Source organism: Bacteroides sp. GM023, assembly GCF_014750685.1.
Taxonomy (GTDB): Bacteria; Bacteroidota; Bacteroidia; order Bacteroidales; family Bacteroidaceae; genus Bacteroides.
In genome coordinates this window covers 1-167722 of record NZ_JAAXGE010000008.1, presented here as the reverse complement: position 1 = coordinate 167722, position 167722 = coordinate 1, and the positions used below count along the sequence as shown (strand labels likewise).

Sequence of the window (167722 nt, the reverse complement as noted above, 5' to 3'; positions counted from 1 at the left end):
TCATCCGTAAAGGATGGTTCTTGCTCTGTTCAGGATGCCGTACAAAATTTATTGACTCTTTTCTAATACCTAAGTTTCATTTGTATTGCTACTTCTGAAACAAGTATTGACGGTTCTATTTTTTAACTTGTACTACTTGTATTGTTTATCAATATTTCAAAGAACTTGTTGCTTTCGTTTTAAAAGCGGGTGCAAAGGTAAGAGGTTTAATTTTAACTACCAAACTTTTTCGGAAGTTTTTTTTATTTTCTTTTTCAACTCGTTTCTCAGGCTCTCTTTGCGAAAGGGAAAGAATAATCAATTAAGAAAAGATAAACCGTTTTCTTTGCGAATCGGACTGCAAAGATAAGAACTTTAAGTTATATCTTCCAAACTTTATCGGAAGTTTTTTTGTTCTTATTATTAAGCGGTCCTGCGCTTTATCACTAAGTCATTTTATCAAGGCTTTCTTCTCTTGGAAAGCGGGTGCAAAAGTACTCCCTTTTGGGATACACTCCAAATATATTCTACTCTTTTTTCTAATTATTTTTGAATACTTATGCTAACTCGTTGAGCGATAAGGGTGTTGTAGAACATATTTTTTAATATGGGGTGAAGTGTGTGCGGGAACGGGTAAGGGAGTACACATTATTATATCACATGTGCGCGTAGTGCGCGCAAAGGGAATGAAACTGTGGAAGAAAGAAAACTGCTTTTTAAAATAGCTTTTTAATAAAGTACGGAAGTAAAAAGAAGGGGAAACGAGGAAAAAAGGCGGAAAGAAGAAAAGGAATAGTAGAAATAGATGCAGAAAAGAAGGAGAAATTAAAAAGCAAGGGGATGCTGTATCAAGCTCAGCCAGAAAAGAAGTTTCATAAATGACGATAAAAAAAGCAAGAGGATGCTGCATCAAGTTCAACTAGAAAAGGAATTCCATAAATTTCGATTAAAAAGCAAGAGGATACTGTATCAAGTTCAACTAGAAAAGAAGTTTCATTAATGTCGATAAAAAAGCAAGAGGATGCTCGTATGGGGAAATGAGCACCCTCTCTAGGAGACAATTCTAAAAACGGCTTTCACAAGCAATTAGTAGAGTTGAGAACTCTCCATGCAGAAAAGCTGGTAGGATCATGAGAACTATTTCATTACCCGGTCATACGACAATACGACAAGATAATCAATCCGGCGTACACAGATGATTTTATCCGATTAACGCAGTTCTACTCAGATTTAATTCAAACTATTGGATTTATTGAATTTATTCAGTGCTATCTCAAATCGATTCAATTTTTCATCTTTCCGCAGATTGACGTAAATTAACCAGTTCAGCCCATTTATTTAGGCTCAAGTCAATGCCACCTTTGGAAAGACAGTCCAAAGAATCACGAAAATGATGGATTATGCGTTCAGGATTACTGCACATTACATAGGATAACTCGGCAAGAGCGTAACAAAGACGGGACATTTGAATGTAGTCTATTTGGGTATAGGATTCATTCATTGAAGATTCAACCAGGTTGTCCAGTATTTCATAAAGCTGGCTTTGCTCGCAACTAGTCAGTTCACTTATTGGCTTATGCATGACAGGATGCTGCATCAAGCGGATGATGTTTTCTTTAAAATCAATATCCATCGCTTTTAGTTTTGTTTGCCGCATCAGTTCCCGATGGTGCGAGGGTTATATATAAAAAAAGAGCGTGGGAAACTATCTACTCATGTCTATATAAGGTATCCACTACGACCCCCAGTGAACATAAGCGATAGTCCCACGCCCAATTGAGTATATAACAAAGTATATATACAAATGTGCGCGAGACCTGTCACTTACTGTCATTCACTGGTAAAAATTAGTGGATTCTTATATAGAATGCAATAAATAACCGTTCTCAATAAAATTATTAAAAACCTACTTTCTTCGCTAGAAAGTAAACTACGACAAAAGTAGCAATAAATATTTATTGAGCAAACAATATTAACAGAGAAATAAACACTACAAACCTATTTATTATGTCGCCCGAAGATAGGTAAGCATTTCAATATAGTTTTTGTACGCTAGAGACTCAAGATTTATACACGCACACCTTTATTAGATGTACCAAATATACTCAGCATAAGTACTTGATTTACTTTAGTAATGTATTAAAGTTGATTCGGCAGAGTACTGTTATGAATCGAATAATAGCCCATATATAGTTTTGATGTTGATTTTACTTCTCTGATTACCTAATTATATTATTTCGATTGCCTATTATTAATTCGTTTAACTATAGTTATGCGCAAAGATAACTATAGTCATCCGCAAGGGAGACTATAGTCATACGAAATAAAAATAGGCAATGAAATAGGTCTTGATAGCTAATCTGCGGAATAAAATAGCCTAAAAAGGTTTGGCTCATTTCTTACCGTTATGAATTAAACAATGATACCCCTTATTCTTATTGATTTTTATAGGCATTCTTTTATAACTGACTCACTATTTAGACTTATCTCATTCGTTACTTTTATTTCGTTCCACTATAGTGTACTTTGCGTTCCACTATAGTTGGACGCAAGGTACACTATAGTTACCTTTGCGTTACACTATAGTGGAACGCAAAAAAAGAAGTAATGAAGCTAATCTGATTAGGCAGAAAAAGAAATAAAAATAGTATTTGACTCCTTTCCGTGCGGTTTTGAACTAAACAGGTCGTAAAATTTAGGTACGGAATTACGCGGATTACACGGTAGCTTTGCGCACTCACTACGCTAAAACCGTGAAATTCGTGTAATCCGTGCCTAAAAAGAATCATAAGCATTTGATTAATTTCTGTACCAAACTCGTCGATAGAAAATTCCGGCCAAGCAAGGTTCTGTTCAAGAATGGCAGCCTAGCAATCTGCAAATACCTTATCCCGGTCGGTGATACACAATACACATGGCAGGACGCACGATACCCCGTTCACTGGAATATTTCTCACGCAATTTGTCACGCTGTTCTATCAGGCGGGATAGATATTGTCGATCATCTTCTTATATATTCATCCAATTCGTAAACAGGAATGACCTCAATCCAACCATCTTCCACCCGTATCTTGTCCTTCTGATCAAGAGTTACTATATATCCTTTGTCCATTCGGAAGAACTTCATTGCTTCCTGCACTCCCTTAACTTCTCTTTTCTGGTTTTCAGCATTTAACGTCATACAGACTTGAATAAGAATAATTGGCATATTCTTATCACATACAATAAAGTCACACTCACTGTTATTCTCATTGAAATAATAAAGTTGCTTATAGTACCGGCGTAATTCCCAATAGACTACATTTTCTAACAGTCTTCCCGTATTATTGGAAAAAGTAACTGTTATCTCTTTGGATAATGCAGTATCAATAAAATAGACTTTCTGTGGATTCGCATTCTGTACTTTTAAAGACCATGAGAATTTCGGTATACGATTGATCAGATAAGCCTCTTCAAAATAACTCATATACTCTAAAACAGTCTTAGGACTTTTAATAGAGATGATTCCTGCCAATTTATTCGCGGAAATCAAATTTCCATAATTGGATGCCAAATACAGCAATAATGATTTCAAGGAGGCAACATCTCGCACACCATATCGCACTGCAATATCCCTATATAGGATATCATCAAACAGTGCGGATAATATATCTCCATTCCCTGTCTTTACATATTCAGGAAATCCACCGTCATTCAAGTAGGCAAGAAAAGAGGTTTCGCCAGGAGATAATGATTTAAAGCGGAGATACTCTATATAAGAAAAAGGGAAAAGTTCTTTTGAAATGTGACGGCCAGTCAATTTAGTTCCCAGTTCTTTACTGAGAAGCGAAGCGTTAGAACCGGTTATACACACATTAAAATGTTCGTCTAGTTTCTGTCGGACGTACAATTCCCATCCGTTAACAACTTGAATCTCATCAAAATACAAATTACGTTTTCCGCTTTCTTGAATCAAGGTATCTAGTAATTCAAAGTCCGAAAGTTCGAACTGAAACAACTTTGTCGTATCAAAGTTCAAATAAAACGCGTCTTCTATGTGTTTACCTATGTGTTGTCTCATTATCGTACTCTTTCCACAACGACGTATACCGGAAATGACTAACGCATGAGTTGAATTGTTACCCGGTAATGACGACAATAGTTCACGTGGCAATGAATTGTCATCTTTAAAAGTCGAGAATTGTTGTTCACTGACTATTCTAATATCTGATAACTTAACCATACCTTTATATCTTATGATTCATATTATCGACAAAAATAGACTTTTTATTTGTAATCAACAATAGTTTGTATTACTAATAAACACTTTTGTTGATTACAAATAAAAGCAATAGCGCCCTACGAATAGAATTTTCGTAAGAATTCATTCATTTCCGTACTGGAATGAATGAACTCCGAGAACATCATATATAAAATAAGCCCCTTCTACACGCTAATCTCTATAAACAGAGAAGAGAAAACGTGTGGAAGGGGCAGATGTTATATGATTCGATGCGCCCTATTGACGAAACAAGAAGAATTGCGGACGAGTATATAGCTGTATATCTTTTACTTTACCGGATAAGAACGAGCCTTCACGCACTTTCACCCGTAAAGCAGAAACTTTATATATCTCCTTCATATCAATGATAATCTGATGAGGATGGGCAGAAGCCGCAGCCCAGTCTGTATGCCAAAATGAGGAAACATCGCCATCGTATAAGTTCTCTCCTACCCCCAGATTTTTATCAGACAGTTCACTACTTACATAGACAACTTCCCATTTAGTCTTATCAATCGACTGTCCCTTATCATCCAATAACTCGACTTCTGAAATACAAGCCTGATTGTCGTCGGTATAAGAAGAAAGCGTTTCGATGCAAAAATGGCGTAAAGTTGTGGCAACGGGAAATTCAAATTGCTGCCAGTCATTGGATTCCTGTACGGTAGCTTTCAGCGCAATATCTCCCCTTTCAAGAATCGGAGTTCCCTGGACGATACGGCGTTGTCCCTGTTGGTAGTTCTTATCCACTCCCAAGCTGTCGAGTATGGGTTGGTCCAAACCTTGCAAGGTACGGTTTCCGGTATCTTCCATTTCGAAAACAACGATTTCATTCTCCCCTTCTTTCAGCCAGGGCGCAGGCACGTATAAAGTCTGCTGCGGACCGATGTTCCAAAAACGTCCGAGTGATTTTCCATTTACCCAAACAGCGCCTTTTCCCCATTGGCTCATATCGACAAAAGAATCACCTTTCTTTTGAAGGTTGAATACTCCCTTATGGAAAGCCGGAACTCCATGTACCGGTTCGCCGAAATTCAGTTCGGACACCTTTTCTTTATAGAGAGGTAGCGGAGTGATAGACCATCCCGTCAGTTTCTCATCGCCCCATAGCACTTGGTTAGTAATCCCTTTGCGATTGAACTGTATATCAGGGCCATAGTTGACGCGGCCTGTGTTTTCTACCAATATCTCCAAGATGGCAGGCGCCTGGGAGATATCCAATAGTACGTTATTCTGATTGTAACGACGGTCCAGGCTAGCCACCTGTTTACCATTCACAAGAATCACAGCATAGTCGCGCAAGTCCTGTATGATTAGCTTTTGCTTTCCTGCCTTGTTGATAGTAGTCTGATAATGTATATATCCGAAATCGACGCCCAGGTCTTCCATTGAAAGCACATTTTCTGATTGGGTGGTCTGGTGGAAAGCAGATTTCAGGGGAGCACTTTCTTTCAGTTCAATCGTGGCAAATGTCGTTGTAGGATTATCGGCAGGCACTTCCGGCAATACAGTTCCTTCAGGCAGATGTTTCTGAATAATTTCCCTGAAAGCATGATATTTGGGATAGCTGTTTCCCCATTCACCCAAAGGCGCATCATAGTCGTAGCTCGTGGGTTGCGGGCGGTATCCACCGGCTGTATTGGCTCCATTCATATACCAAAAGTTGGTTCCGCCATGAAACATATACATGCTGATGGATACGCCGCGCCCCAACATCCAGTCCAGTTGTTCCGCCGGACGCTTATAATCGACCGTCGAATGATGCTGTCCCCACACATCAAACCAAGCCGGATAGAATTCTGCCACGAAATACGGGCCACCCGGATGATATTTGTCTATGATCTTAAAAATATCTTCGCTGAATACACCGTTCAATGTCGGCAATGCTCCGTCGATATGTCCGGCCTCAACCTGTCCGCCACCATCGCAAGTAAACAGCGGGACATTGAACCCTGCATCTTTTATCATATCCCGAAGAGCAGCCAGGTATTCTTTATCCGCCGCATAAGAGCCGTACTCGTTTTCTACCTGCACCATCAATATGTTACCGCCATTGTTGATAGTCAGCGGAGCCAGTTGTTTGCCAAGCGCCTTGATGTACCGTTCGCAATATTCGAGGAAGCGGGCATCCTTGCTACGATAAACCATATCCTTTTCCTTCAGGAGCCAGGAAGGATAACCGCCGAAGTCCCACTCCGCACAGGCATAAGGCCCCGGACGAAGTATCACATACAAATCTTCTTCCTGCGCAAGACGGACAAATTCGGCTACATCCGCCTGTCCGCTAAAATCGAACTCACCGGGTTGGCTCTCATGGAAATTCCAAAAGACATAAACCGATATGGTGTTCAGTCCCATCGCACGGGCTCTTTTCAGGCGGTCTCGCCAATATTCGTGAGGGATACGGGCATAGTGCATTTCGCCACAGATTAATTGTACGTCTTTCCCGTCGATGTTGAAAGTTCCACCGTCCAACTTGATACGTTCTTTGGGAGAGCACGCCAGGAATAGGAGTGGTATTAGCATACCGAGTAATGCCTGACAAAGTTTTCGTTTATTCATGGATATTCAATTGTTATATTCTTATTTTATCTTTTCATACCTATTGCACAAGTGCATGACGGAATTTATTTATTTTGTTCCATCCGCCACGCGTAAAGTCGGGAACGGCAACCGAAGCCGAACCATTTTCGATGGAGAGACGGGTCAACTCCGCCATGCAGCACCATTCTGCCAAATCATATACATCCATGTCCAGCGGCAAGCCGTTGCGCAGGCAATACACCAACCGATAGTCCATGATGTAATCCATACCGCCATGGCCGCCCACTTTCCTGGCAGTCTCTTCCAGTTCCCGGTGAATGGGGTGTTTGTATTTGTTCATCATTGCCTGCTTCGCTTCTTCGGGCATGGAGCCGTGTGCGTTCAGATTCTCATGGTTGGGGACGATATTGGTGTCTACTTGTTCGGGACGCAGACAATATTCTTCGACCGGATATTTGCTGGCATATCCGTCTGTGCCGACTAATTGGTACATACGGCTATAGGGACGTGGTGTCATGACATTGTGCTGGATAAGCATCGTCTTACCATTTTCGGTGCGGATGACAGTAGTCGTCTGATCGCCATTCTGGAAATCTTTCACTTCCTCGCCCGTTGTTTTTCTGATATATGCAGGCCCATTGACTGCTTTTGTGTCCATAGCCACCAGTGTCTTCATCCTGTCTCCCCGGTGAATATTGAGCAACTGGCAAGCCGGGCCGATGCCATGTGTCGCATATACGTCTCCCCGATTATTACGATTGTAATCCATGCGCCAGTTGTTCCAATAGGAAGTCCAGTATTCTTCAAGGTTATGGATATAGGCTCCTTCTACGTGCAGAATCTCACCGAACACTCCCTGTTGCGCCATGTTCAGCGTAGTCAGTTCGAAGAAGTCGTACACACAGTTTTCCAGTTGCATACAGTGCTTGCGGGTTCTTTCGGACGTATTGATAAGACTCCAAATCTCATCCAGCGTCATGGCAGCCGGCACTTCAATAGCCACGTGCTTGCCGTGTTCCATGGCATATACTCCCATTTCGGCATGATGCTTCCAGTCCGTAGCTACATATACAAGGTCTATATCGTCTCTTTCGCACAACTGCTTCCATGAGTTTTCATCTCCATAATAAGCCGTAGCTTCGGGCAAACCGGCTTCTTTGAGAATATCCTGCGCCTTTTCCACACATTCCTGGCGAATGTCGCACAAAGCCTTGATTTGTGTGCCCGGAATATGAGTGAAACGGGCAACTGCTCCCGGGCCACGCATCCCCAGTCCGATAAATCCGACACGCACGGTGTCTATCTTGGGAGCTGTCAACTGAATGACATCTTCCTGCCCCGAAGGGCGCTCCATAGTAGCCACGACAAGGGGCTGTATGGTTCCTTTCTTCTGCTCGCAGCCGGAAAAACCGACAAGCAGAAGAAGGGAAATCACAATATTGAAATATATCCTGTTCATAACGTTCTTTCTTCTTACATAAAACAATATTACCGGGTAATCTTATTTACAATTTCCGTCAAAGACATACGTGGCGCATCGTCTGCCATATGCAGGTTCTTTTCCACCCATTCGCGCTCCCAATGGAAATAATCGGGCGCTTGCGCTGTCTCTCCGCGAAGCAAGGCGCGCTGATAGTCAAAGTAAACCATCCAACGGTCTTTGTAGTAGGTATTCATCATGCCTGCCCATTCTTTATAGGCATAATCATGCAGATTATCTTCCGTCGGTATGTGCTCGCCCCAATAAGTGATAAGCATCATCAGGTTGTGGAAATTGTTCTTTTTCTCTGCGGCGGTATTGCCAGCATCTTTCGCTTGCTGCTGCCAGGTGCTCAGGCGGAAGAACGGATCTTGCGCCAGCAGTTCGTTTTCGGTATCTATCATTTCGAGGAACCGGGATACTTGCTTTTCATACTTTTGCGTATCTTTCTCCTGGTAAGCAGTCATTATAGCTTTGAATACCGAATCGGCATCATTCGCTACCACTTGCCGCAGGAAGTGTATCAAGTCGATGCGATAGGTACGGACATCACTGAATTGAGGCATTGCCTTGGCAAACTGGAGCGCTGCTTTTCGATAAAGCTCCGTGTCGTATTTCTTAACCAGCCGTCCCCAGGAAGAAACGGATTTGAGTTCCAACGCCGGACGCGCGCATAAGATGTTTTCGGGCGGGCCTTCCTGATAACCGACTTCACTGCTATAAATGGATTTCAACATCATTTTCCAGGCAGTCCGTATATCATCGGTGATACTTCCATAGCGGGCTGTAATATAAGATTCTATCCATTGGTCTACATCTACGTGGTCTTTGTGCCACACTAGTTCGAGCAACAGTTCATAGGTGATCGGGTTATTATTAATGCCTTCGGGCAAAATGCCTACTCCCTTCATATACGACGCGTATTCTCCATTCGAGGCACGGTGAATCTCATCGGCAAAACGTTGCAACTTTCCGTTAATGCCCGGCCGTTCGCCAAAGTTAGTGACGGTAGCCCAAATGAAAGGAGTTCCCTCGTAGCCTTTGCGAGTCTCCCAGTTGTTGGTGTTTTCGCCGAATAATTCCTGTACCAGTACGTAGCGTTTATCCAGTTTTTCAAGCAGTCCCGGCTTCGGGTTGTCCTGCCAGCCTTGCAACACCCAGATAGATTCCGGGAAGTATTTCTGCATTGTTTTCTGTATAGCCCGGCCTGCGTCGCCCAACTCTACACCGTCCGTTGCTCCGCCTTCATGAAAAGGGTCGCCGGAGAAGAAACGGATATCCGAACCATACAAACGGCGGGTTTCTTCATAAAATATTCCGGCTACACGGTCGAATTCGGGATCCATCGGGTCGAGAATATCCGGTCTTGTGAAAGCTCCCCAAGTGCCTTGGGGAATGATATGCGCCTTACTTTTGTTTTTCAGGTTGCTCGGCACCATTCCGTAGAATCCGGGCATCAACGGTTCGATGCCCAGTGACTTCATGCGTTTCAGCATTTTCTGTACGAGTTTCTTCCGGCTGTCTATCTGCGATTGGGGCATAGGTCCGCCCCATCCTTCGATATTTCCCATCAGCCACCAGGCATTATAGGCAGGGCCGGTGATAAAGTCGGCAATCTCCTTTTCAGAGTAGTTCATCCGGCGGAGCGTGTTCTGCCAGACTGCTTCCGAGCCGTTGGCTACCAGCATCAGGTTAACGCCGTTGAGCGCCATCCAGTCAAGCTCCCATTGCCAGTCGTCCCAGTCGTAGAAACTCATGGTATAATTAAAGGTACAGTAATTCAGCGCATAGCGATATATAGATAAGGTTTTGACTGTTACGGGTTGGTCAATGACCGGAAGCTCTTTTACGGGGGCGAGCTGGTCACCAAGATGCGACATACTGCGATGGCAGTAATACTTCAAGTACCAGTTGACACCGACTGCCGCCGCATTTGCGTCGGTAGCCTGAACCAGTAGCTTTTTATTTACTGTTTGCAGCGTGAAGCAATCGCCGTCCGAAGAAGGCATTGCTTTGAACTGAATATGTTTACCCAGCCACGGAGCACGACGGGATACGAGTTCCCGTACGCCGTCGAACGGAGCGGCATAGGTATGGGCTGCTGTACACAGCAACACAAAAAGAATAGTCAGAGAGCGTTTCAATATTTTCATGGTTTGTATATTTGAACGGGTGAAAAGGGCAGATACTTTATTGATCGGCGCCTATATTAATAGAATGAATCTCGCAACGCTTGTCACCGTCGATGTCGAACATTCCGGTGACATAGCCTTGATATACAAGGCCGGTGGCGATGGCCGGCGAGGCGGATTTCAAGTGTAAGTCCGGTTGTTGCGTACGGGTGCTTTTCAGTAGCGGGTCTACATTGAATACCGATGTTTGGTCGCCGCTTGCGGTCTGCCAGGCGGAAAAGTCGGTATATTCTTTGCCGTCCCACATCCATTTATGGTTCTTCCTGTTCGGTGAGAAATAGATATTGCCGCCGATAAAGTTATTCTTTCCCGAGGTGGTGTATTTGCGGATAAAGATGTCTCTGTCCGACAGGGCGTAAATGATATTGTTGGCTATCACATTCTCCTCGCACAATTCGGACAGGCGGATTTCACCTTCACTGCTGTTGTCGCGGTCGTTCACTTTGAGATAGTTGTTCGTGCCGTCCAGTTGTCCGCCTTTCAGGTTGTTGTTGAACAGGGTGTTGTTCACCACATAGCAGCTTTTGGTGCTCAGGCCGTCGAAACCGAGATAAGCTCCCATATAGATGCCGGTGCGGAAGTTGTTGTACACGAAATTGTTGCGTACGATGCAGTCCTTGGTTTGCAGTTTGTAGCTTTCGCTGCACAGCCCGATTCCCCGGTCACATTCAAAGACTTCATTCTGTTCTACAATCGTATTGCCGTTGCCGCACAGGTAGATGCCAATCGCTCCGCCATTGGATACGGACTGGCTCCAATAGTCCTGTGACTTTTCGTGCGTGCAGCGATATACTTTATTGCGCCGCACTATTCCGTTGCGCGCATAGTTGACCGAAATATCGCCATGAGGGTTCAGATTATCTCCGCCCGCGATAATGATACCGATGTTTTCCACATCATGCACTTCATTATCCTGAATCGTGAAATCGACCACGTTGCCTGCCAGTGTGAAGGCTTCGCTAGTGCCGCTATGAATCTCGAATATCTCGCATTTTTCTATCAGCAGATTACGAATCGGGGTGTTGTCGTTATTGCCTAGCACCAGGATGGCATGCGCGCTGCGCCAGTCACCTTTGGCATCGACCAGCGGACAATCATTCTTTATGTCGTACACTTTGCATCCGCGGAAGGTGATATTGGCGGAAGTACCGCTTATATAGATACCTTCCGGGTCGGTGTTGTTCTCCGAATCATGGGCATGGCAGATATGCAGGTTTTCAAATTGCATATAGTCGATGCTGTTAAGCTGTACCAGTGCATTCCCCCACCCTTTGATATACAGGTCGGAACCGTCTATCTTGGCTGTCTCGCCGGGATAACTTTTCAATGTTATCATCTTGCCGGGCTTTCCCGAACGTGTGGGGACGACAAATTCGCCGTATGAGCCTTCACGCAGGAAAACGGTATCGCCGGGGTTGACACGTTGCAGTGCATTGGCTATCGTCTTGAGTGGTTTTCTTTTACTTCCATCATTCGCGTCGTTACCGGTCGGGGCTACATACCAATGGGCAGGGGTAGCTCCGCACGCCAACAAGCTAAATAGAAGAAAGCTGATGAGCGAGCAAAAACTTTTTCTCATTTCTATTTTGCTTTTAATTGAAAATCATTGAGTTTAATTGAAAAATCTTTGAGTTTATCTATTTCATTGCGTGGTTACTGATCGGCACCTATGCTAATCGTCGTCCCGCTATAACGCACGTCACCGTCAATATCATAGTTGCCAACGAAATAGGCAGCAATGAAATGCCCTTTCCCCTTTGCGGGCGAACCCGGCTGCAAGTGCAGGTTGGGATTGGGGAGACTGGGGCTTTGCAACAAGGGGGCGACATTATAGACTGAGTTTTCATCGCCGCTGGCTTTCTGCCATGCTGTGAAACTCGTGTATTCTACACCGTCCCAGAACCATTTGTGATTGGTGGTAGTCGGAGAATAATAGAGGTTGTACCCTATTTTATTCTTGCTGCCGGACTTGGTGTACTTACGGACGAAAATATCCCTGTCGGTCACTGCGTAAATGAGGTTGTTCATAATTGTATTGTTGGTACAATTTTCTGCCAGGCGGATTTCACCCTCACTGTCCTTTTCGTCATTGATGTTCGCTGAATTATTGTGTCCGTTCAGTGCGCCGCCAACCAGGTTATTGTGGTAGAGGGTGTTGTTTACTACATAGCATCCGGACGTACCGCCTATGGTATAGCCGATATAATCACCCAGATAAATACCTGTACGATAGTTGTTGTAAACAAAGTTATTGCGCACGATACAGTCTTTGGTTGCCAGTACATCGCTCTCGCTTATCAGGCCGATGGCACGGTCGCACTCCCATACGATGTTCTGCTCGATGACGGTGCTTGCACCGCCGCAGACATATATTCCGATGGCTCCATAGGCAGCAGGATTATTATAGACGCCTTCCCAAAAGTCTTTTGAAACCTGGTGGGAACATCTGTACACCTTGTTGCGTCTCACTACTCCGTTGCGGGCATAATTCACGGATATATCGCCGCCTGCGTTCAGGTTATCTCCACCCGCCACGATGATGCCGATATTCTCCACATCATGCACTTCGCAATCCTGTATGGTGAAGCCATCCACATTTCCGGCGATGGTCAGCGTCTCACTCGTTCCGGTGTGTATATCGTAGATTTCACATTTTTCGATGGTCAGGTTACGTATCGGAGTTCCGTTATCGTCGCCTATCACCAGGAATGCGTGTGCGCTACGCCAGTCACCGTTGTTGTGTCCTGCAAGACAGGTGCTTTTGATATTATAGATTTTGCAGTTACGGAAAGTGATGTCTCTTGACACTCCGTTGATATATACACCTTCGGGGTCGGTGTTGACATCCGAATTTGTTGCGTTGCAGATATGCAGGTTTTCAAAGGTCATGTATTGGATGCTTTTCAGTTGCACCAGGGCGCTGAACCATCCTTTGATAGTCAGTCCGGTTCCGTCAATCTTGGCCGTTTCGCCCGGATAGCTTTTTACTGTTACCAGTTTGCCTTTTTTCCCCGAACGTGTCGGAGTGACAAACTCGTGGTACGCGCCTTCCCGAAGGAAAATCGTATCGCCGGGATTGACACGCAGCAATGCTTTTGAGACACTTTTCAGAGGACTTTCAACAGTACCGCTGTTTGCGTCATTGCCTGTGGTAGCCACATACCAACTCACCGGTTCACTGCCGGAAGGATCGTCGGGATTATTCGGATCGTCCCCGCCATTGCCCCCTTGTTCGTTTCCCGGTTCGCCCGTGAGCTCCTTATCGTCACTTCCACATGCACTAAGACCAATGAACAAGGCCAAAGCCATTAGAATCATTTTCTTTCTCATCTGTATTTCTTTTTAAATACCCTATTAAAAACTGAAAAATGGAAGAGGCGGCTCAATTATGCAGAAGCATTCCTCACCGCCTCCATCCCCCTTAATTACTCGTAAACTATTTTTCTTATTACATTATTCTTCTTGTCATAGACATAAATCACGCCGTTCTTATCGACAGCTAGATCCTGCGGGCCTGCGAAAACGGCTGACGAGCCATTGGCGTCTACATATCCTTCCTGAGTACCTCCCGCGACTAAGCGTACGGTTCTGTTTGTCATATCGAGCAAACGAATACTTTGGTCGAGATTCTCACCGCCATTCCATGAACCATTACCGGCCACGTAAATATCTCCATTCGAATCAATGGCCAAATCACATGGATATGTAAAGAGGGCGTCTTCAAAGGATCCGTTCAAATATCCTGCCGTGCCCTTGCCTGTCAGAGTCTCCGCTTCCCAAGTACCCGCCTTGAATTTGACTATGCCATTCAATATCTGATCGGCTCCGTACAAATTGCCTTCCTTGTCCAAAGCAAGTCCTCTGAAATTACCGGTAGAAATTTGGATAGAACCGTCTTTGGTCCATTTATATATACCGCTATTGGATGAGACAAAAATATCTCCGTTGTTCTTATCCACAGTCAGCATCCACGGTTCAAAGCTAGTCTCACCAAGTGTGGTAACTACGCCGTCAGGAGTTATCTTCCTGATTTTCCATCCGAACACATCGGTCATGATGATATTGCCTTCCGCATCACAATCCATGCCATAAAGTCCGTTGAAGCGGGCTTGTGCTCCTGTTCCGTCTATGTCACCTCTGTTTCCGGCGAGTCCGGCCAAAGTGGTAACAGTTCCGTCGGGAGTAATCTTGCGGACACAGTAGTTGACACAGTCGCCTACATACACGTTGCCGTCGTTATCGACACAAATGGAACCTTTCCGCCAGTCTTCGGCAGGATCTCCCTTGGCACCGTCAAAGAAAAACAGTGCTTCGCTTCCAATGCCATCCTGGTATCCCGGTTCGCCATTGTTGCTACCGGCAAAGGTGGTAACTACCGCTGAGAACGAATAGGTGAATGCTTCAATGGTGCGGACGGGCTCGCGGTTGGCAACAGTAACTGTCAGCACGCCGTCGCCCAACTTGGGCGGAACAATAGCCATGATATTGTTCATGTTGCAACTCAGCACTTTTAAGGGGATGTTTCCTAAAGTCACCGAGATATCTTCCGGATTCTCCGAGAAGTTCTTTCCGGTAATAAGGATTTCCGTTCCGGCGCTACCGCTGGTCGGATAGAAACGGTTCACTACCACCGGACTGCCGGCATCGTGCCCGTCGTCGTCCTTACAACTGCTAAGCAGACTTGTACTGCATACCAGCAAAGCCAAAGTAATATATTGAATAATGTTCAGTTTCATAAGACTTATCATTTTTCTACGGTTGTTATTTTCTTTACACAATTATTCCGGCGGTCTAACACATACACCGTGCCGTCCTTGCCGACGCATACAGAAGAGGGAGCACCAAAGGCAGCAGGCAGGCTCTCGATGGTGGAATTGATTCCTGCATAGGAGAGTACTTCGAAGTTACCGTCCGTATTGCCGGATGTTCCCGAACCGGCGAAGGTGGAAACCATTCCTGTTTTCTGGTCTATGTAACGAATACTCTGGTCGGCACTGACTGTCGAAGCATCTGACGTGCCATTGCCTGCCACCAAGATGTTTCCGTCCGGCGTAACAGCGATTCCCCACGGGCTGGTAAATGTAGCTTCATTGTACGCGCCGTCGGAGTATCCGCTCCGCCCGCTGCCGGCTATCACAATCGGGTCATCCCAACGATCCTTGACATATTTAATAATTTGATGGGTTCCGATATTCGTTACATAAAGGTCTCCCGTCATTTTATCTACATCCATTCCGCCCGGGCTGCCATTGCCGGTGACAATCACAGTACCATGATTACTCGGATAACCACCGTAATCATTCAAATCCTTCAGAAGAATATTACCATTTGAAGTCATACTGTAAAGGCGGTTACTTGCCTCGTCAATCGCCAGACTGACAGCTACCTGCCATCCCATGTAAAGAGCTTTGCCATCCGGTTCAAAACATATGGTTGCCGAAGTCCAGTCATCGCTGACATACATATTTCCTTTACTGTCAACCTTTACATCAGTGGGACGCATTACTGCGTTATATGAACCAGCGCCGCCATTTTCCAATCGCCAGTTAAGTCCCCAGTCTACATCATTTTCCGTTCCTGTACCAGCCACTTCGCTGACGGTTCCGTCGGGCGTGATTTTACGAATACGCAAATTGCCTATATCCGTCAGATATACGTTGCCATCGTCATCTACTGCGATACCACCCCGGCGGTATTCCCAATCCGCACATATAATATTAAATTCGGAACTTCCCGGCAGCGTGGTAACCGTACGCTCGAACAAGAGGTCTTTATATTCAAACTCGCCCGTAGAAAGCGTTCTTCCGTTGAAGCTGATGATAATAGGATAAGAACCGAAATCCGCTTCAGGAATAGTCACCTGGAAATAACCTTCTTCTGCCGTACATTCTGCTGTAATGCCATTATACGTTGCAGTCGGGTTCTTGATTTCCGCCGGCAAGTTCTCCACATAGATGCGTACTTTCGTCCCTACTTTTCCGTAAGCAGGAGAAAAGCCTGTGATGGCTGTTTTTTGGAAAGCAAAGTTTACTTCCGATTGGGTGGTCTTTCCTTTTGTCTTGATGACAATAGGAGCTGTCCCTATCGCTTCATTATCAGGAACTTCGACCAATAACTGTTCTTCATTGGAGCGCAGGATGGAGAGTTCCACTTCATTGATGGTCACGCTGATAGAAGCTGCATCCAGGGGAAACTGCTCTCCGTTTATCAGTAATTGCGTGCCGCCTTTTCCTGTATTCGGAGCAAAATCATAAATAGAAAGCTCTCCGGTACGGAGCGACAACGACTTTTCATCATCGTCCGTACAACCTCCGGTGAAAATGGCTGCTGTCAGGATAACAGCCATAGATATATAGTATGAAAATGTTTTCATTTTGCTATCTTATTAGTTTTATATTATCGGGTAAAATTTACCATCCCGGATTCTGTACCAGGCCACGTCCGCGGTCAATCTCTGTCTGATAGATAGGATACAGGTACATCTTATTATCCCAAAATCTGGTCTGCAAGATTTTACGTTCATAGAAACCTTCAAAAGCAAAGCCTTGTCCCTGGTCGTCGGCAAGCACATTCATGCGATAGATCTTGCGGTTTTCTTCTTTTTCGTAAAGCAGGCGGCGGGCAAGAGTCCAAAAACGGTCGCCTTCGAAAGCCAGTTCGATTTGACGTTCACGAAGAATCCATTCACGCATTTTGTCCTTGTCTCCCAAATCCTGCGGGTAGGTAGCCATAATCTTCGGAATACCTGCACGGTCACGGATTTCATTAAAGTAGCTGATAATCTTGGAATCTTCAGGGTTGTATTCATTCATCGCTTCCATATAGTTCAAGAGTATCTCGGCGTAACGAATATGTATAAACGGACGATACACCCCCTGGTCGTTACGGATACTGGAAGAGGTACTTACTTTCTTCGCTACATTGTAGCCGGTAAAGTCGGTCATTTGCGTTCCTGCGCCCGATGCACCCGAATAGTAATATTCCGCTCTTCCGAATCCGTCCTTATTCTTGTCGGATGAGAAGTAGTTGCGGTCGTCTACGGTAATGGCAGAAAGTACGGGACGTCCATTGTAATGTACGGAAGCATAGAAACGGGGTTCACGGTTGACGTACATATTCGATTCTCCCTTGCGGTATCCACGATTTATTTCATTACGGACTTTTCCGTATTCTGCGGGGTCGTCTTCTTTCGCGAATCCTGCTTCGGTATAGTTTCCATCATCATTGATGTCCAGTCCGTCACGGGTCAAGAATGCGTCTACGATATTTTGTGTCGCATTCTGCATACTATATCCACCGTTTTTCGGGTTGCAACGTTTGTCATATCCCCACTGCCAGTCTCCTGATTTATGCGTAGCGAATATGACTTCGGCATGATTGCCGGACATAAACAAATCGCGGAAAGACAAATAAGGGTCAAAGGTTCTGTCACCGCTTTCCGTATTGCGGTAGAGGTGGTAAATTCCCAAATCAATCACATCTTCGGCAGCCTCAGCGGCAATCCGCCACTTTTCGTTATCTTTGGTCTGCGGTGCCAGCAGTTCGCCGTCCTTATTCTTGAAATCCTTTAGACGGGGATTTCCATTCCAAAGTTCGCTGGCTGCCAGTAAACGTACTTGTGAGATAACGGCCAAGGCGGCGCCTTTCGTAGGACGTCCCAAATATGCCGTGGAAGTCCATACTTCCGGGAGTTCGCCCAGCGTGGATTCCATTAGTCCACAAACATATTCTACACATTCTTCAAACGGACGACGCACGTATTTATTAAAGTCTTCGTCCTGTTCGACGGGCTTATCAAAAATCACAAACGGGCCGTACAGGCGCAAGATGTTCCAATAGAACCATCCGCGCAGGAAGCGTGATTCTGCCTTGTACTGTATCTTCAGGTCTGTGCTCAACACACCTTCGGGAACACGGTCTATATTCTCTTCAAAAATAAGTGCTTTCTGGATGCCCCGATAAGCGGCATTCCATTTATTATCTCCCAGTGTATTGGAAGGGCCCCAATTGCCTTCCACCATTTTGCGGACATTCGTATTGGAAAAGACGCAAGAACTTTCATCGGCAAAGCCAAATACGACCGGATCATCCGTAGATAGCCAGATATATCCGTAGATATTATATAAGTAAGATTCTGCATCTGTACGGGTTTCCCAGATCATATCCGATGTTTTCAGATTCTCAGGCTTCTGATCCAGATAGTCACAGGAAGTGACCATTCCCATCGCGCCAATAGATAATAATCCGGCAGCCAATATACGGTTAAATATTTTTTTCATTGTTTTCATTGCTTGATTAGATTAAAATGAAACTCTCATTCCCAAGGTCACCATGCGTGATAGCGGATATTTCGCACCGTTAGAGCCAAGTTCGGGATCCCACAGTTTGAATTTGGAGAAGGTCAACAGGTTTTGTCCGGACAGGTAGAAATAGAGGTATTCTATTCCCTTGTCCATCAGTTTCTTGTTCTCAAGAGTATATCCCAATGATGCTTGTTTCAGACGCAGGTAGTTACCGTTTTTCAGCCAGTGTGTACTGTTTACATAGTTATTGTCACTGGTACTGGCATTGGCGGTCATACGCGGATACCATGCATCTGCACGCGGATTGTCTTCCGTCCAGCGATCCAGTGCTTTGGTAATAACATTACTCGGATTCAGTCCCATGCCGGTGAAAGGTACGATACCTACTCCGCCTGCTCCCCAATCGCCATTACCTGTATCCATAGAGCCACCATTAGCCATAATGGATACATCGGATACACCCTGGAAGAACAGCGACAGGTCAAAGTTATGATAGTTGATGTTGAAACCCATACCGTAGGACCAGGAAGGGAACCAGGACTTGCCCAGATAACATTGGTCGTTGGCATCAATCACATTGTCGTTGTTGAGGTCTTTGTACTTGATGTCACCGGGAGCCAGTTCACGCAATTGCTTCGGACTGTTTGCTATCTCTTCCCAACTTTGGAAATAACCGTCAGCTATATAACCGTAGTATTCGCCATAACGGGTTCCTTCACTTTTCTGATAAGCATATTGCATATCCGGTTCGTCACGGAATACGATTTTGTTTTTACTGTAAGTCACGTTACCATACAAGCGCAGTCCCACTTTGTTAGCGATACGGGTCTGGTATTCGAGGTTGGCATCCAGTCCCTTATTATCCATCTCACCCATGTTAGCGTAGATGGCGGCATCAAATCCTGCCATGCTCGGCAAGGAAGAACGCTGAATCAGGATGTCTTTACGTCTTTCCCAATAATAATCCAGTGTCAGGTTCAGTTTGCCCCAAAGCATCATTTCCAAACCGATATTTGTTTTATACGATTTTTCCCAAGTCAGTTTGTCTGAACCTAGAAGAGTCTCCCTGATACCATATACGAGATTACCATTCGGACCGAAGCCGTAGCTGTTTCCACTTCCGAACTGGGTAAAATAGGCAAAACGGTCGCCTGTTCCGCCAATGTTATCATTACCTACGATACCATAGGAAGCACGCAGCTTTAATAAATCGACCGTTTGAACGAGGTTTTGGAAAAAGGGTTCGTGTGAGATCACCCATCCTACGGAAGCAGCAGGGAAAAAGCCGAAACGGTGACCGGGAGCAAAATTCTCCGAACCGGTATAGGAACCGTTTATCTCTGCCAAGTAGCGGTCTTTATAACCATATCCCAAACGGGCTGCAACGGCTTGATTACGGTAAGGGATAGATGCAATGGCACTTCCGGCGGTAGCAATCATACGGTTACGCATATTATAGAGTACCATTCCGTTGATGTTGTGTGAACCGAATGTGCGGTCATAGGCTATGTTTGCTTCGGTATAGATTACTCTTTCTCCGGTATCACTGTGCTCGTAATAGAGTTCGTCGGAACCTTCTTTGATCGGTTTCCCGAAGATAAGTTCTCCATTGCCGTCACGTTGGTTGGCATACCATAAGTCTACTCCTCCCGTACGTTTGTTATTAAATTCACTATAACTGTCGAATGAGAAACGTACATAGGCCGAAAGACCTTTGGTTATGAAATCTAATTTCTGATTGACTGTAAACACTGATTGCAAGGCAGGGCGGAAGGTATCGGTATAACCGGTGTTCTGCACTTCATTCATCGGATTGGAGCCTGCATTGGCGGGTGGACCGGCCCAACGTCCGTCCGGATAGCGGACAGGGAAAGCAACCGGTGAGGTGGAAAATGCTTCGTACCAAAGTTTACTGGAACTAATGCCCGGATAACGTGAATCGACCATGATGGCAGATAGGTTCATCTGCAATAAGGTGGTTTTCGTTATATTCACGTCTACATTGCTACGGAAGTCGTAACGTTTATAATTCAGATTCGGATTATAGCCGTTTTCATCCTTTACGTTGTATTGTCCGCCTTGATTATAGAAAGAGGCTGACAGGTAATAACGAACCAGGTCGCTACCGCCACTGATATTCAGATTGACATTGGATACGGAAGATGCTTTCTTATAGATCTGATTGATCCAGTCTACATTCGGGTATAAGTAGGGGTCCAATCCGCTTTCGGTCTTCAAGATCTGCTCGCGGGAATAAACTTCGTTCAATCCTGAGTTTCGACGGCTTTCATTATAAAGCATCATATAGTCCACGCCGCTCAACATCTCAGGTACTTTAGTGAAGTTTGTAAAGCCTGTCTCTGCCTTGATAGAGATTTTCGGCTTGCCTACTGTTCCGCGCTTTGTAGTAATAATCATTACGCCGTTAGCACCTTTCGCACCATATACGGCAGTAGCGGAAGCGTCTTTCAGTAGAGAGATGCTGACGATGTCTTCCGGGTCAATATTGTTATAGGCACCTCCGTAAGTGGAGTTTACGTCGTCACGCTGTACACCGTCTACAATAACCAGCGGGGAAGTGTTTCCCGTGAAAGTACCGATACCACGGATAGTAAAAGTCGAGTTATCGTATCCCGGCTCACCGCTGGATTGCACGGAGATGATACCCGCCACCTTACCTTGCAGGGCGTTGCTCAGATTTGCGACCGGAGTTTTCAGGCTTCCTATATTCACCGAAGCTACCGATCCTGTCATCGTCACTTTCTTTTGAGCACCATAGGCAACTACCACAACTTCTTCCAGGCTGGAAGTCGCTTCCTCCAAAGAGACATTAATAGTGGTCTGATTACCTACTTTTACCGTCCGGGCTTCGTATCCCATAAAGCGGTATTCCAGTGTTGTCTGACCATCGGGCACTGTTATCATATAAAATCCGTCGATGTCAGTAATCACTCCGGTAGTGGCGTTTAATAATTTCACACTTGCTCCCGGAATTGACTCACCGGTGGTGGTAGTGACATTACCTTTTACGGTGCGCGACTTCTTCGTACCGGCACCGGCAGCAGATTCCTCTTTCGCAGGAAAGAGTAAAATTTGCTTGCCCTGAATTTTCCAGGAAATTCCTTTGCCTTTAAAAGCCTGTTCCAGCACGACATCTATTGATTGTTTCTTTGCTGAAACGGTAATGCGCTGATTTGTATTTAGTTGATTATCTTTGTAAAGGAATGAATACCCGCTTTGGGTTTGAACGGCTTCCACAAACTGTTTCAGCGTAACGCTTTTCATGTTTAAAGTCAACAATTCTGACTGTTGCGACCATGACTGGGCAGGTACAAAGAAGAGTAGAAATAATATTTGCCAGGTACATAGTCTTAGCTTCCCCCAAAAGGATGAGGGCAAAATAAAACCTCTCACTCCCTTTGGGATTGAAATATTTTTCATAAATTTGCAATTTAAAATTAATAAAAGGTAGAGTTAATTTTAATCTGAAGAGGATTGGAAAACGGGAATTTTCCGATCCTTTTTTTTCTTTTTCAAGTGGTGTTCATCATTTTTCTTTTTAGGGTTAGCAATTTTTTTCAGTTTATCATACTATATCAGGCTGCCTATCTCTTTTATTTCGGAGTCACTAAGTAAGTGCCGTCCGGTTGTTTCTGAAAACGAATGGGAGTAATCAAATCAATCGTCTCAAAAATATTCTCCAAAGACTGGTCAATGTCAAAACGTCCTGAGAATATTTCCTCTTTCAATCCCTCGCCTTCAATACGAATCTCCGTGTGGTAACGCTTGCTCAACATAAACATCACATTGTCCATTTTTTGGGATTCGATATTCATATATTTATCTTTCCAGGTAGTGTAGAGCTGAAGATCGACGTGACGTACTTCAATACCGGACTGCTGGATGACGCGTCCCATCTCGCCCGGCCTTAAAATCACTCCGTCTTCTGTCTTGTTACGCTCATTCAGTTTCACGGAACCGGATTCCAGTACAACTTCCGCCGTACTTTCCGTTTTGGATACCCTGACGTCAAAGCGGGTGCCAAGTACCATTACTTCTACAATGTCCGTAACTACCTGAAAGGTTCTTCCATTATCTTTTTTCACATCAAAGAAAGCTTCTCCTTCCAAATATACTTCGCGGTTGCGTCCCGAAAGTTCATCGGGATATTTCAAGCTCGAACCGCCTCCCAACCAAACTTTGGAATCATCAGGAAGTGTAAACAACAAGGCTTCTTTTCCCTGGTTCATCACAATCAGCATATCCGGTTTTCCCCAAAGCTGATAACTTAAGACTCCACCCAGCACAAACAAAACGGCAATACTGGCGGCAACGGCACAACGGCGGATAATTAGTTTCAGTCGAGGTTTCCTGTCTGTCTTCATACCTGTTTCTATCTTACTCCAGGTACGATTCATTGCTTCTTCTGTCTGATGGGTATCCATGTTCACCTGCGAATCTTCCACCAACCGGGAAGCACGTTGCAAAGAGGAGTCCTCTTTCAACATCTGTTCCAGTGACTCTTCTTCCTCTTTACTCAAAGAATGATCTGTTCTTTTAGCAAGCAAGTCCCATATTTTACTGTCTTCTTTCATTGTTCTACAAAATATTATTAAGCGCTTCTATAGATAAAGACAGAAATAAAATTAAAAATACGTAGTTGAATTCAAATAAAAAGTTACTTTTGCAGATAAATATTGTTAATAGACGCTTCTACATTTCTATTATTTTATTGTAAACACCTTATAATCAAATTCTTGAATATGTCACACAGAGAAGATGACATTAGTTGTCTATTACGTCAAATCAGTGAAGGTAATGCTTCTTGCTTTGAAAAAATGTATAAGCGGTACTTCAAGAAGTGCTATTCCATTGCGTTATATTTCGTCCAATCCGCTTCGGTTGCAGAGGATGTGTTGTCTGAGGTATTTCTTACTTTGTGGGATAAACGTCAGAATCTAAAGGATGTGAAGGATTGGGATTCTTATTTATTTATCACAGTCAAGAACCATGCTCTCTCATTTTTGGAGAAACACCGTCAGGACAATCTAAGCTCCATCAACCAAATCGTAATAGAAATACCCGGAAATGATCTCACACCGGAAGAGAAACTGCTGAAAAAAGATATGGAGGAGAATATGCAGCAGGCCATCCAGCAACTACCCGAAAAAACAAGAATCGTTTATTGCATGGCAAAAGAGGAGCTTATGAGTTATAAACAAATCAGCGAAGCACTGGACATATCCGAAAGAACTGTCAATACACATATGACCAATGCTATTCGCAAATTAACAGCAAGCCTGCGAAAGTATTTTAAGTAAGTTAAATCCCCCGGGATAATATTTGTTCTATTTCAGCCAAATCATCCGGTGTGAAGTCCAGGTGTTCCAATGCTTTTAAATTATCTGCCAATTGATTCACGGAACTTGCCCCCACAATGACCGATGTCATTCTTTCGTCTTTCAATACCCATGCCAATGCCATTTCTGCCAAAGTTTGCCCACGACGACGGGCGATCTCATTTAACTGCCTGGCCGCTTCTATCTTCCCGGGCGTTACTTGCGAACGTTGAAGAAAACCGGAAGAACGCGCTGCCCGTGAGCCTTCAGGGATACCGTTCAGGTATTTATCCGTCAGCAAGCCTTGTGCCAAAGGGGAAAAAGCGATGAAACCGGAGCCGGATTCAGCAGCCAGAGGAAGGGTTTCGGCCTCAACTGCACGATCGAACATACTGTAACGGTATTGGCTGATGAGACAGGGTACACCTGCTTTTGCCATCATTTCGTAGGCTATGCGAGCTTGTTCGGGGGGATATTTGGATATGCCGATGTAGAGGGCTTTGCCTTGTTTCACGATATCAATCAATGTTTGGATGGTTTCTTCTACCGGGGTTACTCCGTCATAACGATGGCTATAAAAAATATCGAAGTATTCCAAACCTGTGCGGCGGAGACTTTGGTTGATACTTGCCATCAGATTCTTACGGGAGCTACCATCACCATAAGGACCTGCCCACATTTCATGTCCGGCTTTGGAAGAGATAATCATTTCATCCCGGTAGCCCTGGAAGTTCTCTTTCAGGATTCGTCCGAAGTTAGTTTCCGCACTTCCGGGAACAGGGCCGTAGTTGTTTGCCAAATCAAAGTGGGTGATGCCGTGGTCGAAAGCATACTTTATCATATCAGTTGCCACGGTAAAGTTGTCCACACTACCGAAGTTGTGCCACAAACCCAAAGAAATAAGAGGTAATTGCAAGCCACTTTTGCCGCAATATTTATAGGGCATATGTTCGTAGCGGTCGGCAGCAGGCTGATAAGTGAATGAATTATCCATACGATTAATGATTTCTTTTTTTCTTTTGCAAAGAAAGAAAAAATATACCAGATAGTATCCCTACTAATCAATAAAATGGCTCGTTTATCCTACATTTACCAATCCATTCATATAGAGGAGTTTTTTGTTTCATGCCTTGAAACAGTTTGTTCCTCGGTGTGAAACACTTTGTTTCCCGTAGTGAAACACTTCGTTTCTCGGTGTGAAACTTTTTGTTTCAAATGGGTCTGAAACTTTTTGTTCCAAGCAGCCGGAAACAAAAGTCCCCGGCAATGAAACAAATGATTAGCCTGTATGAAAGAAAGTCTAGAACTGGAAGTAAATAAACGGCTGAATCTCCGAACTTTTCATCTGGATAACTACATAAATCAAAACGACCATCATCAGCGCTTTCCCCACAAACGGCATACGAATAACACCCCGGCATACTGCATTTTCCCAACTATCAGGCGCAAAATGAAGCAGGAAGCCAAGCAACATCAATGCAAAGACTTTCCAATAACCTTCCAACAATTGCGGGAATAGCTGAGGACGGAAAGTGGTGAATATCTGCTTCAGCATATCCATCGAGTTCTGGAAATCGGCATTGCGGAAGAATATCCAACAGAAACATACGAAATGGAAAGTGATGATAACACCGAACACACGACGCCAGCCATGGCTTTGTTCACCTTTCTTACGCCCGGTGATTGTCATCCACATCTTATGCAATGCCAAAGCTACGCCGTGGAATGTTCCCCAAAGGACGAAATTCCAGGATGCTCCGTGCCATAGTCCGCCTAAGAACATGGTGATTATCAGATTCAAGTATTGGCGTATCTTTCCTTTCCGGTTTCCACCCAGGGAGATGTATAGATAATCTTTCAGCCAACTGGACAGAGAGATGTGCCAACGACGCCAGAATTCGGTGATGGAAGCGGATTTATAAGGGGAATTAAAGTTCAAGTTGAAATGGAATCCCAGCAAGAGGGCGATACCGATAGCCATGTCACTATATCCTGAAAAGTCGCAATAAATCTGCAAAGCATATCCATAAAGCCCCATCAGGTTTTCGACTCCCGAATAGAGGGTAGGATTATCGAAGATGCGTTCTACAAAGTTGATGCTGATGTAATCGGAGATAATGGCTTTCTTGAAAAGACCGGAGACTATCAGGAAAATACCTCGTCCGAACATTTCCTGTGAGACAAAGAGTGGTTTTCGTATTTGGGGAATAAAGTCGCGGGCACGGACGATAGGCCCTGCCACCAACTGCGGGAAGAAAGAGACGTAGAAAGCGTAGTCCAGCAGGTTGGTCAGCGGTTTTATATCTTTCCGGTAGACGTCGATGGTATAGCTCAATGACTGGAAAGTGAAGAAGGAGATGCCGACAGGCAGGAAAATATCGAGTGCCGTAAACTCCCCTCCCATCAGGGACGCAATGACTCCGCCCAGGAAATTGGTGTATTTGAAATAGGCAAGCAGTCCCAAGTTGATGCCCAAACTCAAAGCGACTAATCCTTTCCGCTTCCAATAACCCTCTGTACGATCCATTAGCTGTGCAAGGAAGAAGTCGGCAACGGTGACTATGGCAAGCAGAAAGAAATATGTGCCGCTGCTCTTATAATAAAAGTAATAGGAAAAGAGGGTGACAAACAGGATGCGGGCCGTGTATTTACGTTGCAACAACACGTACACCACCATAAATGCAGCAAACAGCCAAAGAAAGATACCACTGCTGAATATCATCGGCGCTTGCGGGTCGTAGGTAAATACCTCTTTTAGTCTACTGAAATCTATATCAATGGGAAACATAGTCGTTATATGCTTTAATAATAGCTTGGTATAATAAATTTCCTTGCAGGATGTATCCTTCGGGCAAGTAATGTACGTGATCGGGACGCATTAACCGGGCTTCTGTCCAGTTGGTGCAGGCACGGTGTTTGCCACCAACTACGTCATACATATCCCACACAAGCAGACGGTTATTTTTTGCATAGCGACGAATCGTTTCTGCGGCTGTCGCCGTGCGGGGATTGATGGCGTAGGTACGTTTCCGTCTTCTTTGACGAAAGCTTTCATAAGAGCCCGGAGGGGTGGTCAGAAGGATAGGTACATTGGGAAGACTGTCGCGCAGGAGCTTGACAAGTTCGTCCATCTGATTGTAATGTACATTGATATTATAACGCCGGTTATGACTTTCGTTCGTTCCGAAGGAAAGAATCAATAATTCGGGTTTCAAGGCTGCGATTTCGGCGATGCGTTCCGGATGGGTAAAGGTGAGACAGGTGGCTCCGTTCACTCCTTTGTCTATGTAAGAAACAGCACCAAAAGTCTCGGTCAGGCGGGTTCCGGTAGTCTGCGGATAGATATGGCCGCGAACATGACTGTCGCCGATATGAACGATGCGGACTGTGTCTTCGGACAATCCGGCACGTACTTGACGGAGATGTTCGAGGACGGGAGCCAGCAGGGCGATGCTGTCGATAACCTCATTCCGGCCGGTTTCGCGGAAGGCGGTCGGGAAGGATATTTGCGCGGAGATTGTATCGTTTGCCCAGGTCATTTCCCGTAAGGGCTTGATTTTCTTTAAAGTCTTGTTTAATGGCGGGCAGGCGGGTATGCGGTCTTGCGCTGTTATCCCGGAAAGAAAACAGGGAGCCACAGTCAGGATACCTGCCAACATCAGTATTAAGACAGACAGCAGGTTATTCTTTTTCATAAGCTCTCCTCCTGTCGTGTTGTTCTTTACCGTATATCATGGTTTCGTATAGCAGTCCTGCCAAGTGCTTGCCACCCCGGAAGTTGATATGTGTATAATCGTAGTTTGCCATAGACGGTTTGGCATGGACAAGTTTTGCCATACTGCCCTCGCCGCCCATTGCTTCGAACATATTCCAAAAAGCGATACCGCTTTCGGCGGCAATGTTCTGCTGATAGCGAATCAGGTTCTTGACACCGGGCATGGTACGGAGGTCGCCATTCTCGTTCTTGTAGTCACGGTCGCCGACACTCAACAGCAGGATACCTGCTTGCGGGAAGCATGTTTTCAAATGGTCGATGGCGGTCAGCAGTCCTTTTTGGTAGTTGTCGTAGTTGCGTCCGCGTTCGGTAGCGACGTTCAGTCCGTATTCAAGAATAATCAGGTCGTAGGGGCGCTGGCGGTTAAATTCCTTCAACATTTGTTGCGGGATGCCACGCAGGGAAAGACCGGAGCTGCCACGCAAGGAGAAGTTATCGAGGATGATTCCTTTCTTCCCGTCCATTGCCAAGCCATAAAAGAGGGTGGAGTCAGCACGGTCTACCGTCCAGCGGATAGAGCCGATACGTCCGTCTACCTGTACTTGCTGCAGGCTGCAGGAAGGTGCCAGTGCATAACTTCTGCTGTCTCCCTTGTTCACACGGGCTGTGAGATGGACGGAATCTCTATTATAGAAGAAGATAGAAGCGCGCTGACAGGTATCGAGCAATGAGGCGTATTTGTTCTGTCCGCGCAGTTCCACATACGCTCCGCTTCGGGGGACGAAATAATGACCGGAGATGCCTTGTTTCTTCTTGTCGAAATAGACACTGTCCGTCACTGCATGACTCGCCCATCCGCCGAACATATGCCGCACCGTAGGACGGTAACCGCTTGTCATGGAAGTGATGGTGACGAAGCCTACTCCACAACCGCCGAAACGTTTCTGAAGCATTTCGCGCAAGTCGGCGGTAAAGATGTCCGCTTCGATGAAGGAGTCGCCGAATACGGCAATACGGACTAATTTATCATCGGAAGATTCGGAGATTCCAGAAGTCCCGGAAGAGATGCGGTCGAGGGCTTCATAAAAAGGACTCATGCCGCGATGGGTGGAGTCGCTGTAATCTTCGATACAGGTCATACCCGCCCGACAGGTATCTACAAAAGCCGGTTTCACCACAGGCGGCAGAGGAATACTGTCCGAATCGGCCACGGCTGTATCTGTACTCGGATAGCGAATATCGCTCAAAAGGTCTACACGCCTCATCGTATGTCCGTCTATGGTAATGACCGGAAGCCAATGAAGCCCCAGCAAGGCTACAAATACAATCAGTACAAACCACAACGTATATTTCAAATAATTCTTTATAATCTCCATAATGTTCCAAAATCCCAAACGACCGCAAAGATAGACAAAAGCCATAAAAAGAAAGGAGAATCTACATTATTTATGAGATTCTCCTTTTTGTTTTATTTATCTACCGAACCGAATATCAAATGGTCCGTTCAATGTTCCACACAAATGCACGCAAGCCTAATTGCTCGGTCTGCAGGTCCATCTTATGCAGGGTATCCAGCAGCGGGTCGACTTTACTGTCGTCTACAACGGTCAGGATGGACGAACACATACTTGGCCAGGCATGACTTCCGAAATGGGGGTCGCCTGTCTTCGAGCCACGTCCCTGTACTCTCTCGAGATATGTGAAACCACGGCAACCCAAACGGTCGAGCAACGCAATGATTCGTTCGTAATAAGCCTGGTCGAATGTTATCAATACTGATTTCATATTTCTTATTTGTTATTTCTTAATACTATCCTAGTTATTTTCCTGGAAATAAAGGTCCAGTTCACGTTGGCGACGAAGTTTACGACGCTGGTTCTTGATACCTGTTCCTGCAAATACACAATATAAGGTAGGAATCAGAATCAAAGTCAGAACGGTTGATACTGTCAGACCGCCGATTACGGCAATCGCCATCGGGCTCCACATCTCGGAACCTTGTCCGCCGGCTATTGCCATCGGAATCATACCGAGAACGGTGGTAGCGGTAGTCATCAATACCGGACGGAGACGGCTCTTACCGGCTGTCACTACGGCGTGTAACACCGACTGACCGCGCTCCCGACAGAGGATGATGTAGTCGATGAGCACAATACCATTCTTCACCACAATACCAATCAACATGATAGCTCCCAACAAACTCATGACACTCAATGTGCTGTCCGTGAAGAACAATGCCATCAAGACACCGCTAAACGCAAACGGCAGTGAGAACATGATGATGAACGGATAAGTCAGGGACTCGAACTGCGCAGCCATCACGATGAATACGAGAACTACAATCAAAATGGCAAGTGTACCCAAGTCGCGGAACGAATCCTGCTGGTCTTCATACGAACCGGAAATCTGAATCGTTACATCGCCCGGCAAATGCATCTTGTCGATAACCTTGTTACCGGCGGCAACAACATCACCCAACGGAGCACCGGAAATTACGGCGGACACCGTCACAATACGTTCGCGGTCTTTACGCTCGATGGTAGGCGGAGCAAAACGTTCTACTACCTTTCCGACGTCTTTCACACGGACGGACTCACCTTTGCTATTGTAAATAAGAATATTCTCTATGCTTTCAAGGCTTGTACGATGTTCGGGCGCATAACGCACTTTGATATCATACTCGTCTCCATCTTCACGATATTTGGAAGCAACGGCACCATTGATACGGTTACGGAGATAGTTACCGGCAGTTGCCAGGTTCAGTCCGTGCATTGCCAGTTTCTCACGGTCGAAGTCTACCTGATATTCCGGCTGGTAGTCGCTACGGCTGATATTTACTTCGGTTACACCTTTCACATTCAGCAACTCGCGTTTCAAACGGGCTGACACGCTATCGGTCACCGCCATATCGTATCCGTACACTTCGAAGTCGGCACTAGCCTGGGCAGACATACCTGTGTTACTACCACCAAGGATTACTTGTGCCTTACTGAATTCGGGATAAGCTTTCAGGTCAGTACGCATCTCGTCGCAGACTTTTTCCAGCGTGATGTTACGGTCGCCCGGGTCCACCAAACTGATGTTGAACGAGATAATATGCGAACCGTTGTCCTGCATGGAAGCCCATGTATTATCCGAGTCGGCTTGTCCCACTGTATAGTTACATACTTTCATGATGTCCTTATACTTGGTCATCCACTGGTTGGTCAACTTCTGCGAAAGTTCCTGTGCTATCTCTTTTCTCGTACCGATAGGCAACTCCAGTTGCACTGCGATACGGGCGTTATCCTGTGCCGGGAAGAACTCCGTACCGATACCTTTCGCACACAGTAAGCTGACAACGAAGAAAATGATACATCCCACAACGATTATCGAACGGTGACGCACTGCCCAGTTCAGCATCTTCGCATACCAGGTGTCCAGTCCGTCCAATGTTTTTTCAATCGGGGTAAAGAGTAGTTTAAATGCTTTCGACTGTTTCTTCTGCAAACGTAGCAACTGCGAACAGAGCATCGGTGTCAGTGACAAAGCCGCTACGGTGGAGATGAACATGATGGCACACATCATCCAACCCAACTGTTTGAAAAGTACACCGGACATACCGCTTACCATCGTCAACGGGAAGAATACGGCAATCATGGTCAGCGTAGAAGCGACAACGGAAATTGCTACCTCATTCGTTCCATGCACGGCCGCCTGTTTCGGGTCGGAACCGCGTTCAATATGCGTCGTAACGTTCTCAAGTACTACAATCGCGTCATCCACCACCATACCGATAGCGATAGAAAGGGATGAAAGCGAGATAATATTAATCGTATTTCCACTTACCGCCAGGTAAATGAACGAAGCAATCAACGAAAGCGGAATGGTGATACAGATAATCAACGTCGCACGCCAGCGTCCCAGGAAGAGGAACACGACCAATACTACGAATAGCAAGGCATAGGCTACGGTTTCCGTCAAACTGTCGATGGTGTTCAAAATGTTATCGGACGTATCGACGATAACACCAATCTTCACATCACTCGGCAGGTTCTTCTGAAGTCTCGGCAGTGCGTCGGCTACTTTCTTAGAGATTTCTACCGAATTGGCTCCCGACTGTTTCTGAACGATAATCATAGCACCTTGCACACCATTGTTGTAGGTTTCCTGTGCACGTTCTTCTACCGTATCCACAATTCGGGCTACGTCACGCAAAAAGACATTCGCCCCATTGTGCGTACCCACCACGACATCTGCCAACTGGCCGGAATCATCAAATTCTCCTTCGACACGCAATGAGTATGTTTCACTACCGATATCGAAGTTACCACCCGGAATGTTCTTGTTCTCGGCTCCGATGATGGAGCTGATTGTTTCGATGGTCAGGTTATAGGCTTCCAATTTATTGGGGTCGCAATATACCTGAATCTCACGTTGCGGAGCACCACTGATGGACACTGTTCCGACTCCCGGAATACGTGCCAGCGGGTTAACCACACGGTCGTCCAATATCTTGTAAAGCGCGGACTGGCTCTCATTCGCCTGTACGGAAAGCAACACGATAGGAATCATGTCCGTACTGAACTTAAAGATAATCGGGTTCTCGACATCATCGGGAAGCTGTGAGCTTACCATGTCGAGCTTATCGCGCACATCATTTGTGAGGACGTCAATATCATTACCAAACTCGAACTCCAATGTAATCAATGACATATTTTCGGAAGAACGAGAGGTTATATGTTTCAGGTTGCTCACCGCGTTCAGTGTATTTTCGAGCGGGCGAGTCACATTATTTTCTATATCCGAAGCACTTGCGCCGGGATAAGCGGTCATTACCATGATCGTGTTTGTATCAATGTCCGGATACAAGTCGATGGGCAATTTGGACAAGGAGAAAAGACCAAAGATCACCACTGCCAGGAAGCAGAGCGAGGTCATAATCGGTTTCTTAACCGCACCTTCGTATAAACTCATTTCTTTAGGGATTAATTTGTTAGTGAACAGTGATTAATGAGCAAACGTTAATCACTAATCGTTAACCGTTTATTTATTTCTCAACTTCTACTTCTACGCCGTTCACCAAACGTGCCTGGCCGGCAACTACAACTTGAGAATTATCGGGCACACCGGATTTCAACTCGTACTCCGTACCCATACGTCTACCTAACTCTACTTTATTATAAGTTACTTTACCATCTTTATAAACGAACACATAACGGTCGCCGGAACCTGCCTGCTTAACGATGGCCAAATCAGGAACAACCACGTTGTCGGCTGTACCGAAGTTCAGCGTAGCACGGGCGAACATTCCAGGACGTACACGCTGATCCCTGTTGTCCAGTTTGATTTCAACCGGGAACGTACGGGTAGTGGCGTCTATCGTAGGATAAATCAAGCTGATTGTTCCTGTAAATTTCTCATCACCATATACATCGAGTTTCACATCGACGGGTGCGCCTTTCTTCACTTTGGTAAAGTAGGTTTCGGAAACATTGATAAGGAGTTTCACCGGGGTGATTTGTTCTACTACCAGTACAGGGTCACCGCCACTGTACATATCACCATTATCATAGTTGCGTGCAGTAACTACGCCATTGATAGGGCTTAGCAAAGAGGTGTTTTCCACCAGATTCTTGTAAGCTGTCTCCTTCACGTCGAGTTGCATCTTCGAAGCATCCCACTCCGACTTGGACGCACCGCCTACTTTATAGAGTTCGTCGATACGTTTGAATTCTATCTCCTGATTATCTAGTTGCAGCTTTGTCTGTTTCAGGTTGGCCGCATCCATTTCTACTAATTTCTGTCCTTTGGATACGCGGTCGCCCACTTCTACAAAGATACGGTCGATACGCACGGGAGATGAAGGAGCGATGTTGTTTTTCGCTTCCGCTTCTACCGTTGCCGTGTAATCCTGTATCTGATCTACGGGACGTGCCTTTACGTCTGCCAGTTTCACGATGGGTTTTTCTTCCACCTGCTCCGTAGCAGCTTTATCTTTTCCACCTGTACATGAGCCCATAAATACAGTTAACAATAGGGCTGCCAATTGGATACTTGTTTTCATATTCCTTAGTTGTAATTTTTTAGTTGTCTATCTTTATTCTTTTCCCAATACTTGGTCGAGGTCTGCCTTAGCCACCAGATAATCATATATGGCCTGATTGTAAGTGAGTTGTGCCTGAGTCAGTGACACCTGTGAACTGTTGAGTTCGAGCACCGTGCCTTTACCTACGTCATAGCGTTTCTCGGCAATGGTCACCGCTTTCTTTGCCAGTATCACGTTTTCCTTATTGCTGACTACCTGCTCTGTGCTGGCACTCATATTGTTACGATAACTCACGACCTGCATATTCAACTGTCTTTCCGTGTCGATTCGGTTCCAGTCCAGCTGGCGCTGCTGAATACGGGCGGATTTCACTTTCGTAAAGTTGCTTGCCTTATACAAAGGGATGCTAAGGTTGAACATCAGGCTTGAACTGTTGCTCCATGTATAATCGAAGAAGTTGATATTCGGATTATACAAAGATTGATAGTTGTAGGAGAAGCTCATCGACAGGGTCGGCATGAAATTCGTTTTCAAGGACTTTACGTTCTTTTCCAGCAACTTCATATTCAGTTCGAACTGCTTCATGGTGGTATTGTTGTTCAGATTAACCTCTTCTTCTTTCAACTGATTGGCAAACATAGCCATCTCGTAATTAGTCAGATTATCATTAATCTTAATCTCCACATCGGCTGTAATGCCCATCAACACTTTGAGCTGCAACTTAGCGAGAGTCACTGCATTGGCTGCCGAAATCAGATTCGGTTTGATGCTGAGCATCTGCACTTCCGCGCTGATTTTATCATATTCACTCACAGTTCCCTGCTGATATTTGGCGTTGACAACATTGAAGTTGTCTTCTGCCAGTTTGTAGCTTCCCTGAAGCACTTCGTAGCTATCTTGCGCAAGCATCAACTGATAGTAGGCTTTGCTTACCTGATTCACCAAATCCAGTTTGGAAGCACGCGACTTCTCCACTGCTAGTTCAATGTCCGTCTTTGTCATCGACATGGCGCGATATACGCCCGGCACGAACAAAGGCAGATTTATGCTCAATCCGGCATTGGCGGTATTCGAGCCATCTGCTCCCATCTTGAAGGATTCATTATTCAATTTCATCTCCGCCGCTTTAATCGTGTGGTCCACAGACCCGGCGATACTGGCTTCCGGCAACAGACTTTGCCACGCTTCTTTGCCGGCAACTTTCTTCAAAGCGATTTCTTCTGCCGCTACTTTCATTGTCGGATTCTCATCCAAGGCAATTTCTAAGGCTTTTTCTAAGGTTAAGGTTAGCGTATTCCCCGCTGTCTGCGTTTCTTGCGCTTTTGCAAAACCAAATGCACAGAGCGCCACAGCCATCAGAAGAATCTTCTTACCTGTCAGTCTTTTCATTTTGTTCATAAAACTGGTTTCTAATTTAAATCTTTAATTGTTTGTCAACAGAACCTCATTCTTCCTTATTCTACAATGCGGTTCTTACGGTATTCTTGTATGAAGTCTTCCAGTACCTTTGCCCCTTTCTCTGTGGAGATGCCGCGGATATAGGTAAACATGATAGACTCGTACACTTCTATAAATGGATATTCACTGCAAATGTCCGTATTCAGCAACACGTCAAACTGCTCGCGTACCAACAAATTGACGATGGAAAAATTCACGTCCGAACGAAAGATACCCTGATCGACTCCAACCTTGAAGAAGGACATGGTTTTCTTCGAATCGCTGTCCTGACGGGCTCTCATCATCTCATACACCTTCGGATATTTCTTGATGTCTTCAAAAAAGCGTTTGTTAGTCTTATGGAACATCTCGATGCTTTTCTGAAATACCGCAAGTATCACTTCGAGCACGTTGTGCGACTCCTCAAATATCTGCTGCAAATACTTGTCTCTGTCTGCCTGTGCCTTCAGTATGCATTCCTTCAGCAATGATTCTTTGTCCGAAAAGACTTCATAGAGTGTACGCTTGGATATGCCCAGTGCTGCCGCAATGTCGTCCATTGTAATACTCTTGATGCCTTTCGAGGTGAAAGCTTCTGTTGCCGTCACTACGATCCGTTCTCTTAACTCTGCTCTTTGGGAAGCGTCTTTTCCATGCTCTGTCATCGTTCGTTCTTCTTAATTGTTTTAATGCAGTTTTCGTTTTTTCTTCATTTACAGAGGAAAAACGGAACAAAGATAAGTAGAAAACTCAATTAACAAATCTAGTTTCCTCGTATTTATAATCCATTTGAGAATTATTATCATTCTACAGACTGATATGAAAACAAGTGTTAAGAGGAAATATGGAACAAATGCACGGCAAAGATAAGAAGTAAAGGAATAAGAAGTAAAGTTTTATCGCTATCAGAAGGGTTCTGACCGATAAAGGCCGGATAAATGTCGATGAAAATCGACGCTTACCCGGCCATAACAGTCACCCTTATTAACGAAAAGCGAAAAAGGGATGGGTTTATGGTTAATATTCAATTTGATTCCTTTTCAGGAAGGCGACTGTTTTATGTATCTCCTTGTACATCACAATGTCATCTTTCACAAAAGGCACTTCTTTCCTGTATGCATGAAGGAAACGTTCCAGCACGGGAGACGTTTTCAACGGGCGACGGAAATCGATGCCTTGAGCGGCGTTCATCAATTCGATGGCAAGGATATGTTCGAGGTTGTCCATTACTTTATATAGTTTGGTAGCAGCATTGGCACCCATACTCACATGGTCTTCCTGTCCGTTGGAAGAGACGATGGAGTCGCTTGATGCGGCATAGCAGTACATTTTATTTTGGCTGACCATTGAAGCGGCGGCGTATTGAGGAATCATAAAGCCGGAGTTCAAGCCGGGATTGGCTACCAGGAATTCGGGGAGTCCACGGAGTCCCATAATCAGTTGGGAGACACGGCGTTCGGAGATATTTCCCAATTCGGCGAGGGCGATGGCAAGGAAGTCATAAGAGATGGCAAGCGGTTGGCCATGGAAGTTTCCGCCGGAGATAATCCGGTCTTCATCGGGAAAGATGGTGGGATTATCGGTGACGGAGTTAATTTCCGTCAGCAGGACGGAAGCGACGTAGCGGATGGCATCTTTCGTGGCACCATGCACTTGCGGGATGCACCGGAAAGAATAGGGGTCTTGCACATGTTCTTTGTGACGTTCGATCAATTCGCTGCCGGCGAGTAGCCTGCGAAAGGCTTCGCCTGTCTCAATCTGTCCCCGGTGAGGGCGGATTTGCTGGATGCAGTCCATAAACGGATCAATACGACCATCGAAGGCTTCGAGGGAAAGGGCGGCAATCAGGTCTGCTTTCTTCGAAAGGCGGAAGGCTTTGAGCATGGCGAATACCCCGTTGGCACTCATAAACTGGGTGCCGTTCAGCAGGGCGAGCCCTTCTTTGCTCATTAGTTTGACGGGTTCCCAGCCAAATTCATCGAGGACGCTGATGGCTTCGCATTTTTTGCCTTTATAGTAGACATCGCCGACACCGATCAGGGGAAGAAAGAGATTGGCAAGCGGGGCGAGATCACCGGATGCTCCGAGAGAACCGCGGTCGTAGACGATGGGCATGACGTCGTTATTGAAAAAATCGAGGATGCGCTGCACGGTGATGAGTTGCACTCCGCTATGTCCGAGGGAGAGGGCGTGGGCTTTCAGGAACATCATTAGTTTGATAATGACAGGACGGATTTCTTCGCCTACGCTGCAAGCATGGCTCTTTATCAGGTTTTCCTGGAGTGTGCCCAGTTCATCGGAAGAGATGTTTTTGGTACATAAGGAGCCGAAGCCTGTTGTAATGCCATACAGGGGTTCTTCGGAAGAAGCTATCTTACGGTCGAGGTAGTCGCGGCATTTCTGAATGCGCAGCTTTGCTTCGGGGGCCAGTTCCAGTTTCAAGTTCTCGTTAATAATCCGTTCGATGACTCCGAAAGTCAGTTCGCCGGAACCAACATGATATACATTCTTACTCATACGCGCAAATCTTGGTTAACGGCATCCAGTATTTCTTTTTCTCTCCGACAGGCGGCTTGCTCTATCTTATCGGCTTCGGTTTGCAGCTGCAGGACAAATTCCCGGTCTTTGAGCGAGCCGAGGTTGATGCGGACATTCAGCAAAGCTCCAAGGACGGCGGAACGGGCGGACATCATGGCGACACAGGCATCTGTGATGGCGTTGCGGTTGCCGAGGTGGGCTACGTCTGCGATGATTGTCATCATGTCCAGTGCTTTCCGGGCTACTTCCAGGGGAATGAGGGCGGCCTTTTTGGTTGCTTCCTGGATGGCTGCGCTGCGGGCGGCTTTTTCTTCATCGGTCGCTTTGGGGAGTTTGAAGCAGGCAAATACTTCGTTGTAGGCTTCGGAGTCTTTGTCGATGAGTGCGATAAACTCGTCCAGCAGGCGGAGGGTGATGGTTTGGGCGTGCTGCATCAGTTCTTCGCTGACTTCGTAGCCTTTTTTGCCTACGGTGAGCCGGGCTACCATTGTGGAAAGGGCGGAAGCTAATGCTCCGTTCAGCGCGGCAATACTGCCACCACCGGGCACAGGGTCACTGCAAGCCACTTTATCTAAGAAATCTTTTACGGTTAAATCTGCTAACATGGTATTCTGTTTTTTTAGTTGGTTATTAATTGGCGGGGTATAGCATGCCGCCTTTTATGGTCATTATTACGCTATTCATTCCTATATAGTAAGGTAGAATGTGATAGTTTGCGGAGTTCAGGACGACAAAATCGCCTTGCTTGCCGACTTCGATGCTGCCGATACGGTCGGCACGCTGAAGGGCGGCGGCTCCGTTCAAGGTCAGGGCGGTGATGGTTTCTTCTACGCTTAGTTTCATGTAGATGCATGCCAGGGCGATGGTCAAAGGGATGGAGCCGGAGAAGCAGCTTCCCGGATTGAGGTCGGTGGCAAGGGCTACGGCACAGCCGGCGTCAATCATTTCACGTCCACGTGCATAGGGTTCTTTCAGGGCAAAGGCGGTCAGAGGTAGCAGGGTGGCTACTACGCCGGTATCGGCCATTGCACGGATTCCGGCATCGGAAGCGTGCAGCAGATGGTCGGCGGATAAGGCACCCAGTTCGGCTGCCAGTTCAGCGCCGCCGAGGGAGACTATTTCGTCAGCATGGAGTTTCAGCAGGAAGCCTTGGTCTTTGGCGGCTTGGAGCAGACGTCGGGATTGCTCGATGGAGAAAACGCCTTGTTCGCAAAAGACATCGCAACATTCGGCGAGTTCGTTCTCGCGGACTACCGGAAGCATTTCACGAATCAGGAAGTCGATGTAGTCGTCGCTTCTTTCTTGGTACTCTTCGCTTTTTCCTTTGTATTCTTCGGGAAGGGCATGGGCACCGAGGAAGGTGGAAACGATGTCGACACGTTTATGCTCGTCATTGTTCAGGCTACGCATTATTTTTAGTTGCAGCAGTTCGGTTTCGCGATCCAGGCCGTAGCCGCTTTTTCCTTCTACTGTAGTCACTCCCATCGTACTCATCTTCTTCAGGAAGGTTTCGGCTGTCGAACGGAGTTTCAGGAAGTTCATTTTCCGCGTCGCTTTCACGGTACTGGCAATGCCGCCACCACGTTCCATGATGGACATGTAGCTTTCGCCTTTCAGACGCCAGGAAAATTCTTCGGAACGTTCGCCGCCGAATACGAAATGGGTATGGGAATCGACAAAGCCGGGCAGCAGGCAGTGTCCTCGGGCGTTGTAATGCCAGTAGTGCTGATAGTAGCCGTCGCGGTCTTCACCACGGTTCTCGCCGACGTAGGTGATGATGCCTTTGGTTACTTCCACTGTCCCGTTTTCTATGATTTGCAGTTGCGACATTTCTTCCCCTTTACGGGCGGAAAAACCGATAGGGGTGACGATGCGGGCGTTGAATATAATCAGGTTTTCACTCATATAGTTGTTGTTAATTATTCCATGATACGTGCTTCCAGGACTTGTTGCATGGAGAAGTTTTCCAGTCCGAGGTAGTAGGATGCTGTGTCAATCAGGGCTTCCATCGGTACAAGACCTATTATCTCGCTGCCAACAATCGTGACGCCATAACGCCGGGCTTCGATACGTGTTAATTCGAAGGCACGGTAAAGGGCGGTACGAGTGTAGTCGGTCATATTGATGGATACTTGCGTTATGTTCCTTTCTTTTAGCTCTACTCCCATCGCCTTGACATAACGGAGTCCGCCGTTGATGTGACGGATATTTTTGGCTATCTTGGTAGCTATTTCGAGATTGTCCGTACTTAGGTTGATATTATATGCGACAAGCGGCATGCGGGCTCCGATGGCTACGGTTCCAGCAGTGGGGTGGCGTTCGGCGGGGCCAAAGTCCGGTTGCCATTCGGGAAGTTTTATCTTTTCGGCCATTCCTTCAAATTCGCCTTTGCGAACGGAAGCGAGATTTTCGCGGTGTGGCGCAGTGGCGGACTTTTCGTATAGAAAGACCGGAAGGTTATATAGCTCGGCTACGCGAGCGGCAACTTCTTTTGAGAGTTCGACGGCTTCTTCCATCGTAGTGTTTTTAATGGGGATGAAGGGGACAACATCCACCGCTCCCATGCGGGGGTGTTGCCCTCTATGGTGGTTCATGTCTATCAGGCGGACAGCTATTCCAATGGCTTCGACCACTGCGTCACGCAGGGCTTCCGGTTCACCGACGAGGGTGACGACCAGGCGGTTATGGTCTTCATCGTTGCTGTAATCGAGTAGTTTCACACCTGCCTTGCCACGGAAAGGAGCTACTATCTTATCTATTCTCTCTAAATCGCGTCCTTCACTGAAATTGGGGACACATTCGATGATTTTATTCCAACTCATAATAAATATTTATGTTATAGGTTACATTTACAGGATAACTATTAGGTTTTATTCAATTCAGTACTCTAATGAACTAAAATACTTATATAACTATAATTCAATCTATTAGAGTTTCCTTCAATTTCCATGTAAGGAAACGCTAGTTTCCAGCCTTAGATACTGTCGTTTCCATATGGAGACACGCGCGTTTCCTAGTATGGAAACTGTCGTTTCCTAGTATGGAAACGAACTTGGTGCATTTCATCCCGCAATATGAGGGAATATTTTCCCATATTTTGCGGGACTACTTCACCGTAATATCTGGAACTATTTTCTTTATTAATTCTTCGTCAGCCAGATAGGGCAGTGTTATCTGATAGTCTCCGGTATGGGATTCGTTGAATGCTTTGCTAGTTTCTATTGCATGCGGATTACGTGCCCAGGAGCGGCGGGCTACACCGCCCATTACATCCCAAAGCATAGCGGAACGAAGTATTTCGTCCACCCGTTCGCTACCATCACATACCATACCGAAACCACCGTTTATCGCTTTACCAATACCGACTCCGCCACCATTATGCAAAGCTACAAGGCTCATTCCACAGGCGCAGTTTCCGGCAAAGCACTGCACGGCCATATCTGCCATCACATTGCTTCCGTCTTTTATATTCGATGTTTCCCGGAAGGGGGAATCCGTGCCGCTCACGTCATGGTGATCGCGTCCCAACATAATAGGCCCTACTTCGCCACGGCGAACCATTTCATTGAAGCGGAGTGCTATGTTCATTCTTCCCACAGCATCCTGATAAAGGATGCGTGCCTGTGTTCCTACTACCAATTGGTTCTTTTCCGCATCACGTATCCAATTATAATTATCCAAATCCTGACCGCGTCGACTGACGTCGATACATTCCATAGCTGCATGGTCTGTTTTTATCAGGTCTTCATGTTTTCCACTCAGGCAAACCCATCGGAATGGACCATAACCGTAGTCAAAGAGTTGAGGTCCCATAATGTCTTCTACATAACTCGGCCAGATAAATCCATCTTTCTCGTCTACACCATTGCGAGAGATTTCTTTTACTCCGGCGTCATAAATCGCTTTCATAAAGGAGTTTCCATAGTCAAAGAAATAGGTGCCTCGGGCTACCAGCTTTTTGATTACTTCGAAATGCCGGTGTAAGGAGATATCTACCAAACGGCGGAATTGCTCGGGAGATTCGTGAAGAAGTTGTGTGCGCTCTTCAAAAGTCAGTCCGGCAGGGCAATAGCCGCCTTCGTAAACGGCATGACAAGAAGTCTGGTCGGATAATAGTTCAATGGGGATATTCCTTTGTTCCGCATATTCAAGCAGGTCGACTACGTTTCCATGATAGGCTATTGAACAGGGTTCGCGACGCTGCATCGCTTCGTTTGCCATCCGGAATGCTTCTGCCATATCTTGAGTGACGTGTCCTACCCAGCCTTGGCGATAACGTGTTTCAATACGGGAGCTGTCTACTTCGGCTATTATGGAAGCGGCTCCGGCTATCTCGGCAGCTTTAGGCTGCGCTCCGCTCATTCCGCCCAAACCGGAAGATACAAACAGATGCCCCCGCAAATCTTGATCTTGCGGAATACCGAGTTTCAAGCGCCCGGCATTGAGCAGGGTATTAAATGTGCCATGAACGATTCCTTGCGGGCCGATGTACATCCAACCGCCGGCTGTCATCTGACCGTAATTCGCCACTCCCATTTGGGCGGCAATGTGCCAGTCGTGCTGATTATCGAATTGACCGATCATCATGGAGTTGGTTATAATGACGCGAGGAGCGTCGGGACGGGAACGGAAAAGCCCTAAGGGATGACCGGATTCTATGACCAGGGTCTGTTCTTGGGTTAGTTCTTCGAGATATTGTTTAATCAGGCGATATTGCATCCAGTTTTGGCAGACTTGTCCGGTTTCACCGTACGTGACAAGTTCATAGGGATACAAAGCTATATCAAAGCAGAGGTTATTGTCAATCATCACCTGAAAGGCTTTGCCTTCCAGGCATCGACCGCGATACTCATCTATCGGTTTCGCTTTCAAATCGCCTTCAGGACGAAAGCGGTATCCGTAAATCCGTCCGCGAGTACGCAGTTCTTCCATAAATTCGGGAGCTAACTGCTCGTGCCATTCAGAGGGGATATAACGCAAAGCGTTTTTTAGTGCTGTAACTGTTTGAGCCGGGGTAAGTGTGTAACCACGGTCGGGAGCTCTCCGGATACCTTTTACAAAACCCGGATAAGACAGTAGTGTGTTGCCAAGAGTCATCTTCATACTAAAGCAGAATTAAGGATTACAAACTGTAAGTAAACAGTCGTATAACTCTTCGCAAGATAGAGAAAAAGAAGATAAAAGACAAGAAAAACTTCACTTTTCTTGTCAGAAAGTTATTATTTCTGTTTATCCCGCAATTCCAGCAAATATTTAAAAGTATGCTTCGCCTCCGGGCTGTCATCTTTCAAATAGGCTTGTTTCAATTCGGGATATTTCTTTAATAATTCAAGCATCTTGTCTTTGTCCATGAATTCAATCTTTCCTGTCTCGGCATTCAATTCATAACAGACACGTTTTGTGACTAAACTCGAAGCTGCAAGGGCGTCACCAATATTTCCACCCAGCTTCACATCATCGTCTTCTACAAAATTTCCACCGACAACGGAACCTAAAGGCACGGCACAGAAATAGATTTTTTTATCTAACTGGACAGCCGGAGCATACCAGGCTCCGAAACGCAGCTTTTTATATCGCAACTTACGGCAATTCAAATATAAATCTCCTTTTTCGTCACGCACAGCAAAACAACGCTTTTTCAACCTCCTTCCCATAGACTCGTCATCACCTGCCGTTATCCGGTAATCGGCACCGCCGGTCAGCACAATCTGATTCCGGGAACGCTTTTCCACCCGCAGTACGGCAACGGTATCGCCATCTTGAGCAAGCAACTCTTTCAAGTTGGAATAAATTATGTTTTGCGCAATTAACGGAAGGCTAATCACGCTCATCAGCAACAATAAGATACATCCTTTCTTCATAAGCCATCCTCCTTTCCTTGCTAAACGCATTTTAGAGTGGAAAGTTATAAATTTTAGCGGATAAATGCAAGGGGGAGTACAGAAATATCGAAAAAAAAGGAACTGGAAACCAATATTTGCTTCCCTGGTGCACTTTCTCCATGTGCATTATCAAGCGATATATTCGGATAATTATTGTCGAATCCATATTTTAATCTCCTACCGTTAATAAACAGTAAATCTGCTCCCGACTAAAACAAGCTGCTATCACGACCGTTGTGAATTATATTACCTTTGCGAAAAAGTATTGAATTTGTCATGGAAAAACTGGAACAGATTATCGCTACATATCAACAGATTATTCAAAAAGCAGAGTTGGAGCTGCAAAGTGCCCGGAAACGTATTTATTACATTAGTCTATTACGATTGGTTTTATTCGTCGGTGCCATAGCCGGCGCGATCACCTTTTGGTCTGACGGATGGCTGTATATTTCTGTATTTGCCATCTTGCCTTTTATCTTATTTGTATGGCTGGTAAAACGTCACAACTTTTGGTTTCACCGGAAAGATTTTCTGAAAAAGAAAATAGTAATCAACGAACAGGAGTTGAGGGCTATCCAATATGATTTCTCTGGTTTTGAAGACGGTGAAGAATATATTGATCCGGGACATCTCTATACTTTCGACCTGGATGTGTTCGGAGACCATTCTCTTTTCCAGTATATTAACCGTACATCAACGCCTGTCGGCAAACAGCATCTTGCAGATTGGTTCAATAGTCATCTGGAGAATAAGGAAGCCATTGAGCAGCACCAGGAAGCTATCCGCGAATTATCAACAGAACTGGAATACCGGCAACAAATCCGTTTGCTTGGATTACTTTATAAAGGAAAGCCCGCTGATACTACCGAAATTAAAACATGGGCCGGTAGCCCAAGTTATTACCGAAAACATACGTTATTACGTATTATCCCGGTAACGGTAAGTATTATCAATCTCGTATGTATAAGTCTTGCCTTTTTAGGTATTTTGCCTGCCAGTGCCGCCGGCGGGGTATTTATTAGTTTTATCATATTCAGTTCTATCTTCTCCAAAGGAATCACAAAACTCCAAACTACTTATGGTGAAAAGCTGCAAATTCTCTCCACATATGCCGATCAGATTCTTCTTACGGAGAAAAAAGAGATGCACAGTCCTATATTGCAGCAATTAAAAGCGGAACTTACCAGTCAGAATCAAACAGCTTCGCAGGCTGTCCGCCAGCTTTCCAAATTAATGAATGCACTGGATCAACGGAGTAATTTGCTAATGAGTACTATTCTCAACGGACTTATATTTTGGGAACTACGTCAGGTTATGCGAATTGAGCAATGGAAGGATACGCATGCCAATGACCTTCCCCGCTGGATAGAAACGATTGGGGAAATAGATGCTTACTGCTCGCTGGCAACATTCGCATACAATCATCCTGAATATATTTATCCGAAGATTTGCTCCCAGTCTTTTCATTTACAAGCTAAAGGGCTCGGTCATCCTTTAATGGATCGCAACAAATGTGTGCGTAATGGAATAGACATCGACAAGCGTCCTTTCTTTATTATTATCACCGGAGCGAATATGGCAGGTAAAAGTACTTATCTACGTACCGTAGGCGTGAATTATCTCTTAGCGTGCATTGGTGCTCCTGTCTGGGCGGAGCAAATGGAGATATCCCCGGCTCGTCTTGTCACCAGCCTTCGTACCAGTGATTCATTGACCGACAACGAATCCTATTTCTTTGCCGAGCTGAAACGACTAAAGTTAATCATAGATAAGTCGGAAGCCGGAGAAGAACTCTTCATCATCCTTGACGAAATTCTGAAGGGTACAAACTCTATGGATAAACAGAAAGGTTCTTTTGCGCTCATCAAGCAGTTTATGAATATGAATGCCAACGGCATCATCGCAACTCATGACCTTCTATTGGGAACTTTAATAGATTCTTTCCCGCAGAATATCCGGAACTATTGTTTTGAAGCAGATATAACAAATAATGAACTTACTTTCTCTTATCAAATGAGAGATGGAGTTGCGCAAAATATGAATGCCTGCTTCTTAATGAAAAAAATGGGGATAGCCGTTATCGACGACTAATCCCCATCCTTATGTATGAAAATTAAAGTTCAGTTTTAGTTCACATTATCCCTGCTTGCTTTTTGAAAGAAAAGCTACCACGGCAGAAGCTCCGTCATTTGTAAAATACTGCACGGAGGTTATCGGCTGATAATTGTAAGGTACAAACTGGAACAACTGTACGGCTGCAAATTTCTTGTCTTCAGAAAGTATCACGTCCATACGTATATTGCCGCTTGACTCACTCTTAATAGCCGAGTTGGTAGAGAATGAACCCGAATTAACTATATTCATCAAAGAGTCCATATACTTCAAATCAAAGAAGATGCTCTGTTCTTTAGCTACGCTTCCGGTAGGTAAATAAACGACTTCCTTAGATTTCCAGAAAAAACGGAAAATTCCCATCAGGAATAACCCGGTTCCAAGAACCATTAAAGCCATGCTGACAGTAGACGATTTGTCTTCCAGCTGAAAAGTAGAAGCAAATGCTAAAATCCCTACCAATAACATTACAGAAGAGATGATAACTCCGGAAACACTGGTACGTTTAGCGATATCGGGATGTGAAGATGCAAATATAGTAGCATCAATAACTTGAGTAGTTGCCATAATATTTAAAATTTAATTTATTAGTAAAAATATAAAGATAGGAAGGATCACCAGTATACGGATTATACCAGTAATCATAAAAGAAATAATACCAATAAATTAACTGCTAAATAATAATATGCCTTAGAGTAAACACATAGTATTCACTCGCCGGTTGACAATAATAAGAGGTTGTTGTGTTATAAATCCGCCCTAAATGTTGGGAAAGAGAATTTTCACGCTCAGCACCGCATTGCTGCAAATTTCTCAATGTAGTGAAGTATTCTCCAAGCTGTACACGTTGGATACGTGTCATGGATATTTGATGACTTTGCAAATTTGTCAGTTCGGCCACAGGCGAACAAGGAAACTCGGGAGCACTGATCTGTCCATGTTGTTTCATTGAATAGGTAACAGCATTCTCTGTCTGTTCCACTGTTTTTTCAGTGAAAACATTGCCTGCAATCCCGTGAAGGGCAACTGTCAGCAACAGAAACAATATTACCTTTACAAATTTTGCCATATTCTCCTGCAAATATAACAGATTCTACTTATGAAAAGTTCATTCAGGGTATCTTTTAATTTATCTTAGGATAAGTAAACAGGCTCCTAACAAAAAAGGCTACCCCTTTCGGAGTAGCCTTTTTTATATCTATAAGAATAATTGTTGAATTATTCTGCTGATTCTGCTTTTGGTTCTTCAGCCTTCGGAGCTTCAGTTGCAGGAGCTTCAACAGCAGCAGGAGCAGCTTCGGCACTCTTCTTAGAACGACGAGTACGAGTCGCTTTCTTAGCAACCTTTTCTTTAGCCATGTTTTCATTGTAGTCAACCAACTCAATGAAGCACATTTCAGCGTTGTCACCCAAACGGTTACCAGTCTTGATGATACGAGTGTAACCACCCGGACGATCAGCAATCTTAACAGAGATTTCTTTGAACAGTTCTGTTACTGCAATCTTATCTTGCAAGTTGCTAAATACAACACGACGAGAGTTCGTTGTGTCTTCTTTAGACTTAGTAATCAAAGGCTCAACAAACTTCTTCAAAGCTTTTGCCTTTGCCACAGTCGTAGTGATTCTTTTGTGCTTGATCAAAGAGCAAGCCATGTTAGATAACATAGCACTTCTATGAGAAGCAGTACGACCTAAATGATTGAATTTTTTATTATGTCTCATTTTTTATTCTTTATCCAATTTATATTTAGAAATGTCGGTTCCAAACGACAGATTCAGACTTTCCAGCAAATCATCAAGCTCGGTAAGCGATTTCTTTCCGAAGTTTCTGAATTTCAGCAGGTCAGTTTTGTTGAACTGTACCAAGTCGCCAAGAGTTTCTACGTCAGCAGCCTTCAAACAGTTGAGGGCACGAACTGACAAGTCCATATCAACGAGCTTAGTCTTCAACAGCTGACGCATGTGCAATACTTCTTCATCAAACTCTTCATTGCCGTCAGTATCGTTACTTTCAAGCGTGATCTTCTCGTCAGAGAACAACATGAAGTGATAAATCAGAATTTTTGCAGCTTCTTTCAGCGCTTCCTTCGGATGTATAGAACCGTCGGTACTAATTTCAAGTACTAGCTTTTCGTAGTCAGTCTTCTGTTCTACACGGAAGTTTTCTACAGCATACTTGACATTACGTATCGGTGTATAAATAGAGTCGATTGGAATTACATTAACATCCGTGCAATACTCGCGATTTTCATCGGCAGGTACATAACCACGTCCTTTGTTAATTGTAATATCAATCTGCATAGTTGACTTAGAATCTAAATGACAAATAACTAATTCCGGATTTAACACTTCAAATCCAGTCAAATACTTACCTATGTCACCTGCTTTAAATTCACTGGAATTCTCGACAGTGATGCTCACTTTTTCGCTCTCGAACTCTTCAACTACTTGCTTGAATCTTACTTGTTTCAGATTCAAGATAATGTTGGTAACATCCTCTTTTACTCCAGGTACACTAGAAAATTCATGCTCCACACCGTCGATTCTGATGGTAGTGATAGCAAAACCCTCTAATGAAGAAAGAAGGATACGGCGTAATGCATTACCTACGGTAATACCAAAACCCGGTTCCAACGGACGAAATTCGAATTTACCGAATCTGGAGTCCGCCTCCAACATCAATACTTTATCAGGTTTTTGAAATGCTAATATCGCCATGAAATTAATTATTATTTAGAATACAATTCAACGATCAAATGTTCTTTAATGTTCTCAGGAATGTCTGCTCTTTCAGGTATGTGCAACATTTTACCAACCTTTGAAGCTTCGTCCCATTCCAACCATGCATACTTGCTGTGATTGAAACCAGCGAGAGAGTTGGCAACAACTTCCAAAGATTTAGATCTTTCACGAACACCAATCAATTGACCTGGTTTTACTGCATATGAAGGAATGTTTACCACTTCACCATCTACAGTAATGTGCTTGTGACCAACCAACTGACGAGCAGCAGCACGTGTAGGAGCAATACCCAAACGGAATACTACGTTGTCAAGACGGCCTTCCAGCAATTGAAGGAGTACCTCACCGGTAATACCTTTAGCAGTAGCTGCTTTTTCAAACAAATTGCGGAATTGTTTCTCTAAAACTCCATAGGTGTATTTAGCTTTCTGCTTTTCACGAAGTTGCACACCATATTCAGAAGTTTTTCTTTTTCTAGAATTACCGTGTTGTCCGGGAGGGTAGTTCTTCTTTGATAAAACTTTATCAGCTCCAAAGATTCCTTCTCCGAATTTACGGGCGATTCTTGATTTTGGTCCAGTATATCTAGCCATTTCTTTTTAAATATTTAATTGTTTATTCATGAACTCAATTTGTTGCAGCCGCGATTACAGAGAGAAATTAATGTAATCCAAAAACAAAATCAAGATCATTGTAAGTTAAAGGTAAATTAAACTCTACGTCTTTTTGGAGGACGACAACCATTATGTGGAAGCGGAGTTACGTCAATGATTTCAGTAACTTCGATACCAGCACCGTGGATAGTTCTAATAGCAGACTCACGTCCGTTACCTGGACCCTTCACATATGCTTTTACCTTTCTAAGGCCAAGATCGAATGCAATCTTTGCACAATCCTGGGCAGCCATCTGTGCTGCATAAGGAGTATTCTTTTTAGAACCTCTAAATCCCATTTTACCAGCAGATGACCAAGAGATAATCTGCCCTTCACTGTTTGCAAGAGAAACAATAATATTGTTGAAAGATGAATGAACATGCAACTGTCCATTAGCGTCTACTTTCACATTTCTCTTTTTAGCTGCAACTGTTTTTTTTGCCATATCAACAATTATTATTTAGTAGCTTTTTTCTTATTAGCAACGGTTTTCTTTCTACCCTTACGAGTACGTGCATTGTTCTTAGTGCTCTGACCTCTTACAGGCAGACCAATACGATGACGTACACCACGGTAGCAACCAATATCCATTAATCGCTTAATGTTCAATTGGATTTCAGAACGAAGATCACCTTCTACTTTGTACTCTGCACCGATAATCTCACGAATCTTAGCAGCTTGATCATCTGTCCAGTCTTTAACCTTCAGATCTTTATCTACACCAGCTTTATCTAAAATTTTTGCTGAACTACTGCGACCTATTCCATATACATAGGTCAACGCAATTTCACCTCTTTTGTTCTGAGGTAAATCTACACCAACTATTCTTATAGCCATATACTAAATTATTTTTTTTGCAAAAATAACAAATTATCCTTGACGTTGTTTATACTTAGGATTTTTCTTGTTAATAACATACAAACGGCCATTACGTCTAACGATCTTACATTCTGGCGTGCGTTTCTTTAAGGATGCTCTTACTTTCATATCTTATTTTATTTATATCTAAACACAATTCTTCCTTTCGATAAGTCGTAAGGAGACATTTCGACTCTCACTTTATCACCAGGCAGGATCTTGATGTAATGCATCCTCATCTTACCTGAAATATGTGCGGTAATCTCATGTCCGTTTTCTAATTCAACACGAAACATTGCATTCGACAATGCTTCAACTATAACTCCATCTTGTTCTATTGCAGATTGCTTTGCCATATTATATTGCTTTATCTCCTAAAACTTCTTCTATGAATTTGAATGATGACAAAATATCAGCTTCACCAGCTCCTACAGCTACCGTATGTTCAAAGTGTGCAGCACACTTACGGTCTCTGGTCCTCACCGTCCATCCGTCACGTTCCATAATCACTTGCCGGTCACCCAGTGTTATCATCGGCTCTATCGCTATGCAAAGGCCTTTTTTCATCAAAGGTCCGTATCCTCTCTTACCGTAATTGGGAACTTGAGGATCTTCATGCATTTCATGGCCAATGCCATGACCTACAAACTCACGCACTACACCATAAGAATGAGATTCACAATATTGCTGGATAGCATATCCGACATCTCCGATTCTTTTGCCTTGCACTGCATTCTGAATGCCAATATATAACGCATCTTTAGTAACCTTCAACAAATTACGAACTTCTTCGTCTACCTCTCCTACACAAAAAGTATAAGCAGAATCACCACAGAAACCATTCATATAAGTTCCGCAATCCACAGATACGATATCACCTTCTTTCAGGATAATATCGTTCGGGATTCCATGCACCACCTGATCATTTACAGAAGTACAGAGGGATGCGGGAAACGGTTCGCCGTATTGATTCGGAAATCCTTTGAAAGTTGGAGTTGCTCCGTGATCTCTAATGAACTCTTCAGCAACTTTATCCAACTCACGTGTAGTTACACCGGGCTTCACCAGTTTAGCAACTTCTGCCAAAGTCTTTCCGACCAGCAGGTTGCTCTGACGGAGCAATTCTATTTCATCTTCTGTTTTAAGAAATATCATTTCTAATCTAAAGAATTAATATGCCGCTACACCAGCGCGTCCTTTAATACGACCTGACTTCAACAGACCATCATAATGTCTCATCAACAAATGACTTTCAACCTGTTGCAGTGTATCAAGAACCACACCTACAAGAATTAACAAAGACGTACCACCGAAGAATTGAGCGAAACCAGCTTGTACTCCGAATATACCGGCAAATGCAGGCATAATGGCAACCAAAGCCAAGAAGAAAGAACCCGGTAAAGTAATACGAGACATAATATCATCAATATACTCTGCTGTTTTCTTTCCCGGTTTAATGCCAGGAATAAAACCATTGTTTCTCTTCATATCCTCAGCCATCTGAGTCGGATTAATTGTAATTGCAGTATAGAAATACGTAAATAATATAATCATTACCGCAAAGACAAAATTATACCAGAAACTTGTATGATCTGTAAACGCATGCAAGAAACCGCCTGCATTATTTACATTGGAAAAACCGATAAATGTAATAGGTATAAACATGATTGCCTGAGCAAAGATGATAGGCATTACACCAGCAGCATTCACTTTCAAAGGAATATACTGTCTTGCACCACCATATTGCTTGTTACCTACAATTCTCTTAGCATACTGTACAGGAATCTTTCTTGTACCCTGCACCAAAAGAATAGCAGCACCAATCACTAACAATAAGAATACGATTTCAATTATAAACATAATCAGACCACCACTCTTATTTGCTACTCTTGATACAACTTCTTGCAACAGAGCATCAGGGAAACGAGCGATAATACCGATTAAGATGATAAATGAAATACCATTACCAATACCTTTATCAGTAATTCTTTCACCAAGCCACAAAATAAACATACTACCTGCTGCCAAAATAATGGTAGAGGTAACCATAAACAGAGTCCAATCTAATGAAGCATTTAAGGAAGGGCCAGCCTGCATTTTAAGATTGAGCAAATAAGAAGGGGCCTGAACTAACAATATAGCAATCGTCAGATAACGAGTATATTGATTCATTTTTCTTCTGCCGCTCTCACCTTCGCGTTGCAGCTTCTGGAAATACGGCACAGCGATTCCCAACAACTGGATTACGATAGATGCAGAGATATAAGGCATGATTCCTAATGCAAAAATAGAGGCATTAGAAAATGCTCCTCCAGAGAACATATTTAACAAGGCTAAAAGGCCTTCACTTGTTTGTTCGTGCAATTTTGCCAGCATAGCCGGATTGATACCCGGTAATACGACGTATGATCCGAAACGGTAAATTGCCACAAACAATATGGTGATGAGGATCCGCTGTCTCAGATCCTCAATCTTCCATATATTCTTTAATGTTTCAATAGCTTTTCTCATTGAATCAGAGTTTTACTACAGTTCCACCAGCAGCTTCGATAGCAGCAGTTGCAGTCTTAGAGAATGCATGAGCTTCTACTTCCAGCTTGTTAGTCAGAGTTCCGTTACCCAATACTTTTACCAACTGATTTGAAGAAATAAATCCTGCTTCGATAAAGTCGTTAACACCAACTTTAGCCAAGCTCTTAGCTTCAGCAAGTTTCTGGATAGTATCCAAGTTGATTGCTTTATATTCTACACGATTGATATTCTTAAAACCAAATTTAGGAACTCGACGTTGAAGAGGCATCTGACCACCTTCAAAACCGATTTTCTTAGAGTATCCAGATCTTGATTTAGCTCCCTTATGACCTCTTGTAGAAGTACCGCCTAAGCCAGAACCAGTTCCACGTCCAATTCTTTTTCTTGTCTTAGTAGATCCCTCTGCAGGTTTTAAATTACTTAAGTTCATATTGTAATTTCGTTTTATTATTCAATAAATGATTACTTAACAATGGTAACCAAGTGTTTTACCTTATCTACCATTCCAAGAATTGAAGGAGTGCTTTCGTGTTCAACCACGCGGTTCAGTTTACGAAGTCCCAGTGCATCAAGAGTTCTTTTCTGATCAGCCGGAGCACCAATTCTACTTTTAACTTGTTTAATCTTTATAGTTGACATATCTCCTCCTTATCCTCTAAATACTTTTTCAACACTAATACCTCTGTTCTGAGCAACCATTCTTGCATCACGCATTTCGCTTAAAGCTTCGATTGTAGCTTTAACAAGGTTATGCGGATTTGAAGAACCCTTTGATTTTGCCAAAACGTCAGTTACACCAACACTTTCCAATACAGCACGCATAGCACCACCGGCTACAACACCAGTTCCGTGAGATGCAGGTTTGATGAATACTTCAGCACCACCAAATCTAGCTGATTGTTCATGAGGAACAGTACCTTTCAAAATAGGTACTTTCACCAGGTTCTTTTTAGCTGACTCAACACCTTTAGCGATAGCAGCTGTTACTTCACCTGCTTTACCAAGTCCCCAACCAATGATACCTTCTTCGTTACCTACAACAACGATTGCAGAGAAACTAAAAGTTCTACCACCTTTGGTAACTTTAGTAACACGATTAATAGCAACCAATCTATCTTTCAGTTCTATATCGTTAGTAATCTTAACTCTATTATTAACTCCTGCCATAATGATTAAAATTTAAGTCCACCGTTACGAGCAGCATCAGCTACTTCTTTTACTCTCCCATGATACAAGTAACCATTACGGTCGAAAACAACAGTAGTTATACCTGCTTCCTGAGCCTTTTTAGCAATCATCTCACCAACTTTAGCAGCTTGTTCTTTTTTAGCAACCTTCTCAGTTACACCTAAAGAAGAAGCAGCAGCCAGTGTCTTACCAGAAAGATCATCGATAATCTGGACATAAATTTGCTTGTTACTTCTAAATACACTCATACGCGGACGTTCAGTAGTACCTGAAATCTTATTGCGTACACTATATTTGATCTTAACTCGTCTTTCTATTTTTGTTGTCATAATAATCTAATTTTATATGATTTACTTAGCGCCGGCTGATTTACCAGACTTTCTACGAATTACTTCGCCAACAAACTTAATACCTTTACCCTTATATGGTTCAGGCTTACGGAAAGAACGTATTTTAGAGCAAACTTGACCAAGCAACTGTTTGTCACACGATTCCAATATGATAAGAGGATTCTTATTTCTTTCAGACTTAGTTTCAACCTTTACCTCAGCAGGCAATTGAATGAAAATATTGTGTGTATAACCTAACGCCAGTTCAATGATGTTACCTTGGTTAGAAGCACGATAACCTACACCGACAAGTTCCAACTCTTTCTTATATCCTTCAGATACGCCCACAACCATGTTATGAACCAATGAACGATACAAACCGTGGAAAGCATGTTTCTGCTTCGGGTTATCAAGCATTTCTTTATCGTTTTCTGTTAAAGTCACGTGTCCATCTTCAATGGCAACATTGATAGCAGGATTCACATATTGGCTCATTTCGCCTTTGGGTCCCTTTACGGTAACCACATCATCCTTCAGAGTGACTGTCACTCCAGCAGGAATACTAATGGGTAATTTTCCTATTCTTGACATTCTAATTCCTCCTAATTAATATACATAACACAAGACTTCACCACCGATCTTCAGTTCTGCAGCCTCTTTGTTAGTCATTACACCTTTGGAAGTAGATATTATAGCAATACCCAGCCCATTAATAACACGCGGCATATCTTTATAACCAGTATACTTACGCATACCCGGAGAAGATATTCTTTCTAATTTTTTGATTGCGTTAACTTTGTTAACAGAATCATACTTCAAGGCAACCTTAATAGTTCCTTGAGGACCATCTTCTACAAACTTATAGTTAAGAATGTAGCCTTTTTCAAAAAGAATCTTAGTGATTTCTTTTTTCAAGTTCGAAGCGGGAACTTCAACAACTCTGTGCTTAGCACCAATCGCGTTCCGCAACCTCGTCAAATAATCTGCTATTGGATCAGTCATATAAAATAAATTAAATTAATCAGGACTTCCCTGACAATATTTAAACAATAATTACCAGCTTGCTTTCTTTACGCCTGGGATCAGTCCGTTAGATGCCATTTCACGGAATTGAATTCTTGAAACTCCGAATTGGCGAATATAACCTTTAGGACGACCAGTCAGTTTGCAACGGTTGTGCATACGAATCGGATTAGAATTCTTCGGCAACTCTTGCAACTTCTGTGCAGCTTCGAAAGCGTCAGCAGGATCACCTGTTCTAACGATTTGCTTCAAAGCAGCTCTTTTTTCGGCGAATTTGGCTACTAATTTAGCACGTTTTACTTCACGTGCTTTCATTGATTCCTTTGCCATATCTATTAGTCTTTTTTAGCGTTTTTAAAAGGTAAACCGAATTCCTTCAGCAATGCATAACCTTCTTCATCTGTTTCCGCAGAGGTTACAAAGGTAATATTCATTCCGAGAATTCTTGTAATACTATCGATATTTATTTCAGGGAAAATGATTTGTTCCTGAATACCAAGGGTATAGTTACCTTTACCATCAAACTTACTTTCGATACCTTTGAAGTCACGGATACGAGGAAGAGCTACACGAACCAATTTTTCAAGGAATTCGTACATTCTTTCACGACGTAAAGTTACCATAACGCCAATCGGCATTTTTTTACGCAACTTAAAGTTTGCGATATCTTTACGGGAAATGGTAGCTACAGCTTTCTGACCTGTAATAGCTGTCATTTCATTGATTGCAACTTCAATAATCTTCTTATCGGCAACAGCCATACCTAAACCCTGATTGATAACAATCTTCTTAAGTACGGGTATCTGCATTGTAGAAGAATACTGGAACTGTGATTTCAATGCAGGTGCTATACGCTCTGCATATTCTTTCTTAAGACTAGCAGTATTACTCATTACTTAATCTCCTCTCCTGATTTTTTAGAATAACGCACTACAGTTCTTTTACCTTCCAAAGAACTTACTTTTCTCCCAATACGCGTTGCTTTACCAGTTTTTGGATCAACCGGGTTCAAGTTTGAAATGTGGATAGAAGCTTCCTGCTTCACAATACCACCTTGCGGATTCTTTGCATTCGGTTTTGTGCTTTTAGATACCATATTGATACCTTCTACAAATGCACGTCCTTCTTTAACAAGAACCTTCAATACACGACCAGTTTTGCCCTTATCTTCACCAGCATTTACGTAAACTGTATCGCCTTTTTTAATATGTAATTTACTCATTACTTAAATCTTTTACAAAATTAAAGTACCTCAGGCGCAAGTGACACAACTTTCATGTTAGTAGCACGAAGTTCTCTTGCTACAGGACCGAAAATACGACTTCCTCTAATTTCACCTGCATTATTCAACAACACGCAAGCATTATCATCAAAACGTATATAAGAACCATCAGGACGACGGATTTCTTTCTTTGTACGTACAATCAAAGCCTTTGATACTGCACCTTTTTTAACATCACTAGAAGGGATAACACTCTTCACTGAAACAACAATGACATCCCCCACTGAAGCGTAACGACGACGTGTACCACCCAAAACGCGGATACACATAGCCTCTTTAGCTCCACTGTTATCACATACTGTAAGTCTGGATTCTACTTGTATCATAATTACTTAGCTCTTTCAATTATTTCTACTAATCTCCATCTTTTAGTCTTGCTCAAAGGACGAGTTTCCATGATGCTTACAGTATCACCGATATTGCATTCATTCTTTTCATCGTGAGCATGGTACTTCTTCGTTTTGCTAACGAACTTACCATATATAGGGTGTTTTTCCTTAAATTTGGCTGCAATTGTGATAGTCTTATCCATCTTATTGCTCACAACAACCCCTGTTCTTTCTTTTCTTAAATTTCTTGCTTCCATCAAGCTGATCATTTATTGTTAAGTTCTCTTTGGCGTAACTCAGTTTTCATACGCGCAATAGTCCTGCGTAATTGTTTGATTTGAGCAGGATTTTCCAAAGGAGAAATAGAATGATTGATAACCATTTGGTCATAATTAGCTGTTTCTGCCTCTACTCTTTCTACTAAATCACTAGTAGTCATTTCTTTAATTTCTGCAATTTTCATAACACTTACGCATTTTGATTTTGAATATCATAATCACGTCTTACGACAAACTTCGTTGTAATAGGAAGCTTTTGAGCAGCTAAGCGCAATGCTTCTTTCGCGATTTCGTAAGATACTCCTTCAGCTTCAATAATGATTCTACCTGGAGTCACAGGAGCCACAAATCCTTCCGGAGCACCTTTACCTTTACCCATACGCACATCGGCAGGTTTTCTAGTGATCGGTTTGTCCGGGAATATACGGATCCAGATCTGTCCTTGACGTTGCATATATCTTGTTACTGCAATACGAGCAGCTTCGATCTGACGGCCTGTAATCCACTTAGTCTCCAAAGCCTTTATGCCAAAAGAACCAAAGGCCAGCTGATTGCCTCTCTGAGCAATACCTTTCTGACGGCCTTTTTGTTGTCTTCTGAATTTTGTCTTTTTCGGTTGTAACATAGTTTCCTAAAATTCAAATTCGTTTAGCGATTATTTTTCTTTCTTTTGAAGTTCTTTCCGCCGTTGTTTCCACCATTGTTTCCACGACCACTTTCTTTGCTTTGTGTAAAGTTCGGAGCTAATTCTCTCTTACCAAATACTTCACCTCTACAAATCCAAACTTTGATACCCAACAGACCTACCTTAGTCAATGCTTCTGCATGACAGTAGTCGATATCAGCTCTGAAAGTGTGCAACGGAGTTCTTCCTTCTTTATACATTTCAGAACGAGCCATTTCAGCTCCATTCAAACGTCCTGAAATCTGAATTTTGATACCTTCAGCACCCATACGCATTGTGTTTGCGATAGCCATCTTGATGGCACGGCGATAGGCAATTTTACCTTCTACCTGGCGAGCGATGTTGTTAGCAACAATCACAGCATCCAGTTCAGGTCTTTTCACTTCAAAGATATTGATTTGAATATCTTTGTCGGTAACCTTCTTCAACTCCTCTTTTAACTTATCAACTTCTTGGCCACCTTTACCGATAATAATACCCGGGCGAGCAGTACAAACAGTAATAGTAACGAGCTTCAGCGTACGTTCAATTACGATTCTTGATACACTTGCCTTTGCAAGTCTTGCATTAAGATATTTACGGATTTTGCTATCTTCCAGCAAAGAATCACCGTAATCATTTCCACCATACCAGTTAGAATCCCATCCTCTGATAATTCCTAAACGGTTGCTTATTGGATTAACTTTTTGTCCCATCTACCTTAATTTTGATCTTCGTTATTACTTTTAGCACCAACGAACAATGTTACGTGATTTGAACGTTTGCGAATTCTATAACCTCTACCCTGTGGTGCCGGTCTCATTCTTTTGAGTGTAGCGCCACCATCAACAAAAATCTGTGTTACGAACAACTCGCCGCTTTCTGCTTTACGTTCGTTTTTCTGTTCCCAGTTAGCAATTGCAGAGCGAAGCAATTTTTCCACTCTTGCAGCAGCTTCTTTTGAAGAAAATTTCAAAACACCAAGTGCTCTGTTCACTTCCATACCACGGATCATGTCTGCAACCAGACGCATCTTACGCGGAGAAGTAGGAACATTTTGCAATTTTGCAAAATACATGGTCTTAAGGGCTTCTTTTCTCTTTTCAGCCGATATTTTTTTTCTTGCTCCCATTATTATTTATTACTTTATTATTTCAAATAAATCCTGTTATCTTTTCTTGTTACCAGCGTGTCCTCTGAATGTACGAGTTGGAGCAAATTCGCCCAACTTGTGTCCTACCATATTCTCGGTAACATAAACAGGAATAAATTTATTTCCATTGTGAACTGCAACTGTATGGCCTACAAAATCAGGCGAAATCATTGAAGCTCTGGCCCAAGTCTTTACTACGACTTTCTTGCCAGATTCATTCATGGCAAAAATTCTCTTTTCAAGCTTTACGTTAATATATGGACCTTTTTTTAATGAACGACTCATAGTTTACTCAATTAATCAGATTACTTTTTTCTTCTCTCAATAATGTACTTAGATGATTGTTTCTTAGGAGCTCTAGTCTTAAGTCCCTTAGCGTACAATCCCTTACGTGATCTTGGATGACCTCCTGAAGCACGTCCTTCACCACCACCCATCGGGTGATCAACCGGGTTCATAACAACACCACGGTTACGAGGACGACGTCCTTGCCAACGAGAACGTCCAGCTTTACCAGAACTTTCCAATCCATGATCAGAGTTACCTACACTACCGATAGTAGCTTTACATGTGCTAAGAATCTGTCTTACTTCACCTGAAGGCAATTTGATTACACAATACTTACCCTCACGAGAAGTCAACTGTGCAAAGTTACCAGCCGAACGAACCAGAGCAGCACCCTGTCCCGGACGTAATTCGATATTGTGAATCACAGTACCCACCGGAATGTTTTGAAGAGGAAGAGCATTACCAATCTCTGGCGCTGCTGTTTCACCTGACATCAGAGTCGTGCCAACTTGCAATCCATTGGGAGCAATAATATATCTTTTTTCTCCATCAGCATAGAATAACAAAGCGATACGAGCCGAACGATTCGGATCGTATTCAATTGTCTTAACTACTGCCGGAACACCGTCCTTATTTCTCTTGAAATCAACAATTCTAATCACCTTTCTATGACCGCCACCCATGTAGCGCATAGTCATCTTACCTTCGCTGTTACGACCGCCAGATGATTTCTTACCATATACAAGAGACTTTTCTGGTACTGATGCAGTAATTTCCTCGAAAGTACCAATAATTTTATGTCTTTGCCCCGGTGTTGTGGGCTTAAATTTACGTACTGCCATTTTTATTAAATATTGCTATAAAAATCAATAGTATCTCCTTCTTTCAATGTCACGATTGCTTTTTTGAATGCATTCGTGCGACCATTGATGATACCTGCTTTGGTATAACGGCTCTTATTTTTGCCAGCATACTTTACAGTATTCACATCAACTACAGTAACATTATAAAGAGCTTCAACTTCCTTCTTAATTTCCAGTTTGTTAGCATCAGGACGCACAACAAAGCCGAAACGATTCAGCTTATCAGTGATTGCAGTCATTTTTTCTGTTACCAACGGTTTAATAATAATTCCCATTATTTAAGCCTCCTTTTTAAATTAAGATATTATCAATAGCCTTCAGAGAGTTTTCTGTAAGCACAACAACTCCAGCATTCAATACTCTGTAAGTATTTAATCCTGAAATAGTCTGCACATTAGCACCCTCGATGTTACGAGCTGACAAATATACGTTTTTATTTGCTTCCGGTAAAATTACAAGTAGCTTTTTATCGGAAACTTTAAGATTTTTTGTCATTGCAACGAAATCCTTTGTCTTCGGAGCTTCGAAATTGAAATCTTCTACAACAACGATTGCATTGTTTTGAGCTTTATAAGACAAAGCGGACTTACGAGCCAATGTCTTAACTTTTTTATTCAACTTGAAGAAGTAGTCTCTTGGTTTCGGGCCGAAAACACGTGCACCACCAACGAGAACCGGTGAGTTCATATCACCACGACGTGCTCCACCGCCACCTTTCTGACGACCGATCTTACGAGTAGAACCACTGATTTCACTTCTTTCTTTTGACTTATGAGTACCCTGACGCTGGTTGGCCATAAATTGCTTTACATCCAAATAGATAGCGTGGTCGTTGGGCTCAATTCCGAAGATAGATTCGTTTAACGTAACCTTTCTCCCAGTGTCTTCACCTTTAATGTTATATACGTTAACTTCCATTATTTCTCAATTAATACGATTGAACCTTTGCAACCCGGGATAGAACCTTTGATCAAAAGAAGGTTATGATCCGCGATTACTTTTAATACCTGCAAGTTTTGTACAGTGACTCTGTCACCACCAAGTTGTCCACCCATGCGCATTCCTTTGAATACTTTTGCAGGGTAAGAACAAGCTCCAATAGAACCCGGTTTACGAGCGCGGTTGTGCTGACCGTGAGTAGCCTGACCTACACCACCAAAACCATGTCTTTTTACTACACCCTGGAAACCTTTACCTTTAGAAGTACCAACAACGTCAACAAAGTTAGCATCGTTGAATAACTCTACAGTAATGGTATCACCCAGATTCAATTCTGTTTCAAATTCTTTGAACTCAGCCAAGTGTCTCTTTGGTGCTACTCCAGCTCTTTTGAAGTGACCCATCAACGGTTTAGTTGTATGTTTTTCCTTTTTGTCCTGGAAACCCAACTGAACAGCTGCATAGCCATCTTTCTCTACAGTTTTAACCTGAGTAACAACACAAGGACCTGCTTCGATAACAGTGCATGGTACATTCTTACCATCGGCACTGAAAACGGATGTCATTCCGATTTTTTTTCCTAATAATCCTGGCATTTCACTAATTTTTAATTATCAAACTTTAATTTCTACTTCCACACCACTCGGTAACTCCAACTTCATCAGAGCGTCCACTGTCTTAGCTGTTGAGCTATAGATGTCGATCAATCTCTTATAAGAAGAGAGTTCAAACTGTTCACGAGACTTCTTGTTAACGAAAGTCGAGCGGTTCACTGTAAAGATACGCTTGTGCGTAGGAAGAGGAATTGGACCACTAACAATAGCACCCGTAGCCTTTACGGTTCTTACAATCTTCTCAGCTGATTTGTCAACCAAGTTGTGGTCGTAAGATTTCAATTTAATTCTAATTTTCTGACTCATTATATTTTTAAATTAAGATAGTTATAAATAAGATAAAGCGGCAGGCTAAGAGTCATTCGCTAGCCTGCTGCCTTAGATATTTTTAGAGTAAATCAGTACGTCCCTTTACTTCATCCAATACTGCCTTGGCAATAGAAGCTGAAACTTGAGCGTGATGAGAATATGTCATAGATGACGTTGCACGACCAGAAGAGATAGTACGTAATGCGGTCACATAACCAAACATTTCAGCCAACGGAACCATTGCTTTCACAATACGAGCACCTGAACGGCTTGATTCCATACCTTCAACCTGACCACGACGCTTATTCAAGTCACCGATAACATCACCCATATTTTCTTCCGGAGTTACAACTTCCAGTTTCATTATCGGTTCCATCAATACAGGACCTGCCTTTGCACAAGCATTCTTATAAGCCATCTGCGCACAAATTTCGAAAGACAACTGGTCAGAGTCAACCGGGTGGAATGAACCATCGATCAATGTCACTTTCAGTGAATCCAGCGGATATCCGGCCAATACACCATTCTTAATAGCAGTTGCAAAACCTTTCTGAACAGCAGGGATAAATTCTTTAGGAATATTACCACCCTTCACTTCATCTACAAATTGCAGTCCACCTTCTTTAAAGTCCTCATCAACCGGACCTACATTTACGATGATATCAGCAAACTTACCACGACCACCTGACTGCTTCTTGTATACTTCACGCAAGTTAACAGTCTTAGTGATAGCTTCCTTGTAGTTTACCTGAGGTTTACCTTGGTTACATTCTACCTTAAACTCACGTCTCAAACGGTCGATAATGATATCAAGGTGAAGTTCACCCATACCAGAGATCACTGTCTGACCAGTCTGTTCGTCGGATTTTACAGTAAATGTCGGGTCTTCCTCAGCAAGCTTAGCCAAACCGATAGAAAGTTTATCCATATCTTTCTGAGTCTTCGGCTCAACTGCAATACCAATTACAGTTTCAGGGAAGTCAATAGATTCCAAAATGATAGGAGCTGTTTCGTCACACAAAGTATCACCAGTGTGAATATCTTTAAAACCAACGCCAGCACCGATATCACCTGCACCGATCACTTCTACAGGATTCTGCTTATTTGAGTGCATCTGGAACAAACGTGAAACACGTTCTTTCTTTCCTGAACGAGAGTTATAGATATAAGAACCTGCTTCAATCTTACCTGAATAGACACGGAAGAAAGTCAAACGACCAACATAAGGGTCAGTTGCAATCTTAAATGCCAACGCAGCAGTCTTATCCTCTTCGCTCGGCTTACGATCTTCTTCAGCACCTGTATCCGGATTAGTACCAATTACATTTTCCGTATCCAATGGTGAAGGCAACAATGCACAAACATAGTCAAGCAATGTCTGAACACCTTTATTCTTAAATGAAGAACCGCACAACATCGGTACAATAGCCATCTGGACAGTAGCGCTACGAAGAGCTCTAAAGATTTCTTCTTCAGTAATAGTTGAAGGATCTTCGAAATATTTCTCCATCAAAGCATCATCAAATTCAGATACTTTTTCCAGCAATTTATCTCTCCATTCGTCAGCTTCCTCTTTAAGATCTGCAGGAATTTCTTCTACGCTATAGTCAGCACCCATCGTTTCATCATGCCACAAAATAGCCTTCATCTTGATAAGATCAACTACACCTTTGAAGTTTTCTTCAGCGCCGATAGGAATTACTACCGGACATGGATTAGCACCCAATACAGACTTCATCTGGCTTACTACATCAAAGAAGTTAGCACCAGAACGGTCCATCTTGTTCACATATGCAATACGGGGAACATTGTATTTATCAGCTTGACGCCATACAGTTTCCGACTGAGGTTCAACACCACCTACTGCACAGTAAGCAGCAACAGCACCATCAAGAACACGCAATGAGCGTTCTACCTCAGCAGTAAAGTCAACGTGTCCCGGAGTATCAATCAAGTTTATTTTATAAGTATCACCAGCATACTTCCATTTAGTCGTTGTTGCAGCAGAAGTAATGGTAATACCACGTTCTTGCTCCTGCGCCATCCAGTCCATAGTAGCAGCACCATCATGAACTTCACCGATTTTGTGAGTCAATCCAGTATAGAACAGGATACGTTCAGAAGTTGTTGTTTTTCCGGCATCAATATGAGCCATGATACCGATATTACGAGTCAAATGTAAATCTTGCTTAGCCATCTTTTAGTTCCTTTTACTTTAAGTTTTTAATTGATTGTATCTTATAGTATCAGAATCTAAAATGAGCAAATGCACGGTTAGCTTCAGCCATTCTATGCATATCTTCTTTACGTTTGTATGCGCCGCCTTGTTCATTGAAGGCATCCATGATTTCAGCAGCCAACTTGTCAGCCATTGATTTGCCACCTCTTTTACGAGCATACAAGATCAAATTCTTCATTGATACAGACTCTTTACGATCAGGACGGATTTCTGTAGGAACCTGGAAAGTAGCACCACCTACACGGCGAGACTTAACTTCCACTTGCGGGGTCACATTATCCAAAGCCTTTTTCCAGATTTCAAGAGCAGATTTTTCTTCGTTAGGAAGTTTTGCTTTCACTGTTTCCAGAGCGGCATAAAAGATTTCATAAGATGTATTCTTCTTACCATCATACATCAAGTGGTTTACAAACTTAGAAACCTTTTGGTCATTAAAAACGGGATCCGGAAGGATAACGCGTTTTTTTGGTTTTGCTTTTCTCATTTGTTTGAAAAATAATGTTTTTGTTCTTGGTTGTCTACTTCTTGACTTCTTCAACTCTCCCACCGGAGAATTTACTCAACCTTTAGCATTTCCAACAAACTAAAACGTAAGTTATTACTTTAATTTTAATTAGGTCTTAATCCTTATTTTTTCTTACCCTTAACAGGTGCGGCAGCTTGTCCTGGTTTCGGACGCTTAGCTCCGTATTTAGAACGTCTTTGAGTACGGCCAGCAACACCTGCTGTATCAAGTGTACCGCGAACGATGTGGTAACGTACACCCGGAAGGTCTTTTACACGACCACCACGTACCAAAACGATTGAGTGTTCCTGCAAGTTGTGTCCTTCTCCCGGGATGTAAGAGTTAACCTCTTTCTGGTTAGTCAAACGTACACGAGCTACTTTACGCATTGCAGAGTTCGGCTTCTTCGGAGTAGTAGTATATACTCTCACGCAAACGCCACGTCTTTGAGGACATGAATCCAAGGCTGGAGATTTACTTTTCTCCACCAGCACTTCGCGTCCTTTTCTTACTAATTGCTGAATTGTAGGCATTTTAATTGTTTTTTGATTTATATTATTGTTATATTAATTTCGTAACTATACATTTTGGGCTGCAAAAATACGAATAATATTTGAATATTCAATGCACCACAACCTTTTTTTATTTTTTAATATTTTTATATCAGTCTCACGCTTCGCCTTTTACACTTGTCAGAGGAGCAATAGGAGATTCATCGGAAATACGTATCGGCCCAAATACACGTTCATATTTAGCAATATTGTCTTCCAATGCCCTTAGCAGTCGTTTTGCGTGTTCAGGAGCTACGATGACACGCGATTGCACACCAGCTTTCGGCACCCCCGGCATCACGCGTATAAAATCAAGGATAAATTCTGAACTTGAATGGGTTATGATAGCAAGATTGGCATATGTGCCTTGTGCTACCTCTTCTTTTAACTCAATCTGTAATTGCCCGTTGTTATTTTGTTCTTCCATTATATTATATGATTAATAGTTATCCTGCAAAATAACACAATTTTCCTGAGACAAAGGCCATACACTCAAATAAAAAGGAACAAAAAAAGGAGCAATTACCTCATTCGGCAATCGCTCCTTCTCATATAGTCAATTGAATTGTATTATTCTACTTCATTGTAGTCGAGTACCGTTTTCTTATTTGCCAAGATACGGTCATACTCTTCTTTCGAACCAACGATCAATTTTTCATATTCACGCTGTCCTGTACCTGCCGGAATCAAGTGACCACAGATCACATTTTCCTTCATACCTTCAAGTTTATCAATCTTACCGTTAATAGCAGCTTCATTCAATACCTTCGTTGTTTCCTGGAAGGAAGCAGCCGACATAAAGCTTGAAGTCTGTAAAGCGGCACGTGTAATACCCTGAAGAATCTGAGTAGATGTAGCAGCCACAGCATCACGAACCTCAACAGGTTTCAAGTCACGGCGTTTCAGCATACTATTCTCATCGCGCAGCTTACGGGCAGTTACAATCTGACCAGCCTGCATACTTTGAGAATCACCAGCGTCAACTACTACTTTCTTACCCCAGATACGGTCATTTTCTTCCATGAAGTCCAGCTTGTCTACAACTTGCTGTTCCAGGAAGCGAGTATCACCCGGTTCGTCAATCTGTACTTTACGCATCATTTGGCGAACGATAATCTCGAAGTGCTTATCATTGATCTTCACACCCTGCAGGCGGTATACATCCTGAACTTCATTCACGATATATTCCTGTACAGCTGTAGGACCTTTAATAGCCAAGATATCCGCAGGAGTAGTAGCACCGTCAGACAATGGAGTACCAGCACGTACATAGTCATTTTCCTGTACTAGAATCTGTTTGGATAATGCAACCAGATATTTCTTAACCTCACCAGTCTTGGAAGTTACGATGATCTCACGATTACCACGTTTGATCTTACCCATTGCAACCTCACCATCAATTTCAGAAACAACAGCAGGGTTAGATGGATTACGAGCTTCAAACAATTCGGTAACACGAGGAAGACCACCCGTGATATCACCCGCTTTACCTACGGCACGCGGAATCTTCACGATTACTTCACCGGCTTTCACTTTCTGACCATTTTCGATAATCACGTGACCACCCACCGGTAAGTTGTAAGTACGTATCAAATCACCATCTTCCGTCAGGATATGAGCCGTAGGAACCTTCGTCTTATCCTTAGATTCAATAATGATAATTTCACGAAGACCTGTAGCTTCATCCGATTCAACCTTATAAGTAACGTTTTCAATTACGCCCTCAAATTCGATCTTACCGGTTGCTTCTGTGATAATAACAGCGTTGAACGGGTCCCATTTAGCAATTAATTTGCCTTTTTCTACCAGATCCCCATCGCCTACATATAACGTTGAACCATAAGGTACGTTATGAGTAGAAAGAACGATACCGGTATTTACATCTACGAAACGAACTTCAGCCAAACGACCTACTACCACTTTCGCAGACTCACCCATTTCATCAACGATATCCACAGTACGCAATTCCTCAAATTCAAGACGTGCATTATTCTTAGCAACGATACTTGCATTTGCTGCGATATTGGCAGCAGTACCACCGGCGTGGAACGTACGCAATGTTAACTGTGTACCCGGCTCACCGATAGACTGAGCAGCGATTACTCCGACAGCTTCACCCTTCTGAACCATACGGCTCGTAGCCAGGTTACGTCCGTAACATTTTGCACAAACACCCTTTTTAGCTTCACAAGTCAATACCGAACGGATTTCAACACTCTCAATCGGAGAATTTTGAATTTTCTTACCGATTTCTTCTGTGATTTCTTCTCCACCGGCAACTATCAATTCGCCAGTAGTAGGATGAATAATATCATGTACGGAGACACGTCCCAAGATACGTTCATACAAAGTAGCAATAACTTCATCGTTATTCTTAAGGTCTGTACAAACCAGTCCACGGAGTGTACCGCAGTCTTCTTCTGTAATAATCACATCATGTGACACATCCACCAGACGACGAGTCAAATAACCGGCATCTGCAGTCTTCAAAGCGGTATCCGCCAAACCTTTACGAGCACCGTGGGTAGAGATAAAGTACTCCAACACCGAAAGTCCTTCTTTAAAGTTCGACAAGATCGGGTTCTCGATGATCTGACCACCTTCAGCACCTGCTTTCTGGGGTTTCGCCATCAAACCACGCATACCTGACAACTGACGAATCTGTTCTTTAGAACCACGGGCACCTGAATCAAGCATCATGTAAACAGAGTTAAATCCTTGATCATCCGAAGAAATAGTCTTCATCAAGATGTTAGACAACTCAGAGTTAACATGTGTCCAGATATCAATTACCTGATTGTAACGTTCGTTGTTGGTGATGAAACCCATGTTATAGTTGTTAACGACTTGTTCAACTTCGTCGTAACCCTTCTGTACCAAAGTTTCTTTTTCCTTCGGAATGATAATATCACCCAAGTTGAATGACAAACCACCCTTGAACGCCATCTGATAACCCAAATTCTTGATTCCATCCAGGAAGTCCGCAGCCTTAGCCACACCACATACCTTAATTACATCACTAATAATATCACGAAGAGATTTCTTAGAGATAATAGTATTGATATAGCCTGCTTCAGGGGGAACGATTTCATTCACAATCACACGTCCTACTGAGGTTTCGCGCATTACGTCTACAATGTTACCATTTTCGTCAACGTCTTTCACGATTACTTTCACCGGAGCGTGAATATCCACTCTACCTTCGTTATAAGCAATCAATGCTTCTTCCGGACCGTAGAATGTCAGACCTTCACCCTTTGCACCGGCACGTAACTTGGTAATATAGTATAGACCAAGAACCATATCCTGTGCAGGCACAGTAATAGGCGCACCATTTGCCGGATTCAAGATATTATGTGATTGAAGCATCAACATCTGCGCTTCAAGAATTGCTTCATTGCTCAAAGGCAAGTGAACAGCCATCTGGTCACCGTCAAAGTCGGCGTTGAATGCCGTACATGCTAGCGGATGCAGCTGGATAGCTTTACCTTCAATCATTTTTGGCTGGAAAGCCTGGATACCCAAACGGTGCAATGTCGGAGCACGGTTCAACAGTACCGGATGTCCTTTCATTACATGTTCCAAGATGTCCCAAATCACCGGTTCCTTGCGGTCAACGATCTTTTTCGCAGACTTTACAGTCTTAACGATACCACGTTCGATGAGTTTGCGAATAATAAACGGTTTGTACAGTTCGGCAGCCATCAATTTAGGAATACCGCACTCACCCATTCTCAATTCAGGACCAACGACGATTACCGAACGAGCAGAGTAGTCAACACGTTTACCCAGCAAGTTCTGACGGAAACGTCCTTGCTTACCTTTCAAACTGTCGGACAGTGATTTCAACGGACGATTGGCATCTGTCTTTACAGCGCTTGATTTACGTGAGTTATCAAACAAAGAATCGACAGATTCCTGAAGCATACGTTTTTCATTACGCAATATTACTTCCGGAGCCTTGATTTCGATCAGTCGTTTCAAGCGGTTGTTACGTATAATCACACGACGATAAAGGTCGTTCAAGTCAGATGTAGCAAAACGGCCACCATCCAACGGAACCAACGGACGAAGTTCGGGCGGGATAACCGGTACGATACGTACAATCATCCATTCCGGTTTGTTGCGTCCGCGTGATGCACGGAACGATTCTACTACCTGAAGACGTTTCAACGCTTCATTCTTACGTTGCTGTGAAGCATCGTTACCTGCACGGTGACGTAATTCGTAAGACTGAGCATCCAAATCCAAACGAGCCAACAAATCATAGATAGCTTCAGCACCCATCTTAGCGATGAATTTGTTCGGATCATTATCTTCAAGATATTGATTGTCCTTTGGAAGTGTATCCAGAATATCCAGATATTCTTCTTCAGAAAGCAAATCATATTCAGCTACGCCATCTTCAGCTTTTACACCCGGCTGAATAACAACATAACGTTCGTAGTATATAATCGAATCCAGTTTCTTTGTCGGCAATCCGAGCAAATAACCGATTTTATTAGGGAGCGAACGGAAATACCAGATGTGAGCTACCGGCACAACCAGCTGGATATGTCCCATACGTTCACGACGCACCTTCTTCTCAGTAACTTCCACACCACAACGGTCGCAGACGATACCTTTATAACGGATACGTTTGTATTTACCGCAATGGCACTCATAGTCCTTGATAGGACCAAAAATGCGCTCGCAGAACAAACCGTCACGTTCGGGTTTGTACGTACGGTAATTAATGGTTTCAGGCTTCAAAACTTCACCACTCGAATTCTCTAGGATTTCTTCCGGGGAAGCCAGACCAATTGAGATCTTCGAGAAATTACTTTTCGACTTATTTTCTTTTCTAAAAGCCATACTCTATATAATTGAGATTTGATAATTGAATCATTGCAAATTGAAAAGACACGGATGTCAACAGGCCTTCATCGGCTTGTTGACATCACGTATTCTTCATTATATTATTCTAGGTTGATACTCAAACCTAAACCTCTCAACTCATGTAACAATACGTTCAAGGATTCCGGTATACCAGGTTGCGGCATCGGTTCGCCCTTCACTATTGCTTCATAAGCCTTCGAACGTCCTACCACGTCATCAGACTTGATAGTCAGGATTTCTTGCAGGATATGAGCAGCACCAAATCCTTCGAGTGCCCAAACCTCCATTTCTCCGAAACGCTGACCACCGAATTGTGCCTTACCACCAAGAGGTTGCTGAGTAATCAATGAGTACGGACCGATAGAACGAGCATGCATCTTATCTTCAACCATGTGGCCTAACTTCAACATATAAGTTACACCCACAGTTGCCGGCTGGTCAAACTGCTCACCTGTACCACCATCACAAAGATAAGTTTTACAGTAGCGCGGCAATCCTGCCTTGTCTGTCCATACATTCAGGTCCTCCATTGTAGCACCATCAAAGATAGGAGTTGCAAACTTCACACCCAATGTCTTTCCGGCACGTCCAAGTACAGCTTCAAAAATCTGACCGATGTTCATACGAGAAGGCACACCCAACGGATTCAATACAATATCAACCGGAGTACCATCTGACAAGAACGGCATATCTTCCTGACGTACGACACGTGACACGATACCCTTGTTACCGTGACGACCCGCCATCTTATCACCAACACCAATCTTACGTTTCTTGGCAATATATACTTTAGCCATCTGAATGATACCTGCAGGAAGTTCATCACCAATAGTAATAGCAAACTTCTTACGCTTCAACTCAGCATCCAATTCTTTATATTTCTTGATGAAATTCATCACCAAGTCACGAATCATGCCATTGATATGGTCGTCATTCGTCCAGTTACTTAACTGAATAGAAGTAAAGTCAAGTGAATCAAAGTCAGACGCACTGAATTTAGCACCCTTAGCAATCACTTCCGCACCCAGATAATCTTTCACACCCTGAGAAGTCTTACCTTCTGTCAAAGTCATCAGTTTCTTAACCAGGATACGTTTCAAGTCTGCTACCTTTGATTCGAATTCATCATCGATCTTAGGCAACAATGCCTTATCTGCAAGCTTAGAGCTACGATTCTTGATAACACGTGAGAACAACTTCTTGTCGATAACAACACCTTTCAAAGAAGGAGAAGCTTTCAGTGAAGCATCTTTCACATCACCGGCCTTATCACCAAAGATTGCACGAAGCAGTTTTTCTTCAGGAGAAGGATCAGACTCACCTTTCGGAGTAATCTTACCGATCATGATATCGCCCGGTTCAATACGAGCACCAATTCTTACGATACCGTTTTCGTCCAAGTCCTTAGTAGCTTCTTCACTCACATTCGGGATATCAGAAGTCAACTCTTCCATACCACGTTTTGTTTCACGAACTTCCAAAGAATATTCTTCTACGTGAATTGAAGTCAGCAAGTCCTCGCGTACTACACGTTCGTTCAAAACGATAGCATCCTCATAGTTGTAACCCTTCCAAGGCATATAAGCAACCAACAGGTTTTTACCCAATGCCAGTTCACCCTTTTCAGTAGAATAACCTTCGGTCAATATATCACCTTTCTTCACACGTTGTCCTCTCTCACAAGTCGGACGTAAGTCAATCGTCATGTTCTGATTGGTCTTACGGAATTTAGGCAATCTATATTCCTTTAAAGCAGATTCGAAGCTTACAAATTCTTCATCCTCTGTACGGTCATACAAAATACGAATCGTAGTAGCATCAACGTAGTCAACCACGCCATCCCCTTCCGCAGTAACCTGCGTACGAGAATCTCTCACCAACTGACGTTCGATACCTGTACCAACAATCGGCGCCTCGCTTCTCAACAATGGAACTGCCTGACGCATCATGTTTGATCCCATCAATGCACGGTTAGCATCATCATGTTCCAGGAACGGAATCAATGAAGCCGCGATTGATGCAATCTGCTGGGGAGAAACGTCCATCAAGTCCACTTCCAGCGGTTCAACAACCGGGAAATCAGCATCCTGACGAGACTTAACCTTATTACGCACGAATGTACCGTCATCATTCAACGGAGCATTACCCTGTGCAATAACCTTTTCTTCCTCTTCTTCGGCAGTCAGATAAATCAGACCATTATCAGAAAGATCCACTTTTCCGTTATCGACCTTACGATACGGAGTTTCAATGAATCCGAGTTCATTAATTTTAGCGAATACACACAATGATGAAATCAAACCGATGTTCGGACCTTCAGGAGTCTCGATCGGGCAAAGACGACCATAGTGTGTGTAGTGAACGTCACGAACCTCAAATCCGGCGCGTTCACGAGAAAGACCACCAGGACCCAGTGCAGACATACGACGCTTGTGCGTGATTTCAGCCAGCGGGTTTGTCTGGTCCATGAATTGAGACAAGGCATTCGTTCCGAAGAAAGAGTTGATTACAGAAGAAATAGTCTTCGCGTTAATCAAATCAATCGGAGTGAACACTTCATTGTCGCGAACGTTCATACGTTCACGAATCGTACGGGACATACGAGCCAGACCAACAGCAAACTGGTTAGAAAGCTGTTCGCCCACTGTACGCACACGACGATTGCTCAAGTGGTCAATATCATCCACATCTGCCTTAGAGTTAATCAACTCAATCAGATATTTGATGATTTCAATGATATCTTCCTTCGTGAGGACACGCACGTCCATATCAGTCGTCAAGTTCAACTTCTTGTTGATTCTGTAACGACCTACATCACCAAGGTCATATCTTTTTTCTGAGAAGAACAAGTTGTTGATAACTTCACGTGCACTTGCGTCATCAGCCGGATCGGCATTACGCAACTGACGGTAGATATACAACACAGCTTCCTTTTCCGAGTTACTCGGGTCCTTCTGCAGCGTATTATATATAATAGAGAAATCGGACTGGTTCGGTTCATCCTTATGCAAAAGAATATTCTGAACTCCCGATTCCAAGATTTCATCCACGTGCACTTCTTCCAATACGGTTTCACGGTCGATAATAACCTCGTTACGTTCGATAGAAACCACTTCACCGGTATCTTCATCAACGAAATCTTCAATCCATGTTTTCAAGACACGTGCAGCCAGTTTGCGGCCCAGCACTTTCTTCAGATTCGTCTTGTTAACCTTCACATCTTCTGCAAGGTTGAAAATTTCAAGAATATCTTTGTCATTCTCGAAACCAATCGCACGCAACAGAGTAGTTACCGGCAATTTCTTCTTACGGTCAATGTATGCGTACATCACATTATTGATGTCGGTAGCAAACTCAATCCACGAACCTTTAAACGGAATAATACGAGCCGAATAAAGTTTCGTACCATTGGCATGTACACTTTGGCCGAAGAACACACCCGGAGAACGGTGAAGCTGTGACACAACTACGCGTTCGGCACCGTTAATGACGAAAGTAGCCTTATCAGTCATGTATGGAATCGGTCCGAGGAATACGTCCTGAATCACCGTATCAAAATCCTCATGATCGGGATCGGTACAGTAAAGCTTAAGTTTCGCTTTTAAAGGAACACTATAAGTGAGCCCACGCTCTATACAATCATCGATGGTATAACGCGGCGGATCAATATAATAGTCCAGAAACTCAAGAACAAAATTGTTTCTAGTATCGGCAATAGGGAAGTTTTCAGCAAATACTTTATACAATCCCTCATTCTTACGCTTTTCAGGTGGGGTATCTAATTGTAGAAAGTCTTGGAATGACTTCAATTGTACTTCCAGGAAATCCGGATATTCGAGCGGATTCTTAGTCGAAGCAAAATTAACTCTTTGATTTACAGTATTTGAAGACATCTATTAATGAATTTGGAGAACTTAATTTGAAATATATACACAAAAAGGTTAAGAATCCTCTTGCGAAGGATTCCTAACCGAATTACCTGATTACCAGGCCAATGTTATTTAAGTTCAACTTCAGCTCCAGCTTCTTCCAATGTTTTCTTCAATGATTCTGCTTCGTCTTTAGCCAAACCTTCTTTAACTGTGCTAGGAGCACCGTCTACCAAGTCTTTAGCTTCTTTCAAACCTAGGCCACAAGCTTCCTTAACGGCTTTAACAACCTGAAGTTTAGCTGCACCAGCGCTTTTCAACACTACGTCGAAAGAAGTTTGTTCTTCTACAGCAGCAGCACCAGCTGCAGGACCAGCAGCAACAGCAACAGCTGCAGCAGCAGGTTCAATACCGTATTCATCTTTAAGGATAGTTGCAAGTTCATTAACTTCTTTTACTGTCAAGTTAACCAATTGTTCTGCAAAAGCTTTCAAATCTGCCATTTTTTGTATGATTTTAATTATTTAAATACTTTGTTGTTTTTGAAAATTATTCGGGTCTCTCACCAAGTGTTTTGAGTACGCCGTGAATGGTGTTACCACCTGATTGAAGAGCAGAAATAACATTCTTGGCCGGAGATTGCAACAGGGCAATAACATCAGCGATAACTTCATTCTTACTCTTGATTGCAACGAGAGCATCCAATTGATCTGCACCAACGTAGAAGCTTTCTTCTGCATATGCAGCTTTCAGTCCGGGAATACCGTCTTTCGCTTTATCTTTGATCAGTTTAGCAGGAACGTTTGCAATGTTGCTAAACATAACGGCTGTAGTACCTTTCAAAGAATTGTAAAGAGGTGAAAAGTCTTCTTCCAGGCTTTCCAGTGCCTTGTGAAGCAGTGTGTTTTTAACCAACATCAATTTGATGTCAGATTTAAAACATTCTCTTCTCAGTGCGCTGGTAGCAGCAGCGTTCATAGCTGTAACATCTACCAAATAGAAGTGACCATATTCCTTTACTGTAGCAGCAATTTGCTCTATAATCGTACTTTTATCTTCCTTTCTCATTATTTCTCTGTTTTATTAGATTTCATCCACTGATTTCGGGTCGATTTTAATACCCGCACTCATTGTACTAGAAAGATAAATACTCTTAATATACGTACCCTTTGCTGCGGTCGGTTTCAGTTTGTTCAGAGTAGAGATAAACTCTTTCGCATTGTCGCGAATCTGATCAGGACTGAATGACACCTTACCGATAGAAGTATGAACGATACCGCTCTTATCAACTTTAAAGTCGATTTTACCTTGTTTTACTTCTTTTACAGCTTTAGCAACATCCATAGTTACAGTACCACTCTTCGGGTTCGGCATCAATCCACGAGGACCGAGTACACGACCGAGTGCACCAATTTTACCCATGATAGATGGCATAGTGATGATAACATCAATATCAGTCCATCCACCTTTGATCTTTTCAATATATTCGTCAAGACCAACATAGTCAGCGCCAGCTTCTTTTGCAGCAGCTTCAGCATCCGGTGTACAAAGTACCAATACACGTACTTCCTTACCAGTACCATGAGGAAGTGAAACAACACCTCTCACCATCTGGTTAGCTTTACGTGGATCAACACCTAAACGTACATCAATATCCAGTGAAGCATCAAACTTGGAAAAAGTGATTTCTTTTACCAGAGATGCAGCTTCTTTCAGCGAGTATGCTTTCCCTGCTTCAATCTTCTCTGCAGCTAACTTTTGATTTTTTGTCAGTTTACCCATTACAATTGAAGTTTATTAGTTATTAACCGGGAACTCCCCTTTTACAGCGATACCCATACTTCTAGCTGTACCTGCAACCATTCTCATGGCAGCTTCCACAGTAAAACAGTTCAAGTCAACCATTTTGTCCTGAGCAATCGTACGAACTTGTTCCCAAGTAAGCTCGGCAACTTTCTTACGGTTAGGCTCAGCAGAACCACTCTTTACCTTAGCCACTTCAAGTAATTGAATAGCAACGGGAGGAGTCTTGATTACAAAATCGAAAGACTTATCTGCGTAGTAAGTAATGATAACAGGTAAAATCTTACCTGCCTTGTCTTGGGTTCTGGCATTGAATTGCTTGCAAAATTCCATGATATTGATACCCTTAGAACCTAGAGCAGGTCCAACTGGGGGTGATGGATTTGCAGCGCCTCCTTTAATCTGTAATTTGATTAGTCCAGCAACTTCTTTAGCCATTTTTTTATTGATTTATATATAAACATTAAACGAAGAACAACAACAGCGTAACAATTCCGCGTTATTCTTTTTCCACTTGCATAAAGCCTAATTCAAGCGGCGTTTTGCGCCCGAATATCTTCACCATGACCTTTAGTTTCTTTTTTTCACTATTCACTTCTTCAATGATACCACTGAATCCGCTAAAAGGACCAAAAGTAACCTTAACAGTTTCACCAACCACGTACGGAATATTGAGTTCTTCACCCGTTTCCTGCAGTTCGTCAACTGTACCAAGTATACGATTCACTTCTGACTGTCTGAGGGGCACCGGTTTTTCGGAGCCGCCAAGAAAGCCTATCACATTCGGAGTGTTGCGCAAGTGATGAGAAACCTCACCAACCAAAGCAGCCTCCACCAAAACGTAACCAGGAAGATAACTTCTTTCCTTCACAATTTTTTTACCATTGCGAACCTGGTACACCTTTTCAGTAGGAATCAATACCTGAGATACATATTCACTAAGGTCGCTGTTTTTAAGATCAGCTTCAAGATATTCCTTTACCTTAGCTTCTTTACCACTAATAGCACGCAGAACGTACCATTTTTTTTCAATCTCAGCCATTTTTAATTCCTAATTTTTTAATGTGGATAAACAATTTTTTCCATGAAGTTCTGGAAACAGACATCCATACCCCATACTACCAATGCAATAAGCAGGGAAGCATATAAAACAACTACTGCACTGTTAGCAAGTTCAGAATACGTAGGCCACGATACTTTATGAACAAGTTCGTCGTAAGATTCTTTAATATAAGCTATTACCTTTTTCATTTGAATAATATTAGCACGGGAGGAGAGGCTCGAACTCCCGACACCCGGTTTTGGAGACCGGTGCTCTACCAACTGAGCTACTCCCGTGTGTACATAATCAGTTCCCGGTTTTAATCGGGAACTGATTAAATATTGTGTATTAGCCAAGAATTTCTGTAATCTGACCAGCACCTACCGTACGTCCACCTTCGCGGATAGCGAAACGAAGACCCGGGTTCAATGCTACTGGGTAGATCAACTCAACTGTGATAGTTACGTTATCACCTGGCATTACCATTTCTGTTCCTTCCGGCAAAGTGATTTCACCAGTACAGTCCATAGTACGCAAATAGAACTGAGGACGATATTTGTTGTGGAACGGAGTATGACGACCACCTTCTTCTTTCTTTAAGATATAAACCTCAGCCTTGAATTTAGAATACGGTTTAATCTGACCTGGTTTACAAAGAACCATACCGCGTTTGATTTCGTTCTTGTCGATACCACGAAGCAACAAACCTACGTTATCACCAGCTTCACCTTGATCCAACAGTTTACGGAACATTTCAACACCAGTTACAACTGATTTCTTATCTTCACCTAAACCAAGGATTTCGATTTCATCACCTACGTGAATGATACCTGTTTCGATACGACCTGTAGCTACAGTACCACGACCTGTGATAGAGAATACGTCTTCAACCGGCATCAAGAAAGGTTTATCAACATCACGCGGAGGAAGTGGAATCCAAGTATCAACAGCATCCATCAATTCCATAACTTTGTCTTCCCACTTTTCAACGCCGTTCAATGCGCCAAGAGCAGAACCCTGGATAATAGGAGTATTGTCACCATCGAAATCATAGAATGAAAGAAGTTCTCTCATTTCCATTTCAACGAGTTCCAACATCTCGGCATCATCAACCATATCGCACTTGTTCAAGAATACAACCAAACGAGGAACGTTTACCTGACGAGCCAACAAGATATGTTCGCGAGTCTGAGGCATCGGACCATCAGTTGCAGCACAAACGATGATAGCACCATCCATCTGAGCAGCACCAGTTACCATGTTCTTAACGTAGTCGGCGTGTCCCGGACAGTCAACGTGTGCGTAGTGACGATTAGCTGTAGAATACTCAACGTGTGAAGTATTAATAGTAATACCTCTTTCTTTTTCTTCAGGAGCGTTATCGATAGAGTCGAAAGAACGCAATTCAGAAAGACCTTTTTTTGCCAACACAGTAGTGATAGCAGCTGTCAACGTTGTCTTACCGTGGTCTACGTGACCGATTGTACCAATGTTTACGTGCGGTTTGTCACGATTAAATTTCTCTTTAGCCATAGCTTTACTTGTTATTTATTTGATTAATAATCAGCATTTACATCTTTATGAGCTGTTACCGGGATTTGAACCCGGGACCTCTTCCTTACCAAGGAAGTGCTCTACCACTGAGCTATAACAGCAAGAAAAAAGAGCGGAAGACGGGGCTCAAACCCGCGACCCTCAGCTTGGAAGGCTAATGCTCTATCAACTGAGCTACTTCCGCATTCTTGCCAAAGTTGTCACTCTGATTTTGTGGGCAAAGATGGATTCGAACCACCGAAGTCGAAAGACAGCAGATTTACAGTCTGCCCCATTTGGCCACTCTGGTATTTGCCCTTGTTTTCATTAAATAAAAGAACCAAAACAAACAATATGATAAGAACCGTTGTTTTATCTTTATCCTTCATCTTTTGAGCCTCTTGTCGGATTCGAACCAACGACCCCGAGATTACAAATCACGTGCTCTGGCCAACTGAGCTAAAGAGGCATTCTAGCTAAAAAAATGCAACCGTCACGATCTAACGCGAGCGAAACGGCTGCAAATTTAGTTATTTATTTCTTTTCCGCAAAATATTTGCGCTTTTTTTATTTGATACGTTGTTTTTCCTTGTATTTAACCAGTTGTTTGCCGAGCGCTTCCACATCCAAATCAATCGCTTCCTCAAATGTGTCGCACACTTTGCTTGCATAAAACTCTCCATTTGGAATAAGAATCTTAATACCCGCTTCTTTATTATCAGCGACTTCCGGCTTAATTACCTTTAATGACACCTCTACTTTCTTTATATCTTCGTAATATTTTTCCAACTTAGACACTTTCTTCTGAATAAATGCCTGCAATTGCTCTGACGCATCAAAGTGAATTGATTGAATTCTAATATCCATACTTACCTCCTTGTTTTTAAGCTCTTGGATGAGCTTGTTTATACACTTTTTTAAGTTCTTCAAATGTAGCGTGCGTATAGATCTCGGTAGTTGTTATACTCTCGTGACCCAAAAGTTCTTTTACCGCGCCCAACTCCGCTTCATTATTCAGCATCGTGGTAGCAAAAGTATGCCTTAACACGTGAGGGCTCTTTTTTTTCAGCGTCGCCACCTTTGACAGGTTCCGTTTCACTAAATTATAGACTAGATTCTTATAAAGCCGTTCGCCATTCTCTCTAATAAAGAAAGCCTCCGACCTCACCGGAATCATCTCGTTTCTTATGTCAATATACCCAAGCAACAAATCCCGCAGCTCATCGCCAAATGGAATCAACCGTTGCTTATTTCTTTTCCCGGTCACTTTCAGAAGAGAAGCCGAAAAATCCACATCCTTATCATCCAAACCTATTAATTCAGAAAGTCTCATGCCTGTAGCATAAAACACTTCGATAATCAATCGATCCCGACAACCTTTAAATCCTTCGCCAAAGTCCGTATCATCCAACAACCGGTTCATTTCGTTTTCTTTCAAAAACACAGGCAACGGCTTTTTGTTCTTAGGCCCCTTTATTTTACATAAAGGATCTACCGCCGTCTCTCCTTGTCTTAAAAGATACTTATAAAACGTTCGGAGCGAACTTAGCTTACGATTTACAGAAGTTGAAGTATATCCCTTATCCATCAATGAAACTATCCATTCACGAATAAGTTCAGCCTCTACCTTCAGCGGATCAAATTTCCCATACTCTTCCTGAGCAAACTCCTGCAGTTGCTTTATATCTTCACCGTATGCAAGAACGGTTTTTTCCGAATAATTCCGCTCATACTGGAGATAATCAAGAAAAGATTCTATCAACATAATATCGCTACATCTAAAATCGTGCAACGAATGTATGAAAAGAATTCAATAATTCAAAGGAAATTACGAATTATTAATCTTCTATTTGCTGAAGTTTTTGTACGTAAACTGCACGTTCTCTCTTAAGTCTGTTAGTTACAGACGGTTTGTCAAACTGCTGTCTGCGTCTCAATTCTTTCACGATGCCAGTTTTCTCAAATTTTCTTTTAAACTTCTTCAGCGATTTCTCAATGTTTTCGCCTTCTTTTACAGGTACTACAATCATTTTGTTACTATTAATATGTTATGATTAAAAATTTCCGCAGTCAAATTGCGCCGCAAAATTACACATACTTTCTTTATTCACAAAACTTTCGGCAAATATTTCTCAAAAACTATTCATAAACAAGCCATTAAACGCAGAAAGTTAGTACCTTTGGATTACTTATGTACCTATAATAATATAATAAAGTATGAAACAGAGTATAAAAGAGCGATTGCATGCGCTGCGCATGACATTCCATCCCAACCACATCAAGGCATTAATCATTCCTAGTACTGACCCACATCTGAGCGAATATGTAGCCCCGCATTGGATGTCGCGAGAATGGATTTCGGGTTTTACAGGTTCTGCAGGAACTGTTGTCGTATTAATGGATAAAGCCGGACTATGGACAGATTCCCGCTACTTCCTGCAAGCTGAAAAAGAACTGGAAGGCAGTGGCATTACAATCTATAAGGAGATGTTGCCGGAAACCCCAAGCATCACTGAATTTCTCTGCCAGAACTTAAAACCTGCCGAATCCGTGAGTATCGATGGGAAAATGTTTTCCGTGCAACAGGTGGAACAGATGAAAGAAGAACTTACAGCTCATCAGTTGCAAGTCGACATTTTCGGCGATCCGATGCAAAGTATTTGGAAAGATCGCCCTTCTATACCTGATTCTCCGGCTTTCATTTACAATATTAAATATGCAGGAAAAAGCTGTGAAGAAAAAATAGCCGCCATTCGTACTGAATTAAAGAAAAAGGGAGTTTATGCTTTATTTTTATCGTCTTTGGACGAAATTGCATGGACTCTCAATTTAAGAGGAAGCGACGTACATTGCAATCCGGTAGTAATCAGCTATTTACTAATCACACAGGATGACGTGACTTTTTTTATCTCTCCGGAGAAAGTCACTCCAAAGGTGGAAGCGTATTTAAAGGAACAACAGGTAAGTCTGCATGATTATGATAAAGTAGAGAGTTTCCTAAGTAACTTTACCGGTAAGAATATCCTTATCGACCCTAAAAAAACAAATTTCGCAATTTATTCCGCCATCAATCCGAATTGCTTGATTGTTCGTGGAGAATCTCCTGTAGCATTATTGAAAGCAATTCGTAACGGACAAGAAATAGCCGGCATTCATGCGGCTATGCAGCGGGATGGCGTGGCACTTGTCAAGTTCCTCAAATGGTTGGAGGAAGCAGTTCCTTCCGGCAAAGAAACAGAATTAAGCGTAGACAAAAAGCTACATGAATTCAGATCCGCCCAATCTCTTTATATGGGGGAAAGTTTCGACACAATTGCAGGATACAAGGAGCATGGAGCAATCGTACATTATTCGGCCACACCGGAAAGTGATGTAACACTCCAACCCAAAGGATTTCTACTTTTAGATTCAGGAGCCCAATACTTGGACGGAACAACCGACATCACACGAACAATTGCATTAGGTGAACTCACTGAAGAAGAGAAAACAGACTATACCTTAATATTAAAAGGACACATTGCATTGGCAATGGCCAAGTTTCCTGCCGGAACCCGTGGCGCACAACTTGATGTGCTGGCACGTCTCCCGATTTGGAAATATGGTATGAATTTCCTTCATGGTACGGGACATGGGGTCGGTCACTTCCTGAGTGTGCATGAAGGTCCACAAAGTATCCGTATGAATGAGAATCCGGTAGTACTACAACCGGGTATGGTCACTTCCAATGAACCTGGCGTATATAAAGCCGGTAGTCATGGGATACGCACGGAGAATCTGACGTTAGTTTGCAAAGATAAGGAGGGTATGTTTGGCGAATACTTTAAATTTGAGACTATCACATTATGCCCGATCTGTAAAAAAGGAATCATCAAAGATCTGTTGACGGCAGAGGAAGCAGAGTGGTTAAATAACTATCACCAGACTGTTTACGAAAAGTTATCGCCGTCTCTTAACGAAGAAGAAAAAGTTTGGCTACAGGAAGCTACTGCTCCTATATAAAAACAATATGCCTGACACCCGGGTGTCAGTACATACAACACCCGGGTGTCAAGCAGCCTAAGACCCGGGTGTCAGCATGTACGACACCCGGGTGTCATACAATATAGAATAGTATTCAATTAAAAACATTACTAGAACAGATATATCTTATGGCTTTAATCAAATCAGTACGGGGATTCACTCCCGAAATCGGCGAAAACTGTTTTCTCGCAGATAACGCAACTATCATAGGAGATGTAAAAATAGGAAATGACTGTAGCATTTGGTTTAGCACCGTTTTGCGAGGTGATGTCAATTCCATACGAATCGGCAATGGAGTCAATATCCAAGACGGAAGCGTGCTACATACATTATATCAGAAATCAATTATTGAAATTGGGGATCATGTTTCTGTAGGACACAATGTGACCATTCATGGAGCGACTATTAAAGATTATGCGCTGGTCGGAATGGGGTCAACCATACTGGACCATGCTGTAATTGGTGAAGGTGCTATCGTTGCTGCCGGCTCTTTGGTCTTGAGTAATACAGTGATTGAACCTGGAAGTATTTGGGGTGGAGTACCCGCCAAATTTATTAAGAAAGTAGACCCGGAACAGGCTAAAGAACTGAATCAGAAAATCGCTCACAATTATCTGATGTATTCACAATGGTATAAAGAATAGAAAACACATTATAGATAATTTATATAATAAAAAGGAGAAGGTATGAATTACTTTTTTGAAGCGTTGACAAGCGAAAGTAAGAATCCTGAATTACCCGAAGAATTTAATTATTTCGGAAAACTTATTGGTAGCTGGACATTCGATTATACAGACTACAACACATCTCGAACGGTTAAAGGAGAATGGCATTTTTCATGGGTTCTTGAAGGCATGGCAGTACAAGACGTTATTATTTTACCTTCTCGTGATACAAGAGATAAGAATACTCATCCTGACGATGAATATGGAACAACGCTTCGTGTCTACAATCCCAATACACACGCTTGGGATATCGCCTATTGTTACACAGGAAAAATTATGCGTCTTGAAGCGAGAAAACAAGATGATATGATCATTCTTACAAATATTGACGATGAAAAGAAGAAATGGGTCTTTATCAAAATTGAGGATAATAATTTTCATTGGCAGAATGTTACTGTAAAAGATGACGGTGAATGGCATATAAATGTGGATTTATATGCTGTACGCACCAAATAAGCATTTTGTGCAGCGCGTCTTATCCGTAAAAGACGTACTTACCATTTTATGATTTTCCATATTGATACCCCAATTGCTATCTAACAATAAAAACAAGACTATCAAAAGTTATAAAAAGACTGGCGGGATGCTCCTTTAAAAAGAAGTATTCCGCTTATCTTTTTTATAAAGATAAAAATTCTGATTCATTTTATAGATTGTAGCTATTCAAATCTTAAATTTATTATATATTTAAATTGTTGTCTATATTTTATTTACGAACATTTCGTATATTTGCGAAATATTCGTAGAATGATAAATTAAAATAAAGATAGTCCACATTATAAATAACACTGTAATAAAATTACTACTATGAACAAGTTAATCATTGTACTCTATCTGTCTTTGCTATGCAGTATTGCACAAGCACAACTCCCCATTCCTGAATTTCAAAAAGGGAAAGCTACGCTAAGCGGCACAATAGAAAACTACAACCCAAACAGCAATCTGAATTTCAGGATCAATATCCCCAATATTCTGATGAGGACACCCGAAACCCTTTTTCCTACCATTGAGCCAAACGGAAGTTTTGAAATAAACATCCCTCTGTACAATAGTACGCAAATACGAATGACAATAGGGCATGAAGATTTAGTTATGTTATTAAGCCCTGATAAAAAAACTGATGTAGCTATCAATCTAAGTAATCCAATAGGAAAACGATTCATATTCAGTGGACAATATGCCACTATCAATAATGAATGGTGCCAGCCGGAGCTAATAAAAAGAATACCACCTGTTTATTTAAATGGTGCCCTATTAGACTCCATCGCAGATATTAATGCCAACGAATTTAAGAAACGATGTATTGACCAGTACAAACAATATGTGGCTCATAATAATGCCCAAGTACAATTTAGTGAAGATGCACGTACACTTGCTAATCTAACCTGTGCATTCGACTGTCTGCATAATCTGGAAACAACCCATTATTGCCTACAAACCGCCTACCAAAAGAAAACAAATATTACAGTAGAACAAGCTTTCGCCGCTTTCAGCAATATCAATTTACCCGATAACTTCTACGATTATCTAAAAGATTTTCCCGTAAATCATCCATTAGCACTCTATTGTTATAATTACTGTCAAGTGCTTACTCAACCTTATGAATCACATACCAGCCATCTTGGCCTCGAAAAATATCTGTCAACAAATGCACCGCTTACAAAAGAAGAACAAACTGTTATTCATCAATATGAGAGAGCTTTCAAAACCGGAGTTCCTTTCCAGCAAGGAAGTGATATTATAGAGATCGTCGTAAAATACGCAAAAGAGAGTGACGACTATCGCTGGAAAACATTTTCTCAATTCAAGAAATACTTAAATCATATCATGCAGGATAGCACCTGTTTGTTTATTGACTTCGCACGAACAATGTATATACGTCTCAAATATCATGATCTAAATCCGGTCGCATCCCGAATAGAAGCCATGACATCAGAAATTACAAATCCAATCTTTTTAGGTATCATCCAAGATATGAACCAACAGAGACAACCTCGCACTAAAAAGAAAGAAAAAAGAGTTTCCATCTGCGAAGTACCACAAGTATCAGAAAAAGATTTATTTGCTACCCTTATTGCTCGTCACAAAGGAAAGGTACAATTCATTGATTTTTGGGCTACTTGGTGTAGCGGCTGTAGAAAAACCATTCAAGAGTACGAACCATTAAAAAAGGAAATAAGTGCAGATAAAGTGGCTTTTGTTTACCTGACTCCACCTAGTTCAATAGAAAATACTTGGAAAATACTCATAGAAGATATTGCCGGAGAACATTATTGGCTAAATAAAAAACAGTGGAATTATCTATGGGAACATTTTCAAATGACAGGCTTACCAATGTATCTGATTATAGATAAACAAGGAAATATTGTAAAACGCTTCACACATATAACAACCAAAGAGCTAAAGGAACTATTAGAAGTGGAAATCAACAAAATATAGTTCAACAAGTTTTTGATATTTTATTCCGAAGTTTACAGAATAACTCAGGCACGAATGAATCGTACCTGAGTTTTATCACTTATCTCTTAAAACTGAAAGAATCTTATTAATAAGTATCTCCAAACCTTACCATTCCCGAAGCTTCGCCGCCTACAGGTCCATTAGCAGAGAAATTCCAAGAATACGGTGCTTGCCCACCGTTAGTTATCCACCAATACCTATTAACATTTCCATGAGTAGTGCTTGAACTATACATAGTAAATGTATTACCATACGAAGAAGTTCCCGTGTAACAAGTAAACGATGCCTGCCAATAGCCACTGCAATAATCTACTGAAAAAGAACTCGTAATTTTATCCGATCCTTCAAAAGAAGAATTAGAAATACCCCAGTTACCAGCATAGAATGACAATGAGGGATATCCTCGAGTAGAAACAAGATTGCTACGCGTCCCTTTTTCATCTATAAAAGACACATTGTCACTACTACCAATAGTATACGACTTAAATTCATTCTCTGTCGAAAGCAACAAGGTCGTAATCTCCCCTTTACGAATACTTTCCTTTATCTTATTATTCAATTCATCAATATTCTTAAGAATCGTAATAAGATTATCCACAGAAATATTATCTGCCTGAATTATGCTATCACCAATTGAAACTGCATAAGAATAATTAACTGTATCAATCTTCATGAACCTATTCACAATGTTCAGGTCTTCTGCAAGAGTGTGAGGTATGACAGATTTTTGTACTTCTACATCATCATATCTGTCCGTGCAACTAAAAGTTGTAATTGCTAAAATGCAACACAATAATAACGCTATTCTTTTCATGTTAATAAAGAATTAATTAAATGTTATGTTAATAATGCCAGCTCATGAGAACAATACAAAAATAGACATTAATAAAATAATCTTGATGAACCTAAATTAATATCTAAATAGAACTCTCTAAATAATTCCAAAGATTCAACATTATGATATTCTTCATTTTCCACTTCCAATATAAAAGCCACTTCAGTCCTTTTATAATTGTCGCTTTCTAATCCGACATAAAGCTTGAGGGGTGATACCTAAATAAGAAGCTATATATTTCGCAGGTACATTCAGAAATATATCTTTTTCCTTTTTTAGAATTAATTTACATCGTTCTTCAGGGCTTATTCTTAAAAGATTAACTTCAAATCCAAGTTTTTTCACTGTTGAATGATCAATACATTCTTTCAATTTAATCCTACTACCTGCTATTTCTGTGAAAACATCATTAGATATAACATAAATAATACAATCAGAAATTGCCTGCAGCTGTTCATCCGACTCACCGTAATAATGTAGAAGTTCGCCTGTGAAAGTAAAACGCAAAGTTTGTTCTTCTTCGGACTTATCCTGATAAAAATAGTGTCTGATTGAACCATCTCCCACTATGCAGACATTCTTACGAATCAATCCATCGGGAATACAAGAGTATTTCTTAAATCTTAGAATCTCCATAAACCGCAATAACTTTCCTCTTTCATTCTGCGAAAAACAAATCAAGTTATTTGATAAATATAGACTACATTCATTCTCTAAACAAATTCTATCGCTCTTCATATCATCGTAAGTTTTATTTTAAGTGAGTGTAAATATAATCCAAAGAACAAACATCCGTTTTTTATTTCTCCTAAATTTCAATAAATCAAGTATGCGTCCATTAATTAATGAATCCCAATTCATTCAATTCGACAGTTACTTATATAAACCCGCAGATATTCAACAAAACCAATACACATATCAATCAATATTTTCCAGCAATAAAAAAACGGCTGAAAGTGCTCCCTATTTAATGAAGGGGTTACACTTTCAGCCGTTTTTATTATCGGCTAGTTATTCTAAAATTTAGCTAATTGCCAAAAATATAGTTATCAGAAATTTATCATATGCATTATCTTCTCCGTCGCTCCGGCATTGCTAGTCACGTAATAACCGGCATTCGTTCCGGTTTCACGCAAGAACACCTCATCCGTTAGGAAACGGTCTAATAAAGTTTTCAGTTCATCGTAGTCCTTAATAGAGTAAGCGCCTTTTGCTTCAAGCAGTTGTACAGCTTCCATAAACTTCTGATATTTCGGTCCGAAGATTACGGGAATACCATATACGGCAGCTTCCAATGTATTGTGGATGCCCACGCCAAAACCACCGCCGACATAAGCAATTTCTCCATACCGGTAAATGGAAGAGAGTAATCCGAAACAGTCTATAATCAGACAGTCCGCTTTCAGTACATTCTTTTCGTCAGCACGGGTATAGCGTACATACGGACGTTTCAGTTTGCTGATTATTTCTACCAGGTGATTCTCGTCTATCACGTGCGGAGCGATAATCAGTTTCATTTCCGGATGGTTGTTGAAATATTCGAGGAATAAATCTTCGTCAGGTCCCCATGAGCTTCCGGCAACAAAAGTAAAGGCATTGTCACCTTTGAACTTTTCAACCAATGGAAGGTCTTTGGCTTCTTCACGGATTTGCAACACACGGTCAAAGCGGGTATCCCCTACTACTGTCACACGGCTGATACCGATCTTCGACAAATAACGTTTTGAAGCCTCATTCTGCACAAACATATGGTCGAAGTCTTTCAGTACACTGCGGTAAGTTCCACCGTACCACTTAAAGAATATTTGTTCGCGACGGAAGATAGACGATACACTATATACCGGAATGCGACGCTTGTGAAGTTCATCCAAATAGTTTTTCCAAAACTCGTATTTGATAAAGAATGCCATGCAAGGATTTGCAATATCAAGGAACTTTTTCACATTCCTCGGCTTATCAAACGGAAGATAGCAGACAATATCCGCCCCCCGGTAATGCTTACGCACTTCGTAACCGGAAGGAGAGAAGAATGTCAGTAATATCTTATAGTTAGGATACTTTGCCCGAATCATCTCAATCAAAGGACGCCCCTGCTCAAACTCACCCAGTGAAGCAGCATGGAACCAGATATATTGTTCCCCTTTCTCCACTTGTTGGCGCAGAAGCTCGTATACCACCCAATGTCCCTTCATCATCTTTCGGGGCTTGCGGCTAAACGGAGCAGCTAAATGGACGATAAAGTCATAAATGACTATTGCCAGGTCGTAAAGCATAGTACTGTGTCGATTACTTCAAAACCTCTACTGCCCGCTTCATACGAGCCACTGTCTCCTCTTTACCCAATACCCAGGAAATATCGAACATATGCGGGCCTTTTCCTTCGCCAACCAAAGTCAGACGGAAAGCATTCATGATATTGCCTGTATGATAGCCTTTTTCAGCAATCCAGTCCATTACGACTTTTTCCTGTCCTTCGATGCTAAAGTCCTCAATGCCGGCAATCACTTCCGCCAGTTCAGTCATGCACTTGGCAGAATCTTCTTTCCAACGTTTCTTTGCTGTTTTTTCATCATATTCGGCAGGAGCCACAAAGAAGAAGCTACATACATCCCACAGTTCTTTAACGAAACTTACGCGGTCTTTCATCATACCAACCACAGTAACCACCTTCTCAAAAGGAACATCCACACCGTGCTCTTTCAGCACCGGTAAGAACAATTCTGCAATTTCTTCGTTAGGTTTCTGCTGGATATATTGATGGTTGAACCATATCCCCTTTTTATAGTCGAACTTGGCTCCCGACTTGCTGCAACGGTGCAGGTCGAACAACTTAATCAGTTCGTCCATTGACATCACTTCCTGGTCATTACCCGGATTCCATCCCAGCAAAGCAAGGAAATTGATAACTGCTTCGGGCAGATAACCGGATTCACGATAACCTGAAGAAACATCTCCTGATTTCGGATCCTGCCATTCCAACGGGAATACAGGGAATCCCAGACGATCACCGTCACGCTTGCTCAATTTTCCGTTACCTTCCGGTTTCAACAACAAAGGCAGGTGAGCAAATTCCGGCATTGTGTCTTCCCAACCGAAAGCACGATACAACAGTACATGCAGCGGAGCGGAAGGCAACCATTCTTCACCACGGATCACATGAGAGACTTCCATCAAATGGTCGTCTACAATATTTGCCAGGTGGTAAGTAGGCAGTTCATCTGCCGATTTATAAAGAACCTTATCATCAAGGATAGATGAGTTGATTATCACTTCACCACGAATCAGGTCGTTCACACGTACATCCTCATTCGGTTCGATTTTGAAACGGACTACATATTGTTTGCCTTCAGCAATCAGTGCGTCCACTTCTTCTTTCGGCATAGTCAGTGAATTGCGCATCATTCCACGGGTAGATGCGTCATATTGGAAGTTAGCAATTTCAGCACGTTTAGCGTCCAGTTCCTCCGGAGTATCAAAGGCAATGTAGGCTTTTCCATTTTCCAGCAAAATCTGCACGTATTTCTTGTAAATTTCGCGGCGTTCGGACTGACGGTACGGACCATGTTCGCCACCGAAGCTCACGCCTTCATCAAAGTGGATACCCAGCCACTTGAAAGATTCGAGTATATACTCTTCCGCTCCCGGAACGAACCGGTTAGAGTCAGTATCTTCAATACGAAATATCAGGTCTCCGCCGTGTTGACGCGCAAATAGATAATTATACAAAGCTGTACGCACACCACCGATGTGCAATGCTCCGGTAGGACTCGGAGCAAAACGAACTCTTATTTTTCTTTCTGCCATAATTTGGGTTAGTATAGGTAAATCGTGGCAAAATTAAACCTTTTTTTCCACACTATTGTTTTTTTTTGTACTTTTCGCAAAAATTTCAGTGGATATGGAACATTTGAAGAAGAAAAAGAGTTTTTCATGGAGAGATTTGTTATATAAATCACTGCTGTTTGTGGGCACTGTGGCACTGATTGTCTATTTCTTGCCACGTGACGGCAAGTTCAACTATCAGTTTGACATAAACAAACCCTGGAAGTACGGGCAACTGATAGCTACTTTCGACTTTCCTATTTATAAGGACGATGCCGTAGTGAAAAGAGAACAAGATAGTCTGATGGCTCTTTTCCAGCCTTATTACGAGCTCGACAAGAAAATCGAGAAGGACGCAATAGCCAAACTGAAAGAGAACTACCACACGAATCTGAAAGGAATACTTCCTTCCATAGATTACTTGCGCTACATCGAACGCACCTTAAAAGAGATCTATCAGGCGGGAATTGTATCTACGGAGAGCATACAGCAGTTGCACAAAGACAGCACTACGTCTATCATGGTCATTGATGACAAACTGGCCAATGCGCACCCTATCGACGGTATTTATACTGTAAAGAAAGCATATGAGTATCTGCTCTCGTCGGATTCCACCCACTTCAACCGGGAAATCCTCAGACAATGTTCGCTGAACGAATATATCACTCCCAACCTCACCTTTGACGAACCAAGAACCCAAACAGCCAAAGAAGAGATGCTGAACAACTATTCCTGGGCAAACGGATTGGTAGTCAGCGGACAAAAGATTATCGACCGGGGAGAAATCATTAGTCCCGCAACTTACAACATATTGGAATCACTGCGTAAAGAATCTATCAAGCGCAATGAGTCCATGGGACAAAGCCGTTTGATTCTTTTCGGACAGATTCTGTTTGTCGGCATGTTGATGCTTTGCTTCATGCTCTATCTTGATCTGTTCAGGAAAGATTATTATCAGCGAAAAGGAAGTCTATCGTTACTTTTCACATTGATTGTATTTTATAGTATCATCACTGCTTTTATGGTGACACATAATGTATCCAGTGTGTATATCATACCCTATGCGATGCTACCGATTATTATCCGTGTATTCCATGATTCGAGAACGGCTTTTCTGACACATGTCATCACGATATTAATTTGCTCCATATCGCTGCGCTTTCCTCACGAGTTTATTCTGACTCAGTTGGCAGCCGGAATGATCGCGATATTCAGTTTACGGGAGCTTTCGCAGAGATCACAGCTTTTCCGTACGGCATTATTAGTGATACTGACTTATGCCGCTGTTTATTTTGCTTTCGAACTGATGACGGAAAATGGGCTTTCGACTGACTTCTCGAAATTGAACATACGGATGTACACCTATTTCTTTATTAACGGAATCTTGTTGCTATTTGCTTATCCGTTATTATTCTTACTCGAAAAGACATTCGGATTTACCTCTAATGTTACTTTGGTGGAACTTTCGAATATTAATAATGACCTGTTGAGACAAATGTCCGAGACAGTGCCCGGTACATTCCAACACTCCATGCAGGTGGCCAACCTGGCGGCAGAAGCAGCTATCCGCATTGGGGCAAAAAGCCAATTGGTTCGTACGGGAGCTTTATACCATGATATAGGGAAGATGGAAAATCCGGCATTCTTTACAGAGAATCAGTCGGGTGGGGTCAATCCTCACAAGAACCTGGGTTATGAACAAAGTGCGCAGGTTGTTATCAGCCATGTCACAGACGGGTTAAAGTTAGCCGATAAACATAATCTGCCTAAAGCTGTCAAAGACTTTATCAGTACCCATCACGGACGGGGAAAAACAAAGTATTTCTATATTTCATGGAAGAATGAGCATCCGGACGAAGAGCCGAATGAAGAATTGTTCACTTATCCCGGACCGAATCCGTTCACTAAAGAGCAAGCTATCCTCATGATGGCAGATGCTGTGGAAGCTGCGTCACGCAGTCTGCCGGAATATACGGAAGAAAGTATCAGTAACCTGGTCGACAAGATCATTGACTCCCAGGTTACTGAAGGTTATTTTAAAGAATGTCCTATCACTTTCAAGGACATCGCAACCGTAAAAGCTGTATTCAAAGAAAAATTAAAGATTGCTTATCATACTCGGATCAGTTATCCGGAGTTAAAGAAGTAAGCAAGCCGGCACAGGCGTCTTCAAGCACATCGATCACATATTCAAATCCTTCGGCCCCTCCGTAGTAGGGGTCGGGGACGTGATCCGCAGGAATGCGGGTGCAATATTCCGTCATGCGATGAATCTTCTTCCACTCTTCGGGAGAAGGGGCTTTATCCTTCAAATCATCTATATTCCGGTCGTCCATACCGATGATTAAATCGAAATTATAAAAGTCTTCCGTACGGACAGGACGCGAACGGTGCACCAGTTGATAACCGCGCCGTGCTGCATGGGCGCGCATCCGGCTATCCGGCAATTCACCTTGATGATAAGACAGGATTCCGGCAGAGTCTATCACAAACTCTTTTTCCAGTCCCGCTTCTTTTAGCAAATGAAGCATGACGCCCTCTGCCGTAGAACTACGGCAGATATTTCCCAGGCAAACGAATAATATTTTCTTCATAATTAACTTTTAAGGGGCGTAGCGCCCCGGCAAGGTTTCCTTGCGGCATATTAGTACTAATTGAACAGTTAGTTCATGATAGTATCAGAACGAATTTAAGATCTGATTGGCCCGGTTCACGGTGACCGCTGCCGGAATTTCCGGCATATTTCCCAAATTGAACGGAGCAAGCATCTTTTCTATTTTCTTCAATCCGGCCTTATCACCTTTTTTCTCAAATTCACGGCGAAGGATATTTATCTTCTCATGCGCCTGTATTCCTTCGATCAAACGTTCGAAACGGATACAACTGCGTGCTCCGGGATATACGAGGTATGTATCACCGGCTGCCCATGTGCGGAAACGTGAATCAAGCAACGGTTCCAGCGGCCAACTGTTATATGCCCAACGCAGATAACCATCCAAATGTTTCTTGGCTGAATAAAAACTCATCCAGGCTGCTTCGGCAGGATCAGAAAAAGTGAATGTATTGGGATGAGCTTCCGTACAACAAGTATAATAATTGGTACGTTTGTTTTCGGCAGCACGGCGGATACGTACATCTTCCGGGAAGTTCTGTCCGATGACAATACAATAGTCATACAAGTCCGGTTCTATTTCCGCATGATAATTTCCTGCCAGCGAAACCTTGAATTCAGGATCAGCCTTACGAATCACTTTCAATGTTTTCTGCATTACATCCATCGGACGCTCGTCCATTGCGATAGCGCAAATATCGAACCAGCCTTTTTCTTTCAAGTGTTTTGAGAAAGACGAAAGCATTGACACCCACATATCCTCATAAGCCTGTTCACCCGGTGCAGTTTTCACTGATTTCAGAGAGTTCGTTGCCTGGTCGTAGTATTGGAAAGACAATTCCCAGGGAACCATCGAATAACAATTGATCTGCTTGTCAATACCTACGCTCATCATAAACTCTACCCAACGATCGAAGATGGTATAGTCAAACGTCCACGTACCATCCGCACGTTTTATCCAGGTAACCATCGTATCAAAATAATCTTCCGTCTGTCCATTCCAGGGTTTATGCATCAAAGTAGCCGTAATAATCTTCTGTCCGGCATCTGCCAGCATCTTCATCAAAGGACGCATCGCATCAAGATGTTCCTGGCTCCACAAAGGAACCTGATAATAACGGGCTACTGCATAGGGACTTTGCCACAAATCCAAATGATACGCCCATTCCGATGGTTGAGGAAGTTCGCGGGAAGATACGTTAATTTCAAGATTCAGGCGCTGCAACAGGCGTGAACCGTCATTAACCAATAGTTCACCCTTATAAGTTCCGGGAGCAGCAGATTGCGGAATCCAGCATTGCACCCAAATTGGTTGAACCGTGCGGGCGGGTAAAGCCATCGTTTTCAGATTTACATCAATCGGGTCGGCTACCAGCAATGAGTCGAAATCCACAGATTTACGATAACCGCATGCCCCTCTCCCATCCTTGTTCAATTCGTCTGTCATCACATAACGGACAAAGCCGGCGGTCAGTGCATCTTTTGAAAGAGTGTTTCCTTTCTTATCCTTAAAATCGGTGAAGCTGAAATTCAGGTCTTTCAATTCTGTTCCTGTCCACACAACAGCCTGCGCGTTCACACGCTCACCACGCCAGCCCTTCAAAGAAGTATTCTTCTGATTTTTCAATGCAGGAAGCTGATGTTTTGCATAACGGGCATCGGTCGTACCCCAAGAGATTTGTGGCGCAGTAACTGCCGCCCATTCCTTTTCGGATGGTGCCGTAGGATCGGGCAATTCCTGATAGGTTTCCAACGGGAATTTCGGTTGTCCGGTCGGGGTTCCACACTGAGTAACTCCTTGCTGTGCAAGCAGAGGACTCATACTAAATAGACTAGCTAAAGAAATAATAGTAAGTCGTTTCATGGTTAGTTAGTTAATTAAATTAATAAAGGTTATTTATAAGGGGGAATAATTTCTTTTATTACATCGGGTCTACATCATAATAGATTATCAAGGATTTATAATGTTCATCTTCAATCATCTCACGCTGAATACGCAGTAATAGCTCCCGTGCACGTCCCATCGGGGCATTCTGTTCTATCTTCACCACTATCTTTTTAATAAACAGTGTTTGAATACGGGCAACGGGCGGTTTATCAGGACCTAGTACGCGATTGCCGAATACTGCCCGGAGCTTGTTTGCCATCACTGCCGCCATTTGGTCGAGCAGGGCCTCATTGTGATTTTTGAGATAGACATATACCAACCGGTAATAAGGCGGGTAATGAAACATTTGGCGTTCTGCCAATTGCCCGCCTACCATGTCTTCATAATCATTGGCGATGACCTGGTGGATGATAGGATGGTCAATACTTTTAGTTTGCAGTACCACTCGTCCGCGTTTGTTTTTACGCCCGGCACGTCCCGACACTTGCGCCATCAGTTGGAAGGCACGTTCGTAAGAACGGAAATCGGGATAGTTCAACATGGTATCGGCATTCAGTATTCCGACGATGCTGACATGGTCGAAGTCCAGTCCTTTAGATACCATTTGTGTTCCGATCAAGATATCGGTCTTTCCCTGTTCGAAGTCGGCAATAATCTTTTCGTAGGCGGTACGGGTGCGGGTAGTATCCAAGTCCATTCGTGCTACGGCAGCTTCCGGGAAAAGAACTTTAATATCATCTTCGATTTTTTCCGTACCAAAGCCACGATTCACCAATTCGGTTCCCGCACAAGCAGGACAAGCCTTTGGAAGTTGATAGGTATAGCCGCAATAGTGACAGGTCAGTTGATTGATTCCTTTATGATAGGTAAGACTTACATCACAGTTCTTGCACTTCGGCACCCAGCCACAGGTACGGCACTCTATCATCGGAGCAAAACCGCGGCGATTCTGAAAAAGAATCACCTGTTCGTTTTGTTCCAGGGCTTCTTTCATATATTGTATCAGGAGCGGTGAGAATTGCCCGACCATTCGCTTCTTGCGATGTAGTTCTTTTATATCGACCGGAATAATCTCCGGTAGTTGAATTTCTTTATATCGTTCTTTCAGTTGCACAAAGCCGTATTTACCATCCATCGCATTCTGCCATGTTTCGATGGAAGGCGTAGCTGTTCCTAACAACGTTTTGGCACCATACATGGCAGCCAGAACGATAGCTGAGCTACGTGCATGATAACGGGGAGCAGGGTCTTGTTGCTTATAAGTATTTTCGTGCTCTTCATCCACTATTACCAATCCCAAATTTTGGAAAGGCAGGAATACTGACGAACGGACGCCCAGAATAATATCATAGCCATTCTCTCCGAGTTGCTTCCGCCATATTTCAACCCGTTCGGCATCGGGGAATTTAGAATGGTAAATGCCCAAACGCGAACCGAATACACGTTGCAATCGCTCTGTAATTTGAGTAGTCAATGCAATCTCCGGCAACAAATATAATACCTGCTTTCCCTGACGAATGGCTTCTTCTATCAGATGAATATATACTTCTGTCTTACCGCTGGATGTCACCCCGTGGAGCAGACAGACATTTTTCTCCCGAAAGGATTCTACAATCTCATCGTGTGCCCGTTGCTGAAATTCATTCAGGGCATTCAATTCAACAACCTCTTTCTCCTGCTTATTCAATCGACCGATTTCATGGTAGTAGATTTCGAATATCTTCTTATCTACCAAACCATTCAATACTGCCGGAGCGACATTAGCACGTTGCAGTAATTCTTTCTTGGAGATTTCTTTCGGGGTGCCATCCCCCAAAATACCCGAACACTCTACATATTTCATGAGAAGTGCCAGTTGCTTCGGAGCACGGGACAGTATATCAAACAAAATATGAAGTTGCTTCTCGTCAGCCGTTCCTGCTAGTCGTACCCGCGCTTCTGTCTTGGGTTTGTAGGTACGTCTCAATTCTTCTTTTACGAAAATCGCTTCTTTATCGAGTAGGGATTTAATGGCGGTGAGGATATTCTTGACGCCGCTCTCTTTCTCCAGCTTTGTAACACATTGCTGTGAATCTATGGCAAGCAAGTCAAGTATGCGCTGTTCTCTTTCCGGCAATGGAGCATCCGCTTCAAAGTCAGGATTATATTCTACGATCGTTTCACTCTCAAGTTTCAGCCCGGAAGGCAATGCTGCTTTATACACATCACCTTGCGCACAGAGGTAATAATCGGCTATCCATTCCCAAAACTTGAATTGATTCGGCAATAAAATAGGAGAAGCATCGAGTAATGCAGATATTTCCTTCACTTCATATTCCGTCGGAGCACAATAATGAACGTTGCGGACGATAGCTGTATAAAACTTCTTTCGCCCGAAAGGAACTACCACGCGGCAACCTATCTTCACTTCTTCCGCATACTCGTCCGGCAAGGAGTAAGTAAAGCTCTTTGGGAGCGGAAGTGGTAATATGACATCTACATATCTTTTCATTGCAGGCACAAAGATATAAAAAAAGAGGCTTCCGACAGTCGAAAGCCTCTAGTTCTACTATGTTAAAATAAATATTTTGTCAAAAGATATAAGCAACGGATACTTGCCAGGTCTTCGTTTTATAGGAGCCTATTTCGCTACCATCTTCCTTCCATTTCGCAGTATCACCCAATGGGATATTGTAGTTAGCACCAACCTGCAAATGATTCAGCAACTTCACACCTGCACCAACATTAATTCCTACTTCTGCTTTCTTCTTATCTATTTTCGTGTCACCAATCGTCTTATCACTGGCAAAATCAAAATAGAAATCAGGGCCGGCAGCAATATAAAGTCCTAATAGACTTCCTAAGCCAATGTTATATTTCAAATTTACAGGAATATCAAGACCATTTTGCTTTATCTTTTCACCTCCTATTTCTACCCCTCTTTGGGCAAAAAGCAAAGAAGCATCCACTCCCAATCCTACGATTGGAATATTAAACTCAGCCATCGGACCGATAAAGAAACCGGTAAAATTATCCTTCTTAAAGTTATCTCCAACATTGGACAAACTTGCTTTTGACAAGTTTACACCACCTTTCACACCAAAGTGTATCTGCGCTTGCGCAGGCATTGCCATACCAATACATACAGCAATCAATAAAGCACCAAAAATCTTTTTCATAAATTTACGTGTTTATAATTCGGGACAAAGATATATATTTAGACTAAATAAACACAATTTATCGGTTTTTTGTTCAGAGAGCAGTACTTATCCACCGCACTTATGTACGAATTCTTTATTTTATATATTTTTGAGCAGTCAAAATCATAAAACACTAAATACCAACTACATAGCAGACCGTTTTTTCCTTTTAAACCAAGAGGTCGTTCCTTTTAAAGAAACGGAGTGTTCCTCGGTGAGAAACGACTTGTTTCTCACCGAGGAACGTATCTTATCTTATAAGAGAGTTAAAACAAGGCTATAAATGACCGCATTTTTTATTTAATCATCATGAAAACAAATCATTTAATGCTTCGCTCATACTAGGGTGAGTAAAGATGAAATCGCGAAGGAAAGTATAGTCCTGTCCGGTTTTCATAGCGATAGCCACAGTATTTATCACCTCGCTCGAATCAGGAGCAAACAATGTACACCCCAATATCTTCCCGGTATTCTTGTCGATAATAGCTTTCAGCAGACCATCCGTTTCTCCTAAAGTCTTTGCTCTTGGTATAGCCATAACAGGCAGTTTCTTTATGACAACATCCAAGTTCTGTTTGTGCGCCTCATCTTCATTGATTCCAATACGCGCCAATGGCGGATCTATAAAAACGGAATAACTCACCGGATTACGGTCAGCCGTCTTTCGTTCCTTATTCCCGAACAAATCTTCACGGATAATCCGGTAGTCATCCAACGAAATATAAGTAAACTGCAAACCGCCTTTCACATCACCTACCGCACGAATATTCGGATGAGTGGTGTTCAGATATTCATCTACGATGATAGCTCCGCGAGCATCCACCTCGACTCCTGCGGCTTCCAAATTCAAATCTTTCGTATTCGGCCTGCGTCCTGTTGCTAAAAGTACAGCATCGGCTTCCAGTTCAATAACTTCATTTGTTTGGGAATCACCATAAACAACAATCGCCTTTCCTGCATCGTGTTTCACAGATTGCACCTTTGCGTTCATCCGAAAAGCAATTCCTTTTTTCTCCAATGTCTCTTTTACGCTTGCCGCAATATCACGGTCTTCACGGGCAATCAGCTCAGGATAACTTTCGAGCACCGTCACCTGCGAACCGAAAGAAGCATACATGGACGCAAACTCCAAACCAATATACCCACCACCGACAATGACAAGATGCCGCGGAAGAGTGGTCAACTCCATAATAGAAGTACTCGTATAAACAAAAGGATTACCCTCAACTCCATCAATAGAAGGAATAATCGTTTCGGCTCCTGTATTGATAATAATCTGATTGGATGTCAACAGGATTTCTTCTGTAGCCGTACGGACAGCGACTGTATCAGCGGAAACAAAAGAACCTACACCCGTATAAACAGTCACATTGGGATTATCCGCCAAGTTATGATAATTCTTATTTCGTAATGCACCCGTCACTGTTTCTTTCACAGCAATGGCATCACGGTAAAATTTGCTCTTTTCCTCAAAAGTGGATTTCGTCATGCCCGAAGCTATTTTTGCCTGATGCACCAGCGTCTTTGTCGGGATACATCCAATATTAATACAGGTACCACCATACATCCTGTCAGAGCGTTCAATAATAGCCACTTTCTTTCCACGCTTTGCAAACTCTGCCGCAAGGGTCTTTCCGCCTTTGCCAAAACCAATGATTATCACATCAAATGCATTCATATTCCTATCTTTTTAAAAGTTTAAAATCAGCTTATTCAGTTTGTTTTATTTTATACTGCAAAGGTCGCTTCTTTCGGGGCAACGAACAATAACTATTTTGCCGGATAAGTTAGCAATTATTCCCACACGAAACAAAAGATATAATAATTAAAATCGCCGGAGCAGATATTTATCCACTCCGGCGATTTCGTTATTGATCCTATTCCCACTTACTACATATGCATCAATTATTCGGATGAATATCCAACTTCACCGGCTTTATCATATTCTCCGGTTTCAGAATGGTATCCAAATCTTCTTTGGAAAGAATATTATGTTCTAACACAAGTTCATAAACTCCCTTTCCTGTCTCCAATGCTTCTTTGGCAATCTTCGTAGAATTCTTATATCCGATTACCGGATTCAAAGCTGTCACTACTCCGATGCTGTCATGTACATCCCGACGGCACTTTTCTTCATTTGCCGTGATACCGTCCACACATAAAGTGCGCAAAGTATCAAAACCATTCATAAACAAGTCGGCAGATTCGAAACAACACTGTGCCATCACCGGCTCCATGGCATTCAGTTCCATTTGAGCAGCTTCACCACTCATCGTCACGCAGAGGTCATTTCCTATTACCTTATAAGCTATCTGATTCATCACTTCGGGAATCACCGGATTAACTTTTCCGGGCATAATCGAAGAACCTGGTTGCATGCCCGGCAAATTAATCTCTCCCAACCCGCAGCGAGGACCGGAAGCCAACAGCCGCAAATCATTACATATCTTGTTCATCTTGACAGCCACACGTCTCATGGCAGCTGAATACCCCACCATGCAGGAAGTATCCGAAGTAGCTCCTACCAAGTCGTCCGCCAGTTTTATATCCAGTCCGGTGATTTTGCGCAAAGCGGCAATACACTTCTCGGCATATCCCGGTTCGGCGGTGATACCGGTTCCAATAGCAGTTGCTCCCATATTGACCGTCAGAAAATCCTGTGCGGCAAAATCGAGATTCTTCACCTCATGTTCCAAAATACTGGCAAATCCATTGAACGTTTGTCCGAGAGTCATCGGTACGGCATCTTCCAACTGGGTGCGTCCCATCTTAATCACATGTGCAAACTCTTTTCCTTTCTTACGGAAAGACGCTATCAGTTCCTCAAAGTGTTTCACCAGTTTCAGGTGGGTGTAATATAAGCCAATGTGAATAGCGGTAGGATACGTGTCATTAGTAGACTGCGAACGGTTCACATGGTCGTTGGGAGAACAATACTGGTATTCGCCACGCTGATGTCCCATCAATTCCAACGCACGGTTGGCTATCACTTCGTTGGCATTCATATTCGTCGTGGTTCCGGCTCCGCCTTGAATCATGTCGACCGGGAATTGTTCGTGATGTTTCCCTTCGAGGATTTCCTTACAAGCCTTCAGAATAGCCTCTGCCTGCTCTTCAGTCAATAAATCCAGTTCACGATTGGCAACGGTAGCCCCCATTTTCGTGATAGCCAATGCTTGAATAAATAAAGGATACTCATTCAAATGAAACTTGCTGATGCGAAAGTTTTCAATACCACGGAGTGTTTGTACTCCATACAATGCGCTGTCCGGCACTTCACGACTTCCTATCAAGTCGCTCTCTGTACGAGTTTTTTTCGATAAATTCTGTTCCATATCGGTTGTTTTATAACAATAACATTTTAGTTAGTACTTATATAACCAACCAGGAAGCTTATTGTTTTTATAAATATGCAAAAACTATTCAATAAGTTTTTTGTTGTTAATAGAAGAAAAAGAAAATACAAAGACCAGAAACATCTATCTTTGTGTTTGAACTTAAAAAAAGTAACAACCTATGATATTACAATTAGCATTTGTTCTGACTGCCATTATTATTGGCGCACGCCTGGGAGGCATCGGTCTTGGCGTTATGGGAGGAGTTGGATTGGCGATACTCACGTTCGTTTTTGGTTTACAGCCCACCGCCCCACCTATCGACGTCATGCTGATGATTGCTGCCGTTATCTCGGCAGCCGCTTGTATGCAAGCCGCCGGAGGGCTCGACTACATGGTAAAGCTGGCAGAACACTTGCTACGCAAAAATCCGTCACATGTCACACTGTTAAGTCCGTTAGTGACTTACCTGTTTACTTTCGTGGCCGGAACGGGACACGTGGCCTATTCTGTATTACCCGTTATTGCAGAAGTAGCCACCGAAACAAAAATACGCCCGGAACGCCCGCTCGGCATTGCGGTCATCGCTTCCCAGCAAGCCATCACGGCCAGCCCAATCTCCGCGGCTACTGTCGCCTTACTCGGGTTGCTGGCAGGATTTGATATTACCCTCTTCGATATTCTTAAAATTACGATTCCTGCTACTATCGTCGGTGTATTGGTAGGCGCCTTATTCTCCATGAAAGTCGGCAAAGACCTCGTAGACGACCCTGAATATCAGAAACGATTGAAAGAAGGGCTTTTCAATAATAAGAAAATAGAAATCAAGGATGTCAAGAACAAACGTTCGGCCATGCTTTCCGTCATTATCTTTATATTGGCGACTGTCTTTATCGTACTCTTCGGCTCTTTCGAGGGGATGCGCCCGTCCTTCCTTATCGACGGCGAAATCGTTACATTGGGCATGTCGTCCATCATCGAGATTGTCATGTTATCAGCCGCGGCCATAATCTTGTTAGTCACCAAGACAGACGGAATCAAAGCAACGCAAGGTTCTGTATTCCCTGCCGGGATGCAAGCGGTTATCGCCATCTTCGGTATTGCCTGGATGGGTGATACTTTCCTTCAGGGAAATATGGCGCAACTTACTTTCTCCATTGAGGGTATCGTACGCCAAATGCCGTGGCTTTTCGGAATCGCGTTATTCGTGATGTCTATCCTGCTATATAGCCAGGCAGCCACCGTGCGGGCACTCGTACCACTGGGTATTGCGCTGGGCATCTCCCCTTATATGCTGATTGCCCTGTTCCCTGCCGTAAACGGATATTTCTTTATTCCGAACTACCCAACCGTGGTAGCCGCCATCAATTTTGACCGCACAGGGACAACAAAAATTGGCAGATATGTGTTGAATCATTCGTTCATGATGCCCGGACTGGTATCGACAGCCGTCGCAATCGGGTTGGGACTGCTTTTTATACAAATATTCTAATATATATTATTAACCTAAACTTCATTCAGTTATGAAACAATTCAAGAGATTTGGTCTGGTAGTATCAGCACTACTACTTACCGTAACAATGGCATTTGCCGCAAAACCGAATATTCATATTCTTGCCACCGGAGGAACCATTGCCGGTACGGGAAGCTCTGCCACCGGAACCAGTTACACAGCAGGACAAGTAGCCATCGGCGCATTGCTCGATGCTGTTCCCGAAATTAAGGACATCGCCAACGTGACAGGCGAACAGATTGTAAGAATCGGCTCGCAGGACATGAACGATGAAGTCTGGCTGACACTCGCCAAGAAAATCAATGAACTATTGAAACGCCCGGATATTGACGGTATCGTCATCACTCACGGAACGGATACAATGGAAGAAACCGCTTACTTCCTGAACCTGACCGTCAAGAGCGACAAACCGGTAGTATTGGTAGGCGCCATGCGTCCTTCCACCGCACTAAGTGCCGACGGCCCGTTGAACCTCTATAATGGTGTAGTTACCGCTGCCGCCAAAGAATCCAAAGACAAAGGCGTACTGGTTGCGATGAACGGACTTATCCTCGGAGCAGAAAGCACGGTGAAGATGAACACCGTAAGCGTACAGACTTTCCAGGCTCCCAACTCCGGCGCACTGGGTTATGTACTGAACGGAAAGGTATTCTACAACCAGGTAACGCTCAAAAAACATACTACTCAATCCGTATTCGATGTTACTCACCTCACTTCACTGCCTAAAGTCGGTATCGTATACAGCTACTCCAACATTGAAGCAGACATGATGAATCCCCTGCTCAACAACGGATACAAAGGAATCATCCACGCCGGAGTAGGCAACGGAAATATCCACAAGAACATCTTCCCGTCATTGATAGATGCCCGCAGAAAGGGAATCCTCGTTGTCCGTTCTTCCCGTGTACCTACCGGACCGACTACCCTTGACGCAGAAGTAGATGACGCCAAGTACCAGTTCGTAGCTTCACAGGAATTGAATCCGCAAAAGTCACGCGTTTTGCTAATGCTCGCATTGACTAAAACCACAGACTGGAGACAAATTCAGCAATACTTTAACGAATACTAAAAACCTGACCGACTTATGAAAAAATTAATCCTTATGCTGCTCTTGGCGGGCAGTATACAGGGAGTATATGCACAAAAAACAGAGAAGAAAGATAAATTCTCACCCAACACTCCCTTATTTGAAGAACTGACAGACGTAAAAAAGAAAACGGATAAGTTCAATCTTTACCTGAATATGCAAGGCAGTTTCGACGCGCATTTCCGGGATGGATTCCAGGAAGGTGACTTCAATATGCACCAACTTCGTATCGAGGCGAAAGGAAATATCAACAACTGGTTGTCTTACCGCTATCGCCAACGCCTCAACCGTTCGAACGATGCAAACGGCATGATTGACAATCTCCCGACTTCCATCGACTACGCAGGTATCGGCATCAAGTTGAACGACCAGTTCAATCTTTTCGCCGGAAAGCAATGTGCTGCTTATGGTGGTTTCGAGTTCGACCTCAACCCGATTGATGTCTACCAATATTGCGACATGATTGATTACATGAGTAACTTTATGACAGGATTGAATGTAGGCTATAATGTCACTCCCGACCAGCAGCTCAACCTGCAAGTCCTGAACAGCCGCAACGGTTCTTTCGACAGCACCTACGGAATCACGGAAGATGCCGAAGGAAATATCCCCGACCTGAAATCCGGTAAAATGCCATTGGTTTATACACTGAACTGGAACGGTAATTTCAACAATGTATTCAAAACCCGTTGGTCGGCTTCCGTCATGAACGAAGCCAAGAGTCACAATATGTATTATTACGCTTTAGGAAACGAACTGAACCTGGGTAAATGGAATGCTTTTGTGGATTTCATGTATTCGAAAGAGGACATTGACCGCAAAGGTATCATTACCAGTATTGTCGGTCGTCCGGGCGGACACAACGCTTTTGATACCGGTTATCTTTCTGTGGTAGCTAAATGCAATTATCGTTTTCTACCGAAATGGAATGCGTTCGTAAAAGGTATGTATGAGACGGCTTCAGTGACCAAAGCTTCCGAAGGAGTTGAAAAAGGAAACTACCGTACTTCCTGGGGTTATCTCGCAGGTGTCGAATTTTATCCGATGGAGACCAACCTGCACTTCTTTGTCACCTACGTAGGACGTTCGTATGACTTCACTTCCCGTGCCAAAGTGCTGGGACAGGAGAACTACAATACCAACCGTGTTTCTGTAGGTTTCATCTGGCAAATGCCTGTATTCTAAGATATAATAGAACATTAAAAATACCCGATAGCCTTTGTACAGCTATCGGGTATTTTTATATGTTCAGTTCTCAGTTTACGTCAATACTCTTCCTCGTTAAAGAAAAAATCTTCCTTACTTGGGTAATCCGGCCAAATATCTTCGATACTTTCATAGATTTCGCCTTCATCTTCCATCTCCTGGAGATTTTCAATAACTTCAAGAGGAGCACCCGAACGCATGGCATAATCAATCAATTCGTCCTTGGTTGCCGGCCAGGGAGCATCTTCAAGTTTTGATGCTAGTTCCAATGTCCAATACATAATTTTAAGTATTTAAAGTGAATACTAAATTTGTCTTGCTTTCTATTTTTTCGGCAAAAGTATAATAAAATCTATCATTTCCAACTATTATCCCAAAATATTTCGTTGTTTTGTTCATCAAAATTAATTTTTCGAGATAAAACAAACAAATAATCTGATAATCTGTTGACAAAAGCCAGAACTTTAGGTGAAATTGTACAAGTTTCAGATAAAGTCAGAATACGTCTTTCGGCCCTCCGGCAAATCGTTCGGCAGATATGGCAGACAGATGCCCCCCGACTTCCTCCGGGAATAATAAATGCGCAAAGTTCAGGCAGTTGTTCGTCCAATTTGTCAATCTCCTGCTCGATATTTTCCACGTCTTCCGAAGTAATAATGCTGGCTGGTTTCAGTTGCGTTTTTTCCTGGTCGGTGGCGAGATGCGAACCGATGGAGAATAACTTATGCTGAATACCCAGGATAAAATCACGGTCTGACTCATCCTGCAGATAGGTATGCAGCCATCCCAGGTGTGAGTTTAATTCGTCCACCGTGCCGTAGGCTTCCAGGCGGATATGAGTTTTCGGTACACGGCTACCGCCCACCAGGCTGGTAGTCCCCTTATCACCGGTTTTTGTATATACAAGGCTCTTTTTCATAATCTTCTTTTTTTAATCATCTATATAAGGTAAACATACAAAGGTTATCAGAAGTTGACAATATAATGCTGTTTTATTTTTGTTTTATCAAAAAAGAGCAAACCGAGGTCGTATAAGTCAAAAGTAATCCCTACCCGATTGTCTTCCTGTAGTCGTTTCCACAGCGCTTTCATCTCTTTCGAGTAGCAGATTCCCTGTATCACAAATACACTTTTCAAGGTAGTACGCTGCGCACAAATCCTGAAAACGTCTTCCAGTAATTCCGGATTCCGGTAATCATTCAGATATAGAAAATCTACGGGCGTATCCACATCGAGGAAGAGTTCAGAAAGATCGGAAGCGAAGAGATAAGAAGCGGAAGGTTTGGCGGATTGCAGATAGAGGGAAGTCATCGAAAGACGTCCCACCTCAACGATAGCGGCAGGCTGCATTCTGTTCACCAACCTGAACAAGAAACGATTTACTTTCTGCGTACCTTTACTCCATCCACGTTCTCTCACCATTTTCTTCTGCTCTTTCTTCAAGGAATGATAAGCGTAGTAAGGCATCTTTTCATAAATCACATCTGTTATCAGACTGAAAGCAAAAGGAGAATGTACACCATACCCGCAACGATAGCGGAAGCGGGAAAGCCAGATAAAAGGTCTTTTTATGCCAAGTAAAAGATTCATAAAGCAGTCATTCGTTTTTTATTCTTCCTGCAAAGATATGTTTTTTTGTCACATAGAACCAATTCGAAAGAAAAATGTTATTAGGGGAAATCATAACCTAACCAAACAACCTGCATTATGAAGAAATTAATATTTCTAACGACGTTGACAGCAGCTATCTTCGCGGGCTGCTCGAGTGACAATCAGATGTTGCCCATAGAATGTGGGAACGGGAATAGTGGCGGAGAAAATAACGACGGACTTGTCAGTCCGATAGTACGTGCCACGGTGAATACGACGGACAATCCTCAAAGTCCCATGACCGGAATCCTGGAAGTGTATCCCTGTCAGCCGGGCACTGCCATTTATTACGGCAACTATGTCGAAGATGTGCTCACCCCATTTCCGGGTATGTACACTCTGAAATATGGAAATACATTCGGCGACCCGAACCGGGCTATCTCACTTCCGGTAGGAACGTACAACATGATTTATTGGGGAACGCCCAAATATGAGGAGCCGATATACAGCAATCCGGCAGTAAAGGATCCGCAACTGACTGTTGGCGGAGATTTGTCACAGCAATATTTCACACTTCGGCAGAATCTTCCGGATACTACTTATTATCCGGTATTCGACCTGGTATATGCAGTGAAACCTGCCAACATCGGTACGGAAGAACTGAATGCTGCCATGAAGCGCCAGGTTGCAGGTCTGAAAGTGATTGTAAAGGATAAGAACAACGGCATATTAAGCTCCAGTATAGAAAGCATGAAAGTCTATATCGGCGGAATTGCAGAAAAGCTGAATATGTACACAGCCGCACCTGTGAACCAGACAAAGACCGTAACTTTCCCGTTGGTACTTTCTACGGATGGTACGCAAATGAGCAATGCCACAGTCATGTTATTCCCTTCTTCAACAAGTCCTCTATTCCAACTGGTCATCACATTGAAGAACGGAACAGTAAAAACATTCAAACAAGCGCTGAGCTCACCGCTAAAAATTAATACCCGGCTCACCCTGACACTGACTTTAGGCGATATCTTCTCGGAGGAAGAGACTGGAAATTTTACGATAGACAATTGGCAGGAAGAAACGGAAACCATCGATATACCAAGTTTGAACTAATGGAAGAAACAATATTAATGGAATAGAATATGCTAATAGCTGAATTCTTCTATTATAAATTCGGTTGCCAATAGGAAAAAAGGGTCGGTTCAACACGTGAACCGGCCCTTATTACTTACTATTTCAAGCAATTACTGAAGTCTGAATACTACAGGTACAGTATATTTCACTCGAACTTTCTTGCCATTCTGCACTCCGGGTTTCCATTTCGGCATAGAACTTACCACACGGATAGCTTCTTTATCCAAATAGGCATCTACCCCTCGTGCCACTGTCGGATTCGTAATCGTTCCGTCCTTGTCAACAACAAACTGAACAATAACTCTTCCCTTTGAACCCATTTCTTGAGAAATAGTCGGATACTTGATATTTGTACCCAAATACTTCATCAAGGCAGCCGTACCTCCGGGAAATTCAGGCATGAACTCAGCAGTCACATGAATGACATCCTCCTCAACCTTTTCTATTTCCACAACAGGCGGTACCCAAACGATTTCGTAAGGTTGTCCCTGATCTTCCGAGACGGTTGTAACTGCATCCGTTACCTCTTGTTCGTTAGTTACTATTTCGATCACTTCTGATGCTTTAACTTCCGGAGGTGGAGGCGGTTCCAGTTTCTCTTCAGGATACGTAATCGGAACGAGTACCTCTTCAAAGATGGGGTCGTTAGCTAACGAATTTGCCGCTAATCTCACATCATGCTGTGTCCATTCGAACGAAACAAACATGAAAGCAAGCGCAACAACTGCACCCATCAGCAACCAAGAACCACGTTGATTCTCAATCGCAGCCTTTTTTGACTTTTTGGCTTCCATAAAAAATGTGTTTAAGTAATTAATAATAGAAAATATATAGTATATATACTACTTTTCATTTTTCTTCTTAAAGCATTACTTAAAGTGCTCTCTAGCTGCAATAAATATAGTATTTTTATGGATAGGTCGTTACTCTGTCTCTTGTTTATTTTATTCTTTTGCCTTCTTTTGGATAAAATTTATGAATATAATTCAATACTACGGAAAAGTATTAATATAATGGAATTAGCTTGCGCTTTTTTTTAATCTCATAAATGGATTTCGTATCATTGTAATATAATCCCCAGTGCTATACGATAAATATAAAGATATAAATAATGATTGAAGAGCTCTATAATTATTATCTCGGACAGGAGGAGCCACAAAAAAGCTACTTACTTACTCTACGTGATATTATTCTTAAACAGGATACGGACATTTCAGAAACAGTAAAATATGGAATGCCCTGCTTTTGCTATAAGAAGAGGGCATTTTGTTACCTTTGGATTGACAACAAAACAAATGAACCATATATCCTTTTTGTTGAAGGCAATTTTCTTGATATACCTGAATTAGAGACAGGTAACCGTTCACGAATGAAGATTTTGAGAATTAATCCAATAGAAGATTTACCATTAACGCTTATAGTATCTTCATTAAATGAAGCATTAAACCTATATCGAAATGGAACAATCATAATCAAGCATTCTTAATCAGTTCTTTTTTATAATGAAATTGTTAGCATATAAAAAGAAACCGGGCATTAGGGACTTTCATCTTCCACCTATTCAGACTGTTGACAAATAAGGTATTTCAGTAGTTGGTGAAAGACTGAAAGATAAAGTGCAAAAGATAAGAATAATTTTCTTCATAGCATCTAAGAATAGATTATGTAGAAACTTACATAAAATTCAACTGAATCAGAAACAGTAAACAATAAATTTCGTGATATGCACAACAAATATTACATTTGCGAAAAACACTCTAGCACATGAAAACATGGGTACAAAGAAAAATTGGCAAAGCCCAACTAATCCCATATATAGAAATTATCATAGGGATAATTTTATTAAGCATTGAAGTATATGACTATTTCACTTTATACTCCATGACTGAAGTCGATGCAATGTATGGTGGTATTGTTGATTTCTACAAATACAAAGAAAATACATATTGTCCAGCATTCTTATGGACGAGCCTTACACTAACAGGAATTAGCTGTATCATAAATAGTCAAAGTGCCAATAGGGGAAAAGAATCTCTTCTCTAGTGTATACCAAAGAAGAGATTCTTCACTTCCTTTGTTCAGGTTATTCCAACGCACGTCCTGCCGTCATAGGCCAGAATGGGTTTTGATATAAGGTCGAAGTACTTATATCCGAAGGATTACCGGCTGTCAGCGAAAAGTCTTGTACTCCGAAGGGTTCCAGATAGAATGCTTTTTTCCAGGTATATCCGTCGAATAGCTGGTTATTGATTTTCGTACGCCCCATTGGACGGACATACTTACTGACGGAGGCTGCCGAAATATTGGCATTGCTTGTACCGTCTGCAATCAGAGTCGAATTTCCGTTGGCATCTACATATTTCTTATAGGCTTCGTCCCAAAGATTCATCCCTTCCAGCATATAATGTCCGCTGATGGCAGGGTCCCATGAACGCCACCTCTTCAAATCATCCCAGCGCATCCCTTCGGAGATAAATTCGCAACGGCGTTCGCGACGGATATTATACAATGTAGCATCTACCTTCTTATCGCCCGAGTAGACTGCCAAGTCGCCGTGTACGGTGCCATTCACCACATTGGCTTCCTGTTCGAGATCCGTGTTGGCGATGGTCAGATTGAAATCTTCGCTCACACCCGCCCGGTTACGGATGGCCTTCCAATACTTGATAGCATCGTTGTCCAGCGAATTGTTTTTCTCGTAACAAGCCTCTATATAATTGAGGTAAGCCTCGGCTGCACGGAATACGATGGCGCCTGTCGTACAGATAATTGTATTACTCTTATACTGCCCGTAGTCGTAGCTATAATATTTGCGCGGACGGTAACCTGTGAAGTCCTGAAGCTCCACACTACTGGTTATCAATGGAATAGTATCGAGTGTAACTACACTGTTATTTTTCTCTACCTGTGGGTCGGCTGGGTCGCTACGGGTCACGTCGTCTTCGCCGAAGACAAATAGTTGCAAGCGTTCGTCCCGGTTCGTTTTTTCCGTCGATACACTGATGTCTCCCTGGTATCCCGAATTTGCCGCGTAATAAGGTAGTCCGTTCTTCATAAGGAAAGAAATGATAAAGCTACGTGCCAATCCGAGTTGATCGCCGCCTGCCGACAGGATATAACCGGCATCGTGCGTATAACCCAATCCCAGATTGTACTGTTTCCACAGCAGGACTTCGGAATGGCTACTCAAGTCTTCGGTGCAGAACATATCGAAATAAGGATTCCAACCGCCAGTCTGTCCCAACTGTGGATTCACCTGATGAGAGTTATCGGTCAATGCGCAATGTTCGGCAACGGCTTTAGCGGCACTCATGGCTTCGGTCAGGAAAAAGTTGATTTCACCCGGAATGTCAAACGTCTTTCCTTGGTTGTATGGCATCTCCTTTCCTGGCCAGGCATCATCACCCGGTACACGTCCCGTTCCCTTGTGGTACTTCTCGAACGTAGCTTCAAACAGGGCAACCCGTGATTTGAATAATTGGGCAGTCTGTTTGTTGATGCGTTGGTTATTCTCGAAACCTTGCTCTTGGAGGCGCGAGATAGCTTTGTCGAGGTCTTGGAGAATGAAACGTGCCACTTCGTTGCGTGGTGCGCGTTTGCTGTGTTCACGCAATACTGTTTCATCGTCCGACAGAACCATGTCTATGATAGGGAAATCGCCGAAACGGACAAGTGCCTGATAGTACGCCAGCGCCCGGAAGAAATAGGCTTCACCAATATAATGGCCCAGTATCGCCGGGTCGCCCTGGATGGTTCCGGCTTCCTCTTTCGGCAGAATTTGTTCCAACAACCAGTTCCATACACGGGCACGTGACGTATATGTCTCGAAGCTCTTGCCCGCCACAACTTGTTTTTCACCTGCGAAGTATTGCAAATTACCCGATTGTGAGAATAAATTATCGGTGTTATCATCGTTGAGTGTCATGCCGCTACGCCAGTTCTTGTCATGAAACAGCGATTGGCCACGTGAGTTCTGCAAGTACGAGTAATAGTTGATGACATATGCACCGACTTGGTCGGCGGTGGTGAAGTAGGCGTCGGGAGTTACGTTGGTAATCGGCTCGCGGTCCAGAAAATCGTTGCACGATGTCAGCCCGCTCAACCCGATTAGCGAGCATATATAATAGATATGTTTGAGTTTTAATTTCATATTCATTGTCGTTTTTAGAAGTTAACATTTACTCCGATGGAAATCGTTCTTTGCAACGGATAGAGTTTGCCCGGTCCCCAGTCGCCGCCCAGTGTTTCGGGATCGAAGATGGAGCTGATACCCGTCCAGGTCAGCAGGTTGTCGCCGGAAACATAGAAACGTACCGATTCCATAGCTGCTTTGCGGGTCCAGTTTTTGTTCAGGGTATAGCCGAGTTGGACATTCTTCACACGCAGATAGGCGGCATTTTGCAGGTATCCGCTCTGTGTCTGCTGGTTCTTGGTGATGCCTCCGAAATAAGGTTTCGGGTAGTAAGCATTTGGATTGTCGGGTGTCCAGTAGTCCAGGTGTTCAGTGAAGCATGCCGACTGCCATTCGTCTCCACTGGCTCCCCAGAAGTAAGGACCGCTCAGCCAATAGTCACGCTTCATTACACCTTGCAGAAAGACTGAGAAATCCAGCCCTTTCCACGAACCGTCTACCGTAAAACCGAAGTTGTAACGTGCATAACTATTACCGATAACCTTCAGATCACCGTGGTCACCCAATGTCTGCGAACCGGAATTTACTTCGCCGTTACCGTCCAAATCGGCATACATAATGTCGCCTGCGCCCCAATTAGAGCCCCAGTTTGGTTTGTTATTAGCAAGGTGTGCATCCATTTCCTGCTGCGTCTGTGCGATGCCTACTGTGGTATATCCCCAGATAGTTCCGTCCAGTTTGTTGGCATACCAAGTGTTGATATCTCCGCTTTCGTTCGGGTATTTCAATACCTTTCTTTGCCCGTCTGCCAGTGTGAAGCGGACACCGTAGTTGAAGTCTTTGAAACGGTCCCTCCATGCGATTTCCATTTCCCAGCCGTAAGATTTCATGTCTGCATTGTTCACCTTCGGAGCCGAAGCACCCAGCACGCCGGGCAATGTCGGGGCTGGGCCCACCATATCGTACGTGTAGCGTTGGTAGTAATCGAATGAACCGGTCAGACGGTTATCGAATAGACCGAAGTCGAAACCGACATTCCATGACTCTACAGTTTCCCAAGTCAGAATACTGCTGACAATACCCGGAAGTCCGGCTGTGTTTTGGCGAACACCGTTAAGCAGCCAACCTGAATTGGTGACCCCCGTAGGCATATTCTGAAAGAACGGATACCAGGCATCGGTTTCGTTATTGCCCAGTTGTCCCCATGAACCTCTTACTTTGAATGTGCCTACCACCTTTGACAGTGGGCGGAAGAAGTTTTCGCGCGAAATGTTCCATCCCGCCGAGAATGAGGGGAACAATCCCCAACGTTTGTCACCGATGAAGCGTGACGAACCGTCGTAGCGAAGGTTGGCTTCAAGCAGATAACGCTCTTTGTAATTGTAATTTAGACGACCGAAGAAACCGGCAATGGCGAGCTCGGATGCACTGTTGGATGCATTCTTGTTATCCTGCGTTGTGTTAAGTTGGGGGACCTCTGAGGATATCAAGTCAGTTCCGAAGCCCGTCATGCCGCCTTTCCTGTAAAGTTCGGCATTGAAACCGCCCATTACTTTAAAGTAGTGTTCTCCTATTGTCTTGGAGTAATCACTGAAAATATTGGTTGAGAAATAATCCTCGTCGCCGCGATAATCCTGCACTTCCGAGTATCCTGGAGCACCACCGTTCCAGGATAATGAATACGGCTTGTTCTCTGCATCGTAGCCATAGATAGGCAATACTGCCCAATGTGATTTTTCGTTGTATTGGCGCAGGCTGCCTTCGGCGGTGATGTGCCAGTCCTTTATCGGTTCGAATACAAATTGCAACTGGTTGGTCATCCAGTTCTTCTGGTTGGTCTGCACTCCGCCTTCTTCCATTTGAATAATTTCCATATCGGCTGCCCAATGACCATTCGGGTCTATGGCCGGACAGGTAGGCCAGCGGCGGGCGATGTTATGAAAGAACAGTCCGGTCATATACGTAGGACGGTGATAATCTTCGCGGGTCCACTTGTTATTATAGTTCATGGTTACCCAGTCGGCTATCTTGACCGAAATTTTACTGTTTAGTGTGTAGCGGTAGAACTTGTCTTCGCCATGGCGCAACAATCCCTTCTGGTCCAGAAAACTACCGCTCAACAGATAAGTGATTTTGTCATTTCCTCCGTTGATGCTCAGGTTGTGTTCCTGCGACGGAACCCAGCTATCGTAAAACTCATCAAACCAATTGGTATTAGCAAATGAACCTCCGTAGTTTTCCCAACGTCCGTCGCTTTTGGCAATAGTACCATAATATTCGGGTTGACTGGGATCGTTGTAGACACCGTTCATATAATTCTTGATCCGGGTCATCTTTTCTTCGTTGAAGATGTTTGTTCCATAAGCATTATATTGTGCCTGGTTGAAATAGGTGGCGAAATCCAATGAATTGGTCATGTTCGGCTTCTGGATAGCTTCCGAGAAACGCACGTTACCCGAGTAATTGACATTTGTCTTGCCCGACCGACCGTTCTTGGTAGTAATCAGGATGACTCCGAATGCCGCACGTGCCCCGTAGATGGAGGAGGAAGCGGCATCTTTCAGTACGGATATCGTAGCAATATCATTGGGATTTACCGTATTCATATTCCCTTCTATTCCGTCGATTAGTACCAACGGATTACCGCTCGAACCGCTGCCGATAGTACCTGCGCCACGGATATTGATATTCATCGAAGCATCCAGCGCACCACCACTGTTGCCTACCGACATATTCAAACCCGGAATCTGACCTTGCAGGGCTTGTGCTACATTTTGTACGGGTCGCGATTCCAGAACTTTCGAGTCTACCATACTGACCGCTCCGGTTACATTGACTTTCTTCTGTGTACCGTAACCTATTACAACGACTTCATCCAACGTCTGTAAGTCGTCTTTCAATGTAATGTTCAGTGGGGTACCATTCCATTTCACTTCTTGGGTCTGATATCCTACGAAAGAAATAATAATAGTCCTTCCATGAGGAACATTGTTCAATGAGAATCTCCCATCCATATCTGTAATGGTACCGCTGGTGATTCCTTTTACTACGACTGATGCTCCGATGACGGTTTCACCTGTTGCATCTTTTACTACTCCGGTGCATGTAGTACCCTGCTGTACTACGGAAACCTTTAGAGTACTTTCACTTGTCTCCGAATGGACACTTCCTGCTGACACTGTCAGTAGGAACAACAACATGCTAACTGACTTTAAATGTTTTATCATAGCATTCACTTTGAAGTTTTTCCCTAGAACTTAGAGTTACTTTTAATAAGTTCTTTTAGTACTTATTTCTGGCATAAATACTGGATTTAAAACCTTAAGTTCAAGAATTTACTTCATTACAGTGCTATTTTCTGTACTAATTCTCTACCTGTTTTTTTAAGTCTATTATCTGATAGTTTCTACTAAATTGAAAATAATATTTAGGGAAATAAGTTATATACTTACCTTAAATGTTAAACGCAAAAGCGAATTATGGTGCTTTTATGGGGAAATAATAAGTTCGAAATTGATATTTTTTTTCATAAACATATGGCATTTATTAAAATATACTATATATTTGCATTGTTAATTCTAGTTTATAAATCATCCTAGTACTAAAAGTACTTAGTAATTGTTCGCTTTTTTATCATCTCATATCCTCTTATATACCGCTTAGATAACGAATGACACGTGAACTGCATTTTCTAAAAGAGAAGAGCGGGTAGAAATAATGTAGGTTTTCTTTAAAACCTGTTTAGAAATTAAAGTTTCGTCCTGCTATAATTGGACGACACCCCACCCAAGTGGCATATGCACTCAACTATAACAGGACGAAAACAGAAATGTAGACTAAATAAAAAAAATCAAAGACTGATTATTTAGCTTTCTTTTTCCTATCTGCGTTATCCTTCTTACGCATATCCTGATACCTTTTATACTGTTCGTCCGTCAGGATACTTTTTATCTTGGCATCCATTTCGGTTCTTTTCTTTTGCATTTCTTCGCGCGTAGGTCTTTCACCCGATTTATTTTTCGCAGGTCGCATTTCTTGCATTGCTGCCTTGAAATCCTTAGCCTGTTGTTCGTTCAATCCAAGATCAGTAACCATCTGCTCCATACGTTTCTCTCTATCAGCCTTTCCATTCTGACGATTCTGCGCCATACACACTGTTGAGCCAATCAATAGCGCAACTGCCAAACTCAAAATTTGCTTTCTCATAATGCTTAATCTCATATTAAGTGAATAATGTATGTTAGACCACGCAAATGACTGAAAGTTAATTCAATCCGAAAGAAAAATTTCCTTTTTCACATTATTTATTAGACAGGCAAAAAAGTAGTGAATAGAAAAAATACAATTCACTGTCTGTAGAAAACTGTAGTTTCTATATATTTGTGCTGCTATATCTCTTATGGATAAACTTTGAAGCATTAGTGAATCATGCCAATATTAGACTATGATATGCTTGGCTTAGAGATTCGGCGGTCGGCAACCGCCAAATTCACTATACCAAATTGGCGGATATCATTTGCCGAATTAGCAAAAAACACTCAACACAAAACAACCGGATATCCATAGAAAGTGTTACATTTGTAAGTTAACTCACAACTCTTCAAACTCAAGACTTATGAAACGAATCATTTTTCTATTCATATTAGTACTATCACTCCCCAACATGGCATTCTGCCAAAGCTGCAAAGATGAGTTTTTTATACTTGAAGAATACCAATATGATGAGGAAGGAAAGCCAATCATCATCCCGGCAGACAGCATAGAATATTATCGGATTACAAATAAAGATTATTCTGCATGGGGATTTAAAAACAAAAAAGGAGAAATAGTAATACCGCCCGGCAAATACAGCTTCTTAAACAACATAAATAAATACGGGATGATATACGCAGAAAAAGAAGGAAAAGAAGGTTATATAGATATTACTGAAAAAATCCTTATCCCCTTTATTTATGATGAAGTTGGGGCTCCTTCTGATAATGTAGAACTAATATCCGTCATTAAAAATGGCAAGCAGGGATTCGTCAACCACAAAGGAGAAGTCGTCATTGCCTTGGAATACGATGGGAGTCCACACAGCACTGCGTATTTTTACCCGGAAGTTGCCATCTTAACTAAAAATGGCAAATATGGAGTAATTGATTCTAAAAACAATGTTATAATCCCATTCGAATATGACAATATCAAATATTCGAATGAAATGGATTATTTCATAGTAACCCAAGGGAGAAACTGGGCTACTTTTTCTTTTGATGGCAAACAGCTATCAAAGTTCGACAATTCTATTATTATACGAAACAGCCATCGACTTCCTTCTTATATGACTAATCTTCCGTTGTTAATCACAACGCAAAAGAACGAAGAAAATATCGATAATCTTTTTATGGACATCAACTATCTAAATGGAACCAAACGAATTAGAGATTCTATCGAAATATCAATTGGGGGAGAATATTCATACATTGACAAAGCCAAACAGATAATTGTTCCTTACGGAATATATGATTACGCGGAACCATTCGGCTTGGGACGAAATGCTATTGTTGCAAAAAAATGGAAATATGGCATTATCAATGAATATGGAAAAACAGTATTACCATTAAATTATGATTATATAGAGCGGGTTTCCCAATACTCCCCCTTTAATGATATATTTCTAGCTACTCAAGGACAAACAGTGACAGTTTTTGATAAAAACGTCCGGAAGCTCCCGGTGAAAGATATCACATCATACTTATATGAAAATAATACATTATATATTTCGGATATTCATGGCAAAAAGGGACTTCTTGACCATTTCGGGACACAAAACATCCCCTTCAAATATGATACGCTTTACGCCACACACAACCTCACCACTACAGGTTTTATTGCTAAAAAAGAAGGAATGTACGGGTTTATCTCAGAAAAAGATGAAATCATTCAGCCCTTTATCTATAAAAACATATACGTGTTGAAAGATGGGCTTGTGTTTGTAAACACTAATTACAAAGCCGGAATGTTTGATAAAAACTGGAATATCAAATTAGCTTTTGAATATGATAGTATCTGCGATACGTATTATAATAACTTTGAGCCGGAAGAGAATAAATACATTGTTATCAAAAATGGGAAAGTAGGTACAGTGGATATTCATAATAAAACTGTAATACCAATCATTTATGACGCACTTTCAGGTTGGGTAGAATATGGTCCGGAGGCACACTTTGCACTAAAGGATGGCAAATATGGTCTGATATCCCACACCAACCAAATTATCATACCTTTCGAATATGACTATATAGGTTTACCGGCAGATGGCGTCATAGTGGTTCGCAAAAATGGGAAATATGGAGCTTTATCATGGGAAAACAAGGAAATTCTATCTTGTAAATATGATTTCATTATTAATGATATGCCCATAGAAGATATCGGAGACAAACGAGAACCCAAATTGATTGTATTATTGAATAATACATGGAATTACTATGATGGTCAAGGGGAGATTATCCGCAAAGCTGTCCCCAAAGAAATAATTATGGAAAATTATGGATACATACTGGAATGGGGTACACCATCTAATGAGAACCCAGACTTTAGCATGAAGCATGCGAAGAGTAATTCAAAAAATTAATCAACCCATGATTAGTACTAGAACGAAACTATTGGGACTTGGAGTTGGTATTCTATGTTGCATAATTTATATCTTACTTTTAATCCGGCTGTTCCCCTTATTTTTACTACTTCCAAGATACACACTAGTAAAAAAGGGCCTTCAGCTTTCAGCCACCTTTAAAAAAGCCCCTTTCAATCGACACTTTTGGCTAAAAGCATATCTGAATGTAAAAAGGGAATCATGCTCAGCCCACACTCTGCACTCTTTAGCCCACGTGTCAGATTTGTTTTCAACTACTGACTCTCATAAGTATAACATAAACTTTTGATTCATAAGTTCCACCAGTTCCACCTTACATCTGAAACATCGATGAATAAGGAGATAGCGGGTGAAAGCGTAGGGAAAAACAAGGTAAAGTTTTCCATTATCGCTTTCACCTCTTAAATTTATTTATACTGATTGCTGGACATATAGAGCCACCATGCTGAATATATAGATTCAATACGGTGAGTATATAGATGCAATCCGTTGAATATATAGATATACCAGTTCAAGTATTAATAAATGAGAACCAAGGTGTTAACATCTGACAACTAGGCTATTAATATCTGACAGTTCATCTATTAATACTTGACAGTGAGTTTGCTATTAGCATATTTCGATTAGCTATAAGCATATCCGGATTAGCTATAATGATATTGGATTTAGCTCAAGGGATATTTTGAAAAAGCAAGGTGAAACCGATAGTGTCCGGTTTCACTTGAATTCACCCCTTGCTTTCACCCGCTATTACCTTATTCATCGGCATTTCGAGAATCAAATGAAATCGATGAACAGCAAGTTCTTATATAGGTATGTTTTATCTCCCTCCTATCCACCTGCCCTGCTTCCATTTCATGCCCGAAGGCATCAGGTTGGTTACAGTTCTATTTTGTTGTTCTTTTTTTTCGACGACCACATTCCATCCTCTTTGAAGGTTCAGGTTGTAGACTGTCCGATTTCCCCACCAGTCTTCGCCTGTTCCGGTGACGGTTGCGGAGCGGTCGCAATAGATGTATGTCTGTTCATAGCATACATTTTCTGAATCTGAAATCATATAAAGAAAGTCTGAAAAACGGTTCTGAGCGGAGATATTGCAAGCTATCTCCACAAAGGCGATGGTCTTTGCCTCCGGATTACTTATTTCAAATCCTTTTGGGAAATCCAATGCTATGTCGCCCAAAAGCTCTTGTGGCGGATTTTTCGGCAGGACCAACGTTGTTCCTTTCGCATCGAAAGGAACTTTCAACATCACGCGAGTATCTTTACCGTCTGCATCGAAAGTAGAGCCTTGATTGTTGAATCCGTGGAACCGGGCTACGAAAGCCACCTCTGTTATCGCCGAAGAAACAGCTTCGATATCCGATATCTTTATTTCATCAATCAAGCCCACTGTTTTAAATTCAGGTTCAGGCTGGTCGGATGATTTGTCGCAGGCGGCAAGCATAAACAATGCTGAGATAATAGCTAAATACTTCTTCATGGTTTGTCATATTTGACACAAATGTACATAATATGATAGATATCACAGATAAATTCCTCTACTAATTAATCAAGATTCCACAATCACCACTTCTCGAATTGCTGATTACTTAGTAAAAGCAGAAGAACGATAGCTCGTCATATAAAAGAATTGCCAAAAAAACGGTATCATCCGCCGTATCGGTCCTGATTTCGGCAGTCACTGGGAAATTGTAAAAAAGGAGAGAGCTATAACTACTTAGAACATAAAGCTAAACCCTCTCTTTTGTGAAGCATTGAACCGTTCAATCTCCAAAGAGAGGGATTTTTTTAACTGTCCTGCCATAAAATCCAAAAATGGCTGATTGGTTTCTTCCTCTTGCGATTGACGCAAAGAAAGAATATATGCATCTCTATCTTCCTTGAATATCTTAGCTGGAAAGAGATTGCAGCAAAACTGGATGTAATTCATAAGTAAGCGGGCGGTCCTGCCGTTACCATCCACCCACGGATGGATAGTAGCCAAATTAAGGTGGGCATTAAAACTTAATTCGTATTGTTCCCGAAATGTTTCCACTGCCTTTTGCCGTTCTTGCAAGATGCTACAAAGTTCTTCTATTTTGGCAGGTACTTTTTGATAGTTCATATAAGAGCGTCCACCTATACCAGCCATAACACCACATAAACGGTATTCTCCTTTGGAAGAATCAAAAGAACCACTCATTACACTATGCACACTACCTGTGGTACGCATCAGTGTTGAATTTAATTTTTGCAGGAAAGCAGGAGTAATCGCTGTATTGTGCTTACTTTCCTCTTCGGTCAGTTCATACGCTTTCTTCAAATCCTCATTCATTAGATGATGGACTAATGGTTTTCCTTTGGCTGTTACCCCTTCATCAAAAAGAAGCTGCGTATCAAGCTCCGTAAGCGTTGAGCCTTCAATGGCTGTGGAATGGGTGATAAGAGAATACAGGTAGTACTTATCATAGTCCACCGCTTCATTGATACCAAGTTTCTGAAACTTTTGATATAACTGCTCTATTTCTTGCCAAACACCTTGTTCCATTGCTTTTTATTAAAAAAAACTTTATTTCTTTTCAAAGGTAGTGTATTTACTATGTTCAGCCAAAGAAAATAATGACTTACTACTATATTTTTTGCACGTGTGGGAAAAATTCGGGGAAAATTCAGACAAAAAGAAAAGCTAAGTATTTGATTATTCAATACTTAGCTTTTACCTTTGTACCCAGGCCCGTGTTTGAAATATGAAACCACATGAAAGACGATGTATTTAATATAAAACATTATCTACTGAATACTAGACGCTTATACATTTTACATATTACAAAAAACAACAACAAATTACACTAGATTAAAAACATCACGCCAAAAACACGCCAAAAACTTTGAAATCACGCCAAAAACATCTATCTTTATAGTGCATTTAAAAATTACGTGATTATGGCACAATTAGAATTAAGTCTTTCGTCCAAAATTCAAAAGGACACCCAAAGAAGCGAGGTTCTTATAAGACTGTTTCAAGGCAGCAAACTAAATTTGCGTGGAAAGTCTGGAGTATTTGTTACGCCTAACCATTTTGAATATTATCAAGATGAGGCTAAAACAAGAAAAGAGGGTTATCCGGTTTACCGCAAAAGTGGTGAGGTAGTCGTAAAGAATCGTATTGAATCAGAGGATAAAAGATACCACACCGAAGCAAAGAACCGCATAGAAGATTTAAAGCGGTATATCATGGAAGCCTACGAGGTAGCAGACAAAGACACTGTTACAGGCGATTGGCTTACTACTGTCATTGATAGGTTTAACCATCCTGATAAGTATCAATCGAAAGAAGTACTCAAACCTACATTCTTTGCCCTATTCGATGAATTTCTAACAGTAAAGAAGCTATCAGAAGTTAGAAAAAGGAACTTTCGTGTAATATACAGAGCCTTACAACGCTTTGAAATGTACCGAGGTGAGATTATAGACATTGATACCCTTACCAATACGACATTAAGGGAGTTTGAACAATTCCTCAAAGATGAGTACACCTTTTTCATTAAAGAGGATAACAAGTATATTCCGGCAAAGAAGTATATTCATATTTATAAAGCCTACCCGGAAACGAGGACACCACAACCAAGAGGACAAAACACAATCAATGATATTTTTGTAAAGCTAAGGACATTCTACCTTTGGGCTATTGATACAGACAAGACCGTAAATAACCCGTTCAAGAATTTCAAGATAGAGGAATGTGTTTACGGTAGCCCTTATTACATAACACTGGACGAAAGAAACACCCTTTACAACCTTGATTTATCAGATCATCCTCAATTAGCCATACAGAGAGATATTTTCGTATTTCAGTCCGTTATAGGTTGCCGTGTCGGTGACTTATACAGTTTTACTATCGAGAATATTATAGATGGAGAATTGTGTTACGTTGCACGAAAAACCAAAGATGGAAACCCGGTAACAGTGAAAGTACCACTTAGCAAAACAGCTATTGAAATATTAGAAAGATACAAAGATAGTAACCGCAAGCCTTTACTACCTTATATCAGTGAGCAAAAGTACAATATAGCTATTAAACGTATGCTTACTCTGGCAGGGATCACCCGTAATGTTATTTGCCGCAATCCGACAACTGGAGAAACAGAAACAAGACCCATCAATGAAATAGCCTCATCCCACATGGCACGCAGAACCTTTGTGGGAAACCTATACTCAAAAGTAAAAGACCCGAATTTAGTAGGAAAGTTATCCGGGCATAAAGAGGGAAGCAAGGCTTTTAGTCGCTACCGTGACATTGATAAGAACATGAGAGAAGAACTTATTAATTTAATAGACTAAGAAGTTACACATGGGAAACAAAAAAATCTATTATGAGGTATTCGGACGTGAGATACAGCGTGTAACCGAAGACAAAGCAAGAGTTATGTCATACGAACCCCGAGTGTCATGGGCAGTAAATACCAAAGATAATAATATTATTTTCTTGGAGATTTTAGATGATAAAATAAAAGAAGGTTATACTCATTGTGATATGTGGTTAAGAGGTTTATTATCTTCTTATGTAAAAAGATGCAGCCATGAAAACGGGGATAGCCCTTATCTACTTGAATATTATATTGATTGGATTAATAACACAGTGCTAATACTAAATGGCAAATACCCAGCTATCGAGAGTTGGTGCAATGAGTATAAAGAATGGATTATTGACTATTTTCAAAAGGAATCTATACTTATCCCATGCCAATCCCAACAAGAAACCTATAACAATGAAGATAAACAGGTTGAAATAATTATTAATGAAGAAGCCTTAAAGAAGTACTTTATATCCATTTTTAAAGGTGCAGGGAATAACAATACCAACTATTTTGACTATCTCATAGAGGATATTAAAAAAGTACGAAATCCGAAAGATGCGGCACGAATGGCACTTTTAATTTACGAAAGCGATAAAATGATTAAAACACAGAAGCCTAACACTTTTAAAGAGTGGCATAGCTTATTTTGCATAATGACCGGATGCGCCTATAATTCGAATTACAAGCCAAGTAATTTAGATACCGATAAGATGAAAAGCAAATTAAGTTACTTGTAATCCATTGAATCCCCTAACTATCCCCTAGAGCTATCCCCTATTATTTATGTAAGCCGCTCATTTATAGCGGCTTTTCTTATATCTCAAAATACCCTTTTTCTTGTAGTCTTAATCTTTTGTGAACTTTGCAATATCTCAATGATACGGGAGTAATGGAGTAACCCCGTGAGAGATGCGGATATTATCAATCCTCCATATTGATAGGCCGCTAACATCAATAAGCAAAAATATGAGTATTGTAGAAATGATTAAGGAGCATCCGAACATTCAATTATCAGTAGGAGCTACAGAACTACGAGAGTTTGCCCGTGACATTATTAGCGAGTTCATAGCAGAGTATCAGCCACCAAAGGAAGAAGATGCACTATTTACCACTGAACAAGCAGCCGCCAAGATTCAGACTACAAAAGTAACACTTTGGAGATGGGCAAAACAGGGTTATTTATCCCCCGTCCGTGTTGGTGGTAAAGTATTCTATAAAGAATCTGATATAAAAAAACTAATGGAGGGCTGACTATGGAAGAAAAGAAAAAGGCAGCCTCCACGACTGCCAATCTCATCAACAACAGGAGCAAAGATAACAAATCATCTCGAATAATTCAACAGGTACGATCTATTTTCTTATCTGGCCGGAAAGTAACGGCAAGAGAAATCAACGCTGAAACAAATTCGAATGATGCCAGACGTGTAATCTCCACCCTCCGTAATGATGAAGGCTGGGACATTAAAGACGTTCGCCTGGACGATAGAAGAAAACTATACTGGTTAGAGCCGGACACACGGCAAATGTCTATTGACTGGGAAGGAGGTATCAATGAGTAGAAAATCATTTGTACTTTATACAGAATGGGAAGATGCGTTCGACGGACAGCCCAACGACATTGCGGGCGAACTCATTAAAGCAATATTCGACTATGTTAGAACAGAAGAAATGCCACAAACAGACAATACTGTAGTCAATGCGATGTTCTCTGTTTTTAAACCGGCTATTGACCGCAATATAGGCAAATATGATGCAGCTATCAAACAACGCAAAGAAGCCGCTATCAAAAGCGCAGAAAGCAGAAAACATCAAACGAACGACCGTAAACGAACGTCAACGACCGTAAGCGACCGTAAACGGACGTCAACTGTAAGTGTAAGTGATAGTGTTAGTGTAAATGATACTCTCTCTCTTAAGGGAGAGAGTGTGAGAGAGGAAGCAAATAAAGTTTTCGATTCTCAATCAATCAAACAACAACTACTATCGGATGAAATCTGGAAAGAATCTGTTTGTATGCAGTCTACTTTAGGTGTGTCGTTTATTTCTATGCTTCCCGACCAAATAGACAAATTCATAGCCTATATCGTTTCAGTCGGAGAAGAACGGAGTATATCTAACTTGTCGGATGCAAAGAGAAGGTTTACTTATTGGTGGCAGAATCACGGAAGAAAGGAGGTACAGAATGAAAACAAACAAGAGTACATTATCCCCGATTAAAGGAATGCCTAATGCACCCGAAGCGGAACAGGCTGTTATCGGCTCACTTCTTAGCTTTGGTAGTGACAAGGTATTTGATGCCATATCTTCCGACTTGAACAAAGATATGTTTTATGATAATCGGTACGCTGTATTGTATGATGCTATCCAATCGCTTTATGCAATCAATAAACCATGCGACATAGTATCAGTATCAAATGAGATTCGTTCAATGGGTAAGATCGATGAAGTGCCACTCCATTTCATTGCAGAAACTTCCGGTTATGGCTATGATTCGTTCCATGTTGTAGAACACGCCCTGATGGTAAAGCAGAAATACCTTCAACGAAAAGCCATTGAATTATCCCATATACTCCAACAACAAGCCTATGACGATACGGAAGATATCGGCGATGTCCTTTTCAATGCCGGGAAAGCACTGGAGCAAATGCAGCAGGATTTAATCGGGCAAAGTGAAGCCCAGTCATTCAAAGACATTGCAAAATCCGCATTAAAAAACATAGAGAGGAAGATGGGATTGTATAGTAGCGGGAAGCAGACAGGAATAACAACCGGGCTACAAGACCTTAACGATATAACTTCCGGTTGGCATGGCGGTGAGTTGATAGTATTGGCAGCACGTCCGGCTATGGGTAAAACGGCCGTATCTCTGCATTTCGCTAAATCGGCAGCAAAACAAGGGACTCCGGTAGTCATTTTCTCTTTAGAAATGGATTCTGTCAGTCTGTTTGAGCGTTTCATAGCTTCAGAATCCAATGTGCACCCTAACAAATTAAAGTCCGGTAACATAAATCAAGATGAGCTACAGCAGATAGACCAGGCAGCAGGGGGAACTTTATACAATCTACCGATAACTATAAACGATAACGCAGCTATAGGAATGAGTTATATCCGTGCAACATGCCGTTTATACCATCGGCAAAACAAATGTGGAATGGTGATAATAGACTATCTACAGTTGATAACCGAAAGCTCAAATGGAACAAGAAACAGAGAACAGGAGATAGCCCGAATGTCCCGGGATGCAAAGATTATTGCTAAAGAATTGAATGTACCTGTTATCCTTCTGTCGCAACTCAACCGGGAAGTAGACAAGAGACCAGACAAGAAACCGATTCTTGCCGATCTTCGGGAGTCGGGAGCCATTGAGCAGGATGCAGACATGGTTATCTTCGTTCATCGTCCAGAGTATTACGGAATTAGTATCAAGGATTCATCCGGGCATGAGATTTACAACTATGGTGAATTGATTATAGCCAAGCATCGAAACGGTTCTGTCGGAACTATCAAATTCAAACACAACGGTTCCCTGACAAAGATATTCGACTACGATACGAAAGGCTATACAGAAAACACTCCCTTCTAGCTATGGAAATAGAAACAATCTACGGGCAAGTGATAGCGAAAGCGAATAACTATCAAGCCGTACCGGGCAAAGACGGCCAGAAACGAATCATCAAAAACGACCGGATCAGGGAGTATGAGAAATCCTTCTGCCTACAATGCAAGAAGTATCGAGGAAGGCGCATTTCCGGTCGTTTCAAGCTATTTATCCGTGTTTGGCATGGAAATATTCGCTTCGATCTGGATAATTCCTTAAAAACGATCCTTGATTGCTTGCAAATGGTTGAGGCAATTACAAACGACAGCCTATGTTTTGAGATTCATGCGGAGAAACGGATAGACCGACGGAATCCAAGAGTAGAATTTGATCTGGAAGAGATAAACGAGCAAAAAAATATATTTAGCCCAAATAAAGCGATTTAAGCCATTTCCTTTTACGGGATGATAAGATATTCATCTTTGCGGAGAAAGTTGCTAATACAAAAACATTATTTGAATATGGAAAAATTAAAGAGTATAAAGCGTCCGCTATTAAAAGATAAGTTTAGAAAATACGGTGATTCTTTCGAATTGGTATCCAAAAACGAGAGTAACCGAATGTACTGTTACCGAAGAACCACCCCGGAAGGGATCGTATATATTGAGGTGTTCCGGTCGAATCTGGAGAAGGACGACAACGGGAATGTTTATGAATCCTATCCCAGTTCGTCACAGTTCGGTGATACCGCATGGTGTATCAGAGACAGCAAAGGAGCAATGAAGAAAGTATTGAAGTATATGCAAAAGATATTTTCTAATTAAATAAGTTATTAACAATCAAAATTTTAAGTTATGAAACAGAAAGAATTTTATGGAAAAGGAGAAAAGCATGTTTATGTAAGAAAAGGCGATAACGGTGAAATCCTTGTAACCAAAACAAAGCACGGTGACCTTATAACGGAAGAGAACACCGTACACTTTGATGTGGAAGAAGCCCGCAAACTTGGGATTCAGTTGCTAAAGTTGGGGACTGAGCCGCTTGAAGGTGAATATGAACTGAAAACCGATATGGAAACGATTTCAGTTCGCCAAAGGATTAACCCGGACAACACGCCATGTAATACAGCCTGTATTGTGATTAACGAAAACGAAGGTGTTAGGGAATTTTGGGAGAATAACGGACTGGAGCCGAATTTCGACATAGAAGGAGAATCCCTTGAAAAGCTGATTGCATTACTGGCAAAGATTGTATAACCGAATGTCGGGCAGATCTACTGCGAATGGTCTGCCCGCATATAAAAAAAGAATTATGACAGAAAAAGATTTATTAAACAACAAAGAAGCCATGAAATTAGCTTTGGCTTTTGACAAGATGGCCAAAGAATATAAAACAACTATTCAAAAAGTAGTAGCAGAAGGTAAACGGGTTACAGAATTAATTCAAAATAACCGGATGGAGGCTATATCAACGTTATCTATGATTGAGAAACTGATAAATGAACATGAACCGGATTCCGAAAAGCGTAAAAAGATGCTTTTGTTCCTGGACAATCTGAATATCAAAGGAGACAGCGAAACTTTCCCGGCTCTTCTTATGGCACTGTTTTTTGCAAGTAACGGAGTATTAACCGAAGATTCCAAATAATTATGAATAACGAAAAGGAACAGATACTGAAGATCACGGTAAAATATGACGATGCAATAAGAAACATCGCCAAATACCGTACATCCATAGAGAATTTGAAGAAAGAAGAGGCTGAATACAAAAAAGCCTTGAAGGACAAGAAAATATCACAGGAGGAGTACAATGCCAAGATTGTAGAAACGGAAAAGAAGATGCTGGAAGCCAGGGACGTGGTTCAAACACTTACAAAAGAGGTACGAAACCAAATCAAGATTGAGAAGCAACAAACAGGAAGCCTAAAACAACTTCGTGCTCAGTTGTCAAATCTTACCGCCGAATATGATAGTCTTTCGGAAGCTGAAAGAAAGGCAGGCAGAGGGCAGGAGCTTAAGAATAAAATCAACGGCATTACCGATTCACTCAAAGAGGCGGAAGGAGAAACCCAACGTTTCTACCGTAATGTAGGAAACTATGAGGAATCCATCAAAAATGCTTTGGGGATGAATAACTCTTTTGCTAATTCTCTATTACGCATGGCAGACAATGCCAAAAGTGGTTCCGGCTTCTTCTCCAATCTAAAAACGGAAGCTTCCGCTTTCGGAAATACCCTAACTTCTCTTTTAAAGAACAAAGTATTCTTAGGCATTGCAGGGATAGCAGGTGCGGGCATTGCCTTTAAATGGTGGTATGACTACAACAAAGGTTTGGTAGAGGCTACAAAACTGACAAAACAATTCACCGACAAGTCAGGGGACGATTTGAAGGCTTACAGAAGTGAAGTGCAGGCTTTGGCGGATTATTACGGAAAGGACTTTAAAGAAGTGCTTGTCTCAGCCAATACCATATCAAAACAATTCGGTATTACTTCCGAAAAGGCGTTGCAGGTAGTCAAGGATGGATTTATTGCCGGAGCGGATGCAAACGGGGAGTTCTTGGATAGTTTAAAAGAATACCCGGCATATTTCAAAGAAGCCGGAATATCTGCTGACCAGTTTGTAGCCATCATTGCAGAAACCAACAAACAGGGCATATTCTCCGACAAAGGTATAGATACAATTAAAGAAGCAAACATACGGCTTCGGGAAATGACGGATTCGACAGCCTCAGCACTAAAAGGCATTGGCATAGATTCAAAGAAGGTACAGGAAGAGCTACAGAGCGGAGCCACCAGTACTTTTGAAGTCATGCAGCTTGTTTCTGAAAAACTGAATGAACTTCCAGAAAGCTCCGCAGTTGTCGGCACTGCCATTGCAGATATATTTGGCGGGCCGGGAGAAGATGCCGGCCTGAAGTATATCCGAACATTAAAGGATATTTCCACCAATCTGGACGAAGTGAAGGGCAAAGCCGGAGAGCTGGGAAGGATTGAAGAAGATTTGGTAAACTCACAAACGGAGTTGACGAAAGAGATTGCCTTGTTGTTTGATGCTACCGGAGGATCATTCGAGAAGATGACTTCCAAAATAAAACTGTTTGTTAATGATGTACTTTCGGAACTGGTAAAAGGGGTTAGAGAGTTGTTCGATACTGTAGAGGATATATCCAACAGAGAGGAAACAGCAGCGAGACAGCTTGGACAGTCTGTAGGGGTTGAGAAGGTGAAAGCCGCTTACGGTGACATAGAGAAAGCCCGGAAAGAATACATCAAGCAGGGAATGTCTGACAATGAAGCTTTGGAAAAAGCAAAACAGGAGCAGCTAAAAATTCTCAACCTAACATTGACACAGGAAGAAGAATATTATCAAGAAACCATAGGCTTAAATAAAAAGTATAATAAAGAATTGAATGATGCTTCACTATGGAAACAAGGAATGGGGTTAGACCGTACCAATAATCAAATCAACCAGGATATAAAGAAGTCCTGGACTGAACGCATGAACCAGTTGGCGGTCGTTGAGTCCTTGAAGAAACAAATAGAGGGTATTGCAAGTTATATCCCTGCTACAGACAAAAGTACCTCCTCTACTAACGGAGGAAAGAAATCAGGTTCGGAAATTAACGCCAAGAAAAAGGAAATTGAAGAAATACGGAAGATGGAAGATGAGTTGCTAAAACTTGTAAAGGATAGCCGGAAAAAACAAAGCGAGGTAATAGAACTTCAATATGACAGACAGATAAAAGACCTACAAGCCCGCCTTGCCACAGAAAAGGATTTGACGCCCAAAACACAAGAAGCCATAAACAAGCAAATATATGCTTTGGAAGAACAAAAAAAGATGGCATTGCAAAAGTTGTCGGATGAAGAACTGCAAAAGGAAATTGCCAATAGGCAGAAGCTCATAGAGCTACAACTTGAATCAGTTAAAAAAGGTTCTGACAAAGAACTGGAGCTAAAACTGGAACAGTTGAAAATTAAACGTCAGGCGGATTTGTCAGACACCGAACTGACGGAAGAAATGAAACTGGCAATAATAGACAAGTACAAGAAGAAAGAAGCCGAACTTGTTGATGCCGCCAACAAACAAATATGGGATAAACAAAAGAAAGCCCTGGAAGACAGAGCCAAAGCGGAGTTGGATTTATTGGAATCCCAAAACAACATTAAACTGCAAAAATTGGCAAATGAAGGAGCCTCCGAATCACAATTGAAACAGGCGCAATATGCCTATGAGATTCAGGAATTACAAACTTCTTTGGCACAAGAGAATGAAGTTCTCGACAATATGAGACAACAGAAGGACGAAACCGACGAAGAGTATGACCGAAGAAAAGTTGAACAAAAACAAAAAATTAAAGAGATTGAAGTACAGATAGAAACTTCCAAAGTTGACAGCATGAAGTTACTATACAATGATTTAACAAGTGCCATTGATGCTTTGGGAGAGGTGAACGAAGGATTTGCCAAGTTGTCGAAAGTTCTTGCCTTGGGAGAAATTGCGGTAAATACAGGCAAGGCTCTTGCAGCGGGAATCGCACAGGCGCAATCGGTTCCATTCCCTGGTAACATTGCGGCTATAGCGACAACTGTCACTACAATTATGGCAAATATTGCAACAGCCATTAAAACCGTAAAATCCGCTAAGTTTGCATCCGGTGGTTTAGTTACCGGACCAGGTACCGGAACAAGTGATAGCATACCGGCACAATTAAGCAATGGTGAATCAGTAATGACAGCGAGAGCCACGGAACTATTTTCCCCAATACTTTCCTCATTTAATCAAATGGGGGGCGGTGTACCAATTAACATCACTGCATCAAGCAATCAAACTATGGGAGAAGATATGCTTGCTAGAGCGGTGGCAAAGGGGGTACAGATGATGCCTAATCCTGTGGTATCTGTGGCCGAAATAAATACGGTTGGCAAACGTGTTGAAGTTCTTGAAAATTTAGGCAGCTTATAATATATTAATCAAAAACTATTGAAGATATGGCAAAATTTAATGAAGAGACAATCCAAAAGTGCGTTGACTGGATATGTGAAAATGGACTTATAGATTATGGCGGTACAAAGCTTATTGACTTTTGTAATATAATGGGAATCGGAAAGAGTACCTATTACCGGTGGTTAGAAAATGAGACTTTCGGAACCGCTATAAAAAAGGCGAAAGAAGATTTCAAAAACGGGTTAGAACGCAATGTCGTTTCTTCCCTTGCAAGGTCTGCTATCGGGTATGAATACGAACAGGTTTCTTCCGAATATTATATGGAGGGTGATGCAAAAAAGCTGAAGAAGGAAGTAAGAAAAAATGTCCGTGTTGAACCTAATGTGGGAGCCGGGATATTTATTCTCACAAACCTTGCTCCTGAAAGGTGGAAGAACAAACAGAATACCGAGCATTCAGGAGAAGTTTCTACAGGATTGACCGTTGTTGTCAAGGATCAGGAAGAAGCAGATTTAATCAAACAATTAAAAGAACATTAGTTATGTCTGCACCTAAAGGAAACCAATTTTGGAAGTTGAGAAACAAGCATGGGAGAAGTAAAGCGCTTACTTCTCCTGAACAGTTGTGGGAAGTAGCCTGTGAGTATTTTGCCTATTGTGACAGGACTCCATGGAAAGCAATCAAGAATAAAACGAAAGGAGAAATAAAGGAGAAGGAAGAAAGCCCTACACAACGTCCTTACTCTCTGACCGGGTTAATGGCTTATTTAGATGTTAGTAAGTCCTTTTGGAACGATTTTAAAAAAGCTAGCCATGAAGACTTTTCGGAGGTCATTACACGCATAGAGAATGTTATCAAGACACAGCAATTAGAAGGTGCTATTGTTGGTGCGTTTAACCCAAATATAGTTTCCCGGATTATAGGTCTTTCTAATAAACAAAAAATGGCTCATACTACCAGTGGCAAAGAGTTTAAAGGCTTTGATTTCTTACCTTATACCCCAAAAGCAGATGAAAGTATATGAGGTTTTAGCATCAAGCCGTTTCCTGCTTGCTACAATGAATAGAAACGGAGTGAGCGCTGATGATATAATGTATCTTGATATGTTCTATGAGTATAGAAGTATGCTTGCAGAAGGACGAAAGGAAATCGAAATTCGGGACTTTCTTTCAAATAAGTATAAGATATCAGTCTCAGCAATAAAAAGAGTCATGAAACGTCTAAATGATGAATATAGATTATAGTTTTCAGTGACTAAGTATAAACAAAAGCCCCGAACCAATCAAGGAACGGGGCTTATTATTTCTCTCATTTCCGCTTTAGCTAATGGAGAGAGCTTTCATATAATTACATCTAAAGGCAGCTGATTCAAGTTCAAACACATCATATCGGACACTGGAATGTAACTTTCCATCAGCATCTTTATATTTCTTCATTATGCCAGCTTTTACCCATTTAGTAACATTTCCTTTGCCATATTGGATATATGCCTGATTTTGGGATATAAATTGAGATTCTTTGAATAAACAAATTCGTTTTTTTACATCCCAAATATTCTGCAAATTCAATCAGTTTAAATAGTAATTCTTCGGATATGGCTATTATCATATATATTATTTTGAGACAATCAGTAACCTTATACTAACAATGTGGTAGTGTCTTATTTAATCTCGCTTTCCGAATAATTCTAAAGCTAAATCACTATCTATAACGATAGTTCTTCCTCTTTGCTTTATTGCTTCATCCAATATCCCTGAAGATTTTATTTTTGAAGCATGCCTTTTTGTACATCGCAATAAATCAGCCAATCCTTGTAATCCGTAAACCAGTTTTTTTTGCCCTACTGATTTCTGTTCTGGCAGATAACTCTGAATCAGAGCTTTCAATTCTCCTACTGTCAATTTAAACAGAGGTGTATCATCTGAAATTCTTTCTGTTCCAATCATAGTGTTATGTATTAAAATCCCCATTTAGCAATATGCCAAACAGGGATATATTTATTTTTTAAGTTTGTTCGATTACTCAGGTTCATAGCCTTCATAGTAGTAAGACTGCGTAATACCTTTAAATATCACCTCTCTATCATCTACTTGGTTGGTTAATCCTTGATATAACAAAGTCCGCAGTTCCAGGTCATTAATTGGACTTCTTTCCATTGCTTGTAGGTATAGAAACTTATCCACGTTCTGCCAATCAACCACCATACTAAGACGTTTCTTTAAAATCATATCAAGCCAAATACGCATAGTACGGCCGTTCCCTTCCATAAATGGATGAGCTATATTCATCTCCACATATTTAGCTATGATTTCTTCAAATGTCGTTTCCGGCATCTTTTCTATTACCGGAAGCATAACATCAAGATACATACAGTTAGCAAAACGAAAGTTACCCTTTGCTATATTCATAGTACGCACCTTTCCGGCAAAGTTATACAGTCCATCAAACAAATAGTGATGTATGTCACGTAGTCCTTTTACTGTCCCTACCTCGATGCGGTCTATATCTCCAGTCTCAAACAAAGTGTAAGCTTTTACAAGGCTCAACTTATCTATTTCATTTGTATTCATATTCAATATACCTTGATATTATAAAACAATTTCTCCGCTTTCTATTCTATCCAGTAACCGAGACAAATCCGGCACACTATTGATGTTGAAATTGATATCGCCTTATAAGTTGTGTCAATATCAATTATTTCTCCCATGGAATATCCGAATAAGAAAAATATTTCTTATTATCATTGATACTTTTTGTTGCAATAAAATGAATTTCATCAGGCTTTTGATAAATGTTTTTATCTGTTTTTTTCAGTTCATCACGTAATTCTGTATTAGTCATTCCTATCGCAATAAAAACGCCAAAATTGAAAGCTAAGCTACTTACCATTCTTTGAAGTTTCTTGATATCACTTTCTAATTTATCTTTATCTATATTCCCCTTTTGTTTTACCTCAATAGCCATTATTTGATTTTCGGGATCAGTGTCGCTTAGACCTTTATGAAGAATAAAATCAGGATAAACATGGTCTTTATCTATATCAGAAGCTGGATATTCACCTCCATTAATAGGGCATGATAAAGTTTTAGAGGGCTCTCCACTTAGCATTAACGCCCCTTTCTCTCTTTGTAACAATCTGAATTGATGATAAAGTTCATAGCAAAAAGGACGCTCGAGTAATGAATTATCAGACCGACGATAATAATCTATCGTAGTATTCCTAATAGATTCAATAAGTAAATTTAAAAGTTCTTCTTTTGTCATACTCATTCTACTTTAATATTAATTCATATATCTATCTCCAAATGTTCTTGTCGTTGGGCAAAGTATTTTTTTTGGATGAGATGTACCGGTGTATCTATATTGTCCGCTACCACTTGACCCTGAACCTCATTTATATTATCAATAAGAACCCTGCCATCATCCATAATCAGATAATGAAAGTTATTATTCGTAAATGAGTGAATATGATCATAGTTATTGATATTAAATTGTGGTATAGCTTCTAACTTCACTGAATGAAGTGATTCAAACGTAGGACTAACTTTATTGTTCCCTCTATCAATTACTTCGCAACAATAATCACCTATTTTCTCAAGTTTTACCAAATCATTCAGATATTGGATTATGCTAACTCCCTCTATCAGCTCGTCTCTTAACACCATAGCCTAAATAATATTATTCAATTTTGATATTAACACTCTTGCCACAATGCGGGCAGGATATAGAAATACTATCCTTCTTTGGTTGTTCAAATAGTTCCGTCACAGCAACGCCTAAAGCATCCGCTATTTTGTTTAATGTTTCGACTGTAGGATTACCATTAACCATATTAGACAGGTTCACTCTATTTATTCCCATCTTATCGGCAAGCTCTGTTATAGTCATACCTTTTTCTTTTATAACTTCCTTTATTCTTAAATCCATATCGTAATGTTTTAGTTTACGGTACAAATATAAGAATTATTATTAAACGTAATGCTATTACGGTACATTTTTAAGTTAAAGTAATGTTAAACATTTCTTTCTATTTGGCTCAATGTACCGTTACATATTACATTTGCATCATAAACGAAATATAAAACATTACGGATATGAAAAGATACGATTTAAGCAAGATAATGAAGAGAGCACATCAGTTGTATAACAATGCACGTGCAAAGTACCCGACATTTGCCGATGCACTTCGTAAATCTTGGAGTATGGCAAAATTTGAGGTTAGAGTAGCCGAAGAACGCCGGGCAATCGAAGAGGAGACAAAAGCACGTGAAGCAAAGGTACGTGAAGAGAACGAGCAAGCCGCTATTAGTTCGGTTCTTCTTCGTGCACAAATCGAAGCCGACCGTATCAGAAGAGAAGCAGAAGCTAAAGCGGAACACATGAAAAGCGAGATAGCAGCACGCAAAGAGGGTATCTCTTACAATGAGTATCAAAACCGCATTAGTCATACAATGGGCTACGGGTGTGGTTCTTACTGTGGTGATTAATTATTAACCGGATGGGGCGTAAAATACTACCCCATCATAAAACATACACAATGACAGAAACAAAGGTTTATAAACTCCACGAGAGCAAGCAGGTATTCGCTTTCACCACTATACTAGGGATGGAAGGGATAAAGTATAATGTATTCGAATACGAAGAGTACACAGCAATAGAAGTGATTGGCACACCATTAGAGATAATAAGAGCCTCAACGATATACCAACAGGTTACGACCCTTAAACTATAACGAGATGGAGATATTGATAGTACTTGGATGCCTATACACAGGTTATAGGATATTCAGGAATAAGGGAGAACACTTCTTTGATATTTAATCAATTATGAACGCTACACTAATTATTTGTATCATCCTTCTTGCTTTCTGCGTATGGGATGAAATGTTTAACGATAACAACGGGAATCAATCAATATAAAACATAACTTTAATAACAATGGAAACAATTAATTTACAAGATTTTATCACAGAAAAAAATGTAGAATTACAAGAGTTCATCAAAGAACAAATGAGAATACACCAACTAAGTAATTTATCAATAGATGAAAGAGAGTTAATGATAGATACTCCTGTAATAAGTACAAAGCAAATAATTGATACTTATTATTCCACGATTCAGCATGTAATAACTCAGCTAATTGAGTTAGAAGGCAAGAACGAGGCATCGAATAAACGCCAGGCTATTATCATGAAGAAGATAACAAAGAAAGAAAAGGAATGCAAGAGGATAGAGAAGAAATCTCGAAAACAAGAAAGAAGATGTCAACGACTTACACAAGAGTATAATAGAAAATATAAAGTTACATTGTGACAATATTTAAGCAAAGAGACTTCGGTTCCGACAAATGAAAGTTGATGCTATCAACAAAGCCACCCCGGTAACAATACGGTTGCCGGGATTACATTTCTTGCAAATTATTGAAGAATATTCAAAGATTAGCATTATAGTTGCCTTTAGCAAGTCGGTTTAAATGCCACCATTTCCGGCAAAATACCCTAAGGATAAATAAAGAATCACGGTAAGATTACGGTAAGGTAATATAGAAATAATGGTAAGGTTTTGGTGAGGGTAAAATGGGGTTTTGATAATCCCTTTGTCTATCCGGAGCCTCAACGTTTGAGATATTTTTATATCTTTGTGGTAGAAATGCCAATCGGTATTTTTAAATGCAAATGAAAGGTTGTTTATCAAGTGTGGTAAGCAGCCTTTCTCATTGATATAAATACCCCAAAAAGCATTAGGCGAATATTATCACGCCAAAAACACGCCAAAAAGAGTAAAAGAAAAACGCTAACAGCTTTATTTATAAGCTATTAGCGTTCTTAAAAGTACCCAGACCCGGGGTCGAACCGGGATGGAAGTGAATCCACTGGTGTTTGAGACCAGCGCGTCTACCGATTCCGCCATCTGGGCGCATGCTTGATTTCTCAATTGCGGTGCAAAGATACGACATTATTTTGAATCTACAATAGTTTGGCAAAAAAAAGGAGAAAAAAATAATAAAACATGCCTTAAACGCTTCTCTATTCAGAGAATAAAGCGTACATTAGCAGAAACTTTAAAATAGAGTCACTGTCATGACAAACAAGGATAATTATTGCGTGATTATGGGTGGCGGCATTGGCAGCCGCTTTTGGCCGTTTAGCCGCAAAACATTGCCCAAACAATTTTTAGATTTCTTCGGAACCGGTCGCTCACTCTTACAGCAGACTTTTGACCGCTTCCAAAAGGTGGTTCCAACAGAAAATATTCTTATCGTTACCAATGCAATGTATGCGGACTTAGTGAAGGAGCAGTTGCCGGAAGTGAGCGAAGATCAGATTTTATTGGAACCTGCAAGAAGAAATACCGCTCCATGTATAGCGTGGGCATCCTATCATATCAGGGCACTGAATCCAAACGCCAATATCGTAGTCGCTCCCTCGGATCACCTGATTTTAAAAGAAGATGAATTTCTTGCCGCTATTGAAAAAGGACTGGATTTTGTTTCGCGCTCGGAGAAACTACTGACATTAGGGATCAAACCCAATCGCCCCGAAACCGGATACGGATATATACAAATCGACGAACCTGCCGGAGATAACTTCTACAAAGTAAAAACATTCACTGAAAAACCGGAACTGGAATTAGCCAAAGTTTTTGTGGAAAGCGGGGAATTTTATTGGAATTCCGGACTGTTTATGTGGAATGTAAATTCTATTATCAAGGCAAGCGAGGAGTTATTGCCCGAACTGGCTTCCAAGCTGGCACCCGGAAAGGATATTTATGCCACTGATGCGGAAAAGGCATTCATTGAGGAAAATTTTCCTGCATGTCCCAATGTATCTATTGATATAGGTATCATGGAGAAAGCGGATAATGTATATGTATCTCTAGGGGATTTCGGCTGGTCTGACCTTGGAACCTGGGGGTCGCTTTATGATTTATCGGAAAGAGACATGGAAGGTAACGTTACGCTGAAATGCCATTCACTAATCTATAATAGTAAAGATAATATGGTGGTGCTTCCAAAAGGAAAGCTGGCCGTAATTGACGGATTGGAAGGATACCTGATAGCGGAATCGGACAACGTCCTGCTGATTTGCCGCAAAGATGAAGAACATGCCATCCGTAAATATGTGAATGATGCCCAAATGCAACTGGGCGATGATTTTATTTAGTAGATTCAATCGAAAGCCGGAACGAAGAACCGACCGGATAAGATAATCATATACCAATAGTAAACGGTGAACTCACTGCTAGTAATCATGCAGTTTGTTCACCGTTCACTGTTTTTATAATCGAATAAAACTTTGTGTGTCGTGAATCAATCGGGCGTTCTTAGATAATCTCTATTCCCTGTTCCTTGCAAAGTTGCAGTCCCAGGTCTTTCAATCTGAATTTCTGAATCTTTCCACTGCCCGTCATCGGGAATTCATTTACAAAGAAAACGTATTTGGGGATTTTATAACGGGAAATCTTATTTCTACAGAAGTCGCGCACATCTTCCGCCTGCATCGTCACTCCTTCATGCAGGATGATAAATGCTCCGACAGCCTCACCGTATTTCTTTGAAGGAACACCCGCCACCTGGACATCTTTCACTCCATCAAGTTTATAAAGGAATTCTTCGATTTCACGCGGATAGATATTCTCGCCACCACGAATAATCATGTCTTTGATACGTCCGGTGATCCGGTAATTTCCATCTTCGTCCTTGATACCCAGGTCGCCGGAATGGAGGAAGTTGTTGGCGTCGAGAACTTCGGCCGTAGCTTCGGGATTCTTATAATAGCCTTTCATGGTGTTATAACCACGGTTGCACATTTCGCCTTGTACACCCACCGGACATTCCTCACCCGTTTCCGGGTCAAGCACTTTCACTTCTGTGAATTCGAAATCACGTCCTACTGTGTTGCAACGTACATCAAACGGGTCGTCAATACGGGAAGCAGTCATACCGGGGGCGGTTTCTGTCAGTCCGTAGACGCTGGTCACCTTCATATACATTTTCTCTTCCACCTGTTTCATCAGTTCGACAGGGCATAATGAGCCTGCCATAATACCGGTACGAAGACAAGACATATCAAAAAGGTCGAACATCGGATGATGCAACTCGGCAATAAACATGGTCGGCACTCCATAAAGAGCCGTACAACGTTCCTTATGGATAGAAGCCAATACAACCAAGGGATCGAAACGCTCTACCATTACTTGTGTGCAACCATGAGTCAGACAGTTCATAGTAGCCAGCACGACTCCGAAGCAATGGAATAACGGCACGCAACAGCAAAGTTTGTCGTCTGCCGTGAATTTCATATGTTCACCGGTCAGGAAACCGTTGTTGGCAATATTATAATGTGTCAGCATCACTCCTTTCGGGAAGCCGGTAGTTCCTGATGTATATTGCATATTTACTACATCATGGCAGTCCACCTTACTTTTGAGTTCGCTCAAGCAATCATCTTCGACATTATCTCCCAACAGCAGAATTTCAGCCGTATTATACATCCCGCGATGTTTTTCCTGCCCTACATACACCACATTCTTCATATATGGGAAACGCTCGCTCTTCAAATGTCCGCGTTCGCAGGTTTTCAATTCGGGGAGCATGGTGTAGGTCATCTGTACAAAGTCGCTGTCCTTTTCACCATTTACGATGCAAAGGGTATGCATATCCGAGTTCTGACAAAGATATTCAAGCTCGGACTGCTTATAATTCGTATTTACAGTAACATATACCGCACCAATCTTTGCACAGGCATATAGTAATGTCAGCCAGTCGGGGACATTCGCAGCCCAAATGCCGACGTGCGTACCTCGTTCCACCCCAATGGCGATAAGTCCTTTTGCCATATCATCCACACGGCGGTTGAACTGGCTCCAGGTAAAACGGAGATTGCGGTCGGAATATACGATATATTCTTTATCAGGAGTCTCTTCAGCCCAGTGTTCGAGCCACTGTCCCAAAGTACGGTCAAATAATTGCATGTAGTTAGTGATTAATTGGTTAGTGATTAATGAATAACCGCCGACTCGTTAAATCGGCGTATAAACTACCGCGAGAATTTTGGCAGCTTGTCCCTCATAAGCATGTACGTGATGGGGAACAATGGAGTCATAATAGATACTGTCGCCTTCTTCGAGCAGATAAGTATTCTTGCCATAACTGATTTCCATGATACCTTCCATGACCATGATAAATTCTTCGCCTTCATGTGAAGAAAGCACGAAGTCAGTATCTTCCGTCGGCATCACGTCGATGATAAACGGTTCCATGTGACGGTCTGCTTTCGACTTGGACAGGGAATGGTACTCCATATGTTTGCGGGAATGAATCGCATTATTGGAGAAGCTGATCGCATCTTTGGCTTCTTTCTTACGACATACCACCGGGCCTACTTCATCCTGATCGTCAAGGAAAGTACCCAAGCGAACTCCCAACACGCGGGCAATCTTAATAAGCGGTGCAAGAGAAGGAATATCGATGTTATTTTCGATACGCTCTATCTGTTCGATGGCCAAACCGGAACGTTGTGCCAACTCTTCTATGGTAATTGATTTATCTTCTCGAAGGGCTTTAATCTTTTCGCCGACAATTTTACTCGTATCCATATTGTAAGTATTTTAGTTATCAAAGGTGATAAATTATAATAATTAGGTTGCAAAAATAACAAAATCTTTAGATGAGCACAATTATAATCAAAGAAAATATAACTATTCGACAGAAAAAGAAGAAACAAAAAAGCCGTTCCCCTTTACAGGAAACGGCTTTTAAACTTTTCGCAGCAAGTAGATTACTTACGCAAACCGAGTTCTTTAATGATGGCACGATATCTTGTGATATCTTTTGCTTTCAGGTAGTCGAGCAAACGACGACGTTTAGCAACCAACATTGTTAAAGCTCTCTCTGTACTATAATCTTTTCTGTTGAGCTTCATATGCTCAGTCAGGTGAGAAACACGGTAGGAAAACAAAGCTATCTGCGCTTCAGTTGAGCCAGTATCAGTGTTAGACTTTCCGTACTTTCCGAAGATTTCTTGCTTTTTAGCAGCGTCTAAATACATAATTCTTAGAATTTTAATATAGTAAATTATTCTTTTGAGCGTGCAAAGATAGGGATTATCTTTATATCCCACAACGATTTACAAGAAAAAATTGCTATCATTGCGCATATTTCTAATCCTTATTTCGTACCTTTGCGCCCAAATAATAGGTATTATATGCAAAATATTAGAAACATTGCAATCATTGCCCATGTCGACCATGGGAAAACAACGCTGGTTGACAAGATGCTATTGGCGGGAAATCTGTTCCGCAACAACCAAAACAGTGGTGAACTTATCCTGGATAACAACGATTTGGAACGCGAACGTGGTATAACGATTCTTTCCAAAAACGTTTCCATCAACTACAACGGCACCAAAATTAATATAATTGATACTCCGGGACACAGCGACTTCGGTGGCGAAGTTGAGCGTGTGTTGAATATGGCTGATGGCTGTATTCTGTTGGTAGATGCTTTCGAAGGCCCGATGCCACAGACCCGTTTCGTTCTGCAGAAGGCACTGGAAATCGGTCTGAAACCCATTGTGGTGGTTAATAAGGTAGATAAGCCCAACTGCCGCCCGGACGAAGTATACGAAATGGTTTTCGACCTGATGTTCAGTCTTAATGCAACAGAAGATCAGTTGGACTTCCCCGTTATCTACGGTTCTGCCAAAAATAACTGGATGAGTACTGACTGGCAACATCCGACCGACTCTATCACTCCGCTACTGGATTGTATTATCGAAAATATCCCTGCTCCGCAACAATTGGAAGGTACTCCGCAGATGTTGATAACTTCTTTGGACTATTCTTCTTATACGGGTCGTATTGCCGTGGGTCGCGTGCATCGCGGTACAATAAAAGAAGGTATGAACGTTACGCTCGTGAAACGTAATGGTGATATATTCAAGAGCAAGATCAAGGAACTTCATGTATTCGAAGGGTTGGGACGTGCTAAAACAACGGAAGTATCTTCCGGTGATATTTGTGCGTTAGTAGGTATCGACGGATTCGAGATCGGTGATACTGTCTGCGACTTCGAAAATCCGGAAGCATTGCCGCCAATCGCTATCGACGAACCGACTATGAGTATGCTGTTTGCTATCAACGACTCTCCTTTCTTTGGTAAAGACGGTAAGTTCGTGACTTCACGTCACATTCACGACCGTTTGATGAAGGAACTCGACAAGAACCTGGCTCTCCGCGTAAGAAAGAGTGAAGAAGATGGCAAATGGATTGTTTCCGGCCGTGGTGTACTTCATCTTTCCGTATTGATTGAGACAATGCGTCGTGAAGGATACGAATTGCAGGTAGGCCAGCCACAGGTTATCTTCAAAGAAATAGACGGTGTGAAATGTGAGCCGATTGAAGAATTGACTATCAACGTGCCGGAAGAATATTCCAGCAAGATTATTGATATGGTTACCCGCCGCAAAGGTGAAATGGTGAAGATGGAAAATACCGGTGAACGTATTAATCTCGAATTTAATATGCCCTCACGTGGTATCATCGGATTACGTACAAATGTACTAACTGCTTCTGCCGGTGAAGCTATCATGGCACACCGCTTCAAAGAATACCAGCCGCATAAGGGAGAAATTGAACGCCGCACCAACGGTTCTATGATTGCTATGGAAAGCGGAACTGCTTTTGCATATGCTATCGACAAACTTCAAGATCGTGGTAAGTTCTTTATTTTCCCACAAGACGAGGTTTATGCAGGACAGGTAGTAGGTGAGCATTCTCATGATAATGACCTGGTAATCAACGTTACAAAGTCGAAGAAACTAACCAATATGCGCGCTTCCGGTTCGGATGATAAAGTTCGCCTGATTCCGCCTATCCAGTTCTCACTTGAAGAAGCACTGGAGTATATCAAGGAAGACGAATATGTGGAAGTCACTCCGAAAGCAATGCGTATGCGTAAAGTGATTTTGGATGAAATCGAACGTAAACGTGCGAACAAGAGCTAATTAACTCAGATACTATAATAAAGGGGACGTTTCCAACGTTTCTCTTTTTAATAAAATTACCCTTGCTACAACTATCTGTAGCAAGGGTATTTTATTTATGAGAACTTGGTCACACTCTCTTTCTTATTTCAAGGAAAAACCGTTATTACTTTCGATCTGCAATCTCAAAAGGAACACGCAGCGATACTCCTTTTTTCATCAGATTCATTAGATTGGGATAAAGGCGTTTCTTAAATGACTCCCAATCACGATGCTCCATTTGTGTCCATCCGGCTTCTGCCAATGCCAGTCCACGGGGATAAGTCATATAGGTCGCCCGGTTTATGTCCCGGATAGCTTCTCCCCACAGGGTTCCCATAACACCCTGAATATGCGCTTGTTCCTGTGCGGGCACTCCATATCCCGGATCGAACTGGTAAGATTTCTGCAAAGTAGTGACAGGCATTCCCCAGTTATTAAATTCCGGCAGATCGCCTTTGAATTGGGGATAATCGAGGTAGGCATACTCTCCCGGTGCCATAATCAATGGATTACCATGTTTCCGGGTAAGCTCCAAGCAAGTAGGAGTCAGACCACCCCGCCAACTGACTAACGTTACATTCTTCGGGTAGGGAAACAAATAATCATTGGCCGGCGGATAGATATTATCCAATTCGCACCAAAGTATAGGAGTCTTACCATTATCCTGCACAAATGAGAGCATACGGTCAAAGAAAGGGATCATTAGTTGAGAAGCTTTTTGATAGCCTAGTTTTTTCATCATGGCCTGGCAGCGTTCGCATTTAGTCCAGTTCTTTTCTATGACAGCTTCGTCCCCGCCCAAATGAATATAACGAGATGGAAACAAAGCTGCAATTTCTTTTATAATATCCCGGTAAACGGTATATACCTTTTCATTGTTTGCACACAACATCAAGTCGACTGTTTTACCTACATTCTTAGGCAAGGTATCTGTGTGCGTACAGCCTAATTCAGGATAAGCAGCCAATATGGCTACGGTGTGTCCGGGAATATCCAGTTCGGGGATAATTTCGATATGACGCTGTGCCGCATATTGAATTAAGTCGGCAAGCTGTTCCTGAGTATAGTAGTCTTTCCCCACCAGTTTCGGGTGCTTTTGGATTTCTACCCGCCAGCCCTGATCGTCCGTCAGGTGTAATTGGAGAACGTTATACTTATACCGGGCCATTTGGTCGATATAGAATTTAACATCATCTACCGGAAGAAAATGACGGGCAGGGTCGAGCATCAGTGCACGGTGCGCAAATCTCGGCGCATCATCTATATAAACAGAAGAGAGTTTCTTTTGGGAAGTAGCACAAACATCCCCCAACAGAAGTTGGTCGAGAGTCATTACTCCATAGTAAACAGCCGCGGCAGTCGCCCCTTTAACAGTTATGCCTTTAGTGTTTATTTCAAGGACATAATGTTCTTTTCCTGTCATAGCAGGATCAATCAGTAAACGAATATCTGCACGGTCTGATTCCGAAACAGGGATTTCTACCTGCATCCTGTCCCGCAGAACATTTTGGAGGCTACGTGCTGTAAACTCCAACTCCGGACGATTCCAATAAACCGCCGTCTTACCGGGACGGATAACAAAAGGCTTTTCCTTACTTAAAGTGACCTGATTGGGCATAGGCAACAACGCAGAAGTTGCATCCTGGGCAGGCAGATGCACAGTCAGCAAAAGCAGGCAAATACAAATAAAGGTTCTCATAATAACATCTATTTAATTAAAGAATCTATTTATTTAATATAAGACGAGCCCGACTACACCTGCCAGGCAAATCAACAGAATGGGATGAAGATTCCACTTCCACGTCACCAAGAAAGCGACCGCAAAAATGCCTATACTTTTATAGTCGATAAAATTCTCCCTGTTCATCATAAGCAATGCCGCCGAAGCAATCAGCGCAACCGACATGGGAAGCAAACCGGACATGGCAGCCTTGATATATTTATTGTCCTTACATTTTGCAAAGAAGTAGGAAATAAGCAGTACCAGGATAAAGGACGGCAAACAAACCGCCACAGTAGCCACCACTGCTCCCCAAACACTTTGCGTCACCGCATAACCAACATAGGTAGCACTATTTATACCAATCGGCCCCGGAGTCATCTGCGAAATGGCCACTACATCCGTAAACTGTTGGGGAGTCAGCCAATGATGCAGGTCTACTATCTCATGCTGGATAAGGGAAAGCATCGCATATCCACCACCAAAACCAAACGTACCTATTTTAAGATACACCCAAAGTAACTGCCAATAGATCATACCTGTTTACTTACAATTTTTTCTTTCAACCATAACGTATATACTAATCCTCCAACAATTCCTGCCAATACGATATAAACAGGCGACAAACCAAACTGCCAAATCAGAACGGTAGCTATGGCAGGAGCAATCAACTGAAAATATTTCAGTTTCAGAGCCCTCGCTGCCGAAATACAGGGAAACAGAATTAATGCCACCACCGCAGGACGTATTCCATTAAAGATACGAATCATTATTTCATTGTCCTGGAACCGGGCAAAGAACATGGCTATCAACATCATAATAACGAAGGAAGGAAGAATAGTAGCCAATGCACACACCAGGCTTCCGCCTACCTTATATAGCTTATAGCCCACAAAAATAGAAATATTCACCGCAAACACACCCGGAAGTGACTGCGTCAGAGCAAACATCTCCATAAATTCCTCTTTACTCATCCATTGTTTTGCCACAATCTCTCGCTCAATCAACGGAATCATGGCATAACCGCCACCAATCGTAAACATTCCTATTTTCGCAAATGTCGCAAACAGTTTTAAATACTCCAATATCATTCTTTCTTCGTTTTCCTTCTATTCTAAGTTTAGTTTTTTACCAGTCCTTTAGCCGCGTCATATTTTATCTGATAGTTTCGTCCTTTCACTGTCTTGAAAGACAAAGTCTTATCCGCATACTTTATCACACAAATTCCGCCTGCACCGGAATGAACTGTCGCTTCTTTCAATTGATTGTTCTCCCATACCATATCTACTACAAAGTTACCTTTTGCACAGATACCATCGACAGAACCGTCCTTCCATGCATCCGGCAGAGCAGGTAATAACTGAATAAATCCCATATGGCTTTGGAGCAACATCTCGGTGACTCCCGCTGTTCCACCAAAGTTTCCATCAATTTGGAAAGGCGGATGCGTATCCCAAAGATTATCCATCGTTCCGTTCTTCAGTAAATTGCCGAACAATGTATAAGCGTGATTACCATCCTGCAAACGTGCCCATTGATTCAACTTCCAGCCCATACTCCAACCGGTAGCTCCGTCGCCACGATGTACCAGTACCACTTTGGCTGCTTTCGCCAGTTCAGGGGTAGTGACCGGAGAAACCGTATGTCCCGGATGCAACCCGAACAAATGATTCACATGACGATGTTCATCTTTCGGATCGTCAATATCTACCGACCATTCCATCAACTGCCCATAACGTCCTATTTTATAAGGAGCAAGATTAGCAAGTACATGTTCCCATTGCTTGCGTTCTTTTTTGTCTATGCCCAATATCTTGCTGGCTTCAATGGCATCCAGCAGAATCTCACGTACCACAGCATGCACAAATGTCGCTCCCTGGTCGATAGGACCATGTTCCGGCGAAGTGGAAGGTGCTGCCGTATATGTACCGTCCGGTTTATGCCACAAATAATCGACGGCAAAATCCGCACTGCTCTTTATCAAGTCATACCCTGTTTCTTGCAGGAATTTCAAGTCTCTTGTATAGTCATAATATTCCCAAATGTGAGTAGCCAGCCAAGGGCCTGCCATCGGATTGAAGTTCCATGACATGTCCTGACTTTCCAACGGAGTGGTAAACCCAAATATATTACCGGAGATAGAAGCCGTCCACCCTCTTGCACCAAAATAAGATTGCGCAGTCTTTTCACCCGGTTTCACCAAAGTGCGGATAAAATCGACCAAAGGAAATACGCACTCATTCAGATTAGTAGAACAGGCAGGCCAGTAGTTCATCTGAACATTGATATTATTATGATAATCTACACGCCATGGGCCATCAACGTTGTTATGCCAGATTCCTTGGAGATTGGCAGGCATATTCCCCGGCCGTGAACTGGAAATCAACAGGTAGCGCCCGAACTGATAATACAATTCTTCCAGATAATAATCCGGTTGCCCTTTCCGGTAATTCTTCAAACGCTGGGGAGTAGACAGATTAACTGACTTTGCTGCAGGATTCAGATTCAACTTCACCCGGTTGAATAAAGCGGCATAATCCTCATAATGTTGGTTGAATAAAACAGCGTATCCACGGGAAACAGCATTGTCAACCCATTGCTTTGTCGTCTCTTCCGGGTTGACGCCGATATACGCTTTCGGATCTTTAAAGTCCGGATCAAAGTTAGGTTTATAGTCCGTATCCGCTGTAATGTAGAATACGACTTCATCCGCTCCCTTCACCGTTAGTTTCCCATCCGCATTTGTCAATGTTCCACCTTTGGTGTCAGCTTGAATACGTACCACATACTTCATTCCATTATTATCCAAAGATGCGGAATAGACTAGCCCGTTACTGCCATCAGCAGCCATATTTCCTGTAGATACAGGATTCGGTGCATAACTAAAAATCAGATTTTGTTTCCCCGGCCGGTCTGCACTGAAACGTACCACCATCACGTTTGCCGGGTATGAAATAAAATAATTACGCTGATAAGCGACTTTATCTTTCTTGAATTGCACGACTGCCATGGCAGAATCCAAAGACAGGACGCGTTTATAATCACTCATTCCGATGATATTCAGTCTTGTCTCTACGTAGAATTCCCCCATCGTTGTAAAGCTGCCGAAACGGAAAGGATTTTCCCCGTCAGCTTCATAAGAAACTTCACTATTAAAGTTCTGTCGCGTCAACATTTCAGCTTTCTTTTGATCGCCTTCCGTAAATGCTTTCCGTATTTCATCTAAAACATGAGCTGATTGCTTATTGACATTCCAATAATAATCCGCTCCCTTTGATGTATTCGGTCCACCACGCCAAAGCGTCTTTTCATTAAAGGTAATACGTTCCGCTTCCACCGAACCCATTATATTGGCACCCAAGCTACCATTACCGATTGGCAATGATTGAGATTCCCAGGCAGCATCAGGATTACGGGAACCACTTCCCGACGTTATCGGTTTATCTTTACCTTTCCACAACTCCGGTTTTCCTCCATACCAAACAGCATGTCCCTGCAATGTATTAGGAGTATCAAACCAAACGGAAAGTCCTTTTGTGTAATCAGTAATATTGGCGTGCGTCACAGGCAAAACACATAAAATTCCGATGAGAAATAATAAAAGTTTATTCATGATTATAGTATTATTATTTTAAGATTAAGACCTCATTTCATCTGCTTACAAAAGTAGTAAAAAATGGACATAATCAGCCTAAAGCATCTCTAGTATGCTGAAAAGCAAATCTTAAATCTTCAAAAAAACCTGATGCTTATACATCATTCTCAATATTAGAAACACAATTAGGTAGTTGGCAAAACTAAGCCATACTCCATAATAGTCTCCCATATATTGCTCCAGACCATAACTGACAGAAGCGGCGACGCAACGGAAGTTAACCACTTCTCCCAAAATATAGGCTGTGATGGAATTCATACCGTAAATCTTCAGCCAGTTCAGCCCATTGGTATGTCCTTTATAGTCAATCCAATAATAAAATAATCCCATTAATAAGAAGCAGAGTCCGCCTGAAAACAAAGTCATGCTACACGTCCACACTCTTTTGATTATAGGCATTTGCAGGCTCCAAAGCAAAGAGATTCCTATCAGCACAGCACCTGCCAATAATAATTTCTGCACCACCCGCTTTCTATCTTCTTTGCCTTCCTTCATTATTTTTCCGGCGAAAGTACCCAGCATCACGGTAACTCCAAAAGTAAGACTACTCAATATCCATGTATAATTATAAGATGGTGAGAAATGCCAAATTCCATCTTCTCCCCAATAGACGCCGTCACGAAAACGTCCGAGAACGATACGGTCTACCTTTTCTGCAAAGTTTCCTTCCGGCGTAAAATCTCCTAGGAAAGTCATGGGAATCCAATACGCCAAAAGAAGTAATAAAGTCACGATAATCTGCCACTTAAAAGAACAATGCAACTGAATGACCGCCGCAATCACATACCCGGCCGCAATAGCTTGCAATGTATTGGAATATAAATAAATATGCCGGGGATCGAGCCCTAATAAATTACCCTGCACAATCATCCCGAAAATAAAAAGCAAAATAAATCGCTTTAAGATTTTACGATAAATCGGCCCTTTGTTCGGGTCATCTTTAAACTTTGAAAACGAGAACGGCATAGATGCACCTGTCATAAACAAGAAAAGGGGCATAATAATATCCCAAAAACGAAAGCCAACCCATATTTCGTGGTCAAACTGATACAAAACAGTGTTAAGCCAGGGCAAATTCAGGCGGTGGGCCAAAGCAGAAAATACCGGTTGAAAAAAGACTAAAAGAAAAAGGTCGAAGCCTCGTAAAATATCAAGTGAGGCCAAACGTCCGGAAGGTGTGGGGGAAAGGGGGGTGTTCATAAAATAGTATCTGATTATAATTAATTGCGGTTTGAAAGCGGGATAAAGATACGACAAATTAGGAGTATATCAAATCCGGGAATAACTTTTCATCACTCAATACCCTTTTCCTATTCCTAAAAAGTCCTTGGGACAAGCGGTAAAGATAAACGGAAGTATCATTTACAATAAGTATGCACATTATTGGTAAAAACACAAAAAGGCGGTTCGAAATTCGAACCGCCTTCTGCAATATATCTAATATGTAAATTAGAGTTTCGGACCAGCAGCAACCAAAGCTTTACCAGCTTCGTTACCTGTAAACTTAGCGAAGTTCTTGATGAAACGTCCAGCCAAGTCTTTTGCTTTTTCTTCCCATTGGCAAGCACATTCGTAAGTGTCGCGTGGGTCAAGGATTTTCGGATCAACACCCGGAAGTTCTGTAGGAACAACGAAGTCGAAGTAAGGCATAACCTTAGTCGGAGCTTTGTCGATAGAACCATCAAGGATAGCGTCAATGATACCACGAGTATCTTTGATAGAGATACGTTTGCCAGTACCATTCCAACCTGTGTTAACCAAGTATGCTTTAGCACCAGTTTTTTCCATCTTCTTCACCAGTTCTTCACCGTATTTAGTCGGGTGCAGTGACAAGAAAGCAGCACCGAAACAAGCAGAGAAAGTCGGAGTCGGTTCAGTGATACCACGTTCTGTACCAGCCAATTTAGCTGTAAATCCAGACAAGAAGTAATACTTAGTCTGTTCAGCGTTCAGGATAGATACCGGAGGCAATACACCGAATGCGTCAGCTGACAAGAAGATAACTTGTTTAGCATGAGGACCTTTAGACACCGGTTTAACGATGTTTTCGATGTGATAGATAGGATAAGAAACACGAGTGTTTTCAGTTACTGACTTGTCAGCGAAGTTGATTTCGCCTTCAGCGTTAACTGTACAGTTTTCCAACAGAGCGTCGCGTTTGATAGCATTCCAGATGTCCGGTTCGCTTTCTTTATCCAAGTTGATAACTTTAGCGTAGCAACCACCTTCGAAGTTGAATACACCTTCGTCATCCCATCCGTGTTCGTCATCACCGATCAACAGACGTTTCGGGTCAGTAGACAAAGTAGTCTTACCTGTACCAGACAGACCGAAGAAAATAGCAGAGCTCTTACCTTCTTTATCTGTGTTAGCAGAGCAGTGCATAGAAGCCATACCGTTCAAAGGCAACAAGTAGTTCATGTAAGAGAACATACCTTTCTTCATTTCACCACCGTACCAAGTATTCAGGATAACCTGGATTTTTTCAGTCAAGTTGAATACAACTGCAGTTTCTGAGTTCAAGCCCAGTTCTTTGTAGTTTTCAACTTTAGCCTTAGAAGCGTTCATGATAACGAAATCAGGTTCACCGAAGTTAGCCAGTTCTTCAGCAGTCGGACGGATGAACATGTTTGTTACGAAGTGAGCTTGCCATGCTACTTCCATGATGAAGCGCAGTTTCAAGCGAGAGTTTTCGTTAGCACCACAGAAAGCGTCAACAACGAACAGTCTCTTGTTAGAAAGTTCTTTAGTTGCCAATTCCTTTACAGCTTTCCAGCATTTTGCGTCAACTGGTTTGTTGTCGTTTTTGTATTCTTCAGAAGTCCACCATACTGTATTTTCGCTGGTTTCGTCTTTTACAAAGAATTTATCTTTAGGAGAACGTCCTGTATAAACGCCAGTCATAACGTTTACAGCGCCCATGTTAGTTACCTGGCCTTTTTCAAAACCTTCCAAACCCGGTTTTGTTTCTTCAGCGAACAAAACGTCATAAGACGGATTGTGCAGAATCTCGGTCACGCCTGTGATACCGTACTTGCTTAAATCTAAATTTGCCATTTTCTTTTGAATTAATTTAAATTGGTATTTTGTTTTATTATCTCTTTTCACCTTAACATGGGGAGCTTTGGAGAGCTCCTTGTAAATCCGGGTACAAAAGTAATACTTTCTTTGGAATGAAAGAACGGATTAGAGAAATTTTTCCCTAATTGAATCTCTTTTATAAATTCCTAACAATATCTGCAAACTGAATATTGCAATTTGAAAGATTATCGCTTACTTTGCAAGTCAGTACGATATCAGGACTATGAAAATGAGATTAAATTATGATTAAACTATAATATGAAAGTAATTGATTTTAGCAAAACAAATTCGATTCTAAACCAGTACATATCCGAAATCAGAAATGTAGAAGTTCAGAATGACCGCCTGCGTTTCCGCCGTAATATAGAGCGTATCGGAGAAATCATGGCCTACGAAATGAGCAAGGAGTTTACGTACTCTGTAAAGAACATCCAGACACCACTGGGATTCGCCCCGGTCAGCACACCGGACAACCAACTAGTTATCAGCACCATTCTGCGTGCGGGACTTCCTTTCCATCAGGGCTTTCTGAGCTACTTCGACGGAGCGGAAAACGCATTCGTTTCTGCCTATCGCAAATACAAGGATACACTGAAATTCGATATACATATAGAATATATCGCTTCGCCGCGTATTGACGACAAAACGCTGATTATCACCGACCCTATGCTGGCAACGGGTGGCAGCATGGAACTTAGTTACCAGGCAATGCTGACCAAAGGTCATCCCGCCGAGATTCACGTAGCTTCCATTATAGCCAGCCAACAGGCCATCGACCATATAAAAAATATATTTCCTGAAGACAAGACCACCATTTGGTGTGCGGCTATCGACCCCGAAATCAATGAACATTCTTACATTGTTCCGGGACTGGGCGACGCCGGCGACCTTGCCTACGGAGAAAAGGAATAAAACTTTAAAGATTCTTCCGATACTGTTGTGGCGACATCCCCATTTGCTTCTTAAAGAATGTACCGAAATAAGAAGCATTGGGGAAGCCAAATTCATTGGAAATCTCCTGGATATCTTTTTGAGTGTTCTTGAGCAAAGAGATGCTTTTGCGGATGATTGCCTTGAAAACAAGTTCCTGCACCGTATACCCACAGATACTTTTAGAGACAGCAGACAGATACTTGGGCGACAAGCAAAGTTTATCGGCATAAAATTCCACTCCCCGCTCCTGCATATAGTACTTTTCTATCAACTGAATCAGGCGGATAAAAATCTCATTCTTCCGCCCGACGGCTTCTTCTCCCGCACTTATTAGTTTTCGATTATAAATAGAACAGATACGATAGGTCAATGCCAGCAGAAGCAGTTTCTTTTCATAGAGACTAAACGTGTTCTCTTCCATCTGCAAGACATTATCCAGCAGGGACATATATTTAATAAACTCGCTTTCTTCGCCGGTAGGCCACACACAGCTTAGTTCCGGTGTGAGTTGTGAATACATATACATGGAAGCCACGGAATTTCCGATAATATCCCGAATCGGTTCTATCTGATATACAAGAATATACACTTCCAGGTCTTCCGACTCCTGAAGAATCCGGAAAGCCGCATCTTCGGGAATGAACAGCGTATCGCCCGCCTTTGCATGAAAATCCGCCTGATTGAGAGAGAACTGAAAACTTCCCTGCCGACAGACCACCAAGCCCAGCCCTTTCAGACGCAGAGGGCTTTTCATTGAAACCGGAAAGGTAGTAAGCACTCCCCGCGAACTACAAATATTCTTTTCGCTCAACAACTCCTGATTGAGTCGCGACAAACGTTCTTGTTGAGTATCCATAAAACAAACATACTAATTAAGACTGTGCTAAGTTAGTAATTTTCGTTTAGGATAAGGCATAATGAGCACAAATATCATACAAATCAGGCCGGCATAGATAGTCCACCCCGCCATTTCTTTCACAGCCGAAAGCGTGGCCTGCACCTGGATGCGTCCTTTCATCGACATGGCAGCCATGTGTTGCGCTTCCGTTTCACTCTTTCCCTGATATTGCATTCCACGCACGGTATTCGTGTACGAAGCGGCGGCTTCGGGGTGCATCATATCTACTTCCTGCGCGTAGCGAGTAATATAATGCTGCTGCCGTTCCTGCAATACATTCGTATAGATAGCTCCTCCGATTCCCGGCCCCAGCACCATACGTACAGTAAGCATAATGCAAATCCAGGTCGAAAGGTACTTGAAAGGCATACGCTGATTGGCATAAACCGCGGTCAACGCATAAAGAATCATCATACCGGTGGAACGGATAATCACCGGATATTTCATACGTTCATACAATCCGGCAGTCTGCACTTCGAAATACATGAAAACAGCGGACAGCGAAAGAAAGAAAAAGGCGATGGCGAACAGGTATTTGAAGTGTACTCCTTTCGTTCCCAAGGCAATGGCAATCACGGCACCGATGAAATATCCCGCCATGCACCAGTTGCCCAGCGTCGCATTTTGATAATTATCGAGATGCATGCCTATTCCCGTAAAAACGCTTACAAACAAGGCACTGGAATTAAGAATCATAAGCAGCAGATAAAGAATAATACCGATGCGAATCGTACGCAAGCGGAATATCTCCAGTATAAAATAAGGAGAACGCCGGGTAGCGTCCATATACAGGAAAATTCCTGCGGAGATTACACCGATAGCCGTTGCCCAACAGATGGATTCGTCATCGTACCAGTCCAGCACCTTACCGTAAACAAGTACATAAGTAATGCACACGAAAGTGACGCAGAAGGTTGTGACGTTGCCGAACTTACGGAAGTTGATGGGAAAGCGCCCCAAAAACTTGCGATAGGGCATTGTGATAAATATCACGAGAATAGAAACCAACAACATCCCCATCATATAATAATATACGTACTGCCATTCATATTCATAGGCCAACCAGGCCGTCAGTGACGTGCCCAGTTGACCCAGAATCATAAAAAACAGATAAATTATCGGCTGACTGCCGCTTTTTTCAACATCCAGTTTATCCCATCCCGTGCCGTCTTTCGGTTCCATTCCCGGTGTAATATTGCGGGTGGCTTCCATGCCGAAGGCATATTTTATCAGTGTGAACAGATTGACCATCATCAATACCATCCGTAGAAATCCCATAAGCAGACTGCAAAGCGCTAACAGAAAAACACTGTCTGTCTCAGCACAGACATAACTGAATATATACATCAACGAGAATCCTACTATGCACATCATTTTCTCCCGGCGGATACAAACCAACTCATAAAAGAAAGGAGCAAAGGACGCCATACCGATGGAAGTCACAAAATTGGCAAACTGGATATGCTCGGAGATAATTCCCAGCCCGCTCATCATCTCTCCGCTATTGACCGAATAGACTCCGCCTACCGAAAGAATCGGTATGAAAAGCAACAGGAGAATGATAATCCCAATCGGTTTGGGAACCCAGTTGTAGAAAGGATAATTTCTTGGATATGAGGGCATTTTTTTAGTGATTAACGATTAGTGATTAACGGTTAATGCGGGAGCAGGTGGCAGCTCTATGATTAGAGCTTGGCTTTGACTACTACCATCATACCTGCCGCAAGGCGTTCGTTATCTTCTTTCGATAAATCGGTGAAGTCGATACGGACAGGGATGCGTTGCTGTATTTTCACAAAGTTTCCTGCGGAGTTGTCGGTCGGCACCAGGGAATATTTGGAGCCGGTGGCGCCGGAGATGGCGGTTATCTTTCCGGTGAATTCTTTATGGCTGATAGCATCTACTGTGATGACTACTTCTTGTCCGACACTTAGGTTTTCAATCTGCGTTTCTTTGTAGTTGGCTATTACCCATTTTTGAGTATCGGGCAGGATATAGGTGATAGTTTGTCCGGCAGTGATGAATTGCCCTTCTTCCAAAGCCCGCCGTCCCAGTTTGCCGTCGCAAGGGGCTACAACAACGGTGTAAGAAAGATTCAGGCGCGCCATTTCGAGTGCGGCGGTTGCCCGTTGAATGGCGGCTTCCGTATTCTCACGTCTGTGAGAGACTTCGTTTACACCCGAAAGGGCGGCTTTCTGTTGGCGTTTCAGCGCTTCCAGTTTTTTGCGGGTTGCTTCATATTCTGTCTCAATCTGTTCCAGTTGAATGGGGGTGGCGGCGTTTCTCTTCACCAGGTTTTGATAGCGGGTACGGTCTTTCTCCAGTTTCGCCAGGCGGATTTCCACTTCGGAGATAGATGCTTCGTAGACGGAAGCGGTCGTTTGGGTGGTCTGCAAAGTAGCACCAATAACGGTAGCGCCTGCCTGGGCATCTTTCAATGCGGCTTCGGCTTCCATCACCCGGATTTTATATTCGCGGTCGTCCAGTACCAGCAGTGTGTCGCCTTTATGCACATTCTGATGTTCTGTGAAATAAATCTTCCTTATATATCCCGACGCACGCAGGTTGACGGGAGATACATATTGCTCTATCTGTGCATCGTTACTGGTTTCCGTCTGTTTGTAGTTGAGAAAAAGGCAGACCACCTGAAACACTCCCCAAGCAATAATGGCTATTCCCAGCAGACTGACTACAATCTGCCAGCGACGTAGTTTTCTCATCTTTTTCGCTTTCTCCATATGGGTGCTGGAGACGTTGTTGGTTTCTGTTGTTTCCATATTCTTATTCGATTAATTTCTTATTATTTCAGTAATGATTCTATCTGTCCGGTGAGTTTCAACAGTAATAGATTAGCCACGCGGTAGTTATAATGTGCACTGATATAGTTGTTCTGTGCCTCGCTCATTCGCATTTCATCCTGCAAGACTTCCGTCATGGAAGCGATGCCTTCCCGATAGCGGTCGGTGGTGACTGCGTACACATCTTCCGCCAGCAGATAATTATCTTTCTGCTTCTTGAAATTACGCTGATTGTTCATCAGGTCATTGGTCGCATTCAGATATTGGGTTTGCAGATTTTTCCGGGTATCTTCCTGCCGTAGTTTTGTCATTTGAATATCGACCAGTGCTTTTTGTTTTTTAAACCGTTTATCCAATCCGTCGAAGATGGGAACCCGGAGTGTCAGCCCTACTCCGTAGGAACGATACCAATAATTGGACGGGCCGGAGTGGAACCAATGGTATGCTTTATCCGTATAGGCGGAATATCGCCAGCTTCCGGTCAGGCTAAGCGAAGGGATATATCCGTTGGTCACCATTTTCTTCTGACGTTCGGCGAGTTGCACTTGTGATTGCAACAGTTGGAGTTCGTACAGATTTTCCGACATTCCCGTCAATGCTGCCGTAGTGATATTGTTCGTATTCACCGGTACCAATGCAATCTCTTTTTCGGCAGGATAGTCAATAACATACTTCAGCATGTTCAGTTGTTGTGTCATCATTGCCTGCGCATTGTCATATTGCACTTTCAGATTTTCCAGATTAATATTTACACGTTTCAAGTCAACTTCCATTGCCATTCCGTTGTCATAGAAGGCTTCGCTTATATTCTTCAGTTCTTCCAGGCGAGTGATATTGTTTTTTATCAAAGCAATCTGTTCGGCTGTGACCTGTCCTAAATAGTACATCTTGCTGATTTGCATGATAAGGTCTTCACGTGCTTTCTCATAGGAAAGGCGGTTCATTTCGTCCACTATCCTGGCTACGGAGATAGCGGTATAAACTGTTTGGTTATAAAGCGGCATTTGCAAGTCCAGTCCCGCATTAGCGGCATATTGCAGGGTTTGTGTCACATTGTAGGGTACACCATAGGATGAACCGTCGGTGACGGATACAGGAGGGTCGAAGTTATCATTGAAACCGGCAAAGCCGTTGATTTGCGGCAGCAGTTTTGCCCGGTTTTCAGACACGCCGTACTTACTTTTCTGTATTTCTTTCCGCTTCCCTTCCAATGACAGATTATTTTCTATGCCCAAACGAAGGCAATTCTCCAGCGTCAAAATCTCCTGCGCGCTTCCACCAATAACGTACGAGCAGAAAAAGGCAAAAATGAACAGTAGTCTTTTCATATCAGTCGTTCTATAATTGGGTACAAATTTAGTGGGTTACGACGTTAGGAAAATATCCATAAATCAACTGTTTATATTCACATTTTCCTTTTTCTACTGATGGAGTACCCGGAAGCCGGTAGTTCCAAGTTTGTTTCAACTGGTGAAACTTTTAGTTTCAAGGCATGAAACACTTTGTTTCCCGGTGCGAAACAGTTTGTTTCTCGGTGTGGAACACTTTGTTCCAAGGCGTGAAACTTTTATTGAGCCATGGGCTGGTCTTTATTAAGCTGTGGGCTGACTGTTATTGCCCCGTAACCTGACGGACACTCGTCCCACACCTTAGCGACAGCAAGCCATTGATAGATAAAACCCCGTTCTTAGTCGATTTTATTTTTATCTGTGCTGCTATCCGCTTAACTTTGGAATATTCAATTAATAAAAAGATAAGAGAGATGAGAAAAGATAAGAAATTAATAGGGCTGGCAATTTGCCTGATGTGCTGCACCGGCATGGTACATGCACAGGAAGCCCCTGCTGCACAAGAAAGGCAGCAACAAGAGAAGCGCCTGCCACGAGAAGTCCCGAATCCGGAAAAGATAGCGACTCAACTCACTAACCAAATGAAAGAGTCGCTCCAACTGACGGATAAACAATATAAGAAAATCTATAAGCTGAACTTAAAAGAGCAGAAGGAGCATTTTAAGTCCATGCAGAATACCGGCGAACAACGCCCACCGATGGGTGGCCCCGGCATGCAAGGCGGACGTCCGCCAATGGGTGGCGGCGGCGAACCGCCAATGATGGGTGAAGGTGGTTTCCCCGGAAGAAGGGGTCCGATGATGAACCGAGAAAGCAACTCTGCCGATTCACAGAAGAAAGCGGCGGAAGCCAAGGAAAAGAAAATAAAAAAGATTCTGACTACGGAACAGTATGAGAAATGGCAAGCGGAACAGACTGCCGCTCGTAAGAAGGCTTCTCAAAGAAGAACTCCTAAAGATGGTCATTCAAGTGTCGGTCCGGTTTTTGACGGGAAAGAACTTTAGATATAAATATTCAGTATGTTTCAATAATAACACAACAGCGTTTGTTTTTCATAATTTTTTAGTGAATGCAAAACGGCTCTCTTCGTGATGAAGGGAGCCGTCCTTATTTAATGAATCTACCTTATATATATTGTAACCGATGTTGAAATCTACCAGATACTTTGTCTTATAAAGGTATATGTCTACTTATTCCGCACGTCGGACTTTTCAGTCAGCTTGCGTCGTCTCGTCAATACGAGAATCACGACTCCGATTAGTAACAGAGCCAATGCTGCATAGGCAATGCTTTCGGTAACATGAATGCTTTGCGGGTCAAACCACATTTCGATGGTATGTTCTCCGGCAGGCACGTTCATTGCACGCAAGATGTAGTCGGCGCGGGCTATGTCTACCGGTTGTCCGTCAATAGCCGCCTGCCATCCCGGATAGTATATTTCAGAGAATACCACAACTCCGTCTTTAGCTGAAGAGGTCTTATAAACCAAGCGGTTCGGTTCGTAGCTGGTCAGGCGGATGGTAGACAAAGAATCTTTGTATCCTTCTGCCACTCCTTTCAGTTGTTCCTTGAATTTGGCATCTACTATGGCAGTCTCTGTCGGAAGAATATCATGCAAGGCATCAATTTCTTCGTTTGCATTGTTCACGTATTGCACTTTATCCACAAACCAGGCATTGCCGTAAGCATACGGATTCTGAACAGGAACCGGTTGTCCTTGTTCTCCGGCAGGGAAGATAAAGTATTTCGTGTTCAGCATATTCAGCACACGGAATTTGGAAGCATCCACGCTGTCCATCTCACCGCCGGCAGTAGCCACAGCCTGATAAGTTTCCTGCATTTCAGGAACGATATGATGGTCAATCATTTCCTGATAACGGCGCAGTTTGGCGGCATGGTAACCACCGACACTCTTATGCCAGTATGCCGTATTATTCTCATTAAACGTATTATTGGGGAAGCCTATAAAGTTCAGCACACGGTAATCCAAAGTAGTATCCTGAAGGATGATTTCATCCGCCTTTGTTTTAACAAACGCTTCCGCTTGTTTGGATTTCGGGACAAATTGCTCGTCATTCAAATAGCGTTTGTTGACCGTCCACATATCTATCAGACATAAAAGTGATATACCCACCAAAGTAAAAGTGGCTTTCAACTTCTTCTGTTGATACAGGAATAAGAGGAAACATCCCACAATGATAATGAAGAAGCTGCGCCATGCATCCGAAGAGATAATTGCTTCGCGCATTTCCGTCAGATTAGTAACAACCGGAGCAAGATGTTCTGCCGGAAGTCCCTGTTTCAAAGCGCCCATCTCTTGTGCCGTAATGAAACTGGAGAAAAAAGCACCCGGAGCAACAGCCAAAATCAGCGCAACACCAGCCGTAAGGAATAATGCAACAATGATACCTGTGCTGTTCTCTTTCAGTCTCAGGATTTCCGGCTTACTGAATATTTCCTTCAAAGCAAAAATCGCCAACAGAGGAATTGTAAATTCGGCAATCACCAAAATAGAAGATACGGCACGAAACTTATTATACATCGGGACATAATCTATGAAGAAATCCGTCAGTCCCATGAAATTCTTTCCCCAGGAAAGCAAAATCGAGAAAATGGTAGCTCCCAGCAATGCCCATTTGAGCGGCCCTTTCACGACAAAGCAGCCCAAGATAAACAGGAACATGACAAATGCGCCTACATATACCGGCCCGGCAGTCCACGGCTGGTCACCGAAATACTGCGGGAATTGCGAATAGATACTGCCATACATCGGGTTAGCTTTTGCCATAGCAGCTTCACTCTGTGATAAAGTAGCTGATGATGCCCCACCTTTTACATTCGGAACTAATAAGGTCAATGTTTCGCCAATTCCATAGCTCCAGTTCGTTATGTAATCACGGTCCAGCCCGCTACTTGTCTGATTGGCGGCAGGCCCTTCCTGTTTCAATTCGCTTTTGCCGCGCATAGTCTCTTTGCTATACTCATAAGTGTGGTACAGGTTGGAGATATTTATGCACACTCCCACTACGGCAGCCAATACCAGAATCGCGCTAGCCTTGAAGAAGTGAGGCAGTTCTTTCTTCTTATAAGCATCTTCAAAGTAAGCCCCTACGATAAACAGGATGACAAACATGAAGTAATAGCTCATCTGAATGTGGTTGGACTGTATCTGAAGGGCGATAAACAAAGCCGTGATAATTCCTCCCAACAGGTATTTCTTTCGATAGGCCAGGACGACACCCGCAATCGTAGGCGGTATATAAGCCAGTGTCACAAATTTCCAGATATGTCCCGCAGGTATCAGGATAAAGAAATAGGAAGAAAAAGCCCATATGACTCCGCCTAACGTCGCCAGCCAGACCGCTATTCCGAATGCCCGCAAGAGGATATAGAATCCCAGCATCATGATAAAGGTCAGTACTACATAATCCGGCAGGTAGAGACGATACACTTTTTCCACCCAGTTCAGTGATTTCGTCGAATCGTAACTCGGAGACATCTGATAGGTAGGCATACCGCCGAAAATTGCATTTGTCCAGCGTGTACGTTCTCCGGTACGGTCGCGATACTCTTTCGATTCCTGTCCGGCACCGACTCCGGCTACGGAATCATGCTGAAACAAAATACGACCTTCAATATCAGCCGGGAAGAAATAAGCAAAGGAAAGAATAATAAAGGCCAGAATGGCGATTAAATCGGGAAGGAGTTTCTTCATATAATTAAGAATTGAGAATTGAGAATTAAGAACTGGAAATTGAGAACCACCACGCTTCATACCGCGCAGCTAATTCTCAATTTTCAATTTTCAATTCTCAATTTAATTAATATCTATAATGGTCGGCCTTATAAGGTCCGTCTACAGATACACCTATATATGCAGCCTGTTCAGGAGTCAGCTTGGTCAGTTTCACGCCAATCTTTTCGAGATGCAGGCGGGCAACTTCTTCGTCCAGGTGCTTCGGCAAGCGATATACATCTATTTCATATTTCTTGTTGAACAACTCAATCTGAGCCAATGTCTGATTGGTAAATGAGTTACTCATAACAAATGACGGATGTCCCGTCGCGCAGCCAAGATTTACAAGGCGGCCGTCAGCAAGCAGGATGATACTGTGTCCATCCGGGAAATAATAGCGGTCTACCTGTGGCTTGATATTCACACATTTGATACCCGGATAATGTTTCAAGGCGTCTACCTGGATTTCGTTATCGAAGTGACCGATGTTGCAAACGATGACCTGGTCTTTCATTCTCTCCATATGGTCGATACGGATAATGTCGATATTACCGGTGGTAGTCACGAAAATATTGCCTTCAGCACAAGCATCTTCCATTGTTACCACTTCAAAGCCTTCCATAGCAGCCTGCAATGCACAGATAGGGTCTACTTCCGTCACCAACACACGTGCTCCGTAAGAGCGCATAGAGTGAGAACAACCTTTACCCACATCACCATAACCACATACTACTACGACTTTTCCGGCAATCATCACGTCCGTTGCACGCTTGATACCGTCGGCCAATGATTCACGGCAGCCATACAGGTTGTCAAACTTGGATTTCGTTACCGAGTCGTTTACATTGAATGCCGGGAACAGCAGTTTGCCTTCTTCCTGCATCTGATACAAACGGTGTACGCCTGTCGTTGTCTCTTCAGACACACCGCGCATTTCTTCAGCGACACGATGCCAACGGGTATTATCTTCTGCCAATACTTTCTTCAGGATGGCATTCAGTTCGATTTCGTCTTCGGCATGCACTTCCTTATCCAATACTGCCGCGTTATTCTCTGCGTTATAACCTACGTGAATCATCATCGTAGCGTCACCGCCATCGTCCACAATCACATTCGGTCCTTTACCATCAGCAAAGCTCAATGCCTGCAAAGTACACCACCAGTAATCGGCAAGTGTTTCACCTTTCCATGCGAACACAGGCACACCTGAAGCGGCAATGGCAGCAGCAGCATGATCCTGCGTTGAATATATATTACAAGAGCACCAACGTACTTCAGCTCCTAAAGCTACCAATGTTTCAATCAACACGGCTGTCTGAATAGTCATGTGCAACGAGCCCATAATGCGGGCGCCTTTTAACGGTTTGGATTCTCCATACTTTTCGCGAAGAGCCATCAGGCCGGGCATTTCTTTTTCTGCCAAATCGATTTCCTTGCGTCCAAAATCTGCAAGCGTAATATCTGCCACCTTATAGGGCAGAGTAGAGAATAATTCTGTAGACATATTGTAAATCATTTAATATATAATGTACAAAGATAGAACATTCTGATTAGTAGGGCAAAAGCTATCCGTTTTTTTTATATTATAATAACTTGGAAGGTCACCCGTCTATCGAAATAATGTTTTATATTTGCAACAGATAAAACAGTTTATACAACATTCAGTAATTAGCAGTAAGCCCTCTATGCGAAACTACGACAACAAAACAAAAGAAGAGTTATTAGAAATAATCGAACAATTAGAGAAGAAGGTAGAATATCTTTCTTCTCAATCTGCATGCACTGATTCGGAACGTTTTCGTGAGAGATACGGCATGCGCATACTGGATGCCCTCCCCGATATGCTCACTGTTTTCGACCATGACGCCAATATTATCGAACTTGCCTCTTCAGCCGCAACTAACCATGTGGAAGGTACTGATTCCGAAAGTATTATTTCTTCAAATGTAAAGGACATTTTGCCCAAAGAAGCGTACGAGAATGTACGCAGAAACATGGATAAAGTAATCCGTACCGGTAAAAGTTCGACCGCGAGACATGATTTGGAACAGGATGGAATTCTGCATCATTACGAAAATCGTATCTTCCCTTTGGATGATGAATATCTACTGTGTATGTGCCGTGACATATCCAAGCAATGGGATGCGGAGCAAACAAATGCCAGGCAGAAAAAGGAACTGGACGCCGCCAGAATAAAAGCCGAAGAGTCCGACCGACTCAAATCTGCCTTCCTAGCCAATATGAGCCATGAAATCCGCACTCCGCTCAATGCCATAGTCGGATTTTCCAAATTGCTCGCATCTGCGGAATCCGCAGAAGAGAAGAACCAATATACCGAAATTATCGACAAAAACTCGGAGATACTGCTGAACCTGTTTAATGATATTCTTGATTTATCATCGCTCGAAGCCGGTTCACTAAAGTTTAATATCCGCCCCATCAAGCTAATAGATATCTGCCGGCAATTGGTACAGCAATTCCATTATAAAACTCAAAGTAGTGTCAAACTCATCCTGGATGATGTAGATACGGATATGTATGCTTCCGGCGACTGGAATCGCGTCATACAGGTTATAAGCAATCTGCTTAGCAACGCTGCCAAGTTTACTCCCAAGGGAGAAATTCACTTCGGCTATCGCGAAAAGGAAGATTTTGTGGAATTCTATGTCAAGGACAGCGGCATCGGTATTGCGCCAGCAAGAGCAGCTACCATCTTCCGCCGTTTCGGTAAAGTGAATGATTTCATACAGGGAACCGGACTGGGACTGACACTCTGCAGAATGTTGATAGAAAAAATGGGCGGACGTATCTGGTTACGCTCTCAAGAAGGTAAAGGAAGCAGATTCTACTTTACTCTCCCTTTGGTTCGCGTCTAAAAAAGGTACTTTGATAAATAAAAAACGGTGGATAGCTCTTACAATATAGCTATCCACCGTTTTTCTTATCTATTCAATCTCATTTCTTTGCAACCGGCGCACTCAGCATTTCTTTATACTTCACCGGATCATTCAGGACTTTCACAGCTTCCTTCAGCCCGTCATCATCTTTCAACTGCTGGATGATATTACCGCGCTGATAGTAGTAACGCTTGATAATTTCGGAAGCAATCATTTTCTTTATATCGTCAGAGAAATAATCCAGGTCACGATCCAAATCATGGTTCAGCTTCTTTTCGAGTGCTTTGAATTCTTCCGAAGCATCCGTCATATAGCCTTCAAACTCCGCAGCTTCCTTCAACGTTTTCAGAATCTTCTCGCTTTGCTGGTCATATTTGAAATCAGCTTTCTTCACCAATGCTTTAAAGGCATTATAATCAGCATCCGTCACTTCAAACTTTTCAGGAGCAACGATGGTAGGATGATCCAGGCAATATTGAGTTGCATAATCAAAAATCAGATTATCACGTACCAGATAGAACAGAATGTTCGGCAACTTCTCCTGCTTAATAACAATATCTGGCATTACACCACCGCCATCACGGACTTCGCGTCCGGCTGCCGTATGAAATACCTGAGTCAAGCTATCGGGAATAGTACCTACACTTCCGTCTTCATTGCGATGCTTGTAGTCGATGGCCTGCACACAACGTCCGCTAGGTATGTAATATTTGGAAGTAGTCACCTTCATCGTTCCGCCGTAAGGCAGGGAACGGGGAACCTGCACCAGTCCTTTTCCGAAAGTACGGCTGCCAATGACTACCGCACGGTCAAGGTCTTGCAAAGAACCCGACAGGATTTCGGAAGCGGAAGCAGTCCCGCTATTTACCAACACTGCAACCGGAATATCCAAATCCAGCGGTTCACGCAATGTCTTATATGTATTGCTAGCTTGCTTAATTTTTCCCTTAGTCGTCACAATCACTTTTCCACGTGGCAAGAAGTAGTTAGCTATTTCCACCGCTTCATCCAGCAGACCACCGCCATTTCCACGAAGGTCGATTACCAGCGAAGTGGCTCCCTGTTTCTTCAAATCCAAAAATGCTTTCTTGAAATCTTTGGAAGGATTACCGGAAAAAGTACTCAAATTGATGTATCCTACCTGATTATCGAGTACGGCAGCATAAGGAATGGGAGGATTCTGAATAGATTCACGCACAATCGTGAATTCCATCGGAGTGCGTCCGCCTTTAGCGTTCGGACGTTCCACTTTCAGCTTGAAACTAGTACCCGCCTGTCCGCGCAACATTTGGCTGACTTCCGCATTGTTCTTGCCTGTAAGATCTGTCCCGTCGATCTCCATCAGAATATCTCCGGCTTTCAATCCGGCTTTCGCTGCCGGTGTGCCTTCGAACGGTTCGGAAATCATCGAGCGTTTCAGCTTAGTACTATAAGTAATATAGGATCCTATACCACCGAATGAGCCCTTAATCATCTGTTCCAGTTCGCTCTGGTCTTCTTCCGGGAAATATTCCGTATAAGGGTCCAGTGTGAAAAGCATATTGTCGATTCCTTCCCTGATTGTCTTATTCGGGTCGATCGTATCTACGTAGAACATATCCAGTTCCTTCACAATCGCGTTAAATATATCCAGGTTCTTTGCAATCTGGAAATTGCGGTCGTCGCCACTCTTGAAACTAAAGAAAGCTACGGTAGCCATAACAGCCACTATAACGATAGCTACCCGCCCATTCAGCAATTTTTTCATACTTCTTTCGATATAAATGAGTTGTAAAAGTAACTCAATCCTTGGTTATTCCGCTAGAATCCTGTTAATATTTAACTTAATTTCATCCCAGCGTTCTTCTGGTATTGTTGTTCCGATTACCTGGATAACATTTCCCGAGAGAATAGAACCTATTTTAGCACACTTCTCCAACGAATATCCACAAGTCAAACCGTATAAGAAACCGGCAGCAAAATAGTCACCCGCCCCGGTTGTGTCTATCACTTTCCCTACCGGAATAGCAGAAACTTTGATTTCTTCCGTTCCTTTACGAATATAAGAACCGCTTGCTCCTACTTTCACGATGGCAATGCTACACTTCTTGGCAATAATTCCCAAAGCTTCTTCCGGCTCTTTGCCTGTAAATGCTTTCGCTTCTTCTTCATTCGCAAAAACAATATCCACATATTTATTTATTAATAAGGAGAAGAATTCCAAGTCATTGGCTACAATATTATAACTTGCCATGTCAAGACAAATCTGCAAACCTGCTTCTTTTGCCAATTCGATAGCATGAAGAATCATTTCGTGGTCCTGAACCAAATATCCTTCAATAAACAAGTATGCATACCCTTTAAACATATCGAGTGTCAGCTCTTCCGCTTTCAAGGAAGCGGCTGCTCCCAGGTAAGTACCGAAAGTACGTTCCCCATCCGGTGAAATAAAAGTGGATGCGACGCCGGAAGGAAGTTGCTCCGAGGTCAATAATGAGTCCTCAATCTTGTTTTTCTGAAGATTTTTGCGAAAATATTCTCCATAATGATCATTTCCTACTTTTCCTATAAAACCTGTTCCGGCACCCAAACAAGCCAGTCCGAGGATAGTATTTCCAGCCGATCCACCCGTTGCCAAATGGGTTTTCATTTGCGAAAATTGTGTGTTAATCTGCTGTAACTTAGCGTCATCAATGAGTTGCATGCTTCCTTTGGGTAATCCCATTTCATCCAGGAGCGTATCATCCTTTAGGGTTGCAAGTACGTCTACCAGGGCGTTGCCCAATCCTATTATTTTGTCCATTTCAAATATTTTTTTTGCAAAGATATTGCATATTTCAAAAAAACCTACTACTTTTGCATCGCAATTGAGAAAAACATTCTTCCTTAGCTCAGTCGGTTAGAGCATCTGACTGTTAATCAGAGGGTCCTTGGTTCAAGTCCAAGAGGAAGAGCAAAGTTAAAAATCTTGATTGCACATTCTTCCTTAGCTCAGTCGGTTAGAGCATCTGACTGTTAATCAGAGGGTCCTTGGTTCAAGTCCAAGAGGAAGAGCAAAAAGAAGAGGGTGTCCGAAAAGGGTACCCTCCCTTTTTTATGTAAAAGTCCGAACTTTCCCAAGCTCGGACTTTTTAATTTGCTCTAAAATGTTTATCTTAGAGCATGTTAATCGATAGTGCAAATATACAATTTAAGGAGTATTCTCAAGGCATGGATTCTTTATTTCCTTCCCGTCTTGATGAAAATATTTCTTCGGATGCTCCGGTCCGGCTTGTCAACCAGATTGTTGATGAGCTTGACATCAGTCCGTTGTTATCGACTTATAAGGGTGGTGGTTGTCCTGCTTATTATCCCCGCATGCTTTTGAAAGTGTTGTTTTTC

The 167722-nt window shown here is 42.4% G+C and carries 150 protein-coding genes, 8 tRNA genes and 1 pseudogene; 37 read left to right on the top strand and 122 right to left on the bottom strand.

Features of this window, described 5'->3' with window-relative positions; genetic code table 11:
• Positions 1-1270 precede the first annotated feature (1270 nt).
• The 12 genes from HC965_RS18245 to HC965_RS18190 form a co-directional block, all read right to left on the bottom strand.
• Positions 1271-1612, bottom strand: a complete 342-nt coding sequence (locus HC965_RS18245; RefSeq protein ID WP_191032791.1) for a hypothetical protein — start codon at positions 1610-1612, stop codon at positions 1271-1273.
• A 1368-nt stretch (positions 1613-2980) separates the two neighbouring features.
• Entirely contained in the window at positions 2981-4201 is a 1221-nt protein-coding gene (locus tag HC965_RS18240) for an ATP-binding protein (RefSeq protein WP_191032790.1), read from the bottom strand.
• 276 nt (positions 4202-4477) lie between these two features.
• A complete protein-coding gene (locus HC965_RS18235; RefSeq protein ID WP_191032789.1) occupies positions 4478-6802 on the bottom strand; it encodes a beta-galactosidase in 2325 nt (774 codons plus the stop codon).
• 40 nt (positions 6803-6842) lie between these two features.
• The gene (locus HC965_RS18230) at positions 6843-8243 is read right to left on the bottom strand and encodes a Gfo/Idh/MocA family protein (RefSeq protein ID WP_191032788.1); all 1401 of its coding nucleotides are present in this window, start codon (positions 8241-8243) and stop codon (positions 6843-6845) included.
• A 29-nt stretch (positions 8244-8272) separates the two neighbouring features.
• A complete protein-coding gene (locus HC965_RS18225) occupies positions 8273-10417 on the bottom strand; it encodes an alpha-N-acetylglucosaminidase (protein ID WP_191032787.1) in 2145 nt (714 codons plus the stop codon).
• A 37-nt stretch (positions 10418-10454) separates the two neighbouring features.
• Complete coding sequence (locus HC965_RS18220; protein ID WP_191032786.1) at positions 10455-12035, bottom strand: right-handed parallel beta-helix repeat-containing protein; 1581 nt, start codon at positions 12033-12035, stop codon at positions 10455-10457.
• 74 nt (positions 12036-12109) lie between these two features.
• The gene (locus HC965_RS18215; RefSeq protein ID WP_191032785.1) at positions 12110-13786 is read right to left on the bottom strand and encodes a right-handed parallel beta-helix repeat-containing protein; all 1677 of its coding nucleotides are present in this window, start codon (positions 13784-13786) and stop codon (positions 12110-12112) included.
• 95 nt (positions 13787-13881) lie between these two features.
• A complete protein-coding gene (locus HC965_RS18210) occupies positions 13882-15192 on the bottom strand; it encodes an IPT/TIG domain-containing protein (RefSeq protein ID WP_223854936.1) in 1311 nt (436 codons plus the stop codon).
• Between the two features lie 8 nt (positions 15193-15200).
• The gene (locus HC965_RS18205) at positions 15201-16829 is read right to left on the bottom strand and encodes an IPT/TIG domain-containing protein (protein WP_191032783.1); all 1629 of its coding nucleotides are present in this window, start codon (positions 16827-16829) and stop codon (positions 15201-15203) included.
• A gap of 37 nt (positions 16830-16866) precedes the next feature.
• Positions 16867-18735: a RagB/SusD family nutrient uptake outer membrane protein gene (locus HC965_RS18200; protein ID WP_191032782.1), complete on the bottom strand. Its 1869-nt coding sequence runs from the start codon at positions 18733-18735 to the stop codon at positions 16867-16869.
• 21 nt (positions 18736-18756) lie between these two features.
• The gene (locus HC965_RS18195; protein ID WP_191032781.1) at positions 18757-22200 is read right to left on the bottom strand and encodes a TonB-dependent receptor; all 3444 of its coding nucleotides are present in this window, start codon (positions 22198-22200) and stop codon (positions 18757-18759) included.
• Between the two features lie 173 nt (positions 22201-22373).
• Complete coding sequence (locus HC965_RS18190; protein WP_191032780.1) at positions 22374-23354, bottom strand: FecR family protein; 981 nt, start codon at positions 23352-23354, stop codon at positions 22374-22376.
• Between the two features lie 168 nt (positions 23355-23522).
• Between HC965_RS18190 and HC965_RS18185 the strand changes: the two genes are divergently transcribed.
• Positions 23523-24080, top strand: a complete 558-nt coding sequence (locus HC965_RS18185) for an RNA polymerase sigma-70 factor (protein WP_191032779.1) — start codon at positions 23523-23525, stop codon at positions 24078-24080.
• Position 24081: 1 nt separating this feature from the next.
• Here the strand turns inward: HC965_RS18185 and HC965_RS18180 are convergent, their stop codons facing one another.
• The 15 genes from HC965_RS18180 to HC965_RS18110 form a co-directional block, all read right to left on the bottom strand.
• The gene (locus HC965_RS18180) at positions 24082-25092 is read right to left on the bottom strand and encodes an aldo/keto reductase (protein WP_191032778.1); all 1011 of its coding nucleotides are present in this window, start codon (positions 25090-25092) and stop codon (positions 24082-24084) included.
• 306 nt (positions 25093-25398) lie between these two features.
• Positions 25399-26886 (bottom strand): MBOAT family protein, encoded by a 1488-nt coding sequence (locus HC965_RS18175; RefSeq protein WP_191032777.1) that lies wholly within the window; start codon positions 26884-26886, stop codon positions 25399-25401.
• The gene (locus tag HC965_RS18170) at positions 26873-27793 is read right to left on the bottom strand and encodes an SGNH/GDSL hydrolase family protein (protein WP_191032776.1); all 921 of its coding nucleotides are present in this window, start codon (positions 27791-27793) and stop codon (positions 26873-26875) included. The genes HC965_RS18175 and HC965_RS18170 overlap by 14 nt, the downstream gene beginning before the upstream one ends.
• The gene (locus HC965_RS18165) at positions 27780-29189 is read right to left on the bottom strand and encodes an SGNH/GDSL hydrolase family protein (protein WP_191032775.1); all 1410 of its coding nucleotides are present in this window, start codon (positions 29187-29189) and stop codon (positions 27780-27782) included. The genes HC965_RS18170 and HC965_RS18165 overlap by 14 nt, the downstream gene beginning before the upstream one ends.
• Positions 29190-29304: 115 nt before the next feature.
• Complete coding sequence (locus tag HC965_RS18160; RefSeq protein WP_167959778.1) at positions 29305-29598, bottom strand: PG0541 family transporter-associated protein; 294 nt, start codon at positions 29596-29598, stop codon at positions 29305-29307.
• A 30-nt stretch (positions 29599-29628) separates the two neighbouring features.
• Positions 29629-32769: an efflux RND transporter permease subunit gene (locus HC965_RS18155; protein ID WP_191032774.1), complete on the bottom strand. Its 3141-nt coding sequence runs from the start codon at positions 32767-32769 to the stop codon at positions 29629-29631.
• Between the two features lie 73 nt (positions 32770-32842).
• On the bottom strand, positions 32843-33859 hold the full coding sequence (locus HC965_RS18150; RefSeq protein WP_191032773.1) for an efflux RND transporter periplasmic adaptor subunit: 1017 nt from the start codon (positions 33857-33859) through the stop codon (positions 32843-32845).
• 33 nt (positions 33860-33892) lie between these two features.
• Positions 33893-35239: a TolC family protein gene (locus HC965_RS18145; protein WP_191032772.1), complete on the bottom strand. Its 1347-nt coding sequence runs from the start codon at positions 35237-35239 to the stop codon at positions 33893-33895.
• Positions 35240-35295: 56 nt separating this feature from the next.
• Complete coding sequence (locus tag HC965_RS18140) at positions 35296-35943, bottom strand: TetR/AcrR family transcriptional regulator (RefSeq protein ID WP_191032771.1); 648 nt, start codon at positions 35941-35943, stop codon at positions 35296-35298.
• A 352-nt stretch (positions 35944-36295) separates the two neighbouring features.
• A complete protein-coding gene (gene hutH, locus HC965_RS18135) occupies positions 36296-37795 on the bottom strand; it encodes a histidine ammonia-lyase (protein WP_191032770.1) in 1500 nt (499 codons plus the stop codon).
• Positions 37792-38421: a cyclodeaminase/cyclohydrolase family protein gene (locus HC965_RS18130; protein WP_191032769.1), complete on the bottom strand. Its 630-nt coding sequence runs from the start codon at positions 38419-38421 to the stop codon at positions 37792-37794. The genes hutH and HC965_RS18130 overlap by 4 nt, the downstream gene beginning before the upstream one ends.
• A gap of 25 nt (positions 38422-38446) precedes the next feature.
• Positions 38447-39721, bottom strand: coding sequence for an imidazolonepropionase (hutI, locus tag HC965_RS18125; RefSeq protein WP_191032768.1), 1275 nt, complete (start codon positions 39719-39721; stop codon positions 38447-38449).
• Between the two features lie 14 nt (positions 39722-39735).
• Complete coding sequence (gene ftcD / locus HC965_RS18120; protein WP_191032767.1) at positions 39736-40638, bottom strand: glutamate formimidoyltransferase; 903 nt, start codon at positions 40636-40638, stop codon at positions 39736-39738.
• A gap of 283 nt (positions 40639-40921) precedes the next feature.
• Positions 40922-42919 carry a urocanate hydratase gene (locus HC965_RS18115; protein ID WP_191032766.1) on the bottom strand — a complete coding sequence of 666 codons (1998 nt, stop codon included), beginning with the start codon at positions 42917-42919 and terminating at the stop codon, positions 40922-40924.
• Between the two features lie 116 nt (positions 42920-43035).
• Positions 43036-43677: a DUF6563 family protein gene (locus HC965_RS18110; protein WP_191032765.1), complete on the bottom strand. Its 642-nt coding sequence runs from the start codon at positions 43675-43677 to the stop codon at positions 43036-43038.
• A gap of 297 nt (positions 43678-43974) precedes the next feature.
• Here HC965_RS18110 and HC965_RS18105 point away from each other — a divergent pair, with 297 nt between their 5' ends.
• On the top strand, positions 43975-45789 hold the full coding sequence (locus HC965_RS18105; RefSeq protein ID WP_191032764.1) for a MutS family DNA mismatch repair protein: 1815 nt from the start codon (positions 43975-43977) through the stop codon (positions 45787-45789).
• Between the two features lie 45 nt (positions 45790-45834).
• Here HC965_RS18105 and HC965_RS18100 read toward each other — a convergent pair whose 3' ends face one another.
• From HC965_RS18100 to rpsU, 53 genes are all read right to left on the bottom strand, one after another.
• On the bottom strand, positions 45835-46377 hold the full coding sequence (locus tag HC965_RS18100; RefSeq protein WP_191032763.1) for a hypothetical protein: 543 nt from the start codon (positions 46375-46377) through the stop codon (positions 45835-45837).
• A 106-nt stretch (positions 46378-46483) separates the two neighbouring features.
• Positions 46484-46879, bottom strand: coding sequence for a hypothetical protein (locus HC965_RS18095; protein WP_191032762.1), 396 nt, complete (start codon positions 46877-46879; stop codon positions 46484-46486).
• A 149-nt stretch (positions 46880-47028) separates the two neighbouring features.
• A complete protein-coding gene (gene rplQ / locus HC965_RS18090) occupies positions 47029-47532 on the bottom strand; it encodes a 50S ribosomal protein L17 (protein WP_099145751.1) in 504 nt (167 codons plus the stop codon).
• Between the two features lie 3 nt (positions 47533-47535).
• Positions 47536-48528, bottom strand: a complete 993-nt coding sequence (locus HC965_RS18085; protein ID WP_004296325.1) for a DNA-directed RNA polymerase subunit alpha — start codon at positions 48526-48528, stop codon at positions 47536-47538.
• 11 nt (positions 48529-48539) lie between these two features.
• Positions 48540-49145 carry a 30S ribosomal protein S4 gene (rpsD, locus tag HC965_RS18080; protein ID WP_167959808.1) on the bottom strand — a complete coding sequence of 202 codons (606 nt, stop codon included), beginning with the start codon at positions 49143-49145 and terminating at the stop codon, positions 48540-48542.
• Positions 49146-49261: 116 nt separating this feature from the next.
• Entirely contained in the window at positions 49262-49651 is a 390-nt protein-coding gene (rpsK, locus tag HC965_RS18075) for a 30S ribosomal protein S11 (protein WP_004296327.1), read from the bottom strand.
• An 11-nt stretch (positions 49652-49662) separates the two neighbouring features.
• Positions 49663-50043: a 30S ribosomal protein S13 gene (gene rpsM / locus HC965_RS18070; protein ID WP_004296328.1), complete on the bottom strand. Its 381-nt coding sequence runs from the start codon at positions 50041-50043 to the stop codon at positions 49663-49665.
• A gap of 33 nt (positions 50044-50076) precedes the next feature.
• Positions 50077-50193 (bottom strand): type B 50S ribosomal protein L36, encoded by a 117-nt coding sequence (gene ykgO, locus HC965_RS18065; protein WP_002558051.1) that lies wholly within the window; start codon positions 50191-50193, stop codon positions 50077-50079.
• An 8-nt stretch (positions 50194-50201) separates the two neighbouring features.
• The gene (gene infA, locus HC965_RS18060) at positions 50202-50420 is read right to left on the bottom strand and encodes a translation initiation factor IF-1 (protein WP_002558052.1); all 219 of its coding nucleotides are present in this window, start codon (positions 50418-50420) and stop codon (positions 50202-50204) included.
• 1 nt (position 50421) lies between these two features.
• Complete coding sequence (gene map / locus HC965_RS18055) at positions 50422-51219, bottom strand: type I methionyl aminopeptidase (RefSeq protein ID WP_191032761.1); 798 nt, start codon at positions 51217-51219, stop codon at positions 50422-50424.
• A gap of 15 nt (positions 51220-51234) precedes the next feature.
• A complete protein-coding gene (secY, locus tag HC965_RS18050) occupies positions 51235-52575 on the bottom strand; it encodes a preprotein translocase subunit SecY (protein WP_167959812.1) in 1341 nt (446 codons plus the stop codon).
• A 4-nt stretch (positions 52576-52579) separates the two neighbouring features.
• Positions 52580-53026, bottom strand: coding sequence for a 50S ribosomal protein L15 (rplO, locus tag HC965_RS18045; RefSeq protein ID WP_044655423.1), 447 nt, complete (start codon positions 53024-53026; stop codon positions 52580-52582).
• Positions 53027-53058: 32 nt separating this feature from the next.
• Positions 53059-53235, bottom strand: a complete 177-nt coding sequence (gene rpmD, locus HC965_RS18040; protein WP_002558056.1) for a 50S ribosomal protein L30 — start codon at positions 53233-53235, stop codon at positions 53059-53061.
• 9 nt (positions 53236-53244) lie between these two features.
• Positions 53245-53763 carry a 30S ribosomal protein S5 gene (gene rpsE / locus HC965_RS18035; protein ID WP_004296333.1) on the bottom strand — a complete coding sequence of 173 codons (519 nt, stop codon included), beginning with the start codon at positions 53761-53763 and terminating at the stop codon, positions 53245-53247.
• Between the two features lie 5 nt (positions 53764-53768).
• The gene (rplR, locus tag HC965_RS18030; protein ID WP_044655424.1) at positions 53769-54113 is read right to left on the bottom strand and encodes a 50S ribosomal protein L18; all 345 of its coding nucleotides are present in this window, start codon (positions 54111-54113) and stop codon (positions 53769-53771) included.
• Between the two features lie 21 nt (positions 54114-54134).
• The gene (gene rplF, locus HC965_RS18025) at positions 54135-54704 is read right to left on the bottom strand and encodes a 50S ribosomal protein L6 (RefSeq protein ID WP_175631413.1); all 570 of its coding nucleotides are present in this window, start codon (positions 54702-54704) and stop codon (positions 54135-54137) included.
• Positions 54705-54719: 15 nt separating this feature from the next.
• Positions 54720-55115: a 30S ribosomal protein S8 gene (gene rpsH, locus HC965_RS18020; protein WP_004296336.1), complete on the bottom strand. Its 396-nt coding sequence runs from the start codon at positions 55113-55115 to the stop codon at positions 54720-54722.
• Between the two features lie 51 nt (positions 55116-55166).
• A complete protein-coding gene (rpsN, locus tag HC965_RS18015; protein WP_191032760.1) occupies positions 55167-55466 on the bottom strand; it encodes a 30S ribosomal protein S14 in 300 nt (99 codons plus the stop codon).
• Positions 55467-55471: 5 nt separating this feature from the next.
• Positions 55472-56029, bottom strand: coding sequence for a 50S ribosomal protein L5 (rplE, locus tag HC965_RS18010; protein WP_004310886.1), 558 nt, complete (start codon positions 56027-56029; stop codon positions 55472-55474).
• A complete protein-coding gene (rplX, locus tag HC965_RS18005; RefSeq protein WP_007747948.1) occupies positions 56029-56358 on the bottom strand; it encodes a 50S ribosomal protein L24 in 330 nt (109 codons plus the stop codon). The genes rplE and rplX overlap by 1 nt, the downstream gene beginning before the upstream one ends.
• A gap of 20 nt (positions 56359-56378) precedes the next feature.
• Positions 56379-56744: a 50S ribosomal protein L14 gene (rplN, locus tag HC965_RS18000; protein WP_024988104.1), complete on the bottom strand. Its 366-nt coding sequence runs from the start codon at positions 56742-56744 to the stop codon at positions 56379-56381.
• 2 nt (positions 56745-56746) lie between these two features.
• A complete protein-coding gene (gene rpsQ / locus HC965_RS17995) occupies positions 56747-57016 on the bottom strand; it encodes a 30S ribosomal protein S17 (RefSeq protein WP_097677816.1) in 270 nt (89 codons plus the stop codon).
• On the bottom strand, positions 57013-57210 hold the full coding sequence (gene rpmC / locus HC965_RS17990; RefSeq protein WP_005675431.1) for a 50S ribosomal protein L29: 198 nt from the start codon (positions 57208-57210) through the stop codon (positions 57013-57015). The genes rpsQ and rpmC overlap by 4 nt, the downstream gene beginning before the upstream one ends.
• A 5-nt stretch (positions 57211-57215) precedes the next feature.
• Positions 57216-57650 (bottom strand): 50S ribosomal protein L16, encoded by a 435-nt coding sequence (gene rplP, locus HC965_RS17985; RefSeq protein WP_007212073.1) that lies wholly within the window; start codon positions 57648-57650, stop codon positions 57216-57218.
• Between the two features lie 23 nt (positions 57651-57673).
• Positions 57674-58405: a 30S ribosomal protein S3 gene (gene rpsC, locus HC965_RS17980; protein ID WP_005675430.1), complete on the bottom strand. Its 732-nt coding sequence runs from the start codon at positions 58403-58405 to the stop codon at positions 57674-57676.
• 5 nt (positions 58406-58410) lie between these two features.
• Positions 58411-58821, bottom strand: coding sequence for a 50S ribosomal protein L22 (gene rplV / locus HC965_RS17975; protein WP_004296344.1), 411 nt, complete (start codon positions 58819-58821; stop codon positions 58411-58413).
• A 36-nt stretch (positions 58822-58857) separates the two neighbouring features.
• The gene (gene rpsS, locus HC965_RS17970) at positions 58858-59127 is read right to left on the bottom strand and encodes a 30S ribosomal protein S19 (protein ID WP_008762037.1); all 270 of its coding nucleotides are present in this window, start codon (positions 59125-59127) and stop codon (positions 58858-58860) included.
• Between the two features lie 20 nt (positions 59128-59147).
• Entirely contained in the window at positions 59148-59972 is an 825-nt protein-coding gene (gene rplB, locus HC965_RS17965; RefSeq protein ID WP_073347352.1) for a 50S ribosomal protein L2, read from the bottom strand.
• Between the two features lie 5 nt (positions 59973-59977).
• The gene (rplW, locus tag HC965_RS17960) at positions 59978-60268 is read right to left on the bottom strand and encodes a 50S ribosomal protein L23 (protein WP_007747932.1); all 291 of its coding nucleotides are present in this window, start codon (positions 60266-60268) and stop codon (positions 59978-59980) included.
• 16 nt (positions 60269-60284) lie between these two features.
• Positions 60285-60911 carry a 50S ribosomal protein L4 gene (gene rplD, locus HC965_RS17955; protein ID WP_073347351.1) on the bottom strand — a complete coding sequence of 209 codons (627 nt, stop codon included), beginning with the start codon at positions 60909-60911 and terminating at the stop codon, positions 60285-60287.
• Positions 60911-61528 carry a 50S ribosomal protein L3 gene (rplC, locus tag HC965_RS17950; RefSeq protein WP_191032759.1) on the bottom strand — a complete coding sequence of 206 codons (618 nt, stop codon included), beginning with the start codon at positions 61526-61528 and terminating at the stop codon, positions 60911-60913. The genes rplD and rplC overlap by 1 nt, the downstream gene beginning before the upstream one ends.
• Before the next feature lie 18 nt (positions 61529-61546).
• Positions 61547-61852, bottom strand: coding sequence for a 30S ribosomal protein S10 (gene rpsJ / locus HC965_RS17945; RefSeq protein ID WP_002558075.1), 306 nt, complete (start codon positions 61850-61852; stop codon positions 61547-61549).
• 82 nt (positions 61853-61934) lie between these two features.
• The gene (gene fusA, locus HC965_RS17940) at positions 61935-64052 is read right to left on the bottom strand and encodes an elongation factor G (protein ID WP_191032758.1); all 2118 of its coding nucleotides are present in this window, start codon (positions 64050-64052) and stop codon (positions 61935-61937) included.
• Between the two features lie 49 nt (positions 64053-64101).
• Entirely contained in the window at positions 64102-64578 is a 477-nt protein-coding gene (gene rpsG / locus HC965_RS17935) for a 30S ribosomal protein S7 (RefSeq protein WP_175631408.1), read from the bottom strand.
• A 143-nt stretch (positions 64579-64721) separates the two neighbouring features.
• The gene (gene rpsL, locus HC965_RS17930; protein ID WP_042366837.1) at positions 64722-65132 is read right to left on the bottom strand and encodes a 30S ribosomal protein S12; all 411 of its coding nucleotides are present in this window, start codon (positions 65130-65132) and stop codon (positions 64722-64724) included.
• A 136-nt stretch (positions 65133-65268) separates the two neighbouring features.
• Positions 65269-65577 (bottom strand): DUF3467 domain-containing protein, encoded by a 309-nt coding sequence (locus HC965_RS17925; RefSeq protein ID WP_167959831.1) that lies wholly within the window; start codon positions 65575-65577, stop codon positions 65269-65271.
• A gap of 143 nt (positions 65578-65720) precedes the next feature.
• On the bottom strand, positions 65721-70004 hold the full coding sequence (gene rpoC / locus HC965_RS17920) for a DNA-directed RNA polymerase subunit beta' (RefSeq protein WP_191032757.1): 4284 nt from the start codon (positions 70002-70004) through the stop codon (positions 65721-65723).
• 104 nt (positions 70005-70108) lie between these two features.
• Entirely contained in the window at positions 70109-73921 is a 3813-nt protein-coding gene (rpoB, locus tag HC965_RS17915) for a DNA-directed RNA polymerase subunit beta (RefSeq protein ID WP_191032756.1), read from the bottom strand.
• Positions 73922-74025: 104 nt separating this feature from the next.
• On the bottom strand, positions 74026-74400 hold the full coding sequence (gene rplL / locus HC965_RS17910) for a 50S ribosomal protein L7/L12 (RefSeq protein WP_044655862.1): 375 nt from the start codon (positions 74398-74400) through the stop codon (positions 74026-74028).
• Positions 74401-74446: 46 nt separating this feature from the next.
• A complete protein-coding gene (gene rplJ / locus HC965_RS17905) occupies positions 74447-74965 on the bottom strand; it encodes a 50S ribosomal protein L10 (protein ID WP_044655863.1) in 519 nt (172 codons plus the stop codon).
• Between the two features lie 15 nt (positions 74966-74980).
• Positions 74981-75679 (bottom strand): 50S ribosomal protein L1, encoded by a 699-nt coding sequence (gene rplA / locus HC965_RS17900; protein WP_004296360.1) that lies wholly within the window; start codon positions 75677-75679, stop codon positions 74981-74983.
• 15 nt (positions 75680-75694) lie between these two features.
• Positions 75695-76138 carry a 50S ribosomal protein L11 gene (rplK, locus tag HC965_RS17895; protein WP_004296361.1) on the bottom strand — a complete coding sequence of 148 codons (444 nt, stop codon included), beginning with the start codon at positions 76136-76138 and terminating at the stop codon, positions 75695-75697.
• Positions 76139-76199: 61 nt separating this feature from the next.
• Positions 76200-76742: a transcription termination/antitermination protein NusG gene (gene nusG, locus HC965_RS17890; RefSeq protein ID WP_044655864.1), complete on the bottom strand. Its 543-nt coding sequence runs from the start codon at positions 76740-76742 to the stop codon at positions 76200-76202.
• Positions 76743-76759: 17 nt separating this feature from the next.
• Positions 76760-76951 (bottom strand): preprotein translocase subunit SecE, encoded by a 192-nt coding sequence (secE, locus tag HC965_RS17885; RefSeq protein WP_004296363.1) that lies wholly within the window; start codon positions 76949-76951, stop codon positions 76760-76762.
• Between the two features lie 14 nt (positions 76952-76965).
• Positions 76966-77038 (bottom strand) — tRNA-Trp (locus HC965_RS17880).
• Positions 77039-77090: 52 nt separating this feature from the next.
• The gene (gene tuf, locus HC965_RS17875; RefSeq protein WP_191032755.1) at positions 77091-78275 is read right to left on the bottom strand and encodes an elongation factor Tu; all 1185 of its coding nucleotides are present in this window, start codon (positions 78273-78275) and stop codon (positions 77091-77093) included.
• A gap of 50 nt (positions 78276-78325) precedes the next feature.
• Positions 78326-78397 (bottom strand) — tRNA-Thr (locus HC965_RS17870).
• Between the two features lie 10 nt (positions 78398-78407).
• Positions 78408-78480: transfer RNA gene (locus HC965_RS17865), tRNA-Gly, on the bottom strand.
• A gap of 30 nt (positions 78481-78510) precedes the next feature.
• Positions 78511-78593: transfer RNA gene (locus HC965_RS17860), tRNA-Tyr, on the bottom strand.
• Positions 78594-78670: 77 nt separating this feature from the next.
• A tRNA-Thr gene (locus HC965_RS17855) sits at positions 78671-78744 on the bottom strand.
• 98 nt (positions 78745-78842) lie between these two features.
• On the bottom strand, positions 78843-79142 hold the full coding sequence (gene hpf, locus HC965_RS17850) for a ribosome hibernation-promoting factor, HPF/YfiA family (protein WP_191032754.1): 300 nt from the start codon (positions 79140-79142) through the stop codon (positions 78843-78845).
• A 16-nt stretch (positions 79143-79158) separates the two neighbouring features.
• Positions 79159-80040 carry a tyrosine recombinase XerC gene (gene xerC, locus HC965_RS17845; protein ID WP_191032753.1) on the bottom strand — a complete coding sequence of 294 codons (882 nt, stop codon included), beginning with the start codon at positions 80038-80040 and terminating at the stop codon, positions 79159-79161.
• A 73-nt stretch (positions 80041-80113) separates the two neighbouring features.
• The gene (gene rpsU / locus HC965_RS17840) at positions 80114-80305 is read right to left on the bottom strand and encodes a 30S ribosomal protein S21 (RefSeq protein ID WP_022137136.1); all 192 of its coding nucleotides are present in this window, start codon (positions 80303-80305) and stop codon (positions 80114-80116) included.
• Between the two features lie 187 nt (positions 80306-80492).
• Between rpsU and HC965_RS17835 the strand changes: the two genes are divergently transcribed.
• The 4 genes from HC965_RS17835 (at position 80493) to HC965_RS17820 (ending at position 85459) form a co-directional block, all read left to right on the top strand.
• On the top strand, positions 80493-82274 hold the full coding sequence (locus HC965_RS17835) for an aminopeptidase P family protein (protein ID WP_191032752.1): 1782 nt from the start codon (positions 80493-80495) through the stop codon (positions 82272-82274).
• A 149-nt stretch (positions 82275-82423) separates the two neighbouring features.
• Positions 82424-82939 (top strand): gamma carbonic anhydrase family protein, encoded by a 516-nt coding sequence (locus HC965_RS17830; RefSeq protein WP_191032751.1) that lies wholly within the window; start codon positions 82424-82426, stop codon positions 82937-82939.
• Between the two features lie 42 nt (positions 82940-82981).
• Positions 82982-83476, top strand: coding sequence for a hypothetical protein (locus HC965_RS17825; RefSeq protein WP_191032750.1), 495 nt, complete (start codon positions 82982-82984; stop codon positions 83474-83476).
• 351 nt (positions 83477-83827) lie between these two features.
• Positions 83828-85459, top strand: a complete 1632-nt coding sequence (locus tag HC965_RS17820) for a TlpA family protein disulfide reductase (RefSeq protein ID WP_191032749.1) — start codon at positions 83828-83830, stop codon at positions 85457-85459.
• Between the two features lie 106 nt (positions 85460-85565).
• Here the strand turns inward: HC965_RS17820 and HC965_RS17815 are convergent, their stop codons facing one another.
• The 4 genes from HC965_RS17815 to gltX form a co-directional block, all read right to left on the bottom strand.
• A complete protein-coding gene (locus HC965_RS17815) occupies positions 85566-86294 on the bottom strand; it encodes a hypothetical protein (protein ID WP_191032748.1) in 729 nt (242 codons plus the stop codon).
• 192 nt (positions 86295-86486) lie between these two features.
• Positions 86487-87053 carry a Crp/Fnr family transcriptional regulator gene (locus HC965_RS17810; RefSeq protein WP_191032747.1) on the bottom strand — a complete coding sequence of 189 codons (567 nt, stop codon included), beginning with the start codon at positions 87051-87053 and terminating at the stop codon, positions 86487-86489.
• A gap of 311 nt (positions 87054-87364) precedes the next feature.
• Complete coding sequence (locus HC965_RS17805) at positions 87365-88588, bottom strand: 3-deoxy-D-manno-octulosonic acid transferase (RefSeq protein ID WP_191032746.1); 1224 nt, start codon at positions 88586-88588, stop codon at positions 87365-87367.
• 13 nt (positions 88589-88601) lie between these two features.
• Positions 88602-90119, bottom strand: a complete 1518-nt coding sequence (gltX, locus tag HC965_RS17800; protein WP_191032745.1) for a glutamate--tRNA ligase — start codon at positions 90117-90119, stop codon at positions 88602-88604.
• A 94-nt stretch (positions 90120-90213) separates the two neighbouring features.
• Here gltX and HC965_RS17795 point away from each other — a divergent pair, with 94 nt between their 5' ends.
• Positions 90214-92286: an HD family phosphohydrolase gene (locus HC965_RS17795; RefSeq protein ID WP_191032744.1), complete on the top strand. Its 2073-nt coding sequence runs from the start codon at positions 90214-90216 to the stop codon at positions 92284-92286.
• Here the strand turns inward: HC965_RS17795 and HC965_RS17790 are convergent.
• From HC965_RS17790 to HC965_RS17765, 6 genes are all read right to left on the bottom strand, one after another.
• The gene (locus HC965_RS17790; RefSeq protein WP_191032743.1) at positions 92261-92731 is read right to left on the bottom strand and encodes a low molecular weight protein-tyrosine-phosphatase; all 471 of its coding nucleotides are present in this window, start codon (positions 92729-92731) and stop codon (positions 92261-92263) included. The two genes, HC965_RS17795 and HC965_RS17790, sit on opposite strands and share 26 nt — an antisense overlap.
• An 84-nt stretch (positions 92732-92815) precedes the next feature.
• Complete coding sequence (locus HC965_RS17785; RefSeq protein WP_191032742.1) at positions 92816-94612, bottom strand: DUF4091 domain-containing protein; 1797 nt, start codon at positions 94610-94612, stop codon at positions 92816-92818.
• Positions 94613-94670: 58 nt separating this feature from the next.
• Positions 94671-97127, bottom strand: a complete 2457-nt coding sequence (gene priA, locus HC965_RS17780; RefSeq protein WP_191032741.1) for a primosomal protein N' — start codon at positions 97125-97127, stop codon at positions 94671-94673.
• 79 nt (positions 97128-97206) lie between these two features.
• Positions 97207-97794 (bottom strand): porin family protein, encoded by a 588-nt coding sequence (locus HC965_RS17775; protein ID WP_191032740.1) that lies wholly within the window; start codon positions 97792-97794, stop codon positions 97207-97209.
• Between the two features lie 328 nt (positions 97795-98122).
• On the bottom strand, positions 98123-99493 hold the full coding sequence (locus HC965_RS17770; RefSeq protein ID WP_191032739.1) for an FAD-dependent oxidoreductase: 1371 nt from the start codon (positions 99491-99493) through the stop codon (positions 98123-98125).
• A gap of 223 nt (positions 99494-99716) precedes the next feature.
• Complete coding sequence (locus tag HC965_RS17765) at positions 99717-101150, bottom strand: aspartate ammonia-lyase (RefSeq protein ID WP_191032738.1); 1434 nt, start codon at positions 101148-101150, stop codon at positions 99717-99719.
• Between the two features lie 181 nt (positions 101151-101331).
• Here HC965_RS17765 and HC965_RS17760 point away from each other — a divergent pair, with 181 nt between their 5' ends.
• From HC965_RS17760 to HC965_RS17750, 3 genes are read left to right on the top strand one after another with little or no spacing between them, the layout of a single operon-like run.
• Positions 101332-102642: an anaerobic C4-dicarboxylate transporter family protein gene (locus tag HC965_RS17760; protein ID WP_191032737.1), complete on the top strand. Its 1311-nt coding sequence runs from the start codon at positions 101332-101334 to the stop codon at positions 102640-102642.
• Between the two features lie 31 nt (positions 102643-102673).
• Positions 102674-103732, top strand: a complete 1059-nt coding sequence (gene ansB / locus HC965_RS17755) for an L-asparaginase 2 (RefSeq protein WP_191032736.1) — start codon at positions 102674-102676, stop codon at positions 103730-103732.
• A gap of 15 nt (positions 103733-103747) precedes the next feature.
• A complete protein-coding gene (locus tag HC965_RS17750; RefSeq protein WP_191032735.1) occupies positions 103748-104935 on the top strand; it encodes a porin in 1188 nt (395 codons plus the stop codon).
• An 80-nt stretch (positions 104936-105015) separates the two neighbouring features.
• On the opposite strand, the gene HC965_RS17745 is transcribed toward HC965_RS17750, so the two are convergent.
• From HC965_RS17745 to HC965_RS17735, 3 genes are all read right to left on the bottom strand, one after another.
• The gene (locus HC965_RS17745; RefSeq protein ID WP_002558131.1) at positions 105016-105237 is read right to left on the bottom strand and encodes a DUF2795 domain-containing protein; all 222 of its coding nucleotides are present in this window, start codon (positions 105235-105237) and stop codon (positions 105016-105018) included.
• 74 nt (positions 105238-105311) lie between these two features.
• On the bottom strand, positions 105312-105875 hold the full coding sequence (locus HC965_RS17740) for a cob(I)yrinic acid a,c-diamide adenosyltransferase (RefSeq protein WP_191032734.1): 564 nt from the start codon (positions 105873-105875) through the stop codon (positions 105312-105314).
• A 47-nt stretch (positions 105876-105922) separates the two neighbouring features.
• Positions 105923-106546, bottom strand: coding sequence for a hypothetical protein (locus HC965_RS17735; RefSeq protein WP_191032733.1), 624 nt, complete (start codon positions 106544-106546; stop codon positions 105923-105925).
• Between the two features lie 117 nt (positions 106547-106663).
• Between HC965_RS17735 and HC965_RS17730 the strand changes: the two genes are divergently transcribed.
• Positions 106664-107656: a FimB/Mfa2 family fimbrial subunit gene (locus HC965_RS17730; protein ID WP_191032732.1), complete on the top strand. Its 993-nt coding sequence runs from the start codon at positions 106664-106666 to the stop codon at positions 107654-107656.
• Positions 107657-107787: 131 nt separating this feature from the next.
• Here HC965_RS17730 and HC965_RS17725 read toward each other — a convergent pair whose 3' ends face one another.
• Complete coding sequence (locus HC965_RS17725; RefSeq protein ID WP_191032731.1) at positions 107788-108471, bottom strand: energy transducer TonB; 684 nt, start codon at positions 108469-108471, stop codon at positions 107788-107790.
• 317 nt (positions 108472-108788) lie between these two features.
• Here HC965_RS17725 and HC965_RS17720 point away from each other — a divergent pair, with 317 nt between their 5' ends.
• Complete coding sequence (locus HC965_RS17720; protein WP_223854935.1) at positions 108789-109163, top strand: DUF1801 domain-containing protein; 375 nt, start codon at positions 108789-108791, stop codon at positions 109161-109163.
• A gap of 278 nt (positions 109164-109441) precedes the next feature.
• Entirely contained in the window at positions 109442-109720 is a 279-nt protein-coding gene (locus tag HC965_RS17715) for a hypothetical protein (RefSeq protein WP_191032730.1), read from the top strand.
• A 40-nt stretch (positions 109721-109760) separates the two neighbouring features.
• On the opposite strand, the gene HC965_RS17710 is transcribed toward HC965_RS17715, so the two are convergent.
• The 3 genes from HC965_RS17710 to HC965_RS17700 all read right to left on the bottom strand — a co-directional run bounded on the left by HC965_RS17710 (position 109761) and on the right by HC965_RS17700 (position 116015).
• Entirely contained in the window at positions 109761-111827 is a 2067-nt protein-coding gene (locus HC965_RS17710; protein WP_191032729.1) for a RagB/SusD family nutrient uptake outer membrane protein, read from the bottom strand.
• Between the two features lie 14 nt (positions 111828-111841).
• The gene (locus HC965_RS17705) at positions 111842-115036 is read right to left on the bottom strand and encodes a TonB-dependent receptor (RefSeq protein WP_191032728.1); all 3195 of its coding nucleotides are present in this window, start codon (positions 115034-115036) and stop codon (positions 111842-111844) included.
• 634 nt (positions 115037-115670) lie between these two features.
• Entirely contained in the window at positions 115671-116015 is a 345-nt protein-coding gene (locus tag HC965_RS17700; protein ID WP_191032727.1) for a hypothetical protein, read from the bottom strand.
• A gap of 409 nt (positions 116016-116424) precedes the next feature.
• On the opposite strand from HC965_RS17700, the gene HC965_RS17695 reads away from it, so the two are divergent.
• Entirely contained in the window at positions 116425-118422 is a 1998-nt protein-coding gene (locus tag HC965_RS17695; protein WP_191032726.1) for a WG repeat-containing protein, read from the top strand.
• An 841-nt stretch (positions 118423-119263) separates the two neighbouring features.
• Here HC965_RS17695 and HC965_RS17690 read toward each other — a convergent pair.
• On the bottom strand, positions 119264-119926 hold the full coding sequence (locus HC965_RS17690) for a membrane lipoprotein lipid attachment site-containing protein (RefSeq protein WP_191032725.1): 663 nt from the start codon (positions 119924-119926) through the stop codon (positions 119264-119266).
• Positions 119927-120163: 237 nt separating this feature from the next.
• Entirely contained in the window at positions 120164-120973 is an 810-nt protein-coding gene (locus tag HC965_RS17685) for a Fic family protein (protein WP_191032724.1), read from the bottom strand.
• 395 nt (positions 120974-121368) lie between these two features.
• On the opposite strand from HC965_RS17685, the gene HC965_RS17680 reads away from it, so the two are divergent.
• From HC965_RS17680 to HC965_RS17620, 13 genes are all read left to right on the top strand, one after another.
• Positions 121369-122766 (top strand): site-specific integrase, encoded by a 1398-nt coding sequence (locus HC965_RS17680; protein ID WP_191032723.1) that lies wholly within the window; start codon positions 121369-121371, stop codon positions 122764-122766.
• Between the two features lie 10 nt (positions 122767-122776).
• Positions 122777-123520, top strand: a complete 744-nt coding sequence (locus tag HC965_RS17675; RefSeq protein ID WP_191032722.1) for a hypothetical protein — start codon at positions 122777-122779, stop codon at positions 123518-123520.
• A 229-nt stretch (positions 123521-123749) separates the two neighbouring features.
• Positions 123750-124034, top strand: coding sequence for a helix-turn-helix domain-containing protein (locus HC965_RS17670; RefSeq protein ID WP_191032721.1), 285 nt, complete (start codon positions 123750-123752; stop codon positions 124032-124034).
• A gap of 2 nt (positions 124035-124036) precedes the next feature.
• Positions 124037-124342 carry an AbrB family transcriptional regulator gene (locus tag HC965_RS17665; protein WP_191032720.1) on the top strand — a complete coding sequence of 102 codons (306 nt, stop codon included), beginning with the start codon at positions 124037-124039 and terminating at the stop codon, positions 124340-124342.
• Positions 124335-125000, top strand: coding sequence for a DUF6291 domain-containing protein (locus HC965_RS17660; protein WP_191032719.1), 666 nt, complete (start codon positions 124335-124337; stop codon positions 124998-125000). The genes HC965_RS17665 and HC965_RS17660 overlap by 8 nt, the downstream gene beginning before the upstream one ends.
• The gene (dnaB, locus tag HC965_RS17655) at positions 124966-126366 is read left to right on the top strand and encodes a replicative DNA helicase (protein WP_191032718.1); all 1401 of its coding nucleotides are present in this window, start codon (positions 124966-124968) and stop codon (positions 126364-126366) included. The genes HC965_RS17660 and dnaB overlap by 35 nt, the downstream gene beginning before the upstream one ends.
• Positions 126367-126368: 2 nt before the next feature.
• Positions 126369-126767 carry a RusA family crossover junction endodeoxyribonuclease gene (locus tag HC965_RS17650; protein ID WP_191032717.1) on the top strand — a complete coding sequence of 133 codons (399 nt, stop codon included), beginning with the start codon at positions 126369-126371 and terminating at the stop codon, positions 126765-126767.
• A 75-nt stretch (positions 126768-126842) separates the two neighbouring features.
• The gene (locus HC965_RS17645; RefSeq protein WP_191032716.1) at positions 126843-127145 is read left to right on the top strand and encodes a hypothetical protein; all 303 of its coding nucleotides are present in this window, start codon (positions 126843-126845) and stop codon (positions 127143-127145) included.
• Between the two features lie 30 nt (positions 127146-127175).
• Positions 127176-127577: a hypothetical protein gene (locus HC965_RS17640; protein ID WP_191032715.1), complete on the top strand. Its 402-nt coding sequence runs from the start codon at positions 127176-127178 to the stop codon at positions 127575-127577.
• Positions 127578-127632: 55 nt separating this feature from the next.
• Positions 127633-127968 (top strand): hypothetical protein, encoded by a 336-nt coding sequence (locus HC965_RS17635; RefSeq protein WP_191032714.1) that lies wholly within the window; start codon positions 127633-127635, stop codon positions 127966-127968.
• 2 nt (positions 127969-127970) lie between these two features.
• Positions 127971-131288, top strand: coding sequence for a phage tail tape measure protein (locus tag HC965_RS17630; RefSeq protein WP_191032713.1), 3318 nt, complete (start codon positions 127971-127973; stop codon positions 131286-131288).
• A 26-nt stretch (positions 131289-131314) separates the two neighbouring features.
• On the top strand, positions 131315-131809 hold the full coding sequence (locus tag HC965_RS17625) for a hypothetical protein (protein WP_191032712.1): 495 nt from the start codon (positions 131315-131317) through the stop codon (positions 131807-131809).
• Between the two features lie 2 nt (positions 131810-131811).
• Positions 131812-132294 carry a DNA-packaging protein gene (locus tag HC965_RS17620; RefSeq protein ID WP_191032711.1) on the top strand — a complete coding sequence of 161 codons (483 nt, stop codon included), beginning with the start codon at positions 131812-131814 and terminating at the stop codon, positions 132292-132294.
• Positions 132295-132934: 640 nt separating this feature from the next.
• Here the strand turns inward: HC965_RS17620 and HC965_RS17615 are convergent.
• From HC965_RS17615 to HC965_RS17595, 5 genes are all read right to left on the bottom strand, one after another.
• Positions 132935-133216 (bottom strand): DUF3853 family protein, encoded by a 282-nt coding sequence (locus HC965_RS17615; RefSeq protein ID WP_191032710.1) that lies wholly within the window; start codon positions 133214-133216, stop codon positions 132935-132937.
• A 72-nt stretch (positions 133217-133288) separates the two neighbouring features.
• Positions 133289-133840 carry a protein adenylyltransferase Fic gene (gene fic, locus HC965_RS17610; RefSeq protein WP_191032709.1) on the bottom strand — a complete coding sequence of 184 codons (552 nt, stop codon included), beginning with the start codon at positions 133838-133840 and terminating at the stop codon, positions 133289-133291.
• 124 nt (positions 133841-133964) lie between these two features.
• A complete protein-coding gene (locus tag HC965_RS17605; protein WP_191032708.1) occupies positions 133965-134534 on the bottom strand; it encodes a hypothetical protein in 570 nt (189 codons plus the stop codon).
• Positions 134535-134557: 23 nt separating this feature from the next.
• Entirely contained in the window at positions 134558-134935 is a 378-nt protein-coding gene (locus HC965_RS17600) for a hypothetical protein (RefSeq protein WP_191032707.1), read from the bottom strand.
• Between the two features lie 13 nt (positions 134936-134948).
• Positions 134949-135197 (bottom strand): helix-turn-helix domain-containing protein, encoded by a 249-nt coding sequence (locus tag HC965_RS17595; RefSeq protein WP_191032706.1) that lies wholly within the window; start codon positions 135195-135197, stop codon positions 134949-134951.
• Between the two features lie 167 nt (positions 135198-135364).
• Between HC965_RS17595 and HC965_RS17590 the strand changes: the two genes are divergently transcribed.
• Together HC965_RS17590 and HC965_RS17585 are read left to right on the top strand one after the other, a co-directional pair.
• Positions 135365-135757 (top strand): hypothetical protein, encoded by a 393-nt coding sequence (locus HC965_RS17590; RefSeq protein WP_191032705.1) that lies wholly within the window; start codon positions 135365-135367, stop codon positions 135755-135757.
• Between the two features lie 450 nt (positions 135758-136207).
• Positions 136208-136582, top strand: a complete 375-nt coding sequence (locus tag HC965_RS17585) for a hypothetical protein (protein WP_191032704.1) — start codon at positions 136208-136210, stop codon at positions 136580-136582.
• 519 nt (positions 136583-137101) lie between these two features.
• Here HC965_RS17585 and HC965_RS17580 read toward each other — a convergent pair.
• A tRNA-Leu gene (locus HC965_RS17580) sits at positions 137102-137185 on the bottom strand.
• A 164-nt stretch (positions 137186-137349) separates the two neighbouring features.
• Here HC965_RS17580 and HC965_RS17575 point away from each other — a divergent pair.
• Entirely contained in the window at positions 137350-138432 is a 1083-nt protein-coding gene (locus tag HC965_RS17575; protein WP_191032703.1) for a mannose-1-phosphate guanylyltransferase, read from the top strand.
• Between the two features lie 160 nt (positions 138433-138592).
• On the opposite strand, the gene HC965_RS17570 is transcribed toward HC965_RS17575, so the two are convergent.
• The 3 genes from HC965_RS17570 to rpsO all read right to left on the bottom strand — a co-directional run bounded on the left by HC965_RS17570 (position 138593) and on the right by rpsO (position 141318).
• A complete protein-coding gene (locus HC965_RS17570; RefSeq protein ID WP_191032702.1) occupies positions 138593-140242 on the bottom strand; it encodes an AMP-binding protein in 1650 nt (549 codons plus the stop codon).
• A gap of 48 nt (positions 140243-140290) precedes the next feature.
• Positions 140291-140866 (bottom strand): helix-turn-helix domain-containing protein, encoded by a 576-nt coding sequence (locus HC965_RS17565; protein WP_044653488.1) that lies wholly within the window; start codon positions 140864-140866, stop codon positions 140291-140293.
• A gap of 182 nt (positions 140867-141048) precedes the next feature.
• Positions 141049-141318 carry a 30S ribosomal protein S15 gene (gene rpsO, locus HC965_RS17560; RefSeq protein ID WP_191032701.1) on the bottom strand — a complete coding sequence of 90 codons (270 nt, stop codon included), beginning with the start codon at positions 141316-141318 and terminating at the stop codon, positions 141049-141051.
• 156 nt (positions 141319-141474) lie between these two features.
• Here rpsO and typA point away from each other — a divergent pair, with 156 nt between their 5' ends.
• Positions 141475-143274 carry a translational GTPase TypA gene (gene typA, locus HC965_RS17555; RefSeq protein ID WP_191032700.1) on the top strand — a complete coding sequence of 600 codons (1800 nt, stop codon included), beginning with the start codon at positions 141475-141477 and terminating at the stop codon, positions 143272-143274.
• Between the two features lie 145 nt (positions 143275-143419).
• Here typA and HC965_RS17550 read toward each other — a convergent pair whose 3' ends face one another.
• The 6 genes from HC965_RS17550 to pckA form a co-directional block, all read right to left on the bottom strand.
• Positions 143420-144994 (bottom strand): beta-N-acetylhexosaminidase, encoded by a 1575-nt coding sequence (locus HC965_RS17550; RefSeq protein ID WP_191032699.1) that lies wholly within the window; start codon positions 144992-144994, stop codon positions 143420-143422.
• A 33-nt stretch (positions 144995-145027) separates the two neighbouring features.
• Positions 145028-145552 (bottom strand): chromate transporter, encoded by a 525-nt coding sequence (locus HC965_RS17545; protein WP_191032698.1) that lies wholly within the window; start codon positions 145550-145552, stop codon positions 145028-145030.
• Complete coding sequence (locus tag HC965_RS17540; RefSeq protein ID WP_191032697.1) at positions 145549-146106, bottom strand: chromate transporter; 558 nt, start codon at positions 146104-146106, stop codon at positions 145549-145551. The genes HC965_RS17545 and HC965_RS17540 overlap by 4 nt, the downstream gene beginning before the upstream one ends.
• Before the next feature lie 29 nt (positions 146107-146135).
• A complete protein-coding gene (locus HC965_RS17535) occupies positions 146136-148628 on the bottom strand; it encodes a glycoside hydrolase N-terminal domain-containing protein (RefSeq protein ID WP_191032696.1) in 2493 nt (830 codons plus the stop codon).
• Positions 148629-148739: 111 nt separating this feature from the next.
• Positions 148740-149870, bottom strand: a complete 1131-nt coding sequence (locus HC965_RS17530; RefSeq protein ID WP_191032695.1) for an acyltransferase family protein — start codon at positions 149868-149870, stop codon at positions 148740-148742.
• Positions 149871-150119: 249 nt separating this feature from the next.
• The gene (gene pckA / locus HC965_RS17525) at positions 150120-151727 is read right to left on the bottom strand and encodes a phosphoenolpyruvate carboxykinase (ATP) (protein ID WP_191032694.1); all 1608 of its coding nucleotides are present in this window, start codon (positions 151725-151727) and stop codon (positions 150120-150122) included.
• Positions 151728-152009: 282 nt separating this feature from the next.
• On the opposite strand from pckA, the gene upp reads away from it, so the two are divergent.
• A complete protein-coding gene (gene upp / locus HC965_RS17520) occupies positions 152010-152663 on the top strand; it encodes a uracil phosphoribosyltransferase (RefSeq protein WP_191032693.1) in 654 nt (217 codons plus the stop codon).
• Between the two features lie 4 nt (positions 152664-152667).
• Here upp and HC965_RS17515 read toward each other — a convergent pair whose 3' ends face one another.
• From HC965_RS17515 to HC965_RS17500, 4 genes are all read right to left on the bottom strand, one after another.
• Complete coding sequence (locus tag HC965_RS17515) at positions 152668-153540, bottom strand: AraC family transcriptional regulator (RefSeq protein ID WP_191032692.1); 873 nt, start codon at positions 153538-153540, stop codon at positions 152668-152670.
• Between the two features lie 27 nt (positions 153541-153567).
• Positions 153568-155205 carry an MFS transporter gene (locus HC965_RS17510; RefSeq protein ID WP_191032691.1) on the bottom strand — a complete coding sequence of 546 codons (1638 nt, stop codon included), beginning with the start codon at positions 155203-155205 and terminating at the stop codon, positions 153568-153570.
• A 62-nt stretch (positions 155206-155267) separates the two neighbouring features.
• Positions 155268-156359 (bottom strand): HlyD family secretion protein, encoded by a 1092-nt coding sequence (locus tag HC965_RS17505; protein ID WP_191032690.1) that lies wholly within the window; start codon positions 156357-156359, stop codon positions 155268-155270.
• Between the two features lie 23 nt (positions 156360-156382).
• Positions 156383-157708, bottom strand: a complete 1326-nt coding sequence (locus tag HC965_RS17500) for a TolC family protein (RefSeq protein WP_191032689.1) — start codon at positions 157706-157708, stop codon at positions 156383-156385.
• A gap of 434 nt (positions 157709-158142) precedes the next feature.
• Here HC965_RS17500 and HC965_RS17495 point away from each other — a divergent pair, with 434 nt between their 5' ends.
• Positions 158143-158733, top strand: coding sequence for a hypothetical protein (locus HC965_RS17495; RefSeq protein WP_191032688.1), 591 nt, complete (start codon positions 158143-158145; stop codon positions 158731-158733).
• 182 nt (positions 158734-158915) lie between these two features.
• Here HC965_RS17495 and HC965_RS17490 read toward each other — a convergent pair whose 3' ends face one another.
• Positions 158916-161444, bottom strand: a complete 2529-nt coding sequence (locus HC965_RS17490) for a YfhO family protein (protein WP_191032687.1) — start codon at positions 161442-161444, stop codon at positions 158916-158918.
• 106 nt (positions 161445-161550) lie between these two features.
• A complete protein-coding gene (gene ahcY / locus HC965_RS17485; RefSeq protein ID WP_191032686.1) occupies positions 161551-162969 on the bottom strand; it encodes an adenosylhomocysteinase in 1419 nt (472 codons plus the stop codon).
• 181 nt (positions 162970-163150) lie between these two features.
• Between ahcY and HC965_RS17480 the strand changes: the two genes are divergently transcribed.
• Positions 163151-164341 carry an ATP-binding protein gene (locus HC965_RS17480; RefSeq protein WP_191032685.1) on the top strand — a complete coding sequence of 397 codons (1191 nt, stop codon included), beginning with the start codon at positions 163151-163153 and terminating at the stop codon, positions 164339-164341.
• Between the two features lie 79 nt (positions 164342-164420).
• On the opposite strand, the gene HC965_RS17475 is transcribed toward HC965_RS17480, so the two are convergent.
• Together HC965_RS17475 and HC965_RS17470 are read right to left on the bottom strand one after the other, a co-directional pair.
• Positions 164421-166109, bottom strand: a complete 1689-nt coding sequence (locus HC965_RS17475) for a S41 family peptidase (protein ID WP_191032684.1) — start codon at positions 166107-166109, stop codon at positions 164421-164423.
• A 45-nt stretch (positions 166110-166154) separates the two neighbouring features.
• On the bottom strand, positions 166155-167144 hold the full coding sequence (locus HC965_RS17470) for an adenosine kinase (protein ID WP_191032683.1): 990 nt from the start codon (positions 167142-167144) through the stop codon (positions 166155-166157).
• A 77-nt stretch (positions 167145-167221) separates the two neighbouring features.
• Between HC965_RS17470 and HC965_RS17465 the strand changes: the two genes are divergently transcribed.
• The 3 genes and pseudogenes from HC965_RS17465 to HC965_RS17455 all read left to right on the top strand — a co-directional run.
• A tRNA-Asn gene (locus HC965_RS17465) sits at positions 167222-167295 on the top strand.
• Positions 167296-167321: 26 nt separating this feature from the next.
• A tRNA-Asn gene (locus HC965_RS17460) sits at positions 167322-167395 on the top strand.
• Between the two features lie 108 nt (positions 167396-167503).
• Positions 167504-167722: pseudogene (locus tag HC965_RS17455) on the top strand (IS5/IS1182 family transposase); the annotation flags it as partial.

What these genes read in the sequence shown, in the direction of transcription:
- HC965_RS17785 (WP_191032742.1), bottom strand. Translation starts at nt 94,612, where the DNA reads ATGAAACGACTTACTATTATTTCTTTAGCTAGTCTATTTAGTATGAGT.
- HC965_RS17565 (WP_044653488.1), bottom strand. Translation starts at nt 140,866, where the DNA reads ATGGATACGAGTAAAATTGTCGGCGAAAAGATTAAAGCCCTTCGAGAA.
- HC965_RS17645 (WP_191032716.1), top strand. Translation starts at nt 126,843, where the DNA reads ATGGAAAAATTAAAGAGTATAAAGCGTCCGCTATTAAAAGATAAGTTT.
- HC965_RS17570 (WP_191032702.1), bottom strand. Translation starts at nt 140,242, where the DNA reads ATGCAATTATTTGACCGTACTTTGGGACAGTGGCTCGAACACTGGGCT.
- HC965_RS17530 (WP_191032695.1), bottom strand. Translation starts at nt 149,870, where the DNA reads ATGAACACCCCCCTTTCCCCCACACCTTCCGGACGTTTGGCCTCACTT.
- HC965_RS17615 (WP_191032710.1), bottom strand. Translation starts at nt 133,216, where the DNA reads ATGATTGGAACAGAAAGAATTTCAGATGATACACCTCTGTTTAAATTG.
- rpsN (WP_191032760.1), bottom strand. Translation starts at nt 55,466, where the DNA reads ATGGCAAAGGAATCAATGAAAGCACGTGAAGTAAAACGTGCTAAATTA.
- HC965_RS17720 (WP_223854935.1), top strand. Translation starts at nt 108,789, where the DNA reads ATGATTGAAGAGCTCTATAATTATTATCTCGGACAGGAGGAGCCACAA.
- HC965_RS17685 (WP_191032724.1), bottom strand. Translation starts at nt 120,973, where the DNA reads ATGGAACAAGGTGTTTGGCAAGAAATAGAGCAGTTATATCAAAAGTTT.
- dnaB (WP_191032718.1), top strand. Translation starts at nt 124,966, where the DNA reads ATGAAAACAAACAAGAGTACATTATCCCCGATTAAAGGAATGCCTAAT.
- HC965_RS17715 (WP_191032730.1), top strand. Translation starts at nt 109,442, where the DNA reads ATGAAAACATGGGTACAAAGAAAAATTGGCAAAGCCCAACTAATCCCA.
- HC965_RS18170 (WP_191032776.1), bottom strand. Translation starts at nt 27,793, where the DNA reads ATGAAAAAGAATAACCTGCTGTCTGTCTTAATACTGATGTTGGCAGGT.
- HC965_RS17665 (WP_191032720.1), top strand. Translation starts at nt 124,037, where the DNA reads ATGGAAGAAAAGAAAAAGGCAGCCTCCACGACTGCCAATCTCATCAAC.
- rplR (WP_044655424.1), bottom strand. Translation starts at nt 54,113, where the DNA reads ATGACAACAAAAATAGAAAGACGAGTTAAGATCAAATATAGTGTACGC.
- HC965_RS17595 (WP_191032706.1), bottom strand. Translation starts at nt 135,197, where the DNA reads ATGGATTTAAGAATAAAGGAAGTTATAAAAGAAAAAGGTATGACTATA.
- HC965_RS17770 (WP_191032739.1), bottom strand. Translation starts at nt 99,493, where the DNA reads ATGAATGCATTTGATGTGATAATCATTGGTTTTGGCAAAGGCGGAAAG.
- typA (WP_191032700.1), top strand. Translation starts at nt 141,475, where the DNA reads ATGCAAAATATTAGAAACATTGCAATCATTGCCCATGTCGACCATGGG.
- HC965_RS17825 (WP_191032750.1), top strand. Translation starts at nt 82,982, where the DNA reads ATGAATTACTTTTTTGAAGCGTTGACAAGCGAAAGTAAGAATCCTGAA.
- map (WP_191032761.1), bottom strand. Translation starts at nt 51,219, where the DNA reads ATGATATTTCTTAAAACAGAAGATGAAATAGAATTGCTCCGTCAGAGC.
- hutH (WP_191032770.1), bottom strand. Translation starts at nt 37,795, where the DNA reads ATGAGTAAGAATGTATATCATGTTGGTTCCGGCGAACTGACTTTCGGA.
- HC965_RS18175 (WP_191032777.1), bottom strand. Translation starts at nt 26,886, where the DNA reads ATGTTTCCCATTGATATAGATTTCAGTAGACTAAAAGAGGTATTTACC.
- HC965_RS18085 (WP_004296325.1), bottom strand. Translation starts at nt 48,528, where the DNA reads ATGGCGATATTAGCATTTCAAAAACCTGATAAAGTATTGATGTTGGAG.
- HC965_RS17775 (WP_191032740.1), bottom strand. Translation starts at nt 97,794, where the DNA reads ATGAAAAAGATTTTTGGTGCTTTATTGATTGCTGTATGTATTGGTATG.
- HC965_RS17700 (WP_191032727.1), bottom strand. Translation starts at nt 116,015, where the DNA reads ATGAGAAAGCAAATTTTGAGTTTGGCAGTTGCGCTATTGATTGGCTCA.
- rplA (WP_004296360.1), bottom strand. Translation starts at nt 75,679, where the DNA reads ATGGGTAAACTGACAAAAAATCAAAAGTTAGCTGCAGAGAAGATTGAA.
- HC965_RS18190 (WP_191032780.1), bottom strand. Translation starts at nt 23,354, where the DNA reads ATGAAAGAAGACAGTAAAATATGGGACTTGCTTGCTAAAAGAACAGAT.
- HC965_RS18110 (WP_191032765.1), bottom strand. Translation starts at nt 43,677, where the DNA reads ATGAAGAAAGGATGTATCTTATTGTTGCTGATGAGCGTGATTAGCCTT.
- rpsL (WP_042366837.1), bottom strand. Translation starts at nt 65,132, where the DNA reads ATGCCTACAATTCAGCAATTAGTAAGAAAAGGACGCGAAGTGCTGGTG.
- HC965_RS17670 (WP_191032721.1), top strand. Translation starts at nt 123,750, where the DNA reads ATGAGTATTGTAGAAATGATTAAGGAGCATCCGAACATTCAATTATCA.
- HC965_RS18215 (WP_191032785.1), bottom strand. Translation starts at nt 13,786, where the DNA reads ATGAGAAAGAAAATGATTCTAATGGCTTTGGCCTTGTTCATTGGTCTT.
- rpsH (WP_004296336.1), bottom strand. Translation starts at nt 55,115, where the DNA reads ATGACTGATCCAATAGCAGATTATTTGACGAGGTTGCGGAACGCGATT.
- hutI (WP_191032768.1), bottom strand. Translation starts at nt 39,721, where the DNA reads ATGAGTGAAAACCTGATTATATTCAACGCCCGCATCGTCACCCCTATC.
- HC965_RS17725 (WP_191032731.1), bottom strand. Translation starts at nt 108,471, where the DNA reads ATGGAAGCCAAAAAGTCAAAAAAGGCTGCGATTGAGAATCAACGTGGT.
- HC965_RS18130 (WP_191032769.1), bottom strand. Translation starts at nt 38,421, where the DNA reads ATGTTAGCAGATTTAACCGTAAAAGATTTCTTAGATAAAGTGGCTTGC.
- HC965_RS17495 (WP_191032688.1), top strand. Translation starts at nt 158,143, where the DNA reads ATGAGAAAAGATAAGAAATTAATAGGGCTGGCAATTTGCCTGATGTGC.
- rplK (WP_004296361.1), bottom strand. Translation starts at nt 76,138, where the DNA reads ATGGCTAAAGAAGTTGCTGGACTAATCAAATTACAGATTAAAGGAGGC.
- rpmC (WP_005675431.1), bottom strand. Translation starts at nt 57,210, where the DNA reads ATGAAAATTGCAGAAATTAAAGAAATGACTACTAGTGATTTAGTAGAA.
- HC965_RS17765 (WP_191032738.1), bottom strand. Translation starts at nt 101,150, where the DNA reads ATGGAACAGAATTTATCGAAAAAAACTCGTACAGAGAGCGACTTGATA.
- HC965_RS17585 (WP_191032704.1), top strand. Translation starts at nt 136,208, where the DNA reads ATGGAAACAATTAATTTACAAGATTTTATCACAGAAAAAAATGTAGAA.
- HC965_RS17480 (WP_191032685.1), top strand. Translation starts at nt 163,151, where the DNA reads ATGCGAAACTACGACAACAAAACAAAAGAAGAGTTATTAGAAATAATC.
- rpsQ (WP_097677816.1), bottom strand. Translation starts at nt 57,016, where the DNA reads ATGATCAGCTTGATGGAAGCAAGAAATTTAAGAAAAGAAAGAACAGGG.
- upp (WP_191032693.1), top strand. Translation starts at nt 152,010, where the DNA reads ATGAAAGTAATTGATTTTAGCAAAACAAATTCGATTCTAAACCAGTAC.
- HC965_RS17750 (WP_191032735.1), top strand. Translation starts at nt 103,748, where the DNA reads ATGAAAAAATTAATCCTTATGCTGCTCTTGGCGGGCAGTATACAGGGA.
- rplB (WP_073347352.1), bottom strand. Translation starts at nt 59,972, where the DNA reads ATGGCAGTACGTAAATTTAAGCCCACAACACCGGGGCAAAGACATAAA.
- HC965_RS17735 (WP_191032733.1), bottom strand. Translation starts at nt 106,546, where the DNA reads ATGAATCTTTTACTTGGCATAAAAAGACCTTTTATCTGGCTTTCCCGC.
- HC965_RS18100 (WP_191032763.1), bottom strand. Translation starts at nt 46,377, where the DNA reads ATGGCAACTACTCAAGTTATTGATGCTACTATATTTGCATCTTCACAT.
- pckA (WP_191032694.1), bottom strand. Translation starts at nt 151,727, where the DNA reads ATGGCAAATTTAGATTTAAGCAAGTACGGTATCACAGGCGTGACCGAG.
- HC965_RS17835 (WP_191032752.1), top strand. Translation starts at nt 80,493, where the DNA reads ATGAAACAGAGTATAAAAGAGCGATTGCATGCGCTGCGCATGACATTC.
- HC965_RS17675 (WP_191032722.1), top strand. Translation starts at nt 122,777, where the DNA reads ATGGGAAACAAAAAAATCTATTATGAGGTATTCGGACGTGAGATACAG.
- rpoB (WP_191032756.1), bottom strand. Translation starts at nt 73,921, where the DNA reads ATGTCTTCAAATACTGTAAATCAAAGAGTTAATTTTGCTTCGACTAAG.
- HC965_RS17730 (WP_191032732.1), top strand. Translation starts at nt 106,664, where the DNA reads ATGAAGAAATTAATATTTCTAACGACGTTGACAGCAGCTATCTTCGCG.
- HC965_RS17490 (WP_191032687.1), bottom strand. Translation starts at nt 161,444, where the DNA reads ATGAAGAAACTCCTTCCCGATTTAATCGCCATTCTGGCCTTTATTATT.
- HC965_RS17820 (WP_191032749.1), top strand. Translation starts at nt 83,828, where the DNA reads ATGAACAAGTTAATCATTGTACTCTATCTGTCTTTGCTATGCAGTATT.
- HC965_RS17600 (WP_191032707.1), bottom strand. Translation starts at nt 134,935, where the DNA reads ATGGTGTTAAGAGACGAGCTGATAGAGGGAGTTAGCATAATCCAATAT.
- nusG (WP_044655864.1), bottom strand. Translation starts at nt 76,742, where the DNA reads ATGGCTGAGATTGAAAAAAAATGGTACGTTCTGCGTGCTATTAGTGGT.
- rplP (WP_007212073.1), bottom strand. Translation starts at nt 57,650, where the DNA reads ATGTTACAACCGAAAAAGACAAAATTCAGAAGACAACAAAAAGGCCGT.
- rplQ (WP_099145751.1), bottom strand. Translation starts at nt 47,532, where the DNA reads ATGAGACATAATAAAAAATTCAATCATTTAGGTCGTACTGCTTCTCAT.
- HC965_RS17690 (WP_191032725.1), bottom strand. Translation starts at nt 119,926, where the DNA reads ATGAAGAAGTATTTAGCTATTATCTCAGCATTGTTTATGCTTGCCGCC.
- HC965_RS18245 (WP_191032791.1), bottom strand. Translation starts at nt 1,612, where the DNA reads ATGGATATTGATTTTAAAGAAAACATCATCCGCTTGATGCAGCATCCT.
- HC965_RS17745 (WP_002558131.1), bottom strand. Translation starts at nt 105,237, where the DNA reads ATGTATTGGACATTGGAACTAGCATCAAAACTTGAAGATGCTCCCTGG.
- HC965_RS18205 (WP_191032783.1), bottom strand. Translation starts at nt 16,829, where the DNA reads ATGAAAACATTTTCATACTATATATCTATGGCTGTTATCCTGACAGCA.
- HC965_RS17505 (WP_191032690.1), bottom strand. Translation starts at nt 156,359, where the DNA reads ATGGAAACAACAGAAACCAACAACGTCTCCAGCACCCATATGGAGAAA.
- HC965_RS18200 (WP_191032782.1), bottom strand. Translation starts at nt 18,735, where the DNA reads ATGAAAAAAATATTTAACCGTATATTGGCTGCCGGATTATTATCTATT.
- priA (WP_191032741.1), bottom strand. Translation starts at nt 97,127, where the DNA reads ATGAAAAGATATGTAGATGTCATATTACCACTTCCGCTCCCAAAGAGC.
- ahcY (WP_191032686.1), bottom strand. Translation starts at nt 162,969, where the DNA reads ATGTCTACAGAATTATTCTCTACTCTGCCCTATAAGGTGGCAGATATT.
- rpsM (WP_004296328.1), bottom strand. Translation starts at nt 50,043, where the DNA reads ATGGCTATAAGAATAGTTGGTGTAGATTTACCTCAGAACAAAAGAGGT.
- rplF (WP_175631413.1), bottom strand. Translation starts at nt 54,704, where the DNA reads ATGTCAAGAATAGGAAAATTACCCATTAGTATTCCTGCTGGAGTGACA.
- ftcD (WP_191032767.1), bottom strand. Translation starts at nt 40,638, where the DNA reads ATGAGTTGGAATAAAATCATCGAATGTGTCCCCAATTTCAGTGAAGGA.
- rpsS (WP_008762037.1), bottom strand. Translation starts at nt 59,127, where the DNA reads ATGAGTCGTTCATTAAAAAAAGGTCCATATATTAACGTAAAGCTTGAA.
- HC965_RS18240 (WP_191032790.1), bottom strand. Translation starts at nt 4,201, where the DNA reads ATGGTTAAGTTATCAGATATTAGAATAGTCAGTGAACAACAATTCTCG.
- HC965_RS17625 (WP_191032712.1), top strand. Translation starts at nt 131,315, where the DNA reads ATGGCAAAATTTAATGAAGAGACAATCCAAAAGTGCGTTGACTGGATA.
- rplX (WP_007747948.1), bottom strand. Translation starts at nt 56,358, where the DNA reads ATGAGTAAATTACATATTAAAAAAGGCGATACAGTTTACGTAAATGCT.
- ykgO (WP_002558051.1), bottom strand. Translation starts at nt 50,193, where the DNA reads ATGAAAGTAAGAGCATCCTTAAAGAAACGCACGCCAGAATGTAAGATC.
- rplN (WP_024988104.1), bottom strand. Translation starts at nt 56,744, where the DNA reads ATGATACAAGTAGAATCCAGACTTACAGTATGTGATAACAGTGGAGCT.
- HC965_RS17540 (WP_191032697.1), bottom strand. Translation starts at nt 146,106, where the DNA reads ATGATATTGGAGTATTTAAAACTGTTTGCGACATTTGCGAAAATAGGA.
- rplD (WP_073347351.1), bottom strand. Translation starts at nt 60,911, where the DNA reads ATGGAAGTTAACGTATATAACATTAAAGGTGAAGACACTGGGAGAAAG.
- HC965_RS17515 (WP_191032692.1), bottom strand. Translation starts at nt 153,540, where the DNA reads ATGGATACTCAACAAGAACGTTTGTCGCGACTCAATCAGGAGTTGTTG.
- HC965_RS17470 (WP_191032683.1), bottom strand. Translation starts at nt 167,144, where the DNA reads ATGGACAAAATAATAGGATTGGGCAACGCCCTGGTAGACGTACTTGCA.
- rplW (WP_007747932.1), bottom strand. Translation starts at nt 60,268, where the DNA reads ATGGGAATTATTATTAAACCGTTGGTAACAGAAAAAATGACTGCAATC.
- secE (WP_004296363.1), bottom strand. Translation starts at nt 76,951, where the DNA reads ATGAAAAAGGTAATAGCTTATATTAAAGAATCTTACGACGAACTTGTT.
- HC965_RS17575 (WP_191032703.1), top strand. Translation starts at nt 137,350, where the DNA reads ATGACAAACAAGGATAATTATTGCGTGATTATGGGTGGCGGCATTGGC.
- rpoC (WP_191032757.1), bottom strand. Translation starts at nt 70,004, where the DNA reads ATGGCTTTTAGAAAAGAAAATAAGTCGAAAAGTAATTTCTCGAAGATC.
- rplL (WP_044655862.1), bottom strand. Translation starts at nt 74,400, where the DNA reads ATGGCAGATTTGAAAGCTTTTGCAGAACAATTGGTTAACTTGACAGTA.
- rpmD (WP_002558056.1), bottom strand. Translation starts at nt 53,235, where the DNA reads ATGTCAACTATAAAGATTAAACAAGTTAAAAGTAGAATTGGTGCTCCG.
- tuf (WP_191032755.1), bottom strand. Translation starts at nt 78,275, where the DNA reads ATGGCTAAAGAGAAATTTAATCGTGACAAACCGCACGTAAACATTGGT.
- rplE (WP_004310886.1), bottom strand. Translation starts at nt 56,029, where the DNA reads ATGAGTAATACTGCTAGTCTTAAGAAAGAATATGCAGAGCGTATAGCA.
- HC965_RS18210 (WP_223854936.1), bottom strand. Translation starts at nt 15,192, where the DNA reads ATGAAACTGAACATTATTCAATATATTACTTTGGCTTTGCTGGTATGC.
- HC965_RS17805 (WP_191032746.1), bottom strand. Translation starts at nt 88,588, where the DNA reads ATGCTTTACGACCTGGCAATAGTCATTTATGACTTTATCGTCCATTTA.
- HC965_RS18105 (WP_191032764.1), top strand. Translation starts at nt 43,975, where the DNA reads ATGGAAAAACTGGAACAGATTATCGCTACATATCAACAGATTATTCAA.
- ansB (WP_191032736.1), top strand. Translation starts at nt 102,674, where the DNA reads ATGAAACAATTCAAGAGATTTGGTCTGGTAGTATCAGCACTACTACTT.
- HC965_RS17605 (WP_191032708.1), bottom strand. Translation starts at nt 134,534, where the DNA reads ATGACAAAAGAAGAACTTTTAAATTTACTTATTGAATCTATTAGGAAT.
- HC965_RS18180 (WP_191032778.1), bottom strand. Translation starts at nt 25,092, where the DNA reads ATGGATAATTCATTCACTTATCAGCCTGCTGCCGACCGCTACGAACAT.
- HC965_RS18095 (WP_191032762.1), bottom strand. Translation starts at nt 46,879, where the DNA reads ATGGCAAAATTTGTAAAGGTAATATTGTTTCTGTTGCTGACAGTTGCC.
- rpsO (WP_191032701.1), bottom strand. Translation starts at nt 141,318, where the DNA reads ATGTATTTAGACGCTGCTAAAAAGCAAGAAATCTTCGGAAAGTACGGA.
- HC965_RS17500 (WP_191032689.1), bottom strand. Translation starts at nt 157,708, where the DNA reads ATGAAAAGACTACTGTTCATTTTTGCCTTTTTCTGCTCGTACGTTATT.
- HC965_RS18230 (WP_191032788.1), bottom strand. Translation starts at nt 8,243, where the DNA reads ATGAACAGGATATATTTCAATATTGTGATTTCCCTTCTTCTGCTTGTC.
- rpsE (WP_004296333.1), bottom strand. Translation starts at nt 53,763, where the DNA reads ATGGCAGGAGTTAATAATAGAGTTAAGATTACTAACGATATAGAACTG.
- HC965_RS17510 (WP_191032691.1), bottom strand. Translation starts at nt 155,205, where the DNA reads ATGCCCTCATATCCAAGAAATTATCCTTTCTACAACTGGGTTCCCAAA.
- HC965_RS17740 (WP_191032734.1), bottom strand. Translation starts at nt 105,875, where the DNA reads ATGAAAAAGAGCCTTGTATATACAAAAACCGGTGATAAGGGGACTACC.
- HC965_RS17790 (WP_191032743.1), bottom strand. Translation starts at nt 92,731, where the DNA reads ATGAAGAAAATATTATTCGTTTGCCTGGGAAATATCTGCCGTAGTTCT.
- rpsC (WP_005675430.1), bottom strand. Translation starts at nt 58,405, where the DNA reads ATGGGACAAAAAGTTAATCCAATAAGCAACCGTTTAGGAATTATCAGA.
- HC965_RS17705 (WP_191032728.1), bottom strand. Translation starts at nt 115,036, where the DNA reads ATGATAAAACATTTAAAGTCAGTTAGCATGTTGTTGTTCCTACTGACA.
- HC965_RS18185 (WP_191032779.1), top strand. Translation starts at nt 23,523, where the DNA reads ATGTCACACAGAGAAGATGACATTAGTTGTCTATTACGTCAAATCAGT.
- HC965_RS18225 (WP_191032787.1), bottom strand. Translation starts at nt 10,417, where the DNA reads ATGAAAATATTGAAACGCTCTCTGACTATTCTTTTTGTGTTGCTGTGT.
- HC965_RS17695 (WP_191032726.1), top strand. Translation starts at nt 116,425, where the DNA reads ATGAAACGAATCATTTTTCTATTCATATTAGTACTATCACTCCCCAAC.
- rpsG (WP_175631408.1), bottom strand. Translation starts at nt 64,578, where the DNA reads ATGAGAAAAGCAAAACCAAAAAAACGCGTTATCCTTCCGGATCCCGTT.
- HC965_RS17475 (WP_191032684.1), bottom strand. Translation starts at nt 166,109, where the DNA reads ATGAAAAAATTGCTGAATGGGCGGGTAGCTATCGTTATAGTGGCTGTT.
- HC965_RS18145 (WP_191032772.1), bottom strand. Translation starts at nt 35,239, where the DNA reads ATGAACAAAATGAAAAGACTGACAGGTAAGAAGATTCTTCTGATGGCT.
- HC965_RS18235 (WP_191032789.1), bottom strand. Translation starts at nt 6,802, where the DNA reads ATGAATAAACGAAAACTTTGTCAGGCATTACTCGGTATGCTAATACCA.
- secY (WP_167959812.1), bottom strand. Translation starts at nt 52,575, where the DNA reads ATGAGAAAAGCTATTGAAACATTAAAGAATATATGGAAGATTGAGGAT.
- HC965_RS17620 (WP_191032711.1), top strand. Translation starts at nt 131,812, where the DNA reads ATGTCTGCACCTAAAGGAAACCAATTTTGGAAGTTGAGAAACAAGCAT.
- infA (WP_002558052.1), bottom strand. Translation starts at nt 50,420, where the DNA reads ATGGCAAAGCAATCTGCAATAGAACAAGATGGAGTTATAGTTGAAGCA.
- HC965_RS17810 (WP_191032747.1), bottom strand. Translation starts at nt 87,053, where the DNA reads ATGAAGAGCGATAGAATTTGTTTAGAGAATGAATGTAGTCTATATTTA.
- HC965_RS17550 (WP_191032699.1), bottom strand. Translation starts at nt 144,994, where the DNA reads ATGAGAACCTTTATTTGTATTTGCCTGCTTTTGCTGACTGTGCATCTG.
- fusA (WP_191032758.1), bottom strand. Translation starts at nt 64,052, where the DNA reads ATGGCTAAGCAAGATTTACATTTGACTCGTAATATCGGTATCATGGCT.
- HC965_RS17710 (WP_191032729.1), bottom strand. Translation starts at nt 111,827, where the DNA reads ATGAAATTAAAACTCAAACATATCTATTATATATGCTCGCTAATCGGG.
- rplO (WP_044655423.1), bottom strand. Translation starts at nt 53,026, where the DNA reads ATGAACTTAAGTAATTTAAAACCTGCAGAGGGATCTACTAAGACAAGA.
- hpf (WP_191032754.1), bottom strand. Translation starts at nt 79,142, where the DNA reads ATGGATATTAGAATTCAATCAATTCACTTTGATGCGTCAGAGCAATTG.
- fic (WP_191032709.1), bottom strand. Translation starts at nt 133,840, where the DNA reads ATGAATACAAATGAAATAGATAAGTTGAGCCTTGTAAAAGCTTACACT.
- HC965_RS17650 (WP_191032717.1), top strand. Translation starts at nt 126,369, where the DNA reads ATGGAAATAGAAACAATCTACGGGCAAGTGATAGCGAAAGCGAATAAC.
- HC965_RS18165 (WP_191032775.1), bottom strand. Translation starts at nt 29,189, where the DNA reads ATGGAGATTATAAAGAATTATTTGAAATATACGTTGTGGTTTGTACTG.
- HC965_RS18155 (WP_191032774.1), bottom strand. Translation starts at nt 32,769, where the DNA reads ATGAGTTTATACGAAGGTGCGGTTAAGAAACCGATTATGACCTCGCTC.
- HC965_RS17630 (WP_191032713.1), top strand. Translation starts at nt 127,971, where the DNA reads ATGAATAACGAAAAGGAACAGATACTGAAGATCACGGTAAAATATGAC.
- HC965_RS18160 (WP_167959778.1), bottom strand. Translation starts at nt 29,598, where the DNA reads ATGAAATCAGTATTGATAACATTCGACCAGGCTTATTACGAACGAATC.
- rplC (WP_191032759.1), bottom strand. Translation starts at nt 61,528, where the DNA reads ATGCCAGGATTATTAGGAAAAAAAATCGGAATGACATCCGTTTTCAGT.
- HC965_RS18140 (WP_191032771.1), bottom strand. Translation starts at nt 35,943, where the DNA reads ATGACAGAGCATGGAAAAGACGCTTCCCAAAGAGCAGAGTTAAGAGAA.
- rpsJ (WP_002558075.1), bottom strand. Translation starts at nt 61,852, where the DNA reads ATGAGTCAGAAAATTAGAATTAAATTGAAATCTTACGACCACAACTTG.
- rplJ (WP_044655863.1), bottom strand. Translation starts at nt 74,965, where the DNA reads ATGAGAAAGGAAGATAAAAGTACGATTATAGAGCAAATTGCTGCTACA.
- HC965_RS17640 (WP_191032715.1), top strand. Translation starts at nt 127,176, where the DNA reads ATGAAACAGAAAGAATTTTATGGAAAAGGAGAAAAGCATGTTTATGTA.
- HC965_RS18115 (WP_191032766.1), bottom strand. Translation starts at nt 42,919, where the DNA reads ATGAAGATGACTCTTGGCAACACACTACTGTCTTATCCGGGTTTTGTA.
- rpsD (WP_167959808.1), bottom strand. Translation starts at nt 49,145, where the DNA reads ATGGCTAGATATACTGGACCAAAATCAAGAATCGCCCGTAAATTCGGA.
- HC965_RS17830 (WP_191032751.1), top strand. Translation starts at nt 82,424, where the DNA reads ATGGCTTTAATCAAATCAGTACGGGGATTCACTCCCGAAATCGGCGAA.
- gltX (WP_191032745.1), bottom strand. Translation starts at nt 90,119, where the DNA reads ATGGCAGAAAGAAAAATAAGAGTTCGTTTTGCTCCGAGTCCTACCGGA.
- xerC (WP_191032753.1), bottom strand. Translation starts at nt 80,040, where the DNA reads ATGTTGATAGAATCTTTTCTTGATTATCTCCAGTATGAGCGGAATTAT.
- HC965_RS17815 (WP_191032748.1), bottom strand. Translation starts at nt 86,294, where the DNA reads ATGAAAAGAATAGCGTTATTATTGTGTTGCATTTTAGCAATTACAACT.
- HC965_RS17760 (WP_191032737.1), top strand. Translation starts at nt 101,332, where the DNA reads ATGATATTACAATTAGCATTTGTTCTGACTGCCATTATTATTGGCGCA.
- HC965_RS17680 (WP_191032723.1), top strand. Translation starts at nt 121,369, where the DNA reads ATGGCACAATTAGAATTAAGTCTTTCGTCCAAAATTCAAAAGGACACC.
- HC965_RS17590 (WP_191032705.1), top strand. Translation starts at nt 135,365, where the DNA reads ATGAAAAGATACGATTTAAGCAAGATAATGAAGAGAGCACATCAGTTG.
- HC965_RS17795 (WP_191032744.1), top strand. Translation starts at nt 90,214, where the DNA reads ATGGAACATTTGAAGAAGAAAAAGAGTTTTTCATGGAGAGATTTGTTA.
- rplV (WP_004296344.1), bottom strand. Translation starts at nt 58,821, where the DNA reads ATGGGAGCAAGAAAAAAAATATCGGCTGAAAAGAGAAAAGAAGCCCTT.
- rpsU (WP_022137136.1), bottom strand. Translation starts at nt 80,305, where the DNA reads ATGATTGTAGTACCTGTAAAAGAAGGCGAAAACATTGAGAAATCGCTG.
- HC965_RS18195 (WP_191032781.1), bottom strand. Translation starts at nt 22,200, where the DNA reads ATGAAAAATATTTCAATCCCAAAGGGAGTGAGAGGTTTTATTTTGCCC.
- HC965_RS17660 (WP_191032719.1), top strand. Translation starts at nt 124,335, where the DNA reads ATGAGTAGAAAATCATTTGTACTTTATACAGAATGGGAAGATGCGTTC.
- HC965_RS17635 (WP_191032714.1), top strand. Translation starts at nt 127,633, where the DNA reads ATGACAGAAAAAGATTTATTAAACAACAAAGAAGCCATGAAATTAGCT.
- HC965_RS17925 (WP_167959831.1), bottom strand. Translation starts at nt 65,577, where the DNA reads ATGGAAGAACAAAATAACAACGGGCAATTACAGATTGAGTTAAAAGAA.
- HC965_RS18150 (WP_191032773.1), bottom strand. Translation starts at nt 33,859, where the DNA reads ATGAAAACAAGTATCCAATTGGCAGCCCTATTGTTAACTGTATTTATG.
- HC965_RS18220 (WP_191032786.1), bottom strand. Translation starts at nt 12,035, where the DNA reads ATGAGAAAAAGTTTTTGCTCGCTCATCAGCTTTCTTCTATTTAGCTTG.
- HC965_RS17545 (WP_191032698.1), bottom strand. Translation starts at nt 145,552, where the DNA reads ATGATCTATTGGCAGTTACTTTGGGTGTATCTTAAAATAGGTACGTTT.
- rpsK (WP_004296327.1), bottom strand. Translation starts at nt 49,651, where the DNA reads ATGGCAAAAAAAACAGTTGCAGCTAAAAAGAGAAATGTGAAAGTAGAC.
- HC965_RS17535 (WP_191032696.1), bottom strand. Translation starts at nt 148,628, where the DNA reads ATGAATAAACTTTTATTATTTCTCATCGGAATTTTATGTGTTTTGCCT.